We start from the raw sequence: 230,686 nt of genomic DNA on the forward strand, positions 1-230,686 counted from the left end.
ACCGCCTGACCTACCTGATCGATACCCCGGCTCTGTTCATCAGAAGCCGAGGCTATCTCGCCCATGATGTCGGTCACACGGGTCACGGCGCTCACAATTTCCGCCATCGTTTCACCCGCTTCATGCACCAGCGCCGTACCGGCATTCACCCGATTCCCCGAGTCATCAATCAGTGCCTTAATCTCTTTCGCCGCCTGAGCGCTACGCTGTGCCAGTGTACGGACCTCGCCAGCGACCACGGCAAACCCACGCCCCTGCTCGCCCGCACGCGCCGCTTCTACTGCCGCGTTCAGCGCCAGAATATTGGTCTGGAAGGCAATGCCGTCGATAACATTGGTAATTTGCGCGATTTTGCTGGAACTGGTGGCAATTTCATCCATCGTACGCACTACGCCATCAACCACGGTTCCGCCTTTCTGCGCCGTCTGTGAGGCATTTTTTGCCAGACTGGTCGCCTGACGCGCGTTATCCGCGTTCTGTTTCACGGTAGCGGTGAGTTGTTCCATGCTGGCAGCAGTCTCTTCCAGAGAGGCGGCCTGCTGCTCGGTACGTGAAGAGAGATCGTTACTGCCGGCGGCAATTTCACCTGCGCCGGTATAGATGGTGTCAGCCCCGTCACGCACCACGCTGACTGTGTTCGCCAGCGCCTGCTGCATGTCGCGAACGTTGACTGCCAGCAGCGCCATCTCATTGCTGCCATCGGCGTTGATGCTGTGCGTCAAATCACCCGCAGCAATGTGGCGAATATGCCCCATCACTTCGTGGAGAGGCTTGAGCAGCACTCGCTGCATTGCCAGCCAGCTGGCGATAATCACGGTGACGACAATCAGCATCACGGCGGACAGCAGCCAGATTATCTTCTGGTAATCACTCTCATTGTCCTGCACCCCGGCAGTGGCCAGCGCCGTTTGCGCGCTACGCCATTCCCGATAAACTTCCTGCATGGCCGTTTGCTTTTGCTCGGCATTCTGCTTGAACATCTCTTCCAGCTTACCTTCAGCCAGCAGCGCGTTCATTTTAGCCAGCGTCGCAGAATAGATGCCGTACTGCTCTTCCAGTCGATCGGCCAGATGTTCATCAAGCCCCGGCGTTTCCGGCAGGGCATAGTATTTATCGTAATGCTCTTTCGATTCTGCTAACAGGCGATTTGCCGTGTTCACCAGTTCCTTCAACTGACCGCCGTTAATCTCGCTGGCCATCGTTCCCTGTAAACGCAACATGCCCCGGTTGAGCGTGACGCGAGCCTGGTTCAGGCTAATCCACGCATCGGTAAACTCGGCCACGTTCTGGCTGGAAAGCTGAGAGACGTTAAAGTTTTGTTTATCGTTATTGAGCGCGCCAATAAAGACGCCCGCGGAGATGAGCTGCATCGCGCCCAGGGCGAGTAACACGGTGATAAGTAGGGTTATCACTTTGATTCGTTTAAACATCTGTAGCCTTTTATTATGCAGGTATTGTCTGAGGTCTAACTATCGGCAGCGGCGTGCGCTTATTTAATCCTGTCGCGCGGCTTTTTTCGCCATCCCTCTCCTTTCTAATAAGATTCAGCACCTTAACGAAACAAGAAATTTTCGTGACATTCCTCACAAAACACCCCACCCCGAAAGGGTTATATCCTTCGCCATAAGTTGCATTTAAAATACATCTTATATTATTAAGAATGAGGTAACGGCAATGTCTTATCGCGATCAACCTTTAGGTGAACTGGCGCTCTCTATTCCTCGCGCTTCGGCCCTGTTTCGTAAATACGATATGGATTACTGCTGCGGCGGTAAGCAAACGCTGGCACGCGCTGCTGCGCGTAAAGAGCTGGATTTAGACGTTATTGAGGCACAGCTCGCGCAGTTGGCTGAACAGCCGCTGGAGAAAGACTGGCGTACCGTGGCACTGGCTGAAATCATCGATCATATCATCGTGCGTTATCACGACAGACACCGCGAACAGCTGCCGGAACTGATCCTGCAGGCCACGAAAGTTGAACGCGTTCACGCAGATAAACCGAACGTACCACGCGGTCTGGCGAAAAACCTGACCATGCTGCATGAAGAGCTGTCCAGCCATATGATGAAAGAAGAGCAGATCCTGTTCCCGATGATCAAACAGGGCATGGGTAGCCAGGCGATGGGACCAATCAGCGTGATGGAAAGCGAACATGACGATGCCGGTGAACTGGTCGAAGTGATCAAACACATCACCCATAACGTGACGCCGCCGCCAGAAGCCTGCACCACCTGGAAAGCCATGTATAACGGCATTAACGAGATGATCGACGACTTGATGGAACACATCAGTCTGGAAAATAATGTGTTGTTCCCGCGAGCTCTCGCCGGGGAGTAAAGATATCGCCGGATAGCGCTAACGCGTATCCGGCCTACGGAATTCAGGCCCGGTAAGCATCGCGCTACCGGGCACTAAAATTAACGCATACCTGCCATACGTTTCTTACCGATAAACAACCAACCCAGACCCAGCGCGATGAACCACAGCGGCGTCACGATCAGCGCCTGGCGGGTATCATCTTCCAGCGTCAGCAGTACCAGTACGAAGACGAAGAACGCCATACATACCCAGCACATCAGCTTGCCTAGCGGCATCTTGTAGATTGATTTTTCATGCAGGTGCGGACGCTGCTTGCGGTACACCAGGTACGAGCAAAGAATGATGGTCCAGACGAACATGAACAGAATCGCCGACACGGTAGTGATCATGGTGAACGCGCCAATCACGCTCGGGTTCACGTAAAGCATCACCACGCCGCCCAGCAGACAGATACAGGAGAAGGTTAAACCTTTCGCCGGAACTGCGCGTTTAGACAGTTTGGCAAACGCTTTAGGCGCTACGCCTTCCTGTGCCAGGCCGAACAGCATACGGCTGGTAGAGAACACGCCACTGTTTGCGGAAGAGGCAGCTGAAGTCAGCACCACAAAGTTGATCAGGCTCGCCGCGGCAGGCAGCCCGACCAGCACAAACAGTTCAACGAATGGGCTCTTGGTTGGCACTACCGAGCTCCACGGTGTTACAGACATAATCACGATCAGCGCAAAAACGTAGAACATGATGATACGGATCGGAATCGAGTTAATGGCGCGCGGCAGAGATTTCTCCGGGTCCTTGGTTTCTGCAGCGGTCGTTCCCACCAGCTCAATACCCACAAACGCGAACACGGCTATCTGGAAGCCAGCAAAGAAGCCGCTCAGACCTTTCGGGAACCAGCCACCGTCATTCCACAGATGCGTGAACGATGCCTGAACGCCGGTTGGCGACTGGAAGTGCGTCAGCACCATCACCAGACCAACGACAATCAGGCCGATGATGGCGACGATTTTGATCATCGCAAACCAGAACTCCATCTCACCGAACATTTTTACAGTGGCAAGGTTGAGGCTCAGCAGCAGCACGATCACCGCCAGCGAGGCGACCCAGTCTGAAAGTTCGGGGAACCAGAATTGCGCATACGCCGTAATGGCGACAACGTCTGCCATCCCGGTAACAACCCAGCAGAACCAGTAAGTCCAGCCGGTAAAATACCCGGCCCATGGCCCGAGCAGATCAGAGGCGAAATCACTAAAAGATTTGTACTCCAGATTCGAGAGCAGCAATTCACCCATTGCACGCATCACGAAAAACAGCATAAAACCGATAATCATATACACAAAGATGATCGACGGTCCGGCGAGGCTGATGGTTTTACCAGAGCCCATAAACAGGCCGGTACCAATAGCACCACCAATGGCAATAAGTTGAATATGACGGTTTGTGAGATTGCGCCGTAGCGACTGTTCAGACGAAGCCTCTTCAGCGGCGTCGACTTTTACCTGATCTACCATGTTTTTTCTTCCTGTACCTGTCTGTGTTGTTCAGGCTCTACGGCCTTTAGTGTGTCTATGATACGACGTTCCTGATTATCAGGACTCATCGATATTAGGTAAGAATTGGCGGGATGAATACTAAGATTTAGATATAATGTTAATTTAATGTTTAAAGTGAGTGTCATATCACTCTGATAGCGCGAATCAGCTCACAAAAATACACGCTAACGAGGCATTTGCAAAATAAAATATCGACAACCACGTAACTATAGCTTTTCACGCTATTTTTTTGTTCCCCCCGGCCTCGGAGGGAACAGAAGTCACTGCTTACAGGATCTCAAGCAGCTCAACGTCGAACACCAGCGTGCTGAACGGAGGAATGGACGCGCCAGCGCCACGCTCGCCGTAAGCCAGTTCCTGAGGAATAGTCAGTTCCCATTTGGAACCTACCGGCATCAGGGTCAGCGCTTCAATCCAGCCAGGGATCACGCCGTTAACCGGGAATTCAGCCGGTTCGCCGCGTGCGACAGAGCTGTCAAACACGGTACCGTCGATCAGTTTACCGGTGTAGTGCACGCGAACACGGTCAGTACGCGCTGGAATAGCACCTTCGCCCTGAGTCAGAACACGGAACTGCAAACCGGATTCAGTGCTGTTCACACCGTCTTTCTCACGGTTTTCTTCCAGATATTTGACGCCATCAGCCGCCATAGCCTGGAAACGCTCGCGACGAACTGCATCAGCGCGTTCGTGGATTTCACGCAGTGCGCGATGCACAACATCAACCGGCACTGCCGGGTGCTTACCTTCCAGCGCGTCAGCGATACCCGCTACCAGCGCTTCAGGCAACAGTCCTTCCAGTCCGGATTCACTCAGCTGTTGTCCTACCTGCAAACCAATGCCGTAGCTTGCTTGCGCTTCGATAGTGTCAAAAGTCGGGTTAGCCATCATATTTCCTTTCATCGGATGTAAAGTAGCGGGCAGCATATCAGCCATGCCGCATCCGGTAAAACTTTGTCTCGGGAACAGATGACAAATCGCGAGGAAACATAAACAATAGGAATACCCCGCGTTGACGTCACGAAAGCGGGTAATATGACGAACATCATAGCATTAGCCATCTATACTCTATGATCGAGGAACGAGACGCGGAGCAGGAGGAAAGCCATGCCCGGGCGCTTTGAATTAAAACCAACCCTGGCGAAAATCTGGCATGCACCGGACAATTTTCGCATTATGGATCCGCTACCGCCTATGCACCGACGCGGCATTATAATTGCTGCTATCGTGCTGGTGATAGGCTTCCTGCTGCCCTCCAGTGACACCAGCGATGCCCCTGTGGTTACGCGTACTGCCCAGCTGGATTTACAGTCACAGTCGCAGCCGCCGACAGAAGCTCAACTGCAGGCACAGTTGGTCGCCCCGCAAAACGATCCGGGCCAGGTCGCTCCGCTTGCGCCTGAGCCAATCCAGGAAGGAGAACCAGACGCGCAGCCGCAGGCTCAGCAATCTCAGCCGCAGACGCAACCTTTCCAACAGGATAGTGGAATTGAGCAGCAGTGGCGCTCCTATCGCGTAGACTCGGGCAAAACGCTGGCGCAGGTATTCCGTGACCATAACCTCCCGCCAACCGATGTATACGCAATGGCGCAGGTTGAAGGTGCCGGAAAACCGCTGAGCAACCTGAAAGACGGCCAGATGGTACAAATCAGGCAGAATGCCAACGGCGTGGTAACGGGATTAACCATTGATACCGGTAATGGTCAGCAGGTACTGTTTACTCGACAACCTAACGGCAGTTTTATTCGCGCCCGTTAACCGGCACACCTGTAGACCTGATAAACACAGCGCATCAGACATCAAGGTGAAGCGTCAGCGCTTCACCTTGTTCACCCACCAGATCCCGGAACAGACCAGCACCAGCGCCAGCGCATATTTCCATTCGAAAATGTTTTCGCCGAGGAATATCGCCGACAGAACCGCCCCCGAAACCGGGATCAGGAAGTTAAACGGCGCAATCATCCCCACGCGGTTATGCTTGAGCAGAATACTCCACAACGCAAAAGCGACCGAAGAGAGTAACGTCAGGTAGCCCAGAATCGCCACTGAAGACGCGCCGTGTACGGTCAGCGTGCCACCAAAAGCGTAGCCGCCGATAACCAGCGCCAGACCGCCGCCGCCCAACTGATATCCTGTCATTACCGTCGGGTCTACCGTCTGAGAAATGCGTTTACCGTATAACGTGGCGGCAGAAAGAATAAAGGCCGCCATCACCACTGAACCGTCCCCTAACAGGCTGAAGTTAAAATCCAGTCCGCTGCTAAAGTTCACCACCATTACGCCGGTAAAGCCCAGGATACAGCCCAGCACTTTGTTGTAGCTCAGCTTGTCGTTCTGATAGATAAAATGGGCCAGCAGCACGCTGAAGAAGGTGCCAGTCGCGTTCATGATCGACCCTTTCACCCCCGTCGTGAACGCCAGGCCAATATAGAAGAAGATGTATTGCAGCGAGGTTTGCGTCAGTCCCAACAGCGTGAGCTGACCGTACTGACGCGGGCTTAACCGGCCAATCGGTTTACGCTGCGCCACCACCAGCAATAGCAGCAATAATCCAGCAAACAGGAAGCGATAGCCGGCAAAGACAATTTTTGAAGGAATGTCATCCGTGGCAATCTGGAAGATCTCATATCCGCTTTTGATCGCCGGATAGGCGCTCCCCCACAGCAGACAGCAGAACGCTGCGCTCAGGTAGACAACATTTTTACGCGCAAACAGAGGTTGGTGCGTTGGTTCCATTCCATCACCATTTTAAAATAATGTTTTATTTTTATGATTATCCCGAAAAGGATAAAGAATAGCCAGAGCGAAAAGCGGAGGGGACAGAAAAGCAAAACGCCGACACGAGGCCGGCGCTTTTACGCGGTAATCAGAATAAAAACTTATTCTGCAACTACGTTTACAGTCAGCTTAGCAAACACTTCGCTGTGAACCTGGAAGCTCACTTCGTGCTCACCAGTGGTACGCAGAACGCCGTTCGGCAGACGAACTTCGCTCTTAGCTACTTCAACGCCAGCTGCAGTTACAGCGTCAGCGATGTCGCGAGTACCGATGGAACCGAACAGTTTACCTTCGTCGCCAGCTTTAGACGCGATGGTTACGGTTTCCAGTGCGTTGATTTTCTCAGCACGAGCTTCAGCAGCGGACAGAACGTCAGCCAGTTTAGCTTCCAGCTCAGCGCGACGCGCTTCGAAAAATTCAACGTTTTTCTTGGTAGCAGGAACAGCTTTACCCTGTGGTACCAGGAAGTTACGAGCATAGCCCGCTTTAACGTTAACCTGATCACCCAGGCTACCCAGGTTTGCTACTTTATCAAGCAGAATAACTTGCATTACCTTATCCTCTCAAAGTCGTATTAATGGACCGTGACCGATTACTGATGACGATCAGTGTACGGCAGCAGGGACAGGTAGCGAGCGCGTTTGATAGCGCGAGCCAGCTGACGCTGGTATTTTGCACGGGTACCGGTGATACGGCTTGGGACAATCTTACCGCTTTCGGTGATGTAGTTTTTCAGCGTAGCGATATCTTTATAGTCGATCTCTTGAACGCCTTCCGCGGTGAAACGGCAGAACTTGCGACGACGGAAATAACGTGCCATATGGCTAGTCTCCAGAATCTATCAATTCAATCTGCTCGGCATGCAGAACCATTTTGCTCAGGCCGTTCTTTGCCTTGTGGCAAGAGATGAACCCCTGAACGGTCACTGCGCTACCGACCGTTATACTGTGAGTAATGGCCTGGTTTTCGTGTCCGCTAATAATAACGGGCATTTGGCACCACGCCTGCCGGTGAAACCCGGCTTCCTCCTGCACAGAACGATGCTCAAGCACGAACTGGCAATGAGGAATTCCTGATGGACTGACCTTTCGAAGGGGAGCCCTGCACACGGTGCCGGACAACGCCAGACGGTTGGTCATCAGAAATTACTCTTCAGAATCCCCAGCTTCAGCATCATCTGCGGTTTCGTTAGCGAAATCATCGCGACGTTCACGACGCTCGTCTTTCGCTTTAACCATCGGAGATGCTTCGGTAACAGCGTGTTTAGTACGCATAACCATGCTGCGGATAACGGCATCGTTGAAGCGGAAGGTAGTTTCCAGCTCATCGATCACTTCCTGCGGCGCTTCAACGTTCAGCAGAACGTAGTGAGCTTTGTGCAGTTTGTTGATCGGGTAAGCCAGCTGACGGCGGCCCCAGTCTTCCAGACGGTGGATCGTGCCTTCTGCACCAGTGATGGCAGCAGTGTAGCGTTCGATCATACCCGGAACCTGTTCGCTCTGGTCAGGATGGACCATAAAAACGATTTCGTAATGACGCATCGAATTGCTCCTTACGGATTATTCAGCCTCCTGTCTGGGTCAGCCGAGGCCCGGGGAGGCAAGGAACGTGTTAAAGGTCGGCTGAAAAATTGACGCGTCATAATACTGGCGCCTGCCACTAAACTCAAGGTAATTGTACGATTATTTATCATGTCGCCATTAATACATATCCAGCAGCATTTTGACGCTGATGCAAATGGAGACAATGACAATCATGGGTCGGATAACTTTCTTGCCGCGCGTTAGTACGACCGTCGCGCCAAGACGTGCGCCGAGGGACTGCCCGGCAAACATCACCAGCCCCAGTGACCAGATCATTTTACCGCCAAAAATGAAGAACAATATCGAGGCGATGTTGGACGCCAGGTTAATAAAATTCGAGTGAATTTGCGCCTTATCGATGCTGTATCCCCACAGCAGGATATAGCTGAGGGTATAAAAGGAGCCAGCCCCGGCACCGAGAAAGCCGTCATAAAAGCCAATGCATCCCCCGCCGATCAACGAGAAGAGAAACAGGGATACCTGCTGCTTTCTTTTCGGTTCGCTGAGATTTGGCGCAAAAATAAAGTAGATAGCGACCGCGATAATCAGGATCGGGAGCAGTTTCTTCAGCAGCTCCGGTTCAATGAACTGGATAAGCGTCGTTCCCATCGCAGAACCGATAAAGGCAGATAAAAACACATACTTGTGCTCCTGCACGTTGATATGCCCCCGGCGTAAAAAATAAATCCCGGAGGTCAGCGAGCTGCCCAGTGCCTGAATTTTATTGGTTGCCAGCGCATTCGCCGGGGGTAAACCAGAAATTAACAGTGCGCCAATCGAGAGAAAACCACCGCCGCCCGACACCACGTTAATAAAGCCTGCCACCAGCGCGACCATAAACATAATCACAAAGTAGCTGAAATCCATGAATGAAGTATCCATAAGTTTTTGCCTTATTATCATAAAGTTATATTAATTATCCGGCTCACTATAAACGGCGTACTCACCCGATTAAATTGACTATTTGGTAAGTGCTTATGCGCGAAAGACAGGTATTTTTCACCGCAGCGGTACACACCAGCGGCCTGTTAATAAAAGAAAAGATGGCTATGCGGTAATTTTTTGAACAACTGCATCAGAAATGGTCGCTATCGACTGCGCCGGTAACGGTTAAAATTACATCAGAAGCTAATCACTCACAGGAGAGAGGCAACCAGAGACCGCAGTCGAGGAGGTACATATGCGAGCCCGTGTTTTGACCCTTCTGGCTATGCTTTTGCTTAGTGCAAATGCAACGGCAGCCATCAAAATTGACAATCATCAGGCCAGGAATATGGATGATGTGCAGAGCTTAGGCGTCATTTACATAAATCATAACTTCGCCACTGAAAGTGAAGCCACTCAGGCCCTGAATGAAGAGACCGATGCGCAAGGCGCAACCTACTACCACGTGATCCTCACCAGGGAACCCGGTAGTAACGGAAATATGCACGCCAGTGCAGATATTTACCGCTAGCACCAGAAATAACCAACGAGAACATTGCCGCAGTTTAATTTGCCCCCTTCACAGGGGGCTTTTTTTGCAACAAAGTCCCACAGCCAGATCAATAACATCCCCTGAATGATTGGGCTCCAGGACTTAGTCGTTACTTCTGTCCGTAATAGGCGTTTGGACCGTGCTTACGCATGAAATGCTTATTCATCAGATAACTGTCTATGGGGCTAAGAGCCGGATTAATACCACGCGCAATCCATGCCATTTTTGCCACTTCCTCCATCACCACGGCGTTATGTACCGCATCGTGAGCATCCTTGCCCCAGGCAAACGGGCCATGCTGGTACACCACTACGCCAGGCGTATGCAAAGGTTCCACCTCCCCCAGCGTTTCGACAATCACCTTGCCGGTATTTAGCTCATACTCGCCCTGAACTTCAGCTTCAGTTAACGCCCTGGTGCAGGGAATATCGCCAAAGAAGTAATCCGCATGCGTCGTGCCGAACGAGGGAATTGCCAGACCCGCCTGCGCCCATGCCGTCGCGTGCGTTGAGTGGGTGTGCACCACGCCGCCGAGAGAAGAATAGCGGCGATACAGCTCCAGATGGGTGGCGGTATCAGAAGAAGGACGATAGCGCCCTTCCACTACGTTGCCGGCCAGATCCACAACCACCATGTCATCTACCTGCATCGTTTGGTAGTCGACGCCGCTAGGCTTAATCACCACCAGCCCGCGCTCGCGGTCAATGGCGCTGACGTTCCCCCAGGTGAACGTCACCAGCCCGTAGCACGGCAAATCCATATTGGACTCAAAAACCTGCTGTTTAAGTTTTTGCATTACACCGCCTCCACCAGACCTGCGCTGGCCATTCGCGCCCTCACCCAGTCGCGCGCCTTCGCGACTTCACGTGCCGGGTCGTCCGACGTTTCACTCCACATCTCAATCAGGTATGGTCCGCAGTACCCACTCTGTTTGAGCGTCGCAAAACAACGTTCGAACTCAACAACCCCTTCACCAAACGGCACATTTTTGAATACACCGGGTTTGGTATCCTTCACGTGTACGGCAACGATATGACCCATCCCAGCCTGCAGCTCCATCTGCACGTCGTTATCCCACGCCGACAAATTGCCAATATCGGGATACAACTGGAACCACGGATTGTTGAGATAGTGGGCATAACCCAGTGCCTTGCTGATCGAATTCATTAGCGGATAATCCATGATTTCCATCGCCAGCGTCACCTGCGCGCGGCTCGCCATCTCCACGCTCTCTTTCAGCCCATCGCGAAACCGACGACGCGTTTCGTTATTGGCCTGCTGGTAATAGACGTCGTAACCCGCCAGTTGAATAACGCGAATACCGATATCCTGCGCAAACTGAATGGCTTTACGCATGATCTCCAGCCCCTGTTCGCGCACCGCATCATCTTCACTGCCAAGCGGGAAACGACGATGAGCGCTCAGGCACATGGACGGTACGCGTATCCCTGTCTCGGCGATAGCGGCCACCAGCGCCAGTCGCTGCTCGCGGCGCCAGTCAAGACGCGCCAGGCGATCGTCGGTCTCATCAACTGATATTTCGACAAAATCAAAGCCCAGTTCCTTCGCCAGCTGCAAGCGTTCCAGCCAGCACTCCCCGCCGGGGAGCGCTTTTTCATAGATACCGAGCGGGACCTGTTTCGACAACATAGTCGCTCCTTATCCCCACAGTTGGGCGATGGAACGTTTGAACTGACGCGCAGCGTCTACCGGAGAGGCGGCATCGCGAATGCTGCGTCCGGCAATAAAGACGTGGATAGGGATCCCCTGGAACAGCGGCAGATCCTCCAGCGCCAGGCCGCCGGTGACGGTGACCTTAAAGCCCATATCAGAAAGGCGTTTGATGGCGCTGATATCTGCCTCTCCCCACGCCACACCCGCCGCCTGCGCGTCACGGCTGCGGTGATATACCACTTGCCCAATGCCCGCGTCACGCCACTCCTGCGCCTGCTCCCAGGTCCAGTAACCAGTCAGTTCAATCTGCACGTCGCCGTTAAATTCTTTCGCCACCTCCAGCGCCCCCCTGGTGGTGTTGATATCCGCGCAGCAGATGACGGTAACCCAGTCAGCATTGGCTTCGAAACACATGCGCGAGAGGATTTTACCCGCGTCGGCGATTTTGGCATCCGCCAGCACAATTTTATGCGGATAAAGCGCCTTCAGATCGCGTACGGCGCGCACCCCCTCAGCCACGCAAAGAATCGTCCCCACCTCAATGATATCGACCTCTTCGGCAATCAGACGCGTCGTTTCATAGGCGGAAGACATTGATTGGTTATCCAGCGCAACCTGCAACATAGGTAATGACATTTTGGTATCCTTTTAAACAGCCGCCGCAGTGGCGTTATCAATTAAATCCAGCACTTCCTGCGCGGTACGGCAGGCACGTAAACGGTCGAAATTGGCTTCGTCGTCAAAGAGATTCACGATCTGCATGATGCCGACTTCCTGATGTGTGTTGGCGTCTACTGCCGCCATGGTGATCAGGATATCGACCGGGTCGTTATCTTCGTGGTTAAACACCAGCGGTGTTTTCAGCGTCACCAGCGCAAAACCGGTTTTCTTAACCCCTTCCTCCGGACGGCCGTGCGGCATCGCCAGGCCGGGCGCAATCACGAAATACGGGCCGAACTGTTCAACTCCGTCGAGGATGGCCTGGTAGTAGCGTGGTTCAACCACATCAGCCTTAACCAGCAGATCCACGCTCAGCTTTACCGCTTCCTGCCAGGAGCTGGCCTCAGCCTGTAAAAGGATGGTGTTATTGTCTGCCAGCGAATCACGTAATTTCATAGGCCGCCTCCTTACTTCACGTCCTGAGGGAAATGCGCGTTGATCACTTCCAGCAGTTTTGGTCCAAAATCGGCGGGAGACAGCATGTTGCGTACGCCAACAACATATTTATTGCCCGATACGGTAATCTCACCGGCGATATGGGTAGAAGCGATGATGATATCCGCGCCGCTCAGTTCACTTTTGTATTCACCTACTGCGCAACTGTTTACCGTATGGTCAATATTTGACTGGGTTAAAAACTGATCCACCTTCATCTTCATGATCATGGAACTCCCCTGCCCATTGCCACATACAGCCAAAATACGTACGGTCATAATCGGAACTCCTTATTAAGCAGAGTGTTCTGCCAGTTGTTTTTCTGCGTCTTCCTCAGCGCGCAAGGTGCGTCCTGCGAAAAACATATAAGCCAGTGCAATCAGAATAATGACGGCCATAAACACGATGCCGATGGAGGCAAAGCCCTGCATCATCGGCGGCGCCAGAATTGACCAGTCCGCCATGCCCATCCAGGCGCTCATCCCGGTGAGCTTCACCGCCCAGACGCAGCCGAAGATTTCGATCATCCCCATCACCAGGCAAATCTTGAGCGCCGCGCGCCAGCCGCCAAAGTGGTTAGCAAACACGCCGATAGTCGCGTTCGAGAAGAACATCGGAATAAAGCCAGGGATAATCAGAATAGAAGAGCCGCAACCCACCAGGATGCCCACCGCAATCAGTTGGCCGATGGTGCCCCACATAAAGCCCCAGACCACCGCGTTGGGCGCAAAGCTATAAATCGCCGCGCAGTCGATAGCCAGCACTGCACCCGGGATCAGACGTTGAGAGATACCGTTGAACGCTTCTGAAAGCTCAGCAACGAACATACGTACGCCCTGAGTGATAATGAAAATAGCGACGGCAAACGAAAAACCGGTCTGCAGGATATAGACCGTCCAGTGGGTTTTACCCGCCATCGCCTGAACCACATCAATGCCGAAAGAGAGCAGGATCGCGCCGAAGAAGAGGGTCATAACAATCGCGGTAGAAACGATGTTGTCATGGAAGATATTCAGCCAGCCCGGCAGCTTCAGATCTTCAACACTCTCCTCTTTCTTACCAAGATAAGGCGCGACTTTGTAGGCAATCCATGAAGCGAACTGTTGCTGGTGACCGATGGAGAAACCGCAGCCGTCGGTCACTTCCTGCGTCGGCTTGTACATCATATTGGAAGTAATGCCCCAGTAGAGGGACACCAGCACCGCGGTGCAGATGATGGTGGTCCACATCGGGTAACCAAAGATGTAGAGAGAGACGGCAATCAGGCCCGCCTGCTGGAACATAATGTGGCCGGTCAGCATGATGGTGCGAATGCCGGTAATACGCCGTAGCAGTACGTAACAAATATTCAGCGCCAGCGCCAACAGCACAGCATAACCCACCCAACTATAGGCATCGCCCATACGTTCGATGGTTGCCATCATGGAGGCATAGGTATCGGAAATCGCACCATTGATACCGTAAACTTCGGACATCTTCGCCACCACCGGTTTAAACGTGCTGGTCAGAATGCCCGATCCCGCTTGCAGCAACATAAAACCGATAATCGTTTTGATCGTGCCTTTGATAATAACGCTGACGCTTTTACGCAGCAGGATGTAACCAAGACAGGTCACAATACCCAACAGCAAGGGCGCGTTGGTCATAACCTGATTAAAAAAGACGGTAAAGATGTTGTAGAGGATCTCCATAACGATCTCCAGTAGACGAAGTTGCTGAACATTCATTACAGATGCCCAGGATGTTGTGCCCTCACTCTAATTTTCAAAAGTAATCACAACAAGATTGAATTTGATTAAATGTGATGCAGTACGCAAATAATTCACACACTTGCAGAGTGGCTTTACTTCTAATTCATCGATTCCAAAATAAACTCTATTAAAACAATAAAATACAAAACCAACATTCAAGTAGACCATCCTGTCACGCTGTGATTTGATCACATTTCCCCGTTGAACAGCGAAAATCAACGCATTGCCTTCTTGAAAAAATGATGTCAATATCAATCAAAACAAATCATAAATTGACTTAATCTGAATAAATATGAAGGTAAATGCGATGAGTAAAGTAAAAAGCATCACGCGTGAATCATGGATCCTGAGTACATTCCCGGAGTGGGGAAGTTGGCTGAATGAAGAGATCGAACAGGAGCAGGTCGCCCCGGGCACATTCGCTATGTGGTGGCTTGGCTGTACCGGCATCTGGCTGAAGTCGGAAGGCGGGACGAACATCTGCGTCGATTTCTGGTGCGGAACGGGTAAACAGAGTCACGGTAACCCGCTAATGAAAACCGGCCACCAGATGCAACGCATGGCTGGGGTGAAGAAACTGCAGCCAAACCTGCGCACCACGCCGTTTGTTCTTGATCCGTTTGCAATTCGACAGATCGATGCGGTGCTGGCGACACACGATCATAACGATCACATCGACGTGAATGTCGCGGCCGCCGTCATGCAAAACTGCGCCGATGACGTGCCATTTATCGGGCCGCAAACCTGTGTGGATCTGTGGATCGGTTGGGGTGTGCCAAAAGAGCGCTGCATCGTGGTAAAACCAGGCGATGTGGTGAAAGTGAAAGATATTGAAATTCATGCGCTTGACGCGTTTGATCGTACGGCATTAATCACGCTACCTGCAGATCAAAAAGCGGCAGGTGTGCTGCCGGATGGTATGGATGCACGTGCGGTGAACTACCTGTTCAAAACACCGGGTGGAACGCTGTACCACAGCGGAGACTCGCACTACTCTAACTACTACGCAAAGCATGGCAACGAGCACCAGATCGACGTTGCGCTCGGCTCCTACGGTGAGAATCCGCGCGGGATTACGGACAAAATGACCAGCTCCGACATGCTGCGCATGGCGGAAGCGTTGAATACGAAAGTGGTGATCCCTTTCCATCATGACATCTGGTCAAACTTCCAGGCCGACCCTCAGGAGATCCGCGTACTGTGGGAGATGAAAAAAGATCGACTGAAGTATGGCTTTAAGCCGTTTATCTGGCAGGTGGGCGGTAAGTTCACCTGGCCGCTGGACAAAGACAACTTTGAATATCACTACCCGCGCGGCTTTGATGACTGCTTCACGATTGAACCGGATCTGCCGTTTAAATCCTTCTTGTGACCCCTACAAAATGCCGGGCTATTCCGGCATTTTTTCCCATTTACTTTAGTATTTCCAGGCTATTTCAAATATCATCTTTTCAAATCAATTTGTATCGGAATAGCTCATGACTGAAGCACAAAGACATCAAATATTGCTGGATATGCTGGCGCAGTTGGGCTTTGTTACCGTTGAGAACGTGATTGAGCGTCTGGGGATTTCACCAGCCACAGCACGCCGGGACATAAATAAACTCGACGAAAGCGGCAAACTCAAGAAAGTCCGCAATGGCGCAGAAGCCATCACCCAGCAACGTCCGCGCTGGACACCTATGAATCTGCATCAGGCGCAGAACCACGATGAAAAAGTTCGCATTGCCAAGGCCGCATCCCAACTTGTAAATGCGGGTGAAAGCGTGGTGATCAACTGTGGATCAACCGCCTTCCTGCTTGGTCGTGAAATGTGCGGCAAGCCGGTGCAGATCATCACCAATTATCTGCCGCTGGCGAACTATCTGATCGACCAGGAGCATGACAGCGTGATCATCATGGGAGGGCAATACAACAAAAGCCAGTCCATCACGCTTAGTCCGCAAGGCAGCGAAAATAGCCTGTATGCCGGACACTGGATGTTTACCAGCGGTAAAGGGTTGACCGCGGACGGACTGTATAAAACCGATATGCTAACCGCGATGGCTGAGCAGAAGATGCTTAACGTAGTGGGTAAACTGGTGGTGCTGGTCGATAGCAGTAAGGTCGGTGAACGCGCGGGGATGCTGTTCAGTCGCGCCGATCAAATCGATATGCTCATTACCGGCAAAAACGCTAACCCTGATATTCTGCAACAACTTGAAGCTCAGGGCGTAAGCATCGTGCGCGTTTAAAGGTGCTGGCGAAAAAACGTTACCGTCGCAGCCAGCGCCTCTGGCGTGATGCGGTGGCGTACGCCCGCTTCCCACAGGCAGGTTAAATTGTTATCCAGCCCTGCCTGAATCAGCGCCTGCTGTAAGCGGAAGGTTTCAACCGCGGGCACCACATCGTCCTCCTGTCCATGCCACAACAGCAACGGTCTGTCGGCCAGCCGTTGTAGCTGATGCGTAACGTCCCATTCGGCGAGCGGTGCGATAACGGCATCGAACTCCGCCTGCTGCTCTGGCGTCTGGACTCGTAAAGGGGGAAAAAGCGTCTGTGCAAGACGGGTAAAATAGCCCGAACCCATCAGGCTGGCTACACATTTAACCTCGGGATGGCGGGCCATAATGCCCAACGCCGTCATGCCTCCCATCGACGCCCCCGCAACAGCAAGTCTTTCATCTGATAGCCAATTTTCCGCCACCAGCGCCGCACGTAACGTCGTAAACTCCTGCATGTTTTGCTGCAATATATGCCAGAAGCGGAACATTCGCTCCTGAGCATCACCGTTGAAGCGGGCACCATGGTCGGGCGCATCTGGCATGACAACCCGGAATCCGGCCTGAGCCAGAGCAACGGCAAAATAGCTATAGACCAGACTTGAAGATGTAAACCCGTGATAGAAAATAATGCAAGGGAGTGAACACTCGCGTTTGCCAGCCGGAACGGCGTGCAGGACAGGGATACCAGCCAACTGTCGTGTTTCAATTTCGATCATTTGTCGCCTCTTTTTTTCTGGTATGCCATGCAGCAATACTTAACGCAAGCGAATGTGTTCGGCAATGATTCATAATGTTGAGAACTGGGTTACGCTTTCGCAACATTTTCATTCGAAAATCGCGTGAGAGATAACACTTCGGGAACATTCCCCTAAAGGGAAATTGATAAGGCACTACACTATGGCTATCAGGAAACGAGATAGAGTTATGCGTCGGTTTGCCTCTTTATTGCTGGTGATGCTTTTAAGCGCCTGTAGCGTGCTACAGGGAACGCCGCAACCCGCACCGCCCGTTGCCGACCACCCGCAGGAGATCCGCCGTGACCAGAGTAATGGGTTACAGCGAATAGGAACGGTCAGCGCGCTGGTAAGAGGCTCTCCGGATGATGCGCTGGCAGAGATCCGTGACAAAGCCGTCGCGGCTAAAGCTGATTACTACGTGGTTTTATTAGTGGATGAAACCATCGTGACAGGCCAATGGTATTCACAGGCTATTTTGTATCGTAAATAACATTGGGTTGGAATTTAGTCAGCTTTACATTGCTTTGCGCCGCTATGCGTTTACCTGTGCACAATAAACCAACAGCAGGAAGCTTGAGGTTTATTATCGCGATGGAATGCCCTGCCGTGTGTAGGGGTACGAATAATGGAGCTGACGATGAAACAATCACTTGCCTTATCCTCACTGCTGCTTTCTGCCGGACTGGTAGGTACTACGGCGCAGTCTGCCGAGTTCGCCAGTGCTGACTGCGTTACAGGCCTGAACGAAATTGGCCTGATATCTGTCAGTAACATTGCAGGGAATCCGCAGGATGTAGAACGAGTAATCGCGTTAAAAGCGGATGAACAGGGTGCCTCATGGTATCGGATCATTCAGATGTACGAAGACCAGCAGCCCGACAACTGGCGCGTACAGGCCATACTCTATGCTTAACAGATTGCCGGATGGCGTAAACTTATCCGGCCTACATTGAATGTAGGCATGATAAGGCGCGCCAGCGTCGCCATCAGGTATATTATTACCGTAATCCCCCCGTTGCCCGCAGGAGCAAGTCGTTCAGCACCTGCTCGGACAATCGTAGTCCACCACGCGTATCGAGCATCATTTGACACCAGGCCTGCGCCACTGGCGGAGAGGCATAGCGCAACATCTGCGCCCCGCAACCGAGCAGGAAAAGCTGCTGTGTAATCTCCCGTCCCAACTCCTCGCTCGGTTTACGTAAACGCTGCTGTAGTTGACGTACCCTTCGATCGTAATGCCGGTCTTGCCCTTTTACCTCAGCAAAGGCTTCGCTGAGCATATCGTATATGCCGGGTTGTTTTGTCAGCACCCGCAATACATCGAGGCACATAATGTTGCCAGAGCCCTCCCAGATACTGTTTACCGGCATCTCACGATACAGGCGCGGCAATTCACTCTCCTCGCAGTAGCCAATCCCGCCGAGCACTTCCATCGCCTCTGCAACAAACGGCATACCGGCTTTGCAAACAGAGAATTTCGCTGCTGGCGTGAACAACCTGGCCCACAGAGATTCTTTGGCATCAGCGCGACGGTCCCAGGCCCGCGCCAGTCGGAACAGTAACGCCGTCTGACCTTCCAGTTGGAGCGCCATCCGACCTAATACCTGGCGCATCATCGGTTGTTCGATCAATGGTTTGCCAAAAACCTGTCGCTGGTGCGCATGGTAAATCGCGACAGAAAAAGCACGTCGCATCATGCCATGACTGCCGAGCGCACAGTCAAAACGCGTCATCCACCCATTTTCAGGATATGACGTATACCTTCCCCTTCTTCACCCAATAGCCAGCCAATCGCATCGTGGAATTCAACCTCGCAGCTGGCGTTGGAGCGATTGCCTAACTTATCTTTCAGCCGCTCCAGACGGATAGCATTACGCTGCCCGTCGGGTAAAAATCGCGGTACAAAAAAGCAGGATAAGCCTCCCTTTGCCTGGGCCAGTACCAAATGGGCATCGCTTTGCGGCACGGAGAAAAACCACTTATGTCCCACCAGCCGATACGAGCCGTCTGTAAGACGTTCTGCCTGAGTGGTATTGCTTAGCACATCTGACCCCCCCTGCTTCTCGGTCATTCCCATGCCGATCAATAACCCACGCTTTTGCCCTCCGGGCAGTAAATGCGAGTCATAACGGTCGCTTAGCAGCGGCGTAAACCAGTCGTGAAAGGGTGCAGGTAACATCTGAAGTAACAACGGCGTGGCGGCAAAAGTCATGGTAACCGGACACAACGTGCCCGCTTCCACCTGCGCATGCAGCATGAAACGGGCCGCCCGGGCAACAAATGTTCCCTGCCTCGCGTCTTCTTCCCAGGCCAGATTATGTACGCGATTGGCGCACAATCCCTGCATCAGTAAATGCCAGGCAGGATGAAAACGCACATCATCCAGCCGCTGACCCTGCGAGTCGTAGCGCAACAACTCGGGTGGAAAAGCATTGGCCAGACGGCCAAGCTCGAGCGACTCGGCAGTCCCTAGCTGCTGACCAATACTGGCGAGAAGATCGCTGTCCCAGCCAGCGCCTTCACGGATAACCGCTTCACACAGCGCGCCATCGGACAGATATAAGTTGCTGTTATTGAGCGGTACAGGTTGGTTAAAAACGGTATGCGTTTGCCAGTGCATTGTGTCTCCCTCCGTCAATGGCCGTCACCTTAAGTATGGTCAGGCAGAGGGGAGCACGCATGGGACAACGGTCACAAAAAAGCCATCCCGAAGGATGGCTTGAGATAAGAGAGAAATGAGGGAGATAGTTTAGCCGCGCTGGCGTACAGCCTCAAACAGGCAGATGCCCGTCGCAACTGAAACGTTCAGCGACGAAACGCTCCCAGCCATCGGGATGCTGATCAGTTCGTCACAGTGTTCGCGGGTCAAACGACGCATACCTTCACCCTCTGCGCCCATCACCAGCGCCAGACGTCCGGTCATTTTGCTCTGGTAGAGAGTATGGTCAGCTTCACCTGCGGTTCCGACGATCCAGATATTCTCTTCCTGCAGCATACGCATAGTGCGCGCCAGGTTGGTCACACGGATCAGCGGTACACTTTCTGCCGCGCCGCAGGCCACTTTTTTCGCCGTTGCATTCAACTGCGCAGAACGATCCTTCGGTACGATAACAGCATGGACGCCAGCAGCATCGGCGCTACGCAGGCATGCCCCCAGGTTATGCGGATCGGTAACACCATCGAGGATCAAAAAGAACGGCTGATTGAGCGTAGCAATCAGATCCGGCAGATCGTTTTCCTGATACTGACGACCCGGCTTCACGCGAGCAATAATTCCCTGATGTACCGCACCCTCGCTTTTCTCATCCAGGAACTGGCGGTTAGCCAGCTGAATGACAACACCCTGTGCTTCCAGTGCGTGGATCAGCGGCAGCAGGCGTTTATCTTCACGACCTTTGAGAATAAAGACGTCCTGGAAGCGCTCAGGCGCACGTTCCAGCAGAGCCTGCACCGCATGGATGCCGTAAATCATTTCACTCATGAATGTACTCGTTAATAGTTTATGCGTAACGCGGGCAACGCGAGGTTGCCCGACTTACTGTTTATGGCTGTTATTGCGCGACTTTCTTTTTCGTCGCGCGTTTAGCTTTGGTGGCGGCAGCGATTTTAAGCGTTTTTGCCGATGGCTTTTTCGCTTTTTTATCGCCTTTCTTCTCAGCCGTTTTTTTATCCGCCTGAGGTTTGGCTCTGCCTTTCTTCTCGCCGCGGAAAGCGCTATCCGGCTCGAAATTTACTTTTTTGCCCATCTGACGACGCTTACCGGTATTTTTACCCGCATCGCCTTTTTTCGCTTTTTCACGCGCGGTTTTACCTTCATTGCGCGGTGCACGTTCGCTGGAGATCAAACTGAAGTCGATTTTACGCTCGTCCATGTTGACCGCTTCCACGCGAACTTCCACGCGATCGCCCAGGCGATACATTTGACCGCTGGATTCCCCCGTCAGACGCTGCCCAACCTGGTCAAAACGATAGTAGTCGTTATCCAGGGAGGAGACATGCACCAGACCGTCGATAAACAGCTCATCAAGACGGACGAAGAAACCAAACCCGGTCACGCTGGCGATCACGCCTTTGAAGACATTACCTACCTGATCCAGCATGAAGTCGCACTTCAGCCAGTCAGAGACGTCGCGTGTAGCTTCGTCAGCACGGCGCTCGGCCATCGAACAGTGTTGACCCAGCTGCAGCATCTCTTCCATCGAATAATGGTAGCCACCCGTTTCCGTGGTGTTGCCTTTATGGCCCTGCTCCTGCGCCAGCAGATACTTAATCGCCCGGTGCAAGGAGAGATCCGGGTAACGACGGATCGGCGAGGTGAAGTGTGCATAAGATTGCAACGCAAGGCCAAAGTGACCGCGGTTTTCCGGATCGTAAATCGCCTGCTTCATTGAACGCAGCAGCATAGTTTGCAGCATTTCTGCGTCAGGACGGTCAGCAATCGACTCCAGCAGTTCAGCGTAATCACGCGGCTCGGGTTTATTACCGCCGGGCAGCTCCAGCCCCAGCTCCGCCAACACCGAACGGAACGAATTAATCGCTTCGGTCGTCGGCTTATCGTGAATGCGGAACAGTGCCGGCTCTTTGGCTTTCTCAACGAATCGCGCCGCTGAGATGTTCGCCATGATCATGCACTCTTCAATCAGTTTGTGCGCGTCATTACGCTGCGTCTGCTCAATACGCTCAATACGGCGTTCAGCATTGAAGATAAACTTCGCTTCTTCACTTTCAAACGAGATACCGCCACGCTCTTCACGCGCTTTATCCAGCACTTTGTAGAGGTTATGCAGCTCTTCAATGTGTTTAACCAACGGCGCGTACTGCTCACGCAGTTCCTGATCGCCCTGCAGCATGTGCCAGACCTTGGTGTAGGTCAGACGCGCATGGGAGCTCATAACCGCTTCGTAGAATTTAAAGCCTGTTAAGCGGCCTTTCGACGAAATGGTCATTTCACAGACCATACACAGCCTGTCCACCTGCGGGTTGAGCGAACACAATCCGTTAGACAGCACTTCCGGTAGCATCGGAACAACCTGCGATGGGAAGTAGACGGATGTGCCACGGCTGCGCGCTTCCTGGTCCAGCGGAGTCGGCGGGCGAACGTAATAGCTTACGTCAGCAATCGCCACCCATAAACGCCAGCCGCCGCCGCGCTTCTTCTCGCAGTAAACCGCATCATCGAAGTCACGCGCATCTTCGCCATCGATAGTGACCAGCGGCAGGGAGCGCAGATCGACACGTCCGGCTTTCGCTTCCTCCGGCACTTCTTCTTTCAGGCCAGCGACCTGTTTTTCGACCGCCTGAGGCCAGATATACGGGATTTCATGAGTACGCAGCGCCATATCAACGGCCATGCTGGTTCCCATGTTGTCGCCCAGGACTTCAACAATTTTACCCACCGCTTTAGTGCGACGCGTCGGACGCTGGGTCAGCTCAACCACGACCACAAAACCCATACGAGCACCCATCACCTCTTCCGGCGGGATCAGGATATCAAAGCTCAGGCGGCTGTCGTCAGGGACGACAAACCCAACGCCAGCGTCGGTGAAGTAGCGACCGACAATCTGGCTGGTTTTCGGCACCAGTACGCGCACAATACGCGCTTCGCGACGACCTTTACGGTCCGCGCCCAGCGGCTGTGCCAACACCTGATCGCCATGAATACAGGTTTTCATCTGCTCGCTGGACAGGTACAGGTCATCTTTGCGGCCTTCAACGCGCAGAAAGCCGTAGCCATCACGGTGGCCAATAACGGTACCTTTCAGCAGGTCAAGACGCTCCGGCAGCGCATAGCACTGACGACGAGTGAAGACCAGTTGCCCGTCACGCTCCATGGCGCGCAGGCGGCGACGCAGCGCTTCTTGCTGCTCTTCACCTTCAATGTTGAGTTCAGCAGCCAGCTCATCGCGGTTGGCCGGTTTTTCACGTTTAGTTAAATGTTCGAGGATAAATTCCCGGCTCGGGATAGGATTCGCGTATTTTTCTGCTTCGCGTTCCTGGAAAGGATCTTGTGACATCGAGGTTCCTCCATTGTCAGCTCTGATGAAGATTTTCGTCACTCCACCAGCAATAATTTATAAAGCGGTTGATTCTCTTCAACCAAATCAGCAAGTGTGTAGTTGTCCAGTTCCGTGAGAAAACTTTGCACTGCCTTAGAAAGCGCCTGTTTAAGTCGACAGGCTGGGGTAATGTGGCAAAACTCGCTGCTACAATTGACCAACGATAGTGGTTCCAGCTCGCGAACCACATCACCAATACCAATATCCTTAGCTGGTTTACCCAGGCGGATACCGCCATTTTTTCCTCGAATAGCAGTAACGAAGCCCGCACGGCTAAGTTGATTGATTATTTTGACCATATGATTACGGGACACGCCGTAGACTTCTGTCACCTCAGAAATACTGGTCATACGTCCTTCGGGAAGTGACGCCATATAGATTAGCGCACGTAATCCGTAATCGGTGAAACTTGTTAACTGCACATCAACCTCAGGAAAAGGGATAAAACGGATAAACCTGGTGGTATTAATTACATTGATGATAAACCAGCCACCAGCCAGGTCGCTAATTTATTTCAGTTCAGGAAGGAAAAAAGCGAGGAACTTACGTGATTTTAAGCCGGATTATGATGCAAAGCGCCTCATCCGGCCTAAGATAGTGCAAGCGCAGCGCCATTCGACGCCACGCTATAACCAGAATTATGCGTCGAACGGGTCGCGCAGGATCATGGTTTCAGTACGGTCTGGGCCAGTTGAGATAATATCAATCGGCACACCGGTCAGTTCTTCAATACGCTTGATGTAGTTCAGTGCTGCCTGCGGCAGACCGCTACGTTCCTTCACACCGAAGGTGGATTCAGACCAGCCTGGCATGGTTTCGTAGATCGGCTCGATACCTTTCCAGTCGTCCGCAGCCAGCGGGGTAGTCGTTACTTCACGGCCATCCGGCATACGGTAAGCGACACAGATTTTCACCTCTTTCAAACCGTCCAGTACGTCCAGTTTGGTCAGGCAGAAGCCAGACAGGGAGTTAATCTGTACTGCACGGCGTACCGCAACGGAGTCCAGCCAACCGGTGCGACGACGACGACCGGTGGTCGCGCCATACTCGTTACCTTGTTTGCACAGGAACTCGCCAACGTCATCAAACAGCTCGGTCGGGAACGGACCCGCGCCTACGCGTGTTGAGTAAGCTTTGATGATACCCAGAACGTAATCCACATAACGTGGACCCAGGCCGGAGCCGGTCGCCACGCCACCTGCGGTGGTGTTGGAAGACGTTACATACGGATAGGTACCGTGGTCGATATCCAGCAGGGTACCCTGTGCGCCTTCGAACATGACGAAATCGCCACGCTTACGCGCCTGGTCCAGCAGATCGGAAACATCAACAACCATAGAGGTCAGGATGTCGGCAATCGCCATCACATCATCCAGCACTTTCTGGTAGTCAACTGCTTCAACTTTATAGAAATTCACCAGCTGGAAGTTGTGATATTCCATCACTTCTTTCAGTTTTTCAGCGAAGGTTGCTTTATCAAACAGATCGCCAACGCGCAGACCGCGACGAGCTACTTTGTCTTCATAAGCCGGACCGATGCCACGACCGGTAGTACCGATCGCTTTCTCGCCACGCGCTTTCTCACGAGCATTATCCAACGCAACGTGATAATCAAGGATCAGCGGACAAGCTTCAGACAACAGCAGGCGCTCGCGAACCGGGATGCCACGATCTTCCAGTCCTTTCATTTCTTTCATCAGCGCGGACGGAGACAGTACAACACCGTTACCGATGATGCTGATGACATTCTCGCGAAGAATACCTGATGGAATAAGATGGAGGACGGTTTTTTCACCGTTGATTACGAGAGTATGGCCTGCGTTGTGACCACCCTGGTAGCGCACAACATATTTAGCCCGTTCAGTCAGAAGATCGACGATCTTCCCTTTACCTTCGTCACCCCATTGGGTGCCCAGTACGACGACGTTGTTACCCATTTTTCAAAATCACCGTTTGCTTAAAAATGGATTCTACCACCGCTTTTTCAGATATACAGCACTTTTTGCATGCGAAAATCCGCAAAATAGGCTACTTATTGATCAGCCAATCGTTTTCCTCAACATGTAGTAGACCACAACGCCCGCAACCACAAGACCTCCACCAAAACGACGCAAAGTATTTTCGGGAAGTTGCGCCATTGCGGAAATCATTTTCTTCCACGCGCGGGGATAAAGCATAGGGCCCAGGCCTTCCAGCACCAAAACCAGCGCGAGCGCCAGCAAAATTGTTGAATTCATCCATCGTCCTTTTATAAAAAGAAAACCACCGCATCCCTGGGGATGCCGGTGGTTTTGCTGGTTTAAAACCGCTGGAACTTTATTAGCGTGTCGTAGTGCTCGGTGTCTTCATGTAGCGGAAGAAATCGCTGTCCGGGCTCATGACCATCACGTCCTGGTTGCCTTCGAAGCTCTTCTCGTAAGCACGCAGGCTACGGATGAAGGCGTAGAAGTCAGGATCCTGGCTGAACGCATCGGCAAACAGTTTAGCGGCTTCTGCATCGCCTTCACCGCGCATGATGCGGCCTTGACGCTCAGATTCTGCCAGCGTTTTAGTCACTTCATAATCCGCCGTGGCACGCAGTTTTTCCGCTTCTTCCTGACCTTGTGAACGATGGCGACGCGCTACCGCTTCACGCTCAGCGCGCATACGGTTGTAGATAGCCTCAGACACTTCAGCAGGCAGGTTGATTTGCTTGATACGCACGTCAACCACTTCGATGCCCAATGCCGCCATACTGTTCGGGTTGATGACCGGTACTTTACCGTTTGTTTCAGCCTGAACACGCTCAGCCGCTTCGGCAATCGCGCTATCTGCCGCCGGTGTCGCGACTTCATCTTCCGTGCCAGCAGAACCGGAGTTCAGCGCATCACGAACTTCCAGCGTCAGACGACCGCGGGAATCGGTAACGATGTCTTTCACGTCCAGACGACCAATTTCAGAACGCAGACGGTCAGAGAACTTACGTTTCAGCAGGACTTCTGCCTGAGAAACATCGCCACCGCCCGTTGCCAGGTAGTAACGGCTAAAGTCACTGATGCGCCACTTAATGTAGGAGTCAACGATCAGGTCTTTCTTCTCTTTGGTAACAAAGCGATCGGCCTGGTTGTCCATGGTCTGAATACGCGCATCCAGCATCTTCACAGATTCAATAAACGGAATCTTGAAGTGCAGGCCTGGTGCAACAACCAGCGGCTTGTTTTCATCGTCACGCAGAACTTTACCAAAGCGCAGAGTAATCCCGCGCTCGCCTTCTTTGACCACAAAGACAGACATGAACAGAACTACCAGAACGATGATGATAATCGCAATAACTGACTTACGCATCGTTATTCCCCCTGACGCTGGTAGTCGTTACGCTGCGCGTTCGCGCGGCGTTGGTCCATAATATCGCCCTGACTGGTGGACGAGGTATTGCTTGCTCCAGTGCCGGACGTCGTTGCTGGCGGCAGACGCAGCAGGTTTGAACTGCTGTCACTCTTTGCTGCTGGCGCACTACCGCCTTTCAGCATTTGATCCAGCGGCAGAACCATCAGATTGCTGCCCTTATCGTTAACCAGGACTTTGCGGGTATTGCTCAGCACTTTTTCCATGGTTTCGATATACAGACGCTCGCGAGTAATTTGCGGTGCGGCTTTATATTCCGGCAGAATTTTTGCGAAACGAGCCACTTCACCCTGTGCTTCCAGGATGGTTCGCGTTTTGTAAGCACGCGCTTCTTCCAGAATACGCTGCGCCTGACCGTTAGCACGTGGCTGAACTTCGTTAGTGTACGCTTCTGCTTCACGGATGTACTGCTGCTCGTTTTCACGTGCTGCAATGGCATCGTCAAACGCGGCTTTTACTTCTTCCGGCGGACGTGCTGCCTGGAAGTTGACGTCCAGCAGGGTGATACCCATGTTGTACGGACGGATCGTTTCTTCCAGTTCACGCTGGGTATCGCTACGAATAACGGTACGCCCTTCGGTCAGGATACGGTCCATGGTGTATTTACCGATAACCCCACGCAGGGCGCTGTCGGTTGCCTGACGCAGACTGTCATCCGCGCTGGTTACGCTAAACAGGTAACGCTGCGGATCGGTCACGCGGTACTGCACGTTCATTTCAACGCGTACGACGTTTTCGTCAGAGGTCAGCATCACGCCGGATGCGGCAAGTTCACGCACGGCTTCCACGTTGACCGGGGTCACTTCGTCGACAAAGGTCGGTTTCCAGTTCAGACCCGGTTCAACCAAATGGCTGAATTTACCGAAGCGTGTCACCACGCCGCGTTCCGCTTCTTTAATGGTGTAGAAACCGCTGGCCGCCCAGATAATGACGATAGCTGCCGCTGCGATAGTAAAGACTCGACCACCCAATTGCGGACGCGGGCCTTGCGATGAGCTACCGCCGCCAGAACCAGCACCTTTACCGCCACCCAGACCACCGAGCTTTTTACTCAGTTTGCGGAAGATATCATCCAGATCGGGAGGTCCCTGATCGCGACCACCTTTGTTTCCATTTCCCTCAGGGTTGCCGCCAGGTTTGCTGCTTCCCCACGGGTCGCGGTCTTGTCCGTTATTACCGGGCTGATTCCACGCCATTTTTGTGCTCCATATTTGTTATGCGATGCTATACCTGCGTATTTTGCGCTGCCGATGCGTTGGCTACGCCCCTTAATCTCAGTCACATAGTTGACTATGCTCCTGAAGATTTCAGGACTTGCCACCTTCATGCTGCACAAAACCCACAAGGTATAGAGGCGAAAAAATCTTCAGGCCATATCCGTCAGGTCAGACAATATAGTCTTCCAGTGCCGGTTCTTGTTTACAGAGGCGACGCCAGTCTACGATCGGCATACGAACCTGCAGACCCACGCTGCCGTCCTCCTCCATCCACTCTCTTTCTATTGCCTGAAGTTGGTAAAACCGGCTTCTCAGACGCCCTTCCTGCGGCGGCAAACGCAACGTATGCTGCGCCACCTCACCGGAAAGTCGCTCAGTCAAAGCCTGAAAAAGCTGTGGTATACCTATTCCCGTTTGCGCTGAAACCCAAACGCGAATGGGTTTATTCTCTTCATCTCTGTCGATACGTGGTTCAAAATCATCCAGCATATCAATTTTATTCATCACCAGCAGAGTCGGGATCTCATGCGCATCGATCTCTTCGAGCACCGTGTCGACGGCCTCGATGTTTTCCTGCACACGAAAATCTGCAGCATCAATAACATGCAGCAGCAATGTCGCCTGACGCGTTTCCTGCAGGGTGGCTTTAAACGCCGCCACCAGGTCGTGCGGCAAATGACGGATAAACCCTACGGTATCCGCCAGCACGGTTTCACCGACGTCCGCTACGTCTATACGGCGCAGCGTTGGGTCCAGGGTCGCAAACAGCTGATCCGCTGCGTAAACCCGGGCTTCGGTGATCTGGTTGAACAGGGTGGATTTTCCGGCGTTGGTATATCCCACCAGTGATACGGTTGGGACATCCGCTTTCTTGCGCGACTGTCGCCCCTGCTCACGTTGCTTTTCAACTTTTTCCAGGCGCGACTGTATTTGCAAAATGCGATTACGCAGCAAACGACGGTCGGTTTCGAGCTGGGTTTCACCCGGACCGCGCAAACCAATCCCGCCCTTTTGCCTTTCAAGGTGGGTCCAGCCACGGACCAGACGAGTAGCCATATGGCGCAACTGCGCCAGCTCAACCTGCAACTTACCCTCATGGGTGCGCGCACGCTGGGCAAAAATATCTAAAATAAGACCTGTCCTGTCGATAACAAGACACTGGCACAACTGTTCCAGGTTACGTTCCTGGGCGGGGCTTAGAGCATGATCAAAAATCACCACCGCAGCGCCAGTCGCTTTTACGGCTTCCGCAATTTCGATTGCCTTACCTTCACCAACAAAATACTTCGGGTGCGGTGCTTTACGGCTCCCGGTAATCACCTGCATTGCTTCGACACCGGCGGAAGAAACCAGAGATTCAAACTCCTGGAGGTCTTCCATATCTTTGTCTTGCGAAAAATAGATGTGTACCAGTACCGCCTGCTCACCGGCATCATAACGGTCAAACAAGCGTCAACCCCTTAATATATATCAACGGGGAACGCAGGATCGCTGGCTCCCCGTGTGTAAAACAGCTAACAACCTTATTCGGTTTCTTCGCTGTCCTGTTGCGCAGATGAACCTTGCGCGTTGCTACCGTGATGGTAGTTGCTGCCAGTGCCGCCGGTGGCATTATTGCTGTGATGAGAAACCGGGCGAGACGGGACAACAGTAGAAATCGCGTGCTTATAAACCATCTGGCTGACCGTGTTTTTCAACAGGATCACGAACTGATCAAAAGACTCGATTTGACCTTGCAGCTTAATACCATTCACCAAATAAATAGAAACTGGAACACGTTCCCGACGCAGTGCGTTCAGGAACGGATCTTGTAAAGATTGCCCCTTAGCCATTCTCTCTTTTCCTTATATGCTTATTTGTACTTTGAACCTTTCGATTCTGAAAAATTGCGCACGATACGTTTCAATTGTACACATTCAGTTCGCGATAGCACCAACAACCTGTAATACTTCGTTTCGCGCCTGGTCAGGCTTTTCACTGTCAAGCCAGTGCACCCCTTCCCAACCACGCAACCAGGTTACCTGTCGCTTCGCCAACTGCCTCGTGGCGCAAACACCTCTATAAACCATTTCATCGTATGAAATTTCGCCTTCAATGTATGACCACATCTGGCGATACCCTACACAACGAATGGAAGGCAAATCCGTATGCAAATCTCCACGGGCAAATAGCGCCCGGACTTCTGCTTCAAAACCTGAAGCCAACATCTGATGAAAACGCTGCTCAATTCGCTGATGGAGCAGTTCACGGCTCGCCGGGGCGATAGCAAACTGATGCACCTGATACGGCAAAGCATCTCCTGACGTTTGCGTCAGCTCCGTTAAAGTTTTACCCGAAATGAAAAAAACTTCCAGTGCCCGGGAAAGTCTTTGCGGATCATTTGGATGAATACGCGCCGCAGCCACCGGATCTATTTCCTGAAGCTGTCGGTGTAACGCGTCCCACCCATGCTCTGCCGCCTGCTGCTCAATTCTGGCCCTGACTTCCGGATCTGCCGACGGTAACGGCGACAGCCCTTCAAGCAAGGCTTTGAAATATAACATTGTGCCGCCCACCAGCAGCGGAATACGCCCCGCGGCGGTGATATCAGCCATCTCGGCTAACGCATCGCGGCGAAAATCCGCAGCAGAGTACGCCTGGGACGGATCGCGGATATCCAGCAACCGGTGCGGCGCGGCCTGTAATTCATCTGCATCAGGCTTGGCTGTACCGATATCCATCCCATTGTAAATAAGGGCGGAATCAACGCTTATCAACTCTACAGGCAAAACTTTACGCAATTCAATTGCCAGTGCCGTTTTACCGGAGGCCGTCGGCCCCATCAAAAAAATCGCCTTTGGCAGGCTCGCCTTACGGGTATCACTCATGTTTCAGGGCATTCATTACCGAATGTAAATCAACAGGTTGTAACAAACCACCCGGCGGCGCCTTCACGAGTTGTGGGCAAAGCCGCTCAACATCCGCTAACAGCGTAATCGCCTGAGCCATGCTCCACTGCGGATGCTCGCTAATCAGATTACGTGCAATCCACTGTGCAATATTGCCCGGTTCGAATTCGGACTGCTGCGCCAGGTAGCCTATCAGTTCAGGAATCAAGATTTGTAAATTTTGTTGGCGTAAGGGTAAAGGCACCGCCCGGATGGTCACATGCTGTGCATCCAGTTGAAATTCAATACCCAACTCAGCCAGTTGGCTCTGCCCTTTTTGCAGCGCCGCTTTTTCATCAGCGGTCACTTTTAGACGTAAAGGGATCAGTAACGGCTGAGCGCAAACGACGCCCTGGTCCGGCGTTAACTGCGCCTGACGTAGCCAACGTTCCGCCACCGGCAATGCCAGCAACCGAATGTGACCATCGCATTCGAGTAATGCGCAGTCCGTACCGACAATGGTTAGCACCCGCCCAAAGCCCTGACCGTTGCCGGTCAGAGGTGCTGATGGCGTTTCAGAAACCGGCGTTTTCCGCGGCGGAACCGGCGTCTGTAGCAGTTGCTGATAAATCTCACCCTGCTGCTTTTGATATCCAGGTTGGGCATGAGGCCAGCTGGCCCCCGTCTGACGGCTACCACTACTGCCAGCGCCAGCAGATGCTGAGTAACGCGGCGTCGCAGGTTCACGCGCCGGGGCCGGTTCGGCAAAATGGTTACGCCCGGCCGCGACGCGGTTTTCCGGGATGTGCCTTGGGGCAGGCTCGTCGTCATCAGCCAACGGCAGCGGCGTTTCAAGCTGCTGTTGCAGGACGCTCAACACGCCCTGGTAAATAAAATCATGCACCAGGCGGGACTGATGAAAACGGACCTCATGTTTGGCGGGATGTACGTTAACATCCACCTGATGCGGGTCGATTTCCAGATACAGCACAAAAGCGGGCTGCTGATCGGCTCCCAGCTTATCTTCACAGGCCTGGCGGATAGCATGGTTGATCAGCCGGTCGCGCATCATCCGGCCATTCACATAACAGTACTGGATTTCCGCCAGCGCCGCCGTTGTGTGGTTAGGATCGGCCACCCAACCGCGCAGCGTTAAATCGCCATGCTGCCATTCAATCGCCAGCGCATGTTCCAGAAACGGCGAGCCGCAAATCGCGCCCAGTCGGCGCTCCTGCTGCCCATCCGCGGCCACTGCCCGGTACTGACGCACCACTTTGCCGTTGTGCGACAAATTAATCGTCACATCAAAACGTGCCAGCGCAATGCGGCGGATTATTTCGTCGATATGATTAAATTCAGTTTTCTCGGTGCGCATAAACTTGCGCCGCGCCGGAGTGTTGTAGAACAGATCTAACACCTCCAGCGTGGTTCCCACCGGATGCGCAGCGGGTTTAACCGTCACATCCATGTCGCGCCCTTCGGCATAAGCTTGCCAGGCTTCAGGTTGTTCTTGCGTACGCGACGTCAGGGTTAAACGAGAAACGGAGCTGATACTGGCCAGCGCTTCGCCGCGAAACCCGAGGCTCACGATGGCTTCGAGATCGTCAAGCGAGGAAATTTTACTGGTGGCATGACGCGCCAGCGCCAGCGCCAGCTCGTCTTTTTTAATCCCGCAGCCGTTGTCACGAATACGGATAAGCTTCGCGCCGCCGCGCTCAATATCAATATCAATGCGCGTCGCACCAGCATCAATACTGTTTTCCACCAGCTCCTTCACCACTGACGCAGGCCGTTCTACCACCTCGCCTGCGGCAATCTGGTTCGCCAGCTGTGGCGGTAGAACCTGAATCGGCATGGCTAATCCTTAATTTGTTAACGTGTTGCCAGGCGATACCGCACTCGCGGTTTGCGCCGGTGTGCCTTGAGGCCCGGTTTGCATCGGGTGCGCCTGGAAATAGTTACGCAATCCTTTGTAAATTGCCTCGGCCAGCTGCTGCTGGTAGTCATCACTCGCCAACAGACGCTCTTCGCTGTTGTTACTGATAAAGCCAGTTTCAACCAGCACTGACGGGATATCAGGCGAACGTAATACCCCAAGGCTGGCGTGTTCCGGACGACGCTTATGCATCGAGCCAATACGTTCTAACTGGCCGATCATGCTGGTCGCTACATCATACCCAACGCGTTGCGAATGACCGAACTGCAGATCCAACACGGCCTGGCTGAGATAAGGATCGGACTGGCTGTTTGCCAGAACATCGCCCGCCCCACCCAACAGTTCCGATTGCTTTTCGTGCTGTTCCAGCCAGCCGGCCATCTCACTGTTTGCCCGACGGTTTGACAGTACCCAGACGGAAGCACCAGTGGCATCCCGGTTTGGCGCAGCATCCGCATGAATAGAGACCAGGAAGTTGGCGTTTTGTTTACGCGCAACGTCTGAACGCCCCATCACCGAGATAAAGTAATCGCCATCACGGGTGAGTACGCCTTTAAACATCGGGTCATCATTGAGCAAACTGCGCAGTTTGCGCGCTACGGCAATCGTGATGTTTTTCTCACGTGTGCCACCGGGACCAATAGCGCCAGGATCCTGCCCGCCGTGTCCGGCATCAATGGCGATAACTACTTTTTCGCCGTTACTGGTACTGGCGCGCGCCGCAGGTCGTGTGGAGGTATTACTGTTGGTTACCATCGTGGTGCGATCGTTTTCCGCTTTAAACGGATTACGCGCAGGCTCGGCAGGGCGCGGGGCGATAACCGGCGCTTCAACACGCTTCGCAACCACTGGAGGTGGTGGAGGCGGCGGTGGCGCATCAGCTTTGATGGTAAACACGACGGTATAATTGCCGCCGTTCTGGCGTTTTACGGCTTCGGCTTTGCCGTTCTCGGTTAAATCCACCACCAGGCGCAGAGACTGCGCATCTTTTGGCGTGCCGGAACGGATAGATTTCACCAGATTATTGCCGCTAAACAGCAGCGGTAACCCCTGAATCACACCGGTTTGTTTAATATCCAACGCGACGGTTCGTTTCCCGTCCTGCGAAACTGCGTATTCAGGATCGCCAATAAAGCTCAGCGTAATCCGCGCTTGCTGATCGCCATTGGACACCTGAAGATCGGAGAGGCTGGCGGCCCCTGCCTGCGCGCACAGCAGGACCAGTGTTGCCATCAGCCAGTTTCTGATGCGATAAATCATCCCGCCACCCTTAAGGTTAATCGGCTAAACGCGCCAGCAATAAATCACCCGATGAGGAGACTGCGCTTATGCGCGCCTCTCGACCTTGCGCCTGATATTCAATGTGTATTTCGACGTCCGGGTCTGGCAGTACACCTTTACCTTGTTGCGGCCATTCCACCAGGCAGATGGCGTCATTGGCAAAATAATCGCGGATCCCCATAAATTCCAGCTCCTCTGGGTCCGCAAGTCGGTACAGATCGAAGTGATATACCATCAAATTATCGAGCGAATAGGGTTCAACCAGCGTATAGGTGGGGCTTTTTACATTTCCTTTGTGACCTAACGCCTGCAGGAATCCCCGGCTGAAAGTGGTTTTACCCGCCCCCAGGTCGCCGTACAAATAAATTACCGTCGCGCCATCACAGGCTTTGGCTACCCGCAGTCCCAGGTCTAAAGTCGCCTGCTCATCAGGTAGTGGAATTACTCGATTCATCATGATAAACGTCAATCACATCAGGGTTAACAATACGCTGTAGCGTGGTAAAGAGATCTGTCGCCAGCATGCCGCGCGTACCATAACGCGCCGCCAGCACATCCGCCGCCGCACCGTGCGCGACACATCCCGCACATGCCGCATCATACGGGGTAAGCTTCTGTCCGAGCAATGCGCCAATAATACCGGAAAGCACATCACCCATTCCGCCGCTGGCCATTCCAGCATTGCCGGTATCAATAATACCCAATTCGGCCTGTTCGGCAGCAACAACCGTACCCGCGCCTTTCAGCACGACTACGCCTCCGTACCGTTTTACCAGACGTTGTGCACAAAGTAAGCGATCGTCTTCAATTTCTGCAATGGAACAGCCCAGAAGTCGCGCGGCTTCGCCAGGATGCGGCGTGATCACGCGATTGTGACGTTTATCGGGGTTGATTGCCAGCAGGTTCAGCGCATCCGCATCCCAGAGCATCGGTTTGCGAAAATTCTCTACCTTTTGCAGCGCTTTTTTACCCCACTCCTGCTGACCAAGCCCTGGTCCTATCACCACAACATCCGCCCACGCCAGGCTCTCTTCCAGAGTCTGCGGCGTCAGCGCATCGACCATCAGTTCCGGTCTGGCAGTCAGAATAGGCGCAATATTTTCACTTCGGGTCAGCACTTTGACCAACCCGGCTCCTGCACGCAGCGCCGCTTCACCGGCCATGCGTATTGCGCCAGCCGTGCCGTGGTCACCACCGATGATCACCAGCCGACCGTGGGAGCCTTTGTGCGAGGTGGGTCGACGCGGCGTTAACCAGTTTACAAGCTGTTGAGCATCAAACCGTTGCAGCGGCGCGTTCTGCCCCGCCAGCCAGTCGTCCAGTCCGAGTGCGTTAACATGCAGGCGTCCGGTGACATCGCGCGCTTTACCGGTTAGCAGACCAGGCTTTAACGCAATAAAGGTCACGGTGTGCGCAGCATTGATAACCGCGCCCGGCGCCGCGCCCGTCTGCGCCAGCAAGCCGGATGGAATGTCTATCGCCACGACAGGGGCAGGATGGTGATTGGCACGTTCGATCAATGCCGAGAGAGGCTCACGCGGCGCGTGTTTTAAGCCTGTGCCTGACAGCGCATCAATAATGACGTCCACGCGATCTGGCCAATTGATATCCGCAGCATGAATGACGCCACCGGCGTTAAGCCAGGCGTCGCGCGCCTGCTGTGCTTCCTCGGGGAACGCTTTATCACTCTCCTGTGCCAGCAACGTAATATCAAGACCCTGAGCTTTGGCAAGCCTTGCCACCACGTAACCATCACCACCGTTGTTGCCATGACCACATAGCACCAGCCAGTGCTGAGCGTTTGGATATGTCTTGCGGGTGACCTGAAACGCCGCCTCTCCCGCCCGTTGCATCAGCTCGTACAACGTCAGTCCTAAACTGTCTGCCGCCTCTCGCTCCATCCGCCTGATGTCATCGGCGTGCCAAATGGAGTGTGGTATACTTGCGGGGTTTTTCTTCATTGTATGGTCCGTCATGTCAGAGCCCCTCGATCTCAATCAGTTAGCGCAAAATATTAAGCAGTGGGGGCTGGAGCTTGGCTTTCAGCAGGTCGGTATTGCCGACACCGACCTCAGCGAAGCGGAGCCCAAACTGCAGGCCTGGCTGGATAAACACTATCACGGCGAGATGGACTGGATGGCCCGTCACGGCATGATGCGCGCCCGACCTCACGAATTATTACCCGGTACGTTACGTGTCATCAGCGTACGTATGAACTATCTTCCTGCCAATGCGGCCTTTGCCAGCACGTTGAAAAACCCCACTCTGGGTTACGTCAGCCGTTACGCGCTTGGGCGCGACTACCATAAACTGCTGCGTAACCGCTTAAAAAAGCTGGGAGAGAGGATTCAACAGCACTGCGTTTCGCTGAATTTTAGACCTTTTGTCGATTCTGCGCCCATTCTTGAGCGTCCATTAGCGGAAAAAGCCGGGCTTGGCTGGACAGGTAAGCACTCACTTATCCTCAATCGCGCAGCCGGTTCATTTTTCTTTCTCGGGGAATTACTGATCGATTTGCCCCTGCCGGTCGACAACCCAGTAGAAGAAGGATGCGGGAAATGCGTCGCCTGTATGACCATCTGTCCCACCGGGGCCATCGTTGAACCCTACACGGTAGATGCGCGCCGCTGTATCTCTTATCTCACTATCGAACTGGAAGGTGCGATCCCGGAAGAGTTTCGTCCCCTGTTGGGGAATCGAATTTACGGCTGCGATGATTGCCAACTCATTTGCCCGTGGAACCGTTACTCTCAGTTGACGACAGAGGATGACTTCAACCCACGCAAACAACTTCATGCTCCGGAGTTAATAGAGCTGTTTAGCTGGAGCGAAGCGTGGTTTTTAAAAGTCACGGAGGGGTCTGCTATTCGTCGTATTGGTCACCTGCGCTGGCTGCGAAATATCGCCGTTGCGCTGGGTAATGCCCCATGGGATGAAGCCGTTATTCACGCGCTGGAAAGTCGCAGAGGTGAGCACCCACTTCTCGACGAACACATAGAGTGGGCGGTTGCTCAGCAAATCGAGAAGCGAAATGCCTGCGTAGTTGAAGTGCAGTTACCGAAGAAACAACGTTTGGTCAGGGTCATTGAAAAGGGTCTGCCGCGTGACGCTTAAGTCATCCACAGCTTGTGTATAAAAATAAAAACACATTGATATTCAAGAGGGAAAAAATCGTCAAGTGATCGTATTAACAATTTGAAATGATAATTAATTCAATATTTTCAAAGAGTTAAAATGATACTATTCACCCAACTAAGTTTTTTGCATTCCAGGAATAATACCCGAACCTGTGGATAAGTCTGTTTACAAGAGTATGTCAATGACGAAAAAAAACGTCCCCAACGTATTTATTCGCTGTGGATATTTTTATTGGGGTAAGAATTTGGAGCGGGAAACGAGACTCGAACTCGCGACCCCGACCTTGGCAAGGTCGTGCTCTACCAACTGAGCTATTCCCGCTTGGGTGTGTCTGTGCTTTGTAGACATAAGCACTTTCAAATTTTGGAGCGGGAAACGAGACTCGAACTCGCGACCCCGACCTTGGCAAGGTCGTGCTCTACCAACTGAGCTATTCCCGCTTAATCTTCGTCTTTCGAACCGCTACTGCGTTGGCTGCCTTCATTCGCCTAAGTCACTTACTTTAGTAAGCTCCTAAGGACTCATTCAGTTGCCGCCTTGTCGCAATTCGAAATTCTGCGATTGGTGGTCTGTGCTTTACAAGCACTTTCAAATTTTGGAGCGGGAAACGAGACTCGAACTCGCGACCCCGACCTTGGCAAGGTCGTGCTCTACCAACTGAGCTATTCCCGCAAATTTGTACTGCTTTTGCTGCTGCCGTAACGTGTAATTCTCTGTCGTTACGGGAGGCGCATTATACGAGAAATCCGTTTAGCTGCAACCCCCCTAAAAGCGATTTTTTCGTTTTTCTGTTTAAGTGCTGAATTTATCGGCAAGTCGTCTAATTTAGCGACAATCCAGCCTCAGTGCAAGCGCACAGGAACGATATTCGTAGGCCGGGTAAGCCACAGCGCCGCCCGGCCATCCACAAAATCAAAGCTTAATAAAATGTTCGCGATAGTAAGCAAGCTCAGCAACAGATTCACGAATATCGTCCATCGCCTGATGCGTTCCCTGCTTGGTGAAGCCAGCAAGGATTTCCGGCTTCCAACGACGCGCCAGCTCTTTCAGCGTACTGACGTCAAGATAGCGATAATGGAAATATGCCTCCAGCTCCGGCATGTATTTAAACAGGAAACGACGATCCTGACCGATGCTGTTGCCGCAGATAGGTGATTTCCCTTCTGGAACCCACTCTTTCAAAAAAGCCAGCGTAGCCAGTTCAGCTTCACGATCCCCCATGGTGCTCGCCTTCACGCGATCCACTAGCCCACTACCGGTATGCGTACGTACGTTCCAGTCATCCATTAATGCCAGCTGTTCGTCGGACTGGTGCACCGCAATTGTCGGTCCTTCAGCCAGAATATTCAGGTTGGCATCCGTCACCAGCGTGGCTATCTCAATTATGCGATCGCGCTCGGGATCCAGACCTGTCATCTCCAGATCGATCCAAATCAGGTTGTTTTCATTGGCACTCATGCTATTTTCCACCCTTCAGCGTCACATTCAGTGTGACTATATTCATCTAAAATTGCGTGTATCATAAATGTTTTGCCCATTATGGGCGACCAGGAGTCAGTCCGATTGAGTAAGAATAAACTCTCCAAAGGCCAACAGCGCCGTGTGAACGCCAATCACCAGCGTCGTCTGAAAACGTCCACGGAGAAGCCAGACTACGACGACAACCTGTTTGGCGAAACCGCTGAAGGCATCGTTATCAGCCGTTTTGGCATGCATGCCGACGTGGAATCTGCTGACGGTGAGATTCACCGCTGCAACATCCGCCGTACAATTCGCTCGCTGGTGACCGGCGATCGCGTTGTCTGGCGCCCGGGAAAAGCAGCAGCAGAAGGCGTGAATGTCAAAGGCATCGTTGAGGCGGTACACGAGCGTACCTCGGTACTGACACGCCCCGACTTTTACGACGGGGTAAAACCCATTGCCGCCAACATCAACCAGATCGTTATTGTCTCAGCCATCTTACCCGAGCTGTCACTCAATATTATCGACCGGTATCTGGTAGCCTGTGAAACGCTACACGTTGAACCGATTATCGTCTTGAATAAGATCGATCTGCTGGATGACGAAGGCATGGCCTTTGTTAACGAACAGATGGATATTTATCGCCACATTGGCTATCGCGTGTTGATGGTATCAAGCCGCACGAAAGACGGCCTGAAACCGCTTGAAGAAGCATTAACCGATCGCATCAGCATTTTTGCCGGTCAGTCGGGCGTTGGTAAATCTAGCCTGCTCAATAATCTTCTCGGTCTGCAGGAAGAGATCCTGACCAACGATGTCTCCGACAACTCCGGCCTTGGACAGCACACCACCACTGCCTCTCGCCTGTATCATTTCCCGCACGGTGGCGACGTTATCGACTCCCCTGGCGTACGTGAGTTCGGGTTGTGGCATCTGGAGCCGGAACAAATCACACATGGTTTTGTCGAATTCCATGACTACCTGGGCCACTGCAAATACCGCGACTGCAAGCATGATACCGATCCAGGCTGCGCTATCCGTGAGGCCGTAGAAAAAGGGGCAATAGCCGAAACTCGGTTTGAAAATTATCACCGCATCCTGGAAAGCATGGCGCAGGTAAAAACACGTAAAAACTTTTCTGATACAGACAACTGACAACTAAGCTAAGCATCGCTAGAATCGTCCCCCTTTTTTCAGGATCCGGCCCGTATGCCGGATCGGGAACAAATTATGGCCTGGAGGCTACCTTGTTAAACTCATTTAAGCTTTCGCTACAATACATTCTGCCGAAACTATGGCTCACTCGCCTGGCGGGTTGGGGTGCGAGCAAACGAGCAGGATGGCTGACTAAACTGGTTATCGATCTGTTCGTGAAATATTACAAGGTCGATATGAAAGAGGCGCAAAAACCGGACACCGCCAGCTATCGCACCTTTAACGACTTCTTTGTTCGCCCACTGCGCGACGACGTTCGCCCGATTAACACCGATCCAAACGTACTGGTCATGCCTGCTGACGGCGTGATTAACCAGTTAGGAAACATCGAAGAAGACAAACTGCTGCAGGCCAAAGGGCACAGCTATACTCTTGAAGCACTGCTGGCCGGCAACTACCAGATGGCGGACAAATTCCGCAACGGTACGTTTGTGACCACTTACTTATCTCCACGCGATTACCACCGTGTACATATGCCGTGTAACGGTATCCTGCGTGAAATGATGTACGTGCCAGGCGATCTCTTCTCTGTAAATATCCTGACTGCGCAAAACGTTCCAAACCTGTTTGCACGCAACGAACGCGTAATCTGTCTGTTTGATACCGAATTTGGCCCGATGGTGCAGATTCTGGTCGGCGCGACCATCGTTGGCAGTATTGAAACCGCATGGGCTGGCACCATTACCCCACCGCGTGAAGGCGTCATCAAACGCTGGACCTGGCCGGAAGGCGAAAGCGAAGGGTCGGTGGCGCTGTTGAAAGGTCAGGAAATGGGCCGCTTTAAGCTCGGTTCCACCGTTATCAACCTGTTCGCGCCTGGCAAAGTTAACCTGGTTGAGCAGTTGCAGGACCTTTCAGTGACCAAAATCGGCCAGCCAATGGCCATCTCGACCGAGACATTCGTGACACCAGAGGCAGAACCTGCCCCGCTTGCGAAAGAAGAGATCGAAGCAGAACACGACGCCAGCCCGCTGGTTGACGACAAAAAAGACGAAAGTTAAACATAGGAATCGCTGCTGTGCGCCTGATTATCACTTTTCTGATGGCCTGGTGCCTCAGCCTGGGGGCGTACGCTGCGACGGCCCCCGATGCCAAACAACTCACCCAGGAACTGGAGCAGGCAAAAGCGGCGAAACCTGCTCAGCCAGAAACCGTTGAGGCTCTCCAGTCCGCGCTGAATGCCCTCGAGGAGCGTAAAGGTTCTCTCGAGCGTGCCCAGCAATATCAGCAGGTTATTGATAACTTCCCCAAGCTGTCCGCAACATTACGCGCGCAGCTTAGCAACCTGCGCGATGAACCGCGCAATGTGCCAACCGGACTCACCACCGATGCGTTAAACCAGGAGATCCTCCAGGTCAGCAGCCAACTGTTGGAAAAGAGTCGTCAGGCCCAGCAGGAGCAGGATCGCGCCCGGGAAATCGCCGACTCGTTAAGCCAGCTTCCTCAACAGCAAACCGATGCCCGCCGCCAGCTAAATGAGCTTGAGCGACGTATTGGTACCGCCAACTCTAATCCCGCGCAGAATCAGGCGATGCAGGCTGAATCCGCCAAACTCAAAGCCCTGGTCGATGAACTGGAGCTGGCGCAGCTTTCCGCTAATAACCGCCAGGAACTGGCGCGTATGCGCTCAGAGCTGGCGGAAAAACAGAGCCAGCAGCTCGATACTTACCTGCAGGCTTTGCGCAACCAGCTCAACAGTCAACGTCAGCGTGAGGCAGAGCGAGCGCTGGAAAGCACCGAACTGTTGGCGGAAAACAGCGCGGGACTGCCGGAAGGTATTGTCGACCAGTTCAAGGTTAACCGCGAACTGTCTCAGGCATTAAACCAGCAGGCGCAACGTATGGACCTGGTCGCCTCGCAACAGCGTCAAGCCGCCAGCCAAACGCTGCAGGTGCGCCAGGCATTGAATACGCTGCGAGAGCAGTCTCAGTGGCTTGGGGTCTCAAATATGCTGGGAGAAGCGCTGCGCGCGCAGGTATCCCGTTTACCGGAAATGCCCAAGCCTCAGCAGTTGGATACCGAAATGGCGCAGCTTCGCGTGCACCGTATGCGCTATGAGGATCTCCTCAATAAACAGCCGCAGTTGCGTCAGATTCATCAGGCCGATGGACAACCGCTGACCGCTGAACAGAGCAGCATTCTCAACGCCCAGTTACGCACCCAACGTGAGCTGCTGAACTCTTTGTTACAGGGTGGCGATACGCTGATCCTTGAGCTGACCAAGCTCAAAGTCTCTAACAGCCAACTGGAAGATGCGCTAAAAGAGGTCAACGAAGCAACGCACCGCTATCTTTTCTGGACCTCGGACGTTAGCCCCATCTCCCTCTCCTGGCCTGTCGACATCGTCCAGGATCTGCGGCGTCTGATCTCATTAGATACGTTTAATCAGTTGGGCAAAGCCAGCATCATGATGCTGACCAGCAAAGAAACGCTGCTGCCGCTTTTCGCGGCATTGGTGCTGGTTGGCTTTAGCCTCTCTTCGCGCAAACACTTCACCCGTTTTCTGGAGCGTTCATCTGCCCGGGTCGGGAAAGTCACCCAGGACCACTTCTGGCTGACGATACGCACGGTGTTCTGGTCGATACTCGTCGCTTCTCCGTTGCCGGTGCTGTGGGCAACGCTCGGTTACGGATTGCAGGAAGCCTGGCCTTATCCATTAGCTGTCGCTATCGGTGATGGCGTTACCGCCACGGTGCCCATGCTGTGGGCAGTAATGATTTGCGCCACCTTTGCGCGCCCCAACGGTCTGTTCATTGCCCACTTTGGCTGGCCGCGTAACCGCGTCGCGAAAGCCATGCACTATTACCTGATGAGTATCGGGCTGATTGTGCCGCTGATCATGGCGGTGATTATGTTTGATAATCTCAATGACCGGGAATTCTCCGCCTCACTGGGGCGTCTGTGCTTTATTCTGATTTGCGGTGCGCTGGCGGTCGTGACCCTGAGCCTGAAACGCGCCGGAATACCGCTGTACCTCGATAAAGAAGGCAACAGCGATAACATGGTCAACAGCATGCTGTGGAATATGCTGATGGGCGCACCGCTGATTGCCATTCTCGCTGCGGCAGTGGGCTATCTCGCCACGTCGCAAGCTTTACTGGCGCGTCTGGAAACGTCCGTAGCTATCTGGTTCTTGTTACTGGTGGTGTATCACGTTATCCGCCGCTGGATGCTGATCCAGCGCCGCCGGCTGGCGTTTGACCGCGCCAAGCATCGACGTGCCGAAATGCTGGCGCAGCGCGCACGGGGTGAAGAAGAACCAGCGCATTCCACCAGCCTTGAAGGCACGATTGATGTTGATGAAAGCGAAGTGGATCTGGATGCTATCAGCGCGCAATCACTGCGCCTGGTGCGCTCTATCCTGATGCTTATCGCCCTGCTCTCGGTCATTGTGCTGTGGTCAGAAATTCATTCTGCTTTCGGCTTCCTGGAAAACATCTCGTTGTGGGATGTCACCTCCACGGTGCAGGGTGTGGAAAGTTTAGAGCCGATAACGCTGGGCGCGGTGCTTATCGCAATCCTGGTGTTTATCATCACTACCCAGTTAGTGCGCAACCTGCCCGCGCTGCTGGAGCTGGCGCTGCTGCAACATCTCGATTTAACCCCCGGCACCGGTTACGCTATCACCACCATCACCAAGTACCTGCTGATGCTGATTGGCGGTCTGGTTGGCTTCTCAATGATCGGTATTGAGTGGTCCAAACTGCAATGGCTGGTAGCGGCTCTCGGTGTCGGTCTGGGCTTTGGTTTGCAGGAGATCTTCGCCAACTTTATTTCCGGCCTGATTATCCTCTTTGAAAAACCAATCCGCATTGGCGACACGGTGACAATTCGCGATCTTACCGGTAGCGTGACGAAAATTAATACCCGCGCCACGACCATCAGCGACTGGGACCGCAAAGAGATCATCGTGCCCAACAAAGCCTTTATCACCGAGCAGTTTATCAACTGGTCGTTATCGGATTCGGTCACCCGTGTGGTATTAACCATCCCGGCACCGTCGGAGGCTAACAGCGAGGAGGTTACGCAGATCCTGCTTACTGCCGCACAACGCTGCTCACTGGTTATCGATAACCCGGCGCCAGAAGTCTTCCTGGTTGACCTGCAGCAAGGGATTCAAATCTTCGAACTGCGTATTTATGCCGCTGAGATGGGGCATCGTATGCCGCTGCGCCACGAAATCCACCAGCTGATTCTGGCAGGCTTCCGCGAGCACGGTATCGATATGCCGTTCCCACCGTTCCAGATGCGTCTGGAGAGCCTCGGCGGTAAGCAAACGGGAAGAACCTTAAGTTCTGCGGGCAGAAGCAGTCGCCCGGCGGGGAGTTTGTAAGTCATGCCACAATAAGACGTGAGGTGTGCTTACACTACCCAGCGTCTTATTTACCAGCATAATTGATATCTAATGATAAAACGCCATAACCAAAAAAGCAGGAGAGTCGCCATGATAGAATATTGCCAGATACCGCGCTGTCTTCTCCATACGATCGCATAGATAAAAGGAATAAACAGAGGTAGTGTTAAGATTATGCCCACAGAACGAACATCGTCGTCCTCAATATAATTCATGACATCACAGACATTATTAATTCCCCTACCGTCAATAAACCATTCCTTGTCCTGAGTTGAAAACATAATTATCAATATAATGCTAACTATGCCCCAGATGAAATTCAATGTAAAAGACTTCCAACTCATTAGCCGCCTCGCATAATTTTAAGTATTGCATCTTTCTTTTCTATAATTCGACGACCATATTCACTATACTCACGATCCGGAAAACCGGGTTGTTCACTAATAGATTGGATAATATCCTTTTTATTTCTCATGGTTCCACGATTATATCTAGAACCAGCCAATATTATTTGTTCATCTGTCAAGTACATAGTATCAGAATCTGGATTGTCATATAAAATAAGATCGCGTAAATGGAATGCTACAACCCGAATATTAAAGTGGTTATCAAGCAAACACTGCGACAAGCGGAATTGCTGAAAATGAGTCAGTTTATCTGGGTGAATACCTATTGTTCTTGCTGCAACGCCTATCTGGATAGCAACTGAACCGACAGATGTAGCATTCGACCATTCATTGCTGCTCTTTCCCAATACTTCTTCAATTACCTGTCTAAATTGCAGAACACCAACACCTTTAAATCTCTCTGGAGTTCCGCCAACTTCTGCGACAGCAACACCTGCAAGGAGTAATTCTGGGACTCTTGCTTCATAAGCACATTGTTTTATAATAGTTCTATGGTGAATTAACCAAGCCGTTTTATAATACCAAAGATATGATTTCCCAGTCATAAAACGCCAATTGGTAGGCAGGGCATACCAACGGAAAAAATCCAACCCGTTCCAATGAGGAAAACCATATTCGTCTATCTCACAAAATGGCGGAGAGCTGATCATCATAAAAATTTAATCACCAAGGCAATGTAAACATTGACCTAACAATAGTCATGATTCTCAACCAGTAATGAGACAGACATCACAAGCATAAAAGGAAAAATCAGAAGTTATATTTTTTAAAATAAATTCATAGCAGCAATCATTTCCAATTATACAATATCACCCCAAGATGATTGTCATAATAAATATATCATAGATATACACACGAATTTCATTTTGATAAATTATAAAAATGATTTATTACGAACAAAGCCCGAACGGTATCCCTATCGGGCTTTGCGGAAATTCAATATTTATCTTTCCTTAGTCTGTCACCCACCGGGGGAGTTTCACCATACGACGGCTGTAGTTCTGATAAATCGCCATTGCCAACAGCGAGAAGAAGATCGGGCCTCCGGTCATCCACAATGCGCTGTTCCAGTCCCCAGCTTCAATCACCGGCTGGATGATGGTGAACACATTGGCAAACGTCACCACCAGCACAACCACCGATGTGGCCAGTAACGTCGCCGCTCGGGTTTTAAAGACAACAAACGGTCTTTCCAGGCCCGTACGGGCTTTAAAGAACGGAAACGCCAGCGCGAGGAACAGATACGGCAGCGTCATCGAGACGTTCGCCATCAGCGTCAGTTTGTTATAGAACGCTGAAGCCGTATCGCCGCCAAACGAAACCAGCAGGATAAACAGGCTCACCAGCAGGCACTGCAACCACATTGCCGTCGTCGGCATCCCCACGGCATTTAGTTTGGTCATCGGCGCTGGCCACAGCGCCTTCGGCGTTCCTTGAATAATCGCTTTTAGTGGCGAATAGCTGAGCGTGAAAAAAGCGCCGGTGTAAGCGAGAAACATAGAAAGCCCGGTGATACGCGCTAACCACACCCCCGTCACCATCGCGGTTTCAGGAGAAAGATGCAGCGCGTTACCTAACGTCATCCCGAGGCTTTTCATCAGGATATACGTTATATTGCCGAGGTTGACCGAGCTATTGCTTAATACTTGCTGCCAGTTGGTGCTAACGCCCCATAAAAATATGGCCAGTGAATAACCGACAGAAATGACAATCGCGGCAAAGACAATGCCTTTCGCAAAGTTCTTTTCTGGCTTTTCTGTTTTATCAACTAATCCCCCCACGGCTTCTATTCCGCCGTATGCAAAAATGGCAAACACAACAAATGACAACATGGCCAGACCGGACTGATATCTCGGATTAGGTGAGGAGATGAAATTAATATCCTGCGCAAAGTGACCACCAGTTAATAACAAAATAGCGACACTCACTAACAACAGAACTAAATTAAGACACATTACGGCAATTCCGCCTACTGCCGTAATACGAGCAATCTTATTAATACCCCGGGAGGCCACGCAGGTTACCAGAATCATCCAACCGACGGCGAGCAACCCGACGACCTGCGTAGGCTCAAGCCCCGCAAAACGCCAGTGCTGCGTCATGTCCGCGCCAAATAAGAAGGTTGAAAAAGGTACCCAGACTTTCGCTGCGGTGCTTACCATCCATATCACATAGGAAGAAAACCACATAAACGTGCCGATAAACGCATAGCGTGGCCCAACGCTATTATTCATCCACGAATAGATTCCGCCCTCTTCTTTCCGATAGGCAGCCCCCATTTCCGCCATCATTAAAGCAAATGGGATAAAGAATAATAATGCAGAAAATATATACCACGGAATCGCGCTATACCCCATTAGATAGAATGCGGAGGGGCTATTCGCAAAACCGAAAACAGACGTAAATATCATGAGGATGAGACCTATAAGGCTCATCTTTTTTATTGTTTGGGTCATTAAACCATCCCTTACTCTGGCAAGCGTTTAACAAACGCCACTCACCGGTTGGCACTGCCCTCTTTTCAGAGTTCAGCGATAGAAAAATCAACACAGAATTGATACCTGAACGATATCAAATATCCAGGAGTAAATTGTGGCTATTAGAGGGTAAATGAAAAAATATGCTACAAAGTGGCCATTTCACCGCCACTTTGTATTGAAGGAGAGTACGTTACGCGCGATCGACGGTAAATGCGATAACCTCGGCCAGGCTCTCTGCGCCCAGCGCCAGCATCACCAGACGGTCAACGCCCAGCGCCACGCCAGAGCAATCCGGCATACCCACTTTTAACGCTTCAAGCAGGTTGGTGTCGATAGGCTGCTGCGGCAAGCCACGTGCGGCACGTTTGCGGTTATCCTGTTCAAACCGCTGCTGCTGTTCGCGCGCGTCGGTCAATTCATGGAAACCATTCGCCAGCTCAATACCTTTGTAGTAAACCTCGAAACGTTCAGCCACGCGGTGATCTTCGGTACTGATTTGCGCCAGTGATGCCTGGCTGGCCGGGAAATGATACACAAACGTCGGTTTGTCTTTGCCAATATGCGGCTCAACGCCCATCGTAAACAGCAACTGCAGTAAGGTGTCCCGGTCTTCTTCAGTATCGGCGATATTGCTGAGATCCAATTTCGCCGCCACTTCCCGCAGTTGGGTTTTATCCGCAGACAGCGGGTCTATCTCCAGATGGCGCTGGAAGGCTTGCTGGTAAGAGAGACTTTCCGCAGGTGAGCAGTCCAGCACCTGCTGGAGCAAATCATCCACTTCATTCATCAGGCGATACATATCGTAGTGCGGACGATACCATTCGAGCATGGTGAATTCAGGGTTATGATGACGCCCCATCTCTTCATTACGGAAGCTGCGGCACAGTTGATACACCGGGCCGCATCCTGCCACCAGCAGGCGCTTCATATGGTATTCCGGGCTGGTCATTAAATAGAGATTCATTCCCTGGGAGTGTCCAGGGCCGACGAAACGCGTTTCGAACGGGAACAGATGGATGTCCGTTACCGTTGCCTGACTCATACAAGGGGTCTCAACCTCAAGCACGCCACGATCGGCAAAAAAGCGGCGAATCTCCGCTATAATTGCTGCACGTTTTAACAGATTGGGGATGGACGCGCTCGGCTGCCAGGTTGCCGTTTCGCTCATGGTTGTTTCTCCGATTTAAGACAAGGGCACGAAGTCTACTCGTATCGCGTTAACGAGACAAATTTCGCGCGCCAATAATCCACACTGGCAATTGGATAAAAAAAGCGACATGGGGTGGTTTAGTAATTAAATTAATCAAATTCAATGATAATTCCCCCCTTTGACACGCTAAAAAAATCGAACACGTCAAATTTCCCGCACATCCCTGAGACTATACTATTGTACCTATAAAGGAGCAGTGGAAACGCGTTCATAACCTGTTTGAAGCCGATGAAGCATCTGATTTCAGGCAGGAATGAAATAACAACAATCTGGAGGAATGTCGTGCAAACCTTTCAAGCCGATCTTGCCATTATAGGCGCCGGTGGCGCGGGATTACGTGCTGCAATTGCTGCCGCACAAGCAAATCCCAACGCTAAAATCGCACTGATCTCAAAAGTGTACCCAATGCGCAGCCATACCGTTGCTGCCGAAGGCGGCTCTGCTGCTGTCGCGCAGGATCATGACAGCTTTGACTACCATTTTCACGATACGGTAGCAGGCGGAGACTGGCTGTGTGAGCAGGATGTCGTGGATTACTTTGTCCACCACTGCCCAACTGAAATGACGCAACTGGAACAATGGGGCTGCCCATGGAGCCGCCGTGAAGACGGTAGCGTCAACGTACGTCGCTTCGGCGGTATGAAAATCGAGCGTACCTGGTTTGCCGCGGATAAAACCGGCTTCCACATGTTGCATACGCTGTTCCAAACATCTTTGCAGTTCCCGCAGATTCAGCGCTTTGACGAACACTTCGTTCTGGATATCCTGGTTGATGATGGCCATGCTCGCGGCCTGGTTGCCATGAACATGATGGAAGGCACGCTGATGCAGATCCGTGCTAATGCTGTTGTGATGGCAACGGGCGGCGCAGGTCGTGTTTACCGTTACAACACCAACGGCGGCATCGTAACTGGCGACGGTATGGGCATGGCGCTGAGCCACGGCGTTCCGCTGCGTGATATGGAATTCGTTCAGTATCACCCGACGGGTCTGCCAGGCTCTGGCATCCTGATGACCGAAGGCTGCCGTGGTGAAGGCGGTATCCTGGTCAACAAAAACGGCTACCGTTATCTGCAAGACTACGGCATGGGTCCGGAAACCCCGCTGGGCGAACCGAAAAACAAATATATGGAACTCGGTCCGCGCGACAAAGTTTCTCAGGCTTTCTGGCACGAATGGCGTAAAGGCAACACCATTTCCACCCCGCGTGGCGATGTGGTTCACCTCGACCTGCGTCACCTCGGCGAGAAAAAACTGCTCGAACGTTTACCGTTCATCTGCGAACTGGCGAAAGCCTACGTGGGTGTCGATCCGGTTAAAGAGCCGATCCCGGTACGTCCTACCGCGCACTACACCATGGGCGGTATCGAAACCGATCAGCACTGTGAAACCCGCATTAAAGGTCTGTTCGCTGTGGGCGAATGTTCCTCTGTTGGTCTGCATGGCGCTAACCGTCTGGGTTCTAACTCTCTGGCGGAACTGGTGGTCTTCGGTCGTATGGCCGGTGAACAGGCTGCAGAACGTGCTGCAACGGCTGGCGCTGCAAACAGTGCCGCGCTCGATGCGCAGGTTGCTGGCGTTGAAAAACGTCTGAAAGATCTGGTTAACCAGGAAGGTAACGAAAACTGGTCTAAGATCCGTGACGAAATGGGCCTGTCCATGGAAGAAGGTTGCGGTATCTACCGTACACCGGAACTCATGCAGAAAACCGTTGATAAACTGGCGGAGCTGCAGGAACGCTTCAAGCGCGTACGTATCACTGATACCTCCAGCGTCTTCAACACCGACCTGCTGTACACCATCGAACTGGGTCACGGTCTGAACGTTGCTGAATGTATGGCGCACTCTGCTCTGGCGCGTAAAGAATCCCGCGGCGCGCATCAGCGTCTGGATGAAGGCTGCACCGAGCGTGACGATGTGAACTTCCTCAAACACACCCTCGCCTTCCGCGATGCTGACGGCACGACTCGCCTGGAATACAGCGACGTGAAAATCACCACTCTGCCACCGGCTAAACGTGTTTACGGTGGCGAAGCGGAAGCAGCCGATAAGAAGGAGAAGGCGAATGGCTGAGATGAAAAACCTGAAAGTTGAGGTGGTGCGCTATAACCCGGAAACCGATACCGCGCCGCACAGTGCTTTCTACGAAGTTCCTTATGATGAAACCACGTCACTGCTGGATGCGTTGGGCTACATCAAGGATAACCTGGCACCGGACCTGAGCTACCGCTGGTCCTGCCGTATGGCGATCTGCGGCTCCTGCGGCATGATGGTCAACAATGTACCTAAACTGGCGTGCAAAACCTTCCTGCGTGATTACACCAACGGCATGAAGGTTGAAGCGCTGGGCAACTTCCCGATTGAGCGCGATCTGGTCGTCGACATGACGCACTTTATCGAAAGCCTGGAAGCGATCAAACCGTACATCATCGGTAACCCGCGTACACCGGATCAGGGTCCAAACACCCAGACTCCGGCGCAGATGGCGAAGTATCATCAGTTCTCCGGTTGCATCAACTGTGGTCTGTGCTACGCCGCGTGCCCGCAGTTCGGCCTGAACCCAGAGTTCATTGGACCGGCTGCGATTACGCTGGCGCATCGTTACAACGAAGATAGCCGCGACCACGGTAAGAAGGAGCGTATGGCTCAGTTGAACAGCCCGAACGGCGTCTGGTCCTGTACTTTTGTGGGCTACTGCTCCGAAGTCTGCCCGAAACACGTCGATCCGGCTGCGGCCATTCAGCAGGGTAAAGTTGAAAGTTCAAAAGACTTTCTTATCGCTACCCTGAAACCACGCTAAGGAGTGCACGATGACGACTAAACGCAAACCCTATGTGCGACCAATGACGTCCACCTGGTGGAAAAAGCTGCCATTTTATCGTTTTTACATGCTGCGCGAAGGCACGGCGGTTCCGGCAGTCTGGTTCAGCATTGAACTGATTATCGGCCTGTTTGCACTCAAGCATGGTGCAGAGTCCTGGATGGGCTTTGTCGCCTTTTTGCAAAACCCGGTGGTGGTGATCCTGAATATTATCGCCCTGGCAGCAGCGCTGCTGCATACCAAAACCTGGTTTGAGCTGGCGCCAAAAGCTGCCAACATCATTGTAAAAGACGAAAAAATGGGGCCAGAGCCGATCATCAAAGGTCTCTGGGCAGTTACTGTGGTTGCGACAGTAGTAATACTGTTTGTTGCCCTGTTCTGGTAAGGAGTCCGGAATGATTAATCCAAATCCAAAACGCTCTGACGAACCCGTATTCTGGGGCCTGTTTGGTGCAGGCGGTATGTGGAGCGCAATCATTGCGCCGGTGATGATCCTGCTGGTCGGCATTATGCTGCCGCTGGGCTTTGTTCCTGATGCTTTCAGCTATGAACGCGTACTGGCATTCGCTCAGAGCTTCATCGGACGTGCGTTTCTGTTCCTGATGATCGTTCTGCCGCTGTGGTGCGGTTTACACCGTATGCACCACGCGATGCATGACCTGAAAATCCACGTGCCTGCGGGCAAATGGGTATTCTACGGACTGGCAGCTATCCTGACCGTTGTAACGGCTATTGGGATCCTGACCATCTAATCGCATGCGTTAATTATCAGGCCCGCCAATGGCGGGCCTTTTTATTAGTGCAGCATCCCGGTCAACCAGCGGGAAAACTCACGCATCGCGGGCGTCTCCGGACGAGATTGTAAACGCGTTATCCAGTAACTCCCCAGATCAATCTGCGTTAAAAAAGGCTGCACGATACGTTCACTGCTGAGCAAATGCGTGAACATTCTAACCGGTGCAATTGCTACACCAATCCCCGTCTGCGCGGCTTCCAGCATTGAGACGGACGAGTCAAACACCACCACGTTGTGCGTCGGTGACGGAGGCGCTTCTCCGGCGGCCTGCATCCAAAGCGTCCATTCATCACGCCGATACGATCGTAATAACGGAAATTTCAGGATGTCCACAGGTGCTTTAATCTGCGAGGCCAATGTCGGTGAACACAGCGGAGACATCAGCGCGCTACACAAATATTGCGCATCGGTATCGTGCCAGGCTCCTCCTCCGTAGCGAATAGTATAATCCAGCCCTTCGGCGGCGGGATCCACACGGTTATTGTGGGTGGAAATATGCAAATCAATATGCGGACAGTGGCGCTTAAAATCGCTCAACAGAGGGAAAAGACAACCGACCGCAAAGGTCCCCACCACGCCAATTTTTAGTTTTTCCTGAGTCTGTTTAGTGGCAAAACGATCCAGCATCCCCGCCATACGATCGAAAGAGTCATTAAGTACAGGTAACAGACTTTCCCCTTCAGTCGTCAACATTAACCCTCGAGAACCACGCACAAAAAGCTGACAATTCAGCTGTTGCTCCAGCGCTTTTACATGCTGGCTTATTGCAGAATGCGTCACGTTGAGCTCAATCGCAGCGCGGGTAAAGCTGAGATGTCTGGCCGCTGCTTCAAAAGCCCGCAGCGAGTTAAGGGGGATATAGCTACGCGTCATTATCTGGCCTGTTAGAAAAACTTATATCTGCTGCTAAATTTAACCGTTTGTCAACACGGTGCAAATCAAACACACTGATTACGTCTGACGGGCCCGGACACCCTTTCGCTTTTAATTACGGAACTGATTTCATGATGAAAAAATCGATATGCTGCGCGCTGCTGCTGACAGCTTCTTTCTCCACGTTTGCCGCCGCAAAAACAGAACAACAAATTGCCGATATCGTTAACCGCACCATCACACCGCTGATGCAGGAGCAGGCAATTCCGGGCATGGCCGTTGCGATTATCTATCAGGGGAAACCTTATTACTTTACCTGGGGTAAAGCCGATATCGCCAATAACCGTCCAGTCACGCAACAAACGCTGTTTGAACTCGGATCGGTCAGTAAAACGTTCAACGGTGTGCTGGGCGGCGATGCTATCGCCCGCGGCGAAATTAAGTTCAGCGATCCGGTCACGCAGTACTGGCCTGAACTGACTGGTAAGCAGTGGCAGGGTATCAGCCTGCTGCACTTAGCCACCTACACGGCAGGCGGCCTGCCGCTTCAGGTTCCGGACGACGTTACGAATAAAGCCGCGTTACTACGCTTTTATCAAAGCTGGCAGCCGCAATGGGCCCCAGGCGCTAAACGTCTTTATGCTAACTCCAGCATTGGTCTGTTTGGCGCCCTGGCGGTGAAACCCTCAGGCATGAGCTACGAAGAGGCGATGACCAAACGCGTCCTGCACCCCTTAAAACTGGCGCATACCTGGATTACGGTTCCGCAGAGCGAACAAAAAGATTATGCCTGGGGTTATCGCGAAGGAAAGCCAGTGCATGTATCCCCTGGGCAACTTGATGCCGAAGCCTACGGGGTGAAATCGAGCGTTATCGATATGACCCGTTGGGTTCAGGCCAACATGGACGCCAGCCAGGTTCAGGAGAAAACGCTCCAGCAGGGCATCGAGCTTGCGCAGTCACGTTACTGGCGTATTGGCGATATGTACCAGGGCCTGGGCTGGGAGATGCTGAACTGGCCGGTGAAGGCCGACTCGATAATTAGCGGTAGCGACAGCAAAGTGGCACTGGCAGCGCTTCCTGCCGTTGAGGTAAACCCGCCCGCGCCTGCCGTGAAAGCCTCATGGGTGCATAAAACGGGCTCCACTGGCGGATTCGGCAGCTACGTTGCGTTCGTTCCAGAAAAAAACCTTGGCATCGTGATGCTGGCAAACAAGAGCTACCCAAACCCTGTTCGCGTCGAGGCCGCCTGGCGCATTCTTGAAAAACTGCAGTAACGGACAAGGAGGCCCTGGATATTGGGCTTCCTTTCTTTCTCTTTTTTTCCTGCTGTCATCTACACTTAACAAAAATCCAGCAAGGAAAATCCCATGCGCATTCTGCCCGTCGTTGCTGCAGTTACGGCTGCATTTCTGGTTGTCGCTTGCAGCACCCCAACACCACCGAAAGGTGTTACCGTAGTAAATAACTTTGATGCCACACGCTATCTGGGCACCTGGTATGAAATTGCGCGTTTCGACCATCGATTCGAACGTGGACTGGAAAAAGTGACTGCTACCTACAGCCTGCGCGACGACGGCGGTATCAATGTTATTAACAAGGGCTATAACCCGGACAGAGGAATGTGGCAGAAAACGGAGGGGAAAGCCTACTTCACTGGCGACCCAAACCGCGCTGCGCTCAAGGTCTCGTTTTTTGGCCCCTTCTATGGCGGGTATAACGTGATTGCCCTCGACAGGGAATATCGTCACGCGCTGGTTTGCGGGCCGGATCGCGACTACCTGTGGATCCTTTCACGGACCCCTACTATTTCAGATGAAATGAAACAGCAAATGCTGGCCATCGCGACCCGGGAAGGGTTTGAGGTGAATAAGCTGATTTGGGTAAAACAGCCTGGTGCTTAGTGGGTGCTCAGCTTGAGGCCAATAATACCGGCCACAATCAGCCCGAGGCTCAGTAACCGCGCCGGGCTGGCAGATTCACCCAGCAGCAGAATCCCTGTAATGGCCGCGCCGACTGCGCCGATACCCGTCCATACGGCATAGGCGGTTCCTACAGGCAACGTACGCATTGCCCAGGAGAGCATGGCGATACTGACGATCATTGCCACAATAGTGATAATGCTTGGCGTCAAACGCGTAAAACCGTGGGTATATTTCAGGCCAATCGCCCAGACAACTTCGAGCAGACCTGCAATTAATAAAACGATCCAGGACATATCAGGCTCCAGAACAATGGGGCCGTCCCCGGTGAAAGAAGCGTTTGCAGGTCGTCCTGCAAAGCTGATGTGTGAAATGGCATTTTTGCCCGAGAGAAAATGAATTTCAACCTTTTTATTCGCTGCCCGCTAAAAGCAAGAATTAAGCATAATTAGCGGCGTAGTTCCCGCATTTGGCACTCATCGGAGTTCTCTATGATGAAGGGCTTTCTGAATCCGGAAAGTCGATTGCCTCTCTTCTGAATGCGAAAAGGTTATGCTTAAAATTTTAGTGATTGACCGGTGCCACTTTACCCGCACAGGGATTGAGGCCTTGCTTAATCATTCTGGCAGGTTCAGCTCCTCATTTCTTGTGTCAGGGATCAATAATCTCCTGTTAGCAAAAGAGCATATTTTGCAGTGGAAGCCGCATCTGGTGATCGCGGATTTATACAGTTTTATTAGCGAGACGCATACCAGTCCGCCAATTAAACCCTTTTTCATGAGCTGCGGCGTCATCCCGCTGATTTTACTGCAATCAGTTGAAAGACAGCACACCTCAATGGCTTCCTCTCAATCCGTCGCCTATTCGGTCTTAACCAAGCACACCACACTGAACGCGCTCTCACACACGATTCAGGAGGCGCTACAGCTTCGCCCCACATTAGAAATAGCCGAAAACGCGACTCCGCTGCTTACGCCGCAGGAGGAGAAAGTATTGTCGATGTGGATGGATGGTGTGAGTAACAATGCGATAGCCGCCGCACTCAGCATTCATGGCAAGACGGTCTACACCTATAAACGGAATATCCGCATGAAACTGCACATGGGGAACCGCTTCTCGCCGTTTCTCTCACTCCCCGAGAAGGGGAATTAACGGTACGACGTGACGTCGTACCGTTCATGATTATTGTTGAGCTTTTGTCGCTGCACCAGAGATTGCGCTACCGCCCTCAGAGATATCCTGCCCAACACCTTTCGTGGTATTGCACGCAGTCAACACTGAAGAAAGAACCAACACAGAAAAGATCGCAGCAATTGTCTTTTTAACCATAACGTCTTCCTTTTCTAGCCAATATTGTTTGTGTATAGCTCATTAATAATAGACAAGATCCGCAAGTGTGATGGATAAACAACCGTTTTTAAGACTATGAGAGAGTGTTAGCTGGCGGCGTGAGAGATTGAATTGCCAAGATGTTTGATGTCTTCACCGAAGCCGCGCGCGGTATTACAACCCGCCAGGAGAGTGCTGGTGAAAAGGATGAGCATTACAAGACTGAGAAGACGTTTCATCATTCCTGCCCTGGAAAAAGTATGGCGCAGCAACCTGCGCCATAAGATCAAATAGATATCTTATTTTACGCGAGAAACGTATTCGCCGGAGCGAGTATCCACTTTGATCACTTCACCGATCTGTACGAACAGCGGAACTTTAACGACTGCGCCAGTAGACAGAGTAGCCGGTTTGCCGCCAGTACCAGCGGTATCACCTTTCAGACCTGGGTCGGTTTCAACGACTTCCAGCTCAACGAAGTTTGGCGGAGTCACGGAGATCGGCTGACCGTTCCACAGGGTCACGATGCATTCAGCCTGGTCCAGCAGCCATTTAGCGTTATCGCCTACCGCTTTCTCGTCTGCAGCCAGCTGTTCGAAAGTGGTGTTATTCATAAAGTGCCAGAACTCACCGTCGCTATACAGGAAGGTCAGGTTCATGTCGGCTACGTCTGCACCTTCAGCGGAGTCGGTAGACTTGAAGGTTTTCTCTACGCGAGTACCGGTCAGCAGGCGACGCAGCTTAACGCGCGCAAATGCCTGGCCTTTACCTGGTTTAACGAATTCGCTGGCTTCAACCGCATAAGGTTCGCCGTCCAACATGATTTTAAGACCAGCACGAAAATCGTTGCTATAGTACGTTGCCATAAGGCCCTCTGAAAATTGTTAACTGGTAGCTAAGCCACAAAATGGCGCATATTGTAACCCTAAATACCCCATCCAGAGAAGATTGGTTATCGCAACTTGCCGATGTTGTGACCGATCCTGATGAACTTCTGCATCTTTTGAATATAGACGCAGATGAAAAACTGTTGGCCGGACGCGACGCGAGACGACTTTTCGCCCTGCGCGTACCGCGCGCCTTTATTGCTCGTATGGAAAAAGGCAATCCGGACGATCCGCTTTTGCGTCAGGTACTTACTTCCCAGGAAGAGTTTGTTGCTGCACCTGGCTACTCGACCGATCCGCTGGAAGAACAGCACAGCGTGGTCCCCGGTTTGCTGCATAAATATCGCAATCGGGCGCTGTTGTTGGTTAAAGGCGGTTGCGCGGTAAATTGTCGCTATTGCTTCCGCCGACACTTCCCGTATGCCGAAAACCAGGGCAATAAGCGCAACTGGCAGGTCGCCCTGGACTACATTAGCGCGCATCCTGAGCTGGATGAGATTATCTTCTCCGGTGGTGATCCGCTAATGGCCAAGGACCATGAACTGGACTGGTTACTCACGCAACTGGAAGCCATCCCGCACATTAAGCGTCTGCGCATTCACAGCCGTTTGCCGATTGTGATCCCCGCACGCATTACTGAAGGACTGGTCCAGCGCTTTGCGCGCTCCTCCCTGCAGGTTCTGCTGGTCAACCACATTAACCACGCCAATGAGGTCGATGAGGCGTTTCACCAGGCGATGGTCCGACTGCGTACCGCTGGGGTCACCCTACTCAACCAAAGCGTTTTGCTGCGTGGCGTGAACGATAACGCACAAACACTGGCGAACCTGAGCAACGCCCTGTTTGATGCGGGGGTGATGCCCTATTACCTGCACGTACTGGACAAAGTGCAAGGTGCCGCCCACTTTATGGTCAGCGACGATGAGGCACGTCACATTATGCGTGAACTGCTGACGTTGGTTTCCGGCTATATGGTCCCCAAACTGGCGCGTGAAATTGGCGGAGAGCCAAGTAAAACGCCGTTGGATCTGCAACTACGCCAACAATAATCATTATTGAGTGTCCGATTCCGGACACTCACCAAGATTACTTATTATTTAAATTCTCACAAGTGGAGCCACACTTTTAATCTGTGCTATTTTAATTAGCGCTATAAAATCATTAATTCATAATTTGTATTAGTAGAACCAAATTCAGAATATTAATAAATATATGGTTAGGGAGAACCTTTTATGACTATAAGTATTAAAGGCATTAATACCGGTGTTATTCGTCAAAAGAATGAATTTATTGCCTTAGCATTAAAGATAAAAGAACAAAGGAATAAAACGTCGTTATTTTTTCTTTCTCCGCTTGGGCTAAGAGATCTGCTTATCGCCCTGGAAAGCAGGCTATCCGTCAAACATCAGCTTAGCGAAGAAGAGCATGCGCAATATGAGAAGGAATGCGATAAAGTCAGCCAAAAGATGCACGAAAATATTCCTTTGATTCAGGAAGATGAGCTAAAAAATGCCGACATTAATCGTCGCATAAATTCGCTGATGTTAGTGGATGACAAAGGCGAAAACTTAACATTTTCTCTGACACTGCATGATGGACAAACGTGTGAATTACTGATTAATGAACGACAGATTCGGGTGCTGGCCCATGCTGTTATTCATGCAATAAATAATGCTGGCATGCGGGAATTAGCGCTACGAATTACATCGCTGCTGGATTTCCTGCCGCTGTACGATGTTGATTGCCAAGAAAACGACAATCTGGAATACGACTCTTATACGCACCCCGAATGGAAACAAAGCCTGTTTAATCATTATCTGGCGATTATTTACCGCTATACAGATGATCAAGGAAAAGCCCAGTTCTGTGGTTCGGTAGTAAAAACTCGCGCCACTTCCGGCAGCAAAGAGGCCGAAGCCATTACTCGCCGTCTTCTCGATTTCAGCCCACGGCTGAAAAAGCTTGCTGGTGTACCGTGCCAGGTGTTTGTCAGAACGTTGACGGGTGATAAGGCGCAAAAGCTCAATCAGGATCAGTGCCTGCGCGCGCTGCATCATTTACGCGCTCAGTCTGTGCATAACGCTCAAAATGCCTGATGTTTCTGCGCTTATCAGGCCGACGAATTTGTATCGTAGGCCTGATAAGACGTTGTAGCGTCTCCATCAGGCATCAACAGCATTTATCAATTTGGGCACTTATAAACCTGCCCAGTCATTTCACTGGCAGTAGGAACAAAGCTGGACAGCATTCCCTGTGATGGGCTGCTGACGCCATAAATCACGTTACCACCCATTGCCGCAGCCTGGTTACGCAGATCGTTTGCTGCGCCACGCATAGAGCCACCCTCTTCGCCGTGCTGGCCAGAAAGCCAGTTGCTTTGCGTACCGGTTGCAGTGCCAATCAGTTGACACTCTGCGCCAGGCTTCTCTTCGACGAAGCGTACGCTTTGCCCGGCTGAACTCAGTTCGTTGCTGGAGCTACAACCCGCCATCAGTAGCGCGGCACCAACGATCCCTGCTAAATATTTCACGTGCATGTCATTCCCCATAATCAATGAGCTGGACGTTATGTCCGTAGCTGAATCATATACTAAAAAGATGACCAAAAGAAAAACCCCCGGACATTTCTGCCCGAGGGTTTCTCATTTTTCGCGAGATACGTATTTAATCAAATAATTCAAGTTGCAGGCAGGCGGCAGGTTCATGAATCCCCCAGTGCTTACATGAGTAAGTGACTGGGGTAAACGAACGCAGCCAATGAACCTGCGGCTTGAAGTATGAAGATTAAATTACATCATGCCGCCCATTCCACCCATGCCGCCCATACCACCAGCAGCACCTAAGTCAGGCGCATCGCCTTTCGGCAGGTCAGTAACCATGCACTCGGTGGTGATCATCAGACCCGCAACAGAAGCCGCGTACTGCAGAGCTGAACGCGTTACTTTGGTTGGATCCAGGATACCCATGTCGATCATGTTACCGTATTCTTCAGTTGCAGCGTTGTAACCGTAGTTACCGTCACCCGCTTTCACGGTGTTAGCCACTACAGACGGCTCTTCGCCGCAGTTCAGTACGATTTGACGCAGCGGAGATTCCATTGCGCGCAGCGCAACTTTGATACCTACGTTCTGGTCTTCGTTCTGACCTTTCAGACCGGCAATCTTAGACGCTACGCGAATCAGCGCAACACCACCACCAGCAACCACGCCTTCTTCTACCGCAGCACGAGTCGCGTGCAGGGCATCTTCAACGCGGGCTTTCTTCTCTTTCATTTCAACTTCAGTCGCAGCACCAACTTTGATAACCGCAACGCCGCCTGCCAGTTTCGCTACGCGCTCCTGCAATTTTTCACGGTCGTAGTCAGAAGTTGCTTCTTCGATCTGCTGACGAATCTGAGTCACGCGACCCTGGATTGCAGCTTCGTCACCCACGCCATCAATGATGGTGGTGGTGTCTTTGTTGATAACGACGCGTTTCGCCTGACCCAGATCTTCCAGAGTTGCTTTTTCCAGCTCCATACCGATCTCTTCAGAGATAACGGTACCACCGGTCAGGGTAGCGATATCCTGCAGCATCGCTTTACGACGGTCGCCGAAGCCAGGCGCTTTAACCGCCGCGACTTTCACGATACCGCGCATGGTGTTAACAACCAGAGTTGCCAGCGCTTCGCCTTCAACATCTTCAGCGATGATCAGCAGTGGTTTACCGGCTTTTGCTACTGCTTCCAGCACCGGCAGCATTTCGCGGATGTTGGAGATTTTCTTGTCAGCCAGCAGGATGAACGGGCTTTCCAGTTCTACTGCGCCAGTTTCCGGCTTGTTGATGAAGTAAGGAGACAGGTAACCACGGTCGAACTGCATACCTTCAACCACGTCCAGTTCGTCCTGCAGACCGGTACCGTCTTCAACGGTGATCACGCCTTCTTTACCGACTTTGTCCATCGCTTCAGCGATCAGTTTACCTACGGTTTCGTCGGAGTTAGCGGAGATAGTACCAACCTGAGCAATCGCTTTAGAGTCAGAGCACGGTACGGACAGTGCTTTCAGTTCTTCAACGGCAGCAGCGACAGCTTTGTCGATACCACGTTTCAGATCCATCGGGTTCATGCCCGCAGCAACGGCTTTCAGACCTTCAGTGATGATGGACTGCGCCAGTACGGTTGCGGTGGTGGTACCGTCGCCTGCAGCGTCGTTCGCTTTAGAGGCAACTTCTTTCACCATCTGCGCCCCCATGTTTTCGAACTTGTCTTCCAGTTCGATTTCACGGGCTACGGAAACACCATCTTTAGTGATGGTCGGTGCACCGAAAGATTTATCCAGAACTACGTTACGGCCTTTTGGACCGAGGGTAACTTTCACTGCATCTGCCAGTACGTTTACGCCGCGCAGCATTTTCACACGAGCGTCGTTACCGAATTTTACGTCTTTAGCTGCCATTTTCTCTTTCCCTTAAATTCGTATGTTCAGTGTCGTTCGCGGATTAGGCTTCAACAATTGCCAGGATGTCACTTTCAGACATGATCAACACTTCTTCATTGTCGATCTTCTCAGATTTAACACCGTAGCCATCGTTGAAAATAACGATATCGCCGACTTTAACGTCCAGCGGCTGTACGGTACCGTTGTCCAGGATGCGGCCCTTACCGACAGCGATGATTTCGCCACGAGTTGACTTACCTGCTGCAGAACCGGTCAGTACGATGCCGCCAGCAGATTTAGATTCAACTTCTTTACGTTTGACGATCACACGATCATGTAACGGACGAATACTCATTGATAGCTCTCCTTTGAGAAAGTCTTTATCAGTTATGGGTGACGCCGGCCCGTGAACGGTTTCCCGGCTAGTGACCAGAGAAATGGGGATGGGGCTTTGTACCTTCAAGGGGGCAAGCGAAAAAAAATTTATATCAGCAGAAAATTCCGTCAAAACGCCGACGCGCATCACATTTTATAACGATTTCAGTCACGTCGTCATAAGCAAATACGATTGTGATACCATCAAAAATCTGCGCTGTAGCCCGGTCAATGGGCATAACCGGATAACAACTTATGAGCGGACTGAAACAAGAGCTGGGACTGGCTCAGGGCATTGGCCTGTTGTCGACATCATTGCTAGGTACAGGCGTTTTCGCCGTCCCTGCGCTAGCCGCGCTGGTGGCTGGCAACAACAGCCTGTGGGCCTGGCCGGTGCTGATTGTTTTAGTCTTTCCCGTGGCGATTGTCTTTGCCGTACTGGGCCGTCATTTTCCCAGCGCGGGTGGCGTGGCGCATTTTGTTGGTATGGCCTTTGGCTCACGCCTGGAGCGCGTCACCGGATGGCTATTTTTGTCGGTGATTCCCGTCGGCTTGCCTGCGGCATTACATATTGCCGCCGGATTTGGTCAGGCAATGTTTGGCTGGCATGACGAACAGCTTCTGTTGGCAGAGCTCGGTACGCTGGCATTGGTTTGGTATATCGGCTCCCACGGTGCCAGCTCTAGCGCTAATCTGCAAACGGTCATTGCCGGATTGATTGTTGCCCTCATTGTCGCCATCTGGTGGGCAGGCGATGTGAAACCTGGCGAAATCCCCTTCCCTGCGATAACCGAGATTGAGCTACCCGGACTGTTCGCCGCGCTGTCGGTGATGTTCTGGTGTTTTGTTGGCCTTGAAGCGTTTGCCCATCTGGCATCTGAATTCAAAAACTCGGAGCGGGATTTCCCGCGCGCGCTGATGATCGGCCTGCTGCTTGCGGGCTCTGTTTATTGGGCATGCACCGTCGTCGTGCTTCATTTTGGCGCCTACGGTGAGCAAATGGCGGCGGCGGCCTCACTGCCAGAGATCGTCGTGCAGTTATTTGGCGTACAGGCACTGTGGGTCGCCTGCATCATTGGTTATCTGGCCTGTTTTGCCAGTCTCAACATTTATATTCAAAGCTTCGCCCGGCTGGTCTGGTCGCAAGCGCAATATAAGCCGGAAAGTCATCTGGCGCGTCTGTCTCCCCGTCACCTTCCGCGCAATGCGCTAAACGCCGTATTGGGCTGCTGCGTGATCAGTACGTTGTGCATCTATATGCTGAAAATCAATCTCGATGCGTTAATCGTCTATGCTAACGGCATCTTTATTATGATTTATTTGCTGTGCATGCTGGCGGGATGTCGATTACTGAAAGGGCATTATCGCATGCTGGCGGTCATTGGCGGTCTACTGTGTCTGCTGCTGTTGGCAATGGTTGGCTGGAAGAGCCTGTATGCGCTGATTATGTTGGCAGGGCTGTGGCTGTTTTTACCCCGCAGGCCGGATAAGGCGACGTTGACACCGTCATCCGGCAGATAAGCATTTTGCCGGATGGTGCTCACGCTTATCCGGCCCGCATACTGATGCTTAATCCCGAGGATCGTCTTTATGATCAATACGGTTGCGATCGTCGTCTTTGCGCTGAAATTCGCCATCAAAGGTCTCACCGCCACCGGTTCCGGCGCTGAAACCACCGCCCGGCATACGCGAAAAACGCAAATGCGGCAGTAGTTTCATCGTCAGATGTTTTTGCACCGGGGGTAATAAAAGAAGAAGACCGAGGAAATCGGTGAAAAAACCGGGCAGTACCAACAGCAGACCAGCAATGATCAGCGACACGCTCTTGATCATTTCTGCAGCAGGACTTTCACCAGCCGCCATTTTTTGTTGCATCAGTAAAAAGTTTTTAAATCCCTGGTTACGAACCAGAGACATACCGATAACCGACGTAAAAATAACCAAAATCAGCGTCATCAGGACACCCAGGACATGGGCAACCTGAATAAAAATAGATATCTCTATGTAAACATAGAGAAAAATGGCAAGTAATGGTATCCAGCGCAAAGGGTTCTCCTGTCAATAACAGTCGTTTTTTTCAACGCCTGTCCGATGAATTATGTGACTCGCATCAATTAGACGTTGAGGTGGTTAGCAAAATTTCAAGTCGCTTGTACACTTATTTTTAGTATTAATCCTAAAGGGGTGATCCATTTCACAGAATAATAAATAAGGGGTAAATTCCACGCTTTAAGTGATCCAGATTACGGTAGAAATCCTGAACCAGCATATGATCTCGAGTATCAGACCGATGCAGGGGATAATCGTCGGTCGAGAAACAATCGAAATCACATATATCCTGTGTGTTTAGTCAAATCATTGGCAGCTTGAAAAAGAAGGTTCACATGTTAAACAACATTCGTATCGAAGAAGACTTGTTGGGTACCAGGGAAGTTCCAGCGGACGCCTACTACGGTGTTCACACTCTGAGAGCGATTGAAAACTTCTACATTAGCAACAACAAAATCAGCGACATTCCTGAATTTGTTCGCGGTATGGTAATGGTTAAAAAGGCAGCGGCAATGGCCAACAAAGAGCTGCAAACCATTCCTAAGAGTGTGGCAAATGCCATCATCGCGGCGTGTGATGAAGTCTTGAATAACGGAAAATGCATGGATCAATTCCCGGTAGATGTTTACCAGGGTGGTGCGGGTACCTCCGTCAACATGAACACCAACGAAGTGCTGGCCAATATCGGTCTGGAACTGATGGGTCACCAGAAAGGTGAATATCAGTACCTGAACCCGAACGACCACGTTAACAAATGTCAGTCTACCAACGACGCTTACCCAACTGGCTTCCGTATCGCGGTATACGCATCCATCATCAAACTGATCGATGCCCTGAACCAGCTGCGTGAAGGCTTCGAACAAAAAGCTGTTGAATTCCAGGACATCCTGAAAATGGGCCGTACCCAGCTGCAGGATGCTGTACCGATGACCCTCGGTCAGGAATTCCATGCTTTCAGCGTACTGTTGAAAGAAGAAGTGAAAAACATTAGTCGTACCGCTGAGCTGCTGCTGGAAGTTAACCTCGGTGCAACTGCAATCGGTACGGGTCTGAACACGCCGAAAGAATACTCCCCGCTGGCAGTACAGAAACTGGCTGAAGTCACTGGCTTCGCCTGTGTTCCGGCAGAAGATCTGATTGAAGCAACTTCTGACTGCGGCGCATACGTTATGGTTCACGGCGCACTGAAACGTCTGGCTGTTAAGATGTCCAAAATCTGTAACGACCTGCGTTTGCTCTCCTCTGGCCCACGCGCTGGTCTGAACGAGATCAACCTGCCGGAACTGCAGGCTGGTTCTTCTATCATGCCAGCAAAAGTGAACCCAGTTGTTCCAGAAGTCGTAAACCAGGTTTGCTTTAAAGTCATCGGTAACGACATCACCGTTACTATGGCATCTGAAGCTGGTCAGCTGCAGCTGAACGTAATGGAGCCGGTCATTGGCCAGGCAATGTTTGAATCCATTCACATTCTGAGCAATGCTTGCTACAACCTGCTGGAAAAATGCGTTAGTGGTATCACTGCTAACAAAGAAGTCTGTGAAGCGTTTGTATTCAACTCCATCGGCATCGTTACTTACCTCAACCCGTTCATCGGTCACCACAACGGCGACATCGTCGGTAAAATTTGTGCCGAAACCGGTAAGAGCGTACGTGAAGTTGTCCTGGAACGCGGTCTGTTGACCGAGTCTGAACTGGACGATATCTTCTCTGCACAGAACCTGATGCACCCTGCTTATAAAGCAAAACGTTATACTGATGAAAGCGAACAGTAATCGTGTAGGGTAGTACCGGAGAAGGCACGTCATGATGACGTGCCTTTTTTCTTACTCGAAGTTACTTAAAAACAACAATTTAATATCAACTTGTTAAACAACAAGGAAGGCTAATATGATAGTTTTAGAACTTATCATCGTTTTGCTGGCAATCTTTTTAGGTGCCAGACTTGGGGGTATCGGTATTGGATTTGCAGGTGGGCTGGGTGTTCTGGTTCTTGCCGCTATTGGCGTAAAACCGGGTAATATTCCGTTCGATGTTATTTCCATTATCATGGCGGTTATCGCTGCCATCTCTGCCATGCAGATTGCCGGTGGTCTGGACTATCTGGTTCATCAAACTGAAAAACTGCTGCGTAAAAACCCGAAATACATCACGATCCTTGCACCAATCGTGACCTATTTCCTGACTATCTTTGCCGGTACCGGCAACATCTCTCTGGCAACTCTGCCGGTTATCGCTGAAGTCGCGAAGGAACAAGGTATCAAACCTTGCCGTCCGCTCTCTACCGCAGTGGTTTCTGCACAGATTGCGATTACGGCGTCGCCAATCTCCGCAGCCGTGGTTTACATGTCTTCCGTAATGGAAGGTCATGGCATCAGCTACATTCACCTGCTGTCCGTGGTCATTCCGTCCACTCTGCTGGCCGTTCTGGTGATGTCCTTCCTGGTAACAATGCTGTTCAACTCCAAACTGTCTGACGACCCGATTTATCGTAAGCGTCTGGAAGAAGGTTTGGTTGAACTGCGTGGTGAAAGACAAGTTGAAATCAAAGCTGGCGCGAAAACCTCCGTTTGGTTGTTCCTGCTGGGCGTGATTTGCGTAGTTGTATACGCCATCATCAACAGCCCAAGCCTCGGCCTGGTTGCTAAACCGCTGATGAACACCACCAACGCAATCCTGATCATCATGCTGAGCGTCGCGACGCTGACTACGATCGTCTGCCGCGTTGAAACTGACTCCATCCTGAACTCCAGCACCTTTAAAGCGGGTATGAGCGCCTGTATTTGTATCCTGGGTGTTGCATGGCTGGGTGATACCTTCGTATCTCACAACATTGACTGGATCAAAGATACTGCAGGTAGCGTAATTCAGGGTCATCCGTGGTTGCTGGCTGTCATCTTCTTCTTTGCTTCTGCGCTGCTGTACTCTCAGGCTGCAACCGCTAAAGCACTGATGCCGATGGCTCTGGCTCTGAACGTTTCCCCACTGACTGCTGTTGCGTCTTTCGCAGCTGTTTCTGGCCTGTTCATTCTGCCAACCTACCCAACTCTGGTTGCGGCGGTGCAGATGGATGACACCGGTACAACCCGCATCGGTAAATTCGTCTTTAACCATCCGTTCTTCATCCCGGGTACTCTGGGCGTGCTTTTGGCTGTCTGCTTCGGCTTCTTGCTGGGCAGCTTCATGCTGTAAGACTTTACTGCAGGGTGCCTTCGCGCCCTGCAGTTCCTCCTCCTCATCATCCCGCTTTAACTAACATCCTTCCCTCGTCCGTTGTATAGTGACCACTCTTTAGCTGGTTACTCTGTTCTTTCGAGGTGTTTATGCTTGATGTAAAGAGTCAGGATATTTCCATCCCCGATACCGTTGTGGTGCTCTGTACCGCCCCGGATGAAGCAACCGCCCAGGATCTGGCCGCCAAAGTGCTGGCGGAAAAGCTGGCTGCCTGCGTGACGCTGCTGCCTGGCGCGACCTCCCTCTATTATTGGGAAGGTAAGCTGGAGCAGGAATATGAAGTCCAGATGATTTTAAAAACCACCGTCACACACCAGCAAGCCCTTCTCGATTGCCTGAAGTCACATCATCCATACCAAACGCCTGAACTTCTGGTTTTACCCGTCACTCACGGAGACTTTGATTACCGCTCATGGCTCAACGCATCCTTACGCTGATCCTGCTGCTGTGCAGCACATCTACCTTTGCCGGATTATTTGACGCGCCTGGCCGCTCGCAGTTTGTTCCTGCCGATCGGGCGTTTGTTTTTGATTTTCAGCAAAACCAACACGATCTGAACCTCTCATGGCAGGTTAAAGATGGCTACTATCTGTATCGCAAACAGATAAGCATTACGCCATCTCAGGCCGATATCGCCGAGGTAAAACTACCGCCAGGCGTCTGGCATGAAGATGAGTTTTATGGCAAAAGTGAGATTTACCGTAAACAATTGACTATCCCGGTCACGGTCAATCAGGCTAAATCTGGCGCAACATTAACGGTCACATACCAGGGCTGTGCCGACGCCGGTTTTTGCTATCCGCCTGAAACTAAAACGGTGCCATTAAGTGAAGTGTCTGCCGATACCAGGGCGACACCTGCGCCAGTTCCTGCCACCGATACTTTGCAAGAGAGACCACAACCCGCAACCCAGCTTCCCTTCTCTGCGCTGTGGGCATTGCTAATCGGAATTGGCATCGCGTTTACACCTTGCGTATTGCCGATGTATCCGCTGATTTCCGGTATCGTGCTGGGCGGCAAACAACGCTTATCAACCGGACGCGCGCTGCTGCTGACGTTTATCTACGTCCAGGGAATGGCGCTCACTTATACCGCGCTGGGTCTGGTTGTTGCCGCCGCTGGATTGCAGTTCCAGGCTGCGCTACAGCATCCTTACGTCCTGATTGGCCTTGCCGTCGTCTTTACGCTGCTGGCCCTTTCAATGTTTGGCTTGTTCACGCTGCAGCTCCCTTCATCGCTGCAAACACGCCTTACATTGTTGAGTAACCGTCAGCAAGGCGGTTCCCCCGGTAGCGTCTTTGCGATGGGGGCGATTGCCGGCCTCATCTGTTCTCCTTGTACAACGGCCCCGCTAAGCGCGATTTTGCTGTATATCGCTCAGAGCGGGAACATGTGGCTGGGAGGCGGCACGCTGTATCTGTACGCGCTGGGGATGGGATTACCTCTGATGCTAATTACCGTATTCGGTAATCGTCTGTTACCTAAAAGCGGCCCATGGATGGAACATGTCAAAACCGCTTTTGGCTTTGTCATTCTGGCGCTCCCCGTCTTCTTACTCGAACGCATCATTGGCGACGACTGGGGCGTTCGCCTGTGGTCGCTGTTGGGCGTCGCATTCTTTAGCTGGGCATTTATCACCAGCCTGCAGGCAAAGCACGCCTGGATGCGCATCGGGCAGATTATCCTGTTAGCTGCAGCGCTGGTAACCGTTCGGCCATTGCAGGACTGGGCGTTCGGCGTGCCGCATGCTCAAACCCAGACACACCTTAACTTCACGCCTGTGGCTTCGGTGGATGCGCTAAATCAGGCGCTGGCACAAGCTAAAGGCAAGCCCGTGATGTTGGATCTGTATGCTGACTGGTGCGTGGCCTGTAAGGAGTTTGAGAAGTATACGTTTAGCAATCAGCAGGTTCAGCAAGCGCTAGGCGACACGGTGCTTTTGCAGGCGGATGTGACTGCAAATAATGCCCAGGATGTCGCTCTGCTGAAACATCTACAGGTTTTAGGTTTGCCGACTATTTTGTTCTTTGACGCCGAGGGGAAAGAGCATCCGGAGGCTCGGGTAACCGGCTTTATGGATGCCGCGACCTTCAGCGCACATTTGCGCGATCGCCAACCGTGAGCGACACTTGCAACAGGAAATACGGAGGAGAATACCGTGCAACGTGAAGATGTCCTGGGAGAAGCCCTGAAATTACTTGAGGTTCAAGGGATAGCCAATACCACACTGGAAATGGTGGCCGATCGTATCGATTATCCTCTTGATGAACTACAACGCTTTTGGCCCGACAAAGAGGCCATTCTGTACGATGCGTTACGTTACCTCAGTCAGCGGGTGGATATCTGGCGGCGTCAACTTTTGCTGGATGACACCCTGAGCGCTGAACAGAAATTACTGGCACGCTACACCGCGCTGTCCGAATGCGTGAGCAATAATCGCTATCCAGGCTGCCTGTTTATCGCCGCCTGTACGTTTTACCCCGATCCCGGGCATCCGATCCATCAGTTAGCCGATCAGCAAAAAAAGGCAGCACATGACTTCACCCATGAGCTGCTGACGACGCTGGAAGTTGACGACCCTGCAATGGTCGCCAAACAGATGGAACTGGTGCTGGAGGGCTGTCTGAGCCGCATGCTGGTGAATCGTAGCCATGCTGATGTCGAAACGGCACACCGCCTGGCTGAAGATATCCTGCGCTTTGCTCAGTGCCGTATGGGCGGTGCGCTGACCTAAGCAAGCATGCCCGCCAGTCCGAAATGAGTAAACAAAAACGCACCATCGCCACGGTGGTGCGAAATACTCTGTTAAACGCCCGCCCAACTCATTGCCCGACACACCAGCGGGTCCTGCCGCAGCAATTGCACCGTTAGTTACTGGAAACGTCGGAAAGGTTTGTGCACAACTTGCGGTAGTGTGCGGGAGTAATACAGGCCGCGTAACCTTTTCGTCAGCCTTTGCTCATATAGAAGGTCAGATAGGTAAATTGCCTGGAAGTTTTGTGCAAACTTCAGGCATAATCGCACAGATTGCCGCAATATTAAGCGGTTGAACATCTTTTCCCGAAATTTGATTGACTGGCAGACGTGAATACGGTTTAATGCGCCCCGTTGCCCGGATAGCTCAGTCGGTAGAGCAGGGGATTGAAAATCCCCGTGTCCTTGGTTCGATTCCGAGTCCGGGCACCACTATTCTAAAGAACCCGCTCACAAGGCGGGTTTTTGCTTTCTGGGATTCCGGTAGATTTCTGGTCTTCTTAGCCACAGCTACCACTACCCGGCCTCTTCCATCCAACCTCAGCATTTCTCTTTAGCGACTCCCTGCTCTTCCGGTCACAGCGTCGTTATCTGTTCGGCTTCAAACAGCCAATAAACACTATTTCCAACTTGTATGCCTATCTGGTGAATTCATCACAGCAAGGCAGCATCCGGTCTTTGTCCGGTCAGTGGAAGGAAAGCATCATCCATTCCCTTCAGATAAGGGCATAATTGCATTTGATCTGGCCTCCCCTTCAACATTTCTATTGGCTCTATTCCTGACGTAGATTTCAATTTGATTTGTCTTTGTGCTTCTCTGGTCCATCAAACAGATCAACTAAAAAGGCATGAAACTCTGGATCATCGTCATCCTTAAGTGGGCTCTCCGGCGATAGAAATGGTGCCGGGCACCAACGAACTTCATCTTCATAATGCAAAGGATGAGGAAATTTTGGAACTCCATTCTTAAATGTAGCTAGCAGTTCATCAACGCCCAGTTTCGTGCCAACAAGAGTCATGCAGTCATCACAATGCTTGCCAGAACAAACCACCTTAATCCTCGTCGAGCCATCAAGCTGCGCTTGGCAAATTTGAGAGTATGTCCGCGCTAGATCCATTACTAGGTGCATAGCCTGGTAGGTGTCACAGATACTCATCAGAGCATCTTTTGCTTCACCATGCTTAAAAGAATACGGCTGAGTAAATTCATAGAGCGATTCCCAGATTTCGCGGCCTTGCCAATCCTTTGAATGAGGATTTGGTAGCCAATCAAACCTTGAGAAAGCGGGCACTATATCACTTAGGAAGTCGTCCTTGGTGAGGGTATAGCGAGCGGGTTGCATATACTCAGTTTTAAGGAGTTCACCCGCAGCAGCCTTATTTAAATTGATGTCAATTTTCTGCTGAATGTCACCAGAGACCTCTGACCATTGTTCGGGTGTAGGCTCTTCACCTACTGGTAAATAACGTTGAATGACCCATTCTGCCGACAGATGGTGATCTTTTGCAGTGAACTCTTCTGCGGACTTGTTTTCTAGGGAAGGTGCGAATAAGCAGGTCATTTCTTCCCAAGCTGACTCGCTGATTAAAATTTCGCGGATCTGGGCCGATTTTTTTCCCGCAAACACATCGAATCAGCCTATTTAGGCTATTTTTTCCACCATTTCTGGCGTTATTTCCGGTTTTTACTGAGATCTCTCCCACTGACGTATCATTTGGTCCACCCGAAACAGGTTGGCCAGGGTGAATAACATCGCCAGTTGGTTATCGTTTTTCAGCAGCCCCTTGTATCTGGCTTTCACGAAGCCGAACTGCCGCTTGATGATGCGAAACGGGTGCTCCACCCTGGCACGGATGCTGGCTTTCATGTATTCGATGTTGATGGCCGTTTTGTTCTTGCGCGGATGCTGCTTCAAGGTTTTTACCTTGCCGGGACGCTCGGCGATCAGCCAGTCCACATCCACCTCGGCCAGCTCCTCGCGCTGTGGCGCTCCTTGGTAGCCGGCATCGGCTGAGACAAATTGCTCCTCTCCATGAAGCAGATTACCCAGCTGATTGAGGTCATGCTCGTTGGCCGCGGTGGTGACCAGGCTGTGGGTCAGGCCACTCTTGGCATCGACACCAATGTGGGCCTTCATGCCAAAGTGCCACTGATTGCCTTTCTTGGTCTGATGCATCTCCGGATCGCGTTGCTGCTCTTTGTTCTTGGTAGAGCTGGGTGCCTCAATGATGGTGGCATCCACCAAAGTGCCTTGGGTCATCATGACGCCTGCTTCGGCCAGCCAGCGATTGATGGTCTTGAACAATTGACGGGCCAGTTGATGCTGCTCGAGCAGGTGGCGGAAATTCATGATGGTGGTGCGATCCGGCAGGGCGCTATCCAGGGATAATCGGGCAAACAGGCGCATGGAGGCGATTTCGTACAGGGCATCTTCCATGGCACCGTCGCTCAGGTTGTACCAATGCTGCATGCAGTGAATACGCAGCATGGTCTCCAGCGGATAGGGCCGTCGGCCATTGCCCGCCTTGGGATAAAACGGCTCGATGACAGCGGTCATATTCTGCCATGGCAGAATCTGCTCCATGCGGGAGAGGAAAATCTCTTTTCGGGTCTGACGGCGCTTAGTGCTGAATTCACTATCGGCGAAGGTGAGTTGATGGCTCATGATGTCCCTCTGGGATGCGCTCCGGATGAATATGATGATCTCATATCAGGAACTTGTTCGCACCTTCCTTAATATCATTCAACCTCTGTGTCTTTGCAATTGATTTGTTTTATATTGACACTGTAACGTGACTCATATCGACTCTAATGCCTGCCTCACACACTGCGACATTCGATAAGCTTTTATGCCTACATCATGCTCACCGAGTTTCAGCAGGTTAACGCCATTCACGGTATGTGTAAGAGCAGGCCAGAAGTACCTGCTCAGCATCAACACAGTGGCTTTGTTGAATAAATCAGATTTCGGGTAAGTCTCCCCCGTAGCGGGTTGTGTTTTCAGGCAATACGCACGCTTTCAGGCATACCTGCTTTCGTCATTTTGTTCAGCGCTCGTACCAGGGCCATAGCCTCCGCAACCTGACCATCGTAGTCACGCAGCGTCAGTGAACCCCCGAACAGCTGTTTTACCCGGTACATCGCCGTTTCCGCTATCGAGCGACGGTTGTAATCTGTTGTCCATTTCCACCGCGCATTACTCCCGGTCATTCGCTGATTAGCCACTGCACGGTTACGGTCTGCATATTCACCGGGCCAGTAACCCGCACCTTTTCGGGGCGGGATAAGCGCGCTGATTTTCTTACGCCGCAGTTCATCGTGACAGAGCCGGGTGTCGTAAGCGCCGTCTGCCGATGCTGCCCTGATTTTTCTGTGAGTCTGCCGGATAAGATCCGGGAAGGCTTCTGAGTCCGTCACATTGTTCAGCGACAGGTCTGCACAGATGATTTCATGTGTTTTGCTGTCAACTGCCAGATGCAACTTTCGCCATATACGACGGCGTTCTTTGCCGTGTTTTTTGACTTTCCATTCGCCTTCACCAAAGACCTTCAGCCCGGTGGAATCAACCACCAGATGCGCGATTTCACCTCGGGTGAACGTTTTGAAACTGACATTAACCGACTTTGCGCGCTTGCTGACACTGGTGTAATCCGGGCAGCGCAACGGAACATTCATCAGTGTAAAAATGGAATCAATAAAACCCTGTGCAGCCCGCAGGGTCAACCTGAACACGCGTTTAATGACCAGAACGGTGGTGATGGCGAGATCAGAATAGCGCTGAGGTCTTCCCCGTGATGAAGGCGTTGCCGACTCATACCAGGCCTGAATAGCTTCATCATCCAGCCAGAAAGTTATGGAGCCACGGTTGATGAGGGCTTTATTGTAGGTGGGCCAGTTGGTGATTTTGAACTTTTGCTTTGCCACGGAACGGTCTGCGTTGTCGGGAAGATGCGTGATCTGATCCTTCAACTCAGCAAAAGTTCGATTTATTCAACAAAGCCCAACACAGTATCTTCCCCCGCCACTTTCCCGCAATATCCCCGTAGCTTTCCCGCTATAGAGATCCACGAATCCCTTGTGCACCAATACTTTGCTTCAAATTTCCCGTTTTCCCGATTTATTTTCACTGAGTGGGTATGAATGCTTACCACCAGACATCAATCCAACATTTATATCACTCTGTATATTCCTTCATAAAATAATGGTAATAAACTCAATCCAAACAAACATACGTTACATGATAAAAACACATTAAACAGACAATAAAAGTTTTTCATTTTATTTTCTCAAATGACATGATGTATCGTTAACCATGATTCTTATTCTTGCTGCAGATAAATGTGGGAACTCAGCGTAACTGATATTCCCTTGGTAATTAAATTAATTATTAATGTTATATCAATTAATAAAATCGATCCGAATTAACTATTGTTATTTACTGAGCAACAAACGGTTTCACATACCTATTCATATATATATTATTCATATACGTTATTTTTATCAGCCAATTAATATGCAAACATCTCCTGACAGATTATTTATCAGTTGCACATAGATACCTATAATCAAATGACTCCACCCTTCACATTTTTAACGGGAAAACGGGGAATATCCTGCCGAAGCCTTACAACACAAGGATTTCTCACTCCCTGACTACGGGATTTCACCGGGTAATTTGCGGGGAATACCAGAGTCGAACCGGGTACATAACTACCACTCACCAGATGAGCATCCCCTCCACATTATCAGCGGGAAGTCGGGAAAACGGGACATTTCCTGTCAACCCCTTATAACACAAGGCTTTTTCACTTGCCGTTTTCAGTAAGTTCACCGGGCAAGTTGCGGGGAAGACCAGAGACGGACCGGAGAATTCTGGTGCTCATCTTCACTCCATCAGCAACCGTCATTGCCAGAACATCGCCATGCGGCCTTTTCAGCAACGGTTTGCATAACACACGGAGGCACGGGACTCTTCCCTCCCTGCCTCAATTTCTGACCTCACTAACGTATTTATCACCCCTGCATAAGGAGACTTCTGCATGTCCACACCACGCCGTTTTAAGTTTACTCACCGCCTCATTGATGGCCTGCCCCCTAATGAACCTGATGCCCCCTCCCGTGAAGCGGAATACAGCGATACCGAAATCAGCGGGCTCAAATGTCTGGTTGGCAAAGGAGAAGGCAAAAAGAAATTTCTCTTACGCTATCTCTGGCAGGGCCGCAAACGCGCCATCAGTATTGGTCACTGGCCGGAGATTGATGTCATCACCGCCCGAAAGATTGCCACTGATATGAAACGCCAGATAGCCACCGGCACTGACCCGCGTTATGAGCGGGACAAATACCGGGCCATTCCCACCCTTCAGGAAGCTTTCAGTCAGTATTATTTCCCATGGGCGAAACTGCACAAAAAGAGCTGGAACAAAGATGAACAGCGCTTCCGTGACCATATTGCCCCGGTAATGGGAAATCTGCTGCTCAATGAAATTACGCCCCGCCACGTCACCCACCTTCAGTCTTCTCTGTGCGAAACCTGCCAACCTGCCACCAATAACCGGGTGATTGCCCTGCTGAAAGCCCTCCTCAGATGGTCATTGCGCCATGAGATGGTAACGGTGAACCCAGCGGCAAACATCCCTCTTCTGCGTGAAAATAATGCCCGTCAGCGCTATTTCTCGGAAACGGAGATCAGGCACATATTTGATGCAGCCAGCGAAGACAACAGCCGTGTGGCCGGTATTTATGTTCGTTTACTGTTACTCACCGGATTGCGTCGCGACGAACTGAGGCTGGCAAAATGGGCGCATTACAGTATGCAGCAGGGAACGTTGTGGCTGCCTGAAACCAAAAATGGCTCGGGCAGACTGGTGCACCTCAATGACTGGGCGATAAAGCTGATTGATGAACTGCCTCGCTTCGGCGGCAATATATGGATGTTTGGCGGCAAACTGCCGGGAAAACCGGTCTGCAATGTGACTAAAGCCTTCAGACGCATTATCCGGCGGGCAGGTATCTATGATGAGGAGGTCTGCATTCACACCTGCCGTCATTCGGTCGCCGCATTAATCGTTTCACGGGGAGGCACCTTATATGACGTTCAGGCCCAGCTCGGACACCGTAGTATTCAGTCGTCACAGCGTTATGCCCATCTGCATCCGCAGCGGCTGAAAGCAACCGGTCAGCTGATTGAGCAACATATTGGTAATGCACTGGCCTTTTCCGGGACATCGGATTAAACATCAGCAATGAAAATGGCAGCCATGCAGGCTGCCAACATTTGCTAGCTCAGTGTGGCACGGAGGAAACTGTCGTCAATAATGAAGCCGTTGATCGCTTTATTCCCCATGAGTTTGCGGGAAATCAGGCGGTCTCTCTCAGTTCTTATCAGAAATCCACGGGCATCAAGTAGTTTGGCTAGCTGCCTGGCGTTCACACCATAGTGTTTAACCCAACCATCAATTGCTTCTGGCAGAACCAGCATCTGTTTCTCCGGTAATAAAATGCCATACACTGGTTCATAACGAGACAGGATAGGGTTTCGGGACAAGTTGCCAAATTTCTGATGCTCCGTGCCCAGGGTAGTTTGCAGACACATCAGCGCCTCCAGCTTCGGGTCTGTTTCAGGCTGAACATTCGCCATCCAGATATCAAAAGCGGTTATCAGCGTTGCAAAAATTTCGTCTTCACCCCACTCCAGAATTCCAGAGTCATACGCCATAAATGCAGCAGTACCAGGTACCGCGAAGCGCTTTAACAGCCGCTTCTGGACGGTATTTAGCTGATAGCCACGATCTTCACAGTGAGCAAGCAGCGCTTTACACACCCACTCATGCAGGTCATTGACATAATCACGCGTTTCAGCCTCGTCATTCGTCAAATTGACTAGGTATTCGATAAATACCCGCCCGGCGGTCCCATAATATTGCGCTGAATTGGCCTTAATTATTTCTATACGGTGACCGCAGTCCTCACTGGATTCATCAGCACAAGACCGCACATGTTCGGGAGTGATAAGCAGGTCAATACTGCGATGAAGCAGACCGTCTTTAACCGTTTCACCTCCATCCCTGAGCCGTTCCTGCATCGAAATCTCACCGGAACTTATGATGTTAAGAAGCCATGAAGCGGGCTCGACATTTTTCAGCGTCTCACCGGACATACGGTTCTTACCTTTCCCATTCGCCAGTGCATATATGGCATCGCCAATTTTAGGCCCCTTATACACACCCAGCTCATCGATAGGAGCAGTGATATGATTGCGTTGCTCCAAGGTCATCTCAAGCGCGTTCGGTGTCGTGTTCCAGGACTCAATAAGACTGTCACTGTTTCCCGGCTCACCGCCATTGCCATTTACAGAAGCTGCCAATTGCAACAGAGCAGTCTTTCCGACACTTGATTGCCCGTAGAAATGATAAATAATGCCCTGCTCATTCAGCAGCGGAAGCAGGCACGAACTTAACCCAATCCACACGGCCAACTTTTGCATATCGCCGGTTGCATGTTTCAGCACTTTTTCTTTCCATTCATCCAGGCTTCCCCGGGCACCAATACCCGAAGAGGGATTGTACGAAGCCGCAGGGATCATCCCGTGAACCTCAGTAATTTTCTCGGATTTGATTGCGTGCCTGCCATGCATAAAGCATAAGTCCCCGGGTTGCCAACCATGTCTGTTGACCAGACGATAGCGTTTTAGTGGCAAAGTCGCGGCAGCACGAAAGTAAGTGTTCATCGCAGGCACAGTACTCAAAGGGATAAGACCTTTTCCAGCAAAATGCCGGCAAACGACTTCACTCCTCGATAAAACCTCAACAACCGGAACGATTTCCTGACTGACCTTGCCATCTGTTGTTTGACAGTAAAAAACTACCGATAAGCCAGAACTCTGACTTTTATCTGCTGCCAGACCAACAGGGACAATGTACCCCGCCATAATTAACCTTGCTTCTCCGGCACGATCGATACCATATAAGCCTTCCTTAACCAGATAATAACCGTCTGGTTGATTATCTGACAAGATTAATTCAGGATCATTCTTCAACTGCATGAAATATTTACCTGCATCCTCAGGGCAATTAAAATCACAAGAGGCCACAACTACCACATTGTTTTTCATATCAGACATAACAGTTCTCTTATAAATTATATTTTGAAGTCATGGGGCATTTTTCCATCATTAATGGAATAGCCTCAAACATATTCATATTCTAAAAATTGAGCATCAGGCCCATTGCTTTCTCAATATCAGCGTGCTGTTGTCCGCCAAAATAATTGGCGTACCGCTCTGAAGTCGAAAGGCACTTATGGCCCAAAAAGCGCTTTACCGCGTACAGATCTCGCGTGGCGGCAAGCATAGCGGAGCCCGCTGTATATCTCAGTTCGTGAATAGTGAAGGGCACAATTCCGGCCTTTTCACAAATTTTCTTCATTAACCTGCGAGGCTCGCTGATTTTTCCCCCGCTCATTGAGCGAAATAGCAGTCCATGATTACCGTGTTTATTCAGCTGTAAATAAACGATATTCATGGCTTCACCACAAAGCGGCACCAGGCGTGAATCTCCGCTCTTCGTATCCTTCAAAAACAGCGTCTTTCGGGTGAAATTTACGTCCTCCGCACAGGCTCCACGAGCCTCTCCCAGCCGCATACCAGTAAAGGCAAGTAAATGCAGCAATTGCAGAGTGTCTCTGTCATCAACCTGAATTTCATCCCTCAGCGTCTTAATGAAGACACGGTATTCGGATGGTTCCATTGCTCGCCTAAGCGATGCGGGCTCGCGGAACGCTTTCATTCCGGCAGCAGGAGAACTATCCAGATAGCCTTGGTCCACCGTCCAAGAGAGGATCGCCTTTAAAAGTGCAAGGTGCCTGTTCCTTGTGGAATTTTGAAGGCCATCCAGACTCTGTAAATAAGCAGCGATGTCACGTTTTTTCATCTCATGAATGTCAATATCACCCAACCTCGGAAGGATGTATTTATTGACCTTTGAAAAATCAGATGAATATGATTTTTTATATGTAAGAGCGTAGTTCAAATAGTCGGGGAGAAGCTCAGCCAGTTTCACTGCTGATTATCTCTTGTTGCCTGATGGAACGGTTTTCATGTTGAACTCCCTTTTTCTTCTGTTTGTAGAAACACCCGTTGCCGTAACAAATGATGTATTTATTGGAACAGGCACACTATCTCACAGGTGATTCAGAACGGCGGATTAACTGTGACACGTGTTTGCATGCAGGCAAAAAAAGATGCAAAAAAAATCGAAAAACATCTAATAATCAATAAATTAAATGATAACTGTCGTCTACAAAAATATTAAAACCAGAGCTAAAAGAAGGGAGAGAGTCGCAGGGAGAATGAAAATATTTTAAATTTTTTCGATAAGATGATTTCCGCGCCAGTGTGGGCAACGGATAGCAATCATCGGTACAGTCTTCGCAACACAACTCAATTGATGCCAGCCAGAGTAAGGCTACTTGAAGGAACGATTAATTCGCTCTTCCATCCGATCAAGTGGACATAAGTTCCTCTCCAGGCATTGGATAATGCTCTTATCTGGCATGCTTCCATCATAGAAAGCTTGAAGAGCAGCAAAACTCTCTTTGGCAGGTCGGGAACGTTGATTGTGATATTTTGCAAATAGTTTTAAAAGATGGTTGTAAAGTTCAGGCCAAGTGACCTCATTATCTGCTGATTGCAAATCCTTATAGCATATATCTATCAGGATAAAATCCCGCAACCTCTTCATTTTTTTACGCACTTCGGGCACGTTAATAACATAACGCGCCTTGATGAAAAATGAGGGCATACTCAACACCCTTATATCCTCTTTTGATAAAACATAGCGAACAATGCTAAAAAGGAAAAAGGTATCAAATGCTGTTTTTTTCTCATAATAATTATAGCTAGCATCATTCTCGCTTATCCCTTGATAATATAACTCCGTCAACTTACTGATGCTTTCGTCAATCAGTTTTATCACACCACTGACATAATCCAGAAACTGTAATGATACTTCATCCTGGCAGTAGTCACTGATAACCTCATTAAAGCCTTTATCAAATATTTTATAAATTTTATCTGATGATGCCTGCCATTTAATGGGCATTGCATTCCAGCCATTGGAACAGATCCCTTCCAGTAAAGGTTCTTTTTCAGAAGGGAAGAATGATTTCACTATCATCTCTCCTGAATCAACCAGAGAAAGCTCCCTGTTCCTGGCCTTATCGATCAGCGATTTAATATAGTCTATATAATATCGGTGAAAATCATTGAGCTTCTGGTAGCAAAAAGAATACAGCATAAGGTGGTTGATAAGCTGCGCCTGACGGTTAGCATGAAATCTTTCTTTATTATAATTTGCACGAGCATCATCTGACGCTACGCCATATTGCAATGCCTCAGCGAAAATACAGTCAAGTCGTTCAAACACATTGCGTATCGACACATACCGCATGACACTTCTTTCTTTACTGCCATCACTCCGGGACTCATTATCTTCAGGAAGATATGCACCATATATTTTCCTGATTAATGATGTCGCCGAAACATCATTAATAAACCCGATGTCTTTACTGTTCTGAATACACCACTCAGGAGGGTGTTTAAAGTCAGAAAAATCAGCGACGTTATCGTTTTTACTCATCTGTAATAATCCCGGTGTTCATCCACATATTATTCTGGTGCCCATTAATTAATCAGGACACCGCTATGCACATTATACAGTCTCCGGCAGACGCTTTCTGCCTGCCCGTGTCACCGGATCAGCAACTGCAGTTGGTTAACGAACTCACCGAATGCGCTGACAGCAGCCTCACTGCGGCAACGACGCTGTGGGAGGAAACGCAAACCCAACTTTTGTATCTGCTCCCCGATGAGGAGAAGCATCTTTCTGAACAACTGACCACTTACCTGCACCATCTGGCCTGCAATGCCGAATACGTCATTCGTCTGGATGCTTCGCTGTTTCTTGCCCTGACCATTCTCAGTGACTCAGGGCAGGGCTTTTATCTGCTGTTTCCACCTTCAGCGACCTTTACCGGGGCTGCTGAACTTATCGCTGTGGCTGAACCTTCAGGATATTAACCGATGAAAAAGACCAAACCCGCACCAGCCTCTAATGCTGAAACCCAAAACGACCTCTGCGTTCTTACTGGTGAGGCCGAGAAAATTAATCCGCATTCCACTGGCCAGTTGCACTGGGAGATGACTGAAAATCTGGACGGGGAACGGGGGTTGCGCATTACCGCCAACGACAGTGGCGGTCTGTTCTCCCGGGAATGGATTGCCCTGAGTGCTATATCTGGCGTTCTGAAAGCCCATGAAGCCGGTGATTTCACCTCCACGGCTCTGCGCCCGTTGTTTACCAGCGCCAGCCGCAATAATGCGGGTTTCCTCGCCGCCATTCTTCGCTGTGCTGATATCTGTCTCACCGAAGAGGGTTCCGGCGGGGCGTTCAGCCATCGCTGTTACCCGGACTGGGAAAAGCGACTGGAAAAACTGCTGACAATCTCCCTTTCTGCCTGACCCCCTTTATCCCCCTGGCTCTTACCCATTCCCTCATGATCTTTGTACTGTCTGAGGCAACCCAATTTATATCGCTTTAAAGGAGATTATCTGTGACCCCTTATTCACCCACGCTGCATCAGCCCACACTTGACCTCCCTCTGAGTGACGAGTTTATCGCGCTGATAGCCACCCACCTCGCGGCACTGCCTGACACTTGTCAGAATGTCGTGCTGAACTTTCGCGACCCGGCGTACAGCGCTGAAAGCGGCGGCTGGCATCCGGTAGAAATTCGCCTTATCCGCAGCGAACACCCTGAAATATGGCAGCTCGATTACCTAACCGACTTCAGCTGGCAGGGCCGAGTCTGGCCCGAACTGGCAAAGGAATTCGATATCAGCTGGCCGGAGCGCTATGCCTGGCACTATCTAATCGGGGAACTGCCGCTCAACCATGAGCTGAGCGAGTTCTGGACGCTCTGGCAGGACAATTTTGTGGCGTACTGCGCGATGGATGTTTTCACCGTCACCGTTTCCCCGGACTGCTGAGGAGGTTTTATGCTGTTCACGCTTATTTCCCGGCTGGTGATATACCGGCCTCTGCTCAGTCTGGCGGAAAGTTTCTCCGACAATGTTATTCGTGACACGGTGGACGAACCGGCAAGAGGCGGCATCGTCTGGTGCGAACTGGCAGGTGGTTATGTCACTCACAGTGGTATCTACACCGGTAATAACCGGATTGTTCATTTGTCCGGTGATGGTGAAGTGCTGTGCAGCGACCGCAAAGGCTTTATGGCCAGACTGAATGGCCTGAACCCTGCCATGTCGGTCTATACCGATTGTCAGGGACGCTTGCCCGTGGGAAATATTGCCGCAGCCGGTCGGGCATTACGGGCGCTGGGCTCCAGACGTCAGTATCACCTGCTGAAGGAGAACTGCCACCGCTTCACAGCGGAGTGCCTGACCGGAAGACCGGATAACGCCGTGGTCCTGCATCGCCAGCTGAAACGGCTACAACGCGGCAATACCTGGCGCGTATGGGAGGACTGATGGCCCGCGCTGAAAAACTTGCCGAACGCCTCTGCCACTGCGTCATTTTGCTCTGTCAGGGAAAGACGCTTTCTGTCCGCGTACTCACTCAACTATTCGGGATTTCACCCCGCACGGCCCGCCGTGACCTTGCCCGCATGGGCTGCATCATGGAGCCCACATCACCGGGTTGCTGGCGACTCTCAGCACCACTTCGACGCGCCTTCATCCATCGCTGAAAATTCTTTCCCCTGTGGTCATAACCTGTCCCACCCACCCGATATGCTCATTCTGCGGTATCCCGCATGGCCTGTTATTTAAGGAAAAAACATCATGAACAAGATTTTTACTGCGCTGTTTATCTCGCTCATCCCGCTTGTCAGCGCTCATGCCGGGCTGGTTCAGGTTGAAAACCGGGTGAGCTGTTATCTGGCTCTGGACGGCAATGAAGGGCTTATGAAGTCCAGTGGAAGTGATATCGCCTTTACCAAAAGCTGGTTGCACAACGAGCTGGCCCGCAACGGCGTTGACCAGGAATCCATTAATGAAAACTCTGACGCTCTGGAAAATGAGCTTCCCCGGGCTTACCAGAAGGCAGCTTTCGCGGATAAATGCGTCAGCTATTACAGCAATGCCGCCAACCGCAAAGGCGATGAATAGCCCATCAGCCTGACGTTATCAATAACTGAATTCAAACCTCTACATTCTTCACAGGTTAATTAATGAAAAACATCATTCTCACCACATTCATTCTGGCAGCATCTGCTTCAGCATCAGCCTCTCAAATCTCACTGGAAACGGCGGGCCGCTGCTATGAAGCCACCCGTCAGTCAACGCAAATGGCCATGCTGCTGGACCCGGATGCAAAGGAATACAAAAATATTGGCGACAACAACAAGGAGCTGTTTGGCACGCTTTCCGGCGGCGTGGGCGAAAAGGACTCGAAGAAAATACGTGATGCGTGGAAAGCCATTCTGGATAATGCAGGCATGGAAGGAAAAATGGCGAAATCAGACGGGTATCGTGCCATGAATATGTATCCGTACGATGTCATTATGCAGGAGGCCAACAAGTGTGTTCGACTGGCCCTGAAAAGCGGGCTGGTTAAACTGTAGCCCGGAGACGTTTAATGAGAAACGGGAGCATGACGCTCCCGCTTTCTGTTACCCGAACAACCAGCTCCAGGCTTTTTTTATTCCACTGACCACGGCTTTTTTGGTCGCTTTGACGACAATCGCCACCGGTTTTGGCAGCGAGTGTTCAATGATTTCATCAATCACCTTATCAACGGTGTCACCAAACCCTTCTGTCGCCACTTCAGTCACGGTTTGGGTTTTGTGCTCATCTTTGACCTGAGCGGCCACGCCACTTTGCGCGTGCTTTGGGAGCGCACGGACCATTGCTTCAACCAGATGGGTGACGTTATACCCCTCACTGGCCGCAACGGCGATCACCGGATGGTCAGTAAAACCAAACCGCTGGGTGATATAGGCCTCTTTATCAAGAATATTCTGCATCTGGGCCGGAGAAGGCCGGGCATGGGTCACATTCCACTCACGGAATGGCTCAATTTTATCGACCTGATTGAGCACAAACAGCGTTTTGGCTTCCCCGCCTGCGGGAAGCAGCACATTTTTGTAGAAATGCTCATCCGCAGAAAAGGCACGGTCATCACCTTTGATCACCCAGAGCACCAGATCCAGTTGCGGCAGCAGGTCACGATAGAGTTGCTCATATTCACTGTCACGCTCAGCACTTTCACCCACACCCGGAATATCAATCAGCAGGACGGAACGCGTGCCAAATTGGATGCGAATTTCCTGCGTTTCGCGGGTACAGGCTTCCACATCGCTGACCGCACAGACATCCCCCTTGAAAATGGCATTGCATAAGCTGGATTTACCGGCACCGGTTTTGCCCATGATACCAATAACCGGCTCATAGCTGATGACATCATTAATGCGGCGGTAAATGCTCTCCCGGATATTTTCAGGTAAAATTTCCAGTGCATCCTTGACTAAATCACGGCCTTTATCTTCTTTATTATTAAGCTGACTCATCACATGTCCTTTTTTAGTTTAATTAACTCGCATTCGTAATAAGTAATAATGACCTTCAGCAATGCATTAACCTTTGCCACATCCCGGCCCGTGGTGACTGCCCTGACGGCCCCGAATGCTGTTGGTTTTTGTCGGTCACTATTGGAAAAGGACATCGCGTCAAGTTGTTCATCAATACCGTGCATCAGCAGATGCCTGTCATCACCGGCATTAAAGCGACCACAGATATATTCCGCATGCTGTAACAGTGCCGCATTGTCCAGCTCAAAGGGTTTATCCAGCCAGTCCTTCAGTAACGCATTCTGCTCATTGTCATGGGCGCCCAGCAACCCACTCAGCAGGTCTGCGGCGATATTTTCGAAATAAGTTTCCGCAGCATCATCGGCATCATTCAGTATATTTATCATCGGGTTCCTCATCGTGAATACGGGTGTATTTATCAAGGGTGCAACGCACATCATCAATAATCTGATTGCGGATCGACACCGGCTGAATGACCTCAACCTCGGGCATCCAGTATTTGATCAGGGGAATAATCTGACCGGGGTGAGCCACACGGGAAATAATGAGCAAATCTCCCGTTGAGGTGGTGTGAATGATTTCCTGCCCGGGATACAGTGCCCGGCGGCGGAAATAAGGGGCCACTCTGGCGGAGACTGACACCAGAACCTCGGTAAGTTCATCGCCATACCAGATACTTTCCGCCTCCTCGATGCGCTGATGAACCTCCGGGTCCGGCATGAACGCTTTATTGCTGACCTGAATATCAGTCATCGCTGAAATGACAAAACTTTTCAGTGTGCCGCCATCCAGGGCCGCGAGATACCATATCCCTTTGTCACTGACCAAGCGGTAGGGTTCACTCTGGCTGAATGCCTTACCCTTATAGGTAAAGCTTATCCGCTTACCTGCGCGAATGGCCTCTGAAAGGGCATTCAGGGAAGACATAAATGCCCCACAGTTTTCATGAGGCCGGTTCTTGATCAGGAAGGGATTATTGTCAGTCTCCCCCAGCAGGAGATTCAGCAGGTGATCTTCCCAGCGGGGGAATAATCCTTCGATGCCGAAGATGCGGGTAAAGCGGCGCAGATCGGTGTTGCTGCGCTGGCCGAGAACACCTTTCGGCAGGCGGTAATACTTACCTTCCCGGATGAGCCCCAGATAGGCAAGGCGTTCAGTCAGGTCACGCCGGATGGTCTTCGTGCAGACATTAAACTCTTCCGCCAGTCCACTGACCGTCAGCGACTGACCGTTGTTCAGGCGTGTCAGGATCAGTCCAAGCCGACCGCCAAGCTTGTCGTGTTCTGGTTTCTCGGGTTTGTCCATTCCGGCATCCGTAATTCTGTCGCAGGAATGGCATTATCAGAAGGGTGATGGACGGGGTAAGTCCAGGTATAAGAGGAAAGGTCAAATTTAAAAAATAACTAATAATCAATAAGTTAATTATAATTTTGAAAGCCTGCATTTTTATGGACTCAACCTGTCCATGTGAGATTCAGAAGGCTTATGCTGGAATTGTGCAAAATTGGATAACTATCTTGATTTGGTAGGAAAACACCGTAGCATTCATTTATCATCCCTATAGGCAGAACATAGTTTCTGAGGGCGGTAGCGTGGTTTTGCCAATACAGGTACTTGTGTCGAACCATCACCGTCGTGGTTTATGCAACACCTCAAACGATAAAGCCATATGTTTTTACTGTTAGTAATCCAGTTCATGGCATACCTGTCTCTCCTGTGTTTGGCGTGCAGGGCATCCATGCATGATACGACGAGCCAAAAACGTCTTAATGGGGCCGTCCCTTGCGCTATTCTGACTGTGCCATTGCCACCGTCCTGATGCTTAAGCTCGTCTTCCACCTGACGCTGCGAGGTGCTCAGGGATTCATTGACTCCATATTTACATTAATGAAGCTCCCACTTCGTTACCTTGATTATTCCTGTGTCAGCATGTGGCCAATTTTTAAAGCACAACGAACTCACAACTCAATTACGCTATAATATTTAGAATAATGATAAATAATAAAATCAATGAAATAATTAAAATCATTAAAGTTAGCTAAAGTTAGACTCATGGAGAACACATGTATTTTCGGCTCAGTCATCATGACTGTACGGTAGGTTTGGGGGATGTTCATATGGCGTCATAAACGGACATCGCTGGGGTCACAAAATATTAGAAATGCTAAATATACACATATTCTATTGAGTAAGGAGGTATGGTAATGAGAGTAAATAAATTACATTTAGGAGCCAGGATTTCCTTATTTATTGTATCCTATCTCCCTCTCTTTTTTATCATGTGCTTTGTTCAACTGTATACCTATAGTGATTATTTAAACTGGAAAGGTATAAGCGTTGAATCAGTCACCATTTTTTTAAAATACTTTGGTGTTGTTAGTTTTCTAATTGCATTATCATTATTTGGTATCTTCGGTTTAAAAATCTTCTTAAATAATATAAAACGCCGATGCCAGACAAGCGGAAGAACAGTTAGAATCTTAGATATAGAAAATAAAAACAATGAATCAATAAGTTATCTTTTTACATATATCATACCATTTGTATTTCAAGATTTGTCTAAAATGTCTAATGTTGTCCCTATAGCTGTATTATTAACAGTTACTGCTTTGATATATATTAACTCCAGTATGATTCTCATAAACCCTACAATAAGTATAAGGTACACACTCTATCAAATAAACTATCTAGACATAGAGAGTGAAAAAAAACGCAGTGGAATGATTTTAACCAAATCAAAATATTTGGAAGAAGATGATCTTCTTGATATTGAAGACGTAGGTCCTAAACTTTTTTACGCTGAATCTCATAAGGTATAAAAATGTTAAAGCTTGAAGAATTGCTTGAATATGCAGAGCAACTAAAGGATGCTAAAAAAGCTAAAATCACTTTATATTTTGTCACCCGACATCTCAAAATTGGCATGAGTAAAGCGGCAAAAGTTACAGACAAATATGATTTTAAAGTAGTTAAAGCACCTATAGCTCCTGACATCGCTGACTTTTTTAAAAGTACGTTATCAAACCAAATCATTTCTCATGCGTCAAAAGATGATATTGAAATGAAAAATTACACTGTAATTGATGACGATATTGATAATAAAATTTATGCATATGCGATGAATAATGCCATTTCATTCTCCAAAATAATCAATGAAGACATCAAAAGTGACAAACCAAACGTCCTTACCTCTTTAGCCGAAATTCAGGAAGATTTGTGGGCATACTGTATTAAAGTTCAAAACGGTCTGGAACTCACCTACTCCTTCCGAAAAATAAGCAAAGGAAAAGTTACAACCAACGAGCCTCAAAATATTGGCCAGCGTGTATTTGCTCTATTTGACAAATCAGATAAAGAATTAAGAGCATTTGATGGTAGCGCTGTAAACTTTGATGACAAAATTGACTGCATATATATACAAAATCAATTCTATGTATTCCATAAAAAAAGCTTTGAATCTATTGTTGGACTCGATGCTGAATTTACAGAAGCTGCGCAAAAAACTCTTAATACGATTAAAGAATTTGACCTAGTTGACGGCTTAGATATTATTGAACAAGCTATTCTACATAAGCCATCCCTAAGAAAAACGCTTGCTCATATCGCTGAAAAAGGCAATCACACCACATTGAATAAGGATGAAGTACAATCAATGAATGGTGTGCTAAAAATGTTCCAAGATGAAGAATTCACCATCAATGATGAGGGAAAAATCGTCATTGAAGATGAAAGGCAGGGACGGAATTTTCTCCGGCTTCTCAATGACTATTATAAACAAGGTATGACTACGAAGAAATACTATGGTACCGACAGCGGTAACTTAATCAGCCCAGTGAAAAATTAGAACACTCAATAATACTCTTTTAAGGGTATTTCATTCTTACACGATAGGTTTGATTGCCAACCATATGTTTTTTACTGACTCTCCAACCAGTAGGATTGCGATCAATTTTAAAAAGAACAACGAACTTACAATCCAATTACGCTATAATATTTAGATTAGGAATTCCCCCATGACGGCAATTGCATGTTGGATTAATAGAGAAGAACATGAGAGTATTTGGGTGGTAAGTGACTCAAGAATTACACAACAAAACAGTACTCTAACTGATCATTGCCCAAAATTATTTTCAATCCCAGTTTCAGTCATCCGAAAATCTGACACATATCGAATTTATCCGCAAAAAATATTGGAGCTTGGCTTCGGTTTTGCGGGAAGTACAATGATAGGAATTAATGTAAAAGAAATGCTTGCAGTAGCACTTTCTAGATTACACGAAATAAGTGATAACACTCTAAGCCAACAAATTCCGCTAGAAACATACCCAAGCTTGTATGAAATCGCTTTATTAGCAAAAAGTATTGCTGAAAAATATATGATTGATGTTGGACAATTTTTCCCCAATGCAGTAAGGATAGAAATGGTGGTTTTTGGCTACTGCCGAAAAACACAAGCCTACAAAATTATAAAACTCAGCAATTCTAGTTCAACCCCAGCAAATCTCGGAATTGAAGATTGCCAAAATCTATCATCAGGAACACCTGTTTTATTAGGCGATCGCCAACAAGAGTTTGGCGAGTTTATTGAAACTACGAGACAACGATTTGAATTCGACACAATAAATTGGTGGCGAGCACCTTTTATAGCTTTAAATAACTGGATTAATCAAGGGTCTATAGATACAATTGGTGGTTATTTACAACTATCTCTGGCGAGCCCAATTAGTACAAAAATTTCATTCTTGACCAACATAAACACTAATGCCATCAGCATGAGTCATGCTGGAATTAACACTACTGAATCATTTGGAGCTACAATTGGCGGCTTTATCTTAATGCCAATGAATGGGATGTCACTTCCAGGTGAAAATGGTTGGGATTTCGGGAATCGTGTTGCCAGAGTTCCTGCTGAAAGATAAATCACTCGATAAAAGTAAAATAGTTCACGAATGTTCACATCCAACCCTTCGGCTAAAATTATCACTCCAAGGGTTGGCGATAGCCCAACTGTAGAGCGGAACCTACCTCTGATTGAAAGTTTATTCACTTAGTTGTATCTATATTATTGCTGGAATGGATAACAGCCATCACCAGTAAAATGCGTAACAAACTAACTTTTAATTATATTTGTGTCTGTCTAACTCGTTCAATAAATGACTGAAGCGTTACCAATTCGGTCCGAGCTTCAGGAGGATAAACACTAATCAGCGGTTCGGGTACCACTAATTGCAAATTATGATACTTCATTTCCTGAAGCTGGTTAGTGCTGATCCCCGGTTGCAAGGTGACTAGATATTTTTCCTTCAGACGTCCTGCTTCAGCCAACACCTGCCTCCAGCGATCCTTACAGGTAGTCTTGGCCGCAAGCATGAACAGAGAACTGACCGGATATGAAGGGTTATGATAGGCCGCAAAGCTGGGAAACAAAAAATCCGGTTTGGAGTTATTTTCCGTCACATTACCTTTCCCACCTTTTTCATAGTGAAGACCATTTTCAATAAGTACAACTTCCAGATGGTGTTCAAAGGCAAACCCAACCCGGCTTTTGCGCCGGTTATGGACACTGAGTGAATAACTGATAAATTCATCAACATCATCGTTATGCGGACCAAACCCGTTTCTGAGTCGCTCACGTACAATATGTCGTTCCAGCACCCTGAATAGCATTTCCTCTTCTGCCAGCCAGTCCATCAGCACCAGATCCGGATTCCCAGTTGAGATTTTTCCAACTCTTTCCCGGGCCAGAGTGGAAAATATACGGGATGAAGGAAATCCTTGCGGTGACAGTGCTAAAAGTTGCTCAAGAATCGCCTCATCCGCATCACCTTCCTGAGCAAAAATAATCCCCATTTCTTCCAAACAAATCTGCACCGTCACCAGCAGTGTACGAGCACTAAGCCCAGAAGAGTGGAATTTATTATCATTGCTTTTAGGCAGGCCAAACAGGTCACGCAACTGCCATTCAACCGGACTTCCATGCGGGCAAAAACATATCACCAGATCTTTATTCGGTCGAAGCGCTACCAGCATGAAGTCACCTTCGCTTAAACGTTCAGTCACAGCGTTATCGCGATAATAAAGCCGATATTCTGGGCCCCTGTGCGCTTTAGCAGAACGGGTATTGTACCAGGTGATCGTGGTATCAACACTGATGGGGGATTCCTCTGTATCGGTGAGCCAGAACATTTTACATTGCAGGTAGGTCTTTTTCCCTTCAACCATTGCCCCCAAAGCCTTACCAAAACCAACTTCAACCAGACCACCAATTTCATGCTGATGAGAACGTGAAGAGACAGCATCGACCGCCCTTAGTGTCTTAGCTGCAGCAAATTCAAAGTGCTCACTCAGTCTGATATCCATATCTCTCTCCGGCAGAATGTAGGGGGGCAACCCTAATTTATATGGGGACGTACAAGGAGGAAATCAAAAAGCGCCACACTGGGCGCTTTTATTGACGGTTTTAAACCACTTGGCTGAGTGAGTCACACTCCCGTTGCGAAACAGCCTTTTCAATGCGGGATTCAAGCAATCTGGCAACTGCAGCAAACACAGGCACTACAACCGAGTTACCGAACTGACGATAAGCCTGAGTATCAGAAACAGGAATGCGGAAAGTTACTTTTCCAGGTTGTTCAAACCCCATGATACGTGCGCATTCTCTCGGAGTCAGGCGACGGGGGCGACGGGCCATATTGCCAGCATCAAAAAAGTCTTGCTCACCCTTTTCATGATCCCAACCTTGGTCAACCAAGATCTCAGATCCATCTTTATGGTACCTAGCACTGAGCGTTCTACAAACAACAGATATATCGGATGAATTAACCAATCCATAGCCAAATCCATTACCTTTGGCTTGATGTTTTTTCGCGTATCGGTACAGATAATCCCATAATTTCGGAGTGAGGGTATATTTGTCATCTACGTTTGCATCTAGCAGATCTTTAAATGCGGGGCGTTGCGCCGGTATTTCCTTAACAATATCGCGTAAAGAAAAACCTTCTGCTAGGTTCAGATCACGGCGAAAACCTACCAACACAATACGTTCACGGTGCTGAGGGAGAAACTTTTTTCCATCAATAACTTTCGGATCATCAGAGCCCATGTCGCCAGCATCTGCCACGTCATATCCCAGTTCATCCAGTGTCTGCATGATAACGCGGAACGTTTTTCCTTTATCATGGCTCTTCAGATTCTTAACGTTTTCGAGTACGAAAATGGCAGGCTTTTTCGCCATAATGATACGCGCCACATCGAAAAACAGCGTTCCCTGCGTATCGCACTCAAATCCATGCTTTCGACCAAGAGAATTTTTCTTGCTTACCCCGGCCAAGCTGAAAGGTTGACAGGGAAATCCGGCCAGCAGGACATCATGATCAGGAATATGTTTATCAATACTGGCGTAAGCTTCTTCCTCGGTAATGTCCGCCTGATCACTCAGCGTGACATCTCGTATATCTGAGTTAAAGACGTGCTCATTCTCATCACAGTACCAGTTGGCCTTATAGGTTTTTACAGCAAACTCATTCCACTCACTGGTAAAAACACATTTTCCACCAATAGACTCGAAGCCACTGCGGATCCCACCGATTCCAGCAAAAAGGTCAATAAAACGAAATTTGCTTTGTGCATAATGTGCCGGAACTGATGGCAGCATACTGCGGAGCATTTTCACTTCAACTTCAACCAAACGTTTACTGGTGAGCTTACCATTCACCCAACGATTAATGGTTTCTCGTGACCAGTCACTGCCACTGACAGCCCGGAGCACCTCAGCAACAGCCTTCTGGTCATAAATCTCCAGGACTTTTTTTAGAAGACAAAGATCTTCTTCCTGCTTTAGTTTCTCGGTATCTCGGGACTGCTTTAAAAGCTCTTGGATGACCGGTTGTAATTCTTCCATTACCACTCCATCTGGGTTAAATGTGTGATTACTCTTCACTGATACAACCCTATCATAGCGGCATGTGTATGTATACAGTAAGTCTCTTACGTCAGCGTAGCTGGCTGCTCATGACAACCCGATGGGATATGGTCGGTTCGAATAGCAAGCGGGCGTGATCTTGACCCGCCCCCCAGACAGCAGAGATTGTACTTGACTGGGCTTAACTCACCGCAGGAACTGAAGAATCAAGACGATAACAGGGTACATGAATGCTACATGCTATTTTAAACGGAAAGGCCAGACACGTGAGTCTGCGGAATGAGGTCGAGTCGCAAAGCTGGCGCTCTGTGTTTCAGCGCTACAAGGATTTATTAACAGCCGCTTTTTGGGGAAGGGATCAAACCGTATGTATATTATTACTGAACTCTGCCCCCTTCCTGGGGGCTTTATTATCGGAATCAGCGGCGACTAGTCTGGGTCGATAGACTGTTAGTATCGAGGTAAAACGAGCCATACCTTATTACAGTGGTGACACGAGTTTTGAAAATCCCCGTGTCCTTGGTTCGATTCCGAGTCCGGGCACCACTTTCACTTCAATGTACGTCTCCCAAACATCACAAAACTCAAGTATAATCACTGCTATACGCCACTTTCCAACATTACGAACTCCACTGACCTCAACTCGATTCTCTCTAAATCAAGTTGCATCCGGGGGCTTTTCAGGGGGCTCTTTGTGTTCAATGAAAATTGAGGCCCCCATATGGCACTGACAGCCCGGCAGGTCGAGACCGCCAAGCCTAAAGAGAAGGACTATAAACTCTCTGACGAACGTGGCCTTTTTCTCCTGGTAACCACCACCGGAAAACGCTACTGGCGTATGAAATACCGTATCGCCGGTAAAGAGAAAAAGTTATCTATCGGTGTTTATCCTGAAATCTCTCTGGCTGACGCGCGTGTAAAACGCGATGAAGCCAGAAAAGTGATTGCTGATGGCGGCGATCCGAGTGAGAAAAAGCAGCTCGAAAAACTCGCCAAAAAAATATCCGTCGTAAATACCTTCAGGGCACTCGCCATGGAGTGGCATAAGCATAAGTGTATCTCATGGTCGGAAAGCTACGCAGAAAGCGTTCAGGAGGCGCTGGAGAAGGATATTTTCCCGTATGTGGGCAAACGCCCTGTCGCTGAGATCCTGCCTCTGGAGATGCTGGAAGTTTTACGGCTGATTGAAAAACGCGGTTCGCTGGAAAAATTACGTAAGGTCCGGCAGTACTGCAATCAGATCTTCCGTTACGCCATAGCAACAGGGCGTGCGACGATTAATCCAGCTGCGGAACTGACCGGTACTCTGACCGCACCAAAGACCGAGCACTTCCCTCACCTACAGGCATCCGAGTTACCCGCGTTCCTTGCCAGTCTGGCTAATTACCATGGCAGTTGCATTACGCGTATGGCAACCAGTCTGCTGCTACTGACGGGGGTTCGTACGATTGAACTTCGCGCTGCAGAATGGCAAGAGTTTGATCTGGAGAATGCATTGTGGACAATCCCCGAAAGCCGGATGAAAAAGCGCCGCAAACATCTGGTGCCTTTGTCAGACCAGGTTCTGTCGATCCTGCTGGAACTCCGCACTTATACCGGTCAGTATCAACTCGTGTTTCCAGGGCGCTGCAACATCAACAAACCGATGAGTGAAGCCAGTATCAACATGGTTATCAAACGTATCGGCTACGATGGTAAAGCTACCGGACACGGCTTTCGCCACACTATGAGCACCATTTTGCATGAGCAGGGGTTTAATACAGTCTGGATCGAGATGCAGCTCGCTCACGTGGATAAAAACAGCATTCGCGGCACATATAACCATGCACAGTATCTGGATGGAAGACGAGAAATGATGCAGTGGTACGCTGATTATATTGACAATCTTCTCAGTTCATCGACAAAAAGTTAGTGGTTGTTCACCCGCACCTGAAGGTGCGGGGAACGTAATTCTTTTATTTTTTGTTTGTTCTATAACCTTCTGGCATATTTACCGCGCTGTATGGACTTAAACGTGAAGCGATCCAGTACTGCTTTCCCTGTCGGAGCAAGTTCAGGTAAGCAAGACGTTCGGTCAGATCACGCCGTATTGTTTTTTCGCAAATGCTAAATTCGTCAGCAAGGCTCCTGACGGTCAGTGACTCGCCATTGTTGAGGCGGGTTGACCTGATCCCCGTTGATTAATACACCGCGATGTTTGTAATGTCTTCATCAGCAACGTAAGCGATGAGATGGTCTACCCCCTCCTTCACGGCGACTCTCAATACCGTCATGATGGTGGTAATTCAATCAGCGTTGAAAGGGTGAGAAACCATGTCAAGGCTGAACATTATTGGAATTGATCTTGCGAAAACAAATTTTTATCTTTTCAGCCTTTCACCGGAAGGGAAGCCTGGTGGAAGGATTAAGCTCTCTCGTGAAAAGTTGATTGGCTGGTTTACGACACAGTCCAGGATGATTGTCGCCATGGAGGCATGTGGTGCTTCTCATCACTGGGCCAGAGAAATTCAAAAGACGGGGCATGATGTTGTGATGCTACCCGCTCAGCACGTCAGGGCTTATCAGCGTCGCCAGAAAAACGACTATAACGATGCTCAGGCCATTGCCGAAGCCTGCTGGCACGGAACAATTCGCCCAGTTCCGGTAAAAACGCTATCTCAGCAGGATGAACAAACCTTTTTAAAAATGCGACGACTTGTTTCTGAAGAAAGAACGCAGTTAATCAACCATATCAGAGGGTTAATGGCAGAGTATGGTATTGTTTTGCGTAAAGGCGCAACTGAGCTTCGACGTAAATTACCCGAGTTGCTTGAAGATGCAGAGAATGGATTTACGCCCCAGATGCGTGAACTGTTACAACGGCAATATCAGCGGCTGGCGGCTCTGGATGATGAACTCATATGGTATGACAACCGACAGCGAAAAAATGCCGCCGGGGATTCAGTATGCCAGCGCCTACTTTCTATTCCGGGTTTTGGTCCACTGGTTAGTCTGGCAGTGAAAAGCTGGATGGGTGATGGAAAACAGTTTAAAAGAGGTCGGGATGCTTCAGCGGCTCTTGGGTTGGTTCCACGACAATTCAGCACAGGGGGGCAACAGGTTCTTCTGGGGATCACCAAATGTGGAAACAGCTACGTCAGATCAATGCTGATACATGGTGCCCGAGCTGTTTTGTTCAGATCCGCAGGCAAAACGGATCAACTTAGCTCATGGGTTAACCTGGTCCGGGAGAAACGAGGATTTAACAGGGCAGTCGTCGCCCTGGCAAATAAGTTAATTCGTATTGCCTGGGTTATTATCACTCGTAATGAAGTTTACCGGGTTTCGGTAGCATGAAATAAGAAGTTGAAACAGGGTAATTTATACCGTTAACTCCAGCATTGCGTAGAAAGCAGAAACGATGAAAAACAGGTCAAACCTGCATATCGAAAACCTGGGATCGGGGCTTGGCCAGAATTAATCAAGGCCGTGTAAGCGTTAAGGACGATATGCGCGAATGTTTCATCAAGGCCAGAAGCAGTAGCTTCATCAACAGGCCGAATATACGAAAGCAAACCTGTTACTTTCATTGTCACTGCGTTCTTGCAATACGGGGGAAGACCATATAGGTCCCCCTATTAAGAAGCGTTTTTACAACAAAAACCTTCACATGACCGAACGCCGTTTTCCATTCAGGTTACAAAGTGCCTCATCAGCACGATAAACCTCGGCACGGAAGGCTATTCACTTCACATTTAGCATTCTCAAGTACTTACTTTTTCTATTCACGCAGGAAACACAGTGGTATTGTTTTAAGCTAATATCGATGATGTGATACGTACCACCAAACATTGGATGGTAACTTGTTGCTTTCATGAGCCATTTTTCCGTACAGCTGAAAGCGCAATCGACGCAGGGACTTAAAATGACCGGAGTATCTAGCGATCAATACGCTGCTGGTGAACAGGGCTTAGGGTATATCTATCAGCCTCGTTTTGCGCTACTTAAGCTTCTTCAGTGGCCAGAAGATACATCTGTTTTGATCGAAAAAGATGATGACCTAGACTTCGTTAGTTTTGATGGTGTCAAAACACTGGCATCGCTCAAACACAAAGGGGATGGGGATACTCTAACCGACCTGTCTACCGATTTTTGGAAGTCAGTCCGCATCTGGCTTGACCGCTATAATCGTGATGGTAAAACCGAAGCAAATCTTCGTTTCTTTTTGTTTACGACCGGATCTATCTCAAACTCCTCGTTCCTGCAACACTTCTTAGTCGAACCGCCAACAAAAGACGATAATTCAGTATCAATAACTCAACTCACCAACACAGCTCTGGCTAGAAGCAAGTCAAAACTGATCACGGCAATAGCCGATGAGTTCAATAAACTGACTGATGAGCAAAAAGATGACTTCTTATCACGGATAATCATATTTGATGGCGGGCCTCGCATTGAAGACCTCCCAACAATTATCAAAAATCAACACATGCGTATCATTAGACGCGATAACCGAGACGCTATTTTTGAACGACTTGAAGGGTGGTGGAATAACACGATAGTCGATCTGCTAACAGGGAAACGTAAAGAGGCGATTTTTGGTTATGAGATTTCCGACAAACTTGCAGCATTTTCTGAAGAGTACAAATCGGACAATCTGCCGATTACGTTCAGAGGAAAAATTCCCGTTGGAGAAATCGATGCGATGAATGATCCCAGGCTCTTTGTTGTGCAACTCCGTGAAATAGGGGTTTCCTCTAATCGTATCCGAAACGCTATTCTCGACTACTACCGAGCATTTGAGCAGCGTTCTTCATGGGCGCGTGAAAACCTTTTGGTAACAGGAGAGATGGAAGATTATGAAGACCGCCTTGTTGATGAATGGAGTCGCTATAAAGACGTAGTTTTTGAAGAATTAGATGAAAATTCAGCTGACGAAGTACTTATTACTGCGGGAAAAGCATTGTATCAATGGGCCGATCTTGAAAGTGGTAATATTCACTCATTGCGAATCCGAGAACGAGTGACTGAGCCTTATGTAGTTCGAGGAGGATTTCACATCCTTGCGAACAGTAGACCACTACCCAAAATTTTCTGGCATCCCCACTTCCTAAATAGAATTGGGCAATTGTTGGGAGCCCAAGCATGAAGCAATGGGATCAGCGTCCATTCGAGATAAGGAATCTTTTCAATCCTGCATTTTGTGGTGTTGTACTATTCAGAGCAATGCAGAGCTACGAAGAGGAAAACTCACAGGGCATGCCATTTTCTCTCGCTCTTTTAGTTTTACCATTATGTCTGCAAAAAGATTCTCGCCAAGTGTTTGCTGAAAATCCTCGCCGCTACCTTTTGAAAACTATAGAAAACAATCCCAAATTACTCATTAATTTTGCTAACCGCGTCAATAATATGCTGCCATTTACGCTTGAAGCTTTTGGAGTGCTCATGGAACGAGGATGTTTTGTCGTAACGCAAGACGGCCGATTGAAAACAATACCTAATAAAGTTCGCAAATCGGTCATAGGGACTGAAGAATCAATCTCATGCCAGCGTGTCGCGCGCTATATAGGAAAAGAATTTGCCCGTATTGCAGATCGCGTTACGGTGTACACGACCTTTGGAATACGCCCATGAAAATTAAGTCGATTCATGTCTACAGCCATGATGGCCAACGTCGGGACCTGCAATTTAAGGTTAATGGTTTAAATGTCATTACTGGCCGTTCCTCAACCGGTAAATCAGCTCTTTCTGAGATCATTGAATACTGTATGGGTCGATCTACTTTTAACGTACCAGAAGGTATTATTCGCGATAAAGTGTCATGGTTCGCAGTCATTTATCAATTTTCACAGGAACAAGTACTAATCGCGAAACCAACACCAAATGCAGGAGCCACAAGCTGTGGCACCGTTATGCTGCGACGAGGAAATGAACTGACCGCACCAAATTTCAAAGACCTCTCGGTTAACACCGATGATGATTCTGTAGTCGCACTGTTGTCACGATTACTTGGCATCCGCGAGAACCGTACAGACGTGGCAATTGGGCACAGCAGAGAAAGCTTTGAAGCAAACATCAAGCATACTTTTTATTACCTTTTCCAAAAGCAGGGCCTTGTAGCAAATAAAGATCAACTTTTTTATCGACAAAATGAGGCATTTCAGCCACAAGCTATTCGCGACACATTACCGATTCTTTTAGGTATTTCATCAAATGATCGCTATGAACTTGAGGCCAAACTCCGAACAGCACAACGAGATCTGAAAATCAACGCCAAACGTCTTGAACAAGCTCGCGATACAATCGATACATCACTGCTAAAAGGTTCTGGGCTTTTATCTGAAGCCAGAGCCGTGGGTATCATCACACAAGACAAAGAGAGAATCGGAACTGACGAAGTAATTGATGTTTTGCGTTCTGCAATGCAATGGATTCCGTCCCCCCTACCTGAAGACGATGGACATAGAATATCCATTCTTGAAAATGAAATTGCTGGTTTACGACAAGACAGACGTCAGACCCAGTCCCGAATTGATTCTGCTCGGATGTATGCCAAGCAATCAGGTAATTTTGAAAACGAAGTTTTAGAGCAGCAAGACCGATTATCTTCTATCAAGGCTCTACCGAAAAATCCGGAAACTGGTGAATGGCAATGGCCATTCTGTGAAGCAAATTTAGCACTGGAATCTCCAATTGCTAAAGCACTCCTGAGCGAACTAACAACTCTCGACGCTGAAATGAGCATTGTGGCTGGCCAACGCCCTAAAATGGATGTTTATCTTACTGAACTAGAAGATGAGGTTCAGACCATTGTAAGTTCGATAAGAGCCAAAGAAGTGGAGCTTGCTGCGGCAATCGCGGCAAACGAAGTTATTGAGCAATTAGGCACACGCAATAATGCTGCGGCAAGAGTAATTGGTCGTATAAGTTTGTTCCTTGAAGACCTTGTACCTAACTCAGAACTGGCCACATATGAAGCAGAAAATCGTCGTCTAAAGCTCAAAGTCGAAGACCTACAAAGGAAATTTGGAGCTGATAGCAGCCATGAAAGACTCATATCTATTCTGAATAACATTTCGTCACAGATTACACGCTACATCCAGGCTTTTGATGCAGAATTTCAGGGGCTCCCTGCACGGTTTGATCTAAGCCAAATGACTATTATCTTTGATCGTACAGATCGTCCGGTACCAATGAGTCGAACTGGCGGTGGCGAAAATCATCTCGCTTATCACCTGTCTGCCTTGTTAGCCCTTCATCTCTTTGCTTCAAAGAACAATTGCCCCATTCCTCAGTTTCTTTTAATTGATCAGCCTACCCAAGTTTATTTCCCTTCTGAAAAAATTTACCAGGAAGCTGATGGTACTGTTCAGAAAACGGAAGCTGATGCTGACTTAGCAGCAGTACGTAGACTGTTTGCGTTACTGCTGAAGTTTACACAAGAAGAAGTCCCAGGCTTCCAGCTTATCGTGACAGAGCACGCAAATCTTCGCGACCAGTGGTTCCAGGATGCTTTAACCGAGCTTCCCTGGACCAAGCCCCCTGCCCTGGTACCAGAAGACTGGCCTTTACCGTCAGAATTACCAAATTAAGCACGAGTTTTGAAAATCCCCGCATCTTTGGTTCGATTGCGAGTCTTGCACCAAATTCATATCAACGGACCTCCATGGTGGTCCGTTTTTGCATTCTAAGCCCGCCGAAATCAACACTTCTACAATACCTTAACTCCGCCTGACCGTAAGCGCACCGTGAAGGACGTGGGGTAAAAATTAGTTTACAGAGAGGGTGACGTTCCAGGGCAGCAGTTCTTTCACGCGGTTGGCGGGCCAGGTGTTGATGACGCTGATCACATGGCGCAGCCAGGCTTCCGGCTCGATGCCGTTAAGTTTGCAGCTACCGATCAGGCTGTACATCACTGCCGCACTGTCACCACCACCATCAGAGCCGAAGAACATGTAGTTACGGCGCCCCAGCGCAACCACCCGGAGGGCGTTTTCATACTGAACCGCCCCGGTTTTCCTGGAGAGAGTTAAGTTCGGAAGTTCAGGCTGCCAGAACCTTGTTCCCGATGGAAGCGTAATACGCTTTTTCTGCCTCTATCGGAGGGATGTGACCAAGTCGTTCCAGCAACCGACGATTGTTGTACCAGTCCACCCATGCCAGCGTAGCCAGTTCCACTTCTGAGCGCTTCTTCCAGGCCTGACGGTGGATGACCTCCGCTTTGTACAGACCGTTGATACTCTCCGCCATCGCGTTATCATACAAGTCACCGGTACTCCCCGTGGAAGCCAGCAGCTCTGCATCCTGCAACCGCTGCGTGTAGGCCAGCGAGACATACTGAGAGCCTTTGTCGCTGTGATGGATGGTGCCCGAAGGTCACCGTGACCACAGTGCCTGTTCCAGCGCATCCAGGACGAACGACGTTTCCATCGATGATGAGACCCGCCAGCCCACGATGACGCCAGCGAACACGTCGATAATGAACGCCACATAGGCGAAGCCCTGCCAGGTGATGACGTAGGTAAAATCTGCACACCAAAGCTGGTTGGGACATTCCGCTACGAACTGGCGGTTTACCCTGTCCTGTGCTGCGGTATCTCTGCGACTGGTTGTGGTGCGGACTTTTTTGCCCTGGAGCACGCCTGCGAGCCCCATCAGTTTCATCAACCGTTCCACTGTACATCTGGCCACGCCGATGCCCTCCCGCTGTAACTGACGCCAGACCTTGCGGGCTCCATAGACGCCATAGTTATCGTCGTACACCCGCTGTATCTGCACCTTCAGAAGCGCATCACGCTGCGAGCGCTGGCTGTGTTTTTCCGGCGATTGCTGACGTTGCTGATGCCAGTAATATGTCGACGGGGCAATATCCAGCTCGCGGCATACCGGCCCGACCCCGTGGGCACCACTCAGACGTTCGAGCAGTGGCATTATTTTTTCCAGTGGCGGTCGAGCTCCGCCTGAGCAAAATAGGCTGATGCCTGACGCAGAATATCATTGCTGCGACGCAACTCCCGGTTTTCCCTCTCCAGCTCTTTTAAACGTTGACGTTCGTTACTGGTCAGCTCGCCATCACCAGTCCTGACGGGGCTGATACCACCGCGTAAGTCATTTCTGTGCTGGCGTAGCCAGCCTTTCAGGGTATCGTAATGACAACCAATTTTTGACGATATGGCACGGATAGCATCCGGTTCAGAGTCATATTCATCAAGATGCTCAATGAGCATTCTGACAGCGCGCTCACGTAATTCCGGCGGGTAACGATTAGCTGATTTTGATTTCATCAGGGATCTCCTTTTACTGAGAGTTTAGTCTCCAGGATTCCCGGGGCGGTTCAATCGAAGAAGCAATACGGGGCCTCCCTGCAACTGAGCGGCTGGCAGCCAGGCAGTCCCGAAGTAAGCCGCTGCTGATATCCCTGCATGACTGGTTAGTGGAGAAAAGCGCCACTCTGTCGAAAAAATCCCGTCTGGGCGAAGCGTTCGCTTATGCCCTGAACCAGTGGGATGCGCTGTGCTACTACTGTGATGATGGCCTGGCAGAGCCTGATAACAACACAGCCGAACGAGCCCTTCGTGCCGTCTGTCTTGGGAAAAAGAATTTTATCTTCTTCGGCAGCGACCACGGCGGTGAGCGCGGAGCCCTGCTGAATGGTCTTATCGGAACATGCAGGCTCAATGGTATCGATCCGGAGGCCTACCTTCGCCATATCCTGAGCGTACTGCCGGAATGGCCCAGCAACAAAGTGGCGGAACTGCTGCCATGGAACGTGGTTCTTACCGATAAATAACCGTCAATACGGCGCTCGTTTAACGCTTACACATTCCGGCGGTGATCGCGTTGCGTATTCTGGCGGAACGTGAACGCTATTTCTGGTTTTGCGTGAACGCGTATTCCGGCGGAAAATACCCCGATTTTGCACCATGACCAGAATCACTGTTCATTTTGCCAGAATCGGTGTTCACCCGACCGGAATTGCCGTTCACGTTGCCAGAATCATTCTTAACGCATTGATTTTTGATGCTATATCTATCCCTTTTATTCCAGGGTGTGATATATGCCAAACAAGAGAATCGCAATGCATAAAATCCATGAAATTTTAAGGCTGCGTTTTGAAGTCGGCCTGTCCTTCCGCCAGATAAGCCAGTGCGCAGATGTCAGCACGGGTGCCATCCAGAAAATGCTCAAACGACTTGAAGCCGCTGGGATCTCCTGGCCACTTCCGGAAGGAATGTCAGAGCCCCGACTTGCCAGTCTGCTTTATCCTGAGTCTGACAGTCGTCCTGGCGCGCTGGAGGATCCCGACTGGGCTGAAATCCATATGGAGCTGCGTAAAAAGGCGTCACCCGCCACCTGCTGTGGGAGGGATACTGCCAGAGGATGCCGGTTCGGGCGTACAGCTACTCGCAGTTCTGCTGCCGCTATCAGACCTGGTGCCAGTCACAGAAACGCTCCATGCGCCAGCAGCATCTTGCCGGTGAAAAATGCTTTATCGACTATTGTGGACCCACAGTGTCGGTTATCTCACCTGAGACGGGTGAATGCCGGCAGGCCCAGATCTTCGTGGCGGTGCTGGGCGCATCAAACTACACCTTCGCGGAGGCTACCTATACGCAGTCGCTGTCAGACTGGCTTCTCAGCCACGTCAGGATGCTGGAGTTCTTCGGTGGAGTCCCCGAAATCCTGGTTCCGGATAACCTGAAAAGCGGGGTTAGCAAAGCCAGTCGTTACGATCCCGAACTGAATCCCTCCTATCAGCAGCTGGCTGAGCATTATCAGGTTGCGGTGATACCTGCCCGCCCCAGAAAACCCAGAGACAAGCCGAAGGCGGAAGTTGGCGTTCAGATCGTCGAACGCTGGATCCTGGCCCGGCTCCGTCACCAGGTCTTCTTCTCGCTTGCTGAGCTGAACCACTGTATCCGTACGCTGGTAACCGGGCTCAACGAACGTCCCTTCAAAAAACTGCCGGGCAATCGCCGTGAGGCCTTCGAAAGGCTGGACAAAACTGTGCTCAGGCCATTACCGGTGCAGTAGTGGCGCTACCGGCACATCAAAAAAGCGAAGGTGAATATCGATTATCACGTGGAATATGAACAGCATCACTACTCAGTCCCCCATCAGCACGTCGGTAAAACGGTGGAGCTTCATGCCTTCGACAACCTGCTTGAAGTCTGGTCTGACGGGCAGATGATCGCCAGTCACCCGCGGCGTCTTCATCCGGGCAACAGTACGGCAGCAGAACATATGCCGGAGCGCCATCGTCATCATCAGCAGTGGACGCCAGAGCGGCTGAAAAGCTGGGCGGCCGGTGTGGGCTCCGACACCTTCACGTGGGTCAGCGAGCGTCTGGCTGAAAAAGCGCATCCGGAACAGGCCTATCGCCTGTGTCTGGGGCTGCTGAGCCTGACGCGTGAATATCCTTCTGAGCGCGTCAATAACAGCTGTCGGCTGGCCAATGCAGAGGGGTTAACCCGGCTGAAGCAGATAAAGTCGATCCTGAAGAATAACCGCGACCTGGTTCCGGCGGACAAAGATCTGCACCCGTCCCGGGAGCTTCCTCAGGAACATGAAAACATCCGTGGCCCACGCCACTTCCACTGAAACAAGGGATCCGATAATGCCACATACGCTGATGAAACAGCTGACAGAAATGAAACTGACGGGAATGGCGGCCGCGCTGTCCTCACAGATGGAGCAACCCGGCACTTACGAAGAGCTCTCCTTCAGGGAAAGACTGGCGTTGCTGGTCACGCGCGAATCACTCGAAAGGGATCAGCGTAAACAGAAACGTCTGCTACAAAAAGCCCGCCTGAGGCTTGAAGCCTCGGTCCAGGACATCGACTACCAGCCAGCGAGAAACCTGGAACGTTCTCGGATCGCTCAGCTAAGCCAGAACGAATGGGTGGTCAGGGGGCAGAACCTGCTGATAACCGGCCCCTGCGGTTGCGGCAAAACCTATGTGGGCTGCGCCCTTGGCAACAACGCCTGCCAGCAGGGTTACAGCGTACAGTACTGGAGACTGAACCGGTTGCTGGTTGAACTGACGCACAGCCGCGCAGACGGTAGTTACCGAAAGCAGCTGGCTCAGCTGTCAAAAACGCAGCTGCTTATCCTGGATGACTGGGGCCTTGAGCCGTTGCTGCCAGCGCAGCGTAACGATCTGCTGGAACTGATGGATGACAGATACGGAAAGAACGCCACGGTGATGATAAGCCAGCTGCCAACGGATGAGTGGTATGGCTGCGTTGGCGATAACACGCTGGCAGACGCGATCCTTGATCGTCTGATGCATAACTCCCACCGGCTGGAAATGAAGGGTGAGTCGATGAGAAAACGACTGGCACAGGTTGACTGAAAGTGAACGGTCGGTGTAATAAAAAGAAGTTAGGGCGCGTTAGGGAATAACGCGTTCACGTTCCTCCGGAATAACCGTTCAACTTCGCCAGAATACGCACGCGTACTTAATCAGTAGCCGTAACATCATAAACCCTCACTAATCCTGTAAGTTAACTTGCCCTGCACCGACCTATCTCCCCAGCGCAATCCCGGTTTCGCGGTGTCTGTTACGGCCGTATTTTCTCATTTCTCGTCAGCCACAGTGAGGCTCTTTCAAGAGCTGGGTTGTATGAAAACGACAAAAACACAGCCGACAATAATTTACAAAATAACTTGTTGACCCTGTATTTACTACAGGGTTTTTAATACACATCAACAGGTGAGACGGCGATGACGCCGGTATCACCAGATGACCAGATGACCAGATAACCCAAGGAATATGACCATGAAAAACATCAAACTGCTTGCTGCTGCCGGTATGCTCTCCGTAGTTTCTTTCTCCGGCTTCGCCCAGTCCGTCAGCGTTACTGCTGACACCCTGAACAACGCGGAAGCGAAAATTGCCGCTATCGCCCAGGAATCCGGTGCTTCGTCCTACCGCATCACCAGTGCAGACCAGAAAAACGTTGCCCGCGTGACTGCAGTACTTGATAAGTAATCCGGGACGGTATTACCCTGAACCTGAGCAGTAAACGCGTGAGATGGTCGCAGAGGGAACTGCCGGACTGACTGCCACTATAGTGGGGGTCACCTCCGGTTCCGCCGGCGACCTCACATGCGGACACACCCTCCAGGACAACCCTATCCCTGTTGTCCGTTTTCCTTGATGACTGTTTTAGTCAGGTTACCCCCAGGTAGCTTTTTTTTTGTCCTTATCCCACCAGAAAAAACAGCGTAAGGGTGTTGACCCTGTATGAACCACAGGGTTTTTAATACACATTAACAGGTGAAACGGCGATATCTGATGAAGAGGAATATACAGATGAAAAAATTTAGCGTGACTGCAGTACTGATTCTGACTGGCATGCTCTCATCCGGAGCTATGGCAACCTCGTTCCTGCCGGAAACTTGCTCGGATATGGACATCTCTGTCCGGACAGACTATGTCAACCATGAAGACGTGAGCCACGTCTTTGACTGTCAGCCAGTGATCTGATGTAAAAAAACGGTCGGATTAATTTTCCTTTTAAGTGCGTTAGTGCCTTTGAATTTTTTTCGGGTCCAGAACTTCACCGCGGTCAGACCCAGCGGGAGCCCTGATGTCGTCACTGCCAGGCTCGAATGCATCAGGATCCCACAATTGACACCTGCATCATTCCCCATCTTGATTAGGTGTGATTGCCTGCAAATCCTACTGCATCAGGGTTATCCCGGTGGTAGCCAAATGTTGTGGTGTCCTGAAGCAGTAGAATCTTCTCACCTTGCAGCGCATATATCCTTTGACTGGTAGCCTCGGAATGTCCCTGCAGCAGGTGCTGCTCATCAATCCTGTCACTGGAAAGGAACCGGTAAGCGGCTTTTGTTGCTGCATTATCCTGGCAGGCAAAAGGGAGGCTGTTGCCCATCCCCCGCCAGAGTTTTTGCATGAGACTTTTAAAACGACTGGCACGGCGGCGATCGCTAAAGACAGAAGAATTAATTTCCTCATCGAGCCATGAAAGCGAAGTCTGTTCCTGATTAATCATTCAACCATCCCTGAAAGTAATTTAGCTGATTATCATAATGATTACCTTAATATAATTGTGGGTAGTTGCAAGTCTCGCTGGACGCTTACAATTAACCCAATTCGCTTGATACATCAGATTGATTCCCTCCCTGAAAACAGTGCCGGTCTAAACGGAAGTCTCCTGTCTTACAACCAGCAGAAACACGGTGCATAGGGCCAATCCATGGTATAAGCAGTCAGTCTGAAAAAAAAAGTCTTGACCCTGTAGCCACTTCATGGTTTTTGATATGAACTGGATTCGTACTTAGTGCAGCGGTAAACAAATACCTCATTATTTTCTGCCATTTTCCCTTCGTGTTACCGCGTATATTGATATCAGGCAAGCTAAAGGAATTACCTGAATGAGAATAGTTACACTCGTAATATCTGCTGTAGCTTTGATGCCGGGAGTTACAGTCCCTAATGCGATAGCCGGTTTTATTGAAGACAGTAAGGCCAATCTCACACTCCGCAATTTCTATATTAATACAGATAATCGCAGTGGGGACGGGTTCAGTAAACAGGAAGAATGGGGACAGGGGTTCATCCTCAATTACGATTCAGGTTATACTGAAGGGCCAGTGGGATTCGGACTGAGCACTCTGGGGCTACTGGGCATCAGACTTGACGGAGGAGGTAAAGCAGGCTCACCGGCGTCAGGTCGGCAACCCGGTACAGTATTTCCGCTAGACAATGATGGCAGAGCGGTTCATCAGTTCGGTAGCCTGGGGGTTACCGGCAGGGCAAAAATATCTGATACGGAACTCCGTTATGGAACGCTTCAGCCCAAAAATCCCGTCGTTATATACAACGATGCCCGCCTTTTGCCCATGACATATCAGGGAGGACAAATATCATCAACAGATATCGACGATCTGAGTCTGACCGGCGGCGTTCTCACACATACAAAAGGACGTAACTCCACAGATATGCGCGGAATGTCCATTGCCGGAGCCAATGGAAGTGGTCCCACTTCACGGAGCAGTAATCGTTTTTATTTCGCCGGTGGTGACTATACTCTTATGAAAGACATGACTCTCTCATACTATTACGGTGAGCTGGATAATTTTTACAGACAAAACTATATCGGACTGGCACATAACCTGAAAATCGTTTCCGGGAACCTGAAATCAGATATTCGTATATTCATCAGCGATGCAGACGGAAAGAACGGAAGTGCTGCAGGACGGAGTGCCGGATATGTAAGTACTGGTTATTACGGAAATAATCGCACAAAGGGAGAAGTGGACAACAATGTTTATAGCGGTCAGTTGACATGGTCTTCTGGAGGTCACAGTGTGAGCAGTGGTTATCAGTGGCTGACGGGGAAAAGTGACTTTCCATATCTGAATCGTGGTGATGGAGAAGGAACAAGCACCTGGTTAATTACTGATGCACAATTGCTAAAATTCAGCAGGGCGGGGGAGCGAACCTGGCTGGCACGGTACGCCTATAATTTTGCTGATGCAGGGCTCAAAGGGCTGAATCTAAGTATCCTCTATCTGAACGCCGATAATATTGATACCGGGAATGGGCGAAAGGGGGAATGGGAACGGGATATTGCCCTGAGTTATACTATCCCCGAGGGAATACTTAACGGACTTGGCATCTCCGTAAAAAATGCCACAATGCGCAGCGCTCTGCCTGACACAAGTAGAAAAGGCTCTGCTGGACAGCGTGACCAGGATGAAACCCGGGTTACAGTCAGTTATACCCTTCCTCTTCTCTGATATAGTGTTTCCGGTCTGTTGTGCTGTTGAGCAGGACAGACCGGAATGACGTTCGCAGGCAGCAGAAAATTTATATCTGGCTGTCAGTCCGGTAGTTATTTCTGTCCCGGTTCTCCACTCAGGTCCGACTTAAAACATATCGTTTTTACTGCCATTTAAATAAAGAGTAGCCTTGCATGTCATTATTATCAGTTTTAAAGTATCCGGATCCCAAATTGAAGATCATTGCAATGCCCGTCGAACATATTTCACCGATAACCCGGCAATTTATTAAGGATATGATTACCACTATGTACGGTACATCCAGTGTAGGTTTAACAGCAACCCAGGTTGGTGTTCACCAAAGGATTGCTGTAATTGATGTCCCTGAATCGCTGGTGCAACCAATAGTATTAATTAATCCGGTAATTGCTGAGAGTAAGGAAGAAAAAAATATCACTGAGGAAAAATGTCTTTCTATACCAGGAACCAGTCGTTTTGTATACCGTGCAGAGAAAATAAATGTCACCGCTCTTGATGCTTTTGGGAATACAATAAATTTTAGTGCAAGTGGTACTCTCTCGATCTGTATACAGCATATGATAGACCATATGAACGGGATTCTATTAACTAAGAGCCTATCTCAATAGGACTTTATTCCAGACGATAAGACCACAGGCAAAATGCAACATAGCCTCGTAATTTTCGGCCTTCTTTTTCCATCGGGTCAGAACCCGGCGAAAGCGATTCATCCAGCTATGAGTCCTCTCAACGCCCCAGAGAGGGGCTTTGAAGTCCCTGTTTTTACTGGCGTCAGACTCCTCTTTACGGGACTGAATATGTGGCTCGTAACGGCGACTCTGCAGATACGTTTTCAGCCATCCAGCTTCGTAACCTTTGTCCAGACAGAGCCTGAGTTTCCCCCCGGATGCCCCGCCTGAAGGGCATCGAGCGTATCCGCAACCAATTTGATGTCGTGCGTGTTCGCTGCTGCGACGACCAGCGACAGAGGAAGCCCCCTGGCGTCCGTCAGCAGGCTGCGCTTTACACCTTGTTTCCCTTTGTCCTTAGGATTGCGACCTGTTTTTTGTTCCTGACAGCGGCGATTTGGTCATACAACCGTCCATCGACAACCAGGACCAGTCAATGCTGTCCAGATGCTCGCAGGCAAGCAAACCGTTCTGCCAGAAGCGCTCAAAAATGCCTGAATCGTGCCACTCCTTAAAGCGCCGGTGTGCAGAACTCGATGAACATATCCCGGTGGCGTTCAGACAACCAGTCCTGAGGAAGAAGAATATGGCATCCATGGCAGCGCGGTTATCAACGCGTTTCCGGTATGTATCGAGTGGATGGCTGGTTTTGTGCTCAGGGATACCCGGTCATTTTTTTAGGCTCGATGCAGAAAAACAATGAAGTTTCAATTTTATCATTGCAAGCCTTTCATTCACTAAAACTCCTCGGCCAATCCGAAACTGGTGACTGTAGTAATTTCTTACAGGCTAAGACTTGCAGTAACTTGAAGGTAAGGGGGAGGATGATAAAAATTCATGAAGATCGCACTGAAATAATTCATTAAATCGGTTATTGAGTTGGATTGGCGCAAAATAATTAAAAATGTCTTTAAAACATAGCGTTATCCATTGAATAACATCAGACCACTAAAATGGCCTGATGTAAAGGATGCTAATACCTATCTCAGGCATCAATAGTGATATCACCGGCAGGAATGCACTGGCATGTCAAACATGCACCCTCATCAGAGGGTTCCACACCATTCAGATGCTGCACGTTCCCGGCAATCACCTTAGTTGAACAGCTTTCACATTGTCCAACACGACAACCACTAGGCATTTTAATCCCAAGTTTTTCTCCAAAATTCAGCAGAGTACCTTTATCCGTGGTCCAGATCTCTTCTCTTCCTGATTTTGCAAAAATTACTTTATGACGTAATGAGGGATCATTATTTATTTTTGTCGGAGAACGAAATATCTCGTAGAAAATAGCAAATGCAGGTACACCTCTCTCCTGAAGCCCTCGGGATATCGCATCCATCATAGGCTGCGGACCACACATGTAATAACGAGCATTATTCTCAATAAGATATGCCTCGACATCTCCCGCACCAACATAACCAGCTCTATCATAATCCAATCCTGGAATATCACAGTCGAGGGGCTGGTTGTAGATATTAATTACTTTAAGCCTGTCAATAGACGCATTTAGCTCCGCAATTCTTTTCTTAAACGCATGTAGCCTACTATTTTGATTAGCATAGAAAAGCCAGATTTCCGGACCTTCCGCTTGGGGGTTAATAGACTCCAGATAGGAAATGAATGGAGTAATTCCAATACCGCCAGCAAATATTACGACAGGCTGGACGGCATTGAGCGGGACAATGAAATTCCCCCCAGGAGGCGTAAGTTCAACATCCTTGCCTATCTGCAAATGCGTGTTTATGTAGGATGACATTATTCCTTCTACATATTCACCTTTCTCATCAGTCGCTTTCTGATGACGGACAGAAATGGAATAGGTTTTACGGTCATGAACAAACGCAGGGCCTGTCAGCGAATACGCCCGGGTAACGATCTCTTCAGAATCGCTCATCGGACAACAGCTAACAGTGATATGCTGGCCCGGTTCATAATCAGGTAAGTAGCCTTCACTATTCGATTGGAAGGTAACTGTCGTAACATTATCTGCTTCTTTTTTCAGTTCAATGACTTTGAATGTTTTACGACCTTCCCAGGGGCGTCTTATCAGCTCAAAATCATTCAAGCGGCGAATGCGGCAGCGGAATGAACGCAAAGGTAAAGCACCGCTGACTGGATCATAGCTATCACCGCTGATTAAGCTATTGTAATTGCTACTGTACTCACCTTTAACCGGGTATGAAGGTTTGCCAAAATCAGGACAAGCCTGCCACCACCCAAACTCAGCAATTACAGTTTCATGAGAGAGTTTGGCTTCCACTTTTGCTCTAAATCGAGCAAGACCTGCTCTCGTTTCAATTTCTACCCAATCCCCCGTCTTGATACCTTCTTCGTCAGCCAGAGCTGCCGAAATGTCTACCGTTGGATAAGGTGCTTTTTTTCGTAGGCTAGTCAGGCTTCGATGTTGGCTATGACAGAAGAATCCGCTTTTAACGGATGTCAGCATTAGTGGATAATCAGGATCGTTGCGCTGGTATTCTTGCGGCTGTACATACTCAGGTAAAGGATTGTAACCATAGCGATGAAGGATCTCAGAGTAAAACTCTGCACGTTTTGTTTCTGTATTGAAACCTGCCAGATATCCACTATTTGGGTCTCTGAAAGCATATTTTCTGACTTTATGCTCAAGCGGGATATCGTAACCTTCTGGCTTATTTCTGAGCATCTCAACAGTCAAACCTAATGGTTCTAGTTGATAATTCCAGGCTGCCTCAATATTGCCGTCGAAGAACGCTTCATTCATTCCTAACCGGCATGCAAGATCGAAAACAATCTCAAGGTCGGAACGGCTTTCACCGCGCGGAGAGACCATTTTTTTTCTCAACTGAATGTGGTCCTGAGCAGCAGCACTACTTTCAAACCCGGTTCTTAGGCCTTCGCGCTCCCAGGCAGTGTTTACTGGCAGAAGGATATCAGCATACTTTGATGTAGGCGTTTCAAACAAATCTACATGGGCATAAAACTCAAGTGCCTCAAGCGCCTGTTGTCCGAGAGAAGTATCACTTTGTGAAAGTAATATGTTGGCACCAAAGCCAATTAACCCGCGAATTTTATAGGGTGTACCTTCTAATACTGAATGCCAGATATCCTGAGAATGAACCCAACCTTGTGAAGGCGGCCCGATAGGCCTTTCTTCAAGACCTAATGCTTTATCCCATTGTGATTTTGGCATCAGTGTCGGTGAATTAACCACATTCACCGGGTGGCTGGCATAGATTCGATTACATCCTTCCTGATCGAAACAACCGGTTAAAGCATACAGTGTCGCAATCGCACGTTCTGTTTGGGTGGCATTAGTGTGTTGTGCCACTCCAGACCAGCTGTGGTAGGCGATTTTCTTGGCCCCGGCAATCAAACTCGCAGCGGCTTCAATTGATGCAACAGATACCCCGGTGATACGGCTTACGTTTTCTGGGTCATAATTAGCCAACATATCTTTAAAAGATGAAAACGCCGTTTGGCAGGAAATTTTTGCACCATCAGCTATTGCAACTTCAACATTACCCTCAAGTGCAGCTGTAGGCGTCAGCGTTTCTTCAGTTCGAGTCTCGGAATCGATAAATGTGACTTGCTGGTTGTGTTCGTCCCAAACTGTATAGCGATTACTGATGGCAAGTGGGTTAATATCTTTTTCCCGAAGAAAATAACCATTATCATTTCGAACCAACAAAGGACCATTAGTCCAGTTTCGAACAAACTCATGATTAAACAGGTTTCTTTCTACCAGGAGATGGCTTAACCCCAAAGCTAATGCACCGTCAGTTCCAGGATTGACATCAAGCCAGGCATTTGCTTCTTTCGCTAAAGGTGTCGGGCGAGGATCCACGACGATCAGTTTTGCACCGTTATTTCGACCAGTACCAATCGCGCTAGCCTGGGCAAGCCAAGTATTCGCGGGGTTATGCCCCCAAAGAAGGATAAGATCGGCATGGGAATAGTCAGCAACAGGGATGCCGCAGCCAAAGGTCCATCGATGTGCAACGTCTTTATGCCAGTTACATATTTCAGTTCCATAGCTGGTGTTTGGGCTGCCATAGATACGAACAAATCGCTCTAACCATTCAATTGCATCGCTGAGGGGGGTACCGCTTGGGCTCGTAAAACCGAAAGCGACAGATTCAGCTCCGTTCTCTCGTTTAAATTTTTCCAGTTGTCCGGCTATCGTTGACATAGCCTCTTCCCAACTTATACGTTTCCAGCCCGGGTTCTCGGCACCTTTAGGATGGGTTCTCTTCATCGGGTACAGAATTCTATTTGCGCTGTCCACCAGCTCAGGTGCCGCTTTGCCCTTCATACACATGGCCTTACCATTAGGATGTTCAGGGTTGGCCCGTACCTTGATCAGGTGGTCATTTGCTACTTCATTCAACGTCCCGCAACGCGAACGGCAAAGTGTGCAATATCCGGGAATAATATCTGACATTGTAAACCTCACTACTAAAAACAGTTAATATATTTTAAAAACCACATTGCTTTCTTTTCACCCAAGAATTACTAACCCAATTAATGTTAATATCATCTTGTTTTGTGGGCGTAATTTCAGTTGAAATTACTGTCATATATGGGTAGCGGCTAAGTAATTTCAGGGCCAGAATCTGATTCCTGCAAACCGTTAACATCTGCAAGATACAGTGCACGCAAAATAGGGCATTCAGGCTTATCATCCCCTGCACAGCAATCAGAAAGCGTTGTAAGTATTGATGCCATACGCTGAAATTCTTGAATTTTTACAGTCAACTCGCGGATGTGTGACTCGACTAATTTTTTCACATCAGCGCTTTGGCGCGAATGGTTACCCCAAAGACAGAGAAGTTCTCCTGTTTGCGCCAGAGAGAAACCTAACTCCCGACATCGACGTATAAAATGCAATTTGTACACATCAATATCGCTGTACATCCGATACCCGGCTGCAGTTCTTGCAACTTCCGGTATTAATCCCGCCTCTTCGTAATAGCGGATCATTTTGGCGGAAACTCCGGATAACCGGGCAGCATCACCAATGTTCATCCTTACCTCCCAAAATGTATTCTGTTAATATCAGATCCAGTTTCAAATGACGTCGTTTCTGACACTCTTACCTTGCATACGTAGTGATACGGTTACCGTTTGGCTCATCAAGACTTAGTCGATATCCAGCCTAGACCTTCCCGTGGTGGTAAGGTCAAGAAAAAAATCATCAAGATAAGCTGTGTAAAAAACCAGATGTGACGAACATACTCATATCCCTTATGACCACATACTTAATGACTCAAAACACTCTTCTTTGGGTTTAGAAAGGATGGTTTCTCTAGTGGCATCATTTTTATATTCACCAACACTCACTAATTCCCATGATTCGACATCATTCAACAGTGCAAGCATCAACTTATTATTTAATGCATGCCCTGACTTATAAGCATGGTAGGCGCCAATAATATTATGGCCTGATACAAAGAGGTCTCCAATCGCATCCAGTGTTTTATGTCGCACAAGTTCGTTATTAAATCGCAGACCTTCCGGATTCAGAACGCTATATTCATCAAGCCCTATCGCATTGTTCAAACTTGCCCCTAACCCAAGACCTTTTTGTTGTAGAAGTTCTACATCACGAACAAATCCGAAAGTTCTGGCATCAGCAATCTCGCTAATATAGTTTTCTTTCGACACTTCAATATTTAATCTATTAGTCTCAGCAGAAATCAAGGGATGCTTAAAATCAATCATAAAATCGATCGAGAACTTTGAGTCTGGATGCAAAAGAGCCCATTTGTCGCCATCTTTTACGGAAACCGTTTTTTTTATCAGAAGATATTTTTTTAGCGCACACTGCTCTATCAAACCAGCGTGCATTATTGAGTCTATGAATCCTCTGGCACTCCCATCGAGAATGGGAAGTTCTGGAGCATCGAGCTCCACCAAGAGGTTATCAAGCCCCATGCTAGACACCGCAGAAAGGAAATGCTCGATTGTTGAAACTCGAACTCCCTGAGGGTTGATAATGCTTGTTGCCAGCATAGTGTCATGAATCTGATCGGCACGGAGCTGAATATCAACAACAGGAGTTACATCTGTTCTACGGAACCGTATGCCACTATCGGCACCAGCAGGCATGATTTTCATGTTAACGGTTTTACCGCTATGCAAGCCAATACCGTTTAATTCAACAATATTCTTGATAGTTTTTTGCTTGATCATGGAGACCTCTGTTTGCTCTAGCGACTAGGCAGAACGTCCGCAACAAGGTTCCATTGATGATTCCCCCTATTGCTCTGTTCATCGTCCTCGCTACTCTCGACTTGGTTCCATTAAAAACCATGAAGTTGATATAGGGTCAAGATTTTATACGATATACACATCAAGCATCTTGCATGAGTCGCACTGACTGACCCGGGTTAGTTACCATCATATTCTTTATGGTTGAGACCATACGGAAATCAGTGAATTAAAAATATTTATTCATCCAAAACACAAATGGTTTTAAGAAAGCCTAATGCCCTTCTTGTAAAATTATTCAAGATAGTCAAGTATGTTTTTTATATTGTCAATTAAGGCGACATGCAGGTCAGGGTCATCACATTCATCTGAATGGCAATAGGAAATATGTTGAAGTATAATTCTTTTTTTGAATTCACTAACTGTACACTCCAACTCATACACCGACCGTACGATATCAATACAAGGTTCATCATCGATTAAAAAATCCTGCATTTTATTATACTTATCAGTCAGTTCTTCTATCATAGAAATTAATACGGGGTCATTAACTAACATTGGCATATCTCTCCTCATAGTCTGAAAGTAAAGATGGACACAGCGCTGATAAATTCCAATTCCCTTGCTTGCGGTACCGACCGGGAGGAAGATGAAACTTGTTTTTAAAAGCTCTCGTGAAAGTTTGTTGCGAATTAAAACCATACTGAAGTGCAATGTCCAGGACTGTTCTGGAAGTCAATTTCAGATCAATCGCAGCACATGATAATCGACGAGCACGAACATATTCACCCAGCGCAACACCGGTCGTCTGTTTAAACAAACGTTGAAAATGCCATCGTGAATACCCAGACTTCTCAGCAATAAATTCTACTGGCAAGGTTGTATTCAATGAACTTTCAACCCACTGCAAAATATCTTTGACAACACTTTCAGAATATTTCCTGGTGTCCATTCTCTCCCCCCAAACCATATTCTATGAATATATTCAAACCAGAATACGGTCTCTGAGTCTGTCATCCATGAAGAACTCAGGGACCCAACTCTTTATTTTCGTAATAACCTCAGGCCATTTGCCACAACCAGAAGACTGGCACCAACATCAGCAAATACAGCCATCCACATAGTTCCCATTCCCATGAGCGTGAGTACAAGGAATACGGCTTTAATACCTAGAGCGAGGCTGATATTTTGCACGAGTAAGCTGTACGTTTGTCGGGATAATTTTACAAAGGCTGGGATTTTACGCAGGTCATCATCCATTAAGGCTACATCTGCAGTTTCAATCGCCGTATCAGTACCCATTGCGCCCATAGCAAAACCGATATCAGCTGCAGCCAGAGCCGGTGCATCATTGATACCATCACCAACCATCCCAGTGATTCCAATCCGTGAATGCTCTTCAACTGCACGATGTTTATCTTCTGGCAATTGATTCCCTCGAGCCTCATCGATTCCAACCTGAGATGCGATTGCTTTAGCTGTATGTGGGTTATCACCAGTCAGCATAATAGTTTTAACGCCAAGTTCATGAAGTTGTTCAATCGCTTCACGGCTGCTGTTTTTAACAGTATCAGCAACAGCGAACAACCCAAGCACTTGCTTACCATCATTGAGTAAAATAACTGTTTTACCCTGGCTTTCCAGCCTTTGTACTGTTGCTTTAATCTCTGATGGACAATTAAAGTGTTCTTCAGTCAAACGCAGGTTACCAAGGTAAAAATCCTTACCTGTAATCGCGCCATGCACACCTCGCCCAACAATCGCTTCAAAGCTGTCAACATCCTGCTTTTTCAAATCAGCAGAAGCATTCACAATTGCCAGTGAAACAGGGTGATCAGAGTAACTAGCGAGACTAGCTGCAGTAGTACGAACTTCACGCTCGCTCCACCCATTGAATACCATTACGTCGGTTTGTACTGGTTTCCCATAGGTAATAGTTCCTGTTTTATCCAGCGCAAGGGCTTTTAGCTTACGTCCCTGCTCAAGATAAACACCGCCTTTAATGAGAATCCCTTTGCGAGCAGCTGCAGTAAGTCCACTAACAATCGTTACTGGCGTAGAAATAACCAGGGCACATGGACACGCAATGACAAGCATAACTAAAGCTTTATAGATCCACTCCTGCCATGTTCCTGCCCCAAACAATGGTGGCAATACAGCAACCGCAACAGCAATACCCATAACGACGGGGGTATAAATCTGGGAAAAGCGGTCAACAAAACGTTGGGTAGCTGCTTTGGCGCCTTGCGCCTGCTCAACGGCATGAATGATGCGAGCAAGGGTTGTATTATTTGCAGCTGCAGTGACTTTATATTCAAAAGAGCCTGACTGATTTATTGTTCCAGCAAATACAGCATCGCCCGCAATTTTATCGACAGGCATACTTTCACCTGTAATTGGAGCTTGGTTAATGGTGGTTTGGCCTTTGACGATTTCTCCGTCGAGACCAATTCGTTCACCTGGTTTTACCCTGACAATACTGCCCGGTTGTACGCTACTGGCGTCAACTTCCTGCCATGTTCCATCAGCTTGTTGGACCATTGCAGTTTCAGGAGTCAGGTTCATCAGGGAACCTATTGCATTTCTGGCTCTATCAAGTGATTTGGCTTCTATCAGCTCGGCAATGGTGAATAACACCATAACCATCGCCGCTTCTGGCCACTGCCCAAGGACCAAAGCCCCAGTAACGGCAATACTCATTAGTGCATTGATATTCAAGTTGCCATTGCGAATCGAAATCCAACCTTTTTTGTAGGTTGTCAGACCACAAGAAAGCACTGCTATCAAAGCCAACCCAGCTTCTAGCCAGTCAGGCATATCAGCCCAGTGCATCACTTCGGCTGCAAGAGCAGCTACGCCAGCAAGAGCTAATGGCCACCAGGGCTTTTTTTTCTCCTGGGTATTTTTCTTGCCGCTAGTATTATCAGAGACTTCTGGCGCGAATCCCAACGAGCGAATTGCAGCCATGATAGCTTCAAGCGAATCCGGTGTATGGGTTACAGTCAAAACACGCTGCATCAGGTTGAAATCAAGCTCTTTAACAGCGCTCATTCCACCCAGTTTCTTTTTGATAAGATTTTCTTCAACAGGACAATCCATCTGCATAATGCGAATTTCTGTCCGTAATCCACCAGCCACAACCTGCGAGCCCCCTAGGCTACTCAATTGTTCTGGAGCAGCGGAGCAACAATCCCCCTCATGGCCGTGATCGTGGCCTTCATGAGAATGCTCTTGCGCGGCATGAGCATGGTTACATCCCTTATGATTATGCTCATCATGCGAATGCCCTTCGCCGCCATGGCTATGGGCATCATGATTATGGCCTTCATGGTTATGGCCTTCATGGTTATGGCCTTCATGGTTATGGCCTTCATGGTTATGACCTTCATGGGAATGATCATCACTGCATTTCTTGTGATTATGAGCCTGCTGATCATGTGCATGATCATTTGCTTTATGTGATTCACCAGTATTCTTAACCCGGAGTCCTGTCCCTAAATTGAACGTTTCACAGCAACTAGCCGCTTCGTCTCCTGCAGGGTTTTTGCTATTTTTTACACCACCACTCATTTTCATTGCCTCATCTGTTAACTATACTGACGATTAAAGACCCTAATCTAACTAGAGGGTCAAGCGCATAAGGGGGGAGGCATGAAAATTGGTGAATTGGCCCGTAAGGCGGATTGTCCGGTGGAAACTATTCGGTACTATGAGAAAGAAGGATTACTTCAGGCTCCATTAAGAGATATTGAAAATAACTATCGCCGTTACAACAATACTCATCTGGAAAAGTTATTATTTATCCGACGCTGCCGCTCTCTTGATATGACCCATGAGGAAATACGTGCATTGCTACTGGCAATGAATAATCACGGTAAAGACTGTGGCCCCATTGATGCAATAATCAGTGCCCATCTCACTCATGTTCAGCATCGTATTAAAGAATTAATAGCCCTGGAAATACAACTCAAAGAACTTAATAACTATTGCAGCTCAGACCGGAGCGTGGACGAATGCGGGATAGTACAGAAATTGACTGCTGATGAAGAGAATGGTGATCTTCCTTTAACCGTACCAACTGACCACTCGGGGGGTGTGCATTAGTGGTGTGCGCTTATAAGTTGATTAGACTGATGGCGTAACACAAGCCCATACAGCTTTGTGCTACGCCATCATGCCCTTAAAATAAGGGGTCAGGCTTTTTCCATTTCGTTACCACGAGAACGACGTTGCACTGCCCCTTCTCTCTTACCGGGATGGCTTTTAGCATCAGCGGTCATTAATGTCTGGAGTATTGGGCATTCAACTCGCTCATCCCCAGCACAGCTTTTGATCAGAGCTCTGAGTGTATCTGCCATTCGTCGCATATTTTCCATACGTCGCTCTAAATCATCCATATGCTCTTGTGCCAGACGTTTAACATCGGCGCTCTGGCGAGATTTGTCATTCCATAACTTGAGCAAATCGGCTATCTCTTCAAGAGAAAAACCAAGATCGCGCGCACTGCGGATAAAAATCAGACGATGGACATCATTGGGTGCATAATCACGGTAGCCCGCTTCGGTACGGCCAGTAGCAGGAATCAGACCAATTTGCTCGTAATAGCGAATCATCTTTGCGGAGATTCCTGATTCGTTCGATGCTTTACCAATGTTCATAGCTCCCCTTTTCTTAGTGCTCAGAGTCTTCTGCCAGCGGAGGCTGGAACCGACGCAAACGAAGTGCGTTGCCCAGGACAAATACACTGGATAGCGCCATCGCGCCTGCAGCAAAGATTGGTGAAAGCAGCAATCCATAGGCAGGGTACAGCAGGCCTGCTGCTACAGGGATCAATGCGGCATTATAACCAAACGCCCAAAAAAGATTTTGCCTGATGTTACCTATGGTTGCCTTAGACAATCCAATAGCATTAGGCACACCCTGTAGGTTGCCGGACATTAAGACAACATCAGCAGATTCCACCGCTATATCGGTACCTGTACCAATTGCAAGCCCAATATCTGCCACGGCTAAAGCTGGGGCATCATTAATGCCATCACCAACATAAGCGACCTTACCGTAAGACTCCTTCAACCGACGAACTGCTTCAACTTTCCCTTCTGGCAACACTTCGGCAACCACTTCATCAATACCAAGCTGTCTCGCAATCGCATTTGCTGTATTGGCATTGTCACCGGTAATCATTGCGACTTTGAGCCCCAGTTGGTGCAATGCATTTATGGCAATCGGCGTACTTGATTTAATAGGGTCAGCGACTGCGATAATGGCAGCCAGACGTCCATCAATAGCAACATAGAGTGGCGATTTTCCTTCGTTTCCAAGGCGTATCGCAGTCTTTGAAAAATACTCGATATCCAAGCCTAACTCACGCATAAATCGATCGGCCCCGACCTCTACGCGCTCTCCGTCTACGGTAGCCCTGACGCCCATCCCAGTAATTGAATCAAACTCAGTCAACGCTGGCAGCGATATCTCTTTTCCTAGAGCAGCTTCAACGATAGCGCGGGCAATAGGATGTTCCGAACGTGATTCAACAGCGGCAACTTTTGCTAATACTAAGTCAAGCTCAAACCCTTCGGCCAACTCCAGGTCTGTCATTACTGGGCGCCCTTCAGTCAAAGTACCTGTTTTGTCTACAGCGACAACCCTGGCATCTTTAAGCAACTGCAGAGCTTCTCCCTTACGGAACAAGATCCCCATTTCTGCACCACGCCCAGTACCTACCATGATAGAGGTTGGGGTAGCCAATCCCATTGCACATGGGCAGGCAATGATCAATACAGCCACGGCATTAACCAGTGCGAAAGACAGGGCCGGTGATGGCCCAAATGTTAACCAGGCAAGGAAAGTTAACAACGCTGCCAGCATCACCACAGGAACAAACCATAATGTCACCTTATCGACCACGGCTTGTATAGGTAGTTTAGAGCCCTGGGCTTGCTCTACCATTCTGATTATTTGTGACAACATCGTCTGGCCACCAACGGCTGTTGCACGCAACCTCAATGCTCCTTTCTGGTTAACAGTCCCGCCAACCATTAAGCTTCCGGGAACTTTCTCGACGGGGATAGGCTCCCCCGTTATCATCGATTCATCGACAAAACTTGTTCCTTCACTCACCTCACCATCAACAGGTATCCGCTCACCTGGTCGAACTTCGATAATGTCATCAAGGGCTACATCACTAATGGGAATATCGATGACAATGCCGTTACGCAGCACATGCGCCTCTTTGGCCTGCAATCCAACCAAACGCTTGATAGCCTCAGACGTTCGACCTTTAGCCCGCGCCTCCATAAATCGTCCTAAAAGAATAAGAGCGACGATTACCGCAGCAGCTTCGTAATACACATTGACGGTACCTTGAGGCAAAAGACCTGGAGCAAAGGTCGCAATCATTGAATAACCGAATGCAGCGAGAGTCCCGACGGAGACGAGAGAGTTCATGTCTGGGCCAAGTCTTAATAACGCGGGAATACCTTTCAGGTAAAAGCGCCGCCCCGGAATAGCCAACACCAGCAATGTTAATACAAACTGGAGATACCAGCTTTCCTGGAGCCCAATGGTATCCATTATCCATTGATGCATTCCCGGTATCACATGCGACCCCATTTCCAGAATAAATACTGGTAACGCAAGTACGGTCGCCAGAACTAAATCTTTCTTCAACGCAACCTTTTCAGCATCTTTTTTTTCTGCGGCACTATCATTATTCTGGCTTTGGTTATCAACCAGGCTGGCTTCATAACCGATTTTTTCGATAGCAGTTATGAGGTCATCAACTCCTGCGGTTCCACGTACAGTAGCTCTTTCAGTCGCTAAATTAACAGTGGCTTCTTTTACACCTTTAACCGCTCGGAGCGATTTTTCGACACGCCCTACGCATGATGCACATGTCATGCCCTGAACTGATAACTCTACAGAAGCTTGAGGAACCTCATAACCAACCTTTTCAACTGCTTCAACCAACGCCATACGATTAACGAATGCATTTAGGCGGATATCTGCACGCTCTGTTGCAAGGTTAACGCTTACGTTTTGTACGCCTTCAACCTTAGCCAGAGCGGCTTCAACTCGTCCAACGCAGCTTGCACAAGTCATTCCCTCAATGGGCAAGCTGACTTGAGTTTCACCATCATTAGAATGCTGTTTTTTTTGAATGCTCATGATGTATTTCTCATCGTTATGGTCAGATAAAGAACAACCTTAAGGCTTACCATCGTGGGAAGGTCAAGCGCATTATTTTGAACATGCCGATGCCGTGGAAGGAATGGATATAAAAACCCTTTACATGAACACATATTCATATGTTATATTGAAGGCATCATGTATAACCAACAGCTTGAGGCCCTATGTCACAATCACATGATCACGAGCATGACCATACTCCAGCAGTAACCAGTGCAAACGAGCGTAAAGTCCTTATCTCCTTCCTCATGATATTCACATTTATGGTGGTCGAAGCTGTTGGAGGGATACTTTCTGGCTCATTAGCATTGCTGGCAGATGCAGGCCACATGCTTACAGATGCAGTAGCTTTGGCGCTGGCTTATGCGGCATTCCGTTTTGGCCGTCGAGCTGCTGATAGCAAACGAACCTTTGGATATTTGCGATTTGAAGTCATCGCGGGATTCTTTAATGCCCTGACACTCTTCGCTATTGTGGCGTGGATTGCATATGAGGCATGGGAAAGGTTACAAGCTCCACCAATTATACTGGCAGGCCCAATGCTGATCGTTGCCATTGCAGGATTGTTGGTCAACATATTGGTATTATGGATCATGACCCGTGGTGAGACCGATCATGTTAATGTCAAAGGTGCTATTTTACATGTGATGGGTGATCTATTGGGTTCTGTTGGCGCTATTGTCGCCGCTATTGTCATTTACTACACGGGCTGGACACCGATTGACCCAATACTTTCCGTTCTTGTCGCAGCACTGGTTTTACGTAGTGCCTGGAAATTATTAGCAAAATCGCTGCACATCCTGTTAGAAGGAGCGCCTGAAGATGCCTCCCCAGACAAGGTGGAACAGAGACTAATCAGTTCTGTTAAGGGCTTAGCAGCCGTAAGTCATATTCATGTCTGGCAAATAACCTCAGGTCGGACGATGGCAACACTGGAAGTAAGAGCCAAGGAAGATGTGGACGTAAAAGACGTTGTGAAGCTTGTAAAACAAGAACTTTATGAGCAGTTCAAAATAGAACATGCAACTGTGGGAATCGACTGGAATTACGATCAAAACGATAATACATGCAGCCTTTCACCGACAAAACTGCGTAACGAACACGAACACGAACACGAACACGAACACGAACACGGAAAAAAGCATAACCATTCTAGTCCAGGCCACAAACATTAATCAGGCCTCTGGTGATGCACTATCAATTTAGGAGGGAGAATCATAATGTCCAGCACATCAGATTGCGGCAACATACAAGACTGTTCCGCGACAGATCATGTCGCGGAGCCAGATCTATCAATGCTCTCGCAAAACGACATTGGGCAACTTTCCGAGATTTTCCATCTACTGGGGGACCAGTCAAGACTACGAATCCTGCTTTACTGTATGCGTGGTTCGGTCTCTGTAGGCGACATTGCTGAGTCGCTCCAGTTATCACAATCTCTGGTCAGTCATCATCTGAGGTTGTTACGAAGTGCAAGGCTTGTTCGCGGAGAGAGAAAGGGTAAGTACATATTTTATAGCATAATGGATCACCATGTAAGTGAATCGACACGGGTTTAACAGACACCTCAGAGTCATTTAAGATGGCTTAAAGAGAGGTGCCCATGAGCGGTAAGCGTTATCCCGAAGAGTTTAAAATTGAAGCAGTCAAACAGGTTGTTGATCGTGGTTATTCTGTTTCCAGCGTTGCAACACGTCTCGATATCACCACCCACAGCCTTTACGCCTGGATAAAGAAGTACGGGCCGGATTCCTCCACTCATAAAGAACAGTCAGATGCTCAGACCGAGATCCGCCGTCTCCAGAAAGAGCTGAAGCGGGTTACTGACGAACGGGACATATTAAAAAAAGCCGCGGCGTACTTCGCAAAACTGTCCGACTGAGGTACGCCTTTATCCGTGACAACGCCCGTTGCTGGCCTGTTCGCCTGCTCTGTCGGGTGCTGGATGTTCATCCCAGTGGCTTTTACGCATGGCTTCAGCAGCCGCATTCACAACGCCATCGGGCAGACCTGAGACTGACAGGACAGATTAAACAGTTCTGGCTGGAATCGGGATGCGTCTATGGTTATCGCAAGATCCATCTGGATCTGCGGGACAGCGGGCAACAGTGCGGAGTCAACAGAGTCTGGCGACTGATGAAACGTGTCGGGATAAAGGCTCAGGTCGGATACCGGAGCCCGTGGGCACGTAAAGGCGAGGCCAGTATCGTGTCGCCCAACAGGCTCCAGCGACAGTTCAATCCGGATGCTCCGGATGAGCGTTGGGTAACCGACATAACCTATATCAGGACCCACGAAGGCTGGCTGTATCTTGCTGTGGTTGTTGATCTGTTCTCACGCAAAATTATCGGCTGGTCCATGCAATCCCGGATGACAAAGGACATTGTCCTGAACGCACTGCTGATGGCTGTATGGCGGCGTAATCCCCAAAAACAGGTGCTGGTTCATTCGGATCAGGGCAGTCAGTACACAAGCCATGAGTGGCAGTCGTTCCTGAAATCACACGGACTGGAGGGCAGCATGAGCCGTCGCGGTAACTGCCACGATAATGCGGTTGCAGAAAGCTTTTTCCAGTTGTTGAAACGCGAACGGATAAAGAAAAAGATCTACGGAACGCGGGAGGAAGCCCGCAGCGATATTTTTGATTACATCGAAATGTTTTATAACAGTAAGCGTCGGCATGGTTCCAGCGATCAGATGTCACCGACAGAATATGAAAACCAGTATTATCAACGGCTCGGAAGTGTCTAGATTATCCGTGGCGATTCAAGAAGGTTGAATATGATTCCCGACTCATTAATGGAACGCTGCATGATGTTATGCATTACGGGTTGACATTACGATGTGACGGGCCGGGTTAGCTGTATGGAGCCTGTACACAAGTTTGTGTAATTGCCTGATTTTGATATGTTCAATTCAACATCAAAAGCAGGTTACTTTATGGACGAAAAACAGTTGTAGGCTCTGGCTAACGAACTGACCAAAAATCTCAAAACCCCTGACGATCTCAACCAGTTCGATCGCCTGCTGAAAAAAATCAGCGTTGAGCGCCGCCTCAACGCCGAAATGCTCCATCACCTCGGCTACGGTAAACATCAGTCTAAACCGGGTGCCAACTCCCGCAACGGCTATTTCACAAAAACCGTTACCACCGGCGATGGCCCGCTGGAACTGCGTACGCCGTGCGATCGTGACGGCTCCTTCGAGCCCCAACTGGTGAAGAAAAACCAGACCCGGATCACCGGGATGGATAACCAAATCCTGTCACTGTACGCCAAAGGGATGACCACCCGTGAGATAGTGGCTGCGTTCAAAGAGTTGTATGACGCGGATGTCTCACCGACGCTGGTAGTCCTTCATGCTCCGGAAGGTCAGACTGATGTTGTCTTCACTGCCATCATCAGCAAGCGTGTTTTTAACGGTAAGATTGACTTTTGGGGAATATTCAGAAATGACAGAATCACAATTATTTTTATTCAAATCAACTTTTTTGCGCTCAGACAAGGGGCAGACTCCTGACCATTACTGAAGTCGCCCGCCACGAGCAATTTCAGGGGGAGCTCCGTTTTCTTGCTCGCACCACCGGTATGCAAATCAAGTTTTAAATTAATACGCGCTTTAGGGATTTCGGACTGAAAGGAAGAATTAGACATGGCTGTCCCTGTTCTATGGAGTGATAGAAACGGTCAATGCCAGTGAAAAATAAATAAGAAAAAATTACCCAGCCAGAACAACTTTCCGGTTCGCGTCATCCGACGTAAATAAAAATCCCGGAACCAAAAAAAGCGGGCGCATTCCATCCACCAGCATGTCGACACTGTATTTTCTGGGTATTTGTCTGAAATGAAAAATTTCGGATAAGGCCCAATGGCTGGAGTTTGGGAACGTTCCCTGCCAGATCGAAAATGAAAAAATGTAACAAAGATTTACATTCCTGGCTTTTAACAAAAAAATATCATCTTTCTGATTTATAAGAATTTTACACCATAACCCTTCAGGCCCCGCGGGATAAGGATGCACAGAAAATGATCAATTTGGCTTAGGGTGTATATTTGTACAAAATATCACCAGTCACGTGAAATATCTGATTTTGTACTTTTATCAGAAATTGAGAAGCTGGACGTGACTGAGCATGTGAAAAACTGGCGACAGTTTCAGGTTTCCATCATTTCTTATTATTCACGTAAACCGGGCTTATTTATTTTTTTCAGATTAAAGGAATTGCAACGCCCGGACTTTACGCATATCTCATACCTGTACCAGCGATATGAATATCTCAGCCGCCGGTGCATTAGCGCGACCAGGAACAACACCCGTTCGGTTTACAGAAAGACAGACGTGGACAGTGATGAGCTTTGCTGCGGGTTGAGAACGGTTGTTTTACTGCTCAAGGTTGTAACACGATCCGATTCGACTCCAGCATGACAGCCGACAGTGTATGAGCCGCAAAAACAGCCATACAGGCTGACAAGTCGCCATTCACAAGAAACTCAACCGGCGCAACGAGTTTCCCTCCATCCGAAAATCCGCAGGTCAGTGCCGACTTCCTTACCAGCAGTGCATTCGCATCGCTGTATTCCAGGACCAGAAGCGTTTCATTGTCCCAGTCCCTGTCACTCACCGCTGCATTGACCCAGCCCCGCGATTTAAGCTGTTCAATTGCGTACGTCAGCCGATACAAATCCGACTGCGCTGACACCGGTCCGGTGCACGAAGACCACAGATATTCCAGACGACTGAATAAGCTGGCGGCAAGGCCTTTGTTACGCCCCAGCGTCAGCAATCCCTCAATATCAGATGCGATTGCACGTGGAAACCGTTTTTGCTTATACGCCACCGTTAACCAGCGCAGTATAAATGCATGCGTGCTGAGTGGCGACAATGCCTGACCATCCTGCTGAGCGGTACGTAAGGCGACAAGGGCGCACCAGGCGAAATGCGCAAGTGCTGTGACGGTTTGTTCCGGGGGTAAGGTATCGTGAGCTTTTTTCATTCAGGGATTATATCGGCGCTGCAGACACCGGGGAAGACCTGGATAACTCCCCCATTAATTAGAGAAGCTATTACTTTCACGGACAAATCATCCCCGTTCTGGCCGTTGCTATTGGCTCTGACATGGCCTTAACATGCACGGTAAGCTGGTTAAAGGGTGTTGCGAAGACTCCCTGAGCGACGCGGTTAATAATGATCTGCGTCATACTCGTTACGCCGTCAGTGCAGGCGGTACCGGTCACCTTTTGCCATGCGTCGGCGATGATGGCGTTAAGCCCCGGAGGCGCACTGTCGGTCAGTTGCAGGTTTCGCCCTGTACCCAGCGTATCGAGATTGAGCAGCAGCACCATTTTGCACTCCGGTGCGCTGGCCGTCTCCCATATCCAGCGTAACAGCGTCGGGAGTGAACGATGTCGTGCCTGCTGACGCTGGCGCGAATATTCGCCGGTGCGCTGCCAGACTTCAGAGTGAAAACGCAGAATCAATGACCGGTATTCGCTCATGGCTTCACGATACGGTAGCGCCAGCGTAAAGCTGAATGCCGCCAGTCGCGGGTAATGGTCAACGGCCTGTTGCAGAAATGCACGCGTGCTGACGGCATCCGCGCTGACAGCATCAGACGCCCGTATGTAAGAATGATTCATAATGCAGACTCTCTTTAGGTTAAATCAGGGAGGACACCGCCTCTACGGCGGTATCTGGTTCATAAAGACGGGGAACTATCTGGTACTGCAGCAGTAGTTTCTCTGCCAGTGCGCTTCTTCGATGCTGTAGATACCAGTCAGACACCGGGGACAGTGCTTCACGCCCTGGTAATGGTCGCCGCACCACACGCAGTACCAGGAGAGCACCATTACCGTCGCTTCCAGCCCGTTGATGAGACTGCGCAGCTTTCGGTGCCGGGCTTCGGTTTTCACTTCCGGGTCAAGGTGGGCGCAGGCCATCAGCACATGCCGGGCCACGCTCTGCTGGTCATGTTCAAACCACGGCGGCTCCCCGTATGTCCCCGCATGGAGCACCAGTCGACAGCCGCAGGACGCGCAGCTCCATATCTGCCCCGGCGCACTCACGGCCTCCCCGGCTGTCGCGAAGTGGCCTTCGCGGTCATTGGCCAGATAACATTTCAGCATGCGCATGCCGTCACTTCCTCTATCCGGTTGGTATCAGCACGCACATCACTGTGCTCGCCCGTCCGGCAGGTGAGGCAGTAGCGCTCACCGTGGTAATCACTGCCGCAGCCGTGACAGTGCCAGTCTGCGTAGAAAACCAGGGGACGGGCTTCCGGTACATAAGACTGCAGTTGCCGGATATGGCGGGTCTCCCTCACCCCGGGCTTTACATACGGGCAGTGCTGTCGACCGTTCTCCGAAAGCTTTGCTGCATGATGTTCAAACCACGGACGTTCGGTGTCGTATTCAGGATGGTACTGCAGGGCACTGGCACACAGATGGCAGCTGTAGCGGTCATACGGCGCGGTCTGCGCGGTTATGGCTCCCGTGAGACGGCCGTTGCCGTCCAGAGCCATAAACGATTTTGCATACATAGTGGTACTCTCCTTACCGCCAGACGACACGCAGGCGTCAGCCGTCCCGGTACGGGCAGCGTGGCAGGGTGAATGGCGGTTCAGTTATGCGTTAGCGGGTCGGTACGGTTGGTGGTCGGCACCGGAATACAGAAAGGTTACGGTTGCGCAGGTGCGTCGGTGGGTCTGAAACAAACGGGACAGGGTCTGGCGCCACAGTACTGTCGCCGGCAACGGGGACACGTCCAGCGAACCGGGATGGCCTGTGGCTGAGTGCGGCGTCGTTTTTCCATTCAGATATCCTCCCTGCTCAGACGCCACGGGAATCAGCAATACGCTGCTGCATCCAGGCTTCCACCTCGCTTCTGCGCCAGCGGGAGCTGCGCCCCAGCTTGATGGGTTTCGGAAACAACCCGTCGCCAATCAGTTTGTAAAACCATTTGTCGGTCATCCCGGTAAACGTGGTGATAAAGGTCATGTCGATAAGCGGGTCCTGAGCTGAAAGCAGTGTGTCAGGGCTGGCATTAATATTCGTATTCAACGTGGTCATGGTATTTTTCTCCCTCTGAGGATATGGCTATCGGGAGACGTCCGGTGGTGGTTGAATCATGGGGTTACCGGTTCGCCTCAGAGGATAGGGGAACGTTGTAAAAAATTACCCGGCCCGCACAATCAGGCCTGATGAATCGAGATATGTCTGGCTCAGCCACGGCTGCAACCGAAGTTACGCTCACCGTCACCGGTGATTTTGGTCTCCAGCTTGGCTAAATAGGCCGCCTGCGACAGGGCCTGTTGCAGTTGAGCACCATCGCCACGTGTCAACCATGAGACTGGACTCGCCGGGAAACGAGCCAGAACGGCATGCGCCTGTGCATCCACCTTCAGGGCGCTGCACCACGCTTGTTTAATCATACCTGCAAGCGAATCCGGGTCTTTGTAATCTCCCGGTCCGCACCACGTATCGCGGTTCAGCAACAGCACCGCGTGGTAATGCTTCTTCCCTTTGATTTCACCAAACTCCCGCGCCCAGATAAAACGCAGCGTGGTCGGCCAGACGCGTTTGCCCTCGCGACGTTGACGCGTCTGAAGGGCATCAATCCGGGCTTTCAGGGAATCGGTGAAGCGGGAGATAACAGCAGCATCGGTGGCCGCTGGCGTATCCGGCAGACGGAGGTCAACACGCAGGGCCAGTAAGCGGGTGTAAGCGTTAAGAGCGCAACTGAAGGTATCAGCGATGCGTTGCTGCCAGTAAGGGTCGTATGTGTAACTCATTAAAATGGACTCCGGTGGGTTATCGTTCATAACCATTACCGGTGCTGTTAAAAAAAACTTATTGCCTTCAGCGAGTCCGCCAGTCGATCCCTCAGAGACGGCTGGCTTCAGTAAAATATCGTGGCTGGCAGAATGATTGCGTAAAGGGTAATCGCCTCTCAGAAATCGGTTCTAATGCCGGGTGACCCGAAGGCTGCGAAAAAACAGTCTTCCCGTTAGACGATGGCGGGTACGCTTGACATAAGCGGCGTCAACGAGTTCATCGGGTGGCAAATCACGGGTGATATTACAAATCGTCGCCAGTGCTGTATCGGAGAGTTTAAAACTCCGTGACAAGGCGTAGTAATCCCCGGTTTTTTGGTTACTGATGTTATCGAATAACGCTCTGAAGAAATCCGTCTGTGAAGGTCTGCGGGCGTTGATAATTGCCTCTGTCGCTTCATCCCTGAATGTTACCTCCACCTCTTCCATCCCCAGTGAGCGAATGATCCCGGCAATGTCAGGCCAGTAGCGAAGATCGAAACTGTTAAGTCGCTGCAATTCTGGCTTACAGAAGCAGCTGAAGATTGCGATGCCCTTGTATTGACCTGGACCCAAAATAGGTTGTGGTTACCCTGAAAAGCAAATATTACCCCAGAGGGATGTATATACCCGGGGCAAGAGCCCCTGTACCAGTCCCTCATTGCTGTCATGATATTATTACCCCGTTCAATAAGCCCGATAAATAATCGTTATCGGGACTACTGCTAAAACGCCCTGTAACGCATCAGGAGCGCCATATTCATACTAACCACAGATTTCCACTATCGTGTTATTCAATGCGCTTATGCAGGCTCACAGGAAGCTATGGCGGTATAAGACACTACAGCGCTCAATTACTTATTAAATAGCTTGCGGTGATTACCAGGATAATCACCCTATTCCACGTCACCTCAATCGGGTTATTCTGTTTACGATACAATCATGACTATTATCACCAACACGGATAATGCCCCGTTTACAGTCGTTACCAATGGCCTTGTTTACACATATCAAAAAACTTTCAGGGATAACGGGTCACCGTAGTATCTGTAACTGACAGGTATTGTAAGCGTCAATATCAGGCAGACAGAGCAATACCGACAGGCTTACTACAGGTTAGTTCACTGACTGAGCATTTAACGCTCATCACTAATACGCAGACCAGTAATAAACCATTGATACTCACCTGCTGATTTTCAGGCATGACCATTCACCCAAAACGTTACTGTTAACCAGTAACCACCCTGTCGTTATGATTATTAGATTACTGATGTTAATCATCTTCACTTTTATCCTGACGAGGACTAGTCAATGGTAATATCGACTCAATTCAATTCTGTTTTCTTAATGATAGATTTTTAATGAGTGCTAAACATTCAGGTTGTGACTACATTGAATGGTGTATTTCTTACCTGATGGCAATGATTGCTCAATGGATACCATCCAATAGTACTATCCCCTTAGTGAATACCTTCAGATAATAATACCTCCCAGGCATAACCCACTTACTGATAACACATCATCGATTACTGTTACAAATGATAAGACCCCTTCTTTAATATATTAATACCAATCCAACACGCCAGGCATAACAATAGCTATGAAGATAACCACGCCATACAGCACTTACCTACAACAAACGCCTGCATCAGTTACTCTGGAATTATCTTTTTTCAATAACATGAAAATAGACACCACGTCATATCAAATAACCTCAATCAAATTAACCCCGTATCATCACTGCCCGCAGAAGCCCTCAATCCTGATTATGAGCAACAAAATGGAAATACCTCATGGCAGCCCGACCTGATACCAGAAATGCCCCCTGAAGCGAACCAGGCACCATGATGGGGATGAAAACGAAAGCATGCAGGAGAACAAGATAACCTATTGAGACGATACTCATCCAGTAAACAGAGAAGCATCTGAGAGATAAACAAAGAAAATGACAACTTTAAAACCATGGTAAAACCTTGTCAAAACCAGTATAAATCAACAATAAAACCTCACGATGACTACCAGATGTGTTTTTAAGTGACGATAAAACCATCATCGTGATACTGTGTAGCTACAACAATCACCACCATAACCACTACTATGTAGTTTACGATTACAGGTATCCACAATGGTTGTACATTACGACAATGGCAGACAACATCTTATAAAAACCCGTGACCTGAGAGTCTGTGCTTTTTATGCCGGGTGGCTGGGTATTAATAAAATAATTAACACCCGTGACATTCCTCACCAGGATGCAGAAAGTTGTCGACAGGCACTCAACAAACTGATTAATCAGTTCATACCGAATGCAGAACAGCGGGCAAGACTTTTTTCTGATATGGAAACAGCCCGTGATGAAAACATCCTTCCGCTGGAAAGTTTTGACTGGCTAGAACAGGATGAACGGGCAACATTCTGGTTATGGGCGTATATTTGCAAGGCCGGAGACTACGAACTTGGTATTGACAAACCAGCAAATGCAGAGTTCGGAAAGAACTGGTATCAGCGAATGAATCTGAGTGTATCTCCGACAAGCCACCAGGAAAGAATTAATATTATCATCTCTTTTTTCGACAACATTATTATTCCGACCCCACCGGTAAATCATCTCAAGCGCCAGGTCATGGACAGGCTGAAAGACCAGTGGAAAAATATTTACAGCAAACCAGCTCCGCTGAAATGGTTACCTAATGAAGAAGACGCGGTACTGTGGGCATGGAACAGCCTCAAATCGCTTCAGGAAGAAAGAAATGCGCCCACTATCGGGCTCTCATTAAATATTTCAACGCCAGGAATGAGTACCTGGTTTACCCCCCTGAGTCATTCTGAACGCAATTTAGCCCTGCGCACGGCGATCGACTTATGGGACGATGCACCGGATACAAAGCGTTTATTCCTTCTGAACCTGAATAAAGCCTGGAACCAGCAAAAATTACGTCAGTCCCGTACCGATAAAAAAGCACTCAATACGTACCTGAAGAACGAAACAAAAACTCGACTGGACTTTATGGCAGAACGTAGCGGAGTTCGCATCAGTGATATGCTGGAAATGCTGATTAATGACCATTACCGAAAAACCTGTGGTGGTGAGTGAGGGCTTTGCGCTAAAAACAAGGTGAGCGGAGGCAGTAATACAGACCAGAAATGACATTCAAAATAATTTCAGACCTATATTACCGGTGTGAGAACGGCAGCAGAAGTGCTGCCGTTTTGTTATTTCACTCACGGAGGTTAATGTGTCCAGTAAGAACAAACGGGGTCCCGATACCCTGTTACCGTCGTTATTCCTTCTCCCGGGTCAACTGTCCCACAAAATACCCGTGCGTATGCTTCTCGCGCTAAGTCACAGCTATGCTTTCTGTTCCGGTACCCAGGTCTCTCTGATACACGGTCCGCCAGCTCATGAAGGCGGCTATTTATTGCCAGTAATAAGGGAGAAAGAAATGCATTGTCCGAATTGCGGTTCGCAAAACATACGACTGCGCCATGTGGGTAAAAAGACGGGTGGGGTCATTGGCGCAACAGCCGGAGGCATTGCCGGGCTTGAAGGAGCCTCCACCGGTGCGCTGATAGGTTCAGTCATTCCGGTTGTCGGTACGATAGCCGGAGGCCTCATTGGTTTTCTGTCCGGCGCCTGTGCTGGTGCGGTGGCAGGCTCTCTGGCCGGAGAACAACTGGACGGTACCGTCTTTGATGAATACGGCTGCACGCAGTGCGAGCATATCTTCAGTGCACCGTAACGTTAATAAGGGTCAGCCCATCCTGCACAAAGCCTGAGCCGCTGACCGTACTCGCTACGGCACGACTGATGACAGGGCGTGTCAGCATGCTGTCGTCATTTCAGCTACCTGGCACTAACCCTTTGTTAATTCTCCTGTTTACTGAAAGATGAATTTTACTTTTTCTTTTCCGCCATTACGGGGGATGGACATAACGTGTCCCTCCCCGCCCGCATAATAACCGCATGAAATATCAACCTATTTATCGCACACGGAGCGTCCATGCAACGACCCGATGAAGAGGCCCGCTACGACCGGCTGGCCGTCAGATTGTCGGTCATTATCAGCCGGTTAATGGCCGGAGAAACGCTGACCCTTCAGACACTGTCCGGTGAGTTTGGTGTATCGATACGCACCCTGCGTCGTGACTTACATCAACGGCTGGTCCACCTCGACATTATCGGGGAGAACGGCACGTATCGGCTCAGTGAGAGCGCCACGCGTGATCACTCTCCGGGGGCCGTTTCCTTTGCCCGCAGTACCGGTATCGCACGCATTATCCCGTCGCAGAACCGGCAACTGATGCACCTGCTGATGAATGAAACGGGCACCTCACCCTGCTTTATCTGGCACGACTTACCGCCAGCATGGACACAGGCTGACAGTTTTCATCGTCTGGCCGAAGCCATTTGTCATCACCGGGTGGTCAGTCTGCTGGTCGGCGGTGTCCGTCACGATGAGCAGGAGCCTTACCGCCTGATTTACCGGCATCAGCACTGGTATCTGGTCGTCTGTTGCCGGGGGAGCCTTCGGGTGTTCCGGCTGGAAGACATTATCTCGGCCTCACTCTCAGAGCAAACCTTCCGTCGCCGGAGCGAAATCAGTTCGCTCATTACTGAAGAGGGATTTATCAGCGCACTGCCCCACTTTCGCTTTATCAGTGATGTCATTCACACCTTCAGGGAACAACACCCTGAACATCCATCCAGACCCAAAGGAGTCAAATCGTGAAACCTGTCGCAGGCCCTCTGCTGCTCTTCACCCTGATGTTGTCTGCCGTAACCCTGAGCGGCTGTGGCGACAAAAATGAACGCGAGTTTATCCGGGGATGCAAATCAGGCGGCGGTACTACCGCCGTCTGCGGATGTATCCGGGATGACCTCAAAACGAAATATACGCACGGGGAGCTGGAGAAAATGAACCAGCAATACGGTTATGTCCCCCCGCGCTTCATGGACAACATGCTGAGCGCTGCTCAGCAGTGCAGAAAATAAGGAAATCTGAACATGGCGCTTGTCATTAAATATTTCGCGATTGCCTTCGCCATCGCGCTTGTGGTCGTGCTGTTTAACGTGTTCGGGAGTACCGGCGAGATACGCAGTTTTGGTCAGGGAATGGAATATCTGTTCTGGATGACGCTTGGGCCCGGAGCCGGTATGACGGTCGGTGCTGCTCTTCGACAATGGCTGATGCCGGATGCGGTATACACCCGCGAAGGAATGACCGGATTACTCAAGGCCCGTCTGTTCTGGCTTGTGGGCCCACAGTATATCGGCTGGCTGGCCGGACTTATCGTCGTGGGTAAACAACTCATGTAACACGGCTGCCCCCCAACAACATTTTTGACTGAGAAGGAAAAATACCATGCGATTCATGCACGCCATCCTGTCAGCAGGATTACTGACCTTTGCCATCACGGCACAGGCGGTCCCCAATATGTGGAGCAGTGGCTTCGGTATGGGCGTCACCGAGTACATCATCACCAGCCCGGAAAACGTGATGATGAACCTGAACTGCACCGGCAACCCTGACGACCAGAATATCCTGCAGCATCACGTCATGCTCACCCTGCCTGACGGCAGCGGTGCCGATTCACAGGATGAGAAAACCGCCATCACCGTCGTCACGGATGACCAGACGTTCCCCCTGCCGTCCTCTCTGGGCTGGCGTAACGGCGACAACGCCTGGCTGTCGTTCATTGATGCCATCAGAAAAGCAACGTCGTTTGAGATTTACGTCAACGACAAACAGGTGGGGCACTTTACCCCTTCGGCTGGAAACGTTCACAAGGTTCTGGCTGATATGCCCGAATGCACGACACTGACCGCCGGGTAACCCGGCGCATCCCCGGTTTACAGCAAAATCAATCAAGGACAATACGATATGACCGACATTTCGACACTCAGCCAGCGACTGACGACGCCAACCCTGCATTTTGTTCTACTCACCGTCGCCACCTGCGGCATCTGGCCGTTACTGTGGCTGTACCGAAAACAGCAGATTATCAGCGACACCACCGGATATCCGGTTTGCGGCAATCTGTTTATCATCTGGCTCGCCGTCTGTTTTGGGCTCGGACGACAGTTCGGCGTGATGGCCTCACCGGACCTGGCGGGCTACGACACGGGCAGCGATACACTGTTGGCCTTAAGCGGCATTCTGTCGCTCACCTGCGGCGTGATGTACATCGTCTGGGCCTTTAAGGCCAGAGCAGCACTGCGACACTATGCGCTGAACACCTTCCGGTTTGACCTGAAGATGAATGCGTTTTATACCGTGGTGCTCAACGTCTTCTACATTACATACTGCATCAACGATATGCCGCAGGCACTGGCGAAGCACCGCATTATTCATGGTCAGGCCCCTGTGCCGCCGGAGTCTCCGTCACCGCAGTAACGCAGCTCTCCTCTTATTATCCGGCCGGGGCATTCCTTGTGCCCCAGATTCATCCGGATCCCCCCTCTGAGATTTGACCCAATGACATTCCTGAAAATCGTGCTCAACACCCTGCGTCAGGTGCTGACGTGGTGCGCCAGCAGCCGGGCGCAGCAGTTTGTGGAAGACCACTTCCGCGAAGAAGGCTATGACGAAGACAGTATTTACATCGCCAGACAGGCGGCAACCCTGCTCGCAGGTGCCTTAATCACAGCGCTCATGGAACAGATACTGCAGCTTATTGCCACACACTTAACCCACTGATGCCCTGCTCACTGAGCGGGGCATTTTGTTTTATGCCATTCATCAGGAACTGAATATGCAAGTCACTGACGATACGTCGTTACCGCCAGGGCAATTCACCCGCCGACAGGCTGAAGCCGTGGTCACGCTTTACCACAACGTCACTATAGAAGATGACCAGGGTACGCACTTTCGGCTGGTTATTCGCGACAGCGAGGGGACGTTAATCTGGCGGGCCTGGAATTTTGAAGCCAGTGCCGGGGAATGGCTTAACCGCTATCTGCTCAGCCACGGGATCCCCAAACACTGACACACCACAGCTTAACCCAATAGCGACCACACAAAAAAGCCATGCTCCCACAGGAGCATGGCTTTTTTGTTTATGCCGTTAAATCAACAATAAGGAATTTACCATGAGACTAGCCAGCCGCTTTGGACGGACAAACCAGATCCGTCGCGATCGTCCGTTAACCCGCGAAGAACTGATGCAGGTCGTTCCCAGCGTATTCAGTGCAGATCGCCACGGTTCCAGGAGCGAAAAATACGCTTACATACCCACCATTACTCTGCTCGAAAATCTTCAACGCGAAGGCTTTGAACCCTTCTTCGCCTGCCAGTCACGCGTACGCGACCCTGACCGCCGGGAGCACACCAAACATCTGCTGCGCCTGCGTCGTACCGGTCAGATAACCGGCCAGCAGGTTCCCGAAATCATTTTGCTTAACTCGCACGATGGTAGCAGCTCATACCAGATGCTGCCGGGGCTGTTCAGAGCCATCTGCACCAACGGGCTCGTCTGCGGACAGTCGTTCGGTGAAATTCGTGTACCGCATCGTGGCGATGTGGCCGGGAAAGTGATTGAGGGGGCTTATGAAGTGCTCGGTGTCTTTGATCGGGTGGAAGAAAAGCGCGAGGCCATGCAGTCACTTCGACTACCAGCACCCGCGCAACATGCCCTGGCGAACGCCGCACTGACATACCGCTTTGGTGAAGAATATCAGCCGGTGACCGCAGCGCAGATACTGACACCGCGACGGTATGAGGACCATCAGGACGACCTGTGGACCGTTTATAACCGCATTCAGGAATCGTTGCTGAAAGGCGGGCTGAGCGGACGCACCGCGCAGGGTAAACGTACCCACACTCGTGCGGTTAACGGTATCGACGGGGATATCAAACTCAACCGCGCGCTCTGGGTGATGGCCGAAGAACTGCAGCAGGCACTGAGCTGATGCAGCACATTCCTGCAAATACCCGTCTGACGGCTGTCTGGCCCGTTTCCCTGCAAAACCAGTCCGGCTGCCGTTCCATCTCCGACGATGACCTCTGCGCCTGGTGCAGACATCTTTGCTACCGTCCCGGCGAGCTCAGCCTGTGCCGACTGTCTGTGTCTGACAGCATCTGGCCCTCACGGTGCGATGAAGATGGCTATGCGCAGTCCTGCCCGTCACTCCTGCTGAACCAGCATCCCCAACCCGATAAATAAACAAGGAAAAACTAACATGACCGACATTATTAACCTTCACGATACCCTTCCGTTACCGCCACAACCTGCCGGTTCTGCGCCAGCGCTGACTGCCACCCTCGTACAGGACGAGCAGCGCATCGGCTTTTGGCCGCAGTACTTCGGCAGCATACCGCAGTGGATAATCCTTGAGCCGACGGTCTTCGCGTGGATGGACCGTTTCTGCGCCGACTACAACGGCGGTATCTGGAATTTTTATACGCTCAGCAACGGTGGTGCGTTTATGGCCCCGGAAGCGGAGAACAATGAACCGTGGTCGCTGTTCAACACTATGAACGGCAACGGCGGTGAACTCAGTGCCGACGCTGCGGGGATTGCCGTCTGTCTGATGACTTACAGCCACCATGCCATGCGCACCGAATGCGATGCCATGACGGAGCACTACTACCGCCTGCGGGATTACGCGCTCAGTCACCCGGAATGCAGCGCCATCATGCACATCATCGACTGAGCATCCCGCCATGTCGTATGAACTGTCTCACCTGAATACCCTGTGGGATGCGCTGGGGAAAATAACGGTCAGGGATGAGGACGGAGACGTTGTGACCGACGAACTCTTCCTGCATTTTCTGACGGGCACCTCTCTCTTCCCTATCTGGTCATGGTTTGAATCCCAGCACGACGAGTTCGTCGTTGCCGTGAAACTGTACAACACATCAATCCCGGACGGGTCAACATAAAGGAAAAGCCAATGAATATAACCCCTTGCCCCCCCGACAGCGGGGGAATATCTCCCGCCGCACAGCGCACTATCCGACGTGCGCTGACCCTGCTGGAACGCCAGTTACGCGAGCCCGGCGCCTCCTTTACCTCCACCACCGCCGTTCGTGACTGGCTGCGTCTGCAACTCGCCTCACTGGAGCGTGAAGTATTCACTGTACTCTTCCTCGATAACCAGCATCGTCTGATAGCCCACGAAACGCTCTTCACCGGCACCATCAATCATACGCAGGTCCATCCCCGCGAGGTGGTTAAGGCCGGTCTGAAGCATAACTGTGCCGCTGTCATTGTGGCGCATTGCCACCCGTCAGGCCTTGCCGAACCCAGCAATGCAGATCGTCAGGTCACTACGCGTATTCAGCAGGCGCTGGAGCTGGTTGATATCCGACTGCTTGATCACCTGGTGGTGGGCGGCATGGAGATCGTCTCGTTTGCTGAGAGAGGGTGGCTTTAAGGAGAGAATAACGATGAAAATCATCAGCAAACGCCAGGCGATGGCGATATACCGCCAGCATCCGCAGTCCCGGTTGTTTCGCTTCTGTGCCGGCAAATACACATGGTCCGGCAGCATCTGCCACTACGCAGGTCGGGAAGTGCAGGATATCAGCGGCGTGCTCGCCGTCTTCGCAGAACACCGTCAGGACCGCAACGGCCCGTACGTCGTATTACGCAGCGTTACGCTGAATTAATTCACGTTTAAGGAAGGCTAAAATTGTCGAATACAATACCGCCTGTAAACCACGATATCGCCGCCCCTTGGTGGGGGCTTAAACGCGATATCACCCCCTGTTTTGGCGCACGTCTGGTGCAGGAGGGCAACCGGCTGCATTACCTGAACGACCGCGCCAGCATCACCGGCACCTTCAGCGACGCGGATTTACGCCATCTCGACCAGGCATTCCCGCTACTGCTGAAGCAACTGGAGCTGATGCTGCTTTCCGGTGAGCTGAATCCCCGTCATCAGCACTGCGTCACGCTGTATGCAAAAGGGCTGATATGCGAGGCCGACAGCCTCGGCTCGCACGGGTACGTCTATCTCGCAATTTACCCGACACCTGCAACAACAGAATAAACCTCCCGGCAGTTTTCCTTCGTTTAACTCACCAGTAAAGGTTTCCATTATGCAAACACAACCTGTTCCTCCGAAACGGGAGGTTTCGCCACGCCCGTCACCCGTGGCGATCTGGCAGCGCCTCCTGAGTCACCTGCTGGACCGTCACTACGGTCTGACGCTCAACGACACGCCATTTGGCAAAGATGGTGTGATCCAAGAGCATATCGATGCCGGTATCTCACTGTGCGACGCGGTGAATTTCATCGTGGAGAAATACGACCTGGTACGCACTGATCGTCGCGGTTTTAACGCGGAAACTCAGTCGCCGCTTCTCACCAGTATCGATATTCTCCGCGCCCGCAAAGCCACCGGGCTGATGACCCGTCATAGCTACAGGGCCGTTACCGACATCACCACCGGCAAATACCGTGAGGTGCAACCATGAAGCTGTCCCTGACGGTGGAAGCCGATGCCATCAACGTACTGGCCCTCAACATGGGCCGGATCGTCGTAGACATTGACGGTATTGAACTGACCGACCTGATCAATGTGGTGAACCAGAACGGTTATTCGCTTCTCGTTGCTGACGAACCGGGGAAATTGATTGTTGAAGATCCAATTCCGCCCGTTGCCCGCCTGAACGGCATTCAGTGCAGCACTGCACATATCACGGCGGAAGACAATGCTCTGCTGTTTACCCTTTCACACCAGCATGAAGACTTTGGCGAGTCTGAATGGATTAGTTATACCGGCTCGGGTTATCTGCTCCACCTGGGCGCGTGGTCGTTTCCGGTCTTACGCCTCAAACGCCTCGGTCTGTCAAAAGCCTGCCGTCGGTTATTAGTGACGCTTATGCGTCGCTACGCCGCTGGCATTGTTCATCTGGATGCCTTTGGCGAAGTGCTACCAAGTTTTACAACCTTTGACTGGTAACCCCACCTCAATCACCACAAGGTTTTTACATGCCGGAATTAACCACCGAAGTGGCTCTCAACATTCTGATTGGCTGGCTGCAGGACAACATCAGTTGCAACACCGGCATTATTTTCGACAACGACGAAGACAAGACGGATTCAGCAGTGCTGTTGCCCTGGATTGAGCAGGCGCGAAACGATGTTCGTAATCTCCGCCATCTTCAGCTTCTGCAACAGACCAGAACCTGTTAGCCACCGAACCATACTCACCACACACCTATAAGCCCCAGCCCTTACCGGCTGGCGCTTTGCTTTATATAAAGGAAATTAAAATGTCAGATCTTACCCTCACCGAACCTGAAGTGTTAACCGGCCATACCGATGTGATTTGTTCTACCAGTATTGAGCGCATCATCACCGGACGTAATTTCGCGATTGCACAGATTGAAACGCTGATACAACAACTTGACGATATCTCGACGCTGACCCGCAGCATCGGCGGTGGTAAAGCGAATGAATAGGGAATGCGGCAATACAGCTACGACTGCTGGCTGATGGAGGATACTGATACGGCCATGAAAGCCATTACTCGCAATATCGATCGTGGTATATGGCGGGATCTGATGCAACGCTCGGGAATGCTGGCGCTCATGGACGCACAGGTCCGCGACGAGTGGTACAACAGCCTGGAGAAAGACGATATTCCGGCTATCAGTGAAGAGAATATTCTCAACACATTCGAACAACTGCATCTGAATAAAGGTGAGGTGTTTGAACGAGGTGTGATTAACGTGTTTAAAGGTCTGAGCTGGAATTTTAAGACAAACAGCCCCTGTAGGTTTGGCGGGAAAATCATCGTGACGGGGCTTGTCAAATATGACCGGTGGGGATTTGGTCTGAACTGGGGCTGGCAGCGTGACCGGTTAACGGACCTTGAGCGCATGCTGATGCTGCTGGATGGGAAGGCCATCCCCGACAATCGCGCCGACGTCACGCGCCGGTTAAGCGACCATATCCATGAGAACAGGCATAGCACCCGTTATGAGGATGAGATGTCTGTGATTAAGTATTTTCAGAAGGGAACTGTCCATATCACGTTCAGGCGATCGGAGCTGGTCGATAAGCTGAACGACATTATCGCGAAACACTATCCAGGGGCGTTGCCCACTAAACAGTAAGGAACCAAATTATGGTATCATTTTCAAACATGGATGGTGCTCACTGCGATTCCGTAGTAGATCACTATACCTTGCCATCAAATAGTATTCAGATGGATGTAAAAGTTCCTGTTCAACCATCAAATTTTGACCCTTTGCAGAAGGGGGCCTTAATGGGGGCCTCAACGTTTATGGAACAAGATAAAAACCATTCTAATCAATGCAATTACAAAACAAAATCCATTCCGAGTCCGGGCACCACTATTTAAAGAACCCGCCCTAGAGGCGGGTTTTTGCTTTTATAGTTTCTGATACTTTCCAACCGATCATCTCTCAATATCTTTACTGCTCTACCCCCACAAAATCCATACGTAAGATTAGTCGTGCCTGTTAACAAGCTGACATCTGGGTTCTATAAGAAGATGGGGTTTAACGTGATGGGATGTACAGAAGTGGACGATCTCGAGCGACAGTACCTGTTACTCAATCCCGTGCACGGATAGCAGGCAATGTGCTGCCGGGAGAGCCTGGTGTGCTGCGCTTCTCAGGCCTGAACACCGGTTACAACATGATGGGCTGGATAAAATGTAAGCGTCTAGCCACTGCCGCCTGTGAATCTGGTTACGGGATCGTTAGCTTAGAGCTCCATCTAATTTAGAAGGAGCTCTAATCATGGAAAATACTGCCAACTGGCGAACTGAATCCCGCACAGTCTATTCTAATGACTTTAAACTTCGCATCGTTGAGCTGGCGTCTCAACCGGATGCCAATGTTGCTAAGATCGCCCGCGAAAATGGAGTTGCTCACAACCTCATTTTTAAGTGGCTGCGCATGTGGCAAAACGAGGGGCGGGTATCACGTCGCCTGCCTGCGACCATCACCCCACCTTCAGAGCTGTCACTGTTACCTGTCGAGATCGTATCTGAACCACCAACATCAGATAACGGTTCCGGGCAGTGTCCGCTGAATGCTTCCTCCTGCAGCGTGGAGTTCCGCCACGGTAAAATAAGCCTCGAAAACCCCTCGCCGGAGTTGCTGGGCGTGCTGCTCCGCGAGCTGACCGGGAGAAGCCAATGATATCCCTCCCGTCAGGTACCCGTATCTGGCTGGTTGCTGGCGTCACGGATATGCGTAAATCGTTCAATGGTCTGGGCGAGCTGGTACAGCATGCCCTTGATGAAAACCCGTTCTCCGGCCACCTGTTTATCTTCCGTGGCCGCAGAGGTGACACCGTAAAGATACTCTGGGCCGATGCTGACGGCCTGTGCCTGTTGACCAAACGGCTGGAAGAAGGCCAGTTCATCTGGCCTGCTGTACGCGATGGTAAAATCGCCATTACCCGCTCACAACTCGCCATGCTCCTCGATAAGCTGGACTGGCGTCAGCCAAAAACAGCTCGTCTTAACTCACTGACAATGTTGTAAAAAGAGCATGACCGCATTATAAATGGGGTCATGAGTCAGGACTATCTCGCCCGTATCGCCGCGCTGGAAGACGCGCTTCGCCAGAAAGACAGTCAGCTTAGTCTCGTTGCTGAGACTGAGTCGTTCCTGCGTTCAGCGCTGGCGCGCGCTGAAGAGAAAATAGAGAACGAAGAGCGCGAAATAGAGCATCTGCGGGCGCAGATAGAAAAACTACGGCGGATGCTGTTCGGTACCCGTTCTGAAAAGCTGCGCCGGCAGGTTGAAGAAGCCGAAGCCCTGCTGAAACAGCAGGAGCAGCAAAGCGATCGTTACAACGGCCGGGATAACGATCAGCAGGTTCCGCGTCAGCTTCGCCAGTCGCGCCATCGTCGTCCTCTGCCTGACCATCTTCCACGCGAAATAAACAGGCTGGAGCCCGAAACCTGTTGTCCGGACTGCGGCAGCGATATGGCATACCTCAGCGAAGTCAGCGCAGAGCAGCTGGAGCTGGTCTCCAGCGCCCTGAAAGTGCTCCGCACGGTCAGGGTGAAAAAGGCCTGCACCCGATGCGACTGCATCGTTGAAGCGTCGGCACCATCACGCCCCATCGATCGGGGTATCGCCGGGCCGGGTCTGCTGGCCCGCGTGTTAACGGCCAAATACTGCGAGCACCTGCCGCTCTATCGCCAGTGCGAAATCTTTGCCCGCCAGGGCGTGGATCTGAGCCGGGCTCTGCTCTCCAACTGGGTGGATGCGTGTTGCCGGTTGATGGCACCGTTGGATGAAGCCCTTTATCGTTACGTGATGGACTGCCGCAAACTGCATACGGACGATACCCCGGTGCCGGTACTGGCACCGGGGAGGAAGAAGACGAAAACCGGGCGCATCTGGACGTATGTGCGTGATGACCGAAGCGCTGGATCGTCAGACCCGCCAGCGGCGTGGTTCGCCTTCTCCCCTGACCGACAGGGGAAACATCCTCAGCAGCATCTTCGCCATTATCATGGCGTACTGCAGGCCGATGCCTTCGCAGGGTACGACAGGTTGTTCAGCGCAGAGCGTAACGGTGGCCCGCTAACAGAAGCTGCATGCTGGGCCCACGCGCGTCGAAAAATCCACGACGTCTATATAAGTACTCAGACGGCCACCGCCGGGGAAGCCCTGAAACGTATCGGTGAGCTGTACGCGGTAGAAGAGGAAATACGCGGCCTCCCTGCAACTGAGCGGCTGGCAACCAGGCAATCCCGGAGTAAGCCGCTGCTGATATCCCTGCATGACTGGTTGGTGGAGAAAAGCGCCACGCTGTCGAAAAAATCCCGGCTGGGCGAGGCGTTCGCTTATGCCCTGAACCAGTGGGATGCGCTGTGCTACTACTGTGATGATGGTCTGGCAGAGCCTGATAACAACGCTGCCGAACGAGCCCTTCGTGCTGTCTGCCTTGGGAAAAAGAATTTTATCTTCTTCGGCAGCGACCACGGCGGTGAGCGAGGAGCCCTGCTGTATGGTCTGATCGGGACGTGCAGGCTCAATGGCATCGATCCGGAAACCTACCTCCGCCATATCCTGAGCGTACTGCCGGAATGGCCCAGCAATAAAGTGGCTGAACTACTGCCATGGAACGTAGAGCTCACCAATAAATAATCGTCAATACGGCGCTCACTTAACGCTTACGATAAAATGGTACGCTGCATCCGGCAGTTCTCACTCCCTGCAGACGCAAAAAAAGCCCATCCGGCAGGATGGGCTTCTTCACTTGTTTGATGCCTGGCAGTTTATGGCGGGCGTCCTGCCCGCCACCCTCCGGGCCGTTGCTGCGCAACGTTCAAATCCGCTCCCGGCGGATTTGTCCTCCTCAGGAGAGCACTCACCGACAGACCACAGATAAAACAAAAGGCCCGGTCTTTCGACCGGGCCTTTCGCTTTTATTTGATGCCTGGCAGTTCCCTACTCTCGCATGGGGAGACCCCACACTACCATCGGCGCTACGGCGTTTCACTTCTGAGTTCGGCATGGGGTCAGGTGGGACCACCGCGCTACAGCCGCCAGGCAAATTCTGTTTATCAACACACCTCTCGGGTCTGTCGATGTCATCTGTAATCAAGCTGAATTTCGATGTCTCATCCGCCAAAACATCTTCGGCGTTGTAAGGTTAAGCCTCACGGTTCATTAGTATCGGTTAGCTCAACGTATCGCTACGCTTACACACCCGACCTATCAACGTCGTCGTCTTCAACGTTCCTTCAGGACCCTTAAAGGGTCAGGGAGAACTCATCTCGGGGCAAGTTTCGTGCTTAGATGCTTTCAGCACTTATCTCTTCCGCATTTAGCTACCGGGCAATGCCATTGGCATGACAACCCGAACACCAGTGATGCGTCCACTCCGGTCCTCTCGTACTAGGAGCAGCCCCCCTCAATTCTCCAGCGCCCACGGCAGATAGGGACCGAACTGTCTCACGACGTTCTAAACCCAGCTCGCGTACCACTTTAAATGGCGAACAGCCATACCCTTGGGACCTACTTCAGCCCCAGGATGTGATGAGCCGACATCGAGGTGCCAAACACCGCCGTCGATATGAACTCTTGGGCGGTATCAGCCTGTTATCCCCGGAGTACCTTTTATCCGTTGAGCGATGGCCCTTCCATTCAGAACCACCGGATCACTAAGACCTGCTTTCGCACCTGCTCGAGCCGTCACTCTCGCAGTCAAGCTAGCTTATGCCTTTGCACTAACCTCCTGATGTCCGACCAGGATTAGCTAACCTTCGTGCTCCTCCGTTACTCTTTAGGAGGAGACCGCCCCAGTCAAACTACCCACCAGACACTGTCCGCAACCCGGATCACGGGTCTACGTTAGAACACCAGCCATTAAAGGGTGGTATTTCAAGGTTGGCTCCATGCAGACTGGCGTCCACACTTCAAAGCCTCCCACCTATCCTACACATCAAGGACCAGTGTTCAGTGTCAAGCTATAGTAAAGGTTCACGGGGTCTTTCCGTCTTGCCGCGGGTACACTGCATCTTCACAGCGAGTTCAATTTCACTGAGTCTCGGGTGGAGACAGCCTGGCCATCATTACGCCATTCGTGCAGGTCGGAACTTACCCGACAAGGAATTTCGCTACCTTAGGACCGTTATAGTTACGGCCGCCGTTTACCGGGGCTTCGATCAAGAGCTTCTCCTTACGGATAACCCCATCAATTAACCTTCCGGCACCGGGCAGGCGTCACACCGTATACGTCCACTTTCGTGTTTGCACAGTGCTGTGTTTTTAATAAACAGTTGCAGCCAGCTGGTATCTTCGACTGATTTCAGCTCCATGAGTAAATCACTTCACCTACATATCAGCGTGCCTTCTCCCGAAGTTACGGCACCATTTTGCCTAGTTCCTTCACCCGAGTTCTCTCAAGCGCCTTGGTATTCTCTACCTGACCACCTGTGTCGGTTTGGGGTACGATTTTGTGTTACCTGATGCTTAGAGGCTTTTCCTGGAAGCAGGGCATTTGTTACTTCAGCACCGTAGTGCCTCGTCATCACACCTCAGCGTTAACAAGACTCCGGATTTACCTGGAATCTCCGCCTACATGCTTAAACCGGGACAACCGTCGCCCGGCTAACATAGCCTTCTCCGTCCCCCCTTCGCAGTAACACCAAGTACAGGAATATTAACCTGTTTCCCATCGACTACGCCTTTCGGCCTCGCCTTAGGGGTCGACTCACCCTGCCCCGATTAACGTTGGACAGGAACCCTTGGTCTTCCGGCGTGCGGGTTTTTCACCCGCATTATCGTTACTTATGTCAGCATTCGCACTTCTGATACCTCCAGCATGCCTCACAGCACACCTTCAACGGCTTACAGAACGCTCCCCTACCCAACAACACATAGTGTCGCTGCCGCAGCTTCGGTGCATGGTTTAGCCCCGTTACATCTTCCGCGCAGGCCGACTCGACCAGTGAGCTATTACGCTTTCTTTAAATGATGGCTGCTTCTAAGCCAACATCCTGGCTGTCTGTGCCTTCCCACATCGTTTCCCACTTAACCATGACTTTGGGACCTTAGCTGGCGGTCTGGGTTGTTTCCCTCTTCACGACGGACGTTAGCACCCGCCGTGTGTCTCCCGTGATAACATTCTTCGGTATTCGCAGTTTGCATCGGGTTGGTAAGTCGGGATGACCCCCTAGCCGAAACAGTGCTCTACCCCCGAAGATGAGTTCACGAGGCGCTACCTAAATAGCTTTCGGGGAGAACCAGCTATCTCCCGGTTTGATTGGCCTTTCACCCCCAGCCACAAGTCATCCGCTAATTTTTCAACATTAGTCGGTTCGGTCCTCCAGTTAGTGTTACCCAACCTTCAACCTGCCCATGGCTAGATCACCGGGTTTCGGGTCTATACCCTGCAACTTAACGCCCAGTTAAGACTCGGTTTCCCTTCGGCTCCCCTATTCGGTTAACCTTGCTACAGAATATAAGTCGCTGACCCATTATACAAAAGGTACGCAGTCACCCCATAAAGAGGCTCCCACTGCTTGTACGTACACGGTTTCAGGTTCTTTTTCACTCCCCTCGCCGGGGTTCTTTTCGCCTTTCCCTCACGGTACTGGTTCACTATCGGTCAGTCAGGAGTATTTAGCCTTGGAGGATGGTCCCCCCATATTCAGACAGGATACCACGTGTCCCGCCCTACTCTTCGAGTTCACAACACATGCACTTTTGTGTACGGGGCTGTCACCCTGTATCGCCGGACTTTCCAGACCGTTCCACTACCACACATGCTGATTCAGACTCTGGGCTGCTCCCCGTTCGCTCGCCGCTACTGGGGGAATCTCGGTTGATTTCTTTTCCTCGGGGTACTTAGATGTTTCAGTTCCCCCGGTTCGCTTCATTACGCTATGTATTCACGTAATGATAGTGTGACGAATCACACTGGGTTTCCCCATTCGGAAATCGCCGGTTATAACGGTTCATATCACCTTACCGACGCTTATCGCAGATTAGCACGTCCTTCATCGCCTCTGACTGCCAGGGCATCCACCGTGTACGCTTAGTCGCTTAACCTCACAACCCGAAGATGTTTCGTAAAACACTTCAGTGTTGCGAAAATTTGAGAGACTCGAACACACCGCTTTTCATTTCTTGTTTACGGAGAAATGAAACAGTGTGTCGTTTCAATTTTCAGCTTGATCCAGATTTTTAAAGAGCAAATATCTCAAACAAGACTCGAAAGTCTGTTTTGAGATACTTCGGTCGGCGACTTTCACTCACACATACCAGCAAGTGGCGTCCCCTAGGGGATTCGAACCCCTGTTACCGCCGTGAAAGGGCGGTGTCCTGGGCCTCTAGACGAAGGGGACACTGAAGTCTCAATCGCAAGACGCCTTGCTATTTACTTTTCATCAGACAATCTGTGTGAGCACTACAAAGAACGTTTCTTTAAGGTAAGGAGGTGATCCAACCGCAGGTTCCCCTACGGTTACCTTGTTACGACTTCACCCCAGTCATGAATCACAAAGTGGTAAGCGCCCTCCCGAAGGTTAAGCTACCTACTTCTTTTGCAACCCACTCCCATGGTGTGACGGGCGGTGTGTACAAGGCCCGGGAACGTATTCACCGTGGCATTCTGATCCACGATTACTAGCGATTCCGACTTCATGGAGTCGAGTTGCAGACTCCAATCCGGACTACGACATACTTTATGAGGTCCGCTTGCTCTCGCGAGGTCGCTTCTCTTTGTATATGCCATTGTAGCACGTGTGTAGCCCTACTCGTAAGGGCCATGATGACTTGACGTCATCCCCACCTTCCTCCAGTTTATCACTGGCAGTCTCCTTTGAGTTCCCGGCCGGACCGCTGGCAACAAAGGATAAGGGTTGCGCTCGTTGCGGGACTTAACCCAACATTTCACAACACGAGCTGACGACAGCCATGCAGCACCTGTCTCAGAGTTCCCGAAGGCACGTTCGCATCTCTGCAAACTTCTCTGGATGTCAAGAGTAGGTAAGGTTCTTCGCGTTGCATCGAATTAAACCACATGCTCCACCGCTTGTGCGGGCCCCCGTCAATTCATTTGAGTTTTAACCTTGCGGCCGTACTCCCCAGGCGGTCGACTTAACGCGTTAGCTCCGGAAGCCACGCCTCAAGGGCACAACCTCCAAGTCGACATCGTTTACGGCGTGGACTACCAGGGTATCTAATCCTGTTTGCTCCCCACGCTTTCGCACCTGAGCGTCAGTCTTTGTCCAGGGGGCCGCCTTCGCCACCGGTATTCCTCCAGATCTCTACGCATTTCACCGCTACACCTGGAATTCTACCCCCCTCTACAAGACTCTAGCCTGCCAGTTTCGGATGCAGTTCCCAGGTTGAGCCCGGGGATTTCACATCCGACTTGACAGACCGCCTGCGTGCGCTTTACGCCCAGTAATTCCGATTAACGCTTGCACCCTCCGTATTACCGCGGCTGCTGGCACGGAGTTAGCCGGTGCTTCTTCTGCGAGTAACGTCAATTGCTGCAGTTATTAACCACAACACCTTCCTCCTCGCTGAAAGTACTTTACAACCCGAAGGCCTTCTTCATACACGCGGCATGGCTGCATCAGGCTTGCGCCCATTGTGCAATATTCCCCACTGCTGCCTCCCGTAGGAGTCTGGACCGTGTCTCAGTTCCAGTGTGGCTGGTCATCCTCTCAGACCAGCTAGGGATCGTCGCCTAGGTGAGCCGTTACCCCACCTACTAGCTAATCCCATCTGGGCACATCCGATGGCAAGAGGCCCGAAGGTCCCCCTCTTTGGTCTTGCGACGTTATGCGGTATTAGCTACCGTTTCCAGTAGTTATCCCCCTCCATCGGGCAGTTTCCCAGACATTACTCACCCGTCCGCCACTCGTCACCCAAGGAGCAAGCTCCTCTGTGCTACCGTTCGACTTGCATGTGTTAGGCCTGCCGCCAGCGTTCAATCTGAGCCATGATCAAACTCTTCAATTTAAGTTTGATGCTCGTGAATTAAACTTCGTAATGAATTACGTGTTCACTCAGAGACTTGGTATTCATTTTTCGTCTTGCGACGTTAAGAATCCGTATCTTCGAGTGCCCACACAGATTGTCTGATAAATTGTTAAAGAGCAGTTGCGACGCGCTTTAGCGCTCTGTCGCGAGGTGGCGTATATTACGCTTTCCTCTTTCAGAGTCAACCCTCATTTTCAGGTTTTTCTCTTCAACCGAACCGGCTGTTTGTGTGAAGTGATTCACATCTGCCGTGTCGATGGAGGCGCATTATAGGGAGTTTCCCGCGGCCCGCAACCCTTAAATTGCAGAAAAATGACTGACCGCTGCATTCCACAGCAAAACCCCGCCTTATACCCATTTACACACAGAGTTATCCACAATCGTAAGCAAAATAGTGGTCAGCCTCCCTGAAAGAAGTGAAAGCAGATAAGGAAATCTCTATATAAAAAGAGACTCGCTCTACGCAATATATAGAAGAAAAGCACAGGCAGCCCATGCCCCATCATCCCTACCACCTTTGAATTACGCATCCCATCAGGCGATAATACCCATACAAACCGTGATTCCAGGACCGTGATGAGACACTCTCTGCAACGTACTGCTATACGCAAACGCCCAATGAAGCTCGGCACTACCGTGATCCTCATGGTCAGTGCGGTACTCTTCTCCGTACTGCTTGTCGTTCATCTGATTTATTTCTCGCAAATCAGCAACATGACGCGCGATGCATTAGCAGGTAAAGCGCTTGCGGTCGCACGAACGCTGGCAAACTCCCCGGAGATCCGCCAGGGGCTAATGAAAAAGCCCGAGGAAAGCGGTATTCAGGCGATTGCCCAGGCGGTGAATAAGAGCAACGATTTTTTGTTCATCGTCGTCACCGATATGCAAAGCATTCGTTACTCCCATCCCGAAGCGCAGCGAATCGGTCAGCCGTTTAAAGGCGATGACATTTTGCTGGCCCTGCAAGGGAAAGAGAATGTCGCCATTAATCGCGGATTTCTGGCGCAAGCCCTGCGCGTATTTACCCCTATTTATGACAAGCATCACCGGCAGATAGGCGTCGTGTCGATCGGCCTTGAGCTAAGCAGGGTGACTGAGCAGATCAATAACAGCCGTGGCAGCATCTTTTGGTCCATCTTATTTGGCGTGCTGGTTGGGTTGCTTGGCACATGGGTATTTGTCAAAGTCCTCAAGCGTATTCTGTTTGGTCTGGAGCCTTATGAAATCTCCAATCTGTTCGAACAACGCCAGGCGATGCTGCACTCTATAAAGGAAGGCGTCATTGCCGTTGACGAGTGCGGTGAAGTGACGCTGATAAACCAGGCGGCACAAGAGCTGCTGGATTACCACAAATCGCAAGACGATGCCCAGCTCTCCACGCTCAGCCACGCATGGTCAAAAGTGGTCGATTTTTCACAGGTACTGCATGACGGAACGCCGCGTCGCGATGAAGAGATCATGGTGAAGGATCGGCTACTCTTAATTAACACGGTTCCGGTACTCAGCAACGGTAAAATCATCGGGGCCATTTCAACATTCAGAGATAAGACTGAAGTCCGAAAATTAATGCAACGACTGGACGGCATGGTCAACTATGCCGACGCACTTCGTGAACGATCCCACGAATTCATGAATAAATTGCACGTGATTCTGGGATTATTGCATCTGAAAAGTTATAAGCAGCTTGAAAATTACATCCTGAAGACCGCAAACAGTTATCAGGAAGAGATTGGCTCACTGTTAGGAAAAATAAAATCCCCGGTGATCGCAGGATTTTTACTCAGTAAGATTAATCGCACATCTGATTTAGGCCATAGCCTGGTGATCAGCAATGAAAGCCAGTTGCCGGAAAACAGCAACGAAGATCAGGTGGCTGTGCTGATTACCGTTCTGGGGAATTTAATTGAAAACGCCCTGGAGGCGCTAGGTCAAGAACCTGGTGGCGAGATCAGCGTATCCTTGCATTATCGACACGGCTGGTTGCATTGCGAAGTGAATGACGATGGTCCGGGGATTGCTCCCGAACACATTGAGCACATCTTTGAGAAAGGCGTTTCGTCAAAAGGAACCGAACGGGGCGTTGGTTTAGCGCTTGTTAAACAACAGGTTGAAAACGTTGGCGGCAATATTTCCGTCGAGTCTGAACCTGGGATCTTCACCCAATTTTTTGTACAGTTACCGTGGAATGGTGAGAGGGCCAGCAGATGATCAATGTCTTAATTGTCGATGACGATGCAATGGTAGCGGAATTAAACCGCCGTTATGTCGCGCAACTCTCCGGTTTTCATTGCTGCGGCACAGCCTCCACGCTGGAGAAAGCAAAAGAGATAATCTTTCATAGCGGTAATCATATCGATTTGATTTTGCTTGATATTTATATGCAAAAAGAAAACGGTCTGGATCTGTTGCCTGTATTGCACAGCGAAGGTTGCAAGTGTGATGTTATTGTCATCTCTTCCGCCGCTGACGCGACCACCATCAAAGACTCTCTCCACTATGGTGTCGTTGACTACCTGATCAAACCGTTCCAGGCGTCCCGTTTTGAAGAGGCGCTGACCGGCTGGCTACAGAAGAAAACCGAGATGGAAAAGCATCAGTACTATGAACAGTCTGAGCTTGACCAGTTGATTCACGGCAGCTCCTCCAATGAACAGGAAGCGCGGCGCTTACCTAAAGGATTAACGCCACAAACGTTACGCACGCTGTGCCAGTGGATTGATGAGCATCAGGATCAGGAATTCTCCACCGATGAACTGGCCAACGAGGTCAATATCTCGCGCGTTTCTTGCCGTAAATATCTTATCTGGCTCGTCAATTGTCACATCCTATTTACCAGCATCCATTATGGCGTAACCGGTAGACCGGTTTATCGTTACCGCGTTCAGGCTGAACATTACTCATTACTAAAACAATATTGCCAATAAAAACAATTTGGGATTATTTGTTATTTGAAAGTAACAATTATTAAAATAATGAAAAATCCCTTCTTTTCTGAATCATGCTGCAGAATTATAAATTTGCGTTAGATCAAATATATTTGTATCCAGCATGTTAAATGTATTATTTTAATATTGATTAACGTCACACTGTTTTTAATTTCAAAATCGCTAACAAAAGTTAATTAAGTATTATCTGTCTCGCAGAGTGTGTATTTTTACCCATAAAGGATTAGTCTGAAATTAACCAGACATACAAAATCTAGACTGGTAGCAATGGAGACCATGCTACGTACCATGGACACCGTACATTTTTGTGAGCAAATAAAAGTATCCGCACGCCAACCTCATCACATTATGAAATGGCGTGAGCGTGATCACACAAATAACCTACTCACCCATTCTGTCGGTGGTTCACGAAATAGCGGAAAACGCAAAACAGATAAATTACAGCGTCAACCGCAGCTCTCCATGTCCAGCTCTGCTTCCCATCGCCTGAGGATTCTCTCCTCTGATCAAAGCCACAGAAAAAAGCTAAATATCGCCATAACGTTAAAAAAACATTCTAGCAAGACATTTGAACATTAATCGCAAATACGGACATATCGAATACTGACCATTTTTTGATGCCTATTCCGGCAAAAAAGAATGTGGCACAGATCCATTTTTCAAAAAATTGACTGGTTTTTTCGCGAGGGTAAATAAAATGTTATTTAGTATACAACTTCTTATAATATTAATATGTTTGTTTTATGGTGCCAGAAAGGGCGGTATCGCGCTGGGTTTATTAGGCGGTATCGGCCTGGTCATTCTGGTTTTCGTTTTCCATCTCCAGCCGGGTAAACCACCTGTAGATGTAATGCTGGTTATTATTGCCGTGGTGGCCGCATCGGCAACCTTGCAAGCCTCCGGCGGCCTTGACGTTATGCTGCAAATCGCTGAAAAGCTGCTGCGCCGTAACCCAAAATACGTTTCCATCGTCGCCCCGTTCGTTACCTGCACCCTGACGATTCTCTGCGGTACAGGCCACGTGGTCTACACCATCCTGCCAATCATTTATGACGTTGCCATTAAGAACAATATTCGCCCGGAACGTCCGATGGCGGCGAGTTCTATCGGTGCGCAGATGGGGATTATCGCCAGCCCGGTGTCCGTGGCCGTTGTATCACTGGTCGCAATGCTGGGTAACGTAACGTTTGAAGGCAAGCATCTTGAATTCCTCGACCTGCTCAGCATCACTATCCCGTCTACCCTGTTGGGTATCCTGGCGATCGGTATCTTCAGTTGGTTCCGCGGTAAAGATCTGGATAAAGATGAAGAGTTCCAGAAGTTTATTTCCGTCCCTGAAAACCACAACTACGTTTATGGCGATACCGCCACACTGTTAGACAAAAAGCTGCCGAAAAGCAACTGGCTGGCCATGTGGATCTTCCTTGCCGCTATCGCCGTTGTTGCCGTGCTCGGCGCGTTCTCTGAGCTGCGCCCTACCTTCAGCGGCAAACCGCTGTCAATGGTACTGGTTATCCAGATGTTCATGCTGCTGACCGGTGCGCTGATTATTATCCTGACGAAGACCAATCCCGCTTCAATATCTAAAAACGAAGTCTTCCGTTCCGGTATGATCGCGATTGTGGCGGTGTACGGTATTGCCTGGATGGCCGAAACAATGTTCGGCGCGCACATGACGGAAATCGAAGGTGTGCTGGGCAATATGGTGAAAGAGTATCCGTGGGCCTATGCAATTGTTCTGCTGTTGGTTTCCAAATTTGTAAACTCCCAGGCTGCGGCGCTGGCGGCGATTGTTCCGGTCGCACTGGCAATTGGGGTTGATCCAGCGTACATCGTTGCTTCCGCTCCGGCATGTTACGGTTACTACATTCTGCCGACTTACCCGAGCGATCTGGCGGCTATTCAGTTTGACCGTTCCGGCACCACCCACATTGGCCGTTTCGTTATCAACCACAGCTTCATTCTACCTGGGTTGATCGGCGTGAGCGTATCCTGTGTCTTTGGTTGGATCTTCGCCGCAATGTACGGTTTCCTGTAATTACAGTGCGCGTGCCGTCCGCTTTGGAACGGCACGCCACCGTCAAGACACAGAGAATTTTAAAATTCCTGAGAAAAATGAAAAGGCTGGAAGCAAATGTCAAAAGTTGAATTCACTTATCAGGCGGCTTTCCCACTGGGGGAAGACAAAACTGAGTACTACCTGCTGACCTCCGATCACGTCAGCGTCGGCGAGTTTGAAGGCGAAACAATCCTGAAAGTAGCCCCTGAAGCACTTACGCTACTGGCCCAACAAGCCTTCCACGATGCCTCCTTCATGCTCCGCCCTGAACACCAACAGCAAGTCGCCTCAATTCTCCATGATCCCGAAGCCAGCGAAAACGATAAATACGTAGCGCTGCAGTTCCTGAGAAACTCCGAAATCGCTGCTAAAGGCGTATTGCCAACCTGCCAGGACACCGGTACGGCAATTATCATGGGTAAAAAAGGTCAGCGCGTCTGGACCGGTGGCGGCGACGAAGCGGCACTCTCCAAGGGCGTATTTAATACCTATATTGAAGATAACCTGCGCTACTCGCAAAACGCAGCGCTGGATATGTACAAAGAAGTGAATACCGGCACCAACCTGCCCGCACAAATCGACCTGTACAGCGTGGATGGTGACGAATACAAATTCCTGTGCGTGGCCAAAGGCGGCGGTTCAGCGAACAAAACCTATCTGTATCAGGAAACCAAAGCGCTGCTCACCCCCGGCAAACTGAAAAACTTCCTGGTTGAGAAAATGCGCACGCTGGGTACCGCAGCATGCCCGCCGTACCACATTGCATTCGTCATTGGCGGCACGTCAGCGGAAAGCACCCTGAAAACGGTGAAGCTGGCCAGCACACACTACTATGACGCACTGCCGACTGAAGGTAATGCGCACGGCCAGGCGTTCCGCGATCTGCAACTGGAACAGGAACTGCTGGAAGAAGCGCAGAAACTCGGCCTCGGCGCCCAGTTTGGCGGGAAATACTTCGCGCACGATATCCGCGTGATCCGCCTGCCTCGCCACGGCGCATCCTGCCCGGTTGGTATGGGTGTGTCTTGCTCCGCAGACCGTAACATCAAGGCCAAGATTAACCGCGAAGGGATCTGGATCGAAAAACTGGAACATAACCCAGCCCAGTACATTCCGGAGTCGCTGCGCCAGGCAGGCGAAGGAGAAGTGGTTAAAGTTGACCTTAACCGCCCAATGAAAGAGATCCTCGCTCAGCTCTCTCAGTATCCGGTTTCTACCCGTCTGTCGCTGAGCGGCACCATCATTGTCGGTCGCGATATTGCCCACGCGAAGCTAAAAGAACGTATTGAGTCCGGCGAAGGTCTGCCGCAGTACGTGAAAGATCACCCTATCTACTACGCGGGCCCGGCCAAAACACCTGCGGGTTATCCGTCCGGCTCTTTAGGGCCAACCACTGCGGGTCGTATGGACTCCTATGTTGACCTGTTACAGTCTCACGGCGGCAGCATGATCATGCTGGCAAAAGGTAACCGTAGCCAGCAGGTGACAGACGCCTGCCATAAACACGGCGGCTTCTATTTAGGTAGCATTGGTGGCCCGGCAGCGGTACTTGCGCAGCAGAGTATTAAACATCTGGAATGCGTGGAATACCCTGAGCTGGGTATGGAAGCTATCTGGAAAATCGAAGTCGAAGATTTCCCGGCTTTCATTCTGGTCGATGACAAAGGCAACGATTTCTTCCAGCAAATCGTCAGCAAACAATGCGCTAACTGCGCGAAGTAACCCATTCGGCCCGGCACTGGACTGACAACAGATTTTTGGCGTCAGTCCAGTGATCCCCCCGGGCCAACTTTATCCCCCCATTTACTGGCGTTGAATTTTTGCCGCTCACAGGGAATAGTAACCTTTTCCATTACTTGTGAATTCGCCATGCTCCGCACACTGAACTCCACAATCTTGCACTCTGGCGCGCTGCTCCTGGCGCTAATACTTATCTACACCGGTATCTCAGCCACAGAGAAAATCACCTGGCTGATGGAAGTTACGCCGGTCATTATTGTCGTCCCACTGTTGCTGGCGACCGTGAAGCGCTACCCGCTGACGCCATTGCTCTACACGCTCATTTTCTTGCACGCCATCATTCTGATGGTCGGCGGTATGTATACCTACGCTAAAGTCCCTGTCGGTTTTCAGGTTCAGGAGTGGCTGGATCTCAGTCGTAACCCCTATGACAAGCTGGGTCACTTCTTCCAGGGTCTGGTGCCCGCCCTGACGGCAAGAGAGATTTTAGTGCGCGGTAATATAGTTCGTGGCCGCAAAATGCTGGCATTTTTGGTCTGCTGCGTGGCGCTGGCGATTAGCGCGATGTATGAGCTGATCGAATGGTGGGCGGCGCTGGCGATGGGTCAGGGAGCGGATGATTTTCTCGGGACGCAGGGCGACCCGTGGGATACCCAGTCGGATATGTTCTGCGCCCTGCTCGGTGCGCTAACCACGGTGCTCGTGTTGGCGGGCTGGCACAACAGACAGTTAAAAACTGCCGGATAGCGCTGACGCTTATCCGGCAATCAGCCCTACCCATTGCGAGACTTGATAACCAGAATCGGCAAGGCGAACAGGAGTGTCAGAAAGTTCGCCATGCTGACGGCAGTATCTTCAATCAATAATCCATAAATCAGCCACAACACCAGCCCACACACAAACATTACATACATTAAACCGGAGATACCCTGCGTGTTGCGGGTGGTAATGACCTTAATCGCTTGCGGTAAGAATGAGAGCGTCGTCAGGCTAGCCGCCAAATACCCAATCCACGAATGCCATTCCATAGCTACGCCTTCACATCACCTGGGGTGACTATCGCAATAGCAGGGATATCCGGTTGCTCATGGTGCTGCGGCACCTTACGGTACTTATCCAACAAATGAATCTGGACCCTGCGCAGCGTGTCGCCGTTCAGTCGGTAAAAGCGGAAGTAAAGGACTAAGGTCACCACAAAAAAGAGTGCTGGTAGCGCGATCATAATGAATTGCATACCAACAATGGTTTCTGCAGACTGCGCGACATTCGGCGCGTAATTAATCACCCCAAGTATCACTGCGATAAAGAAAGCGGCAAACGCTGACCCTCCTTTTACCACCATCGTCTGCACTGAATAAGCGATACTTTCACAACGTACATTCAGTTTGTATTCGCCGTAATCAACGGTATCCGCCACCATAATGACCTGCAACACCCAGAAAAGCGCTGAACCAATATTCAGTAAAATACCAGCAATAACAATGAGTAAGATATTATGGAAACCGGCTAACGCCATCACCAGCAAAACGATACAGCTGAGCACCGGCAGCACGGATGCCCCAGCCCACAGGATCCGTCGTGACAACGCTTTTACCAATCGAGGAAAGAAAATCAGCGTCAGCAGGTTTGCCGCTCCTGCGTAAGACATGTAGTACGGGAAGAGGCTTGCATCGCCAATCACATAAGTAAAATAGTAAATGGCAAAGCCTGCAATGATATTGGCGGCAATATTGTAAGCCAGCGCCATGCCTAGCAGGCAGGATAACTGGTCGTTTTTATAGATGAGCCCAACGATCGCTTTCAGCCCAAGACGACTGCTGTCCGCCGTTGCCTCACTATCTGACGAATAAACCTCATGCACATTACGCAGCGTAACAACGGTAGAAACGATAAAGAATGCAATCAGCACCAGCGTAAACATCTGGAAACCAAAGCCGCGATCGGCCCCGCCAACATAGCTCACAAAGGGTAGCGTTACCCCCGCGGTGACAAACCCAGCAAGGCTTGCGAAGAAACGAGGGAACGGCACCAGTTGTTCACGCTCGCGTTTATCCAGCGTAATAGTTGGTACCAGCGACCAGAATGGAATATCCATAATGGTGTAGGTCATTCCCCATAATATATACGTCACGCAGACAAATACGACTTGCGCAGTACCCTCAAACAAATGTGCGCTAAAAAGCAAAAAAAGCACCAATGAGTTCGCCAGCGTACCAAGTAAGATCCAGGGTTTAAATTTTCCCCACCGCGACCGGGTGGCGTTCACAATCCAGCCCATGATGGGATCGTTTACCGCATCCCAGACCCTTGCCGCCAGGAACAACGTTCCGACCAGCCCCACCGATAATCCCACCACGTCGGTGTAGTAATACATCAGGTACATGTACACAATACCGATGGCGAAATCCTTACCAAACGCTCCAAATCCGTAACTGAGTTTTGTTTTCAGAGAGATGCTCATAGGGTATCGGGTCGCCGTTACCAGCGCCCGCCTTCTGTTAGAGGAAACGTCAGAGGTTAAACGCCGGATGCTCTGCCCGGCGTAATGGTGTGTTAACGGTGTAACCAGGCCGGCAGCCAGTCGCCATGAGACGCGATCAGGTCGTCCACCAGCGCATAAATCTCCTCAATCCCCAATACCGCGGCGGTATGCGGATCCATCATCACCGCGTGATAAACGCGATCGCGATTTTCCGTCAGAATGGCTTCCGTTAGCAGGGTCTGAACATTGATATTGGTTTGCATCATGGCCGCCAAATGTGACGGGAGAGTACCCACCTTCGTTGGCTGGATACCATTCGCATCGACCAGGCAAGCCACCTCCACGCAACAGCCTTGCGGCAGGTTATCGATCAGATGGTCATTGCGAACGTTGCCATACACTACGCTCGGTTCACCGGTCCAGATAGCGTTCATGATAGTGCTGGCATATTCACGTGACGGTTTAATCTCGATCCGCGCCGCCGTTTTGTACTCTTCCAGCTCTTTGTTCCAGTTCGCCAGCTGTTCCACACAGCGTTTTGGATACTCATCCAGTGGAACCTTATAGCGCTCAATCAGATCCTCACGCCCTGGTTTGATAAACCACGGCGTATATTCCGCGAAATGCTCCGACGACTCAGTGACGAAATAGCCCAGCTTTTTGAACATTTCATAGCGCACAATGTTCTGACAACGGGTATTACCGTGAAGATTCGGTTTCGGCGCCTGACCAGATTCATAGGCCGCCAGCAGCTCCGGATAGAGATTTACATAAGCACCGTCAGCCGTTTTACGCTCAAGTTCCAGATAAAACGCCATATGGTTGATCCCGGCGCAGCGATAGCGCAAAGAGGCCGGGTCGATATTCAAATCGCGGGCCAGCTCCTCCGCAGTCCCTTGCACCGAGTGACACAATCCAACCTGCTTAATATGCGGATAGCGCGCATACATTGCCCAGGTGTTCATCGCCATCGGGTTAACGTAGTTAAGCATGGTGGCCTGCGGGCAGACTTCGGTCATATCCTCACAAATCTGCCATAAATGCGGGATAGTGCGCAGCGCGCGCATAATGCCGCCTGGCCCCAGCGTATCGGCAATCGTCTGCTCCAGACCATGACGTTTACACACCGCAAAATCGGTGACGGTACAGGGTTCATAACCACCAATCTGGAAAGCGACCACCACAAAATCAGCATCCTGTAATGCCGCTTTTTGATCGGTATAGCAGGTGATACGCCCGGACGCGCCCGCTGAGTCCATCAACTTACGCACCACAATGTGTGACTCTTCCAGCCGAGTAGGATTGACGTCCATCAAGGCGATATGCGCAGATTTCAGCGCATCACGATGAAAGACGTCCCCGAGGATATTTTTGACGAAAATCGTGGAACCGGCGCCGATAAAGGTAATTTTGGGTGCAGACATCATGACTCTCCAGAACATTAGTGAACACAGTCATGGTGGCACAGCGCATAGATGAAAACTTCCGACTTCCCTGGCGAGCATTCCCATAAACTCAGATCGCCTCTTTGCCCCATACTGGATCTGAGTTTATGGGACAAAATTGCACAAAAAGCAGAGTATGCGGCCCCAAAATCTCACTATGCTCAATGATATCGGTCCGATTTGTGTCCTGATTCTCAGCCTTAATGCGCAGCAAATGACATGATTCTGATAATTCAGGAAATGGAGCAAGCATGAGTACATTACCGACATCGCCTCTTCCCCCCGATCCGCACATGTGCAGCAGCGATGAAGAGCAAACCCGCAGCCCATTGTCGCTGTACTCAGAATATCAACGGATGGATATTGAGCTGCGCTCACCGCATGCTATGCCTGCCAGCCACTGGCATGGGCAGGTGGAGATTAATGTGCCGTTTGATGGCGACGTTGAGTACCTCATCAACAACGAAGTGGTGCAGATAAAACAGGGACACATTACGCTTTTCTGGGCCTGTACGCCGCATCAGCTCACGCGTCCGGGCCGTTGCCAAAGCATGGCTATCTTCAATTTACCGATGCACCTTTTCCTTTCCTGGCCGCTGGATCGCGAACTGATCAACCACGTTACCCATGGCATGGTCATCAAATCGCTGGCATCGCAGCAGCTAAGTACCTTTGAAGTTCAGCGCTGGCAACAGGAGCTGAGCAACCCGAACGAGCAAATTCGCCAGCTCGCCATTGATGAAATTGGTCTGATGCTCAAGCGGTTTAGCCTTTCCGGCTGGCAGCCAATCCTGGTCAATAAAACTTCGCGGACGCACAAAAACAGCGTTTCGCGGCACGCCCAGTTTTACGTAAGCCAGATGCTGAGTTTTATTGCCGATAACTACGATCAGGTGCTCACTATCAACGACGTCGCGGAACACGTGAAGCTCAACGCTAACTACGCGATGGGGATTTTCCAGCGCGTGATGCAACTCACCATGAAGCAGTACATCACCGCAATGCGGATCAATCACGTCCGCGCATTGCTTAGCGATACCGATAAAACCATTCTTGACGTCGCGTTGACCGCCGGATTCCGATCCAGCAGCCGTTTTTATGACACCTTCAGCAAGTTTGTCGGCATGTCGCCGCAGCAGTACCGCAAACTGAGCCAGCAGCGCCGGCAAACAATGGCTGGCTGAGCAGCCAGAAACCACCGGCGTTACCCCGGCCTACGATCCCTATCGTTCGCCGATATCAGTATCAGCCAAAAAAATATTCCCCCTGTCGATAAACAGCGGTGAAAAATCGCCAATAAGCAAACATAACCATTTGTTTAAAAACAAATTAAACACAAATCAGACTATTTATCACCCGCTTTACAGCCCATTTTGTCAGGATAATACTTGCCTGCGTCACATTCATACGGTGTGTCTGCAATCCATAAATTGCAACCTTTCCACAACCGGGTAAAAGATGATGAAAGTATTAATTGTTGAAAGTGAGTTTCTGCATCAGGACACCTGGGTCGGTAGCGCTGTCGAACGTCTGGCTGACGCATTAAGCCGCCAAAATGTTACCGTCATTAAGTCCACCTCATTCGACGATGGTTACGCAATCCTCGCCGCTAATGAAGCCATTGATTGCCTGATGTTCAGCTATCAAATGGAACAACAAGACGAGCACCTGAACGTCAGGCAATTGATCGGCAAGCTCCACGAGCGCCAGCAAAACGTTCCCGTTTTCCTGCTGGGCGATCGCGAAAAAGCCACCGCATCGCTGGATCGCGACCTGCTGGAGCTTGTCGATGAATTCGCCTGGATTATGGAAGATACCGCAGACTTTATCGCCGGACGTGCCGTTGCGGCGATGACCCGTTACCGCCAGCAGCTTCTGCCGCCACTGTTCAGCGCGCTGATGAAGTACGGCGACATCCATGAATACTCCTGGGCGGCGCCTGGTCACCAGGGCGGTGTCGGATTTACCAAAACGCCGGCGGGTCGTTTTTACCATGATTACTACGGTGAAAACTTATTCCGTAGCGACATGGGTATTGAACGCGCATCGCTCGGCTCACTGCTGGATCATACCGGCGCATTTGGCGAGAGCGAAAAATATGCCGCCCGCGTGTTTGGCGCTGACCGCTCCTGGTCCGTAGTGGTCGGGACTTCCGGCTCTAACCGCACCATCATGCAGGCTTGTATGACCGACAACGACGTCGTGGTGCTGGATCGTAACTGCCACAAATCTATCGAGCAGGGGTTGATCCTCACCGGCGCAAAACCGGTGTACATGGTGCCAAGTCGCAACCGGTACGGCATTATCGGCCCTATCTACCCGCAAGAAATGCAACCTGAAACATTGCAGAAAAAAATCAGCGAAAGCCCGCTGACCAAGGGCAAGGCCGGGCAAAAACCGTCTTACAGCGTTGTGACCAACTGTACTTATGACGGTGTTTGCTACAACGCCAAAGAGGCCCAGGACCTGCTCGCGCAAACCAGCGATCGCATCCACTTCGATGAGGCCTGGTACGGCTATGCCCGCTTTAACCCAATTTATGCCGATCACTACGCTATGCGTGGCGCGCCGGGCGATCATAACGGTCCTACCGTTTTTGCGACCCACTCGACCCACAAACTGCTGAACGCGCTCTCTCAGGCGTCTTACATTCACGTCCGTGAAGGTCGTGGGGCCGTGAACTTCTCCCGCTTTAACCAGGCGTACATGATGCACGCCACCACCTCTCCGCTGTATGCCATCTGCGCATCAAACGACGTGGCGGTCTCCATGATGGACGGCAACAGCGGTCTGTCGCTCACTCAGGAAGTGATCGACGAAGCGGTCGATTTCCGTCAGGCTATGGCGCGTTTGTACAAAGAATTTTCCGCCGAAGGCGACTGGTTCTTCAAACCGTGGAACAAAGAAGTGGTAACTGACCCGCAAACCGGCAAAACCTATGACTTTGCCGATGCGCCAACTCAACTCCTGACCACTGACCAGAACTGCTGGGTGATGCGTCCGGGTGAATCCTGGCACGGGTTTAAAGACCTGCCGGATAACTGGAGCATGCTGGACCCAATCAAAGTCAGTATTCTGGCGCCGGGGATGGGCGATGATGGCGAACTGGAAGAGAGCGGCGTACCGGCAGCGCTGGTCACCGCCTGGCTTGGCCGCCACGGTATCGTGCCGACCCGTACCACCGATTTCCAGATTATGTTCCTGTTCTCAATGGGGATTACCCGTGGGAAATGGGGCACGCTGATCAATACCCTGTGCTCATTCAAACACCATTACGATGCCAATACACCGCTGGCGCAGGTGATGCCAGAACTGGTTGAGGAACATCCTGACACTTACGCCAACATGGGCATTCACGATCTGGGCGACACCATGTTTGCCTGGCTGAAAGAGAATAACCCTGGCAGCCGACTCAACGCGGCCTACTCCGGCCTGCCCGTTGCTGAAATCACCCCGCGTGAAGCCTATAACGCGATAGTCAGCGATAACGTTGAGATGGTGGCCATTGAAAATCTGCCGGGTCGTATAGCTGCGAATTCCGTGATTCCTTACCCACCGGGAATTCCAATGCTGCTGTCCGGGGAAAACTTTGGCGACGCCAATAGCCCGCAGATTAGTTATCTACGTTCGTTGCAGTCCTGGGACCACCACTTCCCTGGATTTGAACATGAAACCGAAGGAACGGAAATTATTGACGGTGTATATCACGTCATGTGCGTGAAAGCATAATGTCATTTTATAGATAGTCCGATTTTTAAGGTAGACATGTCATGCTTGAGTAATTCCTGAGTATTGCTGCAAAACAATAACATTGTCATACCTTTTTGCGCGGGACCACCCCGCGCTTTTTTTATACGCAAATATCACGTTTCCACTTGCGTAAAAAAAAGTGTACATAAGAAAATTCCCACCAAACATTGTAATTAATTTCAGACACGTTATTTTAATGCGGTCCTGGATTCATCATACAATTTCAATTTAGCCGATATGGTTCATCTGATGGTGAGCTACGGTGTTTTATGTTCATATTCCTGGAGTTTGGGTATGAGGGTTTGCAGCAGAGCAGCTTGTGTTGTTGTATTAACGGAGAAGGATGTTTGGTTAAGGATTAACGGTAAAGAAGCCATCAGCTTAAAAGCTAATCATATGGCGCTGGTAGCATGCGATAATAATATTATCGATTTCTCATCACTTAATAACGCACTGGTCGTACATATCAGCCGTGATATCATTAAAGACTATCTACGTTTTTTAAATAAAGACCTTTCACAGATCCCACTCTGGCAACGCAGTGCCAACCCAGTGATGACCGCCGTCTGTCTGACGCCGGATGTCTTCCGGGTGGCTGCCCAATATAGCGTAATGGACACAATGGACGAAGGTGAAAGTGTGCGCATGCGCTCGCTACTGTTCACGGTGTTATCACGCTTTCTCGGCAGCAAAAAGTTTATTTCTCTGCTCATGCATATACTACGCAGTCGTATCAGCGACAGCGTTTATCACATTATTGAGAGCGATATACATAAAGACTGGAATTTAAGCATGGTTGCCAGTTGCTTATGCCTGAGCCCCAGTTTGTTAAAGAAAAAGCTCAAAAGTGAAAATACAAGTTACAGCCAAATAATTACCACGTGTCGCATGCGTTATGCCGTCAATCAATTATTGATGGATGGCAAAAACATTTCCCAGGTCTCTCAACTGTGCGGATATAACAGTACCTCGTACTTTATTTCCGTATTCAAAGAGTTCTATGGGATGACACCTCTGCATTATGTCAGTCAACATAGGGAGCCATCCGCTGCCTGATTTTTAATCAGTTAGCGATAAGCCATAATAATATCAGCATTAGCGATACCCCCAGTCCGCCATCATAAAATAGTCTTCTGAAGAGGTATGATAAGTCGTCATTTATCCTTATCAGGAGTTACTAAATATGTCGACGGATGCTGATGCTCACAAAGTGGGCTTAATCCCCGTCACCCTTATGGTGTCGGGGAATATTATGGGTTCCGGTGTATTCCTGCTACCCGCAAACCTTGCGTCAACTGGCGGGATTGCAATCTACGGATGGTTGGTCACTATTATCGGTGCTTTGGCGCTGTCGATGGTGTACGCGAAAATGTCGTCCTTAGACTCCAGTCCCGGTGGTTCTTACGCTTATGCCCGCCGCTGTTTCGGTCCTTTTTTGGGCTACCAGACCAACGTCCTGTACTGGCTGGCTTGCTGGATTGGTAACATCGCCATGGTGGTTATTGGCGTCGGTTACCTGAGCTACTTCTTCCCCATCTTAAAAGATCCGCTGGTCCTGACGCTGACCTGCGTCGTGGTGCTGTGGATCTTCGTGCTGCTGAACATTGTCGGACCGAAAATGATCACCCGTGTACAGGCCGTCGCAACGGTACTGGCGCTGGTGCCAATTGTCGGTATTGCCGTCTTCGGCTGGTTCTGGTTCCGGGGTGAAACCTATATGGCGGCATGGAACGTCAGCGGCATGAACACCTTCGGTGCGATTCAAAGCACTCTGAACGTAACCTTGTGGTCATTTATCGGCGTGGAAAGCGCCTCCGTCGCGGCAGGTGTGGTTAAAAATCCCAAACGTAACGTGCCTATCGCCACCATGGGCGGCGTGCTGATTGCCGCCGTTTGCTATGTGCTCTCCACCACGGCGATTATGGGTATGATCCCTAACGCGGCGCTGCGTGTTTCAGCCTCCCCGTTCGGTGATGCCGCACGCATGGCGCTGGGTGACACCGCTGGGGCGATTGTCTCCTTCTGTGCCGCGGCCGGGTGCCTGGGTTCCTTGGGCGGCTGGACGCTGCTTGCCGGGCAAACCGCCAAAGCGGCAGCCGATGACGGCCTGTTCCCACCGATTTTTGCCCGCGTTAACAAAGCCGGTACGCCGGTAGCCGGGTTAATTATCGTCGGCGTTCTGATGACCATCTTCCAGTTCAGCAGCATGTCGCCAAACGCTGCGAAAGAGTTTGGTCTGGTCTCTTCGGTCTCCGTTATCTTCACGCTGGTGCCGTATCTGTACACCTGCGCCGCGCTGCTGCTGCTCGGCCATGGTCACTTTGGTAAAGCGCGTCCGATGTACTTACTGGTGACCTTTATCGCTTTTGTTTACTGCATTTGGGCCGTTGTCGGTTCCGGTGCCAAAGAGGTGATGTGGTCATTCGTCACACTGATGATCATCACCGCGCTGTATGCACTGAACTACAATCGGATCCATAAAAACCCATATCCATTGGATGCTCCGGTAAACAATAACTAACGCAAACAGTCGTCGTTGCCCGATGGCGTAAGTTCATCGGGCCAACGCCGTCCCCCGCGATTCCTGAAATCAACATTAAGAACTTAAGGTTAGCTTAATTTTACTTTGAGAGGATTTGTACCACTTAGTCGATGGAACCCCCTTAATGTTAAAGCACCTGTTTAAAAGACCCACTCTTGGGCTAATCAGCTGGCTTCTCCTGATCTCATTTTATCTTGCGACTTTCCTGAACATTGCGTTCTATAAACAAGTGCTGCAAGCCCTGCCGCTGGATTCCGTGCGTAACGTGCTGGTGTTTTTGTCGATGCCGGTCGTCGCTTTCAGCGTCATGAACATTGTGCTGACGCTGGCCTCATTCCTGTGGCTTAATCGCCTGGTGGCCTGCGTTTTCATTCTGGTTGGCGCATCGGCCCAATATTTCATCATGACCTACGGCATCATCATTGACCGCTCGATGATCGCCAATATGATGGACACCACACCCGCCGAAACCTTTGCTTTGCTGACGCCGCAAATGCTCATCACGCTCGGAGTGAGCGGCATTCTCGCCGCGCTCATTGCCTGCTGGATAAGAATCAAACCGATCGCCCCGGCCATGCGCAGCGTACTGTTCCGTGGCGCGAATATTCTGATCTCCGCGCTGCTGATCGTGCTGGTCGCCGCGTTCTTCTACAAAGATTACGCCTCACTGTTTCGCAACAATAAAGAACTGGTGAAATCCCTCAGCCCATCCAACAGCATTGTGGCGACCTCTTCCTGGTATTCACACCAGAGGCTGGCCCACCTGCCGCTGGTACGCATTGGTGAAGACGCCCATCGCAATCCGTTGATGGTGAAAGAAAAGCGTAAGAACCTGACGATTGTGGTGCTCGGCGAGACCTCACGCGGCGATAACTTCTCGCTGTCAGGCTATTCGCGCCAGACCAACCCGTTGCTGGAAAAAGATGATGTGGTCTATTTCCCCCGCACCACATCCTGCGGAACGGCAACGGCAGTATCTGTCCCCTGCATGTTCTCGGGTATGCCACGCGCGCACTACGATGAAGAACTGGCGCAGCATCAGGAAGGCGTGCTCGACATTATTCAGCGGGCGGGAATTAACGTTCTGTGGAACGATAACGACGGCGGCTGCAAAGGGGCATGTGACCGGGTACCGCACCAGAATATGACTAAGCTGAACCTGCCAGGGCAGTGTATTGACGGGGAATGCTACGATGACGTGCTGTTCCACGGGCTGGAAGAGTACATTAATAACCTGCAAGGCGACGGCGTGATTGTGCTGCACACCATCGGCAGCCACGGTCCGACCTATTACAACCGCTATCCTGCGCAGTTCAAGAAATTTACGCCAACCTGTGACACCAACGAAATCCAGACGTGTTCACAGCAACAGTTGGTCAATACCTATGACAACACCATTCTTTACGTCGACTATATTGTTGATAAAGCAATCAATATACTGAAAGAGCATCAAGATAATTTCACCACCAGCCTGGTCTACCTTTCCGATCACGGTGAATCCTTAGGGGAAAATGGCATCTATTTACACGGCCTGCCATATTCGATTGCGCCAGATACGCAAAAACATGTGCCGATGCTGCTGTGGCTCTCAGAAGATTATCAGCAACGCTATCAAGTCTCTCAGACATGTTTGCAAAAACGGGCAGGCTCAGAGGACTTCTCACAGGATAATCTCTTCTCAACCCTGCTGGGATTAACAGGCGTGCAAACACAGAAATATCAGGCGGCAGATGATATTCTGCAACCCTGCCGGGGAGGCTAAACGAATGAAAATTCTGATTGTTGAAGACGATACGTTGTTATTACAGGGACTGATACTCGCCGCGCAAACAGAAGGCTATGCCTGCGACGGCGTATCAACGGCCCGTGCCGCGGAGCAGTGTCTGGAGACCGGCCATTACAGTCTGGTGGTTCTGGACCTGGGCTTACCGGATGAAGACGGCCTGCACTTCCTGAACCGCATCAGACAGAAAAAATACACCGTGCCGGTGCTTATCCTCACCGCCCGCGATACAGTGAAAGACCGAGTCAGCGGGCTGGACGTTGGCGCCGATGACTATCTGGTCAAACCGTTCGCACTGGAAGAACTGCATGCCCGCATCCGGGCGCTGCTGCGTCGTCATAACAATCAGGGTGAAAGTGAACTCATTGTCAGTAACCTGACGCTGAATATCGGTCGTCGCCAGGTGTGGATGGATGGACAAGAGGTTATCTTAACGCCGAAAGAATACGCACTCCTGTCGCGCCTGATGCTTAAAGCGGGCAGCCCGGTACACCGGGAGATCCTGTATAACGACATCTACAGCTGGGATAACGAACCGTCGACCAATACGCTGGAAGTGCACATTCACAACCTGCGGGACAAAGTGGGTAAATCACGTATCCGCACAGTCAGGGGATTTGGCTATATGCTGGTTGCCACTGAGGAAAGCTAAGTGAAGCTACTGCAATATCTAAAAAAACCGCTCCCGCTGCGTCATCGCCTGATGCTGACCATCGGTCTTATTCTGCTGGTCTTCCAGTTGATTAGCACCTTCTGGTTGTGGCACGAAAGCACCGAACAAATACAGCTATTTGAGCAGGCGTTACGCGAAAATCGTAACAACGATCGCCACATCCTGCATGAAATCCGCGAGGCCATCGCCAGCCTGATCGTCCCCGGTATTTTTATGGTCAGCCTGACGCTGCTGATTTGCTACCAGGCAGTGCGGCGTATTACTCGCCCGCTGGCGGATCTGCAAAAAGAGTTAGAAACGCGGGCAGCCGATAACCTTGCTCCGATTGAAGTTCACAGTTCAACCGTTGAGATCCAGGCGGTCGTCTCAGCGCTCAACGAGCTGGTGACGCGGCTGACGAGCACCATTGAAAACGAACGCTTATTTACCGCCGATGTCGCCCACGAACTGCGCACCCCGTTGTCAGGCGTTCGCCTGCATCTGGAATTACTGTCCAAAACCCATAAGGTCGACGTTTCACCGTTAATTGCCCGCCTTGACCAAATGATGGACAGCGTGTCGCAACTGCTGCAACTCGCCCGCGTAGGACAGTCGTTCTCGGCCGGGAGCTACCAGCACGTCAAACTGCTGGAGGACGTGATTTTGCCCTCCTACGATGAACTCAGCACCATGCTGGACCAGCGTCAGCAGACGCTGCTCCTACCGCAAAGCACGGCGGACGTTGTCGTACGTGGCGATGCGACGCTATTACGAATGCTGCTGCGAAATCTGGTGGAGAACGCGCATCGTTACAGCCCGGAAGGCACCCATATTACGATTAGCCTGAATACAGAGCATGATGCCGTTATCGCCGTCGAAGATGAAGGCCCAGGCATTGATGAGAGTAAATGCGGGGAGCTGAGTAAAGCGTTTGTGCGTATGGACAGCCGTTTTGGCGGGATTGGGCTGGGGCTGAGCATTGTCAGTCGTATCACCCAGTTACATCACGGGCATTTCTATTTGCAAAATCGTCAGGGAACCACCGGCACTCGCGCTTGGGTGGAATTAGCGAAAGGTCAGTAAGAACTCACCCAAACGTACAAAAAGCTGCTGACGATCAGCACGCTGCACACGGTGGTCAAACTTTCATAAATGCGGTTTTTCATGACACTCTCCTCCGATACTCTGGAGGAGAGTTTGCCTGACACAGATTAAGCCAACCTTAAGTGGATATGATAAATCACATGATTACTCATCAATCCGCGGATGCTGCTGCACCAGGCGCGTACGCTTAAGCTGCAGCTCAGCAATTTCCTGATCGATATCTTCGATTTTATGCTCAATATTATCGTAGTGCTCGCCGAGGAGCTCTTTCGCTTCATGAATATCCGAAGCGGCAGGCGTAGCCCCCTTCAGCGGCTGATTAGCCGTCTCTTTCATGGTCACGCCGGTAATTAAACCTATCACCGCAATCACCATCAGATAATAAGCAGGCATCATCAGATTCTGCGAGCTTTCCACCAGCCATGCGGCCAACGTCGGTGTCAGACCGGCGACCAATACCGAGATATTAAACGCTGCGGCCAGGGCACTGTAGCGAATATGCGTCGGGAACATCGCTGGTAACGTTGACGCCATCACCCCGGTAAAGCAGTTGAGGATCACCGCCAGCATCAGCAACCCGGCGAAAATCAGGCCGATGACGTTACTGTTAATCAGAATAAATGCCGGAATAGCCAGCACAAACAGCGCAATACTACCCATAATCACAAACGGACGGCGCCCGAAGCGGTCGCTGAGCAGACCCATCACCGGCTGCACAAACAGCATACCAATCATGATGGCGATAATAATCAGCACGCCGTGGTCTTCAGAGTAATGCAGGTTATGCGACAGGTAGCTCGGCATATAGGTGAGCAGCATGTAGTAGGTGACGTTGGTGGCAATCACCAGACCAATACATGCCAGCAGGCTGCGCCAGTGCCTGGTCGCAATCTCTTTAAACGACACCTTCGGACCGTCCTGCAGTCCCTGACGATCGCCCTGCTCCAGTTTATCCACGTGCTGCTGGAACGCCGGAGTCTCTTCCAGTGCATGACGCAGGTACAGGCCAATAAGCCCTAACGGTAGCGCCAGGAAGAACGGAATACGCCAGCCCCACTCAAGGAAGTTTTCTTCGCCGACGATAGTTGAGATCAGGACTACCACGCCCGCACCCAGCACAAACCCGGCAATCGAGCCGAAGTCCAGCCAGCTGCCCATAAATCCGCGCTTACGGTCTGGCGAGTACTCTGCGACAAAAATCGACGCCCCGGTATACTCTCCGCCGACCGAGAACCCCTGCGCCATTTTACACAGCAACAGCAGAATCGGCGCCCAGATACCAATCGAGGCATACGAGGGAATGAGACCGATACAGAAGGTACTTATCGACATAATCACAATGGTGATAGCGAGGATCTTCTGACGACCGTATTTATCGCCAAGCATACCGAAGAACAATCCGCCAAGCGGTCGAATCAGAAAGGGAACAGAGAAGGTGGCAAGTGCAGCAACCATCTGTACGCTGGGGTCAGCCCCCGGGAAGAACACTTTACCTAATGCGTAAGCAACAAACCCATAAACACCAAAATCAAACCACTCCATCGCATTACCTAACGACGCCGCGGTAATGGCTTTTCGCAGTTTACCGTCATCAATGATGGTAACGTCGCGCAGCGTAATTGGTTTTATTTTTTTCCTTTTTAGCATACTCGTCCTCATAGACTTAGCCCTGTCACGCTACAGATCGAGTCCCTCAACGCCCCTGCGTCAAGGTCATCACCGAGCGGGGAATGCACAGACGCATTCCCTGTAACAAGCGTAGCAGGTTTACTTACACTGACGAGAAACGAGCAGTACAACCGAACCTGTTGACGCCTGATTGGGCGGTTAATGACCTCTTTACCCTAACAGTGTTTAAATTTGTGATCAACTTCACATATAGATTTCCATTTCGTCAACATGCGTAAATCAGGTCATTCTTAGTCAACTTTTTTACATGTAATGCTTGCGATTTTCTGGCAATTAAATACAAGAATAAATCGCTTTGTTGCACCAACAATCACAACAGTCACTATTATTCTGCTAGGCAAAAACCCACCTAATCTCTTCACAAAAAGATCACAGCTTTTTTAATTATCAGAGCACTCAGGAAATTTTGCTCGGAATATGTGATGAAGATAACTAAAACATCGTTTTATTTTGATTGAATCAATGTTCCCATGAATGCAAACTAATTCCAGACGCAATATCCCTGGGAGCAGCAACACGCTCAACGTATGCCGCGTTAGATTTTATAAAACAAAGAGATAGCTGTTTTCTTTGTTAAGAAACACCAGTAACCATTTGAATTTATTAATTTTTACTTCCTTGCGCGTGTATTACCTGCGACAAGAGATGAGGACGCTTATGAAAATTAAAGCCACGATTGAACGCATCCCTGGCGGAATGATGTTGATTCCTCTGTTATTAGGCGCAGTGTTAAATACGTTAGCTCCGGATACCGGCGCGTATTTCGGTTCGTTTACCAAAGGAATGATCAGCGGAACGGTGCCGATTCTGGCAGTGTGGTTTTTTTGTATCGGTGCATCTATTGATTTACGGGCAACCGGCACGGTATTACGCAAATCCGGCACACTGGTATTAACTAAAATAGCCGTGGCATGGGTAGTGGCAATGATTGCTGCTTCATTTATTCCTGATACCGGTATTCAAACCGGGTTCTTTGCCGGTCTTTCGGTACTGGCAATTGTTTCAGCGATGGACATGACCAACGGCGGTTTGTACGCCAGCCTGATGAACCAGTACGGAACCAAAGAAGAGTCTGGCGCATTTGTGTTGATGTCTCTGGAATCCGGTCCGTTAATGACCATGGTGATCCTCGGCTCCGCGGGTCTGGCTTCCTTCGAACCACACCATTTTGTCGGCGCGGTATTACCGTTCCTGATTGGTTTTGCGTTGGGTAACCTGGATCACGATCTGCGTTCCTTCTTCAGCAAAGCCACGCCGGTGCTGATCCCGTTCTTCGGCTTCGCGCTGGGCAACACGATTAACCTGAGCGTCATCGTTGATACGGGTCTGCTGGGCATCCTGCTGGGCGTCGCGGTTATCGTCATCACCGGTATTCCGCTGATTATTGCTGACCGCGTTATTGGTGGCGGGAACGGTACGGCAGGCGTAGCAGCCTCTTCTGCAGCAGGCGCTGCAGTGGCAAACCCGGTGATTATCGCCCAGATTAACCCGGCATTTGAACCGGTTGCCGCATCCGCTACGGCGCTGGTTGCCGCCAGCGTGATAGTCACCGCGATTCTGGTGCCGATTATCACCGCGCTGTATGCCAAACGTTTTAATAAAAACCCGGTCGTCAATGAGACGGCGGCTACCCCGGCAGACTCCCTGCACCACTAAACCTGCCTTTATCCCACTCACCGTTCCTGCTCAATTGATGAGCGGGGACGGTGCAAAAATCTCCTCAACCATCGCATCAACCAGCCGCTTCGCCGAACACAATCTCGGCATGCCCAACGCCACATTTTGCCAACGCTGCGTCACCGACCAGCTCACCGGATGACGCTGCGCGTCGCACCAGTCCCCGAGCCAGCTCAACATATCGTTGTGCTCAGCCGAGCCGCCAACAACCGGCGTGCTGAGCCAATGATGATAGTAATGACGCGTGGCGGGGGCCGCATTCACGCTGTCTGCCAGCGCCTGAGCAGCCATCGTTCGCAGGTTGTCTTTTAGCATTGACACCACATCGGCATTTGCTAACCGGCAGGCGTCACCAAAGGCTCCCCAGCGCAGCTCCTCTAACGCCACAAAACAGCGTCCAGGTAACGACCAGCCGTCATACGCGCCAGCCCGCCAGCGGGTAAAAATTTGCTCGCTATGTTCGCCCGCTTGCACCGTCAGGCCGCGTTGCGTTACTGCCTTCTCTTTATAAGCGCCGCGCTGGGTAAACCAGTCAGCGAGTGAATTTATCTGCTGCAGAAGACCGGGCGTGGAGAGTCCACGCGGGTGTTCGGTTTGTTGTAAAAACATCAACCCTTCGGCGATCCGTACCAGCGCCAGATGGCCCGGATCGATCATGCCCGCCAGTTTTTCCACCAGTTTTAGACGCATCACCAGATGCTCGCTGGACACACCTGCCAACACCCATGCTCGCAGTTGCGTCTGGGATAGCACCTCCTGCGTCAGACGCGCACGCAGCCGCTGCTGCTGTTGCAGAAAACCGCCGGAACGTTTGGTTTCATCTCCCTGAACCAGATCGACCATAAACTTCGGGTAGACACACTCCAGCGTCCGCCCGGGGCCTTCCAGTAACACGTTAGTCATGTGTGCTCGGTTGCAAAAAGGGTATTGATATCGTCGCGCAGCAAGCGGGAATCTTCATAAAGCCATGCCGCAGTCGTAATGCGATGCTGCAGTTGTTCGTTCAAGGCATTCACCGCAGATTCATTTTGCTGGCGCAGGGTCAGACTCTCACGCAGGCTCGCCTGTAATTGCGTCAAACACAGTGAAAAATCAGCAAAAAACGTGGCCATGCCTGCCGTAACGGAAATATCGACCTGCGCAGCTAAAGCTTTACGAATTTGTTGGCAAAACTGGGTGACATAGTGCACAAGGTTTTTATGCAGTGCGCCCATATCAATGAGATAACGCGTTTTTGTTTCGACGTACTCATTCCATCCCCAGTTGGGCTGATTCAACCAGCGAGAGAAGGTATCACGCACCACACCGCCAGTTGACGGCGCATTTTCCGCCGGAATATCCTGCTCAATGGCCTCGTTAAACAACTGGCGGGTGTTGAAGTTAAACATCGCCGCATGAAACGCCGGAAAACGGATCCGCGCACGAAAACCAGCGTGGTTCAGCTCCTCTTTCACCCGCTGCTCAATGGGGCGCATGGCGTCATTTAGCGCCCGGGACAGCGTCGACTCAAGCTGTTCAAAGCGCAGAGCTAAATCCCGACTGATGCTTTCCTGCGCTGCCAGCAAGACAACTTCACAGGACGAGCGCATTTTATCCAGCACGATTTTCGCCTGCCCTTCATCGTGCAACACCAGCATTTCTCCGGCCATTTCTGCCGAGGAAACGCCAGCCCCCTGGCCATGTTGTGACATCATCAGGACATTTTCTTTGATAAAGAACGTGTTGATGCCGCACAGAATCTCAGTCTGTTGCTCATTGAGATAGGCCGCGGCAGCCTCCAGCGCCAGCTCGACCTCATGACTGACTTCATCACTCACCCGCCCCTGACTCACTTCTAACTGCTGCATATCCTCTTCAATATGCGTGATGTTCAGCCGCAGTTTTTCATAGGCAACCGTTAACCCATGGGCGCGAAACTCCAGATATTCGTGCGCGCTTTGCGCATAGTTCAATAACTTATGCGACGCTGAGCGTAGCGCATACAGCGAAGCATTGGCGTAAGCGGCATGAATCACTTTCTGGATCGGCTGCTCAAACAGTGAATCCTCCCACAACAGATCGGCTGCATGGCGGATGTGCTCCGTATCCTCAAGATCGTTGGTGCACCAGCGTCGGCCAAGCGCCGCTTCGGCAAAATCCTGTACCCAACGTTGCACCTGGTGATCCGGCAGCCGCCCGCGAGCCATCAGCTCATGACGCGCCCTGTTCGCCAGATACCCCCACATCGAAGAAACCGGATAGATTCGCTCCGGGGCAATCCCACCTTGCATCAGCGTGCCGGAAATTAATGCCCGCACCTGCTCTTCATCGTCACTGTTGCGGTCTTTCTGATCGAATTTGTTCACCAGCGCATACAGCGGCACTGACTTGCCGACCGCCATGACAGCGTGGCGCACTTCTTCATCGGAAATCGATTTCAGTTGGGTGTAATCCATCACCACCAGTACCGCAGAAGCCCGCGCCAGCTGTTCATTCAGCATCTTTTGTAGATGCGGTTGCCCGGCCTCATTCGGCCCCGGCGTATCCAGCAGGGTTAATTGCCCAGGATAGCTCGCCTGACCGGCCAAATGGACAAATTCGACCTCGATAACCGGAATATGCTCAATCGCGGCATAGGCGGCAAAAGGAAAATCCACTTCCAGCGCTTTTGACAAACGCACCAGGTCATTCAGACTTTTAAGGCAATGGAAAATAGGCTGTGCGCCAAGATAATACCGCTCAAATGCCACGCCGTTTTCAATATGCTGCAGCAGAACATTCATATCCTTATCAATTTCCAGGGTCTGCGTAAGACGCTGGCGATCGCACTCGCGCACGCGCTGCTGTAAAACCTTCATTAAGGCATCGATAGGCGTGACATGTGAAAAATGCAACACCGGCTCTTTCTGCCCCGGCGTATGGCGAATTAACGTTGGTAGCGCCGTCATGGGACGATTACGATTAGGTAAAACTTCGGTCCCCACAATCGCGTTAATCGTCGTCGATTTTCCCGCTTTCATGGTACCGACAATCGCCAGCACCATTTCCAGACGCGTAATCTTACGCAGTTCATTATTGAGCGTTGCCTGCTGGACATCCATGCCACGCACGCTGAAATGCAGAGGCTGAACCACCTGTCTGCTATGCTCTCCTTGTTTTAGCGCGACATCATCCAACGACGTCATAGGCAATTTTTGCAATTGCCTGAGATGTTCAAGCGAGAGCATCAGCAAGCGTTCCGCTTCCTGACTTAATTCATATATTGTCTGTGTGTGCATGGAAAATTCTTCCTTAACGCAAATGGCATTACTTTTATTTAGCCCAATCGTTTTATTTATAGATTTTTTGGCTTTTATAATTACGTGTAGAAATAATTAAAATCAAAACAACCAACTGATATTATTAAAATAAATTTGGCGTATAACCGCTGGCCGGATGCCTCTCACTTATGTAATAAGTAAGAAAGATAAACAGCGTAGTTCAGTTTTAAAAAATACCCGCGTAATCCCCCTACTAAAATTAAGGGGGTCAATGATATTCAATCACAATGGCTTAGGCATCCGTAAGCAACGTTACCTATGAATATCAGATATTTCGCCTCACCTTATCTTAAATACCTAAGCGTAGCAATTTCCCTTAAAAAATATTCCGCCATACTTTCATTGAGGTAAAAGCAAAGGGTCTTTACAGCAGATCATTTTGCATAATCGCGCAGTAGTCCCGACAAAAGCAGGGATTTTATGTATAATTGCGGCCTTTTTCGGCAATCTGCCATTTTTGGGCGCATTTGCCCCTGCTGACTTTTGAGGAAATCCACATGTCATTACCACACTGCCCACAATGCAACTCCGAATACACTTACGAAGATAACGGCATGTTCATCTGCCCGGAATGCGCTCACGAATGGAACGATGCTGAACCGGCTCAGGACAGCGACGAACTGATCGTTAAAGATGCCAACGGCAACCTGCTGGCTGACGGCGACAGCGTTACCGTAGTGAAAGACCTGAAGGTAAAAGGTAGCTCTTCCATGTTGAAGATCGGGACCAAAGTGAAGAACATCCGTCTGGTTGAAGGCGACCACAACATCGATTGCAAAATCGATGGCTTTGGCCCAATGAAGCTGAAATCTGAGTTTGTGAAAAAGAACTGATGCAAATTGCCTGATGGCGCTATACGTCAATCAGGCCGACGCCAGCTCATCTGCCAGGCGGGAAGCTCATACTTCCCGCCTGGCTTATTTTTGCAGACGATAACTACACTTAACTGGTTTCTTTTACCTGAGGTAAAGATTATGCCGTTAAGTCCCTATATCTCCTTCGCAGGCAACTGCGCTGATGCTATCGCCTACTACCAAAAAACATTAGGCGCTGAGCTACTTTACAAAATCAACTTCGGTGAAATGCCCAAACCGGCGCAGAACAGCGAAGAGGGTTGCCCTTCAGGCATGAAATTCCCCGATACCGCCATTGCCCACGCCAACCTGCGCGTTGCGGGCAGCGACATCATGATGAGCGATAGCGCCCCCGACGGAAATGCCCACTACTCTGGCTTTACGCTGGTACTCGACACGCAAAACGTCGACGAAGGCAAACGCTGGTTTGATAACCTGGCAGCAAACGGAAAAATCGAAATGGACTGGCAGGAAACCTTCTGGGCTCATGGTTTCGGTAAAGTGAGCGATCGGTATGGCGTGCCGTGGATGATCAACGTCGTCAAACAGCAGCAACCTACAGAGTAATCCAACGGGAGGCCAGCCCTCCCGTACTGTCATCAAAAATCGCTCAACTCTTCATCACCAAGTAACCATCCCTTAACGAAAACGTCACATTGATCCGCCACGATGGGGCCACTTTTTAAGGGAGGCCGCATCATGCAAACGATTATTCGCGTCGAAAAACTCTCCAAGTCCTTCAATCAACATCAGGCGCTCAATGCGGTTGATCTGAACATCTGTTCCGGTGAGATGGTGGCTCTGCTTGGGCCGTCTGGCTCCGGCAAATCCACCCTTTTACGTCATTTAAGCGGTTTGATCGTCGGTGATAAATCCCCGGGTAGCCGCGTCGAACTGCTGGGTCGCACCGTTCAACATGAAGGCCGCCTGGCGCGCGATATCCGCAAAAGCCGCGCCCACACCGGCTACATCTTCCAGCAGTTCAATCTGGTTAACCGCCTGACGGTACTGGAAAACGTCCTTATTGGCGCACTCGGCAGCACGCCGTTTTGGCGCACCTGTTTTAGCTGGTTTAGCCAGGAACAGAAACAGCGTGCATTACAGGCGCTGACCCGCGTTGGCATGGCGCACTTTGCATACCAGCGCGTTTCCACGCTTTCGGGCGGGCAACAGCAGCGCGTGGCGATTGCCCGCGCGCTGATGCAGCAAGCCAAAGTGATCCTTGCCGACGAGCCGATAGCCTCGCTGGACCCGGAATCCGCACGCATCGTGATGGACACCCTACGCGACATTAACCAGACCGACGGCATCACCGTGGTCGTCACGCTGCATCAGGTGGATTACGCCCTGCGCTACTGCGAACGCATTGTCGCGCTTCGTCAGGGCAACGTCTTCTTTGATGGCAGCAGCCAGCATTTTGATAACGATCGTTTTGACCATCTCTACCGCAGCATGAACCGCGTCGAACAGAACGCGCAGGCTGCATAGTTCTAAAAAACCAGGCGTTATTGGCGCAGCCAGGCTGGCAAGTGAAATAGCCTGGAACAAAGACTAATTAAGGAAACAACATGAGCTATAAGACCGTTGCCGCGCTGGCCTTTACCAGCATGTTCAGCATCAGCACCTTGTTCAGCCCGGCGCAGGCCGAAGAGCAAGAAAAAGCGCTGAACTTTGGCATTATTTCGACCGAATCACAGCAAAACCTGAAGCCACAGTGGGAACCGTTCCTGAAGGACATGGAAAAATCGTTGGGCGTGAAAGTGAACGCCTTCTTCGCCCCGGACTACGCCGGGATCATTCAGGGAATGCGTTTTAACAAAGTTGATATCGCCTGGTACGGCAACCTCTCGGCAATGGAAGCGGTAGATCGCGCTAACGGACAAGTGTTTGCCCAAACCGTCGCTGCAGACGGCTCCCCGGGATACTGGAGCGTGTTGATCGTTAACAAAGACAGTCCGATCAACAACCTGAACGATCTGATCGCCAAACGTAAGGATCTGACATTCGGCAACGGCGATCCCAACTCAACGTCAGGCTTCCTCGTCCCCGGTTACTACGTCTTCGCCAAAAACAACATCTCCGCCAGCGACTTCAAACGCACCGTTAACGCCGGACACGAAACCAACGCGCTGGCCGTCGCCAACAAACAGGTCGATGTCGCCACCAACAACACCGAAAACCTCGACAAGCTGAAAACCTCCGCGCCGGAAAAACTGAAAGAGCTGAAGGTTATCTGGAAGTCACCGCTGATCCCGGGCGATCCGATCGTCTGGCGCAAAAACCTCTCCGAAACCACCAAGGACAAGGTGTACGACTTCTTTATGAATTACGGCAAAACGCCGGAACAGAAAACCGTACTGGAACGCCTGGGATGGGCACCGTTCCGTGCCTCCAGCGACCTGCAACTGGTACCGATTCGCCAACTGGCGCTGTTTAAAGAGATGCAGGGCGTGAAGGGCAACAAAGGGTTGAACGAGGAAGAGAAAACCAGCAAAACCTCGGCGCTGAAAGCGCAGCTCGACGACCTTGACCGTTTGACCGCCGCCCTGAGCGCCATGACCAGCGTGACTAAAGCGGTGCAGTAAACCTGATGCCCGGTAGCGTTTCGCTTACCGGGCAGACGATGTTCTGTAGGCCGGATAAGGCGCAAGCGCTGCCATCCGGCGATAAACCTACGCACGGAGCTAAACATGCAAACCATCACCGTCGCCCCGCCCAAACGTAGCTGGTTCTCACTGCTGAGTTGGGCCATTCTTCTCGCCGTGCTGGTGGTCTCGTGGAAAGGTGCCGAAATGGCTCCGCTCACGCTGATCCAGGATTCCGGCAATATGGCGACCTTCGCTGCCGACTTCTTTCCGCCAGACTTCAGTCAGTGGCAGGACTATCTCGGTGAAATGGCCGTCACCCTGCAAATTGCCGTCTGGGGTACCGCCCTCGCCGTTGTGCTGTCGATTCCCTTTGGCCTGATGTGCGCCGATAACCTCGTACCGTGGTGGATTTACCAGCCGATGCGTCGCCTGATGGACGCCTGCCGCGCCATCAATGAAATGGTCTTCGCCATGCTGTTCGTGGTCGCCGTGGGTTTAGGTCCGTTCGCCGGGGTAATGGCGCTGTTTATCCACACCACCGGGGTGCTCTCCAAGCTGCTTTCCGAAGCGGTAGAAGCCATTGAGCCGGGTCCAGTAGAAGGCATTCGCGCCACCGGGGCCAACAAAATTGAAGAGATTCTGTACGGCGTTCTGCCACAGGTTATGCCGCTGCTTATCTCCTACTCGCTGTATCGTTTTGAATCCAACGTTCGCTCGGCCACGGTAGTCGGAATGGTGGGGGCGGGCGGTATTGGCGTGACTTTATGGGAGGCGATTCGCGGCTTTCAGTTCCAGCAAACCTGCGCCCTGATGGTGTTAATCATCGTCACCGTCAGCCTGCTGGATTTCCTTTCCCAGCGTTTGCGTAAGCACTTTATCTGATTAGCGAGGCATTGATTGCTATGCACTTGTCTACACATCCGACCAGTTATCCAACGCGTTATCAGGAAATTGCCGCGAGACTTGAGCAGGAGCTTCGTCATCATTATCGCTGCGGTGACTATCTGCCCGCCGAGCATCAGCTTGCCGCGCGCTACGAGGTAAACCGCCACACCCTGCGCCGCGCTATTGACCAGTTGGTTGAGCGTGGTTGGGTCCAGCGTCGCCAGGGCATCGGCGTACTGGTGCTGATGCGCCCATTCGATTACCCGCTTAATGCCCAGGCGCGCTTTAGCCAGAACCTGCTGGACCAGGGCAGCCACCCCACCAGCGAAAAACTGCTGGCGGTGCTGCGCCCGGCCTCCAGTCACATTGCCGATGCGCTCAGCATTAACGAGGGCAATAACGTGATTCATCTGCGCACCCTGCGCCGGGTAAACGGTATCGCATTGTGCCAGATCGACCACTATTTTTCCGACCTCACGCTATGGCCGCTGCTGCAGGGCTTTAACAACGGCTCACTGCACGACTACCTGCGCGAACAGTCCGGTCTGACGCTCCTGCGCACACAAACGCGCATCAGCGCCCGCCGCGCACAGGCTAAAGAGAGCAAAGTGCTGGAAATCCCCAATATGGCGCCGCTGCTGTGCGTGCGCACCCTGAACCACCGTGAAGGTGAAGAACACGCGGCGGAATACTCCGTCAGCCTGACCCGCGCCGACATGATTGAATTCACTATGGAGCACTGAATGCATTTCGATACCGCTACCCGCCAGCGCTGGATGCGCGCGCTGGCTTACAGCAATGCCGATGCCCTGAACGCCCGCATCCACGCGCTCAAACTGACGCCAGACTATGAACTTATCCGCGCACCGGAATGCGGACTGATGCAGCTCCAGGCTCGCATGGGCGGCACCGGCAACCGCTTCTTTGCTGGTGATACCACACTTACCCGCGCAGTGGTACGCCTGAAGAGCGGCACACTGGGCTACAGCTACCTGCTGGGCCGCAACAAACAACACGCCGAGCAGTGTGCGGTCATTGACGCACTGCTGCAGGAACAAACGCATTTCCAGAGCCTAATGGAAACCTTAATTGCCCCGCTGGAAGCGGAACGCGATGCGCTGATTAGCGCACGCCGTGCCGAAATCAACGCCAGCCGGGTCGACTTCTTCACGCTGGTACGCGGAGATAACGCATGACCTTACAAACCGCTTTTAATTTACCCGTTCAGGATGCTCAGCAGAGCTTTCGTCGCCTGCTGAAGGCCATGAGTGAGCCGGGCGTGATCGTCGCCCTCCATCAACTGAAACACGGCTGGCAGCCACTGGGCCTGGCAACCACCAGCGTGCTACTGACCCTGGTCGATGGCGACACGCCAGTCTGGCTGGCGCCGTCGATGGATAACGATATCGCCCGGCAGAATCTGCGTTTTCACACCAACGCGCCGCTGGTGGATCAGCCGCAGTTGGCGACCTTTGCCGTCGCCGACGAACGCATCAGCAGCGAACAGCTTAACGCCCTCTCCGCCGGTTCCGCCGTCGCGCCAGAAACCAGCGCCACGCTGATTGTGCAGGTCTCTGGCTTAAGCGGTGGACGCATGCTGCGTCTGACCGGCGCCGGTATCGCTGAAGAGCGCATGATCGCGCCACAGCTACCGGAATGCCTGATTCACGAACTCACCGAACGCCCGCATCCGTTCCCGCTGGGGGTCGACCTGATCCTCACCTGCGGCGAACGCCTGCTGGCTATTCCGCGAACTACCCATGTGGAGGTGTGCTGATGTACGTCGCCGTCAAAGGGGGCGAAAAGGCGATAGCCAACGCCCACGCCCTGCAGGAAAACCGACGCCGGGGCGATGAGACCATTGCTGAACTGAGCGTGGCGCAAATCGAACAACAGATGAACCTGGCCGTCGACCGGGTGATGACCGAAGGCGGCATCGCCGACCGCGAACTGGCCGCGCTGGCGCTGAAGCAGGCCAGCGGCGATAACGTCGAAGCCATCTTTTTGCTCCGCGCCTACCGCACTACGCTGGCAAAGGTGGCGGTCAGCGAGCCGGTTAACAGTGCAGAAATGCGCCTTGAGCGCCGAATCTCTGCGGTCTACAAGGATATTCCCGGCGGGCAGTTGTTAGGTCCCACTTATGACTACACCCATCGCCTGCTGGATTTTACCCTGCTGGCCAATGGCGAAACGCCACCCCTGCGCAGCGCAGGCGACGCGCAGGACGCCTCTCCGCACGTCTTTTCCCTGCTGGCCAACCAGGGACTGGCAAAGCGTGAAGAGGATGATGGTGCCACGCCCGACGACATTACCCGCACGCCACCGGTTTACCCCTGTTCACGCGCTTCACGCCTGCAACAATTGATGCGCGGCGATGAGGGATATCTGCTGGCGCTGGCCTACTCCACCCAACGCGGCTACGGGCGCAATCACCCGTTTGCCGCCGAAATTCGCAGCGGCTATGTGGCACTGGAAACCGTACCGGAAGAGCTGGGATTTGCGGTGAACGTCGGTGAACTGCTGATGACCGAATGTGAAATGGTCAACGGTTTTGTCGCGCCAGAAAACGAATCCCCCCATTTTACCCGCGGCTACGGGCTGGTGTTCGGCATGAGCGAACGTAAAGCGATGGCGATGGCGCTGGTGGACCGCGCCCTACAGGCAGCCGAATACGATGAATCGGTCACGGGACCGGCGCAGGACGAAGAGTTCGTGCTGGCGCATGCGGATAACGTCGAGGCGGCGGGTTTTGTTTCGCACCTCAAACTTCCCCATTACGTCGATTTCCAGGCCGAGCTGGAACTGCTCAAACGCCTGCAACAGGAGGCCACCCGTGACCACTAACCTCTCCGGCTACAACTTTGCGTATCTTGATGAGCAGACCAAACGCATGATTCGCCGCGCGATTCTGAAAGCGGTGGCGATCCCCGGTTACCAGGTGCCGTTTGGCGGACGTGAAATGCCGATGCCCTACGGTTGGGGAACCGGCGGTATTCAGCTCACCGCCAGCGTGATTGGCGAGCCGGACGTGCTGAAGGTAATTGACCAGGGCGCAGATGACACCACTAACGCCGTGTCGATTCGCAACTTCTTTAAACGCGTGACCGGGGTGAACACCACCGAGCGCACGGAAGACGCGACGCTGATCCAGACCCGCCACCGCATCCCGGAAACACCGCTGGTGGAAGACCAGATCATTATCTTCCAGGTCCCGATCCCCGAGCCGTTGCGCTTTATCGAGCCGCGCGAAACGGAAACCCGCACCATGCACGCGCTGGAAGAGTACGGCATCATGCAGGTGAAACTGTATGAAGATATCGCCCGCTTCGGCCATATCGCCACCACTTACGCCTATCCGGTGAAGGTTAACGACCGCTACGTCATGGACCCGTCGCCAATTCCAAAATTCGACAATCCGAAGATGGACATGATGCCGGCCCTGCAACTGTTTGGCGCAGGCCGCGAAAAACGCATCTATGCCGTTCCACCTTACACCCGCGTGGAAAGCCTCGATTTCGACGATCACCCGTTTACCGTGCAGAGCTGGGATGAGCCTTGCGCCATCTGTGGCTCAACCCACAGCTATCTCGATGAAGTGGTGCTCGATGACACCGGCAAACGCATGTTTGTCTGCTCCGACACCGACTACTGCCGCCAACAGAGTGAGGCCCTCAGCAAATGACGCAACCGCTGCTTTCAGTCAACAACCTGACCCATCTCTACGCGCCGGGCAAGGGCTTCAGCGATGTCTCTTTTGACCTGTGGCCTGGCGAAGTGCTGGGTATCGTCGGCGAGTCCGGTTCCGGCAAAACCACGCTGCTGAAATCGATCTCTTCACGGCTGATGCCGCAGAGCGGTGAGATTTTGTATCAGAACCGTTCACTGTACGGCATGAACGAGGCCGACCGTCGCCGTCTGCTGCGCACCGAATGGGGCGTGGTGCATCAGCATCCGCTGGATGGCCTGCGCCGTCAGGTCTCCGCTGGCGGCAATATCGGCGAACGCCTGATGGCCACCGGAGCGCGCCACTACGGCGACATTCGTGCCACCGCGCAGCGTTGGCTGGAGGAAGTGGAGATCCCGGCCTCGCGTATCGACGACCTGCCAACCACCTTTTCCGGCGGCATGCAGCAGCGACTGCAGATCGCCCGCAACCTCGTCACCCATCCCAAACTGGTGTTTATGGACGAGCCCACCGGCGGTCTGGACGTTTCCGTACAGGCCAAACTGCTGGACCTGCTGCGCGGCCTGGTGGTGGAACTGGATCTGGCAGTGGTTATTGTCACCCACGATCTGGGCGTAGCGCGCCTGCTGGCCGACCGTTTGCTGGTGATGAAGCAGGGTCAGGTGGTGGAAAGTGGGTTAACCGACCGCGTACTCGACGATCCGCATCATCCGTATACCCAGTTGCTGGTGTCGTCTGTTTTGCAAAACTGATTTTGTCTTGCCGGGTGGCGCTTCGCGACCCGGCCTACGGATCGGCATCGGTTGTAGGCCTGATAAGCGAAGCGCCATCAGGCAATCGAACGCAAAAATGCTTAAAGAGGCTAAAAATGAACGCGATTCGCGTTGAAAACGTCAGTAAAACCTTTGTACTGCATCAGCAAAACGGCGTGCGTCTGCCGGTGCTGCAAGACGCCACGCTGGAAGTTAAAAACGGCGAATGCGTGGTGCTGCACGGTCACTCTGGCAGCGGCAAATCCACGTTGCTGCGTTCGCTGTACGCCAACTACCTGCCGGATGAAGGACACATCCACATCCGCCACAGCGGCGAATGGGTCGATCTGGTGCAGGCTCCGGCGCGTAAAGTGCTGGAAGTTCGCCGTTCAACCATCGGCTGGGTCAGCCAGTTCTTGCGCGTGATCCCAAGGATTTCTGCGCTGGATGTGGTGATGCAGCCGCTGCTGGATCTCGGCGTGTCACGCGAGGAGTGCACAGCCAAAGCGGCTAACCTGCTTACCCGCCTGAACGTGCCGGAGCGGCTGTGGCATCTGGCGCCGTCGACGTTTTCCGGGGGCGAACAGCAGCGCGTCAATATCGCCCGAGGGTTTATCGTCGATTACCCGATTCTACTCCTCGATGAGCCCACCGCCTCGCTGGACGCCAAAAACAGCGCCGCCGTCGTCGCATTGATTGAAGAAGCGAAAGCCCGCGGCGCGGCAATTGTCGGCATTTTTCACGATCAAACCGTGCGCGACCGCGTCGCGGATCGCCTGCACCTGATGGGAACAACAGCATGATTATCAATAATGTAAAGCTGGTGCTGGAAGATGAAGTGGTGCAAGGATCGCTGGAAATTGAGGGCGGAACGATCCGCGCCTTTGCCGAAAGTCAGAGCCAACTGGCCCAAGCGATGGACGGAGAAGGCGGCTGGCTGCTGCCAGGGCTTATCGAGCTGCATACCGACAATCTCGACAAGTTTTTCACCCCGCGCCCGAAGGTAGACTGGCCCGCCCACTCGGCGATGAGCAGCCACGACGCGCTGATGGTCGCCAGCGGCATTACCACCGTGCTGGACGCGGTGGCGATTGGCGATGTGCGCGACGGTGGCGACCGTCTGGAAAATCTGGAGAAGATGATCAACGCGGTGGAAGAGACGCAAAAGCGCGGGGTCAATCGCGCCGAGCACCGCCTGCATTTGCGCTGCGAGCTGCCGCATCACACCACCCTACCGCTGTTTGAAAAACTGGTCGGTCGTGAGCCGGTGACGCTGGTATCGCTGATGGACCACTCCCCCGGCCAGCGTCAGTTCGCCAATCGCGAGAAGTACCGCGAGTACTATCAGGGCAAGTATTCACTTACCGACGAGCAAATGGCCCGCTACGAAGAAGAACAGTTAGCTCTGGCTGCACGTTGGTCGCAACCCAACCGCACGGCGATTGCTCAGATGTGTCGTGAGCGCCAGATAGCGCTGGCGAGCCATGACGATGCCACCTGCGATCATGTGCTGGAATCGCATCAACTTGGCAGCGTGATTGCCGAATTTCCTACTACCTTTGCCGCCGCAGAGGCCTCGCGCCAGCATGGCATGAACGTGCTGATGGGCGCGCCCAACATCGTGCGCGGCGGTTCTCACTCCGGCAACGTGGCGGCGCATAAGCTGGCTGAGTTGGGGCTGCTGGATATTCTCTCCTCCGACTACTACCCCGCCAGCCTGCTCGATGCGGCATTCCGCGTGGCGGACGATGATGCCAACAGCTTTACGCTGCCGCAGGCCATTCGTCTGGTGACCCGCAATCCGGCGCGGGCATTAAATCTCGACGATCGTGGCGTTGTAGCCGAAGGTAAACGCGCGGATCTGGTGCTGGCGCATCGCAAAGGCGATCACATCCATATCGACCACGTCTGGCGTCAGGGCAAAAGGGTATTCTGACTATGGGGAAACTGATCTGGCTGATGGGGCCGTCCGGCTCCGGTAAGGACAGTCTACTGGCAGAACTTCGCCAGCAGGAACCTGCGCAACTGCTGGTGGCGCACCGTTACATCACCCGCGCCGCCAACGCCGGGAATGAAAACCATATTGCCCTCAGCGAACCAGAGTTTTTTACCCGCGCCGGGCAGAACCTGCTGGCGCTGAGCTGGCATGCCAACGGCTTCTATTACGGCGTCGGCGTAGAGATTGACCTCTGGCTGCACGCCGGTTTTGATGTGGTGGTCAATGGCTCGCGCGCGCATCTGCCCCAGGCGCAGGCCCGTTACGGCGCTTCTTTACTTCCCATTTGCTTACAGGTTTCCCCGGCCATTCTACGCCAGCGCCTGCAGGCACGTGGGCGGGAGAGCGAAACGGAAATCGCTGCCCGCCTTGAACGCGCGGCACGCTACACGCCGTATGACTGCCACGTCCTGAACAATGATGGAAGTTTGCTACAGTCTGTCGATACACTGCTCACCCTGATGGGACGCAAGGAGAAGAAACATGTCTGTCTGTGAATTACGCCGCGCCACGCTATACGATACCGATGCGGTTTACGCGCTTATCTGTGAGTTGAAACAGGGCCAATTCGACCTGCAGGCCTTTAGCGCCGGCTACGCCGCAAATCTGCAAGATCCCAATATGCACTACCAGCTGGCGCTGCTCGACGGACAGGTCGTCGGCTTGCTCGGTCTGCACCTGCAGTTTCATCTGCACCACGCCAACTGGATTGGCGAGATCCAGGAACTGGTGGTGATGCCACAGGCACGAGGACTAAAAGTGGGTAGTCAGTTACTGACCTGGGCCGAAGCCACCGCGCGCGAAGCGGGCGCAGAAATAACCGAGCTTTCGACAAGTACCCAACGCCTTGACGCGCACCGCTTTTACCAGCGCGAAGGCTATACCATGAGCCATTTTCGCTTCACCAAACCGTTGTAGGGGGAGCCATGAGTCTGACCATTACGCTGACGGGAACCGGCGGCGCGCAACTGGTGCCAGCATTTGGCTGTGACTGTGCGGCCTGCCAACGAGCACGCTTACAGGCGCAATACCGTCGACGCCCTTGTAGCGGGGTGGTCAAATTTAACAATGCGGTGACGCTGCTGGACGCGGGGATCCCGCATCTGATGGACGACTGGCCAGCAGGCAGCTTCCAGCAGTTTCTGCTCACCCACTACCATATGGATCACGTGCAGGGGCTGTTTCCGCTGCGCTGGGGCGTGGGGGCGACTATTCCGGTGTACGGTCCGCCGGATGAACAGGGATGCGACGATCTGTTTAAGCACCCTGGCATCCTCGATTTTAGCCATACCGTCGCGCCATTCGTGGTGTTTAACCTGCAAGGGTTGCAGGTGACGCCACTCCCGCTCAACCATTCAAAGCTGACGTTTGGCTATCTGCTGGAGACCGCGCACAGCCGCGTGGCGTGGCTCTCCGATACCGCCGGACTTCCCGACAAGACGCTGAAGTTTCTCCACAATAACCAGCCTCAGGTGATTATCATCGACTGCAGCCACGCCCCGCGCGCCGAGCCGCCGCGCAATCACAGCGATGTAAATACCGTTATCGCCTTGAACGCGGTTATCCGCTGCCCACGGGTGATCCTGACGCATATCAGTCATCAGTTTGATTTGTGGATGATGGAGAATCCGCTACCGACAGGGCTCGAAGCCGGGTATGACGGAATGGAGATTGTGCTGAGGTAGGTTTACATCGCACTAAAACACTTGTTAACAGGTCTCTGCTCCCTATAACCTTGCCAGCGAAAAATTGCGCTAACGATCGTAATCTTCTTCCATTCTGCGCTCTTCGTCTTCTAACTGACGCCGTTCCTGATCGAGCTGGCGCTGGCGGTCATCCAGTTGGCGGCGGCGGTCTTCAAACTGGCGGCGGCGATTATCATACTGCCTGCGACGATCGTCACTCATCTGTCGCTGCCAGCTTTCATCACGAGAGTCGTCATAATCCCGCCCGCTGTCCGGTTTGTAGGCGTCGTTAATTGCCTGCTGAATATTGCCGATGGCGTCATCGATAATATCGGCCTGCGCCGATACGGTGGTCATCATCAGCAGAGTGAAAAGTAAGAATGTCGCGGAGCGTTGCATAAAACCAGCCTCATCAAGAAACTCGCCCCACGGTAATCAAAGCGTATTTGCGCGGGTAGCGGAGGAATCTCAATTACGCGAATGCCGCAGCGCCTGCGCCAGTTCTCCCCGGGTGAAGGGCTTACGCAATAACGCCACATCCGGCAGCGCCGGGTTATGCGCCGGACGTAAATCCTGGCCGCTAATCAGCAGGATGTTCAGTTGTGGATAATGTGCCAGCGCATGATTAACCACATCCACACCGCTTAAACCGCCGGGCAGCATTAAGTCGCTGATAAAAATATCAATCTCGGATGAAGCCGCCAGCATATGCATAGCCTGTTCGCCGTTGGCAGCCTCTAACGTCAGGTAGCCCAGCAGGTGTAATTGCTCACATAACGTCTGGCGCACATCGGCTTCATCTTCGAGAACCAGCACCAGTTTTTCACCGCGAGTCGGGGTGTGCTGTGCGATTGGCTCCACCGGTGTCTGCACCGGCACAACCGCGCGAGGAAGCTGCAATCTGACCGTCGTTCCCTGCCCAGGGGCGCTTTCAATCTCCACGCGACCACCGGACTGGCGTACAAAACCGTAGACCATCGACAGCCCCAGCCCACTGCCGCTGCCGGTCTGTTTGGTGGTGAAAAACGGCTCGAAGACCTGAGCTTTCACCTCCTGCGACATCCCGCTTCCCTGGTCGGCAACTTCCAGCATCACCATATCCTGCTTACGCCCATCGCTGCGCGTGACCCGCTGATTCCAGGTACGGATTTTAATCGTGCCCGCCTGCCCGTCCATGGCGTCACGGGCATTCATCACCAGATTGATAATGGCGTTTTCCAGTTGGCTGACATCAATCCACGCGGGCCAGGCGGGAGACTGGGCTTCAATCTCCAGCGTCAACGTAGCCGGAAGAGAGTGGCGCATCAGTTCGCCCAAATTTTCCAGCAGCGTTTTCAGCTCCACCGCATGGGGATGCAACGACTGTTTGCGCGAAAAGGCCAGCAGCCGCTGGGTAAGGAGCGCCCCGCGCTCGGCGGCTTTTAGCGCCCGATTGACCCGTGGCGCGTCGGGAGAGTCTGGGTTCACCAGATCCAGGCTGCCAATAATGACCGCCAGCAGGTTATTGAAATCATGCGCTAATCCGCCCGTCAGTTGCCCTACCGCCTTCAGTTTCTGACTGTGCAACAGCGCTTCCTCCAGCCCCTGGCGCTCGGTGCGGTCGATTTCCATCTGGCTGGTTTTTTCTTTTAGCAGTCGGGTGGTGTGCTCCAGCGATGCCGTATTACGGGCAAAGACGCTAAAGGCGCGGGCCAGCTCGCCCAGCTCATCGCGCCGCTGTAGGGCCGGGACGCTAACGTCCGATTCACCGTGCGCCAGCCGGGTCATCGCCCGCGAAATGGCCGTCAGGTTAGAACCGAGATTACGGTAGATATACCAGCCGGCAAAACCGGTGATCACCACCGCCAACAGCGCAAACACCAAAATAAACAACGCGCCGGATTGCAGTTCCTGATGACTTTGCGCCACCCGCTGTTCGGAGATCAGCGCCACCTGCGAAGCATACCGGTTGATATCGCTGTTGAGGATCGCCACCAGCGCTTTGATATGAAACATATACCAGTTGATCGCCAAATCGCTCTGCTCAAGCGCAGAAGAGAGCGGCTCCAGCTTATGCAACTCCTGGTTGAAGTCGGTGAGGATGTTGGTAATCAGCGGATTGCTATTTTGCACAGGCAGCGCGGGCATCACGCCGTCCAGTTGTTTCACCACCGAACGCGGCGTGGGTGTTTCAATGGCGGCAACAATTAAGCGGTCTATCTGCCCCAGCAGCACGTCATCCTGCGCGCCGGTCAGCTTTTGCAGATGACGTAAATAACTTTGATTCTGATACAGCGAACTGAGCAGGGCGTTACGTTCCAGATGTCGCCGTTGCCCGCGCTGCAGCATACCTTCCACGCTGCTTTGTAGCTCCTGGCTGCGCTGGATAATACGCCCGACCAGCGCCGGCTCCTGCTGCGCCAACGGCGCGGTGGCCAACTGTTCCAGCGAATGCTTCAGCGCCCGTTGCGTCTCCTGCAGCCGCTCCGCTTCACCTTTGTATTCCAGCGCGCCGACCACCTGCGACAGCCGCACCGCCGCCGTCGCCACGTTCGCCGTATCCCGGGCCAGGTTCATGCTGCCGGTCATGTCGTCAACGGTTTGCTGCTGTACCTGTTCCTGGATTTGACTGGCATGCTGAAACCCCAGCACCGCCACACCGCTTACCATCAGCGTGACCGTCACCACCAGCAGATTGAAGAACAGCAATCGTCCGCGCGCACTGGCGAAAAAGTGACGTCCTGGTTGCGGCATATCACGCTCCGTGAAGAAAAATCGCAATATGACAAATATGAACGGCTTCTGACATTTTGCATTTACATTCCTGTGATGGACTGCTGATATCGGCCACCCCACAGGAGATCCGCTATGAGCAGGACACCGGTTCTGGAGATGCGCAACATTGCCAAAGCGTTTGGTAAATTTTACGCGCTGAAAGGGGTCGATTTAACGGTCTGGCCGGGTGAGATTCATGCCCTGATGGGTGAGAACGGCGCGGGGAAAAGCACCCTGATGAAGATCCTCGCGGGCGCGTATACCGCCACCAGCGGTGAGATCCTGATCGACGGTCAGCCGTTTCACATTCGCGGACCAAAAGACGCGCTCAGCGCAGGCATCACGCTGATTTACAAGGAGATGCAGCTCGCGCCGAACCTGACGGTGGCGGAAAATATCTTTCTAGGCAGCGAGCTGTCGCGCGGCGGTCTGGTCCAGCGTAAAGAGATGGTGATGCAGTCGCAGAAAGTCATCGACCGGCTCGGCGCCCAGTTTAAGGCCAGCGATCGCGTGATGACGTTGACCATCGCCGAACAGCAGCAGGTGGAAATCGCCCGCGCCCTGCACCGTAACAGCCGCATTCTGGTGATGGATGAACCCACTGCCGCCCTCTCCTCACGTGAAACCCACCGCTTGTTTGAACTGATCATGCGCCTGCGCGATGAGGGGATGGCGATTATCTACATTAGCCACCGCATGGCGGAGGTGTATGAACTCTCGGACCGCGTCAGCGTCCTGCGCGACGGGCAATATGTAGGCAGCCTGACCCGCGACAAACTCAACGCCTCTGAGCTGGTGCGCATGATGGTGGGCCGACCGTTAAGCGATTTATTCAACAAAGAGCGCGATATTCCCTTAGGTAAAGCGCGCCTCAACGTCCACCACCTGACCGACGGCCATAAAGTCCAGCCGTGCAGTTTGCTGGTGCGCTCCGGGGAGATCGTCGGACTTGCCGGGTTAGTCGGCGCCGGGCGTTCTGAACTGGCTCAACTGATTTTTGGCGTGCGTAAAGCCATCGGCGGCATGATTGAAGTAGACGGTGAACCGGTGGTGATCCACTCCCCTCGCGAGGCGATTGACCACGGCATTGGCTTTCTGACGGAAAACCGCAAAGAGCAGGGATTGTTTTTAGAGCTGGCGGCAGCAGAGAACATCACCATGGCGACGCTGGAACGTGACGCCAACTGGGGCATGCTCGATCGCAAAAAGGCGCAGGCTATTTCCGATGACGCCATCCAATTGCTCAACATCCGCGTTCCGCACGCCCAGGTACGCGCGGGCGGGCTGTCCGGCGGTAATCAGCAAAAGCTGCTGATTTCACGCTGGGTCGCGATCGGCCCACGCATTTTGATCCTCGATGAACCCACGCGCGGCGTGGACGTTGGCGCCAAAAGCGAGATCTACCGGATCATGAACGACATGGCGCGCAAAGGCGATCCTGATGATCTCCAGCGAATTGCCGGAAGTCGTCGGTATGAGCGATCGCGTGTACGTCATGCGGGAAGGCAGCATTGCCGGTGAGCTGAACGGGCAAAGTATTACCCAGGAAAATATTATGACGCTGGCAACCGGCGTGAACGACTCCCATCATCAGGCGGTGTCCCATGAATAATCCAACCACTCCCCAGCAGGTGGCGAAATCCGCCTCCGCGAAAAAATTGCTGATGAGCGATCTGATGCAAACGGTCGGCATCTTGCCGATTCTCATCCTGATAGTGGCGGTGTTTGGCTTTATCGCGCCAAACTTTTTTACCGAAAGCAACCTGTTGAATATAACCCGCCAGGCGTCGATCAACATCGTGCTGGCGGCAGGCATGACCTTCATTATTTTGACCGGCGGGATCGACCTCTCGGTTGGCTCGATTCTCGGCACCACTGCCGTCGCGGCTATGGTCGTTTCGCTGATCCCTGAATTTGCCATGCTGTCGATTCCGGCGGCGCTGATGCTCGGTCTGGTGCTGGGGTTGTTTAACGGCGCGCTGGTTGCTTTTGCCGGACTACCACCGTTTATCGTCACGCTTGGAACGTATACGGCGCTGCGCGGCGCGGCCTATCTGCTGGCCGACGGCACGACGGTGATCAATTCCAATATCAGCTTTGAGTGGATCGGTAACAACTATCTTGGTCCGGTTCCGTGGCTAGTGGTCATTGCACTGGCGGTGGTGGTGATGTGCTGGTTCATTCTTAGGCGCACCACACTCGGCGTTCATATTTATGCGGTCGGCGGCAATATGCAGGCCGCTCGTTTAACCGGTATCAAAGTGTGGCTGGTGCTGCTGTTCGTCTACGGCATGAGCGGTGTGCTCTCAGGTCTTGGCGGGGTGATGAGCGCCTCGCGGCTATACAGCGCCAACGGCAACTTAGGCATGGGTTACGAGCTGGACGCCATCGCGGCGGTGATCCTCGGCGGTACCAGCTTTGTTGGGGGGATCGGTACCATCACCGGCACGCTGGTAGGGGCGTTGATTATCGCCACGCTCAATAACGGCATGACGCTGATGGGCGTCTCCTATTTCTGGCAACTGGTGATCAAAGGGGCGGTGATCATCATAGCGGTACTGATCGACAAATACCGTACCCGACACCATCAAAGTGCATAACAACAACATCTTACTTCGAGGAATACAGCATGAGATTGAAGCCCTTAGTCACCGCGCTCTGTGCTGGCGCACTGCTTGCTGCAGCTCCGTTTGTGCAGGCAAAAGAACTGAAATCGATCGGCGTTACGGTGGGCGATCTGGCCAACCCGTTCTTCGTGCAGATCACCAAAGGCGCGGAGCTGGAAGCACGCAAACTGGCGGGTGATAGCGTTAAAGTGACGCTGGTTTCCAGCGGCTACGATCTGGGACAACAGGTGTCGCAAATCGACAACTTTATTGCCGCCAAGGTCGACATGATTATTCTTAACGCCGCCGACTCCAAAGGCATCGGCCCAGCGGTAAAACGCGCGAAAGACGCAGGGATTGTGGTGGTTGCCGTTGACGTAGCGGCGGAAGGCGCTGATGCGACCATTACCTCCGATAACACCCAGGCGGGTGAAATGGCCTGTAAATACATTACCGACCGTCTGAAAGGGAAAGGCAACGTCGTCATTATCAACGGGCCGCCGGTTTCCGCCGTCCAGAACCGCGTCGAAGGCTGCCAGACCGAGTTTAAACGCCACCCGGATATCAAGGTGCTGTCGTATAACCAAAACGCCAAAGGCAGTCGCGAAGGCGGACTGGAGATCATGACCGCGCTGCTGGCGGCGAATCCGAAGATCGACGGCGTATTCGCCATTAACGATCCTACGGCTATCGGTGCCGATCTGGCAGCAAAACAGGCACAACGTAGCGAATTCTTTATTGTCGGCGTAGACGGATCGCCAGACGCTGAAGAAGCGTTGAAGCGGGAAAACTCACTATTTGTGGCGACGCCTGCACAAGATCCGCAGGTGATGGCTGCCAAAGCGGTCGAAATCGGCTATGACATATTGCAGGGGAAACCCGCCCCGAAAGAGCCCGTACTGATCCCGGTGACGATGATCGATAAAAACAACGTCGGCAGCTATAAGGGTTGGACGGTGAAATAACCCCTTAACCGACTGATGCTCTCCTGCCGCAAAGAGAGTAAAAGAAGTATGAGCGCCCGTCAGGGCGCTTACCTCATAAAAACTGGGTAATGACTCCAACTTACTGATAGTGTTTTATGTTCAGATAATGCCCGATGACTTTGTCATGCAGCTCCACCGATTTTGAGAACGACAGTGACTTCCTGCCCAGCCTTGCCAGATGCTGCCTCAGATTCAGGTTATGCCGCTCAATGCGCTGCGTATATCGCTTGCTGATAACGTGCAGTTCTCCCTTCAGGCGTGATTCATAAAGCGGCCAGCCATCCGTCATCCATACCACGACCTCAAAGGCCGACAGCAGGCCAAGAAGACGCTCCAGCGTGGCCAACGTGCGTTCACCGAATACGTGCGCCACAACCGTCCTCCGTATCCTGTCATACGCGTAAAACAACCAGCGCTGGCGTGATTTAGCGCCGACGTAACCCCACTGTTCGTCCATTTCCGCGCAAACAATGACGTCACTGCCCGGTTGTATGCGTGAGTTTACCGACTGCGGCCTGAGTTTTTTAAGTGTCGTAAAATCGTGTTGAGGCCAACGCCCATAATGCGTGCACTGGCGCGACATCCGACGCCATTCATGGCCATATCAATAATTTTCTGGTGTGTACCGGGCTGAGAGGCGGTGTAAGTGAACTGTAGCTGCCATGTTTTACGGCAGTGAGAGCAGAGATAGCGCTGATGTCCGGCAGTGCTTTTACCGTTACGCACCACGCCTTCAGTAGCTGAACAGGAGGGACAGCTGATAGAAACAGAAGCCACTGGAGCACCTCAAAAACACCATCATACACTAAATCAGTAAGTTGGCACCATTACCCATATTCCCCTCTGAATTTCTCTCTTGCCCCTGAAATGGAGACATATAAGATGCCACCTCCCATGTTTGCCCATAGTCTTTGGATATTGTGTATGCCCCCGGCTCCCACTCAGGAATAAATATATATTTATCGGAAGGATGAATATATTCACCTGTAAAAATTCTGAAGGAAGCAAATATGCCATCATAGATCTCTTTATGTATACTTCTTTTATTGTCATGATACCAAAGTGCCCCATCACAATTGAATCCTTTCAATTCCAGATAGCGGTTATCATCATAGCGATAAATAACCTGTGTGGGTGATTTTGTACAGGCAGAGACGGCGCATAGCGAGATTGCTCCGATTATTATTTTTAACATACTTCTCAGTGTCATCATTTATCCTTAAACGTTAAGCGACTCAGGCATATCCCATTGCAGATTATTTTCCCGCATCCAGGTCACAGCGCATCCGGGTCCATCCCTTATAGCCCACCACCTCCGGTTCTTTGTCGGGCAGGTTTTGATAATTTGCCTTATAACCCTCCGTTAAATGGGCTAAAGCAGCTTTCATAAAAACGACCGTCCCCCAGGCCGCACCTGGAGATTCAGGTCTCATATGAGCGTCTACATACTTACCCTTGGATTTATGTTTACCTGGCCTGTAGAGATAATACGTGTCATCAAAGAATTTATAATCAATACCCGGTCCGCCGGGTTTTAGACGCGGATCGTCAAAAGGATATGAGCTCATATACAAATGATTCAGCGAAGTGGTAATAAATGCCTGATTATTAACCACCACCACTCTTTTGATTTCTTTTCCCTCCGGTCTGTCGACCATATTCCCCTCTGAATTTCTCTCTTGCCCCTGAAATGGGGACATATAAGATGCCACCTGCCATGTTTGCCCATAGTCTTTGGATATTTTATATGCACTCGGTTCCCATCTTGGTATCAAGATATACTTATCCGATGGGTGAATATAAACTCCGGTAAAGATCTGATATGTTGAATAAACACCATTGACTAACTCCTTATGTATATTCCTTTTGGTATCATGGTAATGACTCCAACTTACTGATAGTGTTTTATGTTCAGATAATGCCCGATGACTTTGTCATGCAGCTCCACCGATTTTGAGAACGACAGTGACTTCCTGCCCAGCCTTGCCAGATGCTGCCTCAGATTCAGGTTATGCCGCTCAATGCGCTGCGTATATCGCTTGCTGATAACGTGCAGTTCTCCCTTCAGGCGTGATTCATAAAGCGGCCAGCCATCCGTCATCCATACCACGACCTCAAAGGCCGACAGCAGGCCAAGAAGACGCTCCAGCGTGGCCAACGTGCGTTCACCGAATACGTGCGCCACAACCGTCCTCCGTATCCTGTCATACGCGTAAAACAACCAGCGCTGGCGTGATTTAGCGCCGACGTAACCCCACTGTTCGTCCATTTCCGCGCAAACAATGACGTCACTGCCCGGTTGTATGCGTGAGTTTACCGACTGCGGCCTGAGTTTTTTAAGTGTCGTAAAATCGTGTTGAGGCCAACGCCCATAATGCGTGCACTGGCGCGACATCCGACGCCATTCATGGCCATATCAATAATTTTCTGGTGTGTACCGGGCTGAGAGGCGGTGTAAGTGAACTGTAGCTGCCATGTTTTACGGCAGTGAGAGCAGAGATAGCGCTGATGTCCGGCAGTGCTTTTACCGTTACGCACCACGCCTTCAGTAGCTGAACAGGAGGGACAGCTGATAGAAACAGAAGCCACTGGAGCACCTCAAAAACACCATCATACACTAAATCAGTAAGTTGGCACCATTACCGGTTTTTGCGGGTACAGGAGTTTGTTCAGCGTGAACAGCAGAAATAAATAATAAAGGTAATAACAGGCTGAAGAAACGGCGTACGCGTGATTTTATCCTTGCCATAGGGGTCTCATCCAGATGACGCCATTATCTGCAATGGCGGTTCTTTTATTGTTTTCCATAACAGCAACCACACGAATACTGTCATGACATTGCTCCACCCTATTTGTAACAAGAAACCACACTGAAAATGTTGTCTTTAATCAATTGTAAGTGTATGTAAAATACCACTTTAGAGTTATAAACCCCCTCTAACTCCTCACTCTTTTGTCTAATTCAGAGATAGATCACCTTTTCAATAATCCTTTAGATAACTACATGTTATCGCGAGATTTAATCAATTTTTGCTAGTTCCCTTCAAAATTAAGTTTGCCGCTAATTTGCACAATTCGTTTATTGCGTGATCTGCCGCGCAAATACTAAACAAAACTCTCAAAGCCCCTACATTTAACGTTTATGAGACATATTATTAACATCCTACAAGGAGAACAAAAGCCATGAGCCAAATACATAAACACGCTATTCCCGCAAACATTGCGGATCGTTGCCTGATAAACCCGGAGCAGTACGAAGAGAAATACCAGCAATCCGTTAACGAACCCGACACATTTTGGGGCGAGCAGGGAAAGATACTTGATTGGATCAAGCCGTACAGCCAGGTGAAGAACACCTCCTTCGCACCAGGCAACGTGTCGATTAAATGGTACGAAGACGGCACCCTGAACCTGGCCGCAAACTGCCTTGACCGTCATTTACAGGCAAATGGCGATCGCACCGCCATCATCTGGGAAGGCGATGACGCCACCCAAAGCAAAAACATTACTTATCGCGAACTGCATCGCGATGTTTGCCGTTTCGCCAATACGCTACTGGATTTAGGCATTAAAAAAGGCGACGTGGTGGCCATTTATATGCCGATGGTGCCGGAAGCGGCGGTTGCTATGCTGGCTTGCGCCCGTATTGGCGCGGTACATTCGGTCATCTTCGGTGGTTTTTCACCAGAGGCGGTCGCCGGACGTATCATCGACTCCAATTCACGTCTGGTGATCACCGCCGACGAAGGCGTGCGCGCCGGCCGCGCCATCCCGCTGAAAAAGAACGTCGATGATGCGCTGAAAAACCCGAACGTCAAAACCGTGGAACATGTGGTCGTCCTCAAACGTACCGGTGGAAAAACGGAATGGCAGGAAGGCCGTGACCTGTGGTGGTCCGATCTTATCGAGAAAGCCAGCCCAGAACATCAGCCAGAAGAAATGAACGCGGAAGATCCGCTGTTTATCCTCTATACCTCCGGTTCAACCGGCAAGCCAAAAGGCGTACTGCATACCACCGGCGGATATCTGGTCTATGCCGCAACCACCTTTAAGTACGTGTTTGACTACCATCAGGGCGATATTTATTGGTGTACCGCTGACGTGGGTTGGGTAACCGGGCACAGCTACCTGCTGTATGGTCCGCTGGCCTGCGGCGCAACCACGCTGATGTTCGAAGGCGTGCCAAACTGGCCAACCCCGGCGCGTATGTCGCAGGTTGTGGACAAGCACCAGGTCAATATTCTGTATACCGCGCCGACCGCCATCCGCGCCCTGATGGCAGAAGGTGATAAAGCGATTGAAGGCACTGACCGCTCCTCGCTGCGTATCCTGGGTTCCGTTGGTGAGCCAATCAACCCGGAAGCATGGGAGTGGTACTGGAAGAAGATCGGCAACGAAAAATGCCCGGTCGTCGATACCTGGTGGCAGACCGAAACCGGTGGATTCATGATCACCCCGCTGCCGGGCGCCACCGAGCTGAAAGCGGGTTCCGCAACCCGTCCGTTCTTTGGCGTACAGCCTGCGATTGTCGATAACGAGGGTAATCCGCTGGAAGGCGCGACCGAAGGCAACCTGGTGATCACCGACTCGTGGCCGGGCCAGGCGAGAACGCTGTTCGGCGATCACGAACGCTTTGAGCAGACCTACTTTTCTACCTTCAAGAATATGTACTTCAGCGGCGACGGCGCGCGTCGTGACGAAGATGGCTATTACTGGATCACCGGTCGTGTGGACGATGTGCTGAACGTCTCTGGCCACCGTCTGGGAACGGCAGAAATCGAATCGGCGCTGGTGTCACATCCGAAGATCGCCGAGGCCGCGGTGGTGGGTATTCCGCATAATATTAAAGGCCAGGCGATCTACGCCTACGTCACGCTGAATCACGGCGAAGAGCCGTCACCTGAGCTGTACGCCGAGGTGCGCAACTGGGTACGTAAAGAAATTGGTCCGCTGGCAACGCCAGACGTGCTGCACTGGACCGACTCACTGCCGAAAACCCGCTCCGGCAAAATCATGCGCCGTATTCTGCGTAAAATCGCGGCGGGCGATACCAGCAATCTGGGCGATACCTCGACCCTCGCCGATCCTGGCGTGGTAGAGAAACTGCTCGAAGAGAAGCAGGCCATCGCGATGCCATCATAACCATAACCGTGAAATGCCCGATGGTGCGCGGCTTATCGGGCCTACAAATCCTACCCCTACCCCTCCCCTGACCGGGAGGGAAAATATAATAACCCACCCCAAAGGATTTCGCGTTGCAGGAAGGCGGCAAGCGAGCGCATCCCCAGGAGCATAGTTCACTATGTGACTGAGGTGGGCGAGTGCGGCCAACACACTTGCAACGTGAAAGACGAAGGGGGCCTCTGGAGAACTCTGTGATGAATGACTCTATTTATCAGCGGATAGAAGACAGTGCGCGTTTCAGGGAGTTAGTTGAAAAAAGGCAACGGTTTGCCACCATTCTGTCCATCATCATGTTGGCAGTTTACATCAGCTTTATTTTACTGATTGCCTTTGCGCCTGGCTGGCTGGGTACGCCGCTACACGCGGGAACCAGCGTCACCCGGGGTATTCCGATTGGGGTCGGTGTGATCCTCATCTCCTTCATCCTGACCGGGATCTATATCTGGCGGGCAAACGGTGAATTCGACCGCCTGAACAATGCGGTTCTGCACGAGGTTAAAGCATCATGAAGAGAGTCCTGACGGCGCTTGCCGCCACGCTGCCCTTCGCCGCAAACGCGGCGGATGCTATTAGCGGTGCAGTCCAACGCCAGCCAACCAACTGGCAGGCGATTGTCATGTTCCTGATTTTCGTCATCTTTACGCTCGGTATTACTTACTGGGCGTCTAAGCGCGTACGTTCGCGTAATGACTACTACACCGCCGGCGGTAACATCACTGGTTTCCAGAACGGGCTGGCGATTGCGGGCGACTATATGTCGGCGGCATCGTTCCTCGGGATTTCCGCGCTGGTGTTTACCTCCGGTTATGACGGGCTGATCTATTCACTCGGCTTCCTGGTCGGCTGGCCAATTATCCTGTTCCTGATTGCTGAGCGTCTGCGTAACCTGGGTCGTTACACCTTTGCAGATGTTGCTTCTTATCGTCTGAAGCAAGGACCAATCCGTATTCTGTCGGCCTGTGGTTCTCTGGTGGTGGTCGCGCTGTATCTGATCGCCCAGATGGTCGGCGCAGGTAAGCTGATTGAGCTGCTGTTTGGTCTGAACTATCACATCGCCGTCGTACTGGTTGGCGTGCTGATGATGATGTACGTCCTGTTTGGCGGCATGCTGGCGACCACCTGGGTACAGATCATCAAAGCCGTTCTGCTGCTGTTCGGCGCCAGCTTTATGGCCTTTATGGTGATGAAGCACGTCGGCTTTAGCTTCAACAACCTGTTCACCGAAGCAATGGCGGTACACCCGAAAGGTTCAGCCATTATGAGCCCGGGCGGACTGGTAAAAGATCCGATCTCCGCCCTGTCGTTAGGTCTCGGCCTGATGTTTGGTACGGCAGGCTTGCCGCACATCCTGATGCGCTTCTTCACTGTCAGCGATGCCCGCGAAGCGCGTAAGAGCGTGTTCTATGCCACCGGTTTTATGGGTTATTTCTACATCCTGACCTTTATCATCGGCTTTGGCGCGATCATGCTGGTGGGCGCTAATCCGGCGTATAAAGACGCTGCTGGCGCGCTGATCGGCGGTAACAACATGGCGGCGGTTCACCTGGCAAATGCGGTGGGCGGCAACCTGTTCCTGGGCTTCATCTCAGCCGTGGCGTTTGCCACCATCCTGGCAGTGGTTGCAGGCCTGACGCTGGCGGGCGCATCGGCCGTTTCTCACGACCTGTACGCCAACGTGTTCCGTAAAGGCGCAACCGAACGTGAAGAGCTGAAGGTGTCGAAAATCACCGTACTGGTGCTGGGGGTGATTGCCATCCTGCTCGGCGTGCTGTTTGAGAACCAGAACATCGCCTTCATGGTAGGTCTGGCGTTTGCTATCGCAGCCAGCTGCAACTTCCCGATCATTCTGCTCTCCATGTACTGGTCAAGACTGACCACGCGTGGCGCGATGTTGGGCGGCTGGTTAGGTCTGCTGACGGCGGTGGTGCTGATGGTGCTTGGCCCGACGATTTGGGTCCAGATCCTTGGTCACGAAAAAGCCATTTTCCCGTATGAATATCCGGCGCTGTTCTCCATCAGCGTAGCGTTCCTCGGGATCTGGTTCTTCTCTGCTACCGATAACTCAGAAGAAGGTAATCGCGAACGCGAGCAGTTCCGTGCCCAGTTCATCCGTTCCCAGACCGGGTACGGCGTAGAACAAGGTCGCGCGCACTAACCACTCCTCCTCATCCCCGGTCTGAACGACCGGGGCATTTTTTCAGAACATCACCATCGCGACCAGCGGTGCCACCAGCACCATCACCACGCCGGAAAGCATCATCACCAGGCTGGCGACCACGCCCTCCTGCTGGCCGAGCTCATAAGAGCGCGCCGTGCCCGCACCATGCGAGGCTGCGCCAAATCCTGCGCCTTTCGCCATCCCTTCCCGAATAGAAAGCCGTAAAAACAGTACATCGCCAACCGCCATACCGAATACACCGGTCACTACCACGAACAATGCCACCAGGTCTGGTTGCCCGCCCAACGGCTCTGCTGCCGCCAGCGCAAACGGCGTGGTGACGGAGCGCACCGCCAGACTACGCTGGATTTCATCAGGCAACATAAACAGACGCGCCAGCCACACGGAACTGGTAACGGCCACCAGCGTTGCCGTCAGCACGCCCGCCGTCAGTGACATCCAGTGCCGCTTAATCACGGCAAGGTTGTCATAGACCGGAACGGCAAAAGCAATGGTCGCAGGGCCTAACAGCCACAGCAGCCAGTGCGATTCACCAATATAGTTTTGCCAGGAGATATGCCCAAAGACCAGCATCAGGACCAGCAGCGCAGGAGTGAACACTAACGGCATCAGCGGTAATTTACGAAAACGGCGATACAGGCGCTTGTTGGCAAAATAGATGCCCAGCGTAATCACCAGACACAGCACGCTTAGCTGGAAATTACTCACGGTTTAGCCTGCTCATTTCATAGCGATACACTTTATCCACGACCCACGCCGTTGCGCCAAGAACCATCAACGTACTTAGCGCAATGACGGCAAATATGCGCCAACCATCGACCAACAACAGCTGCGTATAGTTGACGACAGCCACCACCGCCGGAACAAAAAACAGCAACATTTCAGCCAGTAACCAGCGAGCGCCTGCGCGAATCCAGTTCAGCGGGATAACCCGACAGACAATCAGCGCCAACATCAGCACCATCCCAACCAGGTTGGCAGGAAGCGGCAGATGCAGCCAGGAGACAAGATATTGAGCAAATACAAATAGACCTGCGTACAACAGAACCTGAACGGGGATCTGGAGTCGATGAATAACGGCAGGCGTCACGCGGCTTATCGCCACAGCCATGAGGGTATGTCCTTAAAAAATAGAGAGCGCCAGTATAGAGAGCCCCCGTCCAGGACTGAAATGAATTAAACTCATTGCAGGCATAGTCTTAAGGAATAATCATGGATATCAGAACGCTGCGCTATTTTGTTGAGGTGGTTCGTCAGCAGAGCTTTACCCGCGCAGCGGAGAAGCTTTTTGTCACCCAGCCCACCATCAGCAAGATGTTGAAGAACCTTGAAGACGAGCTTAACTGCACGCTGTTAATCCGCGACGGTCGGCGACTGCTGTTAACCGACACCGGACAGGTTGTTTTCGAACGCGGCCTGGCGATCCTCGCCGAGTTTCGCCAGCTCGAAGCAGAACTCAGCGACATTAATCACCTCAACAAGGGAGTGCTGCGCCTCGGCATCCCGCCCATGGTCGGTATGTTGATGGCCGGGCCTATCAGCCTGTTTCGCCAGCGCTATCCCGGCGTTGAACTGAAGGTATCTGAATTTGGAGGCTTAACCGTCCAGCAGGCGGTGATGAATGGCGAGCTGGATGTCGCGATGACCGCGCTGCCGGTTGAAGAAGAGAGCGGCCTGGCGACCTTACCGCTTTTTAGCCATCCGCTCTGCGTGCTGGTCCCCCGTTCCGGTCAGTGGACAACGTGTGAATCCATTTCCCCCGAGGCGTTAGCGGAGCATCCCCTGCTTATCTATAATGAAGATTTCGCGTTGAGCCGTCAGTTGCTTGAGCTGTTTAACCAGCACAATGTCAAACCCCGCATCGCGGTACGCAGTGGGCAGTGGGATTTTCTGGCGGCGATGGTGCAAGCCGGAGTCGGGATCGCCATTTTACCGGAGCCGATTTGCCAGCGCTTGGATAAGCAGACGCTGCGCTGGATCCCTTTGGAGAGTGATTTACGCTGGCAGTTGGGCATGATTTGGCGCGAAGGTGTGTATCTGTCGCACAGCGCCCAGGCGTGGCTCAAATGCTGTGAAGGGTTCTGGCTAACGCAAGAGTCGTAACATGCCGGATGCGGCTTAACGCTTATCAGACCTACAATTGGATTCCGTAGGCCTGATAAGCGTAGCGCCATCAGGCACAACCGTTTATTCGTTCTCGATCAACAGCGCTTCCAGCAAATCCAGATCGTGCAGCAGTTTTTGCAGCGTCTCATTGCTGATTTCCCGCGTGGCGCGCAGGTGATAAAGTTCCGCGCGCTCGGAACGCAGGGCCGCCAGACGGAAACGCCGCTCGAGGTTTTCTTCCTGCATCGAGCTTTCTACGTCGTTGCGTCCGTCGGCGCGTCGACGCAGGTTACCGATGACGCGTGAACTCACCTCGGTGAGCAACTGATTGTCGATGTTCTCTTCGGTATCTGCGGCCAGACGCTCCTCCATTTTCTGGATGGCGACAATCGCCACTTCCGCCGTGGCAGCGCGGGCAATTCGTTCCTCTTTCTGCTGCTGCGAGTGGTCTGCCACTTCCAGGTGTTGCAGCAGAAGCGGCAGCATCACCACGCCAACAAACAGCGAGAACAGAATCACGCCCGCGGCAAGGAAGATCAGCTCATATCGCGCCGGGAAGCCGCTACCATCCGGTAACAGCAACGGAATAGAGAGCACACCGGCGAGAGTAATGGCCCCACGCACGCCCGCAAAGGAGGCGATCATGATTTCACGCGTCGTCCAGGAACCAAACTCCATCGGCTTTTTCTTCAGGAAGCGCAGGCTAAACTTCTTCATCGTCCACAGCCAGCCAAAACGTACCAGCATCAGCGCCACGTAAATCAGCACGATATCGGTAAACAGCATCCAGATTTCTACATTCGGATCGGCTTCTGCCGCCGCCAAAGAAGACTCCAGAATCCCCGGCAACTGCAGTCCTAACAGCAAGAAAACCATGCCGTTAAACACAAACTCCAGCATCGCCCAGGTGCTGTTAGCACGTAAACGCATCGCCAGCGGCGCCCGGCGCATTACCCCGGAACGGGTGATGGTCATCCCGGCTGCGACCGCCGCGAGGATGCCGGAAACACCGATGTGTTCCGCAATCAGGTAAGACGCAAACGGCAGCAGGAACAGCAGAACGATTTGCGTTGCCGGTTCATCACCACCCCAGCGGCTGAGAAAACGCAGGGAGCGCCCGTACAGCCAACTGACGACAAAACCGGCCAGGATACCGCCAATCGCTACCTTGAAGAACTCAAGCGTTGCGCCACCAACCGTAAACACCATCGTGCCCATCGCCACGGCGACGGCAAATTTCAGTGATACCAGACCGGAGGCGTCGTTCATCAACGCTTCACCCTGCAGGATACCCATGATTTTCTTCGGTATGCGTCCCTCCCCCACTATGCCGGAAAGCGCAACGGCATCGGTTGGCGACAGGACAGCGGCCAGCGCAAAGGCCGGGATAAGAGGGATCCCCGGCACCAGCCAGTAAATCATAAAGCCAATCCCGACCACCGTGACCAGAACCAGCGCCAGCGCAAGGCCGAAGATCTCTCGCCCGTGCTCCAAAAACTCACGGGTTGGCGTCTTCCAGCCATCGGCGAAGAGCAGCGGCGGGATGAATAGAACCAGAAAAAGCTCAGGATCGAATTCCACATGCAAACCAAACGTCGGCCACGCCAGCAAGGCGCCGATGGCGATCTGCATAAGGGGTAAAGGGAGTTGGAATGGCAATACGCGAGTAAAAACCCCCGACAGCGAGACCACAAGGGTCATGATGAGTATGGTGAAAAAGATTTCCATGCGTTCCCTGTTTGCGATGTTTCTTATGATCAGTGATGAGAGGCGTCGTGCCTCAATTCTATCTACTTGAGAGTAACGCAAAAGACAACGAGAGTGTTGTGAAAATAAAAACGGGCGGCCAAAGCCACCCGTTTTCAGAATCTTCATCAAATGAGGATTAGATAGCCCAACCACCAGCGTAGAAGGCCACCAGCGCGATGGCGATGACCACTGTGCCGATGTTCAGTTTGCGCCATTCGCCAGAGACGATACGACCAATCACCAGGGTAGCAAAGCCAATCATAATGCCGGTCACGATGTTACAGGTCAGCACGATAAATACGGCCGTTACCAGCCCCGCCATAGCGTCGACAAAGTCAGCAAAGTCGATTTTCGCTACGTTGCTTAACATCAGCAGGCCCACATACATCAGCGCAGGTGCCGTTGCATATACTGGTACAAGATAAGAGAGCGGAGAGAGGAACAGGATCAGCAGGAACAGTACGCCAACGGTGATCGCCGTCAGGCCAGTTTTGCCGCCTGCCGCCGTACCCGCTGCGGATTCAATATAAACCGCCGCCGGTGCAGCGCCCACCAGGCCAGAGAACACGCTGCTCAGGGAGTCGGTGGTCAGCGCTTTGCCGCCGTCAATAATCTGTCCGTCTTTATCCAGCAGATTCGCCTGTCCGGCTACCGCACGGATGGTTCCGGTCGCATCGAAGACAGCGGTCATGACCAGCGCCAGCACGCTCGGCAGTACGATTGGGTTTAGTGCGCCCATAATATCCAGGCTACCGATCAGCGAGTTGCCGTTTTCGTCGCTCAGAGAAGGCATGGCAAAAATACCGGAGAAATGTACGGCCGGGTCGAAAATCAGACCCACTACGGAAATACCGATAATAGTCAGCAGGATACCGCCCGGTACTTTCAGTTTTTCGAGGCCAATAATCACCGCCAGACCTACCAGCGACATAATCACCGGGAAGGTATCGAAATCGCCCAGCGCAACCGGCAGGCCGTCCAGCGGGTTTTTAATAACCAGACCCACGCCGTTTGCCGCAATCAGCAGCAGGAACAGGCCGATACCAATCCCCGTACCGTGCGCAACACCCTGCGGTAGATTGCGCAGGATCCAGCTACGAATACCGGTCGCGGAAATGATGGTAAACAGGACACCCATCAGGAACACCGCACCCAGCGCAACAGGCACGCTGATATGTTGTCCCAGTACCAGGCTGAATGCGGTAAACGCCGTCAAAGAAATGGCGCAGCCAATCGCCAGCGGCAGGTTTGCCCACAGGCCCATCACAATAGAACCGACGCCCGCGACCAGACAGGTTGCCACAAATACAGCGGCAGGCGGGAATCCGGCTTTACCCAGCATCCCCGGAACCACGATAACGGAGTAGACCATGGCCAGGAACGTCGTTAATCCGGCAACGACTTCCTGACGAACGGTACTGCCGCGGAGCGAAATTTTAAACCAGGCGTCGAGTGAACCGCCGGTACGCGCTGAAGGCGTAGACATAGAAAACATCCCCTGAGAGTTTATTTTTTCGTCATTATGCGTGCTGGACAATCCACTGCCTGCTAAACGTTTTCTCCATGTGCCAGGTTTGCGTCAATAGGGGTGTCGCAAAAAAGCAAACGTTTAGCTTCGCGCATAAAAAACGGGTGGTAAAAAAAGCAAACGATTATCCAGCGATCATACGCTGGTTTTCAACTGAACTTTGCCGCTTTTTACTCATTTCTTCTTATAACGCGCAATAAATAATCAGTCGATGCGCAAACGTTATCGTCAATGCGCAGTCTGGCAACAAAATTTGCGGAGTTATTACAACATCGGTGTGCCTTTTTCACGCAAACTTGCGCAAGAAAACCGGTGAAGATGCGGAAAATTTTTTGGCTAAAAAATCACCATTTCACTGGTAAATGGAGAGAGGTGGCTTACAATTACATTATCAACACAGACCGGAACCTCACCTAATGTGCTCGACTGAGGGGTGTTGATGTCGGGGGAAACCCTCCCGTGAACCAGCGGGATAGAGTGAAAGACAAAGACCGGAACCAAACTAAAGCGCCCTCTGTGGCGCTTTAGTTTTATATCCGTCAATCCATCAGATATTTCACATCAATCATCTTCCAGCAGACGCGCCCCGGTCCCCTTCTCGCCAAGCTGATCGCCTGGGTTACGCAACGGGCAATCGCTGCGCGACAAACAACCGCAACCAATACACCCATCCAGTTCATCGCGTAGCGCCACTAAAGTATGAATGCGTCGATCCAGCTCTTCACGCCATTGCGAAGAGAGCTGCTTCCACTCTTTAGCACTGAGCGAATGTCCTTCAGGTAATACGCCGAGCGCGTCACCGATCGTTGCCAACGGGATCCCGATGCGTTGAGCAATCTTGATAATCGCCACATAACGCAACACATCACGTCTGTATCGGCGCTGATTGCCGCTGTTGCGCATACTGCTGATTAACCCTTTGCTTTCATAGAAATGCAGGGTTGATACCGCTACGCCGCTACGCTTTGCGACTTCACCTGGCGTAAGCAGCGCTTTTATTCGGGGTAATTTCTTTTCCATAAATCGCTTTACCTCAAGTTAACTTGAGGAATTATACTCGCCCACAGACAAAACGACGAATCGAATACTGAAAAAGAGGCAGCCCTATGTCCCATCAGCAGATTATTCAGACCCTTATTGAATGGATTGACGACCATATCGATCAGCCGCTGAACATTGAGGCGGTGGCGAAAAAATCAGGTTACTCGAAGTGGTATTTACAGAGAATGTTCCGCACGGTGATGCGCCAGACGTTGGGTGACTATATCCGCCAGCGTCGACTCCTGCTGGCTGCTGTTGAACTGCGGACGACCGAGCGACCTATTTTCGATATCGCGATGGATCTTGGTTATGTATCACAACAAACCTTCTCACGCGTGTTTCGCCGCGAGTTTGATCGTACCCCCAGCGATTACCGCCACCGCCTGTAAGATTATTGCCCGCTCTGCGTCAGTATGGCGGGCGACCGTTGTATCCAGTGCATGAACTCCTGTGGCGGCAGCGCCTTCGCAAAATACCAGCCCTGACAATACTGTACGCCACGTTCGCGCAGCCACTCGATTTGCTCAACCGTCTCTACCCCTTCCGCAATCATCTTCAGGTGTAAGCTTTGCGCCATTTCGATGATATGTTCGGCAATCAGGTGACTGGTGCTGTTGGTGGACAACGTACTAATAAATGATTTGTCGATCTTCAGGATATCGATATTCAACGCGGATAAATTGTGTAGATTGGAATATCCCGTCCCAAAATCATCAAACGCCACTTCATAACCCGCCTGACGAAACGCCTGGATTACCGCGGTCATTTTATCTACATCAATAAACCCGCGCTCGGTCACCTCGACTTTAATTTGCTGGGCCGCCACAGAGTACTCACGGTTTTTGTCGGTAATCAGGGCAATAAGTCGGGATGAATGAAAGTCAGAAGCAGAGAGGTTTATCGAGATATAAAGCTGAGGATGCGCCGAAAGAAAATATCCTAAATCGTTGAATACCTCTTCAATCACGTAATCCGTGATCCGCTCAATCATTCCCTCTTTTTCAGCCAGCGGAATAAACTCGGTTGGGCTCATTACTTCACCATCACAGCCCGGCCAGCGCAGCAGAGCCTCAGCCCCTACGCACTGGCCGTTTTCGATATCAATGATCGGCTGGTAGTGCAGACACAGTTGACGTTTTTTGATTGCGCGTTTTAACAAGCGGCGGGGAGATAAGTATTCCTGACGCGTGCGCCACCACATTAACAGCATCAGGATGCTGCAGATAATCCCGAAAGGAATCGTTAACGCAGCCTCATGATAGAAAATCGAATGTATGCGTTTATCCGAGGTCGACACAATAATCGCAATCGGGCGTTTTTCTGAATGCACTTTGGTGTAGAAGCGATCGTCCAACTGGAAGGTTGAAGCTTCACCGTGCACCAACGGCAATAACTGCGCAATAGGCGCCCCTTCGCTGGCAGAGAAAAAAGTACCCGTTACCGTGTCATACACGCCCCAGGACAGGTCCGGGTCATCTGACATAACTTCGCTGTAAGATAATGGGTTGATGACGACAACGTAGTTTCCACGTTGCATATACGTCATTCTGTAGCCAGCGAAAAAGGGGGTATCGCGATAGTAATAGATGGAGATGTCCGGCGTACGTTTATAGTCGGCGGTCGGCATAATATAGGCGACTGGCGGCGCCATCGACGTAGAGCACAAAAAATGATCGCCCTGCGCATAAATTAGCTCGCTGATATATAAACGACCACGAATAATATCTAGGGAAGGTGCGAACAAGTTCCTGATATGAGATCATCATATTCATCCGGAGCGCATCCCAGAGGGACATCATGAGCCATCAACTCACCTTCGCCGATAGTGAATTCAGCACTAAGCGCCGTCAGACCCGAAAAGAGATTTTCCTCTCCCGCATGGAGCAGATTCTGCCATGGCAGAATATGACCGCTGTCATCGAGCCGTTTTATCCCAAGGCGGGCAATGGCCGACGGCCCTATCCGCTGGAGACCATGCTGCGTATTCACTGCATGCAGCATTGGTACAACCTGAGCGACGGTGCCATGGAAGATGCCCTGTACGAAATCGCCTCCATGCGCCTGTTTGCCCGATTATCCCTGGATAGCGCCCTGCCGGATCGCACCACCATCATGAATTTCCGCCACCTGCTCGAGCAGCATCAACTGGCCCGTCAATTGTTCAAGACCATCAATCGCTGGCTGGCCGAAGCAGGCGTCATGATGACCCAAGGCACTTTGGTGGATGCCACCATCATTGAGGCACCCAGCTCTACCAAGAACAAAGAGCAGCAACGCGATCCGGAGATGCATCAGACCAAGAAAGGCAATCAGTGGCACTTTGGCATGAAGGCCCACATTGGTGTCGATGCCAAGAGTGGCCTGACCCACAGCCTGGTCACCACCGCGGCCAACGAGCATGACCTCAATCAGCTGGGTAATCTGCTTCATGGAGAGGAGCAATTTGTCTCAGCCGATGCCGGCTACCAAGGAGCGCCACAGCGCGAGGAGCTGGCCGAGGTGGATGTGGACTGGCTGATCGCCGAGCGTCCCGGCAAGGTAAAAACCTTGAAGCAGCATCCGCGCAAGAACAAAACGGCCATCAACATCGAATACATGAAAGCCAGCATCCGTGCCAGGGTGGAGCACCCGTTTCGCATCATCAAGCGGCAGTTCGGCTTCGTGAAAGCCAGATACAAGGGGCTGCTGAAAAACGATAACCAACTGGCGATGTTATTCACCCTGGCCAACCTGTTTCGGGTGGACCAAATGATACGTCAGTGGGAGAGATCTCAGTAAAAACCGGAAATAACGCCAGAAATGGTGGAAAAAATAGCCTAAATAGGCTGATTCGATGTGTTTGCGGGAAAAAAATCGGCCCAGATCCGCGAAATTTTAATCAGCGAGTCAGCTTGGGAAGAAATGACCTGCTTATTCGCACCTTCCTTAGATTTTTTTAACGATGAATTTAGGATAAATAAAACAGGTAATAAAAATACATCTTTAAGATTGATTATTTAGTATCGTTGCTTCCTTGAATATAACCACATATTTAACATGGTTATCGTCCTGCAAAAAATACGCCCAACACTGGTGAACAAACGAGCATATGTGATATAGTTCACAAAAATCATGTAACAGAAACGATGTTTCATTCATGTTATTGCCCGTCGATAGCCAGAGTACTACACCCTCGGTGAACACCCCCGCGCTGTCCTGGGCATCCAGACTTTCTGAGGACGTTTTTCATGGCAACGATAACAACTGGCGTGGTTCTTCTGCGGTGGCAATTACTCAGTGCAGTGCTGATGTTTTTAGCCAGTACGCTCAATATCCGTTTTCGTAAATCAGATTATATTGGCCTGGCCGTCATTAGCAGCGGTTTAGGGCTGGTATTTGCCTGCTGGTTTGCGACCGGATTACTCGGCATAACCCTGGTGGATATGTCCGCAATCTGGAAGAACATTGAAACCGTAATGGTTGAAGTGATGAGTCATACACCGCCAGACTGGCCGATGGTGTTGAACTGATAACAGAATTGCATATGGCTACCCCAGTTCTGAGGTAGCCATAATTTTCAGCGAAAAGCAGAAGGATTAAAATGGTTCTAATTACCTGATAGTGGAAAATAAAACAAAAAATATAATAATTTCATATTGTTATATAATAAGTTATTAACTATGTGAAGTTTTTAGTAAAAAATAGCCTTTATTACGACTAAAAACTTTACTTTCCTCTCTTGGCTGTTGCTCACCGCAATCATTCCAATTTTCTGGAATTAGTCTAAAAGAGAATCAGAGCAACTCTTTGCCTATTAGCAGCCTGAAGTCAACTCTGTTGTGAAGATTAACCTCATAAATTCCCTCAATAAGATTTTCAAGGGAATATTTAACCAGTTCCGCTGGGCCAATAATGATACAGCCATTTTTGACTTCAATATCAATAGCATCGCCGATACTGAAGCCAGCTTTTTCCATAATTGCTTCTGGTATTTTGAATACCGGGCTATCTCCGCATTTCTCAATAATTGTCTGGATCATTAGAGCTCCCCCGCTAGTACCATCACACATCATTTCTATAACTATACTTATATATCAACAACTTATATCACATGATTTCAAACCATTTAGTACGCATCATTCCACTAATCAGTATTAGTAAAAATAATTCAACTATCTTTTATTAATAGATAATTGATACATCCCGCTACAGCACATCGTCCGAACCAAATAGTATCTAATTGATTAGAAATGATTTTAAGTTAAAACAGATGAAAAAAGTCAGATGTGCTGTAGTGGGAAAATGATTTTTAATGGAGTGGCTTGCGGTGCCGAAACCTCCTGATCGATCACCATTTAACAAATGAACATCTACACAAACTTACAGACAGGCTCAAAAATTTGTATACATAGCGCAGTTGAGGTTAGGATAATCAAAGCTTCCCGCCTCCGGGTTGCTACTTACCAAAAATACCAAAGCGGGGTGCTACCCCCGCTTTTTTTGTATCTGGTACTTATTCAGTAACCGTGACTTTCGGCCCAGTGACGCGCAGGATGCTGAGTTAGCAATAGAGCTTATGCTATCCAAAAAAACCATAAAACCCGACAATACTGATAAGGATTGAGCCCCCCTGAAAACAGGGCCAGGGTCAACTTCTATTTCATCGTGCTCACGGTTTGCCATGTGCAGAGGGAACATCAGAGTCTGTCAAAGATTGATCCTTTGCGCGGAACAAAGATTTTCTCATACAGCCGAGTCGCGTACTCGTCCGTCATACCTGAAACATAGTCGCTGATGACCCGCATTTTTTTATCGTCAGCTTTTTCAGCTTCTCTATACTTCTTGCACGTCTCAGCCGGGAGAAAACGTGTGGGGTCGCTTGCCAGCACATTGAACAGTTCTACAATCAGCTTCTGACCTTTGAACTCCAGTAGCTGAACGTTTTCGTGCCGGATCACCTTGTCCTCAACCAGACTGAAAATGGCCTCACGTAGGGCTTCGACTTCGGCAGGTAGTGCCACTTTATAGCGAAGCATTCCGCACTTGAAATCAGGATGCTGCACCTGAAGCGTGACGCTTGTGATCATCAGGTGGACCAGCGTTCCGATGCATTCCTTGCGAAGGTAGCTTCTGCCGAACAGCTTATCGGCTACGTCTTCAGCGGTCAGGTCAAACGAGCTGCGTTGGCATGCTTCAAACAGGTGTGACTTGTCACTGAAGTAGTCCATCCACATGCTTTTGTCGATCATTCTCAGCGAAATCGCGTCCTCAAGATCATGGAGTGAATAGGAAATCTCATCAGCTAAGTCCATAATCGTTGTGTCCAGCGCTTTATATTTCGTTTTTCTGTGCTCAACCGGCTTGGTGGTCTTTCTTCCGGATCTGAATAACAGCGCATCATCATCATCAAAAGGTCGGAGTGCAAAGCTGACAGTATCCGCTTCGGAGTCCAGATAGCATTTCGGGGGCTTAAAGCCGGAGGATTTAAACAGCCATTCACGGCTTCCTGCCTGTGGCTGGCCGTAAGCGCTCTCGTTGACTACCTCAGAGTAGCTTGCCGGGTATTTCAGCACGCCTAGAATAAGCCTGCGCGTGGGATCCAGCCCGTTGGACTCGGTGTACTTATCCAGTTGGGTGAGTATACGCAGCGTCTGTCCGTTACCCTCAAAGCCTCCATAGGCTCTCATGCAGTAGTTAAGCGCAACTTCACCGCCATGACCGAAGGGGGGATGGCCGATATCGTGGGCAAGACAGATAGCCTGCATAAGGCTTGGGTGAGGCAGGAATTCCGCCTCAGTCGCTATCCCAACGGGATAGCGTATATTCAGCTGCGACAGGATGCCGCTGCCAATCTGCGCTACCTCCATAGAGTGAGTCAGCCGTGTGCGGTAGAAGTCGCTCTCGCCCAGACCCAGCACCTGCGTCTTCGACTGTAATCGCCTGAACGCGGAAGAGTGGATTAGTCGGGAAAGATCGCGTTCGTATTCCGACCTTATTTCATCTGGCCTACGGGTATTGCTCCCTTGGCGTTCAGACCAGATCTGTTCTTTGCTGTGTGTCATACAGGCTCCTGTGGGCAGGATATAGCAATCAGCCTGCTTAAGTGCAGACGTGAGAAATGTAAACCCGGGGCTGAGTTTCGTCCCTGTTATTCGGAATGAATCCTCTGTGCCAGCAAACTACCCAGGTTTTATCATCGTTAAAGAGTTCCGGGCGAGCGATCGTCCGTGCTGCACTCTGGAAGTGAAAATGCATCCGTCGCATACATCATTGAGCAGAATAAATTATCTATCACATCTATTCCTGTAACGAGAAAAGTTATTTTTTAAAATCATCACGTTGCTATGCGTTAGTGTGAACAGCTCTGCAATAGAGTTTATAAAAAACGAACTATCAGGTTATTGATTATGTACTTTGTAGTAAAGGAGCGCGAACACCAATATCGATTGAAATTGACATCATCGTCAGAAATGACGATGATTAGTGCATGAGATATCCCGGTGGTAAAGGCAAGTGCTATCAGAGACTCATCAACCTGATGCCAGTGCATGAGACATATATTGAAACCCACCTTGGTGGAGGAGCTGTGATGCGCAACAAACGGCCCGCAGCCCGTAATATTGGAATCGATATTGATCAACAGGTTATTGATGTATGGCGCGGCGGGGATATTCCCTGCGAACTCATTCAGGATGACGCTATAGCGTATCTCAGTACGTTTCCGTATCAGGGTAGTGAGCTAGTTTACGCCGACCCACCCTATGTTCATAGCACGCGTAAACGTAGCAAAATCTATCGTCATGAATATTCAGATGACGATCATCGCCGGCTGCTGCAAGTGCTTGCCAAGTTGCCCTGCATGGTCATGATATCCGGTTACGGAAATACTATCTATGACGAAATGCTCAGCGGATGGCGCTGCGAGCGATTTAACGCCAAGACTCATACGAACGTGCGTGAAGAATGCGTATGGATGAACTTTGATGTTCCTGACAGGTTGCATGACGCGCGATACATGGGCAGCAGTTATCGGGAAAGACAGACTCTGGCCCGCAGACGCACTCGGCTTTATGACCGCATAGAACGAATGGAACCCGCAGAGCGCAACGAACTGATCAACTGGCTGAACGCAACTTATGGTCTGGAGGCTGTATGACACAGCGCGGAGCGGTCTTCATTGGACCGACAATTATCAATCTTGACTTTCCGGCTCCGGAACAGGATATCCTCCCGGGTGTTCAGTGGGGAAGAATTGAGGCGTTCCCATCGCCAGCGTACTGGGCCTATCAAATACTCGCCCGTCGTCTGGAAGTCAACGCCGTCAATTACAAGCTTGGGCGAACGCTCAAAGAGGAAGTGGGTGCCTGCCTGCTGGGTGGACACGGCATACCAGCTGCGATAGGCCTTGCCGCATTCAATAAGCTGAAGGATTGCGGTGCGTTTGATGCTCAGCCACCATCTGAAGCCACTCTTTACGAATGGCTATCAGAGCCCATTAAAACTGGTAAAAAATCAGTACGTTACCGCTTCGCTCGGCAAAAATCGCGCTATCTCTCGGTTGCGCTAAACAGGCTGGATGTAGAGATGCCGCCGACGGATTCGGGCCGTGCTCTCAGAGACTGGCTGACCTCCATTCCCGGTATTGGTCATAAAACGGCATCATGGATAGCACGTAACTGGCTCTGTGCGGATGATGTCGCTATTCTGGACATTCACATCCTGAGGGCGGGACTACTTGCAGGTTTTTTCCCGGGAGACCTTACTGTTGAACGTGACTACCTGAAGCTGGAACAAATCTTTCTGAAGTTCAGTGAAGCTATGGGCGTAAAAGCATCTGAGCTGGATGCGCTTATCTGGTATGAAATGCAGGCCTCTTCCAGTACAGTGTTCAGTCTTATCGAAAACATGCGCGGCCAGCCTCTTGCGAAATTGCGCCCCCGTTCATCGCGAGCCAAAAACCGCCAGTCCGGTACCAGCCAGACGACCTTCCAGTTTTAATCCGGAGCACCAGTCATGGCCTGTAATGCCCAGCGGGCAAAAATTGCATTCCAGCGCTTCGGCAACAAGCGCCATCTGCCCTACAAGAACACCGGAATCGCGCCAAACAAGGCTATCAGCATCTGAATATTTTGCTGACGTTTTTCCTGGCTCAGCGATAAGTCTGACAATAATTCCGCTCTGGATATCAATTACCGGCAAAAGCTCATCGCGTATTTCGAATCGGGTCTGCTCAGGGATCCGAAGCGGTGCCAGCGCATGCATGTCAGGCAGATACAGCTGCCACCCATCCCGTTCAGGGAGGGAAAGAACAATGTGAATAGGATGTATGGCCCCGGCGGAGGGCACGGGGCGTTGAGTTAGTGGAAAGCCATAGCCTGAATGTCCCACAGCCATCACTCTGCCGGTTAGCCATAGCCAGTGAGATAGCTGGACCTGACTGACGTGGCTGAAGTTTCGCTGTGTTCTACGGGTTTCGATCACGTCATTCAATCCGGGAAGCACTGCATTCTCCGAAGGAGGCGGCAGAAAAAACGGATCTCCGGCGGGCCAGTTAACGGGTTGATAGCTGAGTGGCTGTTCACGGGGAACAGGACTAGCGGGAACGGTCCAAGTCATATCCGACATCATCCAGAACCTGAAAATACTTATTGCACCCCCGGCAGTTGCCGCATGGGATGTTTGCCTTATGGCAGCTATGGGCCCAAGCGAGGCCACCTGGCGTAACATCTGAAATTCTGATCAGCTCAGAGGTTGATAACGTAATTGCCGGAGCTTCGACAACCATGCCTCCTTCCTGAAACGACATAAGCTCACTGATTCTGCTGATGAAGCCTATAGTACCATCTAGATGCGTTTCATCTGACTTCACTGTGCCGATCCACAGGTGCGTGACGCCAAGCGTTATTGCCTTCATGGCCGCCAGAGAGATGAGCATCTGGTTACGATACGGCCACCAATCGCTCGATGGTGCATTCGGATCCGTAGCGGTACCAGCCATATCTCCTGATCCCAGCGAACGGCAGTCAATGCGTATAATGTGATGCTCAATTCCAAGGGTCTCACAGGTGGCAGTGGCAGCTTTAATTTCGGCATTGGCGGCTTGCTGACCGTAGTCGAGTGTCAGTGCTATATCCGGGCGTTTCCACCAGGCAATAGCAATGGAGTCCATTCCGCCAGAAAGTAAGAGTGCGGTTTTCATTTTTGAGCGGCCACCCAGAGCGTTTTATAAATTGCTGTGACGTAATCTTTGCTCAAGATACATCCTGATCCTTCCATCATTTTCTGATCCTCTTCCGATTCGTTCTCGGCATAGAACACCACCGGAGTGCCTAGCGCCCGCGCGTAACCGACTTCATAGATGGTGCCGGAGTCGAGCGCATCGCCTATTGCAAAAACGATGTCGGCCTGCCGTATCGCATCAAGATCCTTTTCGACTACTTCTTCTGCGGGTCCGTGTCCAACCATGTGATAGGGGGAAAAAACGTCCAGCCCAAGATCGCTCAGGTTCCGTCGCGCTTGCTCAACAAGCCAGAGCTGTGCCAAGGTAAAGAAGGGGCCAGCCAGATAGACTTTTCTGTTGCCACCCTCAATAAACGCCTGAGAAAGCTTGATGGGGCTGGGACTGAAAGCAGCCAGCCCTTCTGCTGAAGGAAAAAGCCCACTTTCGCAGTAACATGCGGTAGCAAGTGAGGCGTAATTCGCAGCATCGTGGGCTGTTTTTTTGTTCAGCATCCACTCACGGGAAAAATAGGCTACGAATGCGTCACCAGAGCCAATTTTGTTGACCCGACTTGTCTCATAGGCAGGGATATAGGATATGTTACCTTTATCGCAGATGAGTGCACCAGCTGGGCCCTGCTTGATAATGATGACTTCGGCATGACCGCTTTCGTAAAGAAACTCTGCATGCTCTCTGTCGGATAATTCGCGCTGGCCACTGAGGGACTTCGCCTCATAGCGGTTAAGGATCAAAGCGAGGTGCTTTGCTCTGGATCCGTTTGCTGTGAATGGCTCCGGGTTGGTCACATTCTGGGGGTCATATACTGCGTATTCCGCGTCTATTACAGCGGATCCCTCCAGCATTCCATAGCGTAGAACACAGGGCGCTTTCACTGTAATGACCGGGTAAGGGGTGTCCGGGTAATTGAAAATTCGAGGTTCCGCCAGCCCATGCTCATAATGGAATATGACGGATTCACGTACTTCATTCGTATGAAGCGTGAAGTTTTCAAAACAGGCGCGTTCTCGAAGAACCGAATTGACTATTTCATCAGCGTAGGTGTACAAATCAACGTTTACACCGAGCGTTGCCAGTGCTGATGCCGCCCTTCCCGCTGAACCGTAAACCTGGTGATTTCCTGGATGAAGGCTAATTTCATGATATGTACCGCCTGCAATAGTGATGATCTCCGTACTGAACGTTTTGCTGTTGCTCATATCGCGTACACACTGACCCTGACCTGACCACCATTAATGGCGGTTACTTTGGCAACGTAGGTTGTACCATTACTCATACAGTCACGGAGGCGCTGGATGTAGGGAGAAGCGATACCCCCAGCCTGCAAACCGTTGTGCATAGCAACCGTTAGCAGAGTTCCGTTTGAATTGATTTGCATAATCCCCATAATCACGCCGACTGACAGCTGCGCTACGACCTGCGGATCGGGCGAACTTAGCTGAGTATCAATCGTAAGTTTTTCACAGGTCACTTCAAAATCATCCTGACCGAACTGGCCGCCAAAGCTACCCCCACCAGAGCCTGACATAGACACCTCGCGTTACAATTATTAATATATTTGATATTTGTATATCAATAAAATTTGTCGGTGTATAGAAAAATTGTTTGCTTTATGTGCAGGTATCAGGTGTTATTTTTTAACTAACATTAATCATGATTTGTCTTGATAGTCATCTCGGTAGTGTCAGCCTAAGGCCCTTCGAGCAGACCTCGTCGTGAGGACAGAAAGTGCCTATAATTACAGCACCGCCTCAATTAATTTATTGAATAAATTGCCTTTTACAGATAAAGCAATCGTTCTTCGGGATAAAACTTCCGTTGCCCTAATTAAACATGTATTCTACCCGGCTGGGCTTTTTCCAGCGAAAAAACGCGGAGTTAGCACACATGAAGCGGAAAAACAGAGTATTCACCTCCCTTTCGCGCCGTAAACGCCGCGCTAAAACCCGAGAAATCAAAAACCTTATCCACCGTGAACGGCATCGCTGTGGTGGTATATTCTATGACGAGTGCGATATAGATGAGGCATTTGCATGCGGAAACTGGAAGTGGAGCGACATACTTTTCTTGGGAAGAGACTCTGCGGTTTTCTGGAATGCGGAGATAATTACGGCCAGTGTAGAATTTAGTGATAGAGTCGAATCAATCGCATTCAATGAAGCATGGTCGATGCTGGATGATGGCGAACGGTTCTGTGATTTGTGCAATAAACCAGCACTCTCCGAATTCGCAGGGCTGACATGGATGGAATATATTGAGAAGCGAGAACAGGAAATAGCCCGAGAAAACCCACCAGTAGTTCACAGTGGTTATCGTATCCTACCCGGCTATGCAAATGGTATTGGTTTGCAGATTATCGTTGATGTTGATGTTTTGAGCCGTGACGTCATTGAATCCGCTATCGCAGATTTCATTACGCGAGGTGAGCGAGAATGGGTCTCGAATGAACCAGCGTACACCAAGGTATTTCAAGAAACTTCCGCTGTAGATTAGAAGGAAAATATCGAGTCTTGAGAGAAAAATACCATTACAGATAAAGTAGTTAATTAAATTATAAGCATCCCGGTAAGCCAACACATAATATGTATATTGAGAGCTTTAACGAAGATTTCGCTACGAATATCTGAATGAACGCGGTTCAATGTTATTGTACATAAAATGATTAATGCATGATGACAATCACCGACAACACTCAGCGCTGGATTCTCTGCCCCTCCTTCTAAATTTTCAGCAGGTTGGAAGAACATAAAAACCTTTCGGAACAGCGTGAAAAAAAATCAGAGCTGCTCTTTACCTGTTGGTAAACCGAAGCCAATTTTTGGGTGAAGATTAACTGCGGAAATTCCTTCCAAGAGAGTATCCAAGGAATACATTTTCAGTTCCGTATGGCCAATGATGATGCAACCATATTGGTCTTTAATATCAATAACATCATTTGCACCTAAGCCAAATTTTTTCATACCAAACTCCGGGACTCTAACCATCGGGCTGCTCCTCCATTTTTCAATAATAAGAACCATTATAGCCCCCTCATGGGTATCCGCATACAGAGTTTCGATAATCCTGCAAGTGTAGCAGTGAGCTGAATCACTGGACTAAAAGTCATATAGGATCCCTCTTGAGCACATCCGTACAATAATGCTCACATATCATTGATTAAAATATATTTTTAACTAAAACTGAATACCAGACGTTGATGTGCTGTAGCGGGGTACTTACAGTCTGATTGATGTCAGCTTTGTATAAAATAAGCGTCAAAGATGGTTGCCAGAACAGCCAAGGTTACTGATGATTACGGGTGTAAGAACCATCGAATTACGTGCTGCATTATGGTCGGAATTTGATCTAAATAGCTGCGCGGAATAGTAGATCACTGAAAGGGAACTCAGCCCGGATTGTGCGATCTGATCAATCGCCAAACCAACCAAAATCACCAACCGGACTGAGCGATGCCGATCATAGTACCAATACCCCGTGGCGAACGACGCCTGATGCAGAAAGCTATTCATAAAACGCGTGATAAAAATCATGCCCGCAGACTCACGGCCATGCTGATGCTTCATCGGGGTGAACGGGTCAGCGATGTTGCCAGAACTCTCTGTTGTGCCCGTTCATCCGTTGGTCGCTGGATTAACTGGTTTACGCACTCAGGTATTGAAGGCCTGAAATCCTTACCCGCAGGGCGCTCCCGACGCTGGCCTTTTGAACATATCTGCACCCTGTTACGTGAGCTGATAAAGCATTCTCCCGGCGATTTTGGTTATCAACGTTCACGCTGGAGCACCGAATTACTGGCAATAAAAATCAATGAGATAACCGGTTGCCAGTTACATGCAGGAACCGTTCGCCGCTGGTTGCCATCTGCGGGGCTTGTATGGCGCAGGGCCGCGCCAACTCTGCGTATCCGTGACCCACATAAAGATGAAAAGATGGCGGTAATCCACAAAGCGCTGGATGAATGCAGCGCAGAGCATCCGGTATTTTATGAAGATGAAGTGGATATCCACCTTAATCCTAAAATCGGTGCGGACTGGCAGTTGCGCGGACAGCAGAAACGGGTAGTGACGCCGGGGCAGAACGAAAAATACTATCTGGCCGGCGCACTGCACAGTGGCACGGGTAAAGTCAGCTACGTGGGCGGCAACAGCAAAAGTTCAGCGCTGTTTATCGCTCTGCTGAAGCACCTGAAAGCCACTTACCGGCGGGCGAAAACAATCACGCTGATCGTTGATAACTACATTATCCATAAAAGCCGCGAAACACAGCGCTGGTTGAAAGCAAATCCCAAGTTCAGGGTAATTTACCAGCCGGTTTACTCGCCGTGGGTGAATCATGTGGAACAGCTATGGCAGGCACTTCATGACACGATAACCCGTAATCATCAGTGCCGCTCAATGTGGCAGTTACTGAAAAAGGTCCGCCATTTTATGGAAACCGCCAGCCCATTCCCCGGAGGAAAACATGGTCAGGCAAAAGTGTAGCGGTATTAGGCGCAGCTATTTAGGTAACGCTTCCTGCTGAAAGGATAAAAATGCGCAGGCTACACCTTGTGCCTTTATCGACTCAAGCGTTAGATTTACTCAATGAACTCAAAATGATGGCAGGGAACTATCGTTATGTTTTTCCGAGGCGGAATGATCCGAACAAATCGATGAGTGAAGCGAGCATTAATCAACTAATCAAGCGAATAGGTTATGGTGGACGACCTACCGGCCATGGGTTTCGACATACTTTTTCAACAGTATTGCATGAAGCAGGGTTCAACCGTATTTGGATAGAGTTACAGTTTGCTCATGTTGATAGAAATAGTATCCGCAGAATATATAACCATGCTAATTATATCGAAAGCCGAATAGATATAATGCAATGGCATTCGAATAAAATTAACCAGAAGAATTAATAAATGTATATTAAAAACTTATCAATACGTAATTTTAGAAATTTTCAAAGTACGAAGTTGAACTTTAAGAAGGAATGTGTGAATACGATAGTTGGAGAGAACTCATCAGGTAAAACAAATGTTTTTGAGGCTATGAGATTAATACTAGATGATTCTCTCCCATATTATAAAAGATTCCTTACTGAAAGAGATTTTCACAGAGGATGTTTGCCGGTTTTTGGTCAATGGATATTAATCAGTTTGGAGTTAGGTGACATTTCTGGAGATGAGGAGTCTGAAATTTTATGTCAATTAAATACGACAGTTGATGCGGGTGGTACAGGTCGAGTAACATACATATATCGACCTCAATTCCATATTAGAGAGAAACTTTTTAATTTATCATCTATTGCAGACTTGCAAAAAAGGAGAGAGGCATATGATAAGTTGCTAAAGGAATATATTATTGATAAAACGACCTACGAGGCCTGGACTGTTTATCAAGGAACCTGTGATTTCTCCGATGAAAATGAATATGTCAGGATTGCTGGTGATTTTTCAAACTTCATTTTCCCAAATCCTTCTGTAGAATATATAGATTTATTAGGAAATAGGCAGCGTGGATATAATTTACTAGACCATATTAGTTGCACATACGCAAGGGCGCTGAGGGATGTTGTTAGTGAGTTAAAAAATAATAGATTCAATCCATTCCAAAAACTATTGGATTTCATCTCTAAAGATATTTCAAATGATGAAGAGCTCACAAGTAATATTATAGACGTAAATAATAAGATATCAACAATATCAGAGGTTAGAAAGCTTTCTACAGGTATTCTAACATCCATTACTAATGCTGTCGGCTCTACTTATTCCCCCTTAGTAAATATTTCATCAGAACTTCCTAGTGACGTCAAAGATCTTGTGAAGGTTTTACAGCTCAAAGCAGGAGATTCGTTGAGTGATGGGTACACGGCTGATTTATCCGAAATGAGCTTGGGTGGAGCTAATTTAATATATCTTGCTCTTAAATTGTATGAGTATGAAGAAGGGGTGAGTAAGAATCTATTGTCAAACTTCCTGATCATAGAAGAACCTGAATCGCATATTCATACTCATATTCAAAAAACACTTTTCAGTAATTTAAAAAACAAAAAAACTCAAGTTTTTATTTCCACGCATTCAACACACATCTCATCAGTCTCTAATATATCATCAACTAATGTTTTGGTGAAAAAACTTGGATACACTCAAGCTTGTTCTCCTTCCTCAGGCCTCGATGAACCAACGATCAATAAGATAGAGCGTTTTCTTGATGCGATACGTACAGATATTTTATTTGCTAAAAATGTGATATTAATTGAGGGGGATGCAGAGGAAATTCTAATACCTCATTTAGTAAAAAACTCTTTCGGTGTAACACTGGATGAGTTAGGAGTATCTCTTATTTCTGTGAGAGGAACCGGGTTTGAATTACTCTCATCGCTTTTTCATCCATCGAGAATAACTAAAAAATGCGCAATACTCACGGATGATGATATTAATATCTATAACGAAGATAAACCGGAGTACATCACTCAGGTAATGTATGATGATGCCATTTCCTCAGAAAAATCAGGGAAAGAGAGAGTTGAGGCGTTAAAGTTATTAACTGCAAATAATAATCTTCTCAAAGCATATTTTACAAAACATACCTTTGAAATTGATTTAGCTCTAAGCGGTTCAAAAAAATATTTTGAGATAATAGCACGAGAATCGTTCGAAAAAGATTTTTATTTAACTCCTTACTTAGATGCTTTCCAATCTTCTGACGATACGAAAATTGGTTCCTTTGCTTTAAAATTGGCAAATAAACATAAGAAAGGTTGGTTTGCAATGAAAGTTGTTGAGAAACTTGACCACAATTTCCCTATCCCTATGGCTTTGTGTAAAGCACTTGGATTTACCAGCGATTTTAATAAGTTAACTCTCGCAAGAGTGATTAAATATAGGTGTGATTATTACACTAAAACTTTAGGTGATAATATAATCGAAGTGGCTTTCTCAGATGATAGCCTTGAATATATTGTTGACAATATAGAACCAGTTTTGGATATTTTCAAAGGACACTATAGCAATGATCCTTTAGTGCATCTTTTAATGGAGGCGTAATAATGGACGATGAAAAAAAAGAATTATTAAAGATCAAAAAAAATCTTTTTGTCTCTGCTTGCCCAGGCGCAGGGAAAACTAAGTTTCTTTTGGGTATGCTTGGCGATAATATTAGGTGTGACTCAGGGTTTAAGTGGCATATAGTTCTTACACATACTAATGCTGCCGCCGATGAAATAAATTTACGATTAGATAACCAAAACATTCTAAATGATAGAGTTTGGTGTGGAACAATACATTCATTTTTACTCGAGTGGGTGGTAAGAAAATATGCGGGGGCAATGGCTAGAACAAAAGATGGAGTAAGGTTAATATCTGAGCGTGAACATCGTGACTTAATACGTAAGATTGAGAAGGAAAAATTCCCCAGTACAAGATTAAAATTTAAATGGGATGAATATGGTGATCCTCATGTTGAGCCATTTTGTTTATTAAATGAGCCTGAAAAAATAATTGATGCTCAAAAAAACGAGGCAATAGTGTGTGAGGAATATGAAAAAAATAAGATAGATGCAAGCCTCATAGATTTTAACGACATATTAACTCTTAGCCTGGAATTTTTGACTCAAAACGAGAAGATCGCAGAGTATTTATCGAAACTTATAGGTTATATTTACTTGGATGAGTCTCAGGACACTAGTTATATCCAGTTGGAAGTTCTTTCATTTATTACAAGATATAATAAAACAATAGTTCTTGTTGTGGGTGATAATGATCAAGCTATATATCAAGATCTTGGTGTGTCTATAAAAGATGAAGTTAGTATTAAGAAAATACTCAAACTCGATGAGTTGGAGGTAAGGCAACTTACGGGATGTTACAGATCTACAAAATCATTAGTAGATTACTATAAAAAATATTCTTATTCGAAATCGAATATAGAATCTATCCGTGAGGATTTAGGTAAGTCACCTATTATTAGACACACGTTGCAAACTGATTTGGCCGGTAGGGTGATGAATCTTATTGAGGCATATAATAAGTCTAAAGGTAGTGTTGAGAGTTTGGCTATAATAGGTCCGAATAGATATTACTTAAATGATCTTATCAATAGTATTTATGAACGTTCAAATGAGTTTGTATTTGATTTTTATTCAACCAATCCTTTGTATACATTGAAAGATACCATTTATAATGATCTTGTTCGTCTTGTGTTGCTTGATGTGTCAGTTAATAATTACAGAGCCAGACATGCGTTATGCATTTCTATAAAAGACAAACTTCCTGAATTTGATGGTTTATCTTGTAGTGACTTGAAAAAAGCAGTAAAGCAATTCAATACAAAGCGAACTGTTTTTATTCTTTGGTTAAAAGATTTTTATGAGTTCCTTTTATCTGCTTTACCTCATTCTCCAAAAATAAATTCTGATTATTTGATCTGTCAGTCCAATCTTTCAGCTTTTCCAGTAAAGGCTGACATAATTTCAATACGAAAAATAATAAATAAAGAGGCTAACGTTGTGAAAGTGACAACAATACATGGTTGTAAGGGTGAAGAATACGATTATGTAATATCTATTGGATATCATGATCAAGTTGTTCCCCATTCTTCGGCGGTTGAAAAGGGTGCTGAATACTCAGAAAGCATCGCAAAAAGATTAATGTTCGTTGCATTTTCGCGCGCTAAAAATCACATGAATATATATATCGATGACCGGAGAGTTGTTAGCCCTTATTTTATAGCTGATACTTGACTTGAAGAGAAACAGTGTTCTTCTGTTTTTCATATGTACCACAGCGCGCAATGCTCTGCCCGCTAAAGGGGCCGCTTTTAATGCAGATGCAATAGCGACCTCAGACCGTACCAGAGATAGCACTGTAAATAGAACGACTCACTTTTAAATATCGTCCGGTTGTAGTAGTCAACTAATTATGGCCACTACAAACTCAATAACTATCTTTTTTCTCCGTCAGTACGCTCACGGTCAATCTTTGTCAACGATGCATTAAGTTGATGTTCTGTCATTCCATGTTTGTATGCATTGTATTGCCAGATTACAAACTGCTGTTTGTACCTCCGGTTTTCTTCTTTAAGCTCTTCGATTTCACTTCCAAGATTCACAATCCTGGCGGCTGCAATATTCAAACTAGCTGGGCGCGGATTTTTGCGGCCCCTGCCTTTCAGCGCCTCTTTTTTTGTTTGATAGGCAGTCACTATTGCCTCATGTGCATTAAGGGATTGCCTTGATGGTAACTTTCCTACCAATGGCTCTGCCGCCTCACAGATTGCTAACCAAGACAATTTTGGTTCTTGCCATCCTCGAATTAGGTTCACGATGGAATCAATATCTCTATTATTCAGATGTTTAGCCAAAACCACCTCCTAGAAAAGTTGTCAAATCATCTAACATCACAGCTTCTTCGCTTGCTTTTCCTTTCTGCTCAATGGACTCAATGGACTTCTTTTCTGCAACACGCCGAAGCTGACTGAAATCATTGCCCCGAAGCTTAATCTGCGCACCATTTTCAATATCTGGCTCTTCTAAAATAGCGACTAACTCCCGAAGTCTGGTGACGGTTTTCTTGTGGTACTGATACCAGCGATCAGCCCCCATCTCGCCGCTTGCCACAGCCGTTTCGGCAAGCGAAAACAATCGTTCCGACTTCACCAGCCGTCTTTTAATTCGATCTAATTTTTCTGTATCATCGCCCTTGATACAAACCTGCTCAATACAATTGACGCAATCTCGGAACTTCTCACAGGGGCTCATGGTGTAGTCATGTACACAGTAGCCATACTCCGTCACATGGACTGAGGAATGCTCTAATGTATTGAATTCCTGCATAGTCACGGGCAAATGCTTTGCCACCTCGCCGACAGGCCCAAATAGCGCTTTTGTGGGGTCTAGGCGTTCAGCCATACCAACCAGCTCGTATTCGGTCATGTGGTTGTAAGTTCGATTCTGCTTAACATCGGCCCGCCCTGACCACTTGGCAATTTCCAGGTTTGACAGTCCGCCGCGCTGGGCAATGGTGTTGAGCAGGTGCCGTGCCTGATGCGAGGTCATTTTAACCCGTTCTCCGTTTTCAGCACGATAACCATGGCGATCAAAGATGCTGGCATGTTTTCCATCCAGAGCCTCACGAGGCACCAGATCATTGTTGCAGAAGTTATTGGTTGGCTTATGTAATTCAACCGGTAGGCATCCTCGGTTTCCGTGGAGCTGATTAGCATTTAGTGCAAACAAGGCATTGCTGTACTTAATTTCCTTGTCTTTATCAAACCACGGAAAGTCAACGGGCAAACGCGCCATAGTATGCTGCCACAGGCTGTTTAACGTATGTACATAATCTTCTTTAGCTAAACGTCGATTACCAAGAGACGACCTACACGTCTTTTTTGAGTCATGTGCGAAACCTAGCGCCATACAAGCCTGCTCCATCGTCAATGGCTCATCATCAGCGATATCGGGGCAGCTAGCATGTCGGTAAAACTTATTCGGGTGTTTCTCAATCCACTTGGCCAGCTGACGGGCATCCTCTGACAACTTTTTCGCTCTGGCGATGGCTGTTTTAGCAACTGAGACCATCACCGTTGGTATCCATTTGATATCGCCCTCGTAGCCTTTTCCTGAGAAAAAACGCCAGCCATAGCGTTCTATCCCTTCACGATCCGTTTCACACACCTCGCAATCCACAGGCAGAGCTAACACTTCAGTAATGCGTGAAGGTGCTGACATCAACATGGCAAAAACCGATGTTGTAAATATGTCTCGCTCATGAATTGGGTCATTGGCAAAAATTTCCGCCAACGCATTAAGAGCAATATCACTCGGAAGTTTCTCTTCCCTATTTTTCTTCGCCTCTCGGCCTGTTTTGTTCTTGTCCTCTACACGCTTAATTGGATTGACCCAATTTTGCATAGCACTTGATACAAGCTGGTTTTCAGTTAAAAACTTAGCCAGCCGCTCAATCTCACGGCCGCAATGATATGCTGAACCATCGGAGTAGTGCTGCCTTGCCAATTCAGCTGCTTCGTCCAGGACAGAAATCGATATGCCATCAATATTTGCGTTCCCGTTTACTTGAAGCAAAGCCGCTTCGACCGAACGGAGAGCCTTACTTTCATTCTTTGTCCCCGTGGGATGATGCCCCTGCTGGTAACGGAAATAGGCTTTGGCGAAATCAATGAACTCAGGGTTTTGTACCTCTCCCTGCATGGGCTTTCGCGTAATAATACCTAACTTGGAAAACACAGTTATGTTTGGCCAAACAGCATCTTCCCAATTTAGATCAGAACCGAATACAGTCAATTGATCTCGGCACTTGGATATGAATGCTTCAAGGTTTTCTGCTGCTGCCAGTGTAGCCTTTGGCTTGAACAGGAAAAGCTCAGCCATTGG

The 230,686-nt window shown here is 50.6% G+C and carries 219 protein-coding genes, 5 tRNA genes, 3 rRNA genes, 17 pseudogenes and 1 other annotated feature (2 of these 245 running past the window's edge); of the genes and pseudogenes, 129 read left to right on the forward strand and 115 right to left on the reverse strand.

All coding sequences use genetic code 11. From position 1 onward, the window contains the following. A protein-coding gene (locus tag HV037_RS21330) for a methyl-accepting chemotaxis protein (RefSeq protein ID WP_046275835.1) crosses the window boundary here: on the reverse strand, positions 1 to 1,430 show its 5' portion. The gene continues 124 nt to the left of window position 1, outside the view; only the first 1,430 of its 1,554 coding nucleotides appear in the window; its start codon is at positions 1,428 to 1,430; its stop codon lies beyond the left edge, outside the window. A gap of 244 nt (positions 1,431 to 1,674) precedes the next feature. Here HV037_RS21330 and ytfE point away from each other — a divergent pair, with 244 nt between their 5' ends. Further along, positions 1,675 to 2,337 (forward strand): iron-sulfur cluster repair protein YtfE, encoded by a 663-nt coding sequence (gene ytfE / locus HV037_RS21335; RefSeq protein WP_003025690.1) that lies wholly within the window; start codon positions 1,675 to 1,677, stop codon positions 2,335 to 2,337. Between the two features lie 80 nt (positions 2,338 to 2,417). Here the strand turns inward: ytfE and cycA are convergent, their stop codons facing one another. Next, positions 2,418 to 3,827, reverse strand: a complete 1,410-nt coding sequence (gene cycA / locus HV037_RS21340; RefSeq protein ID WP_016151437.1) for a D-serine/D-alanine/glycine transporter — start codon at positions 3,825 to 3,827, stop codon at positions 2,418 to 2,420. A 309-nt stretch (positions 3,828 to 4,136) separates the two neighbouring features. Next, positions 4,137 to 4,757, reverse strand: coding sequence for an FKBP-type peptidyl-prolyl cis-trans isomerase (fklB, locus tag HV037_RS21345; protein WP_029139741.1), 621 nt, complete (start codon positions 4,755 to 4,757; stop codon positions 4,137 to 4,139). Positions 4,758 to 4,976: 219 nt separating this feature from the next. Between fklB and HV037_RS21350 the strand changes: the two genes are divergently transcribed. Then, the gene (locus HV037_RS21350; RefSeq protein WP_016151435.1) at positions 4,977 to 5,627 is read left to right on the forward strand and encodes an OapA family protein; all 651 of its coding nucleotides are present in this window, start codon (positions 4,977 to 4,979) and stop codon (positions 5,625 to 5,627) included. Between the two features lie 54 nt (positions 5,628 to 5,681). Here HV037_RS21350 and HV037_RS21355 read toward each other — a convergent pair whose 3' ends face one another. From HV037_RS21355 to HV037_RS21380, 6 genes are all read right to left on the reverse strand, one after another. Then, positions 5,682 to 6,605, reverse strand: coding sequence for a DMT family transporter (locus HV037_RS21355; RefSeq protein WP_181624247.1), 924 nt, complete (start codon positions 6,603 to 6,605; stop codon positions 5,682 to 5,684). 143 nt (positions 6,606 to 6,748) lie between these two features. Continuing rightward, positions 6,749 to 7,198 carry a 50S ribosomal protein L9 gene (gene rplI, locus HV037_RS21360; RefSeq protein ID WP_003025676.1) on the reverse strand — a complete coding sequence of 150 codons (450 nt, stop codon included), beginning with the start codon at positions 7,196 to 7,198 and terminating at the stop codon, positions 6,749 to 6,751. 41 nt (positions 7,199 to 7,239) lie between these two features. After that, positions 7,240 to 7,467, reverse strand: coding sequence for a 30S ribosomal protein S18 (gene rpsR / locus HV037_RS21365; RefSeq protein ID WP_000135199.1), 228 nt, complete (start codon positions 7,465 to 7,467; stop codon positions 7,240 to 7,242). 4 nt (positions 7,468 to 7,471) lie between these two features. Then, positions 7,472 to 7,786, reverse strand: coding sequence for a primosomal replication protein N (priB, locus tag HV037_RS21370; protein WP_003025674.1), 315 nt, complete (start codon positions 7,784 to 7,786; stop codon positions 7,472 to 7,474). A gap of 6 nt (positions 7,787 to 7,792) precedes the next feature. After that, positions 7,793 to 8,188: a 30S ribosomal protein S6 gene (gene rpsF, locus HV037_RS21375; protein WP_016151433.1), complete on the reverse strand. Its 396-nt coding sequence runs from the start codon at positions 8,186 to 8,188 to the stop codon at positions 7,793 to 7,795. A gap of 159 nt (positions 8,189 to 8,347) precedes the next feature. After that, complete coding sequence (locus tag HV037_RS21380) at positions 8,348 to 9,112, reverse strand: TSUP family transporter (protein ID WP_016151432.1); 765 nt, start codon at positions 9,110 to 9,112, stop codon at positions 8,348 to 8,350. A gap of 298 nt (positions 9,113 to 9,410) precedes the next feature. Here HV037_RS21380 and yjfY point away from each other — a divergent pair, with 298 nt between their 5' ends. Then, the gene (gene yjfY / locus HV037_RS21385; RefSeq protein WP_016155520.1) at positions 9,411 to 9,686 is read left to right on the forward strand and encodes a DUF1471 family protein YjfY; all 276 of its coding nucleotides are present in this window, start codon (positions 9,411 to 9,413) and stop codon (positions 9,684 to 9,686) included. 130 nt (positions 9,687 to 9,816) lie between these two features. On the opposite strand, the gene HV037_RS21390 is transcribed toward yjfY, so the two are convergent. The 6 genes from HV037_RS21390 to ulaA are packed head-to-tail and all read right to left on the reverse strand — an operon-like array spanning position 9,817 to position 14,227. Beyond that, on the reverse strand, positions 9,817 to 10,503 hold the full coding sequence (locus tag HV037_RS21390; RefSeq protein ID WP_049041836.1) for an L-ribulose-5-phosphate 4-epimerase: 687 nt from the start codon (positions 10,501 to 10,503) through the stop codon (positions 9,817 to 9,819). After that, on the reverse strand, positions 10,503 to 11,357 hold the full coding sequence (locus HV037_RS21395; RefSeq protein ID WP_080859608.1) for an L-ribulose-5-phosphate 3-epimerase: 855 nt from the start codon (positions 11,355 to 11,357) through the stop codon (positions 10,503 to 10,505). Before HV037_RS21395 ends, HV037_RS21390 begins: the two co-directional genes overlap by 1 nt. 9 nt (positions 11,358 to 11,366) lie before the next feature. Beyond that, positions 11,367 to 12,017 carry a 3-keto-L-gulonate-6-phosphate decarboxylase UlaD gene (gene ulaD / locus HV037_RS21400; protein WP_046275837.1) on the reverse strand — a complete coding sequence of 217 codons (651 nt, stop codon included), beginning with the start codon at positions 12,015 to 12,017 and terminating at the stop codon, positions 11,367 to 11,369. A 12-nt stretch (positions 12,018 to 12,029) separates the two neighbouring features. Next, positions 12,030 to 12,497 carry a PTS ascorbate transporter subunit IIA gene (gene ulaC / locus HV037_RS21405; protein WP_016155516.1) on the reverse strand — a complete coding sequence of 156 codons (468 nt, stop codon included), beginning with the start codon at positions 12,495 to 12,497 and terminating at the stop codon, positions 12,030 to 12,032. A gap of 11 nt (positions 12,498 to 12,508) precedes the next feature. After that, positions 12,509 to 12,814: a PTS ascorbate transporter subunit IIB gene (gene ulaB / locus HV037_RS21410; RefSeq protein WP_016151426.1), complete on the reverse strand. Its 306-nt coding sequence runs from the start codon at positions 12,812 to 12,814 to the stop codon at positions 12,509 to 12,511. Between the two features lie 15 nt (positions 12,815 to 12,829). Next, positions 12,830 to 14,227 (reverse strand): PTS ascorbate transporter subunit IIC, encoded by a 1,398-nt coding sequence (gene ulaA, locus HV037_RS21415; protein ID WP_016155515.1) that lies wholly within the window; start codon positions 14,225 to 14,227, stop codon positions 12,830 to 12,832. 367 nt (positions 14,228 to 14,594) lie between these two features. Here ulaA and ulaG point away from each other — a divergent pair, with 367 nt between their 5' ends. Both ulaG and ulaR read left to right on the forward strand, forming a co-directional pair. Next, positions 14,595 to 15,659, forward strand: coding sequence for an L-ascorbate 6-phosphate lactonase (gene ulaG, locus HV037_RS21420; RefSeq protein WP_016151424.1), 1,065 nt, complete (start codon positions 14,595 to 14,597; stop codon positions 15,657 to 15,659). Between the two features lie 106 nt (positions 15,660 to 15,765). After that, a complete protein-coding gene (gene ulaR / locus HV037_RS21425; protein ID WP_103283405.1) occupies positions 15,766 to 16,521 on the forward strand; it encodes an HTH-type transcriptional regulator UlaR in 756 nt (251 codons plus the stop codon). Here ulaR and yjfP read toward each other — a convergent pair. Then, positions 16,518 to 17,267: an esterase gene (gene yjfP / locus HV037_RS21430; protein WP_016155514.1), complete on the reverse strand. Its 750-nt coding sequence runs from the start codon at positions 17,265 to 17,267 to the stop codon at positions 16,518 to 16,520. The genes ulaR and yjfP overlap by 4 nt on opposite strands. Positions 17,268 to 17,448: 181 nt before the next feature. Here yjfP and bsmA point away from each other — a divergent pair, with 181 nt between their 5' ends. Continuing rightward, positions 17,449 to 17,778 carry a biofilm peroxide resistance protein BsmA gene (gene bsmA / locus HV037_RS21435; RefSeq protein WP_029139740.1) on the forward strand — a complete coding sequence of 110 codons (330 nt, stop codon included), beginning with the start codon at positions 17,449 to 17,451 and terminating at the stop codon, positions 17,776 to 17,778. A 147-nt stretch (positions 17,779 to 17,925) separates the two neighbouring features. Beyond that, positions 17,926 to 18,201 carry a DUF1471 family protease activator YjfN gene (gene yjfN, locus HV037_RS21440; protein ID WP_016155512.1) on the forward strand — a complete coding sequence of 92 codons (276 nt, stop codon included), beginning with the start codon at positions 17,926 to 17,928 and terminating at the stop codon, positions 18,199 to 18,201. An 85-nt stretch (positions 18,202 to 18,286) separates the two neighbouring features. Here the strand turns inward: yjfN and HV037_RS21445 are convergent. The 15 genes and pseudogenes from HV037_RS21445 to nnr all read right to left on the reverse strand — a co-directional run bounded on the left by HV037_RS21445 (position 18,287) and on the right by nnr (position 36,005). Then, positions 18,287 to 19,908, reverse strand: a pseudogene (locus HV037_RS21445) (isovaleryl-CoA dehydrogenase). Positions 19,909 to 20,037: 129 nt separating this feature from the next. Beyond that, entirely contained in the window at positions 20,038 to 20,769 is a 732-nt protein-coding gene (gene rlmB, locus HV037_RS21450) for a 23S rRNA (guanosine(2251)-2'-O)-methyltransferase RlmB (RefSeq protein WP_103283404.1), read from the reverse strand. Between the two features lie 70 nt (positions 20,770 to 20,839). Continuing rightward, complete coding sequence (gene rnr, locus HV037_RS21455) at positions 20,840 to 23,302, reverse strand: ribonuclease R (RefSeq protein WP_016151418.1); 2,463 nt, start codon at positions 23,300 to 23,302, stop codon at positions 20,840 to 20,842. 38 nt (positions 23,303 to 23,340) lie between these two features. Then, positions 23,341 to 23,766, reverse strand: coding sequence for a nitric oxide-sensing transcriptional repressor NsrR (gene nsrR, locus HV037_RS21460; protein ID WP_003025609.1), 426 nt, complete (start codon positions 23,764 to 23,766; stop codon positions 23,341 to 23,343). Between the two features lie 216 nt (positions 23,767 to 23,982). Then, the gene (purA, locus tag HV037_RS21465; RefSeq protein ID WP_003025606.1) at positions 23,983 to 25,281 is read right to left on the reverse strand and encodes an adenylosuccinate synthase; all 1,299 of its coding nucleotides are present in this window, start codon (positions 25,279 to 25,281) and stop codon (positions 23,983 to 23,985) included. A 102-nt stretch (positions 25,282 to 25,383) separates the two neighbouring features. After that, entirely contained in the window at positions 25,384 to 25,581 is a 198-nt protein-coding gene (locus tag HV037_RS21470) for a DUF2065 family protein (protein ID WP_019078201.1), read from the reverse strand. A gap of 82 nt (positions 25,582 to 25,663) precedes the next feature. After that, positions 25,664 to 26,668 (reverse strand): protease modulator HflC, encoded by a 1,005-nt coding sequence (gene hflC / locus HV037_RS21475; RefSeq protein ID WP_016155510.1) that lies wholly within the window; start codon positions 26,666 to 26,668, stop codon positions 25,664 to 25,666. A 2-nt stretch (positions 26,669 to 26,670) separates the two neighbouring features. Beyond that, positions 26,671 to 27,924 (reverse strand): FtsH protease activity modulator HflK, encoded by a 1,254-nt coding sequence (gene hflK / locus HV037_RS21480; protein ID WP_016151416.1) that lies wholly within the window; start codon positions 27,922 to 27,924, stop codon positions 26,671 to 26,673. Between the two features lie 189 nt (positions 27,925 to 28,113). Further along, the gene (gene hflX, locus HV037_RS21485; protein ID WP_016151415.1) at positions 28,114 to 29,394 is read right to left on the reverse strand and encodes a ribosome rescue GTPase HflX; all 1,281 of its coding nucleotides are present in this window, start codon (positions 29,392 to 29,394) and stop codon (positions 28,114 to 28,116) included. Between the two features lie 74 nt (positions 29,395 to 29,468). After that, positions 29,469 to 29,777, reverse strand: a complete 309-nt coding sequence (gene hfq / locus HV037_RS21490) for an RNA chaperone Hfq (RefSeq protein ID WP_003025584.1) — start codon at positions 29,775 to 29,777, stop codon at positions 29,469 to 29,471. Positions 29,778 to 29,861: 84 nt separating this feature from the next. After that, entirely contained in the window at positions 29,862 to 30,812 is a 951-nt protein-coding gene (miaA, locus tag HV037_RS21495) for a tRNA (adenosine(37)-N6)-dimethylallyltransferase MiaA (RefSeq protein ID WP_103283402.1), read from the reverse strand. Then, positions 30,805 to 32,667, reverse strand: coding sequence for a DNA mismatch repair endonuclease MutL (gene mutL / locus HV037_RS21500; protein WP_016155509.1), 1,863 nt, complete (start codon positions 32,665 to 32,667; stop codon positions 30,805 to 30,807). The genes miaA and mutL overlap by 8 nt, the downstream gene beginning before the upstream one ends. A gap of 9 nt (positions 32,668 to 32,676) precedes the next feature. After that, positions 32,677 to 34,008, reverse strand: coding sequence for an N-acetylmuramoyl-L-alanine amidase AmiB (amiB, locus tag HV037_RS21505; RefSeq protein ID WP_016155508.1), 1,332 nt, complete (start codon positions 34,006 to 34,008; stop codon positions 32,677 to 32,679). 16 nt (positions 34,009 to 34,024) lie between these two features. Next, positions 34,025 to 34,486 (reverse strand): tRNA (adenosine(37)-N6)-threonylcarbamoyltransferase complex ATPase subunit type 1 TsaE, encoded by a 462-nt coding sequence (tsaE, locus tag HV037_RS21510; protein WP_016151410.1) that lies wholly within the window; start codon positions 34,484 to 34,486, stop codon positions 34,025 to 34,027. Further along, positions 34,458 to 36,005, reverse strand: coding sequence for a bifunctional ADP-dependent NAD(P)H-hydrate dehydratase/NAD(P)H-hydrate epimerase (gene nnr, locus HV037_RS21515; protein ID WP_103283401.1), 1,548 nt, complete (start codon positions 36,003 to 36,005; stop codon positions 34,458 to 34,460). Before nnr ends, tsaE begins: the two co-directional genes overlap by 29 nt. On the opposite strand from nnr, the gene queG reads away from it, so the two are divergent. After that, positions 36,004 to 37,143, forward strand: a complete 1,140-nt coding sequence (queG, locus tag HV037_RS21520; protein WP_046275841.1) for a tRNA epoxyqueuosine(34) reductase QueG — start codon at positions 36,004 to 36,006, stop codon at positions 37,141 to 37,143. The genes nnr and queG overlap by 2 nt on opposite strands. Before the next feature lie 269 nt (positions 37,144 to 37,412). Here the strand turns inward: queG and HV037_RS21525 are convergent. The 4 genes from HV037_RS21525 to orn all read right to left on the reverse strand — a co-directional run bounded on the left by HV037_RS21525 (position 37,413) and on the right by orn (position 38,625). Next, a tRNA-Gly gene (locus HV037_RS21525) sits at positions 37,413 to 37,488 on the reverse strand. 43 nt (positions 37,489 to 37,531) lie between these two features. Beyond that, positions 37,532 to 37,607: transfer RNA gene (locus HV037_RS21530), tRNA-Gly, on the reverse strand. 156 nt (positions 37,608 to 37,763) lie between these two features. Next, positions 37,764 to 37,839: transfer RNA gene (locus HV037_RS21535), tRNA-Gly, on the reverse strand. Positions 37,840 to 38,079: 240 nt separating this feature from the next. Next, positions 38,080 to 38,625 (reverse strand): oligoribonuclease, encoded by a 546-nt coding sequence (orn, locus tag HV037_RS21540; RefSeq protein WP_016151407.1) that lies wholly within the window; start codon positions 38,623 to 38,625, stop codon positions 38,080 to 38,082. 105 nt (positions 38,626 to 38,730) lie between these two features. Here orn and rsgA point away from each other — a divergent pair, with 105 nt between their 5' ends. The 3 genes from rsgA to mscM all read left to right on the forward strand — a co-directional run bounded on the left by rsgA (position 38,731) and on the right by mscM (position 44,176). Continuing rightward, complete coding sequence (gene rsgA / locus HV037_RS21545; RefSeq protein ID WP_019078196.1) at positions 38,731 to 39,783, forward strand: small ribosomal subunit biogenesis GTPase RsgA; 1,053 nt, start codon at positions 38,731 to 38,733, stop codon at positions 39,781 to 39,783. A 92-nt stretch (positions 39,784 to 39,875) separates the two neighbouring features. Continuing rightward, positions 39,876 to 40,844, forward strand: coding sequence for an archaetidylserine decarboxylase (gene asd, locus HV037_RS21550; protein WP_016155504.1), 969 nt, complete (start codon positions 39,876 to 39,878; stop codon positions 40,842 to 40,844). Between the two features lie 17 nt (positions 40,845 to 40,861). Continuing rightward, the gene (gene mscM / locus HV037_RS21555; RefSeq protein ID WP_016151404.1) at positions 40,862 to 44,176 is read left to right on the forward strand and encodes a miniconductance mechanosensitive channel MscM; all 3,315 of its coding nucleotides are present in this window, start codon (positions 40,862 to 40,864) and stop codon (positions 44,174 to 44,176) included. A gap of 50 nt (positions 44,177 to 44,226) precedes the next feature. On the opposite strand, the gene HV037_RS21560 is transcribed toward mscM, so the two are convergent. The 4 genes from HV037_RS21560 to epmA all read right to left on the reverse strand — a co-directional run bounded on the left by HV037_RS21560 (position 44,227) and on the right by epmA (position 48,252). Then, positions 44,227 to 44,541: a YjeO family protein gene (locus HV037_RS21560; RefSeq protein ID WP_019078195.1), complete on the reverse strand. Its 315-nt coding sequence runs from the start codon at positions 44,539 to 44,541 to the stop codon at positions 44,227 to 44,229. Continuing rightward, the gene (locus HV037_RS21565) at positions 44,541 to 45,257 is read right to left on the reverse strand and encodes a hypothetical protein (RefSeq protein ID WP_077249808.1); all 717 of its coding nucleotides are present in this window, start codon (positions 45,255 to 45,257) and stop codon (positions 44,541 to 44,543) included. Before HV037_RS21565 ends, HV037_RS21560 begins: the two co-directional genes overlap by 1 nt. Positions 45,258 to 45,557: 300 nt before the next feature. Further along, complete coding sequence (gene yjeM, locus HV037_RS21570; RefSeq protein ID WP_103283400.1) at positions 45,558 to 47,060, reverse strand: glutamate/gamma-aminobutyrate family transporter YjeM; 1,503 nt, start codon at positions 47,058 to 47,060, stop codon at positions 45,558 to 45,560. Between the two features lie 214 nt (positions 47,061 to 47,274). Further along, complete coding sequence (gene epmA / locus HV037_RS21575; protein ID WP_003830517.1) at positions 47,275 to 48,252, reverse strand: elongation factor P--(R)-beta-lysine ligase; 978 nt, start codon at positions 48,250 to 48,252, stop codon at positions 47,275 to 47,277. A 324-nt stretch (positions 48,253 to 48,576) separates the two neighbouring features. Here epmA and frdA point away from each other — a divergent pair, with 324 nt between their 5' ends. From frdA to frdD, 4 genes are read left to right on the forward strand one after another with little or no spacing between them, the layout of a single operon-like run. Beyond that, positions 48,577 to 50,367, forward strand: a complete 1,791-nt coding sequence (gene frdA, locus HV037_RS21580; protein ID WP_016151402.1) for a fumarate reductase (quinol) flavoprotein subunit — start codon at positions 48,577 to 48,579, stop codon at positions 50,365 to 50,367. Next, positions 50,360 to 51,094, forward strand: coding sequence for a fumarate reductase iron-sulfur protein (gene frdB, locus HV037_RS21585; RefSeq protein WP_006686291.1), 735 nt, complete (start codon positions 50,360 to 50,362; stop codon positions 51,092 to 51,094). Before frdA ends, frdB begins: the two co-directional genes overlap by 8 nt. Positions 51,095 to 51,104: 10 nt before the next feature. Continuing rightward, positions 51,105 to 51,500, forward strand: a complete 396-nt coding sequence (gene frdC / locus HV037_RS21590; RefSeq protein ID WP_016151401.1) for a fumarate reductase subunit FrdC — start codon at positions 51,105 to 51,107, stop codon at positions 51,498 to 51,500. Positions 51,501 to 51,510: 10 nt separating this feature from the next. Beyond that, positions 51,511 to 51,867, forward strand: a complete 357-nt coding sequence (frdD, locus tag HV037_RS21595) for a fumarate reductase subunit FrdD (RefSeq protein ID WP_003025535.1) — start codon at positions 51,511 to 51,513, stop codon at positions 51,865 to 51,867. A 44-nt stretch (positions 51,868 to 51,911) separates the two neighbouring features. Here the strand turns inward: frdD and ampR are convergent, their stop codons facing one another. Next, complete coding sequence (gene ampR / locus HV037_RS21600; RefSeq protein WP_103283399.1) at positions 51,912 to 52,784, reverse strand: LysR family transcriptional regulator AmpR; 873 nt, start codon at positions 52,782 to 52,784, stop codon at positions 51,912 to 51,914. 131 nt (positions 52,785 to 52,915) lie between these two features. Between ampR and HV037_RS21605 the strand changes: the two genes are divergently transcribed. After that, on the forward strand, positions 52,916 to 54,061 hold the full coding sequence (locus tag HV037_RS21605) for a class C beta-lactamase CMY-182 (protein WP_103283398.1): 1,146 nt from the start codon (positions 52,916 to 52,918) through the stop codon (positions 54,059 to 54,061). Between the two features lie 93 nt (positions 54,062 to 54,154). Next, entirely contained in the window at positions 54,155 to 54,688 is a 534-nt protein-coding gene (locus HV037_RS21610; protein ID WP_016151398.1) for a lipocalin family protein, read from the forward strand. On the opposite strand, the gene sugE is transcribed toward HV037_RS21610, so the two are convergent. Further along, positions 54,685 to 55,002 carry a quaternary ammonium compound efflux SMR transporter SugE gene (sugE, locus tag HV037_RS21615; RefSeq protein ID WP_016151397.1) on the reverse strand — a complete coding sequence of 106 codons (318 nt, stop codon included), beginning with the start codon at positions 55,000 to 55,002 and terminating at the stop codon, positions 54,685 to 54,687. The two genes, HV037_RS21610 and sugE, sit on opposite strands and share 4 nt — an antisense overlap. Before the next feature lie 256 nt (positions 55,003 to 55,258). Between sugE and HV037_RS21620 the strand changes: the two genes are divergently transcribed. Further along, a complete protein-coding gene (locus HV037_RS21620) occupies positions 55,259 to 55,858 on the forward strand; it encodes a LuxR C-terminal-related transcriptional regulator (protein ID WP_103283397.1) in 600 nt (199 codons plus the stop codon). 30 nt (positions 55,859 to 55,888) lie between these two features. Here the strand turns inward: HV037_RS21620 and ecnB are convergent, their stop codons facing one another. The 3 genes from ecnB to efp form a co-directional block, all read right to left on the reverse strand. After that, a complete protein-coding gene (gene ecnB, locus HV037_RS21625; protein WP_016151395.1) occupies positions 55,889 to 56,035 on the reverse strand; it encodes a lipoprotein toxin entericidin B in 147 nt (48 codons plus the stop codon). 107 nt (positions 56,036 to 56,142) lie between these two features. Further along, positions 56,143 to 56,277 (reverse strand): lipoprotein antitoxin entericidin A, encoded by a 135-nt coding sequence (ecnA, locus tag HV037_RS21630; protein ID WP_016151394.1) that lies wholly within the window; start codon positions 56,275 to 56,277, stop codon positions 56,143 to 56,145. A 57-nt stretch (positions 56,278 to 56,334) separates the two neighbouring features. After that, positions 56,335 to 56,901: an elongation factor P gene (gene efp / locus HV037_RS21635; protein ID WP_003025478.1), complete on the reverse strand. Its 567-nt coding sequence runs from the start codon at positions 56,899 to 56,901 to the stop codon at positions 56,335 to 56,337. 41 nt (positions 56,902 to 56,942) lie between these two features. On the opposite strand from efp, the gene epmB reads away from it, so the two are divergent. Together epmB and yjeJ are read left to right on the forward strand one after the other, a co-directional pair. Continuing rightward, positions 56,943 to 57,971 carry an EF-P beta-lysylation protein EpmB gene (gene epmB / locus HV037_RS21640; RefSeq protein WP_047358982.1) on the forward strand — a complete coding sequence of 343 codons (1,029 nt, stop codon included), beginning with the start codon at positions 56,943 to 56,945 and terminating at the stop codon, positions 57,969 to 57,971. 183 nt (positions 57,972 to 58,154) lie between these two features. Further along, entirely contained in the window at positions 58,155 to 59,018 is an 864-nt protein-coding gene (gene yjeJ / locus HV037_RS21645) for a YjeJ family protein (RefSeq protein ID WP_103283396.1), read from the forward strand. Between the two features lie 86 nt (positions 59,019 to 59,104). Here yjeJ and HV037_RS21650 read toward each other — a convergent pair whose 3' ends face one another. The 3 genes from HV037_RS21650 to HV037_RS21660 all read right to left on the reverse strand — a co-directional run bounded on the left by HV037_RS21650 (position 59,105) and on the right by HV037_RS21660 (position 61,694). Next, a complete protein-coding gene (locus HV037_RS21650) occupies positions 59,105 to 59,458 on the reverse strand; it encodes a DUF4156 domain-containing protein (protein ID WP_016151391.1) in 354 nt (117 codons plus the stop codon). Positions 59,459 to 59,710: 252 nt separating this feature from the next. Further along, on the reverse strand, positions 59,711 to 61,357 hold the full coding sequence (gene groL / locus HV037_RS21655) for a chaperonin GroEL (RefSeq protein ID WP_003025464.1): 1,647 nt from the start codon (positions 61,355 to 61,357) through the stop codon (positions 59,711 to 59,713). A gap of 43 nt (positions 61,358 to 61,400) precedes the next feature. Continuing rightward, on the reverse strand, positions 61,401 to 61,694 hold the full coding sequence (locus HV037_RS21660) for a co-chaperone GroES (protein ID WP_000027827.1): 294 nt from the start codon (positions 61,692 to 61,694) through the stop codon (positions 61,401 to 61,403). Positions 61,695 to 61,969: 275 nt separating this feature from the next. Between HV037_RS21660 and yjeH the strand changes: the two genes are divergently transcribed. Then, positions 61,970 to 63,235 (forward strand): L-methionine/branched-chain amino acid transporter, encoded by a 1,266-nt coding sequence (gene yjeH, locus HV037_RS21665; protein ID WP_103283395.1) that lies wholly within the window; start codon positions 61,970 to 61,972, stop codon positions 63,233 to 63,235. Positions 63,236 to 63,283: 48 nt separating this feature from the next. Here the strand turns inward: yjeH and HV037_RS21670 are convergent, their stop codons facing one another. After that, positions 63,284 to 63,760, reverse strand: coding sequence for an FxsA family protein (locus tag HV037_RS21670; RefSeq protein ID WP_016151389.1), 477 nt, complete (start codon positions 63,758 to 63,760; stop codon positions 63,284 to 63,286). A gap of 338 nt (positions 63,761 to 64,098) precedes the next feature. On the opposite strand from HV037_RS21670, the gene aspA reads away from it, so the two are divergent. The 6 genes from aspA (at position 64,099) to HV037_RS21700 (ending at position 70,180) form a co-directional block, all read left to right on the forward strand. Then, entirely contained in the window at positions 64,099 to 65,535 is a 1,437-nt protein-coding gene (gene aspA / locus HV037_RS21675; RefSeq protein WP_016151388.1) for an aspartate ammonia-lyase, read from the forward strand. A 115-nt stretch (positions 65,536 to 65,650) separates the two neighbouring features. Beyond that, positions 65,651 to 66,952 carry an anaerobic C4-dicarboxylate transporter DcuA gene (dcuA, locus tag HV037_RS21680; RefSeq protein WP_016151387.1) on the forward strand — a complete coding sequence of 434 codons (1,302 nt, stop codon included), beginning with the start codon at positions 65,651 to 65,653 and terminating at the stop codon, positions 66,950 to 66,952. A 131-nt stretch (positions 66,953 to 67,083) separates the two neighbouring features. Next, entirely contained in the window at positions 67,084 to 67,431 is a 348-nt protein-coding gene (gene cutA, locus HV037_RS21685) for a divalent cation tolerance protein CutA (protein WP_003025447.1), read from the forward strand. Then, positions 67,407 to 69,116 (forward strand): protein-disulfide reductase DsbD, encoded by a 1,710-nt coding sequence (locus HV037_RS21690; protein ID WP_049041671.1) that lies wholly within the window; start codon positions 67,407 to 67,409, stop codon positions 69,114 to 69,116. The genes cutA and HV037_RS21690 overlap by 25 nt, the downstream gene beginning before the upstream one ends. A 36-nt stretch (positions 69,117 to 69,152) precedes the next feature. After that, entirely contained in the window at positions 69,153 to 69,728 is a 576-nt protein-coding gene (locus HV037_RS21695) for a transcriptional regulator (protein ID WP_016151385.1), read from the forward strand. A 376-nt stretch (positions 69,729 to 70,104) separates the two neighbouring features. After that, a tRNA-Phe gene (locus tag HV037_RS21700) sits at positions 70,105 to 70,180 on the forward strand. Between the two features lie 359 nt (positions 70,181 to 70,539). On the opposite strand, the gene HV037_RS21705 is transcribed toward HV037_RS21700, so the two are convergent. The 4 genes from HV037_RS21705 to HV037_RS21715 form a co-directional block, all read right to left on the reverse strand. Continuing rightward, the gene (locus tag HV037_RS21705) at positions 70,540 to 71,310 is read right to left on the reverse strand and encodes a hypothetical protein (RefSeq protein WP_326926166.1); all 771 of its coding nucleotides are present in this window, start codon (positions 71,308 to 71,310) and stop codon (positions 70,540 to 70,542) included. Continuing rightward, the gene (locus HV037_RS24845; protein WP_326926167.1) at positions 71,198 to 71,452 is read right to left on the reverse strand and encodes a hypothetical protein; all 255 of its coding nucleotides are present in this window, start codon (positions 71,450 to 71,452) and stop codon (positions 71,198 to 71,200) included. The genes HV037_RS21705 and HV037_RS24845 overlap by 113 nt, the downstream gene beginning before the upstream one ends. Beyond that, a complete protein-coding gene (locus tag HV037_RS21710; RefSeq protein ID WP_000019445.1) occupies positions 71,434 to 72,414 on the reverse strand; it encodes an IS5-like element ISKpn26 family transposase in 981 nt (326 codons plus the stop codon). The genes HV037_RS24845 and HV037_RS21710 overlap by 19 nt, the downstream gene beginning before the upstream one ends. 335 nt (positions 72,415 to 72,749) lie before the next feature. Further along, a complete protein-coding gene (locus HV037_RS21715) occupies positions 72,750 to 73,673 on the reverse strand; it encodes an IS5 family transposase (RefSeq protein WP_001710396.1) in 924 nt (307 codons plus the stop codon). A gap of 1,115 nt (positions 73,674 to 74,788) precedes the next feature. Between HV037_RS21715 and HV037_RS21720 the strand changes: the two genes are divergently transcribed. Then, a complete protein-coding gene (locus HV037_RS21720; protein WP_103283392.1) occupies positions 74,789 to 75,985 on the forward strand; it encodes a site-specific integrase in 1,197 nt (398 codons plus the stop codon). 44 nt (positions 75,986 to 76,029) lie between these two features. On the opposite strand, the gene HV037_RS21725 is transcribed toward HV037_RS21720, so the two are convergent. The 3 genes from HV037_RS21725 to HV037_RS21735 all read right to left on the reverse strand — a co-directional run bounded on the left by HV037_RS21725 (position 76,030) and on the right by HV037_RS21735 (position 80,386). Continuing rightward, the gene (locus tag HV037_RS21725; protein WP_223862576.1) at positions 76,030 to 77,871 is read right to left on the reverse strand and encodes a DUF927 domain-containing protein; all 1,842 of its coding nucleotides are present in this window, start codon (positions 77,869 to 77,871) and stop codon (positions 76,030 to 76,032) included. Between the two features lie 82 nt (positions 77,872 to 77,953). Beyond that, on the reverse strand, positions 77,954 to 78,808 hold the full coding sequence (locus tag HV037_RS21730) for a site-specific integrase (RefSeq protein ID WP_103283391.1): 855 nt from the start codon (positions 78,806 to 78,808) through the stop codon (positions 77,954 to 77,956). A 405-nt stretch (positions 78,809 to 79,213) separates the two neighbouring features. Beyond that, positions 79,214 to 80,386 (reverse strand): hypothetical protein, encoded by a 1,173-nt coding sequence (locus HV037_RS21735; protein ID WP_103283390.1) that lies wholly within the window; start codon positions 80,384 to 80,386, stop codon positions 79,214 to 79,216. Positions 80,387 to 80,451: 65 nt separating this feature from the next. Here HV037_RS21735 and HV037_RS21740 point away from each other — a divergent pair, with 65 nt between their 5' ends. From HV037_RS21740 to HV037_RS21770, 6 genes are all read left to right on the forward strand, one after another. Next, positions 80,452 to 80,826 (forward strand): hypothetical protein, encoded by a 375-nt coding sequence (locus tag HV037_RS21740; protein WP_060617886.1) that lies wholly within the window; start codon positions 80,452 to 80,454, stop codon positions 80,824 to 80,826. A 3-nt stretch (positions 80,827 to 80,829) separates the two neighbouring features. After that, complete coding sequence (locus HV037_RS21745) at positions 80,830 to 81,267, forward strand: hypothetical protein (RefSeq protein WP_060617887.1); 438 nt, start codon at positions 80,830 to 80,832, stop codon at positions 81,265 to 81,267. A 92-nt stretch (positions 81,268 to 81,359) separates the two neighbouring features. Beyond that, complete coding sequence (locus HV037_RS21750) at positions 81,360 to 81,794, forward strand: DUF2787 family protein (RefSeq protein ID WP_060617888.1); 435 nt, start codon at positions 81,360 to 81,362, stop codon at positions 81,792 to 81,794. A 9-nt stretch (positions 81,795 to 81,803) separates the two neighbouring features. Next, positions 81,804 to 82,295: a lecithin retinol acyltransferase family protein gene (locus tag HV037_RS21755; protein WP_223862578.1), complete on the forward strand. Its 492-nt coding sequence runs from the start codon at positions 81,804 to 81,806 to the stop codon at positions 82,293 to 82,295. A 312-nt stretch (positions 82,296 to 82,607) separates the two neighbouring features. Further along, positions 82,608 to 82,934: a hypothetical protein gene (locus HV037_RS21765; RefSeq protein WP_060617889.1), complete on the forward strand. Its 327-nt coding sequence runs from the start codon at positions 82,608 to 82,610 to the stop codon at positions 82,932 to 82,934. 62 nt (positions 82,935 to 82,996) lie between these two features. Continuing rightward, complete coding sequence (locus HV037_RS21770) at positions 82,997 to 83,389, forward strand: hypothetical protein (protein WP_060617890.1); 393 nt, start codon at positions 82,997 to 82,999, stop codon at positions 83,387 to 83,389. Positions 83,390 to 83,437: 48 nt separating this feature from the next. Here the strand turns inward: HV037_RS21770 and HV037_RS21775 are convergent, their stop codons facing one another. From HV037_RS21775 to HV037_RS21785, 3 genes are read right to left on the reverse strand one after another with little or no spacing between them, the layout of a single operon-like run. After that, on the reverse strand, positions 83,438 to 84,334 hold the full coding sequence (locus HV037_RS21775) for a GTPase (RefSeq protein WP_181624248.1): 897 nt from the start codon (positions 84,332 to 84,334) through the stop codon (positions 83,438 to 83,440). Next, positions 84,334 to 84,741 carry a hypothetical protein gene (locus HV037_RS21780; protein WP_060617892.1) on the reverse strand — a complete coding sequence of 136 codons (408 nt, stop codon included), beginning with the start codon at positions 84,739 to 84,741 and terminating at the stop codon, positions 84,334 to 84,336. Before HV037_RS21780 ends, HV037_RS21775 begins: the two co-directional genes overlap by 1 nt. Then, complete coding sequence (locus tag HV037_RS21785) at positions 84,722 to 85,660, reverse strand: WYL domain-containing transcriptional regulator (protein ID WP_103283389.1); 939 nt, start codon at positions 85,658 to 85,660, stop codon at positions 84,722 to 84,724. Before HV037_RS21785 ends, HV037_RS21780 begins: the two co-directional genes overlap by 20 nt. A gap of 468 nt (positions 85,661 to 86,128) precedes the next feature. On the opposite strand from HV037_RS21785, the pseudogene HV037_RS21790 reads away from it, so the two are divergent. The 4 genes and pseudogenes from HV037_RS21790 to HV037_RS21805 all read left to right on the forward strand — a co-directional run. Then, positions 86,129 to 86,284 (forward strand): annotated as a pseudogene (locus HV037_RS21790) (transposase); the annotation flags it as partial. Between the two features lie 275 nt (positions 86,285 to 86,559). Continuing rightward, positions 86,560 to 87,174, forward strand: coding sequence for a hypothetical protein (locus HV037_RS21795; protein WP_103283388.1), 615 nt, complete (start codon positions 86,560 to 86,562; stop codon positions 87,172 to 87,174). A gap of 2 nt (positions 87,175 to 87,176) precedes the next feature. Continuing rightward, entirely contained in the window at positions 87,177 to 88,199 is a 1,023-nt protein-coding gene (locus HV037_RS21800) for a Kiwa anti-phage protein KwaB-like domain-containing protein (protein WP_103283387.1), read from the forward strand. Between the two features lie 169 nt (positions 88,200 to 88,368). Next, entirely contained in the window at positions 88,369 to 89,274 is a 906-nt protein-coding gene (locus HV037_RS21805) for a hypothetical protein (protein WP_103283386.1), read from the forward strand. A 202-nt stretch (positions 89,275 to 89,476) separates the two neighbouring features. On the opposite strand, the gene HV037_RS21810 is transcribed toward HV037_RS21805, so the two are convergent. Next, positions 89,477 to 90,715: a type II restriction endonuclease gene (locus HV037_RS21810; RefSeq protein WP_103283385.1), complete on the reverse strand. Its 1,239-nt coding sequence runs from the start codon at positions 90,713 to 90,715 to the stop codon at positions 89,477 to 89,479. A gap of 100 nt (positions 90,716 to 90,815) precedes the next feature. After that, on the reverse strand, positions 90,816 to 92,255 hold the full coding sequence (locus HV037_RS21815; RefSeq protein ID WP_103283384.1) for a DNA cytosine methyltransferase: 1,440 nt from the start codon (positions 92,253 to 92,255) through the stop codon (positions 90,816 to 90,818). A gap of 742 nt (positions 92,256 to 92,997) precedes the next feature. Between HV037_RS21815 and HV037_RS21820 the strand changes: the two genes are divergently transcribed. Continuing rightward, entirely contained in the window at positions 92,998 to 94,188 is a 1,191-nt protein-coding gene (locus HV037_RS21820; RefSeq protein ID WP_016154414.1) for an integrase arm-type DNA-binding domain-containing protein, read from the forward strand. Between the two features lie 43 nt (positions 94,189 to 94,231). Here HV037_RS21820 and HV037_RS24715 read toward each other — a convergent pair whose 3' ends face one another. Further along, positions 94,232 to 94,447 (reverse strand): DeoR family transcriptional regulator, encoded by a 216-nt coding sequence (locus tag HV037_RS24715; RefSeq protein ID WP_223822565.1) that lies wholly within the window; start codon positions 94,445 to 94,447, stop codon positions 94,232 to 94,234. 142 nt (positions 94,448 to 94,589) lie between these two features. Between HV037_RS24715 and HV037_RS21830 the strand changes: the two genes are divergently transcribed. The 4 genes from HV037_RS21830 to HV037_RS21845 all read left to right on the forward strand — a co-directional run bounded on the left by HV037_RS21830 (position 94,590) and on the right by HV037_RS21845 (position 99,847). Beyond that, positions 94,590 to 95,612, forward strand: a complete 1,023-nt coding sequence (locus HV037_RS21830; RefSeq protein WP_032950067.1) for an IS110 family transposase — start codon at positions 94,590 to 94,592, stop codon at positions 95,610 to 95,612. A 568-nt stretch (positions 95,613 to 96,180) separates the two neighbouring features. Next, a complete protein-coding gene (locus tag HV037_RS21835; RefSeq protein ID WP_016154416.1) occupies positions 96,181 to 97,404 on the forward strand; it encodes an ABC-three component system protein in 1,224 nt (407 codons plus the stop codon). Next, positions 97,401 to 97,889: a three component ABC system middle component gene (locus HV037_RS21840; RefSeq protein ID WP_016154417.1), complete on the forward strand. Its 489-nt coding sequence runs from the start codon at positions 97,401 to 97,403 to the stop codon at positions 97,887 to 97,889. Before HV037_RS21835 ends, HV037_RS21840 begins: the two co-directional genes overlap by 4 nt. After that, positions 97,886 to 99,847 carry a DUF3732 domain-containing protein gene (locus tag HV037_RS21845; RefSeq protein WP_016154418.1) on the forward strand — a complete coding sequence of 654 codons (1,962 nt, stop codon included), beginning with the start codon at positions 97,886 to 97,888 and terminating at the stop codon, positions 99,845 to 99,847. Before HV037_RS21840 ends, HV037_RS21845 begins: the two co-directional genes overlap by 4 nt. A 177-nt stretch (positions 99,848 to 100,024) precedes the next feature. Here HV037_RS21845 and HV037_RS21850 read toward each other — a convergent pair. Then, positions 100,025 to 100,252: pseudogene (locus tag HV037_RS21850) on the reverse strand (transposase domain-containing protein); the annotation flags it as partial. A gap of 46 nt (positions 100,253 to 100,298) precedes the next feature. Next, positions 100,299 to 101,539 (reverse strand): annotated as a pseudogene (locus tag HV037_RS21855) (IS3 family transposase). Beyond that, positions 101,115 to 101,231: a sequence feature (AL1L pseudoknot), on the reverse strand. It overlaps the preceding pseudogene by 117 nt. A 50-nt stretch (positions 101,540 to 101,589) precedes the next feature. Between HV037_RS21855 and HV037_RS21860 the strand changes: the two are divergent. The 4 genes and pseudogenes from HV037_RS21860 to HV037_RS21875 all read left to right on the forward strand — a co-directional run. Further along, positions 101,590 to 102,045, forward strand: a pseudogene (locus HV037_RS21860) (transposase); the annotation flags it as partial. A gap of 267 nt (positions 102,046 to 102,312) precedes the next feature. Next, positions 102,313 to 103,856, forward strand: a pseudogene (gene istA, locus HV037_RS21865) (IS21 family transposase). Between the two features lie 13 nt (positions 103,857 to 103,869). Continuing rightward, a complete protein-coding gene (gene istB / locus HV037_RS21870; RefSeq protein ID WP_269150626.1) occupies positions 103,870 to 104,610 on the forward strand; it encodes an IS21-like element helper ATPase IstB in 741 nt (246 codons plus the stop codon). Positions 104,611 to 105,036: 426 nt separating this feature from the next. After that, positions 105,037 to 105,249 (forward strand): DUF1471 domain-containing protein, encoded by a 213-nt coding sequence (locus HV037_RS21875; protein ID WP_016154425.1) that lies wholly within the window; start codon positions 105,037 to 105,039, stop codon positions 105,247 to 105,249. A 670-nt stretch (positions 105,250 to 105,919) separates the two neighbouring features. Here the strand turns inward: HV037_RS21875 and HV037_RS21880 are convergent. After that, positions 105,920 to 106,276 (reverse strand): transposase DNA-binding-containing protein, encoded by a 357-nt coding sequence (locus tag HV037_RS21880; protein WP_016154428.1) that lies wholly within the window; start codon positions 106,274 to 106,276, stop codon positions 105,920 to 105,922. A 382-nt stretch (positions 106,277 to 106,658) separates the two neighbouring features. Here HV037_RS21880 and HV037_RS21885 point away from each other — a divergent pair, with 382 nt between their 5' ends. Continuing rightward, positions 106,659 to 108,026, forward strand: a complete 1,368-nt coding sequence (locus tag HV037_RS21885) for an OprD family outer membrane porin (RefSeq protein WP_016154429.1) — start codon at positions 106,659 to 106,661, stop codon at positions 108,024 to 108,026. Between the two features lie 176 nt (positions 108,027 to 108,202). Continuing rightward, positions 108,203 to 108,655, forward strand: coding sequence for a peptide deformylase (gene def, locus HV037_RS21890; protein WP_016154430.1), 453 nt, complete (start codon positions 108,203 to 108,205; stop codon positions 108,653 to 108,655). Here def and HV037_RS21895 read toward each other — a convergent pair. From HV037_RS21895 to HV037_RS21925, 7 genes and pseudogenes are all read right to left on the reverse strand, one after another. Then, positions 108,644 to 109,378: pseudogene (locus tag HV037_RS21895) on the reverse strand (IS5 family transposase). The gene def and the pseudogene HV037_RS21895 overlap by 12 nt on opposite strands. A gap of 322 nt (positions 109,379 to 109,700) precedes the next feature. Then, complete coding sequence (locus HV037_RS21900) at positions 109,701 to 113,141, reverse strand: molybdopterin-dependent oxidoreductase (protein WP_023302365.1); 3,441 nt, start codon at positions 113,139 to 113,141, stop codon at positions 109,701 to 109,703. 149 nt (positions 113,142 to 113,290) lie between these two features. Next, the gene (cueR, locus tag HV037_RS21905; protein WP_023336667.1) at positions 113,291 to 113,725 is read right to left on the reverse strand and encodes a Cu(I)-responsive transcriptional regulator; all 435 of its coding nucleotides are present in this window, start codon (positions 113,723 to 113,725) and stop codon (positions 113,291 to 113,293) included. A 219-nt stretch (positions 113,726 to 113,944) separates the two neighbouring features. Further along, positions 113,945 to 114,892 carry a UDP-3-O-acyl-N-acetylglucosamine deacetylase gene (gene lpxC, locus HV037_RS21910; RefSeq protein ID WP_023302364.1) on the reverse strand — a complete coding sequence of 316 codons (948 nt, stop codon included), beginning with the start codon at positions 114,890 to 114,892 and terminating at the stop codon, positions 113,945 to 113,947. Positions 114,893 to 115,204: 312 nt separating this feature from the next. Next, positions 115,205 to 115,474: a hypothetical protein gene (locus HV037_RS21915; RefSeq protein WP_225388535.1), complete on the reverse strand. Its 270-nt coding sequence runs from the start codon at positions 115,472 to 115,474 to the stop codon at positions 115,205 to 115,207. After that, positions 115,458 to 115,862: a helix-turn-helix domain-containing protein gene (locus HV037_RS21920; RefSeq protein ID WP_071532327.1), complete on the reverse strand. Its 405-nt coding sequence runs from the start codon at positions 115,860 to 115,862 to the stop codon at positions 115,458 to 115,460. Before HV037_RS21920 ends, HV037_RS21915 begins: the two co-directional genes overlap by 17 nt. A gap of 92 nt (positions 115,863 to 115,954) precedes the next feature. After that, on the reverse strand, positions 115,955 to 118,480 hold the full coding sequence (locus tag HV037_RS21925; protein ID WP_047389714.1) for a heavy metal translocating P-type ATPase: 2,526 nt from the start codon (positions 118,478 to 118,480) through the stop codon (positions 115,955 to 115,957). An 81-nt stretch (positions 118,481 to 118,561) separates the two neighbouring features. Between HV037_RS21925 and HV037_RS21930 the strand changes: the two genes are divergently transcribed. Beyond that, positions 118,562 to 119,014, forward strand: coding sequence for a Cd(II)/Pb(II)-responsive transcriptional regulator (locus tag HV037_RS21930; RefSeq protein ID WP_094168556.1), 453 nt, complete (start codon positions 118,562 to 118,564; stop codon positions 119,012 to 119,014). An 89-nt stretch (positions 119,015 to 119,103) separates the two neighbouring features. On the opposite strand, the gene cueR (HV037_RS21935) is transcribed toward HV037_RS21930, so the two are convergent. Beyond that, on the reverse strand, positions 119,104 to 119,568 hold the full coding sequence (gene cueR, locus HV037_RS21935; RefSeq protein WP_016154433.1) for a Cu(I)-responsive transcriptional regulator: 465 nt from the start codon (positions 119,566 to 119,568) through the stop codon (positions 119,104 to 119,106). Positions 119,569 to 119,581: 13 nt separating this feature from the next. Next, the gene (locus HV037_RS21940) at positions 119,582 to 122,077 is read right to left on the reverse strand and encodes a heavy metal translocating P-type ATPase (RefSeq protein WP_009654818.1); all 2,496 of its coding nucleotides are present in this window, start codon (positions 122,075 to 122,077) and stop codon (positions 119,582 to 119,584) included. A 185-nt stretch (positions 122,078 to 122,262) separates the two neighbouring features. Between HV037_RS21940 and HV037_RS21945 the strand changes: the two genes are divergently transcribed. The 4 genes and pseudogenes from HV037_RS21945 to HV037_RS21960 all read left to right on the forward strand — a co-directional run. Next, positions 122,263 to 123,273, forward strand: a complete 1,011-nt coding sequence (locus tag HV037_RS21945) for a cation diffusion facilitator family transporter (protein WP_032950072.1) — start codon at positions 122,263 to 122,265, stop codon at positions 123,271 to 123,273. Positions 123,274 to 123,318: 45 nt separating this feature from the next. After that, positions 123,319 to 123,657, forward strand: coding sequence for a metalloregulator ArsR/SmtB family transcription factor (locus HV037_RS21950; RefSeq protein ID WP_181500194.1), 339 nt, complete (start codon positions 123,319 to 123,321; stop codon positions 123,655 to 123,657). A 44-nt stretch (positions 123,658 to 123,701) separates the two neighbouring features. After that, positions 123,702 to 124,849 (forward strand): IS3 family transposase gene (locus HV037_RS21955; RefSeq protein WP_103849485.1). Its coding sequence is split into 2 segments (ribosomal slippage): positions 123,702 to 123,939 and positions 123,939 to 124,849, totalling 1,149 coding nucleotides; the frame shifts between segments, so codons are not numbered across the junction. 213 nt (positions 124,850 to 125,062) lie between these two features. Beyond that, positions 125,063 to 125,449 (forward strand): annotated as a pseudogene (locus HV037_RS21960) (transposase); the annotation flags it as partial. Here the strand turns inward: HV037_RS21960 and tssB are convergent. The 5 genes and pseudogenes from tssB to HV037_RS21985 all read right to left on the reverse strand — a co-directional run. Beyond that, positions 125,447 to 125,751 (reverse strand): annotated as a pseudogene (tssB, locus tag HV037_RS21965) (type VI secretion system contractile sheath small subunit); the annotation flags it as partial. The pseudogenes HV037_RS21960 and tssB sit on opposite strands and share 3 nt — an antisense overlap. Positions 125,752 to 126,485: 734 nt before the next feature. Then, complete coding sequence (locus tag HV037_RS21970; protein WP_023336638.1) at positions 126,486 to 127,091, reverse strand: DUF2913 family protein; 606 nt, start codon at positions 127,089 to 127,091, stop codon at positions 126,486 to 126,488. 76 nt (positions 127,092 to 127,167) lie between these two features. After that, on the reverse strand, positions 127,168 to 127,734 hold the full coding sequence (locus tag HV037_RS21975; protein WP_009652434.1) for an inovirus-type Gp2 protein: 567 nt from the start codon (positions 127,732 to 127,734) through the stop codon (positions 127,168 to 127,170). Positions 127,735 to 127,809: 75 nt separating this feature from the next. Next, on the reverse strand, positions 127,810 to 128,226 hold the full coding sequence (locus HV037_RS21980) for a putative zinc ribbon protein (protein WP_009652429.1): 417 nt from the start codon (positions 128,224 to 128,226) through the stop codon (positions 127,810 to 127,812). Further along, complete coding sequence (locus HV037_RS21985) at positions 128,214 to 128,633, reverse strand: putative zinc ribbon protein (RefSeq protein ID WP_016154451.1); 420 nt, start codon at positions 128,631 to 128,633, stop codon at positions 128,214 to 128,216. The genes HV037_RS21980 and HV037_RS21985 overlap by 13 nt, the downstream gene beginning before the upstream one ends. Before the next feature lie 72 nt (positions 128,634 to 128,705). On the opposite strand from HV037_RS21985, the gene HV037_RS21990 reads away from it, so the two are divergent. Further along, on the forward strand, positions 128,706 to 128,885 hold the full coding sequence (locus tag HV037_RS21990) for a hypothetical protein (RefSeq protein WP_131334065.1): 180 nt from the start codon (positions 128,706 to 128,708) through the stop codon (positions 128,883 to 128,885). Between the two features lie 37 nt (positions 128,886 to 128,922). On the opposite strand, the gene HV037_RS21995 is transcribed toward HV037_RS21990, so the two are convergent. The 3 genes from HV037_RS21995 to HV037_RS22005 all read right to left on the reverse strand — a co-directional run bounded on the left by HV037_RS21995 (position 128,923) and on the right by HV037_RS22005 (position 130,424). Beyond that, positions 128,923 to 129,162: an AlpA family transcriptional regulator gene (locus HV037_RS21995; protein WP_009652493.1), complete on the reverse strand. Its 240-nt coding sequence runs from the start codon at positions 129,160 to 129,162 to the stop codon at positions 128,923 to 128,925. A 152-nt stretch (positions 129,163 to 129,314) separates the two neighbouring features. Then, on the reverse strand, positions 129,315 to 129,884 hold the full coding sequence (locus HV037_RS22000; protein ID WP_016154452.1) for an inovirus Gp2 family protein: 570 nt from the start codon (positions 129,882 to 129,884) through the stop codon (positions 129,315 to 129,317). Between the two features lie 171 nt (positions 129,885 to 130,055). Further along, positions 130,056 to 130,424 carry a hypothetical protein gene (locus HV037_RS22005; RefSeq protein ID WP_009652475.1) on the reverse strand — a complete coding sequence of 123 codons (369 nt, stop codon included), beginning with the start codon at positions 130,422 to 130,424 and terminating at the stop codon, positions 130,056 to 130,058. A 1,606-nt stretch (positions 130,425 to 132,030) separates the two neighbouring features. On the opposite strand from HV037_RS22005, the gene HV037_RS22010 reads away from it, so the two are divergent. From HV037_RS22010 to HV037_RS22125, 25 genes and pseudogenes are all read left to right on the forward strand, one after another. Then, on the forward strand, positions 132,031 to 132,999 hold the full coding sequence (locus tag HV037_RS22010; RefSeq protein WP_032950089.1) for a hypothetical protein: 969 nt from the start codon (positions 132,031 to 132,033) through the stop codon (positions 132,997 to 132,999). Between the two features lie 349 nt (positions 133,000 to 133,348). Continuing rightward, positions 133,349 to 133,645 (forward strand): membrane protein, encoded by a 297-nt coding sequence (locus HV037_RS22015; protein WP_009652512.1) that lies wholly within the window; start codon positions 133,349 to 133,351, stop codon positions 133,643 to 133,645. Positions 133,646 to 133,906: 261 nt separating this feature from the next. Beyond that, positions 133,907 to 134,635 (forward strand): WYL domain-containing protein, encoded by a 729-nt coding sequence (locus HV037_RS22020; RefSeq protein WP_009652433.1) that lies wholly within the window; start codon positions 133,907 to 133,909, stop codon positions 134,633 to 134,635. Then, complete coding sequence (locus tag HV037_RS22025) at positions 134,632 to 134,898, forward strand: hypothetical protein (protein ID WP_032950091.1); 267 nt, start codon at positions 134,632 to 134,634, stop codon at positions 134,896 to 134,898. The genes HV037_RS22020 and HV037_RS22025 overlap by 4 nt, the downstream gene beginning before the upstream one ends. Positions 134,899 to 134,910: 12 nt before the next feature. Then, on the forward strand, positions 134,911 to 135,222 hold the full coding sequence (locus HV037_RS22030; RefSeq protein ID WP_009652410.1) for a hypothetical protein: 312 nt from the start codon (positions 134,911 to 134,913) through the stop codon (positions 135,220 to 135,222). A gap of 46 nt (positions 135,223 to 135,268) precedes the next feature. Then, entirely contained in the window at positions 135,269 to 135,739 is a 471-nt protein-coding gene (locus tag HV037_RS22035) for a hypothetical protein (protein WP_009652431.1), read from the forward strand. Between the two features lie 48 nt (positions 135,740 to 135,787). Next, positions 135,788 to 136,300, forward strand: coding sequence for a DUF4234 domain-containing protein (locus HV037_RS22040; RefSeq protein ID WP_032950094.1), 513 nt, complete (start codon positions 135,788 to 135,790; stop codon positions 136,298 to 136,300). 81 nt (positions 136,301 to 136,381) lie between these two features. Next, a complete protein-coding gene (locus HV037_RS22045; RefSeq protein ID WP_032950095.1) occupies positions 136,382 to 136,603 on the forward strand; it encodes a hypothetical protein in 222 nt (73 codons plus the stop codon). A gap of 55 nt (positions 136,604 to 136,658) precedes the next feature. Beyond that, positions 136,659 to 136,892 carry a DUF905 domain-containing protein gene (locus HV037_RS22050; protein WP_009652474.1) on the forward strand — a complete coding sequence of 78 codons (234 nt, stop codon included), beginning with the start codon at positions 136,659 to 136,661 and terminating at the stop codon, positions 136,890 to 136,892. Positions 136,893 to 136,995: 103 nt separating this feature from the next. Continuing rightward, entirely contained in the window at positions 136,996 to 137,814 is an 819-nt protein-coding gene (locus HV037_RS22055; protein WP_009652424.1) for a DUF932 domain-containing protein, read from the forward strand. Continuing rightward, positions 137,814 to 138,068 carry a hypothetical protein gene (locus tag HV037_RS22060; RefSeq protein WP_009652519.1) on the forward strand — a complete coding sequence of 85 codons (255 nt, stop codon included), beginning with the start codon at positions 137,814 to 137,816 and terminating at the stop codon, positions 138,066 to 138,068. Before HV037_RS22055 ends, HV037_RS22060 begins: the two co-directional genes overlap by 1 nt. A gap of 16 nt (positions 138,069 to 138,084) precedes the next feature. Continuing rightward, positions 138,085 to 138,558, forward strand: a complete 474-nt coding sequence (locus HV037_RS22065) for an antirestriction protein (protein ID WP_009652453.1) — start codon at positions 138,085 to 138,087, stop codon at positions 138,556 to 138,558. Positions 138,559 to 138,568: 10 nt separating this feature from the next. After that, positions 138,569 to 138,787, forward strand: coding sequence for a hypothetical protein (locus tag HV037_RS22070; protein WP_009652503.1), 219 nt, complete (start codon positions 138,569 to 138,571; stop codon positions 138,785 to 138,787). 11 nt (positions 138,788 to 138,798) lie between these two features. Next, the gene (radC, locus tag HV037_RS22075) at positions 138,799 to 139,281 is read left to right on the forward strand and encodes a DNA repair protein RadC (protein ID WP_016154455.1); all 483 of its coding nucleotides are present in this window, start codon (positions 138,799 to 138,801) and stop codon (positions 139,279 to 139,281) included. Positions 139,282 to 139,294: 13 nt separating this feature from the next. Then, positions 139,295 to 139,516, forward strand: coding sequence for a DUF987 domain-containing protein (locus tag HV037_RS22080; RefSeq protein WP_009652392.1), 222 nt, complete (start codon positions 139,295 to 139,297; stop codon positions 139,514 to 139,516). A 23-nt stretch (positions 139,517 to 139,539) separates the two neighbouring features. After that, a complete protein-coding gene (locus HV037_RS22085; protein ID WP_009652436.1) occupies positions 139,540 to 139,899 on the forward strand; it encodes a type IV toxin-antitoxin system YeeU family antitoxin in 360 nt (119 codons plus the stop codon). 49 nt (positions 139,900 to 139,948) lie between these two features. Next, the gene (locus HV037_RS22090) at positions 139,949 to 140,326 is read left to right on the forward strand and encodes a TA system toxin CbtA family protein (protein WP_016154457.1); all 378 of its coding nucleotides are present in this window, start codon (positions 139,949 to 139,951) and stop codon (positions 140,324 to 140,326) included. After that, the gene (locus tag HV037_RS22095; protein ID WP_009652438.1) at positions 140,323 to 140,814 is read left to right on the forward strand and encodes a DUF5983 family protein; all 492 of its coding nucleotides are present in this window, start codon (positions 140,323 to 140,325) and stop codon (positions 140,812 to 140,814) included. The genes HV037_RS22090 and HV037_RS22095 overlap by 4 nt, the downstream gene beginning before the upstream one ends. 29 nt (positions 140,815 to 140,843) lie before the next feature. Then, positions 140,844 to 141,047: a DUF957 domain-containing protein gene (locus HV037_RS22100; RefSeq protein ID WP_009652505.1), complete on the forward strand. Its 204-nt coding sequence runs from the start codon at positions 140,844 to 140,846 to the stop codon at positions 141,045 to 141,047. Between the two features lie 80 nt (positions 141,048 to 141,127). Next, positions 141,128 to 141,973, forward strand: a pseudogene (locus HV037_RS22105) (DUF4942 domain-containing protein). Positions 141,974 to 141,984: 11 nt separating this feature from the next. Next, the gene (locus HV037_RS22110; RefSeq protein ID WP_016154458.1) at positions 141,985 to 142,221 is read left to right on the forward strand and encodes a hypothetical protein; all 237 of its coding nucleotides are present in this window, start codon (positions 141,985 to 141,987) and stop codon (positions 142,219 to 142,221) included. Between the two features lie 138 nt (positions 142,222 to 142,359). Beyond that, positions 142,360 to 142,455: pseudogene (locus tag HV037_RS24720) on the forward strand (GNAT family N-acetyltransferase); the annotation flags it as partial. 169 nt (positions 142,456 to 142,624) lie between these two features. Continuing rightward, positions 142,625 to 143,029, forward strand: a complete 405-nt coding sequence (locus HV037_RS22115) for a transposase (protein WP_009309932.1) — start codon at positions 142,625 to 142,627, stop codon at positions 143,027 to 143,029. Then, on the forward strand, positions 143,026 to 143,376 hold the full coding sequence (tnpB, locus tag HV037_RS22120; RefSeq protein WP_009309933.1) for an IS66 family insertion sequence element accessory protein TnpB: 351 nt from the start codon (positions 143,026 to 143,028) through the stop codon (positions 143,374 to 143,376). Before HV037_RS22115 ends, tnpB begins: the two co-directional genes overlap by 4 nt. Positions 143,377 to 143,406: 30 nt before the next feature. Then, positions 143,407 to 144,996: an IS66 family transposase gene (locus HV037_RS22125; RefSeq protein WP_038423659.1), complete on the forward strand. Its 1,590-nt coding sequence runs from the start codon at positions 143,407 to 143,409 to the stop codon at positions 144,994 to 144,996. A gap of 290 nt (positions 144,997 to 145,286) precedes the next feature. On the opposite strand, the gene rrf is transcribed toward HV037_RS22125, so the two are convergent. The 4 genes from rrf to HV037_RS22145 all read right to left on the reverse strand — a co-directional run bounded on the left by rrf (position 145,287) and on the right by HV037_RS22145 (position 150,330). Further along, positions 145,287 to 145,402, reverse strand: a 5S ribosomal RNA gene (gene rrf / locus HV037_RS22130). 98 nt (positions 145,403 to 145,500) lie between these two features. Next, positions 145,501 to 148,407: ribosomal RNA gene (locus HV037_RS22135) — 23S ribosomal RNA — on the reverse strand. Between the two features lie 220 nt (positions 148,408 to 148,627). Then, positions 148,628 to 148,703, reverse strand: a tRNA-Glu gene (locus HV037_RS22140). Positions 148,704 to 148,788: 85 nt separating this feature from the next. Further along, positions 148,789 to 150,330, reverse strand: a 16S ribosomal RNA gene (locus HV037_RS22145). Together the 16S, 23S and 5S rRNA genes with 1 tRNA gene alongside form the textbook arrangement of a ribosomal RNA operon. 597 nt (positions 150,331 to 150,927) lie before the next feature. On the opposite strand from HV037_RS22145, the gene HV037_RS22150 reads away from it, so the two are divergent. From HV037_RS22150 to HV037_RS22175, 6 genes are all read left to right on the forward strand, one after another. Beyond that, positions 150,928 to 152,559, forward strand: coding sequence for a sensor histidine kinase (locus HV037_RS22150; RefSeq protein WP_103284306.1), 1,632 nt, complete (start codon positions 150,928 to 150,930; stop codon positions 152,557 to 152,559). Then, positions 152,556 to 153,275 (forward strand): two-component system response regulator DcuR, encoded by a 720-nt coding sequence (gene dcuR, locus HV037_RS22155; RefSeq protein ID WP_016155419.1) that lies wholly within the window; start codon positions 152,556 to 152,558, stop codon positions 153,273 to 153,275. Before HV037_RS22150 ends, dcuR begins: the two co-directional genes overlap by 4 nt. Before the next feature lie 297 nt (positions 153,276 to 153,572). Beyond that, positions 153,573 to 153,875, forward strand: a complete 303-nt coding sequence (locus tag HV037_RS22160; RefSeq protein ID WP_131341598.1) for a hypothetical protein — start codon at positions 153,573 to 153,575, stop codon at positions 153,873 to 153,875. Positions 153,876 to 153,993: 118 nt separating this feature from the next. Further along, the gene (gene dcuB, locus HV037_RS22165; RefSeq protein ID WP_003031873.1) at positions 153,994 to 155,334 is read left to right on the forward strand and encodes an anaerobic C4-dicarboxylate transporter DcuB; all 1,341 of its coding nucleotides are present in this window, start codon (positions 153,994 to 153,996) and stop codon (positions 155,332 to 155,334) included. A 96-nt stretch (positions 155,335 to 155,430) separates the two neighbouring features. Next, positions 155,431 to 157,077 (forward strand): class I fumarate hydratase FumA, encoded by a 1,647-nt coding sequence (gene fumA, locus HV037_RS22170; protein ID WP_016155418.1) that lies wholly within the window; start codon positions 155,431 to 155,433, stop codon positions 157,075 to 157,077. Positions 157,078 to 157,224: 147 nt separating this feature from the next. Continuing rightward, positions 157,225 to 157,842, forward strand: a complete 618-nt coding sequence (locus HV037_RS22175) for a DUF2238 domain-containing protein (RefSeq protein WP_019077832.1) — start codon at positions 157,225 to 157,227, stop codon at positions 157,840 to 157,842. 26 nt (positions 157,843 to 157,868) lie between these two features. On the opposite strand, the gene HV037_RS22180 is transcribed toward HV037_RS22175, so the two are convergent. From HV037_RS22180 to melA, 3 genes are all read right to left on the reverse strand, one after another. Further along, positions 157,869 to 158,123 (reverse strand): SemiSWEET transporter, encoded by a 255-nt coding sequence (locus HV037_RS22180; RefSeq protein WP_016155416.1) that lies wholly within the window; start codon positions 158,121 to 158,123, stop codon positions 157,869 to 157,871. Between the two features lie 2 nt (positions 158,124 to 158,125). Beyond that, entirely contained in the window at positions 158,126 to 159,556 is a 1,431-nt protein-coding gene (melB, locus tag HV037_RS22185; RefSeq protein ID WP_053389820.1) for a melibiose:sodium transporter MelB, read from the reverse strand. Positions 159,557 to 159,648: 92 nt separating this feature from the next. Beyond that, positions 159,649 to 161,004, reverse strand: a complete 1,356-nt coding sequence (gene melA / locus HV037_RS22190) for an alpha-galactosidase (RefSeq protein ID WP_103284307.1) — start codon at positions 161,002 to 161,004, stop codon at positions 159,649 to 159,651. A 269-nt stretch (positions 161,005 to 161,273) separates the two neighbouring features. Here melA and melR point away from each other — a divergent pair, with 269 nt between their 5' ends. The 7 genes from melR (at position 161,274) to pmrB (ending at position 170,832) form a co-directional block, all read left to right on the forward strand. Continuing rightward, complete coding sequence (gene melR, locus HV037_RS22195) at positions 161,274 to 162,206, forward strand: transcriptional regulator MelR (RefSeq protein WP_047499581.1); 933 nt, start codon at positions 161,274 to 161,276, stop codon at positions 162,204 to 162,206. A 277-nt stretch (positions 162,207 to 162,483) separates the two neighbouring features. Beyond that, complete coding sequence (gene adiA, locus HV037_RS22200; RefSeq protein ID WP_016155412.1) at positions 162,484 to 164,751, forward strand: arginine decarboxylase; 2,268 nt, start codon at positions 162,484 to 162,486, stop codon at positions 164,749 to 164,751. A gap of 315 nt (positions 164,752 to 165,066) precedes the next feature. Next, positions 165,067 to 165,828: an AraC family transcriptional regulator gene (locus HV037_RS22205; protein WP_047416011.1), complete on the forward strand. Its 762-nt coding sequence runs from the start codon at positions 165,067 to 165,069 to the stop codon at positions 165,826 to 165,828. Between the two features lie 127 nt (positions 165,829 to 165,955). Beyond that, the gene (adiC, locus tag HV037_RS22210) at positions 165,956 to 167,293 is read left to right on the forward strand and encodes an arginine/agmatine antiporter (RefSeq protein ID WP_016155410.1); all 1,338 of its coding nucleotides are present in this window, start codon (positions 165,956 to 165,958) and stop codon (positions 167,291 to 167,293) included. A gap of 145 nt (positions 167,294 to 167,438) precedes the next feature. Further along, on the forward strand, positions 167,439 to 169,076 hold the full coding sequence (gene eptA, locus HV037_RS22215; RefSeq protein ID WP_103284308.1) for a phosphoethanolamine transferase EptA: 1,638 nt from the start codon (positions 167,439 to 167,441) through the stop codon (positions 169,074 to 169,076). Positions 169,077 to 169,080: 4 nt separating this feature from the next. Next, a complete protein-coding gene (gene pmrA, locus HV037_RS22220) occupies positions 169,081 to 169,749 on the forward strand; it encodes a two-component system response regulator PmrA (RefSeq protein ID WP_016155408.1) in 669 nt (222 codons plus the stop codon). Continuing rightward, the gene (gene pmrB, locus HV037_RS22225; protein ID WP_016155407.1) at positions 169,750 to 170,832 is read left to right on the forward strand and encodes a two-component system sensor histidine kinase PmrB; all 1,083 of its coding nucleotides are present in this window, start codon (positions 169,750 to 169,752) and stop codon (positions 170,830 to 170,832) included. On the opposite strand, the gene pmrR is transcribed toward pmrB, so the two are convergent. Continuing rightward, complete coding sequence (gene pmrR, locus HV037_RS22230; protein ID WP_016155406.1) at positions 170,826 to 170,915, reverse strand: LpxT activity modulator PmrR; 90 nt, start codon at positions 170,913 to 170,915, stop codon at positions 170,826 to 170,828. The two genes, pmrB and pmrR, sit on opposite strands and share 7 nt — an antisense overlap. Positions 170,916 to 170,997: 82 nt before the next feature. Next, a complete protein-coding gene (gene proP / locus HV037_RS22235; RefSeq protein WP_016155405.1) occupies positions 170,998 to 172,500 on the reverse strand; it encodes a glycine betaine/L-proline transporter ProP in 1,503 nt (500 codons plus the stop codon). A 699-nt stretch (positions 172,501 to 173,199) separates the two neighbouring features. On the opposite strand from proP, the gene kdgT reads away from it, so the two are divergent. After that, the gene (kdgT, locus tag HV037_RS22240; RefSeq protein ID WP_016155482.1) at positions 173,200 to 174,198 is read left to right on the forward strand and encodes a 2-keto-3-deoxygluconate transporter; all 999 of its coding nucleotides are present in this window, start codon (positions 173,200 to 173,202) and stop codon (positions 174,196 to 174,198) included. 30 nt (positions 174,199 to 174,228) lie between these two features. Here kdgT and HV037_RS22245 read toward each other — a convergent pair whose 3' ends face one another. Both HV037_RS22245 and crfC read right to left on the reverse strand, forming a co-directional pair. After that, positions 174,229 to 175,122, reverse strand: a complete 894-nt coding sequence (locus HV037_RS22245) for a diguanylate cyclase regulator RdcB family protein (protein ID WP_103284309.1) — start codon at positions 175,120 to 175,122, stop codon at positions 174,229 to 174,231. Further along, positions 175,119 to 177,476 (reverse strand): clamp-binding protein CrfC, encoded by a 2,358-nt coding sequence (gene crfC, locus HV037_RS22250; RefSeq protein ID WP_103284310.1) that lies wholly within the window; start codon positions 177,474 to 177,476, stop codon positions 175,119 to 175,121. Before crfC ends, HV037_RS22245 begins: the two co-directional genes overlap by 4 nt. A 539-nt stretch (positions 177,477 to 178,015) precedes the next feature. Between crfC and HV037_RS22255 the strand changes: the two genes are divergently transcribed. From HV037_RS22255 to phnP, 16 genes are all read left to right on the forward strand, one after another. Next, positions 178,016 to 178,351, forward strand: coding sequence for a zinc ribbon domain-containing protein YjdM (locus tag HV037_RS22255; RefSeq protein WP_003031835.1), 336 nt, complete (start codon positions 178,016 to 178,018; stop codon positions 178,349 to 178,351). A gap of 141 nt (positions 178,352 to 178,492) precedes the next feature. Then, complete coding sequence (gene yjdN, locus HV037_RS22260) at positions 178,493 to 178,939, forward strand: VOC family metalloprotein YjdN (protein WP_016155401.1); 447 nt, start codon at positions 178,493 to 178,495, stop codon at positions 178,937 to 178,939. Positions 178,940 to 179,071: 132 nt separating this feature from the next. After that, the gene (phnC, locus tag HV037_RS22265) at positions 179,072 to 179,860 is read left to right on the forward strand and encodes a phosphonate ABC transporter ATP-binding protein (protein ID WP_048234134.1); all 789 of its coding nucleotides are present in this window, start codon (positions 179,072 to 179,074) and stop codon (positions 179,858 to 179,860) included. A gap of 80 nt (positions 179,861 to 179,940) precedes the next feature. After that, a complete protein-coding gene (gene phnD / locus HV037_RS22270) occupies positions 179,941 to 180,957 on the forward strand; it encodes a phosphonate ABC transporter substrate-binding protein (RefSeq protein WP_103284311.1) in 1,017 nt (338 codons plus the stop codon). Positions 180,958 to 181,062: 105 nt separating this feature from the next. Next, the gene (gene phnE / locus HV037_RS22275) at positions 181,063 to 181,842 is read left to right on the forward strand and encodes a phosphonate ABC transporter, permease protein PhnE (protein ID WP_016155398.1); all 780 of its coding nucleotides are present in this window, start codon (positions 181,063 to 181,065) and stop codon (positions 181,840 to 181,842) included. A 20-nt stretch (positions 181,843 to 181,862) separates the two neighbouring features. Then, positions 181,863 to 182,588 carry a phosphonate metabolism transcriptional regulator PhnF gene (gene phnF, locus HV037_RS22280; RefSeq protein ID WP_103284312.1) on the forward strand — a complete coding sequence of 242 codons (726 nt, stop codon included), beginning with the start codon at positions 181,863 to 181,865 and terminating at the stop codon, positions 182,586 to 182,588. Further along, positions 182,589 to 183,041, forward strand: a complete 453-nt coding sequence (phnG, locus tag HV037_RS22285; RefSeq protein WP_016155476.1) for a phosphonate C-P lyase system protein PhnG — start codon at positions 182,589 to 182,591, stop codon at positions 183,039 to 183,041. Further along, positions 183,038 to 183,622, forward strand: coding sequence for a phosphonate C-P lyase system protein PhnH (gene phnH / locus HV037_RS22290; protein ID WP_046274564.1), 585 nt, complete (start codon positions 183,038 to 183,040; stop codon positions 183,620 to 183,622). The genes phnG and phnH overlap by 4 nt, the downstream gene beginning before the upstream one ends. Further along, positions 183,622 to 184,689, forward strand: a complete 1,068-nt coding sequence (locus HV037_RS22295) for a carbon-phosphorus lyase complex subunit PhnI (protein ID WP_103284313.1) — start codon at positions 183,622 to 183,624, stop codon at positions 184,687 to 184,689. The genes phnH and HV037_RS22295 overlap by 1 nt, the downstream gene beginning before the upstream one ends. Before the next feature lie 46 nt (positions 184,690 to 184,735). Next, the gene (phnJ, locus tag HV037_RS22300; protein WP_049259807.1) at positions 184,736 to 185,527 is read left to right on the forward strand and encodes an alpha-D-ribose 1-methylphosphonate 5-phosphate C-P-lyase PhnJ; all 792 of its coding nucleotides are present in this window, start codon (positions 184,736 to 184,738) and stop codon (positions 185,525 to 185,527) included. Next, positions 185,524 to 186,282, forward strand: coding sequence for a phosphonate C-P lyase system protein PhnK (phnK, locus tag HV037_RS22305; protein ID WP_103284314.1), 759 nt, complete (start codon positions 185,524 to 185,526; stop codon positions 186,280 to 186,282). Before phnJ ends, phnK begins: the two co-directional genes overlap by 4 nt. Positions 186,283 to 186,398: 116 nt before the next feature. Beyond that, positions 186,399 to 187,085: a phosphonate C-P lyase system protein PhnL gene (gene phnL / locus HV037_RS22310; RefSeq protein ID WP_103284315.1), complete on the forward strand. Its 687-nt coding sequence runs from the start codon at positions 186,399 to 186,401 to the stop codon at positions 187,083 to 187,085. Further along, positions 187,082 to 188,218, forward strand: coding sequence for an alpha-D-ribose 1-methylphosphonate 5-triphosphate diphosphatase (gene phnM, locus HV037_RS22315; RefSeq protein WP_103284316.1), 1,137 nt, complete (start codon positions 187,082 to 187,084; stop codon positions 188,216 to 188,218). The genes phnL and phnM overlap by 4 nt, the downstream gene beginning before the upstream one ends. Positions 188,219 to 188,220: 2 nt before the next feature. Further along, a complete protein-coding gene (phnN, locus tag HV037_RS22320) occupies positions 188,221 to 188,775 on the forward strand; it encodes a ribose 1,5-bisphosphokinase (RefSeq protein ID WP_016155392.1) in 555 nt (184 codons plus the stop codon). After that, on the forward strand, positions 188,762 to 189,196 hold the full coding sequence (gene phnO / locus HV037_RS22325; protein ID WP_103284317.1) for an aminoalkylphosphonate N-acetyltransferase: 435 nt from the start codon (positions 188,762 to 188,764) through the stop codon (positions 189,194 to 189,196). Before phnN ends, phnO begins: the two co-directional genes overlap by 14 nt. 8 nt (positions 189,197 to 189,204) lie before the next feature. Beyond that, complete coding sequence (gene phnP / locus HV037_RS22330) at positions 189,205 to 189,963, forward strand: phosphonate metabolism protein PhnP (protein WP_103284318.1); 759 nt, start codon at positions 189,205 to 189,207, stop codon at positions 189,961 to 189,963. Positions 189,964 to 190,032: 69 nt separating this feature from the next. Here the strand turns inward: phnP and yjdP are convergent, their stop codons facing one another. Both yjdP and HV037_RS22340 read right to left on the reverse strand, forming a co-directional pair. Next, the gene (gene yjdP / locus HV037_RS22335; RefSeq protein ID WP_016155470.1) at positions 190,033 to 190,362 is read right to left on the reverse strand and encodes a DDRRRQL repeat protein YjdP; all 330 of its coding nucleotides are present in this window, start codon (positions 190,360 to 190,362) and stop codon (positions 190,033 to 190,035) included. Between the two features lie 69 nt (positions 190,363 to 190,431). After that, entirely contained in the window at positions 190,432 to 192,696 is a 2,265-nt protein-coding gene (locus HV037_RS22340) for a hybrid sensor histidine kinase/response regulator (protein ID WP_103284319.1), read from the reverse strand. Positions 192,697 to 192,810: 114 nt separating this feature from the next. Here HV037_RS22340 and HV037_RS22345 point away from each other — a divergent pair. The 3 genes and pseudogenes from HV037_RS22345 to HV037_RS22355 all read left to right on the forward strand — a co-directional run bounded on the left by HV037_RS22345 (position 192,811) and on the right by HV037_RS22355 (position 196,288). Next, positions 192,811 to 194,329: pseudogene (locus HV037_RS22345) on the forward strand (sugar ABC transporter ATP-binding protein). Further along, positions 194,322 to 195,317, forward strand: coding sequence for a hypothetical protein (locus tag HV037_RS22350; RefSeq protein WP_016155386.1), 996 nt, complete (start codon positions 194,322 to 194,324; stop codon positions 195,315 to 195,317). The pseudogene HV037_RS22345 and the gene HV037_RS22350 overlap by 8 nt, the downstream one beginning before the upstream one ends. A 29-nt stretch (positions 195,318 to 195,346) precedes the next feature. Next, positions 195,347 to 196,288: an ABC transporter substrate-binding protein gene (locus HV037_RS22355; protein WP_019077849.1), complete on the forward strand. Its 942-nt coding sequence runs from the start codon at positions 195,347 to 195,349 to the stop codon at positions 196,286 to 196,288. A 100-nt stretch (positions 196,289 to 196,388) separates the two neighbouring features. Here the strand turns inward: HV037_RS22355 and HV037_RS22360 are convergent. From HV037_RS22360 to HV037_RS24725, 5 genes and pseudogenes are all read right to left on the reverse strand, one after another. Then, positions 196,389 to 197,086 (reverse strand): IS1 family transposase gene (locus HV037_RS22360; protein WP_223274117.1). Its coding sequence is split into 2 segments (ribosomal slippage): positions 196,389 to 196,837 and positions 196,837 to 197,086, totalling 699 coding nucleotides; the frame shifts between segments, so codons are not numbered across the junction. 28 nt (positions 197,087 to 197,114) lie between these two features. Beyond that, positions 197,115 to 197,522, reverse strand: coding sequence for a hypothetical protein (locus HV037_RS22365; protein ID WP_326926168.1), 408 nt, complete (start codon positions 197,520 to 197,522; stop codon positions 197,115 to 197,117). 43 nt (positions 197,523 to 197,565) lie between these two features. Continuing rightward, positions 197,566 to 198,189, reverse strand: a pseudogene (locus HV037_RS22370) (hypothetical protein); the annotation flags it as partial. Positions 198,190 to 198,200: 11 nt separating this feature from the next. After that, a protein-coding gene (locus HV037_RS22375; RefSeq protein WP_223274117.1) for an IS1 family transposase occupies positions 198,201 to 198,898 on the reverse strand; the annotation gives its coding sequence in 2 pieces (ribosomal slippage) (positions 198,201 to 198,649 and positions 198,649 to 198,898; 699 coding nt in all). 55 nt (positions 198,899 to 198,953) lie between these two features. Next, a pseudogene (locus HV037_RS24725) lies at positions 198,954 to 199,058 on the reverse strand (hypothetical protein); the annotation flags it as partial. Positions 199,059 to 199,492: 434 nt separating this feature from the next. On the opposite strand from HV037_RS24725, the gene acs reads away from it, so the two are divergent. From acs to actP, 3 genes are all read left to right on the forward strand, one after another. Further along, positions 199,493 to 201,451, forward strand: coding sequence for an acetate--CoA ligase (gene acs, locus HV037_RS22380; RefSeq protein ID WP_016155371.1), 1,959 nt, complete (start codon positions 199,493 to 199,495; stop codon positions 201,449 to 201,451). A gap of 236 nt (positions 201,452 to 201,687) precedes the next feature. Next, on the forward strand, positions 201,688 to 202,002 hold the full coding sequence (locus HV037_RS22385; RefSeq protein ID WP_016155370.1) for a DUF485 domain-containing protein: 315 nt from the start codon (positions 201,688 to 201,690) through the stop codon (positions 202,000 to 202,002). Beyond that, positions 201,999 to 203,648, forward strand: a complete 1,650-nt coding sequence (gene actP / locus HV037_RS22390; RefSeq protein ID WP_016155369.1) for a cation/acetate symporter ActP — start codon at positions 201,999 to 202,001, stop codon at positions 203,646 to 203,648. The genes HV037_RS22385 and actP overlap by 4 nt, the downstream gene beginning before the upstream one ends. 42 nt (positions 203,649 to 203,690) lie before the next feature. Here the strand turns inward: actP and HV037_RS22395 are convergent, their stop codons facing one another. Both HV037_RS22395 and HV037_RS22400 read right to left on the reverse strand, forming a co-directional pair. Continuing rightward, on the reverse strand, positions 203,691 to 204,380 hold the full coding sequence (locus HV037_RS22395; protein ID WP_049268855.1) for an LrgB family protein: 690 nt from the start codon (positions 204,378 to 204,380) through the stop codon (positions 203,691 to 203,693). Beyond that, entirely contained in the window at positions 204,373 to 204,783 is a 411-nt protein-coding gene (locus tag HV037_RS22400) for a CidA/LrgA family protein (protein WP_016155367.1), read from the reverse strand. The genes HV037_RS22395 and HV037_RS22400 overlap by 8 nt, the downstream gene beginning before the upstream one ends. A 101-nt stretch (positions 204,784 to 204,884) precedes the next feature. Between HV037_RS22400 and HV037_RS22405 the strand changes: the two genes are divergently transcribed. Continuing rightward, entirely contained in the window at positions 204,885 to 205,775 is an 891-nt protein-coding gene (locus HV037_RS22405; RefSeq protein WP_047357727.1) for a LysR family transcriptional regulator, read from the forward strand. Positions 205,776 to 205,859: 84 nt separating this feature from the next. On the opposite strand, the gene HV037_RS22410 is transcribed toward HV037_RS22405, so the two are convergent. From HV037_RS22410 to soxR, 3 genes are all read right to left on the reverse strand, one after another. Next, positions 205,860 to 207,506: a Na+/H+ antiporter gene (locus tag HV037_RS22410; RefSeq protein WP_016155450.1), complete on the reverse strand. Its 1,647-nt coding sequence runs from the start codon at positions 207,504 to 207,506 to the stop codon at positions 205,860 to 205,862. A 157-nt stretch (positions 207,507 to 207,663) separates the two neighbouring features. Further along, positions 207,664 to 209,013 carry a guanine/hypoxanthine transporter GhxP gene (ghxP, locus tag HV037_RS22415; RefSeq protein WP_016155449.1) on the reverse strand — a complete coding sequence of 450 codons (1,350 nt, stop codon included), beginning with the start codon at positions 209,011 to 209,013 and terminating at the stop codon, positions 207,664 to 207,666. 603 nt (positions 209,014 to 209,616) lie between these two features. Then, positions 209,617 to 210,075, reverse strand: a complete 459-nt coding sequence (gene soxR / locus HV037_RS22420) for a redox-sensitive transcriptional activator SoxR (RefSeq protein ID WP_016155363.1) — start codon at positions 210,073 to 210,075, stop codon at positions 209,617 to 209,619. A gap of 86 nt (positions 210,076 to 210,161) precedes the next feature. Between soxR and soxS the strand changes: the two genes are divergently transcribed. After that, positions 210,162 to 210,485, forward strand: a complete 324-nt coding sequence (gene soxS, locus HV037_RS22425) for a superoxide response transcriptional regulator SoxS (protein ID WP_016155362.1) — start codon at positions 210,162 to 210,164, stop codon at positions 210,483 to 210,485. Between the two features lie 2 nt (positions 210,486 to 210,487). On the opposite strand, the pseudogene HV037_RS22430 reads toward soxS, so the two are convergent. After that, positions 210,488 to 211,825 (reverse strand): annotated as a pseudogene (locus tag HV037_RS22430) (EAL domain-containing protein); the annotation flags it as partial. A 68-nt stretch (positions 211,826 to 211,893) separates the two neighbouring features. Between HV037_RS22430 and HV037_RS22435 the strand changes: the two are divergent. The 3 genes from HV037_RS22435 to HV037_RS22440 all read left to right on the forward strand — a co-directional run bounded on the left by HV037_RS22435 (position 211,894) and on the right by HV037_RS22440 (position 213,605). After that, complete coding sequence (locus tag HV037_RS22435) at positions 211,894 to 212,874, forward strand: IS5-like element ISKpn26 family transposase (RefSeq protein WP_000019445.1); 981 nt, start codon at positions 211,894 to 211,896, stop codon at positions 212,872 to 212,874. After that, positions 212,856 to 213,035 carry a hypothetical protein gene (locus HV037_RS24850; protein ID WP_326926169.1) on the forward strand — a complete coding sequence of 60 codons (180 nt, stop codon included), beginning with the start codon at positions 212,856 to 212,858 and terminating at the stop codon, positions 213,033 to 213,035. The genes HV037_RS22435 and HV037_RS24850 overlap by 19 nt, the downstream gene beginning before the upstream one ends. A 288-nt stretch (positions 213,036 to 213,323) precedes the next feature. Beyond that, positions 213,324 to 213,605: a YjcB family protein gene (locus tag HV037_RS22440; protein WP_016155360.1), complete on the forward strand. Its 282-nt coding sequence runs from the start codon at positions 213,324 to 213,326 to the stop codon at positions 213,603 to 213,605. Positions 213,606 to 213,869: 264 nt separating this feature from the next. On the opposite strand, the gene HV037_RS22445 is transcribed toward HV037_RS22440, so the two are convergent. Further along, positions 213,870 to 214,115 (reverse strand): hypothetical protein, encoded by a 246-nt coding sequence (locus HV037_RS22445; RefSeq protein WP_048216952.1) that lies wholly within the window; start codon positions 214,113 to 214,115, stop codon positions 213,870 to 213,872. Between the two features lie 657 nt (positions 214,116 to 214,772). Further along, entirely contained in the window at positions 214,773 to 216,137 is a 1,365-nt protein-coding gene (locus HV037_RS22450; protein ID WP_059347288.1) for an anti-phage deoxyguanosine triphosphatase, read from the reverse strand. A gap of 527 nt (positions 216,138 to 216,664) precedes the next feature. Between HV037_RS22450 and HV037_RS22455 the strand changes: the two genes are divergently transcribed. Further along, positions 216,665 to 217,231: a DNA adenine methylase gene (locus HV037_RS22455; protein ID WP_081051437.1), complete on the forward strand. Its 567-nt coding sequence runs from the start codon at positions 216,665 to 216,667 to the stop codon at positions 217,229 to 217,231. Next, positions 217,228 to 218,073: an 8-oxoguanine DNA glycosylase gene (locus HV037_RS22460; protein ID WP_048216955.1), complete on the forward strand. Its 846-nt coding sequence runs from the start codon at positions 217,228 to 217,230 to the stop codon at positions 218,071 to 218,073. The genes HV037_RS22455 and HV037_RS22460 overlap by 4 nt, the downstream gene beginning before the upstream one ends. Here HV037_RS22460 and HV037_RS22465 read toward each other — a convergent pair. From HV037_RS22465 to HV037_RS22480, 4 genes are read right to left on the reverse strand one after another with little or no spacing between them, the layout of a single operon-like run. Continuing rightward, positions 218,017 to 218,691 (reverse strand): dehydrogenase, encoded by a 675-nt coding sequence (locus HV037_RS22465; RefSeq protein WP_223862018.1) that lies wholly within the window; start codon positions 218,689 to 218,691, stop codon positions 218,017 to 218,019. The genes HV037_RS22460 and HV037_RS22465 overlap by 57 nt on opposite strands. Further along, complete coding sequence (locus HV037_RS22470; protein ID WP_048216956.1) at positions 218,669 to 219,274, reverse strand: 7-cyano-7-deazaguanine synthase; 606 nt, start codon at positions 219,272 to 219,274, stop codon at positions 218,669 to 218,671. The genes HV037_RS22465 and HV037_RS22470 overlap by 23 nt, the downstream gene beginning before the upstream one ends. Further along, complete coding sequence (locus HV037_RS22475; RefSeq protein ID WP_081051438.1) at positions 219,271 to 220,512, reverse strand: PfkB family carbohydrate kinase; 1,242 nt, start codon at positions 220,510 to 220,512, stop codon at positions 219,271 to 219,273. The genes HV037_RS22470 and HV037_RS22475 overlap by 4 nt, the downstream gene beginning before the upstream one ends. Further along, entirely contained in the window at positions 220,509 to 220,841 is a 333-nt protein-coding gene (locus HV037_RS22480; RefSeq protein ID WP_048216957.1) for a hypothetical protein, read from the reverse strand. The genes HV037_RS22475 and HV037_RS22480 overlap by 4 nt, the downstream gene beginning before the upstream one ends. A 359-nt stretch (positions 220,842 to 221,200) precedes the next feature. Between HV037_RS22480 and HV037_RS22485 the strand changes: the two genes are divergently transcribed. Next, positions 221,201 to 221,806 (forward strand): hypothetical protein, encoded by a 606-nt coding sequence (locus HV037_RS22485; protein ID WP_048216958.1) that lies wholly within the window; start codon positions 221,201 to 221,203, stop codon positions 221,804 to 221,806. Positions 221,807 to 222,090: 284 nt separating this feature from the next. Here the strand turns inward: HV037_RS22485 and HV037_RS22490 are convergent, their stop codons facing one another. Continuing rightward, entirely contained in the window at positions 222,091 to 222,333 is a 243-nt protein-coding gene (locus tag HV037_RS22490; RefSeq protein WP_048216959.1) for a hypothetical protein, read from the reverse strand. Positions 222,334 to 222,592: 259 nt separating this feature from the next. Here HV037_RS22490 and HV037_RS24730 point away from each other — a divergent pair. The 5 genes and pseudogenes from HV037_RS24730 to HV037_RS22510 form a co-directional block, all read left to right on the forward strand. Next, positions 222,593 to 222,661 (forward strand): annotated as a pseudogene (locus HV037_RS24730) (hypothetical protein); the annotation flags it as partial. 101 nt (positions 222,662 to 222,762) lie between these two features. Then, the gene (locus tag HV037_RS22495) at positions 222,763 to 223,794 is read left to right on the forward strand and encodes an IS630-like element ISEc33 family transposase (protein ID WP_001752311.1); all 1,032 of its coding nucleotides are present in this window, start codon (positions 222,763 to 222,765) and stop codon (positions 223,792 to 223,794) included. A gap of 35 nt (positions 223,795 to 223,829) precedes the next feature. After that, positions 223,830 to 224,213, forward strand: a pseudogene (locus HV037_RS22500) (site-specific integrase); the annotation flags it as partial. 3 nt (positions 224,214 to 224,216) lie between these two features. Further along, positions 224,217 to 226,343, forward strand: a complete 2,127-nt coding sequence (locus HV037_RS22505) for an AAA family ATPase (protein WP_059347289.1) — start codon at positions 224,217 to 224,219, stop codon at positions 226,341 to 226,343. A gap of 2 nt (positions 226,344 to 226,345) precedes the next feature. Beyond that, positions 226,346 to 228,037 (forward strand): ATP-dependent helicase, encoded by a 1,692-nt coding sequence (locus HV037_RS22510; RefSeq protein ID WP_059347290.1) that lies wholly within the window; start codon positions 226,346 to 226,348, stop codon positions 228,035 to 228,037. 200 nt (positions 228,038 to 228,237) lie between these two features. Here HV037_RS22510 and HV037_RS22515 read toward each other — a convergent pair whose 3' ends face one another. The 3 genes in view from HV037_RS22515 to HV037_RS22525 are tightly spaced (each overlapping or abutting the next) and all read right to left on the reverse strand, a layout consistent with a single transcriptional unit that may run on beyond the window. Then, positions 228,238 to 228,657 (reverse strand): hypothetical protein, encoded by a 420-nt coding sequence (locus tag HV037_RS22515; protein ID WP_048216962.1) that lies wholly within the window; start codon positions 228,655 to 228,657, stop codon positions 228,238 to 228,240. Then, positions 228,650 to 230,683 carry an integrase gene (locus HV037_RS22520; protein WP_048216963.1) on the reverse strand — a complete coding sequence of 678 codons (2,034 nt, stop codon included), beginning with the start codon at positions 230,681 to 230,683 and terminating at the stop codon, positions 228,650 to 228,652. Before HV037_RS22520 ends, HV037_RS22515 begins: the two co-directional genes overlap by 8 nt. Further along, on the reverse strand, positions 230,676 to 230,686 hold the final stretch of the coding sequence (locus HV037_RS22525) for a site-specific integrase (protein WP_096150258.1). The gene runs 1,549 nt beyond the window's last position; the window shows 11 of its 1,560 coding nt (coding positions 1,550–1,560); the start codon falls outside the window, past its right edge — the gene reads right to left on this strand; the stop codon is at positions 230,676 to 230,678. Before HV037_RS22525 ends, HV037_RS22520 begins: the two co-directional genes overlap by 8 nt.

The sequence above is a fragment of the Citrobacter sp. RHBSTW-00017 genome (assembly GCF_013797615.1).
Classification (GTDB): domain Bacteria; phylum Pseudomonadota; class Gammaproteobacteria; order Enterobacterales; family Enterobacteriaceae; genus Citrobacter; species Citrobacter braakii.

Coding starts and splice junctions, on each gene's coding strand:
- ytfE (WP_003025690.1), top strand. CDS start 1,675: ATGTCTTATCGCGATCAACCTTTAGGTGAACTGGCGCTCTCTATTCCT.
- cycA (WP_016151437.1), bottom strand. CDS start 3,827: ATGGTAGATCAGGTAAAAGTCGACGCCGCTGAAGAGGCTTCGTCTGAA.
- fklB (WP_029139741.1), bottom strand. CDS start 4,757: ATGGCTAACCCGACTTTTGACACTATCGAAGCGCAAGCAAGCTACGGC.
- HV037_RS21350 (WP_016151435.1), top strand. CDS start 4,977: ATGCCCGGGCGCTTTGAATTAAAACCAACCCTGGCGAAAATCTGGCAT.
- HV037_RS21355 (WP_181624247.1), bottom strand. CDS start 6,605: ATGGAACCAACGCACCAACCTCTGTTTGCGCGTAAAAATGTTGTCTAC.
- rplI (WP_003025676.1), bottom strand. CDS start 7,198: ATGCAAGTTATTCTGCTTGATAAAGTAGCAAACCTGGGTAGCCTGGGT.
- rpsR (WP_000135199.1), bottom strand. CDS start 7,467: ATGGCACGTTATTTCCGTCGTCGCAAGTTCTGCCGTTTCACCGCGGAA.
- priB (WP_003025674.1), bottom strand. CDS start 7,786: ATGACCAACCGTCTGGCGTTGTCCGGCACCGTGTGCAGGGCTCCCCTT.
- rpsF (WP_016151433.1), bottom strand. CDS start 8,188: ATGCGTCATTACGAAATCGTTTTTATGGTCCATCCTGACCAGAGCGAA.
- HV037_RS21380 (WP_016151432.1), bottom strand. CDS start 9,112: ATGGATACTTCATTCATGGATTTCAGCTACTTTGTGATTATGTTTATG.
- yjfY (WP_016155520.1), top strand. CDS start 9,411: ATGCGAGCCCGTGTTTTGACCCTTCTGGCTATGCTTTTGCTTAGTGCA.
- HV037_RS21390 (WP_049041836.1), bottom strand. CDS start 10,503: ATGCAAAAACTTAAACAGCAGGTTTTTGAGTCCAATATGGATTTGCCG.
- HV037_RS21395 (WP_080859608.1), bottom strand. CDS start 11,357: ATGTTGTCGAAACAGGTCCCGCTCGGTATCTATGAAAAAGCGCTCCCC.
- ulaD (WP_046275837.1), bottom strand. CDS start 12,017: ATGTCATTACCTATGTTGCAGGTTGCGCTGGATAACCAATCAATGTCT.
- ulaC (WP_016155516.1), bottom strand. CDS start 12,497: ATGAAATTACGTGATTCGCTGGCAGACAATAACACCATCCTTTTACAG.
- ulaB (WP_016151426.1), bottom strand. CDS start 12,814: ATGACCGTACGTATTTTGGCTGTATGTGGCAATGGGCAGGGGAGTTCC.
- ulaA (WP_016155515.1), bottom strand. CDS start 14,227: ATGGAGATCCTCTACAACATCTTTACCGTCTTTTTTAATCAGGTTATG.
- ulaG (WP_016151424.1), top strand. CDS start 14,595: ATGAGTAAAGTAAAAAGCATCACGCGTGAATCATGGATCCTGAGTACA.
- ulaR (WP_103283405.1), top strand. CDS start 15,766: ATGACTGAAGCACAAAGACATCAAATATTGCTGGATATGCTGGCGCAG.
- yjfP (WP_016155514.1), bottom strand. CDS start 17,267: ATGATCGAAATTGAAACACGACAGTTGGCTGGTATCCCTGTCCTGCAC.
- bsmA (WP_029139740.1), top strand. CDS start 17,449: ATGGCTATCAGGAAACGAGATAGAGTTATGCGTCGGTTTGCCTCTTTA.
- yjfN (WP_016155512.1), top strand. CDS start 17,926: ATGAAACAATCACTTGCCTTATCCTCACTGCTGCTTTCTGCCGGACTG.
- rlmB (WP_103283404.1), bottom strand. CDS start 20,769: ATGAGTGAAATGATTTACGGCATCCATGCGGTGCAGGCTCTGCTGGAA.
- rnr (WP_016151418.1), bottom strand. CDS start 23,302: ATGTCACAAGATCCTTTCCAGGAACGCGAAGCAGAAAAATACGCGAAT.
- purA (WP_003025606.1), bottom strand. CDS start 25,281: ATGGGTAACAACGTCGTCGTACTGGGCACCCAATGGGGTGACGAAGGT.
- HV037_RS21470 (WP_019078201.1), bottom strand. CDS start 25,581: ATGAATTCAACAATTTTGCTGGCGCTCGCGCTGGTTTTGGTGCTGGAA.
- hflC (WP_016155510.1), bottom strand. CDS start 26,668: ATGCGTAAGTCAGTTATTGCGATTATCATCATCGTTCTGGTAGTTCTG.
- hflK (WP_016151416.1), bottom strand. CDS start 27,924: ATGGCGTGGAATCAGCCCGGTAATAACGGACAAGACCGCGACCCGTGG.
- hfq (WP_003025584.1), bottom strand. CDS start 29,777: ATGGCTAAGGGGCAATCTTTACAAGATCCGTTCCTGAACGCACTGCGT.
- miaA (WP_103283402.1), bottom strand. CDS start 30,812: ATGAGTGATACCCGTAAGGCGAGCCTGCCAAAGGCGATTTTTTTGATG.
- mutL (WP_016155509.1), bottom strand. CDS start 32,667: ATGCCGATTCAGGTTCTACCGCCACAGCTGGCGAACCAGATTGCCGCA.
- amiB (WP_016155508.1), bottom strand. CDS start 34,008: ATGATTTATCGCATCAGAAACTGGCTGATGGCAACACTGGTCCTGCTG.
- tsaE (WP_016151410.1), bottom strand. CDS start 34,486: ATGATGAATCGAGTAATTCCACTACCTGATGAGCAGGCGACTTTAGAC.
- queG (WP_046275841.1), top strand. CDS start 36,004: ATGTCAGAGCCCCTCGATCTCAATCAGTTAGCGCAAAATATTAAGCAG.
- nnr (WP_103283401.1), bottom strand. CDS start 36,005: ATGACGGACCATACAATGAAGAAAAACCCCGCAAGTATACCACACTCC.
- orn (WP_016151407.1), bottom strand. CDS start 38,625: ATGAGTGCCAATGAAAACAACCTGATTTGGATCGATCTGGAGATGACA.
- HV037_RS21560 (WP_019078195.1), bottom strand. CDS start 44,541: ATGAGTTGGAAGTCTTTTACATTGAATTTCATCTGGGGCATAGTTAGC.
- HV037_RS21565 (WP_077249808.1), bottom strand. CDS start 45,257: ATGATGATCAGCTCTCCGCCATTTTGTGAGATAGACGAATATGGTTTT.
- yjeM (WP_103283400.1), bottom strand. CDS start 47,060: ATGACCCAAACAATAAAAAAGATGAGCCTTATAGGTCTCATCCTCATG.
- epmA (WP_003830517.1), bottom strand. CDS start 48,252: ATGAGCGAAACGGCAACCTGGCAGCCGAGCGCGTCCATCCCCAATCTG.
- frdB (WP_006686291.1), top strand. CDS start 50,360: ATGGCTGAGATGAAAAACCTGAAAGTTGAGGTGGTGCGCTATAACCCG.
- frdC (WP_016151401.1), top strand. CDS start 51,105: ATGACGACTAAACGCAAACCCTATGTGCGACCAATGACGTCCACCTGG.
- frdD (WP_003025535.1), top strand. CDS start 51,511: ATGATTAATCCAAATCCAAAACGCTCTGACGAACCCGTATTCTGGGGC.
- ampR (WP_103283399.1), bottom strand. CDS start 52,784: ATGACGCGTAGCTATATCCCCCTTAACTCGCTGCGGGCTTTTGAAGCA.
- HV037_RS21605 (WP_103283398.1), top strand. CDS start 52,916: ATGATGAAAAAATCGATATGCTGCGCGCTGCTGCTGACAGCTTCTTTC.
- HV037_RS21610 (WP_016151398.1), top strand. CDS start 54,155: ATGCGCATTCTGCCCGTCGTTGCTGCAGTTACGGCTGCATTTCTGGTT.
- sugE (WP_016151397.1), bottom strand. CDS start 55,002: ATGTCCTGGATCGTTTTATTAATTGCAGGTCTGCTCGAAGTTGTCTGG.
- HV037_RS21620 (WP_103283397.1), top strand. CDS start 55,259: ATGCTTAAAATTTTAGTGATTGACCGGTGCCACTTTACCCGCACAGGG.
- ecnB (WP_016151395.1), bottom strand. CDS start 56,035: ATGGTTAAAAAGACAATTGCTGCGATCTTTTCTGTGTTGGTTCTTTCT.
- ecnA (WP_016151394.1), bottom strand. CDS start 56,277: ATGATGAAACGTCTTCTCAGTCTTGTAATGCTCATCCTTTTCACCAGC.
- efp (WP_003025478.1), bottom strand. CDS start 56,901: ATGGCAACGTACTATAGCAACGATTTTCGTGCTGGTCTTAAAATCATG.
- epmB (WP_047358982.1), top strand. CDS start 56,943: ATGGCGCATATTGTAACCCTAAATACCCCATCCAGAGAAGATTGGTTA.
- yjeJ (WP_103283396.1), top strand. CDS start 58,155: ATGACTATAAGTATTAAAGGCATTAATACCGGTGTTATTCGTCAAAAG.
- HV037_RS21650 (WP_016151391.1), bottom strand. CDS start 59,458: ATGCACGTGAAATATTTAGCAGGGATCGTTGGTGCCGCGCTACTGATG.
- groL (WP_003025464.1), bottom strand. CDS start 61,357: ATGGCAGCTAAAGACGTAAAATTCGGTAACGACGCTCGTGTGAAAATG.
- HV037_RS21660 (WP_000027827.1), bottom strand. CDS start 61,694: ATGAGTATTCGTCCGTTACATGATCGTGTGATCGTCAAACGTAAAGAA.
- yjeH (WP_103283395.1), top strand. CDS start 61,970: ATGAGCGGACTGAAACAAGAGCTGGGACTGGCTCAGGGCATTGGCCTG.
- aspA (WP_016151388.1), top strand. CDS start 64,099: ATGTTAAACAACATTCGTATCGAAGAAGACTTGTTGGGTACCAGGGAA.
- dcuA (WP_016151387.1), top strand. CDS start 65,651: ATGATAGTTTTAGAACTTATCATCGTTTTGCTGGCAATCTTTTTAGGT.
- cutA (WP_003025447.1), top strand. CDS start 67,084: ATGCTTGATGTAAAGAGTCAGGATATTTCCATCCCCGATACCGTTGTG.
- HV037_RS21690 (WP_049041671.1), top strand. CDS start 67,407: ATGGCTCAACGCATCCTTACGCTGATCCTGCTGCTGTGCAGCACATCT.
- HV037_RS21705 (WP_326926166.1), bottom strand. CDS start 71,310: ATGACCTGCTTATTCGCACCTTCCCTAGAAAACAAGTCCGCAGAAGAG.
- HV037_RS21710 (WP_000019445.1), bottom strand. CDS start 72,414: ATGAGCCATCAACTCACCTTCGCCGATAGTGAATTCAGCACTAAGCGC.
- HV037_RS21720 (WP_103283392.1), top strand. CDS start 74,789: ATGTCCACACCACGCCGTTTTAAGTTTACTCACCGCCTCATTGATGGC.
- HV037_RS21725 (WP_223862576.1), bottom strand. CDS start 77,871: ATGTCTGATATGAAAAACAATGTGGTAGTTGTGGCCTCTTGTGATTTT.
- HV037_RS21735 (WP_103283390.1), bottom strand. CDS start 80,386: ATGAGTAAAAACGATAACGTCGCTGATTTTTCTGACTTTAAACACCCT.
- HV037_RS21740 (WP_060617886.1), top strand. CDS start 80,452: ATGCACATTATACAGTCTCCGGCAGACGCTTTCTGCCTGCCCGTGTCA.
- HV037_RS21745 (WP_060617887.1), top strand. CDS start 80,830: ATGAAAAAGACCAAACCCGCACCAGCCTCTAATGCTGAAACCCAAAAC.
- HV037_RS21755 (WP_223862578.1), top strand. CDS start 81,804: ATGCTGTTCACGCTTATTTCCCGGCTGGTGATATACCGGCCTCTGCTC.
- HV037_RS21765 (WP_060617889.1), top strand. CDS start 82,608: ATGAACAAGATTTTTACTGCGCTGTTTATCTCGCTCATCCCGCTTGTC.
- HV037_RS21770 (WP_060617890.1), top strand. CDS start 82,997: ATGAAAAACATCATTCTCACCACATTCATTCTGGCAGCATCTGCTTCA.
- HV037_RS21775 (WP_181624248.1), bottom strand. CDS start 84,334: ATGAGTCAGCTTAATAATAAAGAAGATAAAGGCCGTGATTTAGTCAAG.
- HV037_RS21780 (WP_060617892.1), bottom strand. CDS start 84,741: ATGATAAATATACTGAATGATGCCGATGATGCTGCGGAAACTTATTTC.
- HV037_RS21785 (WP_103283389.1), bottom strand. CDS start 85,660: ATGGACAAACCCGAGAAACCAGAACACGACAAGCTTGGCGGTCGGCTT.
- HV037_RS21795 (WP_103283388.1), top strand. CDS start 86,560: ATGAGAGTAAATAAATTACATTTAGGAGCCAGGATTTCCTTATTTATT.
- HV037_RS21800 (WP_103283387.1), top strand. CDS start 87,177: ATGTTAAAGCTTGAAGAATTGCTTGAATATGCAGAGCAACTAAAGGAT.
- HV037_RS21805 (WP_103283386.1), top strand. CDS start 88,369: ATGACGGCAATTGCATGTTGGATTAATAGAGAAGAACATGAGAGTATT.
- HV037_RS21810 (WP_103283385.1), bottom strand. CDS start 90,715: ATGGATATCAGACTGAGTGAGCACTTTGAATTTGCTGCAGCTAAGACA.
- HV037_RS21815 (WP_103283384.1), bottom strand. CDS start 92,255: ATGGAAGAATTACAACCGGTCATCCAAGAGCTTTTAAAGCAGTCCCGA.
- HV037_RS21820 (WP_016154414.1), top strand. CDS start 92,998: ATGGCACTGACAGCCCGGCAGGTCGAGACCGCCAAGCCTAAAGAGAAG.
- HV037_RS21830 (WP_032950067.1), top strand. CDS start 94,590: ATGTCAAGGCTGAACATTATTGGAATTGATCTTGCGAAAACAAATTTT.
- HV037_RS21835 (WP_016154416.1), top strand. CDS start 96,181: ATGACCGGAGTATCTAGCGATCAATACGCTGCTGGTGAACAGGGCTTA.
- HV037_RS21840 (WP_016154417.1), top strand. CDS start 97,401: ATGAAGCAATGGGATCAGCGTCCATTCGAGATAAGGAATCTTTTCAAT.
- HV037_RS21845 (WP_016154418.1), top strand. CDS start 97,886: ATGAAAATTAAGTCGATTCATGTCTACAGCCATGATGGCCAACGTCGG.
- HV037_RS21875 (WP_016154425.1), top strand. CDS start 105,037: ATGAAAAACATCAAACTGCTTGCTGCTGCCGGTATGCTCTCCGTAGTT.
- HV037_RS21880 (WP_016154428.1), bottom strand. CDS start 106,276: ATGATTAATCAGGAACAGACTTCGCTTTCATGGCTCGATGAGGAAATT.
- HV037_RS21885 (WP_016154429.1), top strand. CDS start 106,659: ATGAGAATAGTTACACTCGTAATATCTGCTGTAGCTTTGATGCCGGGA.
- def (WP_016154430.1), top strand. CDS start 108,203: ATGTCATTATTATCAGTTTTAAAGTATCCGGATCCCAAATTGAAGATC.
- HV037_RS21900 (WP_023302365.1), bottom strand. CDS start 113,141: ATGTCAGATATTATTCCCGGATATTGCACACTTTGCCGTTCGCGTTGC.
- cueR (WP_023336667.1), bottom strand. CDS start 113,725: ATGAACATTGGTGATGCTGCCCGGTTATCCGGAGTTTCCGCCAAAATG.
- lpxC (WP_023302364.1), bottom strand. CDS start 114,892: ATGATCAAGCAAAAAACTATCAAGAATATTGTTGAATTAAACGGTATT.
- HV037_RS21915 (WP_225388535.1), bottom strand. CDS start 115,474: ATGCCAATGTTAGTTAATGACCCCGTATTAATTTCTATGATAGAAGAA.
- HV037_RS21920 (WP_071532327.1), bottom strand. CDS start 115,862: ATGGACACCAGGAAATATTCTGAAAGTGTTGTCAAAGATATTTTGCAG.
- HV037_RS21925 (WP_047389714.1), bottom strand. CDS start 118,480: ATGAGTGGTGGTGTAAAAAATAGCAAAAACCCTGCAGGAGACGAAGCG.
- HV037_RS21930 (WP_094168556.1), top strand. CDS start 118,562: ATGAAAATTGGTGAATTGGCCCGTAAGGCGGATTGTCCGGTGGAAACT.
- cueR (WP_016154433.1), bottom strand. CDS start 119,568: ATGAACATTGGTAAAGCATCGAACGAATCAGGAATCTCCGCAAAGATG.
- HV037_RS21940 (WP_009654818.1), bottom strand. CDS start 122,077: ATGAGCATTCAAAAAAAACAGCATTCTAATGATGGTGAAACTCAAGTC.
- HV037_RS21945 (WP_032950072.1), top strand. CDS start 122,263: ATGTCACAATCACATGATCACGAGCATGACCATACTCCAGCAGTAACC.
- HV037_RS21950 (WP_181500194.1), top strand. CDS start 123,319: ATGTCCAGCACATCAGATTGCGGCAACATACAAGACTGTTCCGCGACA.
- HV037_RS21970 (WP_023336638.1), bottom strand. CDS start 127,091: ATGAAAAAAGCTCACGATACCTTACCCCCGGAACAAACCGTCACAGCA.
- HV037_RS21975 (WP_009652434.1), bottom strand. CDS start 127,734: ATGAATCATTCTTACATACGGGCGTCTGATGCTGTCAGCGCGGATGCC.
- HV037_RS21980 (WP_009652429.1), bottom strand. CDS start 128,226: ATGCGCATGCTGAAATGTTATCTGGCCAATGACCGCGAAGGCCACTTC.
- HV037_RS21985 (WP_016154451.1), bottom strand. CDS start 128,633: ATGTATGCAAAATCGTTTATGGCTCTGGACGGCAACGGCCGTCTCACG.
- HV037_RS21990 (WP_131334065.1), top strand. CDS start 128,706: ATGGCGGTTCAGTTATGCGTTAGCGGGTCGGTACGGTTGGTGGTCGGC.
- HV037_RS21995 (WP_009652493.1), bottom strand. CDS start 129,162: ATGACCACGTTGAATACGAATATTAATGCCAGCCCTGACACACTGCTT.
- HV037_RS22000 (WP_016154452.1), bottom strand. CDS start 129,884: ATGAGTTACACATACGACCCTTACTGGCAGCAACGCATCGCTGATACC.
- HV037_RS22010 (WP_032950089.1), top strand. CDS start 132,031: ATGGTTGTACATTACGACAATGGCAGACAACATCTTATAAAAACCCGT.
- HV037_RS22015 (WP_009652512.1), top strand. CDS start 133,349: ATGCATTGTCCGAATTGCGGTTCGCAAAACATACGACTGCGCCATGTG.
- HV037_RS22020 (WP_009652433.1), top strand. CDS start 133,907: ATGCAACGACCCGATGAAGAGGCCCGCTACGACCGGCTGGCCGTCAGA.
- HV037_RS22030 (WP_009652410.1), top strand. CDS start 134,911: ATGGCGCTTGTCATTAAATATTTCGCGATTGCCTTCGCCATCGCGCTT.
- HV037_RS22035 (WP_009652431.1), top strand. CDS start 135,269: ATGCGATTCATGCACGCCATCCTGTCAGCAGGATTACTGACCTTTGCC.
- HV037_RS22040 (WP_032950094.1), top strand. CDS start 135,788: ATGACCGACATTTCGACACTCAGCCAGCGACTGACGACGCCAACCCTG.
- HV037_RS22045 (WP_032950095.1), top strand. CDS start 136,382: ATGACATTCCTGAAAATCGTGCTCAACACCCTGCGTCAGGTGCTGACG.
- HV037_RS22050 (WP_009652474.1), top strand. CDS start 136,659: ATGCAAGTCACTGACGATACGTCGTTACCGCCAGGGCAATTCACCCGC.
- HV037_RS22055 (WP_009652424.1), top strand. CDS start 136,996: ATGAGACTAGCCAGCCGCTTTGGACGGACAAACCAGATCCGTCGCGAT.
- HV037_RS22060 (WP_009652519.1), top strand. CDS start 137,814: ATGCAGCACATTCCTGCAAATACCCGTCTGACGGCTGTCTGGCCCGTT.
- HV037_RS22065 (WP_009652453.1), top strand. CDS start 138,085: ATGACCGACATTATTAACCTTCACGATACCCTTCCGTTACCGCCACAA.
- HV037_RS22070 (WP_009652503.1), top strand. CDS start 138,569: ATGTCGTATGAACTGTCTCACCTGAATACCCTGTGGGATGCGCTGGGG.
- radC (WP_016154455.1), top strand. CDS start 138,799: ATGAATATAACCCCTTGCCCCCCCGACAGCGGGGGAATATCTCCCGCC.
- HV037_RS22080 (WP_009652392.1), top strand. CDS start 139,295: ATGAAAATCATCAGCAAACGCCAGGCGATGGCGATATACCGCCAGCAT.
- HV037_RS22090 (WP_016154457.1), top strand. CDS start 139,949: ATGCAAACACAACCTGTTCCTCCGAAACGGGAGGTTTCGCCACGCCCG.
- HV037_RS22095 (WP_009652438.1), top strand. CDS start 140,323: ATGAAGCTGTCCCTGACGGTGGAAGCCGATGCCATCAACGTACTGGCC.
- HV037_RS22100 (WP_009652505.1), top strand. CDS start 140,844: ATGCCGGAATTAACCACCGAAGTGGCTCTCAACATTCTGATTGGCTGG.
- HV037_RS22110 (WP_016154458.1), top strand. CDS start 141,985: ATGGTATCATTTTCAAACATGGATGGTGCTCACTGCGATTCCGTAGTA.
- HV037_RS22115 (WP_009309932.1), top strand. CDS start 142,625: ATGGAAAATACTGCCAACTGGCGAACTGAATCCCGCACAGTCTATTCT.
- tnpB (WP_009309933.1), top strand. CDS start 143,026: ATGATATCCCTCCCGTCAGGTACCCGTATCTGGCTGGTTGCTGGCGTC.
- HV037_RS22125 (WP_038423659.1), top strand. CDS start 143,407: ATGAGTCAGGACTATCTCGCCCGTATCGCCGCGCTGGAAGACGCGCTT.
- HV037_RS22150 (WP_103284306.1), top strand. CDS start 150,928: ATGAGACACTCTCTGCAACGTACTGCTATACGCAAACGCCCAATGAAG.
- dcuR (WP_016155419.1), top strand. CDS start 152,556: ATGATCAATGTCTTAATTGTCGATGACGATGCAATGGTAGCGGAATTA.
- HV037_RS22160 (WP_131341598.1), top strand. CDS start 153,573: ATGCTACGTACCATGGACACCGTACATTTTTGTGAGCAAATAAAAGTA.
- dcuB (WP_003031873.1), top strand. CDS start 153,994: ATGTTATTTAGTATACAACTTCTTATAATATTAATATGTTTGTTTTAT.
- fumA (WP_016155418.1), top strand. CDS start 155,431: ATGTCAAAAGTTGAATTCACTTATCAGGCGGCTTTCCCACTGGGGGAA.
- HV037_RS22175 (WP_019077832.1), top strand. CDS start 157,225: ATGCTCCGCACACTGAACTCCACAATCTTGCACTCTGGCGCGCTGCTC.
- HV037_RS22180 (WP_016155416.1), bottom strand. CDS start 158,123: ATGGAATGGCATTCGTGGATTGGGTATTTGGCGGCTAGCCTGACGACG.
- melB (WP_053389820.1), bottom strand. CDS start 159,556: ATGAGCATCTCTCTGAAAACAAAACTCAGTTACGGATTTGGAGCGTTT.
- melA (WP_103284307.1), bottom strand. CDS start 161,004: ATGATGTCTGCACCCAAAATTACCTTTATCGGCGCCGGTTCCACGATT.
- melR (WP_047499581.1), top strand. CDS start 161,274: ATGAGTACATTACCGACATCGCCTCTTCCCCCCGATCCGCACATGTGC.
- adiA (WP_016155412.1), top strand. CDS start 162,484: ATGAAAGTATTAATTGTTGAAAGTGAGTTTCTGCATCAGGACACCTGG.
- HV037_RS22205 (WP_047416011.1), top strand. CDS start 165,067: ATGAGGGTTTGCAGCAGAGCAGCTTGTGTTGTTGTATTAACGGAGAAG.
- adiC (WP_016155410.1), top strand. CDS start 165,956: ATGTCGACGGATGCTGATGCTCACAAAGTGGGCTTAATCCCCGTCACC.
- eptA (WP_103284308.1), top strand. CDS start 167,439: ATGTTAAAGCACCTGTTTAAAAGACCCACTCTTGGGCTAATCAGCTGG.
- pmrA (WP_016155408.1), top strand. CDS start 169,081: ATGAAAATTCTGATTGTTGAAGACGATACGTTGTTATTACAGGGACTG.
- pmrR (WP_016155406.1), bottom strand. CDS start 170,915: ATGAAAAACCGCATTTATGAAAGTTTGACCACCGTGTGCAGCGTGCTG.
- proP (WP_016155405.1), bottom strand. CDS start 172,500: ATGCTAAAAAGGAAAAAAATAAAACCAATTACGCTGCGCGACGTTACC.
- kdgT (WP_016155482.1), top strand. CDS start 173,200: ATGAAAATTAAAGCCACGATTGAACGCATCCCTGGCGGAATGATGTTG.
- HV037_RS22245 (WP_103284309.1), bottom strand. CDS start 175,122: ATGACTAACGTGTTACTGGAAGGCCCCGGGCGGACGCTGGAGTGTGTC.
- crfC (WP_103284310.1), bottom strand. CDS start 177,476: ATGCACACACAGACAATATATGAATTAAGTCAGGAAGCGGAACGCTTG.
- HV037_RS22255 (WP_003031835.1), top strand. CDS start 178,016: ATGTCATTACCACACTGCCCACAATGCAACTCCGAATACACTTACGAA.
- yjdN (WP_016155401.1), top strand. CDS start 178,493: ATGCCGTTAAGTCCCTATATCTCCTTCGCAGGCAACTGCGCTGATGCT.
- phnC (WP_048234134.1), top strand. CDS start 179,072: ATGCAAACGATTATTCGCGTCGAAAAACTCTCCAAGTCCTTCAATCAA.
- phnD (WP_103284311.1), top strand. CDS start 179,941: ATGAGCTATAAGACCGTTGCCGCGCTGGCCTTTACCAGCATGTTCAGC.
- phnE (WP_016155398.1), top strand. CDS start 181,063: ATGCAAACCATCACCGTCGCCCCGCCCAAACGTAGCTGGTTCTCACTG.
- phnF (WP_103284312.1), top strand. CDS start 181,863: ATGCACTTGTCTACACATCCGACCAGTTATCCAACGCGTTATCAGGAA.
- phnG (WP_016155476.1), top strand. CDS start 182,589: ATGCATTTCGATACCGCTACCCGCCAGCGCTGGATGCGCGCGCTGGCT.
- phnH (WP_046274564.1), top strand. CDS start 183,038: ATGACCTTACAAACCGCTTTTAATTTACCCGTTCAGGATGCTCAGCAG.
- HV037_RS22295 (WP_103284313.1), top strand. CDS start 183,622: ATGTACGTCGCCGTCAAAGGGGGCGAAAAGGCGATAGCCAACGCCCAC.
- phnJ (WP_049259807.1), top strand. CDS start 184,736: ATGATTCGCCGCGCGATTCTGAAAGCGGTGGCGATCCCCGGTTACCAG.
- phnK (WP_103284314.1), top strand. CDS start 185,524: ATGACGCAACCGCTGCTTTCAGTCAACAACCTGACCCATCTCTACGCG.
- phnL (WP_103284315.1), top strand. CDS start 186,399: ATGAACGCGATTCGCGTTGAAAACGTCAGTAAAACCTTTGTACTGCAT.
- phnM (WP_103284316.1), top strand. CDS start 187,082: ATGATTATCAATAATGTAAAGCTGGTGCTGGAAGATGAAGTGGTGCAA.
- phnN (WP_016155392.1), top strand. CDS start 188,221: ATGGGGAAACTGATCTGGCTGATGGGGCCGTCCGGCTCCGGTAAGGAC.
- phnO (WP_103284317.1), top strand. CDS start 188,762: ATGTCTGTCTGTGAATTACGCCGCGCCACGCTATACGATACCGATGCG.
- phnP (WP_103284318.1), top strand. CDS start 189,205: ATGAGTCTGACCATTACGCTGACGGGAACCGGCGGCGCGCAACTGGTG.
- yjdP (WP_016155470.1), bottom strand. CDS start 190,362: ATGCAACGCTCCGCGACATTCTTACTTTTCACTCTGCTGATGATGACC.
- HV037_RS22340 (WP_103284319.1), bottom strand. CDS start 192,696: ATGCCGCAACCAGGACGTCACTTTTTCGCCAGTGCGCGCGGACGATTG.
- HV037_RS22350 (WP_016155386.1), top strand. CDS start 194,322: ATGAATAATCCAACCACTCCCCAGCAGGTGGCGAAATCCGCCTCCGCG.
- HV037_RS22355 (WP_019077849.1), top strand. CDS start 195,347: ATGAGATTGAAGCCCTTAGTCACCGCGCTCTGTGCTGGCGCACTGCTT.
- HV037_RS22365 (WP_326926168.1), bottom strand. CDS start 197,522: ATGATGACACTGAGAAGTATGTTAAAAATAATAATCGGAGCAATCTCG.
- acs (WP_016155371.1), top strand. CDS start 199,493: ATGAGCCAAATACATAAACACGCTATTCCCGCAAACATTGCGGATCGT.
- HV037_RS22385 (WP_016155370.1), top strand. CDS start 201,688: ATGAATGACTCTATTTATCAGCGGATAGAAGACAGTGCGCGTTTCAGG.
- actP (WP_016155369.1), top strand. CDS start 201,999: ATGAAGAGAGTCCTGACGGCGCTTGCCGCCACGCTGCCCTTCGCCGCA.
- HV037_RS22400 (WP_016155367.1), bottom strand. CDS start 204,783: ATGGCTGTGGCGATAAGCCGCGTGACGCCTGCCGTTATTCATCGACTC.
- HV037_RS22405 (WP_047357727.1), top strand. CDS start 204,885: ATGGATATCAGAACGCTGCGCTATTTTGTTGAGGTGGTTCGTCAGCAG.
- HV037_RS22410 (WP_016155450.1), bottom strand. CDS start 207,506: ATGGAAATCTTTTTCACCATACTCATCATGACCCTTGTGGTCTCGCTG.
- ghxP (WP_016155449.1), bottom strand. CDS start 209,013: ATGTCTACGCCTTCAGCGCGTACCGGCGGTTCACTCGACGCCTGGTTT.
- soxR (WP_016155363.1), bottom strand. CDS start 210,075: ATGGAAAAGAAATTACCCCGAATAAAAGCGCTGCTTACGCCAGGTGAA.
- soxS (WP_016155362.1), top strand. CDS start 210,162: ATGTCCCATCAGCAGATTATTCAGACCCTTATTGAATGGATTGACGAC.
- HV037_RS22435 (WP_000019445.1), top strand. CDS start 211,894: ATGAGCCATCAACTCACCTTCGCCGATAGTGAATTCAGCACTAAGCGC.
- HV037_RS22440 (WP_016155360.1), top strand. CDS start 213,324: ATGGCAACGATAACAACTGGCGTGGTTCTTCTGCGGTGGCAATTACTC.
- HV037_RS22445 (WP_048216952.1), bottom strand. CDS start 214,115: ATGATCCAGACAATTATTGAGAAATGCGGAGATAGCCCGGTATTCAAA.
- HV037_RS22450 (WP_059347288.1), bottom strand. CDS start 216,137: ATGACACACAGCAAAGAACAGATCTGGTCTGAACGCCAAGGGAGCAAT.
- HV037_RS22455 (WP_081051437.1), top strand. CDS start 216,665: ATGCGCAACAAACGGCCCGCAGCCCGTAATATTGGAATCGATATTGAT.
- HV037_RS22460 (WP_048216955.1), top strand. CDS start 217,228: ATGACACAGCGCGGAGCGGTCTTCATTGGACCGACAATTATCAATCTT.
- HV037_RS22465 (WP_223862018.1), bottom strand. CDS start 218,691: ATGACTTGGACCGTTCCCGCTAGTCCTGTTCCCCGTGAACAGCCACTC.
- HV037_RS22470 (WP_048216956.1), bottom strand. CDS start 219,274: ATGAAAACCGCACTCTTACTTTCTGGCGGAATGGACTCCATTGCTATT.
- HV037_RS22475 (WP_081051438.1), bottom strand. CDS start 220,512: ATGAGCAACAGCAAAACGTTCAGTACGGAGATCATCACTATTGCAGGC.
- HV037_RS22480 (WP_048216957.1), bottom strand. CDS start 220,841: ATGTCAGGCTCTGGTGGGGGTAGCTTTGGCGGCCAGTTCGGTCAGGAT.
- HV037_RS22485 (WP_048216958.1), top strand. CDS start 221,201: ATGAAGCGGAAAAACAGAGTATTCACCTCCCTTTCGCGCCGTAAACGC.
- HV037_RS22490 (WP_048216959.1), bottom strand. CDS start 222,333: ATGGTTCTTATTATTGAAAAATGGAGGAGCAGCCCGATGGTTAGAGTC.
- HV037_RS22495 (WP_001752311.1), top strand. CDS start 222,763: ATGCCGATCATAGTACCAATACCCCGTGGCGAACGACGCCTGATGCAG.
- HV037_RS22505 (WP_059347289.1), top strand. CDS start 224,217: ATGTATATTAAAAACTTATCAATACGTAATTTTAGAAATTTTCAAAGT.
- HV037_RS22510 (WP_059347290.1), top strand. CDS start 226,346: ATGGACGATGAAAAAAAAGAATTATTAAAGATCAAAAAAAATCTTTTT.
- HV037_RS22520 (WP_048216963.1), bottom strand. CDS start 230,683: ATGGCTGAGCTTTTCCTGTTCAAGCCAAAGGCTACACTGGCAGCAGCA.